Annotated in this window: 229 protein-coding genes and 5 pseudogenes (2 of these 234 cut by a window edge); 134 read left to right on the forward strand and 100 right to left on the reverse strand. The window is 67.4% G+C overall.

Features of this window, described 5'->3' with window-relative positions; translation table 11 throughout:
• A protein-coding gene (locus CEX87_RS00855; RefSeq protein ID WP_064416910.1) for a phosphatidate cytidylyltransferase crosses the window boundary here: on the forward strand, positions 1–89 show its 3' portion. Its footprint begins 790 nt before the window's first position; 89 of the gene's 879 nt are visible here — the last part of the coding sequence; its start codon lies off the left edge, out of view; the stop codon is at positions 87–89.
• 33 nt (positions 90–122) lie between these two features.
• Positions 123–1247 (forward strand): dual-specificity RNA methyltransferase RlmN, encoded by a 1125-nt coding sequence (gene rlmN, locus CEX87_RS00860; protein ID WP_064416911.1) that lies wholly within the window; start codon positions 123–125, stop codon positions 1245–1247.
• A 71-nt stretch (positions 1248–1318) separates the two neighbouring features.
• Here rlmN and CEX87_RS00865 read toward each other — a convergent pair whose 3' ends face one another.
• Genes CEX87_RS00865 through CEX87_RS00880 form a run of 4 tightly spaced genes read right to left on the reverse strand, consistent with a single transcriptional unit; the run spans position 1319 to position 4976 of the window.
• Positions 1319–1756, reverse strand: coding sequence for a nuclear transport factor 2 family protein (locus tag CEX87_RS00865; protein WP_094285619.1), 438 nt, complete (start codon positions 1754–1756; stop codon positions 1319–1321).
• A complete protein-coding gene (locus CEX87_RS00870) occupies positions 1753–3249 on the reverse strand; it encodes an aldehyde dehydrogenase family protein (protein ID WP_064426086.1) in 1497 nt (498 codons plus the stop codon). The genes CEX87_RS00865 and CEX87_RS00870 overlap by 4 nt, the downstream gene beginning before the upstream one ends.
• A 56-nt stretch (positions 3250–3305) precedes the next feature.
• On the reverse strand, positions 3306–3851 hold the full coding sequence (locus CEX87_RS00875) for a TetR/AcrR family transcriptional regulator (RefSeq protein WP_064394588.1): 546 nt from the start codon (positions 3849–3851) through the stop codon (positions 3306–3308).
• Positions 3852–3872: 21 nt separating this feature from the next.
• A complete protein-coding gene (locus tag CEX87_RS00880) occupies positions 3873–4976 on the reverse strand; it encodes a phosphotransferase (RefSeq protein ID WP_094285806.1) in 1104 nt (367 codons plus the stop codon).
• A gap of 44 nt (positions 4977–5020) precedes the next feature.
• Between CEX87_RS00880 and CEX87_RS00885 the strand changes: the two are divergent.
• Positions 5021–6187 (forward strand): annotated as a pseudogene (locus CEX87_RS00885) (CaiB/BaiF CoA transferase family protein).
• Here CEX87_RS00885 and CEX87_RS00890 read toward each other — a convergent pair.
• Complete coding sequence (locus tag CEX87_RS00890; protein ID WP_064394586.1) at positions 6168–6704, reverse strand: TetR/AcrR family transcriptional regulator; 537 nt, start codon at positions 6702–6704, stop codon at positions 6168–6170. The pseudogene CEX87_RS00885 and the gene CEX87_RS00890 overlap by 20 nt on opposite strands.
• A gap of 38 nt (positions 6705–6742) precedes the next feature.
• Here CEX87_RS00890 and CEX87_RS00895 point away from each other — a divergent pair, with 38 nt between their 5' ends.
• From CEX87_RS00895 to CEX87_RS00905, 3 genes are all read left to right on the forward strand, one after another.
• Positions 6743–7984, forward strand: coding sequence for a cytochrome P450 (locus tag CEX87_RS00895; protein ID WP_094285621.1), 1242 nt, complete (start codon positions 6743–6745; stop codon positions 7982–7984).
• An 8-nt stretch (positions 7985–7992) separates the two neighbouring features.
• Positions 7993–8184 (forward strand): ferredoxin, encoded by a 192-nt coding sequence (locus CEX87_RS00900; protein WP_064394605.1) that lies wholly within the window; start codon positions 7993–7995, stop codon positions 8182–8184.
• Between the two features lie 69 nt (positions 8185–8253).
• On the forward strand, positions 8254–9015 hold the full coding sequence (locus tag CEX87_RS00905; RefSeq protein WP_094285623.1) for a MarP family serine protease: 762 nt from the start codon (positions 8254–8256) through the stop codon (positions 9013–9015).
• On the opposite strand, the gene CEX87_RS00910 is transcribed toward CEX87_RS00905, so the two are convergent.
• Positions 9016–9831, reverse strand: a complete 816-nt coding sequence (locus CEX87_RS00910) for a thioesterase family protein (protein WP_064394583.1) — start codon at positions 9829–9831, stop codon at positions 9016–9018. It abuts the gene before it with no gap.
• Positions 9828–10646: an SMP-30/gluconolactonase/LRE family protein gene (locus CEX87_RS00915; protein ID WP_064394582.1), complete on the reverse strand. Its 819-nt coding sequence runs from the start codon at positions 10644–10646 to the stop codon at positions 9828–9830. Before CEX87_RS00915 ends, CEX87_RS00910 begins: the two co-directional genes overlap by 4 nt.
• A gap of 72 nt (positions 10647–10718) precedes the next feature.
• Here CEX87_RS00915 and CEX87_RS00920 point away from each other — a divergent pair, with 72 nt between their 5' ends.
• Genes CEX87_RS00920 through CEX87_RS00950 form a run of 7 tightly spaced genes read left to right on the forward strand, consistent with a single transcriptional unit; the run spans position 10719 to position 17487 of the window.
• Positions 10719–11423, forward strand: a complete 705-nt coding sequence (locus CEX87_RS00920) for a hypothetical protein (protein WP_064394604.1) — start codon at positions 10719–10721, stop codon at positions 11421–11423.
• A complete protein-coding gene (locus tag CEX87_RS00925; protein WP_083997590.1) occupies positions 11420–12643 on the forward strand; it encodes a cytochrome P450 in 1224 nt (407 codons plus the stop codon). Before CEX87_RS00920 ends, CEX87_RS00925 begins: the two co-directional genes overlap by 4 nt.
• Before the next feature lies 1 nt (position 12644).
• Positions 12645–13613, forward strand: coding sequence for a zinc-binding dehydrogenase (locus tag CEX87_RS00930; protein WP_064394580.1), 969 nt, complete (start codon positions 12645–12647; stop codon positions 13611–13613).
• Positions 13610–14347, forward strand: a complete 738-nt coding sequence (locus tag CEX87_RS00935; protein ID WP_064394579.1) for an HpcH/HpaI aldolase family protein — start codon at positions 13610–13612, stop codon at positions 14345–14347. Before CEX87_RS00930 ends, CEX87_RS00935 begins: the two co-directional genes overlap by 4 nt.
• Positions 14344–15066, forward strand: a complete 723-nt coding sequence (locus tag CEX87_RS00940; RefSeq protein WP_094285625.1) for an SDR family NAD(P)-dependent oxidoreductase — start codon at positions 14344–14346, stop codon at positions 15064–15066. The genes CEX87_RS00935 and CEX87_RS00940 overlap by 4 nt, the downstream gene beginning before the upstream one ends.
• Entirely contained in the window at positions 15063–16568 is a 1506-nt protein-coding gene (locus CEX87_RS00945) for a flavin-containing monooxygenase (RefSeq protein ID WP_416171878.1), read from the forward strand. Before CEX87_RS00940 ends, CEX87_RS00945 begins: the two co-directional genes overlap by 4 nt.
• Positions 16569–16572: 4 nt before the next feature.
• On the forward strand, positions 16573–17487 hold the full coding sequence (locus CEX87_RS00950; RefSeq protein WP_064416924.1) for an alpha/beta hydrolase: 915 nt from the start codon (positions 16573–16575) through the stop codon (positions 17485–17487).
• Positions 17488–17574: 87 nt separating this feature from the next.
• On the opposite strand, the gene CEX87_RS00955 is transcribed toward CEX87_RS00950, so the two are convergent.
• On the reverse strand, positions 17575–18045 hold the full coding sequence (locus CEX87_RS00955; protein ID WP_094285627.1) for an SRPBCC family protein: 471 nt from the start codon (positions 18043–18045) through the stop codon (positions 17575–17577).
• Positions 18046–18113: 68 nt separating this feature from the next.
• Here CEX87_RS00955 and CEX87_RS00960 point away from each other — a divergent pair, with 68 nt between their 5' ends.
• Positions 18114–19277 (forward strand): acyl-CoA dehydrogenase family protein, encoded by a 1164-nt coding sequence (locus CEX87_RS00960; protein WP_094285629.1) that lies wholly within the window; start codon positions 18114–18116, stop codon positions 19275–19277.
• Here the strand turns inward: CEX87_RS00960 and CEX87_RS00965 are convergent.
• Positions 19274–20203, reverse strand: coding sequence for an LLM class flavin-dependent oxidoreductase (locus CEX87_RS00965; protein ID WP_064394574.1), 930 nt, complete (start codon positions 20201–20203; stop codon positions 19274–19276). The two genes, CEX87_RS00960 and CEX87_RS00965, sit on opposite strands and share 4 nt — an antisense overlap.
• 102 nt (positions 20204–20305) lie before the next feature.
• Between CEX87_RS00965 and CEX87_RS00970 the strand changes: the two genes are divergently transcribed.
• Positions 20306–21223 (forward strand): LLM class F420-dependent oxidoreductase, encoded by a 918-nt coding sequence (locus tag CEX87_RS00970; protein WP_094285631.1) that lies wholly within the window; start codon positions 20306–20308, stop codon positions 21221–21223.
• Between the two features lie 76 nt (positions 21224–21299).
• On the opposite strand, the gene CEX87_RS00975 is transcribed toward CEX87_RS00970, so the two are convergent.
• Positions 21300–21983 carry a DUF427 domain-containing protein gene (locus CEX87_RS00975; RefSeq protein ID WP_094285633.1) on the reverse strand — a complete coding sequence of 228 codons (684 nt, stop codon included), beginning with the start codon at positions 21981–21983 and terminating at the stop codon, positions 21300–21302.
• Positions 21984–22098: 115 nt separating this feature from the next.
• Here CEX87_RS00975 and CEX87_RS00980 point away from each other — a divergent pair, with 115 nt between their 5' ends.
• Together CEX87_RS00980 and CEX87_RS00985 are read left to right on the forward strand one after the other, a co-directional pair.
• Positions 22099–23526, forward strand: coding sequence for a WS/DGAT/MGAT family O-acyltransferase (locus CEX87_RS00980; RefSeq protein WP_094285635.1), 1428 nt, complete (start codon positions 22099–22101; stop codon positions 23524–23526).
• A 107-nt stretch (positions 23527–23633) separates the two neighbouring features.
• Positions 23634–24185, forward strand: coding sequence for a hypothetical protein (locus tag CEX87_RS00985; protein WP_142301065.1), 552 nt, complete (start codon positions 23634–23636; stop codon positions 24183–24185).
• Here the strand turns inward: CEX87_RS00985 and CEX87_RS00990 are convergent.
• The gene (locus tag CEX87_RS00990) at positions 24182–24436 is read right to left on the reverse strand and encodes a DUF2631 domain-containing protein (protein WP_064416929.1); all 255 of its coding nucleotides are present in this window, start codon (positions 24434–24436) and stop codon (positions 24182–24184) included. The two genes, CEX87_RS00985 and CEX87_RS00990, sit on opposite strands and share 4 nt — an antisense overlap.
• Positions 24437–24525: 89 nt before the next feature.
• On the opposite strand from CEX87_RS00990, the gene CEX87_RS00995 reads away from it, so the two are divergent.
• Complete coding sequence (locus tag CEX87_RS00995; RefSeq protein WP_233151204.1) at positions 24526–25386, forward strand: mycofactocin-coupled SDR family oxidoreductase; 861 nt, start codon at positions 24526–24528, stop codon at positions 25384–25386.
• Here the strand turns inward: CEX87_RS00995 and CEX87_RS01000 are convergent.
• Positions 25379–26671 carry a cryptochrome/photolyase family protein gene (locus tag CEX87_RS01000; protein WP_094285640.1) on the reverse strand — a complete coding sequence of 431 codons (1293 nt, stop codon included), beginning with the start codon at positions 26669–26671 and terminating at the stop codon, positions 25379–25381. The two genes, CEX87_RS00995 and CEX87_RS01000, sit on opposite strands and share 8 nt — an antisense overlap.
• 39 nt (positions 26672–26710) lie before the next feature.
• Here CEX87_RS01000 and CEX87_RS01005 point away from each other — a divergent pair, with 39 nt between their 5' ends.
• Positions 26711–27583 (forward strand): TIGR03619 family F420-dependent LLM class oxidoreductase, encoded by an 873-nt coding sequence (locus tag CEX87_RS01005; RefSeq protein ID WP_094285642.1) that lies wholly within the window; start codon positions 26711–26713, stop codon positions 27581–27583.
• Entirely contained in the window at positions 27580–27990 is a 411-nt protein-coding gene (locus CEX87_RS01010; protein ID WP_064426075.1) for an ester cyclase, read from the forward strand. The genes CEX87_RS01005 and CEX87_RS01010 overlap by 4 nt, the downstream gene beginning before the upstream one ends.
• A 78-nt stretch (positions 27991–28068) precedes the next feature.
• Here CEX87_RS01010 and CEX87_RS01015 read toward each other — a convergent pair whose 3' ends face one another.
• Both CEX87_RS01015 and CEX87_RS01020 read right to left on the reverse strand, forming a co-directional pair.
• Positions 28069–28590, reverse strand: coding sequence for a fasciclin domain-containing protein (locus tag CEX87_RS01015; RefSeq protein WP_233151235.1), 522 nt, complete (start codon positions 28588–28590; stop codon positions 28069–28071).
• Between the two features lie 234 nt (positions 28591–28824).
• Positions 28825–29493: a fasciclin domain-containing protein gene (locus CEX87_RS01020; protein WP_094285644.1), complete on the reverse strand. Its 669-nt coding sequence runs from the start codon at positions 29491–29493 to the stop codon at positions 28825–28827.
• A gap of 177 nt (positions 29494–29670) precedes the next feature.
• On the opposite strand from CEX87_RS01020, the gene dxr reads away from it, so the two are divergent.
• The 11 genes from dxr (at position 29671) to CEX87_RS01075 (ending at position 41199) form a co-directional block, all read left to right on the forward strand.
• Positions 29671–30861 (forward strand): 1-deoxy-D-xylulose-5-phosphate reductoisomerase, encoded by a 1191-nt coding sequence (gene dxr, locus CEX87_RS01025; protein WP_094285810.1) that lies wholly within the window; start codon positions 29671–29673, stop codon positions 30859–30861.
• Positions 30858–32081 carry a M50 family metallopeptidase gene (locus CEX87_RS01030; RefSeq protein ID WP_064394564.1) on the forward strand — a complete coding sequence of 408 codons (1224 nt, stop codon included), beginning with the start codon at positions 30858–30860 and terminating at the stop codon, positions 32079–32081. Before dxr ends, CEX87_RS01030 begins: the two co-directional genes overlap by 4 nt.
• A gap of 15 nt (positions 32082–32096) precedes the next feature.
• A complete protein-coding gene (ispG, locus tag CEX87_RS01035) occupies positions 32097–33272 on the forward strand; it encodes a flavodoxin-dependent (E)-4-hydroxy-3-methylbut-2-enyl-diphosphate synthase (protein ID WP_082693885.1) in 1176 nt (391 codons plus the stop codon).
• 54 nt (positions 33273–33326) lie between these two features.
• On the forward strand, positions 33327–34181 hold the full coding sequence (locus CEX87_RS01040) for a GNAT family N-acetyltransferase (protein WP_064416936.1): 855 nt from the start codon (positions 33327–33329) through the stop codon (positions 34179–34181).
• Positions 34182–34207: 26 nt separating this feature from the next.
• The gene (locus tag CEX87_RS01045) at positions 34208–34864 is read left to right on the forward strand and encodes a GNAT family N-acetyltransferase (RefSeq protein ID WP_064394561.1); all 657 of its coding nucleotides are present in this window, start codon (positions 34208–34210) and stop codon (positions 34862–34864) included.
• A gap of 190 nt (positions 34865–35054) precedes the next feature.
• Positions 35055–36863, forward strand: a complete 1809-nt coding sequence (locus tag CEX87_RS01050; RefSeq protein WP_064394560.1) for a penicillin-binding transpeptidase domain-containing protein — start codon at positions 35055–35057, stop codon at positions 36861–36863.
• A gap of 32 nt (positions 36864–36895) precedes the next feature.
• Entirely contained in the window at positions 36896–37480 is a 585-nt protein-coding gene (locus CEX87_RS01055) for a DUF1707 SHOCT-like domain-containing protein (protein ID WP_064394559.1), read from the forward strand.
• A 19-nt stretch (positions 37481–37499) separates the two neighbouring features.
• Positions 37500–38360, forward strand: a complete 861-nt coding sequence (gene map / locus CEX87_RS01060) for a type I methionyl aminopeptidase (RefSeq protein WP_094285646.1) — start codon at positions 37500–37502, stop codon at positions 38358–38360.
• A 38-nt stretch (positions 38361–38398) separates the two neighbouring features.
• Positions 38399–39910: a cobyric acid synthase gene (locus CEX87_RS01065; RefSeq protein ID WP_064394557.1), complete on the forward strand. Its 1512-nt coding sequence runs from the start codon at positions 38399–38401 to the stop codon at positions 39908–39910.
• Positions 39907–40572: a hypothetical protein gene (locus tag CEX87_RS01070; protein ID WP_094285648.1), complete on the forward strand. Its 666-nt coding sequence runs from the start codon at positions 39907–39909 to the stop codon at positions 40570–40572. Before CEX87_RS01065 ends, CEX87_RS01070 begins: the two co-directional genes overlap by 4 nt.
• 63 nt (positions 40573–40635) lie before the next feature.
• Positions 40636–41199, forward strand: coding sequence for an alpha/beta fold hydrolase (locus CEX87_RS01075; protein ID WP_064394555.1), 564 nt, complete (start codon positions 40636–40638; stop codon positions 41197–41199).
• Position 41200: 1 nt separating this feature from the next.
• Here CEX87_RS01075 and ngg read toward each other — a convergent pair whose 3' ends face one another.
• The 3 genes from ngg to CEX87_RS01090 form a co-directional block, all read right to left on the reverse strand.
• Positions 41201–42970, reverse strand: a complete 1770-nt coding sequence (gene ngg, locus CEX87_RS01080; protein ID WP_064416940.1) for an N-acetylglutaminylglutamine synthetase — start codon at positions 42968–42970, stop codon at positions 41201–41203.
• Positions 42967–44784, reverse strand: a complete 1818-nt coding sequence (locus tag CEX87_RS01085; protein WP_094285650.1) for an N-acetylglutaminylglutamine amidotransferase — start codon at positions 44782–44784, stop codon at positions 42967–42969. The genes ngg and CEX87_RS01085 overlap by 4 nt, the downstream gene beginning before the upstream one ends.
• Before the next feature lie 131 nt (positions 44785–44915).
• On the reverse strand, positions 44916–46433 hold the full coding sequence (locus tag CEX87_RS01090) for an amino acid permease (RefSeq protein ID WP_094285652.1): 1518 nt from the start codon (positions 46431–46433) through the stop codon (positions 44916–44918).
• A 203-nt stretch (positions 46434–46636) separates the two neighbouring features.
• Here CEX87_RS01090 and CEX87_RS01095 point away from each other — a divergent pair, with 203 nt between their 5' ends.
• The 12 genes from CEX87_RS01095 (at position 46637) to CEX87_RS01150 (ending at position 59049) form a co-directional block, all read left to right on the forward strand.
• The gene (locus CEX87_RS01095; protein ID WP_064394552.1) at positions 46637–48016 is read left to right on the forward strand and encodes a glutamine synthetase family protein; all 1380 of its coding nucleotides are present in this window, start codon (positions 46637–46639) and stop codon (positions 48014–48016) included.
• On the forward strand, positions 48003–48776 hold the full coding sequence (locus tag CEX87_RS01100) for a gamma-glutamyl-gamma-aminobutyrate hydrolase family protein (protein ID WP_064394551.1): 774 nt from the start codon (positions 48003–48005) through the stop codon (positions 48774–48776). Before CEX87_RS01095 ends, CEX87_RS01100 begins: the two co-directional genes overlap by 14 nt.
• Entirely contained in the window at positions 48773–50140 is a 1368-nt protein-coding gene (locus tag CEX87_RS01105) for an aldehyde dehydrogenase family protein (RefSeq protein ID WP_094285654.1), read from the forward strand. The genes CEX87_RS01100 and CEX87_RS01105 overlap by 4 nt, the downstream gene beginning before the upstream one ends.
• Complete coding sequence (locus CEX87_RS01110; RefSeq protein ID WP_094285656.1) at positions 50141–50914, forward strand: 3-oxoacyl-ACP reductase; 774 nt, start codon at positions 50141–50143, stop codon at positions 50912–50914.
• Between the two features lie 2 nt (positions 50915–50916).
• On the forward strand, positions 50917–51666 hold the full coding sequence (locus CEX87_RS01115; RefSeq protein WP_094285658.1) for a FadR/GntR family transcriptional regulator: 750 nt from the start codon (positions 50917–50919) through the stop codon (positions 51664–51666).
• 124 nt (positions 51667–51790) lie between these two features.
• Positions 51791–52120: an ArsR/SmtB family transcription factor gene (locus tag CEX87_RS01120; protein WP_164673997.1), complete on the forward strand. Its 330-nt coding sequence runs from the start codon at positions 51791–51793 to the stop codon at positions 52118–52120.
• Between the two features lie 119 nt (positions 52121–52239).
• Positions 52240–53094: a class I SAM-dependent methyltransferase gene (locus CEX87_RS01125; RefSeq protein ID WP_416171880.1), complete on the forward strand. Its 855-nt coding sequence runs from the start codon at positions 52240–52242 to the stop codon at positions 53092–53094.
• A gap of 75 nt (positions 53095–53169) precedes the next feature.
• Positions 53170–56001 carry an AfsR/SARP family transcriptional regulator gene (locus CEX87_RS01130; protein ID WP_233151237.1) on the forward strand — a complete coding sequence of 944 codons (2832 nt, stop codon included), beginning with the start codon at positions 53170–53172 and terminating at the stop codon, positions 55999–56001.
• Positions 56002–56508: 507 nt separating this feature from the next.
• A complete protein-coding gene (locus CEX87_RS01135) occupies positions 56509–57186 on the forward strand; it encodes an energy-coupling factor ABC transporter permease (RefSeq protein WP_094285814.1) in 678 nt (225 codons plus the stop codon).
• Positions 57183–57539 (forward strand): PDGLE domain-containing protein, encoded by a 357-nt coding sequence (locus CEX87_RS01140; protein WP_064394545.1) that lies wholly within the window; start codon positions 57183–57185, stop codon positions 57537–57539. The genes CEX87_RS01135 and CEX87_RS01140 overlap by 4 nt, the downstream gene beginning before the upstream one ends.
• Positions 57540–57541: 2 nt before the next feature.
• Positions 57542–58315, forward strand: coding sequence for a cobalt ECF transporter T component CbiQ (gene cbiQ, locus CEX87_RS01145; protein ID WP_094285662.1), 774 nt, complete (start codon positions 57542–57544; stop codon positions 58313–58315).
• Positions 58312–59049: an energy-coupling factor ABC transporter ATP-binding protein gene (locus CEX87_RS01150; RefSeq protein WP_094285664.1), complete on the forward strand. Its 738-nt coding sequence runs from the start codon at positions 58312–58314 to the stop codon at positions 59047–59049. Before cbiQ ends, CEX87_RS01150 begins: the two co-directional genes overlap by 4 nt.
• Positions 59050–59105: 56 nt before the next feature.
• On the opposite strand, the gene mtr is transcribed toward CEX87_RS01150, so the two are convergent.
• Both mtr and CEX87_RS01160 read right to left on the reverse strand, forming a co-directional pair.
• Entirely contained in the window at positions 59106–60521 is a 1416-nt protein-coding gene (gene mtr, locus CEX87_RS01155) for a mycothione reductase (RefSeq protein WP_094285666.1), read from the reverse strand.
• The gene (locus CEX87_RS01160; RefSeq protein ID WP_094285816.1) at positions 60518–61495 is read right to left on the reverse strand and encodes an alpha/beta hydrolase; all 978 of its coding nucleotides are present in this window, start codon (positions 61493–61495) and stop codon (positions 60518–60520) included. The genes mtr and CEX87_RS01160 overlap by 4 nt, the downstream gene beginning before the upstream one ends.
• A gap of 228 nt (positions 61496–61723) precedes the next feature.
• Here CEX87_RS01160 and mqo point away from each other — a divergent pair, with 228 nt between their 5' ends.
• The 9 genes from mqo to CEX87_RS01205 all read left to right on the forward strand — a co-directional run bounded on the left by mqo (position 61724) and on the right by CEX87_RS01205 (position 73918).
• Positions 61724–63223 carry a malate dehydrogenase (quinone) gene (mqo, locus tag CEX87_RS01165; protein ID WP_064394541.1) on the forward strand — a complete coding sequence of 500 codons (1500 nt, stop codon included), beginning with the start codon at positions 61724–61726 and terminating at the stop codon, positions 63221–63223.
• A complete protein-coding gene (locus CEX87_RS01170; protein WP_064394540.1) occupies positions 63220–63666 on the forward strand; it encodes a GNAT family N-acetyltransferase in 447 nt (148 codons plus the stop codon). The genes mqo and CEX87_RS01170 overlap by 4 nt, the downstream gene beginning before the upstream one ends.
• On the forward strand, positions 63663–65519 hold the full coding sequence (locus CEX87_RS01175) for a magnesium chelatase subunit D family protein (protein ID WP_064428308.1): 1857 nt from the start codon (positions 63663–63665) through the stop codon (positions 65517–65519). Before CEX87_RS01170 ends, CEX87_RS01175 begins: the two co-directional genes overlap by 4 nt.
• A gap of 13 nt (positions 65520–65532) precedes the next feature.
• On the forward strand, positions 65533–66147 hold the full coding sequence (cobO, locus tag CEX87_RS01180; RefSeq protein WP_064426066.1) for a cob(I)yrinic acid a,c-diamide adenosyltransferase: 615 nt from the start codon (positions 65533–65535) through the stop codon (positions 66145–66147).
• Between the two features lie 103 nt (positions 66148–66250).
• Complete coding sequence (locus tag CEX87_RS01185; protein WP_094285668.1) at positions 66251–67654, forward strand: cobyrinate a,c-diamide synthase; 1404 nt, start codon at positions 66251–66253, stop codon at positions 67652–67654.
• Positions 67651–68856, forward strand: coding sequence for a uroporphyrinogen-III C-methyltransferase (gene cobA, locus CEX87_RS01190; RefSeq protein ID WP_064394536.1), 1206 nt, complete (start codon positions 67651–67653; stop codon positions 68854–68856). The genes CEX87_RS01185 and cobA overlap by 4 nt, the downstream gene beginning before the upstream one ends.
• Positions 68857–68888: 32 nt before the next feature.
• Positions 68889–70481: an MFS transporter gene (locus tag CEX87_RS01195; RefSeq protein WP_066809234.1), complete on the forward strand. Its 1593-nt coding sequence runs from the start codon at positions 68889–68891 to the stop codon at positions 70479–70481.
• A 97-nt stretch (positions 70482–70578) separates the two neighbouring features.
• Positions 70579–72096, forward strand: a complete 1518-nt coding sequence (locus tag CEX87_RS01200) for an MFS transporter (RefSeq protein ID WP_064416956.1) — start codon at positions 70579–70581, stop codon at positions 72094–72096.
• A 64-nt stretch (positions 72097–72160) separates the two neighbouring features.
• Complete coding sequence (locus tag CEX87_RS01205) at positions 72161–73918, forward strand: proline--tRNA ligase (RefSeq protein ID WP_094285670.1); 1758 nt, start codon at positions 72161–72163, stop codon at positions 73916–73918.
• Between the two features lie 72 nt (positions 73919–73990).
• Here the strand turns inward: CEX87_RS01205 and CEX87_RS01210 are convergent, their stop codons facing one another.
• Entirely contained in the window at positions 73991–74458 is a 468-nt protein-coding gene (locus tag CEX87_RS01210) for a ferritin-like domain-containing protein (RefSeq protein ID WP_064416958.1), read from the reverse strand.
• Entirely contained in the window at positions 74455–74964 is a 510-nt protein-coding gene (locus tag CEX87_RS01215) for a hypothetical protein (protein ID WP_064417147.1), read from the reverse strand. The genes CEX87_RS01210 and CEX87_RS01215 overlap by 4 nt, the downstream gene beginning before the upstream one ends.
• A 134-nt stretch (positions 74965–75098) precedes the next feature.
• On the opposite strand from CEX87_RS01215, the gene rimP reads away from it, so the two are divergent.
• From rimP to CEX87_RS01250, 7 genes are all read left to right on the forward strand, one after another.
• A complete protein-coding gene (gene rimP / locus CEX87_RS01220) occupies positions 75099–75638 on the forward strand; it encodes a ribosome maturation factor RimP (RefSeq protein WP_064426060.1) in 540 nt (179 codons plus the stop codon).
• On the forward strand, positions 75635–76678 hold the full coding sequence (gene nusA / locus CEX87_RS01225) for a transcription termination factor NusA (protein ID WP_064394526.1): 1044 nt from the start codon (positions 75635–75637) through the stop codon (positions 76676–76678). The genes rimP and nusA overlap by 4 nt, the downstream gene beginning before the upstream one ends.
• Before the next feature lie 194 nt (positions 76679–76872).
• Complete coding sequence (locus tag CEX87_RS01230) at positions 76873–77148, forward strand: YlxR family protein (protein WP_233151212.1); 276 nt, start codon at positions 76873–76875, stop codon at positions 77146–77148.
• Between the two features lie 78 nt (positions 77149–77226).
• Positions 77227–79938 (forward strand): translation initiation factor IF-2, encoded by a 2712-nt coding sequence (infB, locus tag CEX87_RS01235; protein WP_094285672.1) that lies wholly within the window; start codon positions 77227–77229, stop codon positions 79936–79938.
• A gap of 101 nt (positions 79939–80039) precedes the next feature.
• Positions 80040–80543: a 30S ribosome-binding factor RbfA gene (gene rbfA, locus CEX87_RS01240; RefSeq protein WP_064349765.1), complete on the forward strand. Its 504-nt coding sequence runs from the start codon at positions 80040–80042 to the stop codon at positions 80541–80543.
• Positions 80518–81516: a DHH family phosphoesterase gene (locus CEX87_RS01245; RefSeq protein ID WP_064394522.1), complete on the forward strand. Its 999-nt coding sequence runs from the start codon at positions 80518–80520 to the stop codon at positions 81514–81516. The genes rbfA and CEX87_RS01245 overlap by 26 nt, the downstream gene beginning before the upstream one ends.
• A 7-nt stretch (positions 81517–81523) precedes the next feature.
• The gene (locus CEX87_RS01250) at positions 81524–82852 is read left to right on the forward strand and encodes an MATE family efflux transporter (RefSeq protein ID WP_094285818.1); all 1329 of its coding nucleotides are present in this window, start codon (positions 81524–81526) and stop codon (positions 82850–82852) included.
• A gap of 106 nt (positions 82853–82958) precedes the next feature.
• Here the strand turns inward: CEX87_RS01250 and CEX87_RS01255 are convergent, their stop codons facing one another.
• On the reverse strand, positions 82959–83519 hold the full coding sequence (locus CEX87_RS01255) for a class I SAM-dependent methyltransferase (RefSeq protein ID WP_064394519.1): 561 nt from the start codon (positions 83517–83519) through the stop codon (positions 82959–82961).
• 106 nt (positions 83520–83625) lie between these two features.
• On the reverse strand, positions 83626–84381 hold the full coding sequence (locus CEX87_RS01260) for an enoyl-CoA hydratase (RefSeq protein WP_066809224.1): 756 nt from the start codon (positions 84379–84381) through the stop codon (positions 83626–83628).
• A gap of 22 nt (positions 84382–84403) precedes the next feature.
• Between CEX87_RS01260 and CEX87_RS01265 the strand changes: the two genes are divergently transcribed.
• A complete protein-coding gene (locus CEX87_RS01265; RefSeq protein WP_064416963.1) occupies positions 84404–84685 on the forward strand; it encodes a DUF2277 domain-containing protein in 282 nt (93 codons plus the stop codon).
• 4 nt (positions 84686–84689) lie between these two features.
• Positions 84690–85250, forward strand: coding sequence for a DUF1802 family protein (locus CEX87_RS01270; protein ID WP_064428302.1), 561 nt, complete (start codon positions 84690–84692; stop codon positions 85248–85250).
• 8 nt (positions 85251–85258) lie between these two features.
• Here the strand turns inward: CEX87_RS01270 and CEX87_RS01275 are convergent, their stop codons facing one another.
• Complete coding sequence (locus tag CEX87_RS01275) at positions 85259–86929, reverse strand: CocE/NonD family hydrolase (protein ID WP_198957132.1); 1671 nt, start codon at positions 86927–86929, stop codon at positions 85259–85261.
• A 9-nt stretch (positions 86930–86938) separates the two neighbouring features.
• On the reverse strand, positions 86939–87547 hold the full coding sequence (locus tag CEX87_RS01280) for a TetR/AcrR family transcriptional regulator (RefSeq protein ID WP_064426055.1): 609 nt from the start codon (positions 87545–87547) through the stop codon (positions 86939–86941).
• Between the two features lie 43 nt (positions 87548–87590).
• Between CEX87_RS01280 and CEX87_RS01285 the strand changes: the two genes are divergently transcribed.
• Both CEX87_RS01285 and CEX87_RS01290 read left to right on the forward strand, forming a co-directional pair.
• Positions 87591–88745, forward strand: a complete 1155-nt coding sequence (locus tag CEX87_RS01285; RefSeq protein ID WP_064426054.1) for a sulfotransferase family protein — start codon at positions 87591–87593, stop codon at positions 88743–88745.
• On the forward strand, positions 88742–89812 hold the full coding sequence (locus CEX87_RS01290; RefSeq protein WP_064426053.1) for a hypothetical protein: 1071 nt from the start codon (positions 88742–88744) through the stop codon (positions 89810–89812). The genes CEX87_RS01285 and CEX87_RS01290 overlap by 4 nt, the downstream gene beginning before the upstream one ends.
• 22 nt (positions 89813–89834) lie before the next feature.
• On the opposite strand, the gene CEX87_RS01295 is transcribed toward CEX87_RS01290, so the two are convergent.
• A complete protein-coding gene (locus CEX87_RS01295) occupies positions 89835–90404 on the reverse strand; it encodes a DUF3558 domain-containing protein (protein ID WP_064394504.1) in 570 nt (189 codons plus the stop codon).
• 132 nt (positions 90405–90536) lie between these two features.
• Here CEX87_RS01295 and CEX87_RS01300 point away from each other — a divergent pair, with 132 nt between their 5' ends.
• The 4 genes from CEX87_RS01300 to CEX87_RS01315 are packed head-to-tail and all read left to right on the forward strand — an operon-like array spanning position 90537 to position 93516.
• The gene (locus CEX87_RS01300; protein WP_064394502.1) at positions 90537–91493 is read left to right on the forward strand and encodes a metallophosphoesterase family protein; all 957 of its coding nucleotides are present in this window, start codon (positions 90537–90539) and stop codon (positions 91491–91493) included.
• A complete protein-coding gene (pptT, locus tag CEX87_RS01305) occupies positions 91490–92170 on the forward strand; it encodes a 4'-phosphopantetheinyl transferase PptT (RefSeq protein ID WP_064416966.1) in 681 nt (226 codons plus the stop codon). The genes CEX87_RS01300 and pptT overlap by 4 nt, the downstream gene beginning before the upstream one ends.
• On the forward strand, positions 92167–93048 hold the full coding sequence (gene truB / locus CEX87_RS01310) for a tRNA pseudouridine(55) synthase TruB (protein WP_094285674.1): 882 nt from the start codon (positions 92167–92169) through the stop codon (positions 93046–93048). Before pptT ends, truB begins: the two co-directional genes overlap by 4 nt.
• 51 nt (positions 93049–93099) lie before the next feature.
• Positions 93100–93516, forward strand: coding sequence for a DUF6632 domain-containing protein (locus tag CEX87_RS01315; protein ID WP_064428298.1), 417 nt, complete (start codon positions 93100–93102; stop codon positions 93514–93516).
• A 170-nt stretch (positions 93517–93686) separates the two neighbouring features.
• Here the strand turns inward: CEX87_RS01315 and mntR are convergent, their stop codons facing one another.
• A complete protein-coding gene (gene mntR / locus CEX87_RS01320; RefSeq protein WP_064394496.1) occupies positions 93687–94382 on the reverse strand; it encodes a manganese-binding transcriptional regulator MntR in 696 nt (231 codons plus the stop codon).
• An 83-nt stretch (positions 94383–94465) separates the two neighbouring features.
• On the opposite strand from mntR, the gene CEX87_RS01325 reads away from it, so the two are divergent.
• The 5 genes from CEX87_RS01325 (at position 94466) to bla (ending at position 100675) form a co-directional block, all read left to right on the forward strand.
• A complete protein-coding gene (locus CEX87_RS01325; RefSeq protein WP_082693882.1) occupies positions 94466–95455 on the forward strand; it encodes a bifunctional riboflavin kinase/FAD synthetase in 990 nt (329 codons plus the stop codon).
• Positions 95456–95601: 146 nt separating this feature from the next.
• Complete coding sequence (gene rpsO / locus CEX87_RS01330; RefSeq protein WP_064394493.1) at positions 95602–95871, forward strand: 30S ribosomal protein S15; 270 nt, start codon at positions 95602–95604, stop codon at positions 95869–95871.
• Positions 95872–96182: 311 nt separating this feature from the next.
• Positions 96183–98441 carry a polyribonucleotide nucleotidyltransferase gene (locus tag CEX87_RS01335; RefSeq protein WP_064394491.1) on the forward strand — a complete coding sequence of 753 codons (2259 nt, stop codon included), beginning with the start codon at positions 96183–96185 and terminating at the stop codon, positions 98439–98441.
• Positions 98419–99759: a M16 family metallopeptidase gene (locus CEX87_RS01340; protein ID WP_094285822.1), complete on the forward strand. Its 1341-nt coding sequence runs from the start codon at positions 98419–98421 to the stop codon at positions 99757–99759. Before CEX87_RS01335 ends, CEX87_RS01340 begins: the two co-directional genes overlap by 23 nt.
• 19 nt (positions 99760–99778) lie before the next feature.
• Positions 99779–100675 (forward strand): class A beta-lactamase, encoded by an 897-nt coding sequence (gene bla, locus CEX87_RS01345; protein ID WP_064394487.1) that lies wholly within the window; start codon positions 99779–99781, stop codon positions 100673–100675.
• 217 nt (positions 100676–100892) lie between these two features.
• Here the strand turns inward: bla and ald are convergent, their stop codons facing one another.
• The gene (ald, locus tag CEX87_RS01350) at positions 100893–102005 is read right to left on the reverse strand and encodes an alanine dehydrogenase (RefSeq protein WP_094285676.1); all 1113 of its coding nucleotides are present in this window, start codon (positions 102003–102005) and stop codon (positions 100893–100895) included.
• Positions 102006–102094: 89 nt separating this feature from the next.
• Between ald and aldR the strand changes: the two genes are divergently transcribed.
• Positions 102095–102610: an HTH-type transcriptional regulator AldR gene (gene aldR, locus CEX87_RS01355; RefSeq protein WP_064394484.1), complete on the forward strand. Its 516-nt coding sequence runs from the start codon at positions 102095–102097 to the stop codon at positions 102608–102610.
• Between the two features lie 19 nt (positions 102611–102629).
• Here aldR and CEX87_RS01360 read toward each other — a convergent pair whose 3' ends face one another.
• The gene (locus CEX87_RS01360) at positions 102630–103148 is read right to left on the reverse strand and encodes a YflT domain-containing protein (RefSeq protein ID WP_233151215.1); all 519 of its coding nucleotides are present in this window, start codon (positions 103146–103148) and stop codon (positions 102630–102632) included.
• 92 nt (positions 103149–103240) lie between these two features.
• Here CEX87_RS01360 and dapB point away from each other — a divergent pair, with 92 nt between their 5' ends.
• The 4 genes from dapB to CEX87_RS01380 are packed head-to-tail and all read left to right on the forward strand — an operon-like array spanning position 103241 to position 105358.
• Positions 103241–103975 carry a 4-hydroxy-tetrahydrodipicolinate reductase gene (gene dapB, locus CEX87_RS01365; protein ID WP_064394482.1) on the forward strand — a complete coding sequence of 245 codons (735 nt, stop codon included), beginning with the start codon at positions 103241–103243 and terminating at the stop codon, positions 103973–103975.
• Positions 103975–104442, forward strand: coding sequence for a hypothetical protein (locus CEX87_RS01370; protein ID WP_094285678.1), 468 nt, complete (start codon positions 103975–103977; stop codon positions 104440–104442). The genes dapB and CEX87_RS01370 overlap by 1 nt, the downstream gene beginning before the upstream one ends.
• Positions 104439–104897 carry a flavodoxin family protein gene (locus CEX87_RS01375; RefSeq protein WP_064394479.1) on the forward strand — a complete coding sequence of 153 codons (459 nt, stop codon included), beginning with the start codon at positions 104439–104441 and terminating at the stop codon, positions 104895–104897. The genes CEX87_RS01370 and CEX87_RS01375 overlap by 4 nt, the downstream gene beginning before the upstream one ends.
• Before the next feature lie 2 nt (positions 104898–104899).
• A complete protein-coding gene (locus CEX87_RS01380; RefSeq protein WP_064394477.1) occupies positions 104900–105358 on the forward strand; it encodes a hypothetical protein in 459 nt (152 codons plus the stop codon).
• Here the strand turns inward: CEX87_RS01380 and CEX87_RS01385 are convergent.
• Both CEX87_RS01385 and CEX87_RS01390 read right to left on the reverse strand, forming a co-directional pair.
• Positions 105352–106275, reverse strand: a complete 924-nt coding sequence (locus CEX87_RS01385; RefSeq protein WP_064394475.1) for an HpcH/HpaI aldolase/citrate lyase family protein — start codon at positions 106273–106275, stop codon at positions 105352–105354. The two genes, CEX87_RS01380 and CEX87_RS01385, sit on opposite strands and share 7 nt — an antisense overlap.
• A 57-nt stretch (positions 106276–106332) precedes the next feature.
• Positions 106333–107073 (reverse strand): dienelactone hydrolase family protein, encoded by a 741-nt coding sequence (locus CEX87_RS01390; protein WP_064394473.1) that lies wholly within the window; start codon positions 107071–107073, stop codon positions 106333–106335.
• 43 nt (positions 107074–107116) lie between these two features.
• Here CEX87_RS01390 and CEX87_RS01395 point away from each other — a divergent pair, with 43 nt between their 5' ends.
• From CEX87_RS01395 to CEX87_RS01405, 3 genes are read left to right on the forward strand one after another with little or no spacing between them, the layout of a single operon-like run.
• Positions 107117–107917, forward strand: a complete 801-nt coding sequence (locus tag CEX87_RS01395; protein WP_064394592.1) for a thymidylate synthase — start codon at positions 107117–107119, stop codon at positions 107915–107917.
• On the forward strand, positions 107907–108395 hold the full coding sequence (locus CEX87_RS01400) for a dihydrofolate reductase (protein WP_064394471.1): 489 nt from the start codon (positions 107907–107909) through the stop codon (positions 108393–108395). The genes CEX87_RS01395 and CEX87_RS01400 overlap by 11 nt, the downstream gene beginning before the upstream one ends.
• Before the next feature lie 33 nt (positions 108396–108428).
• Complete coding sequence (locus tag CEX87_RS01405; protein WP_064394468.1) at positions 108429–109646, forward strand: winged helix-turn-helix domain-containing protein; 1218 nt, start codon at positions 108429–108431, stop codon at positions 109644–109646.
• A gap of 29 nt (positions 109647–109675) precedes the next feature.
• On the opposite strand, the gene CEX87_RS01410 is transcribed toward CEX87_RS01405, so the two are convergent.
• Positions 109676–109975, reverse strand: a complete 300-nt coding sequence (locus CEX87_RS01410; RefSeq protein ID WP_066841475.1) for a DUF4193 domain-containing protein — start codon at positions 109973–109975, stop codon at positions 109676–109678.
• Between the two features lie 227 nt (positions 109976–110202).
• Here CEX87_RS01410 and thyX point away from each other — a divergent pair, with 227 nt between their 5' ends.
• The 3 genes from thyX to CEX87_RS01425 are packed head-to-tail and all read left to right on the forward strand — an operon-like array spanning position 110203 to position 113573.
• The gene (gene thyX, locus CEX87_RS01415) at positions 110203–110967 is read left to right on the forward strand and encodes an FAD-dependent thymidylate synthase (RefSeq protein WP_064394465.1); all 765 of its coding nucleotides are present in this window, start codon (positions 110203–110205) and stop codon (positions 110965–110967) included.
• Positions 110968–110991: 24 nt separating this feature from the next.
• A complete protein-coding gene (gene dapA, locus CEX87_RS01420; protein WP_064394463.1) occupies positions 110992–111894 on the forward strand; it encodes a 4-hydroxy-tetrahydrodipicolinate synthase in 903 nt (300 codons plus the stop codon).
• Positions 111894–113573 (forward strand): ribonuclease J, encoded by a 1680-nt coding sequence (locus CEX87_RS01425; protein ID WP_064394461.1) that lies wholly within the window; start codon positions 111894–111896, stop codon positions 113571–113573. Before dapA ends, CEX87_RS01425 begins: the two co-directional genes overlap by 1 nt.
• A gap of 214 nt (positions 113574–113787) precedes the next feature.
• Here CEX87_RS01425 and CEX87_RS01430 read toward each other — a convergent pair whose 3' ends face one another.
• The 3 genes from CEX87_RS01430 to CEX87_RS01440 all read right to left on the reverse strand — a co-directional run bounded on the left by CEX87_RS01430 (position 113788) and on the right by CEX87_RS01440 (position 115435).
• Complete coding sequence (locus CEX87_RS01430; protein ID WP_094285680.1) at positions 113788–114600, reverse strand: mycofactocin-coupled SDR family oxidoreductase; 813 nt, start codon at positions 114598–114600, stop codon at positions 113788–113790.
• A complete protein-coding gene (locus CEX87_RS01435; RefSeq protein ID WP_064349694.1) occupies positions 114600–114914 on the reverse strand; it encodes a putative quinol monooxygenase in 315 nt (104 codons plus the stop codon). The genes CEX87_RS01430 and CEX87_RS01435 overlap by 1 nt, the downstream gene beginning before the upstream one ends.
• A 68-nt stretch (positions 114915–114982) precedes the next feature.
• Positions 114983–115435, reverse strand: coding sequence for a DUF2834 domain-containing protein (locus tag CEX87_RS01440; protein ID WP_094285682.1), 453 nt, complete (start codon positions 115433–115435; stop codon positions 114983–114985).
• 53 nt (positions 115436–115488) lie between these two features.
• Here CEX87_RS01440 and CEX87_RS01445 point away from each other — a divergent pair.
• Positions 115489–118007, forward strand: a pseudogene (locus CEX87_RS01445) (FtsK/SpoIIIE family DNA translocase).
• Positions 118008–118055: 48 nt separating this feature from the next.
• Here the strand turns inward: CEX87_RS01445 and CEX87_RS01450 are convergent.
• Complete coding sequence (locus CEX87_RS01450; protein WP_198957133.1) at positions 118056–118565, reverse strand: amino-acid N-acetyltransferase; 510 nt, start codon at positions 118563–118565, stop codon at positions 118056–118058.
• Between the two features lie 41 nt (positions 118566–118606).
• Between CEX87_RS01450 and pgsA the strand changes: the two genes are divergently transcribed.
• The 5 genes and pseudogenes from pgsA (at position 118607) to pspM (ending at position 121656) form a co-directional block, all read left to right on the forward strand.
• Positions 118607–119203: a CDP-diacylglycerol--glycerol-3-phosphate 3-phosphatidyltransferase gene (gene pgsA, locus CEX87_RS01455; RefSeq protein ID WP_064416975.1), complete on the forward strand. Its 597-nt coding sequence runs from the start codon at positions 118607–118609 to the stop codon at positions 119201–119203.
• Positions 119181–119474, forward strand: a pseudogene (locus CEX87_RS01460) (CinA family protein). The gene pgsA and the pseudogene CEX87_RS01460 overlap by 23 nt, the downstream one beginning before the upstream one ends.
• A gap of 83 nt (positions 119475–119557) precedes the next feature.
• A complete protein-coding gene (gene clgR / locus CEX87_RS01465) occupies positions 119558–119878 on the forward strand; it encodes a transcriptional regulator ClgR (RefSeq protein WP_064428471.1) in 321 nt (106 codons plus the stop codon).
• A gap of 116 nt (positions 119879–119994) precedes the next feature.
• Complete coding sequence (gene pspA / locus CEX87_RS01470) at positions 119995–120810, forward strand: phage shock protein PspA (RefSeq protein WP_064350964.1); 816 nt, start codon at positions 119995–119997, stop codon at positions 120808–120810.
• 15 nt (positions 120811–120825) lie between these two features.
• Complete coding sequence (pspM, locus tag CEX87_RS01475) at positions 120826–121656, forward strand: phage shock envelope stress response protein PspM (RefSeq protein WP_094285686.1); 831 nt, start codon at positions 120826–120828, stop codon at positions 121654–121656.
• Between the two features lie 86 nt (positions 121657–121742).
• Here pspM and CEX87_RS01480 read toward each other — a convergent pair whose 3' ends face one another.
• Positions 121743–122183, reverse strand: a complete 441-nt coding sequence (locus CEX87_RS01480) for a limonene-1,2-epoxide hydrolase family protein (protein WP_094285688.1) — start codon at positions 122181–122183, stop codon at positions 121743–121745.
• Between the two features lie 42 nt (positions 122184–122225).
• Here CEX87_RS01480 and CEX87_RS01485 point away from each other — a divergent pair, with 42 nt between their 5' ends.
• The gene (locus CEX87_RS01485; RefSeq protein WP_094285690.1) at positions 122226–123398 is read left to right on the forward strand and encodes a glycosyltransferase; all 1173 of its coding nucleotides are present in this window, start codon (positions 122226–122228) and stop codon (positions 123396–123398) included.
• Between the two features lie 9 nt (positions 123399–123407).
• Complete coding sequence (locus tag CEX87_RS01490) at positions 123408–123602, forward strand: DUF3046 domain-containing protein (protein ID WP_064416978.1); 195 nt, start codon at positions 123408–123410, stop codon at positions 123600–123602.
• Between the two features lie 4 nt (positions 123603–123606).
• Here the strand turns inward: CEX87_RS01490 and CEX87_RS01495 are convergent, their stop codons facing one another.
• The 19 genes from CEX87_RS01495 to hypA all read right to left on the reverse strand — a co-directional run bounded on the left by CEX87_RS01495 (position 123607) and on the right by hypA (position 139663).
• The gene (locus CEX87_RS01495) at positions 123607–124050 is read right to left on the reverse strand and encodes a hypothetical protein (RefSeq protein WP_094285824.1); all 444 of its coding nucleotides are present in this window, start codon (positions 124048–124050) and stop codon (positions 123607–123609) included.
• Positions 124051–124103: 53 nt separating this feature from the next.
• A complete protein-coding gene (gene hypD, locus CEX87_RS01500; RefSeq protein ID WP_064395249.1) occupies positions 124104–125231 on the reverse strand; it encodes a hydrogenase formation protein HypD in 1128 nt (375 codons plus the stop codon).
• Between the two features lie 10 nt (positions 125232–125241).
• The gene (locus CEX87_RS01505; RefSeq protein WP_064395250.1) at positions 125242–125514 is read right to left on the reverse strand and encodes a HypC/HybG/HupF family hydrogenase formation chaperone; all 273 of its coding nucleotides are present in this window, start codon (positions 125512–125514) and stop codon (positions 125242–125244) included.
• Between the two features lie 12 nt (positions 125515–125526).
• Positions 125527–126621 (reverse strand): hydrogenase expression/formation protein HypE, encoded by a 1095-nt coding sequence (gene hypE, locus CEX87_RS01510; RefSeq protein ID WP_066809190.1) that lies wholly within the window; start codon positions 126619–126621, stop codon positions 125527–125529.
• Positions 126618–127304 (reverse strand): D-sedoheptulose-7-phosphate isomerase, encoded by a 687-nt coding sequence (locus CEX87_RS01515; RefSeq protein WP_064395251.1) that lies wholly within the window; start codon positions 127302–127304, stop codon positions 126618–126620. Before CEX87_RS01515 ends, hypE begins: the two co-directional genes overlap by 4 nt.
• Complete coding sequence (locus tag CEX87_RS01520; RefSeq protein ID WP_064395252.1) at positions 127301–128026, reverse strand: HypC/HybG/HupF family hydrogenase formation chaperone; 726 nt, start codon at positions 128024–128026, stop codon at positions 127301–127303. The genes CEX87_RS01515 and CEX87_RS01520 overlap by 4 nt, the downstream gene beginning before the upstream one ends.
• On the reverse strand, positions 128023–128742 hold the full coding sequence (locus CEX87_RS01525; RefSeq protein ID WP_064416980.1) for a DUF6390 family protein: 720 nt from the start codon (positions 128740–128742) through the stop codon (positions 128023–128025). The genes CEX87_RS01520 and CEX87_RS01525 overlap by 4 nt, the downstream gene beginning before the upstream one ends.
• Positions 128739–131045, reverse strand: a complete 2307-nt coding sequence (gene hypF / locus CEX87_RS01530; protein WP_064416981.1) for a carbamoyltransferase HypF — start codon at positions 131043–131045, stop codon at positions 128739–128741. The genes CEX87_RS01525 and hypF overlap by 4 nt, the downstream gene beginning before the upstream one ends.
• Entirely contained in the window at positions 131042–131305 is a 264-nt protein-coding gene (locus CEX87_RS01535) for a HypC/HybG/HupF family hydrogenase formation chaperone (protein ID WP_064416982.1), read from the reverse strand. Before CEX87_RS01535 ends, hypF begins: the two co-directional genes overlap by 4 nt.
• 3 nt (positions 131306–131308) lie before the next feature.
• Positions 131309–131785 carry a hydrogenase maturation protease gene (locus tag CEX87_RS01540; protein ID WP_094285692.1) on the reverse strand — a complete coding sequence of 159 codons (477 nt, stop codon included), beginning with the start codon at positions 131783–131785 and terminating at the stop codon, positions 131309–131311.
• Between the two features lie 28 nt (positions 131786–131813).
• Positions 131814–131933: a DUF6893 family small protein gene (locus CEX87_RS27930; RefSeq protein ID WP_094285694.1), complete on the reverse strand. Its 120-nt coding sequence runs from the start codon at positions 131931–131933 to the stop codon at positions 131814–131816.
• Positions 131924–133261, reverse strand: coding sequence for a hypothetical protein (locus CEX87_RS01550; RefSeq protein WP_064428469.1), 1338 nt, complete (start codon positions 133259–133261; stop codon positions 131924–131926). The genes CEX87_RS27930 and CEX87_RS01550 overlap by 10 nt, the downstream gene beginning before the upstream one ends.
• On the reverse strand, positions 133258–133902 hold the full coding sequence (locus tag CEX87_RS01555) for a DUF6084 family protein (protein WP_064395258.1): 645 nt from the start codon (positions 133900–133902) through the stop codon (positions 133258–133260). Before CEX87_RS01555 ends, CEX87_RS01550 begins: the two co-directional genes overlap by 4 nt.
• Positions 133890–134531, reverse strand: a complete 642-nt coding sequence (locus tag CEX87_RS01560; protein WP_064395259.1) for a DUF5947 family protein — start codon at positions 134529–134531, stop codon at positions 133890–133892. The genes CEX87_RS01555 and CEX87_RS01560 overlap by 13 nt, the downstream gene beginning before the upstream one ends.
• A complete protein-coding gene (locus tag CEX87_RS01565; protein WP_064395260.1) occupies positions 134528–135466 on the reverse strand; it encodes a NifU family protein in 939 nt (312 codons plus the stop codon). The genes CEX87_RS01560 and CEX87_RS01565 overlap by 4 nt, the downstream gene beginning before the upstream one ends.
• 3 nt (positions 135467–135469) lie before the next feature.
• The gene (locus CEX87_RS01570) at positions 135470–137266 is read right to left on the reverse strand and encodes a nickel-dependent hydrogenase large subunit (RefSeq protein WP_064395261.1); all 1797 of its coding nucleotides are present in this window, start codon (positions 137264–137266) and stop codon (positions 135470–135472) included.
• An 89-nt stretch (positions 137267–137355) separates the two neighbouring features.
• Positions 137356–138411, reverse strand: coding sequence for an NADH-quinone oxidoreductase subunit B family protein (locus tag CEX87_RS01575; RefSeq protein WP_064416985.1), 1056 nt, complete (start codon positions 138409–138411; stop codon positions 137356–137358).
• A 122-nt stretch (positions 138412–138533) separates the two neighbouring features.
• Positions 138534–139331 (reverse strand): hydrogenase nickel incorporation protein HypB, encoded by a 798-nt coding sequence (gene hypB / locus CEX87_RS01580; protein WP_094285696.1) that lies wholly within the window; start codon positions 139329–139331, stop codon positions 138534–138536.
• Between the two features lie 2 nt (positions 139332–139333).
• Positions 139334–139663, reverse strand: a complete 330-nt coding sequence (gene hypA / locus CEX87_RS01585; RefSeq protein WP_064395264.1) for a hydrogenase maturation nickel metallochaperone HypA — start codon at positions 139661–139663, stop codon at positions 139334–139336.
• A gap of 271 nt (positions 139664–139934) precedes the next feature.
• On the opposite strand from hypA, the gene recA reads away from it, so the two are divergent.
• From recA to CEX87_RS01600, 3 genes are all read left to right on the forward strand, one after another.
• Entirely contained in the window at positions 139935–140984 is a 1050-nt protein-coding gene (gene recA, locus CEX87_RS01590) for a recombinase RecA (RefSeq protein WP_064395265.1), read from the forward strand.
• Complete coding sequence (recX, locus tag CEX87_RS01595) at positions 140953–141474, forward strand: recombination regulator RecX (protein ID WP_094285698.1); 522 nt, start codon at positions 140953–140955, stop codon at positions 141472–141474. The genes recA and recX overlap by 32 nt, the downstream gene beginning before the upstream one ends.
• Positions 141475–141561: 87 nt before the next feature.
• Complete coding sequence (locus tag CEX87_RS01600) at positions 141562–142383, forward strand: TIGR03560 family F420-dependent LLM class oxidoreductase (protein ID WP_094285700.1); 822 nt, start codon at positions 141562–141564, stop codon at positions 142381–142383.
• Here CEX87_RS01600 and CEX87_RS01605 read toward each other — a convergent pair whose 3' ends face one another.
• The 4 genes from CEX87_RS01605 to CEX87_RS01620 are packed head-to-tail and all read right to left on the reverse strand — an operon-like array spanning position 142384 to position 145527.
• Positions 142384–143265, reverse strand: coding sequence for an amino acid ABC transporter permease (locus tag CEX87_RS01605; RefSeq protein WP_068197554.1), 882 nt, complete (start codon positions 143263–143265; stop codon positions 142384–142386). It lies immediately after the preceding gene.
• Positions 143262–143945 (reverse strand): amino acid ABC transporter permease, encoded by a 684-nt coding sequence (locus CEX87_RS01610; RefSeq protein WP_094285702.1) that lies wholly within the window; start codon positions 143943–143945, stop codon positions 143262–143264. Before CEX87_RS01610 ends, CEX87_RS01605 begins: the two co-directional genes overlap by 4 nt.
• 27 nt (positions 143946–143972) lie before the next feature.
• Entirely contained in the window at positions 143973–144782 is an 810-nt protein-coding gene (locus tag CEX87_RS01615; RefSeq protein WP_064395270.1) for a glutamate ABC transporter substrate-binding protein, read from the reverse strand.
• Between the two features lie 16 nt (positions 144783–144798).
• Complete coding sequence (locus tag CEX87_RS01620; RefSeq protein WP_064395601.1) at positions 144799–145527, reverse strand: amino acid ABC transporter ATP-binding protein; 729 nt, start codon at positions 145525–145527, stop codon at positions 144799–144801.
• A gap of 157 nt (positions 145528–145684) precedes the next feature.
• Here CEX87_RS01620 and miaB point away from each other — a divergent pair, with 157 nt between their 5' ends.
• Together miaB and CEX87_RS01630 are read left to right on the forward strand one after the other, a co-directional pair.
• Entirely contained in the window at positions 145685–147238 is a 1554-nt protein-coding gene (gene miaB, locus CEX87_RS01625; RefSeq protein ID WP_064416994.1) for a tRNA (N6-isopentenyl adenosine(37)-C2)-methylthiotransferase MiaB, read from the forward strand.
• The gene (locus CEX87_RS01630; RefSeq protein WP_064395272.1) at positions 147226–147834 is read left to right on the forward strand and encodes an Rv2732c family membrane protein; all 609 of its coding nucleotides are present in this window, start codon (positions 147226–147228) and stop codon (positions 147832–147834) included. Before miaB ends, CEX87_RS01630 begins: the two co-directional genes overlap by 13 nt.
• A gap of 29 nt (positions 147835–147863) precedes the next feature.
• On the opposite strand, the gene CEX87_RS01635 is transcribed toward CEX87_RS01630, so the two are convergent.
• Positions 147864–148385, reverse strand: coding sequence for a hypothetical protein (locus CEX87_RS01635; RefSeq protein ID WP_066809181.1), 522 nt, complete (start codon positions 148383–148385; stop codon positions 147864–147866).
• A gap of 380 nt (positions 148386–148765) precedes the next feature.
• Between CEX87_RS01635 and CEX87_RS01640 the strand changes: the two genes are divergently transcribed.
• The 3 genes from CEX87_RS01640 (at position 148766) to CEX87_RS01650 (ending at position 151135) form a co-directional block, all read left to right on the forward strand.
• Positions 148766–149623 (forward strand): SigB/SigF/SigG family RNA polymerase sigma factor, encoded by an 858-nt coding sequence (locus tag CEX87_RS01640; protein WP_082693878.1) that lies wholly within the window; start codon positions 148766–148768, stop codon positions 149621–149623.
• Positions 149624–149637: 14 nt separating this feature from the next.
• Positions 149638–149964, forward strand: a complete 327-nt coding sequence (locus CEX87_RS01645) for a hypothetical protein (RefSeq protein WP_231984613.1) — start codon at positions 149638–149640, stop codon at positions 149962–149964.
• 91 nt (positions 149965–150055) lie between these two features.
• Entirely contained in the window at positions 150056–151135 is a 1080-nt protein-coding gene (locus tag CEX87_RS01650; RefSeq protein WP_231984612.1) for a S1C family serine protease, read from the forward strand.
• Here CEX87_RS01650 and CEX87_RS01655 read toward each other — a convergent pair.
• A complete protein-coding gene (locus CEX87_RS01655) occupies positions 151132–151569 on the reverse strand; it encodes a lipoprotein LpqH (protein ID WP_064395275.1) in 438 nt (145 codons plus the stop codon). The genes CEX87_RS01650 and CEX87_RS01655 overlap by 4 nt on opposite strands.
• A 144-nt stretch (positions 151570–151713) precedes the next feature.
• On the opposite strand from CEX87_RS01655, the gene CEX87_RS01660 reads away from it, so the two are divergent.
• The gene (locus CEX87_RS01660) at positions 151714–152127 is read left to right on the forward strand and encodes a lipoprotein LpqH (RefSeq protein ID WP_064395276.1); all 414 of its coding nucleotides are present in this window, start codon (positions 151714–151716) and stop codon (positions 152125–152127) included.
• Positions 152128–152131: 4 nt separating this feature from the next.
• Here the strand turns inward: CEX87_RS01660 and CEX87_RS01665 are convergent, their stop codons facing one another.
• Positions 152132–153463 (reverse strand): DUF349 domain-containing protein, encoded by a 1332-nt coding sequence (locus CEX87_RS01665; RefSeq protein ID WP_094285704.1) that lies wholly within the window; start codon positions 153461–153463, stop codon positions 152132–152134.
• A 172-nt stretch (positions 153464–153635) separates the two neighbouring features.
• On the opposite strand from CEX87_RS01665, the gene CEX87_RS01670 reads away from it, so the two are divergent.
• The 5 genes from CEX87_RS01670 to hflX are packed head-to-tail and all read left to right on the forward strand — an operon-like array spanning position 153636 to position 158471.
• Complete coding sequence (locus CEX87_RS01670; protein ID WP_064426141.1) at positions 153636–154511, forward strand: DMT family transporter; 876 nt, start codon at positions 153636–153638, stop codon at positions 154509–154511.
• A gap of 10 nt (positions 154512–154521) precedes the next feature.
• On the forward strand, positions 154522–155211 hold the full coding sequence (locus CEX87_RS01675; protein WP_064395605.1) for a class III extradiol ring-cleavage dioxygenase family protein: 690 nt from the start codon (positions 154522–154524) through the stop codon (positions 155209–155211).
• A gap of 13 nt (positions 155212–155224) precedes the next feature.
• Positions 155225–156133: a tRNA (adenosine(37)-N6)-dimethylallyltransferase MiaA gene (gene miaA, locus CEX87_RS01680; protein WP_064395278.1), complete on the forward strand. Its 909-nt coding sequence runs from the start codon at positions 155225–155227 to the stop codon at positions 156131–156133.
• Positions 156134–156137: 4 nt separating this feature from the next.
• Positions 156138–157010 (forward strand): diaminopimelate epimerase, encoded by an 873-nt coding sequence (gene dapF / locus CEX87_RS01685; protein ID WP_064395279.1) that lies wholly within the window; start codon positions 156138–156140, stop codon positions 157008–157010.
• Positions 157011–157055: 45 nt separating this feature from the next.
• A complete protein-coding gene (hflX, locus tag CEX87_RS01690; protein WP_094285706.1) occupies positions 157056–158471 on the forward strand; it encodes a GTPase HflX in 1416 nt (471 codons plus the stop codon).
• Positions 158472–158544: 73 nt separating this feature from the next.
• Here hflX and mbp1 read toward each other — a convergent pair whose 3' ends face one another.
• Both mbp1 and CEX87_RS01700 read right to left on the reverse strand, forming a co-directional pair.
• Positions 158545–158802, reverse strand: a complete 258-nt coding sequence (gene mbp1, locus CEX87_RS01695) for a microaggregate-binding protein 1 (RefSeq protein WP_064395281.1) — start codon at positions 158800–158802, stop codon at positions 158545–158547.
• A gap of 91 nt (positions 158803–158893) precedes the next feature.
• Positions 158894–161179, reverse strand: a complete 2286-nt coding sequence (locus tag CEX87_RS01700; protein WP_094285708.1) for a molybdopterin guanine dinucleotide-containing S/N-oxide reductase — start codon at positions 161177–161179, stop codon at positions 158894–158896.
• 420 nt (positions 161180–161599) lie between these two features.
• Between CEX87_RS01700 and CEX87_RS01705 the strand changes: the two genes are divergently transcribed.
• On the forward strand, positions 161600–163768 hold the full coding sequence (locus CEX87_RS01705) for an LGFP repeat-containing protein (RefSeq protein WP_198957134.1): 2169 nt from the start codon (positions 161600–161602) through the stop codon (positions 163766–163768).
• Here the strand turns inward: CEX87_RS01705 and lexA are convergent.
• Positions 163765–164460: a transcriptional repressor LexA gene (gene lexA, locus CEX87_RS01710; protein ID WP_064428465.1), complete on the reverse strand. Its 696-nt coding sequence runs from the start codon at positions 164458–164460 to the stop codon at positions 163765–163767. The two genes, CEX87_RS01705 and lexA, sit on opposite strands and share 4 nt — an antisense overlap.
• Positions 164461–164679: 219 nt before the next feature.
• Here lexA and CEX87_RS01715 point away from each other — a divergent pair, with 219 nt between their 5' ends.
• Positions 164680–165135 carry a LysM peptidoglycan-binding domain-containing protein gene (locus tag CEX87_RS01715; protein WP_064395285.1) on the forward strand — a complete coding sequence of 152 codons (456 nt, stop codon included), beginning with the start codon at positions 164680–164682 and terminating at the stop codon, positions 165133–165135.
• A 159-nt stretch (positions 165136–165294) separates the two neighbouring features.
• Positions 165295–165765, forward strand: a complete 471-nt coding sequence (gene nrdR, locus CEX87_RS01720) for a transcriptional regulator NrdR (protein WP_064350988.1) — start codon at positions 165295–165297, stop codon at positions 165763–165765.
• Between the two features lie 19 nt (positions 165766–165784).
• Here the strand turns inward: nrdR and CEX87_RS01725 are convergent, their stop codons facing one another.
• From CEX87_RS01725 to sthA, 4 genes are all read right to left on the reverse strand, one after another.
• Positions 165785–166471: a PhzF family phenazine biosynthesis protein gene (locus CEX87_RS01725; protein WP_064428464.1), complete on the reverse strand. Its 687-nt coding sequence runs from the start codon at positions 166469–166471 to the stop codon at positions 165785–165787.
• Positions 166472–166529: 58 nt separating this feature from the next.
• Positions 166530–167552, reverse strand: coding sequence for an alpha/beta fold hydrolase (locus CEX87_RS01730; protein ID WP_064395287.1), 1023 nt, complete (start codon positions 167550–167552; stop codon positions 166530–166532).
• 67 nt (positions 167553–167619) lie between these two features.
• Complete coding sequence (locus CEX87_RS01735; protein ID WP_064395288.1) at positions 167620–168609, reverse strand: proteasome assembly chaperone family protein; 990 nt, start codon at positions 168607–168609, stop codon at positions 167620–167622.
• A 139-nt stretch (positions 168610–168748) separates the two neighbouring features.
• Positions 168749–170155, reverse strand: a complete 1407-nt coding sequence (gene sthA / locus CEX87_RS01740) for a Si-specific NAD(P)(+) transhydrogenase (protein WP_094285710.1) — start codon at positions 170153–170155, stop codon at positions 168749–168751.
• A 161-nt stretch (positions 170156–170316) separates the two neighbouring features.
• Here sthA and CEX87_RS01745 point away from each other — a divergent pair, with 161 nt between their 5' ends.
• Positions 170317–171357: a DUF4192 domain-containing protein gene (locus CEX87_RS01745; RefSeq protein WP_094285712.1), complete on the forward strand. Its 1041-nt coding sequence runs from the start codon at positions 170317–170319 to the stop codon at positions 171355–171357.
• A gap of 28 nt (positions 171358–171385) precedes the next feature.
• Here CEX87_RS01745 and CEX87_RS01750 read toward each other — a convergent pair whose 3' ends face one another.
• The 3 genes from CEX87_RS01750 to CEX87_RS01760 form a co-directional block, all read right to left on the reverse strand.
• Positions 171386–172081, reverse strand: a complete 696-nt coding sequence (locus tag CEX87_RS01750) for a metal-dependent transcriptional regulator (protein WP_064417002.1) — start codon at positions 172079–172081, stop codon at positions 171386–171388.
• 135 nt (positions 172082–172216) lie between these two features.
• Positions 172217–173176: a sigma-70 family RNA polymerase sigma factor SigB gene (sigB, locus tag CEX87_RS01755; RefSeq protein ID WP_064395292.1), complete on the reverse strand. Its 960-nt coding sequence runs from the start codon at positions 173174–173176 to the stop codon at positions 172217–172219.
• Positions 173177–173323: 147 nt separating this feature from the next.
• Positions 173324–173725, reverse strand: a complete 402-nt coding sequence (locus tag CEX87_RS01760; RefSeq protein ID WP_094285826.1) for a DUF3099 domain-containing protein — start codon at positions 173723–173725, stop codon at positions 173324–173326.
• A 66-nt stretch (positions 173726–173791) separates the two neighbouring features.
• Between CEX87_RS01760 and CEX87_RS01765 the strand changes: the two genes are divergently transcribed.
• A complete protein-coding gene (locus tag CEX87_RS01765) occupies positions 173792–174028 on the forward strand; it encodes a DUF3039 domain-containing protein (RefSeq protein WP_064350987.1) in 237 nt (78 codons plus the stop codon).
• Here the strand turns inward: CEX87_RS01765 and CEX87_RS01770 are convergent.
• Together CEX87_RS01770 and CEX87_RS01775 are read right to left on the reverse strand one after the other, a co-directional pair.
• The gene (locus CEX87_RS01770; protein ID WP_064417004.1) at positions 174018–175034 is read right to left on the reverse strand and encodes a YihY/virulence factor BrkB family protein; all 1017 of its coding nucleotides are present in this window, start codon (positions 175032–175034) and stop codon (positions 174018–174020) included. The two genes, CEX87_RS01765 and CEX87_RS01770, sit on opposite strands and share 11 nt — an antisense overlap.
• 64 nt (positions 175035–175098) lie before the next feature.
• Positions 175099–175293: a DUF7455 domain-containing protein gene (locus tag CEX87_RS01775; RefSeq protein ID WP_064395295.1), complete on the reverse strand. Its 195-nt coding sequence runs from the start codon at positions 175291–175293 to the stop codon at positions 175099–175101.
• A gap of 130 nt (positions 175294–175423) precedes the next feature.
• Here CEX87_RS01775 and CEX87_RS01780 point away from each other — a divergent pair, with 130 nt between their 5' ends.
• The gene (locus CEX87_RS01780; RefSeq protein WP_064428460.1) at positions 175424–175783 is read left to right on the forward strand and encodes a DUF952 domain-containing protein; all 360 of its coding nucleotides are present in this window, start codon (positions 175424–175426) and stop codon (positions 175781–175783) included.
• A 106-nt stretch (positions 175784–175889) separates the two neighbouring features.
• Positions 175890–176672 (forward strand): hypothetical protein, encoded by a 783-nt coding sequence (locus CEX87_RS01785; protein WP_064417006.1) that lies wholly within the window; start codon positions 175890–175892, stop codon positions 176670–176672.
• Positions 176673–176685: 13 nt separating this feature from the next.
• Here the strand turns inward: CEX87_RS01785 and CEX87_RS01790 are convergent, their stop codons facing one another.
• Positions 176686–177750, reverse strand: coding sequence for a methyltransferase (locus tag CEX87_RS01790; protein ID WP_082694263.1), 1065 nt, complete (start codon positions 177748–177750; stop codon positions 176686–176688).
• Positions 177751–177996: 246 nt separating this feature from the next.
• Here CEX87_RS01790 and CEX87_RS01795 point away from each other — a divergent pair, with 246 nt between their 5' ends.
• Complete coding sequence (locus tag CEX87_RS01795) at positions 177997–178485, forward strand: hypothetical protein (RefSeq protein WP_142301066.1); 489 nt, start codon at positions 177997–177999, stop codon at positions 178483–178485.
• A gap of 3 nt (positions 178486–178488) precedes the next feature.
• On the opposite strand, the gene CEX87_RS01800 is transcribed toward CEX87_RS01795, so the two are convergent.
• Positions 178489–179985 (reverse strand): RNA polymerase sigma factor, encoded by a 1497-nt coding sequence (locus CEX87_RS01800; protein WP_082693899.1) that lies wholly within the window; start codon positions 179983–179985, stop codon positions 178489–178491.
• Between the two features lie 172 nt (positions 179986–180157).
• Positions 180158–180964: a polyphosphate--glucose phosphotransferase gene (ppgK, locus tag CEX87_RS01805; RefSeq protein WP_064395300.1), complete on the reverse strand. Its 807-nt coding sequence runs from the start codon at positions 180962–180964 to the stop codon at positions 180158–180160.
• Positions 180965–181099: 135 nt separating this feature from the next.
• Between ppgK and CEX87_RS01810 the strand changes: the two genes are divergently transcribed.
• Positions 181100–181948: an inositol monophosphatase family protein gene (locus tag CEX87_RS01810; RefSeq protein WP_066809155.1), complete on the forward strand. Its 849-nt coding sequence runs from the start codon at positions 181100–181102 to the stop codon at positions 181946–181948.
• Between the two features lie 71 nt (positions 181949–182019).
• Here CEX87_RS01810 and cei read toward each other — a convergent pair whose 3' ends face one another.
• Complete coding sequence (cei, locus tag CEX87_RS01815; protein WP_064417010.1) at positions 182020–182676, reverse strand: envelope integrity protein Cei; 657 nt, start codon at positions 182674–182676, stop codon at positions 182020–182022.
• A gap of 165 nt (positions 182677–182841) precedes the next feature.
• Between cei and CEX87_RS01820 the strand changes: the two genes are divergently transcribed.
• The gene (locus tag CEX87_RS01820) at positions 182842–183144 is read left to right on the forward strand and encodes a DUF4193 domain-containing protein (protein WP_064350907.1); all 303 of its coding nucleotides are present in this window, start codon (positions 182842–182844) and stop codon (positions 183142–183144) included.
• A 17-nt stretch (positions 183145–183161) separates the two neighbouring features.
• On the opposite strand, the gene CEX87_RS01825 is transcribed toward CEX87_RS01820, so the two are convergent.
• The gene (locus tag CEX87_RS01825; RefSeq protein WP_094285828.1) at positions 183162–183638 is read right to left on the reverse strand and encodes a DUF3093 domain-containing protein; all 477 of its coding nucleotides are present in this window, start codon (positions 183636–183638) and stop codon (positions 183162–183164) included.
• 25 nt (positions 183639–183663) lie between these two features.
• On the opposite strand from CEX87_RS01825, the gene dut reads away from it, so the two are divergent.
• Together dut and CEX87_RS01835 are read left to right on the forward strand one after the other, a co-directional pair.
• Positions 183664–184128 carry a dUTP diphosphatase gene (dut, locus tag CEX87_RS01830; RefSeq protein ID WP_066841417.1) on the forward strand — a complete coding sequence of 155 codons (465 nt, stop codon included), beginning with the start codon at positions 183664–183666 and terminating at the stop codon, positions 184126–184128.
• Position 184129: 1 nt separating this feature from the next.
• Positions 184130–184906 carry a DUF3710 domain-containing protein gene (locus tag CEX87_RS01835; RefSeq protein ID WP_094285714.1) on the forward strand — a complete coding sequence of 259 codons (777 nt, stop codon included), beginning with the start codon at positions 184130–184132 and terminating at the stop codon, positions 184904–184906.
• 85 nt (positions 184907–184991) lie between these two features.
• On the opposite strand, the gene CEX87_RS01840 is transcribed toward CEX87_RS01835, so the two are convergent.
• Positions 184992–185690 carry a serine aminopeptidase domain-containing protein gene (locus CEX87_RS01840; protein ID WP_064395306.1) on the reverse strand — a complete coding sequence of 233 codons (699 nt, stop codon included), beginning with the start codon at positions 185688–185690 and terminating at the stop codon, positions 184992–184994.
• A gap of 135 nt (positions 185691–185825) precedes the next feature.
• On the opposite strand from CEX87_RS01840, the gene CEX87_RS01845 reads away from it, so the two are divergent.
• Together CEX87_RS01845 and CEX87_RS01850 are read left to right on the forward strand one after the other, a co-directional pair.
• Entirely contained in the window at positions 185826–186197 is a 372-nt protein-coding gene (locus tag CEX87_RS01845; RefSeq protein WP_064395307.1) for an OB-fold nucleic acid binding domain-containing protein, read from the forward strand.
• Entirely contained in the window at positions 186194–186877 is a 684-nt protein-coding gene (locus CEX87_RS01850) for a DUF3159 domain-containing protein (RefSeq protein ID WP_198957135.1), read from the forward strand. Before CEX87_RS01845 ends, CEX87_RS01850 begins: the two co-directional genes overlap by 4 nt.
• Before the next feature lie 2 nt (positions 186878–186879).
• Here the strand turns inward: CEX87_RS01850 and CEX87_RS01855 are convergent, their stop codons facing one another.
• Both CEX87_RS01855 and CEX87_RS01860 read right to left on the reverse strand, forming a co-directional pair.
• Positions 186880–187545, reverse strand: coding sequence for a potassium channel family protein (locus CEX87_RS01855; RefSeq protein ID WP_094285716.1), 666 nt, complete (start codon positions 187543–187545; stop codon positions 186880–186882).
• Complete coding sequence (locus CEX87_RS01860; RefSeq protein ID WP_082961556.1) at positions 187542–188213, reverse strand: potassium channel family protein; 672 nt, start codon at positions 188211–188213, stop codon at positions 187542–187544. The genes CEX87_RS01855 and CEX87_RS01860 overlap by 4 nt, the downstream gene beginning before the upstream one ends.
• An 85-nt stretch (positions 188214–188298) precedes the next feature.
• Here CEX87_RS01860 and CEX87_RS01865 point away from each other — a divergent pair, with 85 nt between their 5' ends.
• Genes CEX87_RS01865 through CEX87_RS01875 form a run of 3 tightly spaced genes read left to right on the forward strand, consistent with a single transcriptional unit; the run spans position 188299 to position 192011 of the window.
• Complete coding sequence (locus CEX87_RS01865; RefSeq protein WP_066809147.1) at positions 188299–190293, forward strand: APC family permease; 1995 nt, start codon at positions 188299–188301, stop codon at positions 190291–190293.
• Positions 190290–191513 carry a class I SAM-dependent RNA methyltransferase gene (locus tag CEX87_RS01870; protein ID WP_064417015.1) on the forward strand — a complete coding sequence of 408 codons (1224 nt, stop codon included), beginning with the start codon at positions 190290–190292 and terminating at the stop codon, positions 191511–191513. Before CEX87_RS01865 ends, CEX87_RS01870 begins: the two co-directional genes overlap by 4 nt.
• Before the next feature lie 18 nt (positions 191514–191531).
• On the forward strand, positions 191532–192011 hold the full coding sequence (locus tag CEX87_RS01875; protein WP_066809144.1) for an MSMEG_6728 family protein: 480 nt from the start codon (positions 191532–191534) through the stop codon (positions 192009–192011).
• Positions 192012–192013: 2 nt separating this feature from the next.
• Here CEX87_RS01875 and CEX87_RS01880 read toward each other — a convergent pair whose 3' ends face one another.
• Complete coding sequence (locus CEX87_RS01880) at positions 192014–192475, reverse strand: SRPBCC family protein (RefSeq protein ID WP_066809142.1); 462 nt, start codon at positions 192473–192475, stop codon at positions 192014–192016.
• Positions 192475–192876, reverse strand: a complete 402-nt coding sequence (locus CEX87_RS01885) for a GbsR/MarR family transcriptional regulator (protein WP_083997617.1) — start codon at positions 192874–192876, stop codon at positions 192475–192477. Before CEX87_RS01885 ends, CEX87_RS01880 begins: the two co-directional genes overlap by 1 nt.
• 179 nt (positions 192877–193055) lie before the next feature.
• Here CEX87_RS01885 and CEX87_RS01890 point away from each other — a divergent pair.
• The 3 genes and pseudogenes from CEX87_RS01890 to CEX87_RS01900 all read left to right on the forward strand — a co-directional run bounded on the left by CEX87_RS01890 (position 193056) and on the right by CEX87_RS01900 (position 195426).
• A pseudogene (locus tag CEX87_RS01890) lies at positions 193056–193961 on the forward strand (ABC transporter ATP-binding protein).
• On the forward strand, positions 193958–194671 hold the full coding sequence (locus CEX87_RS01895) for a fluoroquinolone export ABC transporter permease subunit (protein ID WP_064395315.1): 714 nt from the start codon (positions 193958–193960) through the stop codon (positions 194669–194671). Before CEX87_RS01890 ends, CEX87_RS01895 begins: the two are co-directional and overlap by 4 nt.
• Positions 194671–195426, forward strand: coding sequence for a hypothetical protein (locus CEX87_RS01900; RefSeq protein WP_064395316.1), 756 nt, complete (start codon positions 194671–194673; stop codon positions 195424–195426). The genes CEX87_RS01895 and CEX87_RS01900 overlap by 1 nt, the downstream gene beginning before the upstream one ends.
• A 29-nt stretch (positions 195427–195455) precedes the next feature.
• Here CEX87_RS01900 and CEX87_RS01905 read toward each other — a convergent pair whose 3' ends face one another.
• Positions 195456–197087 (reverse strand): polyketide antibiotic transporter, encoded by a 1632-nt coding sequence (locus CEX87_RS01905; protein WP_094285718.1) that lies wholly within the window; start codon positions 197085–197087, stop codon positions 195456–195458.
• Positions 197084–198007, reverse strand: a complete 924-nt coding sequence (locus CEX87_RS01910) for an ABC transporter ATP-binding protein (protein ID WP_064417021.1) — start codon at positions 198005–198007, stop codon at positions 197084–197086. The genes CEX87_RS01905 and CEX87_RS01910 overlap by 4 nt, the downstream gene beginning before the upstream one ends.
• 220 nt (positions 198008–198227) lie before the next feature.
• Here CEX87_RS01910 and nhaA point away from each other — a divergent pair, with 220 nt between their 5' ends.
• From nhaA to CEX87_RS01925, 3 genes are read left to right on the forward strand one after another with little or no spacing between them, the layout of a single operon-like run.
• A complete protein-coding gene (nhaA, locus tag CEX87_RS01915) occupies positions 198228–199541 on the forward strand; it encodes a Na+/H+ antiporter NhaA (protein ID WP_094285832.1) in 1314 nt (437 codons plus the stop codon).
• 28 nt (positions 199542–199569) lie between these two features.
• Positions 199570–201483: a 1-deoxy-D-xylulose-5-phosphate synthase gene (dxs, locus tag CEX87_RS01920; RefSeq protein WP_064426014.1), complete on the forward strand. Its 1914-nt coding sequence runs from the start codon at positions 199570–199572 to the stop codon at positions 201481–201483.
• 43 nt (positions 201484–201526) lie between these two features.
• Complete coding sequence (locus CEX87_RS01925; RefSeq protein ID WP_064417025.1) at positions 201527–202441, forward strand: alpha/beta fold hydrolase; 915 nt, start codon at positions 201527–201529, stop codon at positions 202439–202441.
• Here the strand turns inward: CEX87_RS01925 and CEX87_RS01930 are convergent.
• Positions 202438–203736: an HRDC domain-containing protein gene (locus tag CEX87_RS01930; protein WP_094285720.1), complete on the reverse strand. Its 1299-nt coding sequence runs from the start codon at positions 203734–203736 to the stop codon at positions 202438–202440. The genes CEX87_RS01925 and CEX87_RS01930 overlap by 4 nt on opposite strands.
• Before the next feature lie 2 nt (positions 203737–203738).
• Entirely contained in the window at positions 203739–204275 is a 537-nt protein-coding gene (locus CEX87_RS01935) for a DUF3000 domain-containing protein (RefSeq protein WP_231744895.1), read from the reverse strand.
• A 164-nt stretch (positions 204276–204439) separates the two neighbouring features.
• Here CEX87_RS01935 and hemE point away from each other — a divergent pair, with 164 nt between their 5' ends.
• From hemE to CEX87_RS01955, 4 genes are read left to right on the forward strand one after another with little or no spacing between them, the layout of a single operon-like run.
• Entirely contained in the window at positions 204440–205504 is a 1065-nt protein-coding gene (gene hemE / locus CEX87_RS01940) for a uroporphyrinogen decarboxylase (protein ID WP_064417027.1), read from the forward strand.
• Positions 205501–206856, forward strand: a complete 1356-nt coding sequence (locus tag CEX87_RS01945; protein ID WP_094285722.1) for a protoporphyrinogen oxidase — start codon at positions 205501–205503, stop codon at positions 206854–206856. The genes hemE and CEX87_RS01945 overlap by 4 nt, the downstream gene beginning before the upstream one ends.
• A gap of 4 nt (positions 206857–206860) precedes the next feature.
• On the forward strand, positions 206861–207556 hold the full coding sequence (gene hemQ / locus CEX87_RS01950; protein ID WP_064426012.1) for a hydrogen peroxide-dependent heme synthase: 696 nt from the start codon (positions 206861–206863) through the stop codon (positions 207554–207556).
• A 27-nt stretch (positions 207557–207583) separates the two neighbouring features.
• Positions 207584–207895, forward strand: coding sequence for a hypothetical protein (locus CEX87_RS01955; RefSeq protein WP_094285724.1), 312 nt, complete (start codon positions 207584–207586; stop codon positions 207893–207895).
• Between the two features lie 101 nt (positions 207896–207996).
• On the opposite strand, the gene msrB is transcribed toward CEX87_RS01955, so the two are convergent.
• Both msrB and CEX87_RS01965 read right to left on the reverse strand, forming a co-directional pair.
• Entirely contained in the window at positions 207997–208410 is a 414-nt protein-coding gene (msrB, locus tag CEX87_RS01960) for a peptide-methionine (R)-S-oxide reductase MsrB (protein WP_064426011.1), read from the reverse strand.
• Positions 208407–214883 carry a tetratricopeptide repeat protein gene (locus CEX87_RS01965; protein WP_233151241.1) on the reverse strand — a complete coding sequence of 2159 codons (6477 nt, stop codon included), beginning with the start codon at positions 214881–214883 and terminating at the stop codon, positions 208407–208409. The genes msrB and CEX87_RS01965 overlap by 4 nt, the downstream gene beginning before the upstream one ends.
• 558 nt (positions 214884–215441) lie before the next feature.
• Between CEX87_RS01965 and CEX87_RS27455 the strand changes: the two genes are divergently transcribed.
• Complete coding sequence (locus CEX87_RS27455) at positions 215442–216038, forward strand: hypothetical protein (RefSeq protein ID WP_233151245.1); 597 nt, start codon at positions 215442–215444, stop codon at positions 216036–216038.
• A gap of 186 nt (positions 216039–216224) precedes the next feature.
• Here the strand turns inward: CEX87_RS27455 and CEX87_RS27460 are convergent.
• The 5 genes and pseudogenes from CEX87_RS27460 to CEX87_RS01985 all read right to left on the reverse strand — a co-directional run.
• Positions 216225–217439 (reverse strand): annotated as a pseudogene (locus CEX87_RS27460) (AAA family ATPase); the annotation flags it as partial.
• A 2-nt stretch (positions 217440–217441) separates the two neighbouring features.
• The gene (locus CEX87_RS01970) at positions 217442–218509 is read right to left on the reverse strand and encodes an oxidoreductase family protein (protein ID WP_064426009.1); all 1068 of its coding nucleotides are present in this window, start codon (positions 218507–218509) and stop codon (positions 217442–217444) included.
• Positions 218510–218638: 129 nt separating this feature from the next.
• Positions 218639–219952: an arabinofuranan 3-O-arabinosyltransferase gene (gene aftC, locus CEX87_RS01975; RefSeq protein WP_082693875.1), complete on the reverse strand. Its 1314-nt coding sequence runs from the start codon at positions 219950–219952 to the stop codon at positions 218639–218641.
• A 36-nt stretch (positions 219953–219988) separates the two neighbouring features.
• Positions 219989–221554, reverse strand: a complete 1566-nt coding sequence (locus tag CEX87_RS01980; RefSeq protein WP_094285836.1) for an alpha/beta fold hydrolase — start codon at positions 221552–221554, stop codon at positions 219989–219991.
• A 25-nt stretch (positions 221555–221579) separates the two neighbouring features.
• Positions 221580–222362: a pyrimidine reductase family protein gene (locus CEX87_RS01985; protein WP_094285834.1), complete on the reverse strand. Its 783-nt coding sequence runs from the start codon at positions 222360–222362 to the stop codon at positions 221580–221582.
• 34 nt (positions 222363–222396) lie between these two features.
• On the opposite strand from CEX87_RS01985, the gene zapE reads away from it, so the two are divergent.
• Complete coding sequence (gene zapE, locus CEX87_RS01990) at positions 222397–223416, forward strand: cell division protein ZapE (protein WP_064428444.1); 1020 nt, start codon at positions 222397–222399, stop codon at positions 223414–223416.
• A gap of 67 nt (positions 223417–223483) precedes the next feature.
• Here zapE and CEX87_RS01995 read toward each other — a convergent pair whose 3' ends face one another.
• The 4 genes from CEX87_RS01995 to CEX87_RS02010 form a co-directional block, all read right to left on the reverse strand.
• The gene (locus tag CEX87_RS01995; RefSeq protein WP_094285728.1) at positions 223484–224014 is read right to left on the reverse strand and encodes a GNAT family N-acetyltransferase; all 531 of its coding nucleotides are present in this window, start codon (positions 224012–224014) and stop codon (positions 223484–223486) included.
• 6 nt (positions 224015–224020) lie between these two features.
• Complete coding sequence (locus CEX87_RS02000) at positions 224021–224512, reverse strand: hypothetical protein (protein ID WP_064395332.1); 492 nt, start codon at positions 224510–224512, stop codon at positions 224021–224023.
• Positions 224513–224577: 65 nt separating this feature from the next.
• Positions 224578–225171 carry a methylated-DNA--[protein]-cysteine S-methyltransferase gene (locus CEX87_RS02005; RefSeq protein WP_064395333.1) on the reverse strand — a complete coding sequence of 198 codons (594 nt, stop codon included), beginning with the start codon at positions 225169–225171 and terminating at the stop codon, positions 224578–224580.
• Positions 225168–225433: the 3' portion of an RNA polymerase sigma factor gene (locus CEX87_RS02010; RefSeq protein WP_064417035.1), read on the reverse strand. Its footprint extends 208 nt past the window's final position; only the last 266 of its 474 coding nucleotides appear in the window; its start codon lies off the right edge, out of view — the gene reads right to left on this strand; it ends in the stop codon at positions 225168–225170. Before CEX87_RS02010 ends, CEX87_RS02005 begins: the two co-directional genes overlap by 4 nt.

Consider the following 225433-nt stretch of genomic DNA (forward strand, 5'->3'; position numbering starts at 1 on the left):
TGCCCGGCCACGGCGGCATCATGGACCGCATCGACGCGATGCTCCCGTCGGCCGTGGCGGGTTGGATCGTGTTGACGCTGTTGGCGTGACGTCCCGCCGAGCTGGGATACTGGTCGCAGCTCATGCCCACCTCGTTGCCGCTCGTCTTCGATGCCCCGCGCCGCGCCATGCCGCCGCGGCATTTCGCCGACCTCGACGACGCGGGTCGTGTCGCGGCCGTCGGTGAACTCGGACTGCCGGCGTTTCGGGCCAAACAGCTGGCCAACCAGTACTTCGGCAGGCTGATCGCCGACCCCCACCAGATGACCGACCTGCCCGCAGGCGTACGCGACCAGGTGGCCGGCGCACTGTTCCCCACACTGCTCGATGCGGTGCGCGAGATCGAGACCGATGCGGGTGAGACGCGCAAGATGTTGTGGCGCGCGGTCGACGGCACCACGTTCGAGTCGGTAATGATGCGCTATCCGCAACGCAACACCGTCTGCATCTCGTCGCAGGCCGGGTGCGGGATGGCCTGCCCGTTCTGCGCGACGGGCCAGGGCGGGCTCAAGCGCAACCTGTCGACGGCCGAGATCCTTGAACAGGTACGTGCCGCTGCGGTGGAACTGCGTGACCGCGACGGTGACGGCATCGCGCCTGCGGCACGAGGCGGGCGGCTGTCCAACATCGTGTTCATGGGCATGGGGGAGCCGCTCGCGAACTACAACCGGGTGCTGGCCGCGGTGCGACGGATCGTGGCCCCCGCCCCCAACGGTTTCGGGATCTCGGCCCGGTCGGTCACGGTGTCGACGGTCGGCTTAGCGCCCGCGATCCGCAAGCTCGCCGACGAACGGCTCGGGGTCACGCTGGCGTTGTCACTGCACGCCCCGGACGACGAACTGCGCGACACCCTCGTGCCGGTGAACAACCGGTGGAAGGTGTCGGAGGCGCTCGACGCCGCGCGCTACTACGCCGACGTGACCGGCCGGCGGGTGTCGATCGAGTACGCGCTGATCCGCGACGTGAACGACCAGCCTTGGCGCGCAGACCTTTTGGGCAAGCGGCTGCACGGCGCGCTGGGCCCGCTCGCGCACGTCAACGTCATCCCGCTGAATCCGACACCCGGCAGCGAGTGGGATGCCAGCCCCAAACCGGCCGAACGCGAGTTCGTCCGGCGTGTCCGCGAGCGCGGCGTGTCTTGCACTGTGCGCGACACGCGAGGGCGCGAAATCGCCGCGGCCTGTGGGCAGTTGGCGGCCCAAAGCTGAGTTCTTCGCCTCGAGACCGACGTATTGGCGGGTTTCGCTCGGACTTTTCCGCCAAAGCGTCGGTCTCGGCGTCACTGAGCGGGGTGATTGGTGAACCAGACGTTCTCCTCGACCAGCCGACGGCTGCGCCAGCCGTCCGGCGTCCGCACGAGTTCGTGGTGGTAAAGCCCGCCGCAGAAGCTGGGCTCGGTCATACCGGTCAGTTGCATCGGGTTGTAGAACATCGCCCGCACCCGCGCGGTGTCGCCGTAGGGCCCCGTGTCGACGTCGGCCTCGATGTTGGTGATGTGGTGCAGGCTCCAGGCGACTGCCCCGAAGTTCGCTGCGAACCAGTCCACCACCTCGTCGCGGCTCCCGGCGACTGCGCCGATCGACGACGGATAGTCGATGTGCGCGTCGTCGGTGAACACCGAGCGGTACAGCTCCCAGTCCTTGGTGTCGACCGCCCGGGCGTAGCGGTACAGCAGCGCGGCGATCTCGGCCGTATCGCCCTCGGACGCCTGCGTCATGGCGCCGCGGTGTCGGGCATGCCGATCGTCTTGGCTTCCAGGTATTCCTTGTAGCCCTCTTCGCCGTTGCGGTAACCCAGCCCGGACTGTTTGGTGCCGCCGAACGGGCTGTTGATGCCGAAGTGGCTCTTGCTGTTGATCGTCACGTTGCCGGTGCGCATGCGGCAGGCCACCGCGAACGCGCGATCGAGGTCGGCGCCGGACACCTCACCGGAGAGCCCGTAGATCGTGTTGTTGGCGATCGCGACCGCCTCGTCGTCGGTGTCGTACGGGGTGACCGTCAGCACGGGACCGAAGATCTCCTCTTGGGCCACTTGCGAATTCGGGTCAACATCGGCCAGCAGGGTGGGCTGGGTGTAGTAGCCGGTCGGCAGGTTCTCCGGGATGCCGCCGCCGGTGACCAGCCGCGCACCGGAGTCGATACCGCTCTTGATGAGGCCGAGCACCTTCTGGCGCTGGGTCTCGCTGATCTGCGGGCCCTGCATGTTGCCCGGCGTCCACGGGTCGCCGACCGGGAAGCCCTCCATCATCGTCTTGAGAATCTCGATGCCTTCGTCGTAGCGACTGCGCGGCAACAGGATCCGGCTCGGCAGGATGCAGGACTGCCCGCTCATCACGCACGCCATCATCGCCGCCATCGACAACGCCGAGTTGAAGTCGGCGTCGTCGAGCACGATGTGGGCCGACTTGCCACCCAACTCGAGCAGCGTCTTCTTCACCGTCGGCGCCCCTGCGGCCAGGATCGCCCGCCCGGTGGCCGTCGACCCGGTGAACGTGATCATGTCGACCCTCGGGTCGGCGGACAGCGCGGCGCCGACCTCGTTGGCGTTGGACACCACCACGTTGAACACCCCGGCCGGGATGTCGGTTTCCTCGGCGACAATGCGGCCGTACTCGCTGCCCGACCACGGTGTGAGCTGCGCGGGTTTGAGGACGACGGTGTTACCGGCCATCAGCGCGGGTACGGTCTCGGCGACGTTGAGGTAGAACGGCACGTTCCACGGGGTGATCGCGCCGACCACACCGACCGGCTCGTAGTGGATCTTTCGGCGGGCCGGGCCCAACGGTGTCTCGTGCACACCGTTGTCGACCAGGTAGTCGAAGTTCTTGCCGTGCTCGGCCCAGTGCTTGACTTCGTCGATCGGGCTCTCGATCTGGCTGCCGCTCACCGACACCGGGCAGCCGACCTCGGTGATCAGGATCCGGCGCAGCCGTTCCTTGTTGCGTTCGAAGGCCTCGTGCAACTGCGTCAGGCAGTGGTACCGGAAGTCCAGGTCGCGCGACCAGTCGGTTTCGTCGAAGGCGCGCCGCGCCGCGCCGACCGCGCGGGCCATGTCCTCGACGGTGCCGTCGGTCGCCCGGCCTGCGACCTGTTCACTGGCGGGGTGGATGACATCGAACGTCGCGCCACTGGCCGTGGTCAGCATCTCGCCGTCGATCAACATCCGCTCGTCGCCGGCCAGCACGCCGGTGTCAGTCTCAACCTGGGTCATGCGGACAGCTTTACAAATTTTTGCGCGAGTGTCAGCTTTTCGCGGGAGCCGGACGGCTAACCCTGTGGCTTGATCCCGGTGGCGTGCCGCAGTTGTGCCAGGAACTGGTCGTCGTCGTCACTGCGGACGATGTAGTGCGAGATCGCCACGCGAATTGCGGTGGCCGCCTTGACCGCTGCGTTCGGGCCGCTCAGCAGTTTCTGCAGACGCGCGCGCATGACCGGGATGATCTTCGTGAGCTGCGAGATCACGACCTCTGGTTCGATGTCGACAAGCCGCACACCCGAGTACGAGTGCTGGTACTCGACGATGAACCGCAACGCGGCGTCGAGCTTCTCGGTACCCCGCAACCCGGCCGTCGCCGTGCTGATGCCGTTGTCGAACAGGTCGCGCTCGAAGACGCCGAACGCGTCGAGCAGTTCACCTTTGGAGGCGAACCAGCGGTAGAGCGTCGGACGGGACACGCCGGCCTGCAGCGCAACCTCCGAGAGGCTCAGCTTGGTCTGCCCGCTTCGGGCCAGAACCTCCGAGGTCGCGACGAGAATCCGGTGCCGCGTCGAAATGTCCTCGGGTCCGAGTGCGTCGCGCAGCGCTTCGTTCACGGGGCAAGCGTAGAACGTTCTTCACATCGACTTCTGGAGTACGGCGACAGTGTCGAGATCTTGTAGCGCCGCGACGCCGCGGCGCAGGCCCTCCAACGCTATGCCCTCGTCCTGCATGCCACCCATCCCGGCGGTGATCAACGCGGCGACGTAGGCATACAGGGCGCCCTGGCGATACCGGTCCCACAGCTCGCCGCGGTCCAACTCCGGTCCGCCGCATGCGGTGAGCGCGTGACGGTAGACGTCGAGCAGCTCGCGTTGGTGGGCCTGGCGATCGGCGGGCGTCATGCTGGTGACCAGCGTGTACGCCAGCTCGCGGTTGGGATGCCCACGCCGGACGGCTTGCCAGTCCAACAGCCCCGCCTCGCCGTTGCGGAAGTACACGTTGCCCGGATGCGCGTCGCCATGCGTCACGGTGTGGGGCGGCTCGTCGATGAGCCGGGCCACGGCACGGTAATTCTCGTCGATGAAGCGGCCGGCGCCGACCGCGATATCGGTGCGCTCGGCGATGCGGCGCGCCGACGTCTTCAGCAGCGGTCCGGTGAGCAAGGACGCGGTATCGCCTGATGCGGTGTAGAGCCAGTCGGGCACCTGGTTCCAGAAGGTCGCGTGCAGCCTGGCCAGCAGCTCGACGATCTTGGCGGCCCGGTCGGCGCTGATCGGATGCAAGGTGTCGGGAAAGTCGCATTCGTCGGCCGGCAGATCCTCCAGCACGAGGACATAGCGACCCGTCACCGAGTCAAACGCCGAGCCGTGACACGTCGGGAGGCCGGTGAGCCGCGGGGACAGTTCGCGGTAGAAGCGGGTTTCGGTCGCGCCCAGCCGCCCCATCTCGCCCATCAGGCGGGTGGCGACGGTCTCGGCGGCCAGCTTGACGAACACGGTCGGCGGGACGTCGTCGCCGATCAGCCCGAGCCGGACGCGCGACGAGGTGCCGGAGTCCCCGCCCAGCACCGACACCGCGGCCACGGGACGGCCGATGATCCGCGACATGGCGGGTGCGTCCAGTTCGGACACGGACCGCGGAAGTGGGCGCAGACGGCCGAACACGGCGTCGGTGGCGATACGTTGTACCCCGCGGCCCAAATGTGCGGCCAGGCCGAGCACCGGCGCAGCGTGCTTCACCACGCCAGTTTACAAATTCGGGAATACATGTAAAGAAGGTGTCGATGGCGGGTCCGCTCGAGGGAGTACGAGTGGTCGAACTCGGCGTATGGGTGGCCGGACCGGCGGCTGCCGGGATACTCGCCGACTGGGGCGCCGACGTCGTCAAGATCGAACCGCCGACCGGCGACCCGGCGCGGTTGTTCGGCAAGATGCTCGGTGTCGACGGCGACGTGAGCCCACCGTTCGAGATGGACAACCGCGGTAAGCGCAGCATCGTGCTCGACATGACGACCACCAAAGGCCGCGCCATGGCCCGCGAATTGATCGAGGGCGCAGACGTTTTCGTCACCAACGTCCGGCCCGGCGCGCTGGCGCGCATGGGACTGGACTTCGCAGCTCTCGCCACGCACAACCCGCAACTGGTGTAGGGGTTGGTCACCGGCTATGGCGAGAACGGGCCGGACGCGGACCGGGCGGCCTACGACGTCGCCGCGTTCTGGGCGCGAGCGGGGCTGGCCCACCTGCTGACCCGTCCCGGCCAGACCCCGCCGTTCCAACGCGGCGGCATGGGCGACCACGCGGCGGGGATGACGCTGGCCGCCGCGGTCTGCGCCGCGTTGGTGGCGCGGGGCCGCACCGGGAAGGGGCAGTTGGTCAGCACCTCGCTGTACCGCCAGGGGGTCTATACGGTGAGCTTCGACCTCAATACCTTTCTGCTGACCGGGAATTCGATTGTGATCGGACAGCGGGAGACGATGGGCAACCCCTGCATGAACAACTACGCGGCCGGTGACGGGCGCCGCTTCTGGATCGTCGGCCTGGAAGCCGGGCGGCACTGGCCGCCGTTGTGTCGCGCGGTCAAGCGTCCTGAGTGGCTGACCGATCCCCGGTTCGACACCCCGCGGGCGCGCGCCGTCAACGCGGTCGAACTCGTCGCCGAACTCGACGAGATCTTCGCCTCGAAAACCCTCGCCGAGTGGGCGGAGGTCTTCGCCACCGAACCGGACTTCTTCTGGTCGCCGATCAACTCGCTGGAAGACATCGTGGCCGACGAGCAGTTCCACGCCGCCGGCGGCATCGTCTACGTGCCCGACGGCGAAGGCGCGGCGCCGATGGTCGCCTCACCGGCCGACTTCTCGGGCACGCCGTGGGAACCCCGTTGGGCCGCACCGCGCTTGGGGCAGCACACCGACGAGATCACGGCCGAGCTCAAGACGTCGGGTGCTTGACCCGCACCGCGTGGCGTAGCTGCGCGAGGAAGTCGGCGTCGTCGTCGCTGCGCACCAGATAGTGCGACACCGCGACCCGCACCGCGGTCGCCACGGCAAGACCGGGATCGGGACCGGTGGCCAGCCGTTCCAGGCGCTGGCGCATCAACGGAATCACCCGGGAGAGCCGTTTGATCACCTGCTCCGGTTCGATGTCGATCATCCGCAGACCCGGATAGGACTGCTGGTAGTCGACGATCACCCGCAACGCCGCGTCGAGCCGCTCGCTCGGAGGCAGGCCCGCTGTCGCCTCGGCCACCGCACGTTCGTAGTACTGGCGCTCCCACACCACGAACGCGTCGAGCAGGTCACGCTTGGAGGCGAACCAACGGTAGAGGGTGGGCCGGGAGACCTGCGCCTGCAGTGCGACCTCGGAGAGGCTGAGCTTGGTCATGCCGTGGCGGCCGAGTACTTCTGCGGTCGCTGCGAGGATGCGTTCGCGCGTCGAGGAGTCTGCGTCGGCTACCGGCACCGTCATAGCTTTACAAACTTTTGACGAAGTGTCACGCTGAATCGGTGACATCAGCCCGCGAATACAGCGCTGTCGACATCACGTCGGAAGAGTTCTGGAGTCGGCCCTTCGCCGTGCGTGACGAGACGTTCGCACGGCTGCGAGCCGCCGACGGGTTGTCCTGGCATCCTCCGCTGCCCTCCATGTTCGGAATCGAGGAGCCCGGCTTCTGGGCACTGACGCGGCGCGCCGACATCGCCTACGTCAGCCAGCATCCCGAGCTGTTCACCTCGGCTCAGGGCGTTGCGCTGAACCCGATGCCCGCCGAGATCCAGCGGTTCGCCTCGTTCTTCTTGACCATGGACCCGCCGCAGCACACCGTGTACCGCCGGCTGATCAGCTCGGCGTTCACGCCCCGCAACGTGCGGCTGATCGAGGAACAGATCCACAAGAACGCGGTCACCATCGTCGAAAACCTCGTCGGCGCAGGCGAAGTCGACTTCGTGTCGACATGCTCGGCCCAACTGCCGATGCTGACGATCATGGACATGCTCGGCGTGCCCAGCGCCGACCAGCCCGCCGTGGCCTATGCCGCGGAGAAGTTGTTCGGCATGAGCGACGAGGAGTACGTCACCGAGGATGAGCGCGCCGCCGACCCGGTCGCACAGATCGCGCTGTTGTCGAACACCGGCGTCGAGCTGGCCAAGTTCCGGCGCACCCACCCCGGCGACGACCTGATGACCAGCATCGTGAACGCCGAGGTCGACGGCCACCGGCTGACCGACGAGGAGATCGGGGCCTTCCTGATCCTGCTCGCCTCGGCCGGGAACGACACCACCAAGCAGGCCACGACGCACGCGATGATGGCGCTGGTCGACAACCCGGACCAGCGCGACTGGTTGATGGCGGACTTCGACGGCCGGATCGGTTTGGCCGTCGAAGAATTCGTTCGCTGGTCCTCGCCGGTCCTGCAGTTCGCGCGCTTTGTCACCGAGGACACCGAGATCAACGGCCAGCCGGTCAGCGAGGGCGATAAGGTCGCGCTGTTCTACTGCTCAGCCAACCGCGACGAGGCCGCGTTCACCGACCCCGCCGCATTCGACCTGTCCCGGTCCCCCAACCCGCACCTCGGGTTCGGCGGCGGAGGCCCGCATTTCTGCCTGGGAAGCCAGCTGGCCAAAGCCGAGCTGCGAAACCTGTTCCGAGAGTTGCTGACTCGGTTGACGACGATCGAGTTCGGCGAACCCGACCTGCTGTACAGCAGCTTCGTGCACGGCGTCAAACGGCTGCCCGCCGTCGTTCGCTAGGAGTGAGCATGCGCGTCGAAGTCGATCTGGGCCGGTGCACCGGACACGGGATCTGCGAGTCAATCGCCGAGGAGGTGTTCGAGGTGCGTGACGACGGCATCGTGCTAATCCACGAGCCCGAACGTCCGGAGTCCGACAGGGACCGGATGCAGCAGGCTGTGACGCAGTGCCCGGCCGCGGCGTTGCGCTTGCTCGACTAGCTCAACCGGCTCGACCGGCTGGGCGAGCTTGGCCTCCGATTCGCCTCCCGCGGAGTTATCGTTTCGGCAATGAGGTCGAGATTGCTTGCGGTGTGCCTGGTCGCGATCGGCGTGACCGGCTGCGGCGCGATCAGGGGATCGGTCGACCTCGTCGCCGAGGAGCCCACTCCGATCGCGATCACCACACTCGCCGCACCCGATGCCACGTTGGCCGACAGCGCCGTCGTCGCAGAGGCTGCGCGCAGCGTCGTGAAGATCCACACCGAGGCCCTGCAGTGCGCGAGGACGGTGGACGGCAGCGGAGTCGTCGTCGCACCGAACCGGGTGATGTCGGCCGCACACACCGTGGCGGGCGCGGACGTCGTCAGAGTCTGGGCGGGCGACCGGGAGATACCGGCCACCGTCGTTGTTTTCGACCCGGCGATGGACGTCGCCGTGCTCGATGTGCCCGACCTGCAGGCCCCAACGCTGTCGATGGACCAGCACACCGCCCTCACCGGCACCGATGCCGTGGTGCTCGGATATCCCGGCGGAGGGCCGTTCGTGGCCACCCCCGCGCGGATCCGCAGGGTCATGGAGCTTCTCGTGCCGGACATCTACCGCACCACGACGGTGAATCGCGAGGTCTACGTCATTCGGGGCCCGATCCGGCGCGGCGGTTCGGGCGGGCCACTCATCGACCTGAACGGCCACGTGCTGGGCATCAGCTTCGGGGCGGCCATTGACGACCCCGAGACCGGATTCGTGCTGACCGCCAAGCAGGTCTCAGCGATGATGTCGGACGGATTACGCGCCGACAGGCCCGTCGCGACCGGCGCCTGCACGCCCTGATCAGCGCTGGGGCATCGGCCGGACGAGCACGGACTGCTGGATCGCGCCGAGCGCGCCGGTCTCGTCGAACAGCGTGCCGAGTGTCGTACCGATGCCATCGGGCCCGTAGCTGGTCTCCGCGCGGATACCGATCCACTCGCCCTCCGGGATCCGGTGCACGTGCACGACGAGATCGGTGTTCATGAACGTCCAGCGGCGGATGTCGAGCTTGGTCCCGATGCCGTTGGCGTCGTCGGCCACCGCGAACAACCGCTGAAGCGGTGTCATGGCCTCGCCCTTGACCAGGTCGACCTCTGGGCGGATCCACGACTCGCCGGGCCCCTCGCACAGCGGTTCGGTCAGCCACCGCCAGTCGAGGCTGTGCACGTAGTTGCGATCCCAGTCCTTCTTCATGTCACGGCCTTTCGCCTCGGACAGCGGACGCAGAGGAGGTTGCGGCGCATGCTGCACGGCGTGGGTGTCGACGGTCTTCAACCGCCACCCGCTGGCCCGCGCGACGGGTCGCGGGTCCCCGTCCGGTCGCGCAGCGAGCAGTTCGGAGGTGACGAGCTCGATCTGCTTGCCCGAGCGCTCGATTCGCGACCGCGCCCACAGATCACCCTCGGCGGGAACAGCACCGAGCAGGTCGATCAGGACCCGGCTCAAACGGGTGTCGTCGCGGGCCTCGCAGCGTTCGAGCGCGCGAACCAGGATGGCGGACACCGGCGCTCCGTGCTGGATCGCGGCCGACCAGGTGCTGCGGACCAGGTCGGTCGCGCGGAACTTCTCGCCGAGCGGATCGGCGTCGTCGATGAGCTCGTAATAGGAATCGCTCACGGTAGCCCGGCTCCCGGTATGTCGATGGTGGTCGCATCGACGCGCGACAGCTTGGTGCCTTTGAGCCGCTGCGGATACGCGTCGGTGCTGGACAACAGAAAGAGGGTGCGACGCTCGGGACCGCCGAGCGCGCAGGCGATCGCGATGCGCTCGCCGATGTCGATGCGGTCGGTGACGTCGCCGCCTTCGGTGACCCGCTCGAACTGACCGGCCAGCGTCATCGCGGCCCACACGCCGCCCTCGGCGTCGAGGCAGATGCCGTCCGGTGGTCCGTCGAGCCCGTCGGCGAAGACCCGGCGATCGGACAGTGCGCCGTCACCTGCAACGGAGTACGCGGTCAGTCGGCGTCCGGTCGACTCGGCGACGATCAGCGTCGTGCCGTCGGCGGTGATGACCATCCCGTTCGGGAAGTCGAGGCCGACGGCGACGACGGTGAAGGTGTCGTCGGGATCGAGCCGCACGATAACTCCGTGTTCGCGGGCCTGGGAGCCGACGTAGGCGCGCCCGGTGCCGTCGACGACCATGTCGCCGAGGGGGGCCGGGACGATCGCGGACAGGTCGGCGATCGTCGTGACGTTCTCGCCGTCGTAGCGCAGCACCTGGCGCGCCTCGGTGGAGGAGATCAGCAACGACCCGTCGGGGCGAAATCCGAGGCCGGCAGGCGCATGTCCCGGAAGCGGAAGCGTCGTCAGATCACCGTTGAGGTCGACGGTGTGCACGGCTTCGCCGAGCATGTCGGAGAACCAGAGCAGACCTTCGAACCAGCGCGGGCCCTCGCCGAAGCAGAACCCCTTCGCCAGCGGCGTCGGAGTCATCCCGGCACACCTTTACAAAACACGCGATAAGTGTCACGCTCGCAAGGTGTCGCTGTCAAATGGGTGCAGGTCATGAAGAAGTACTACGGTCACACGCTGCTCTATCTCCACGAGACCATCGCGCTCGGTTCCGGCCGGTCCGGCGGGTTCAGTGAGGTTTTTGGCGACGTGTACCAGCCGATGATGGCCGACCTCGGCGCGCGGCTGTTCGCGATCTGGGAGACGACGCCGTACAACGGCCACTGGCCGCAGGTCACGATCATCTGGGAGATCGACAAGTTCGCCGACTATGCGCGCATCGGCAAGGCGCAGGCCAGGGGCGGCAGCCATGAGGAAGCCGCAGCGAAGTGGTCGACGTACCTCGCCGAGATCGGCGCATCGGGTGAGGGCCGCATCATGTACGCGGGCAAATACAATCGGACACTCGCGCAGCTGCAGGAGGCGAACTTCGGTGCCGGGCTGGTGATCCAGGAGATCATGCAGACGAAACCCGGCCGCCAGGACGACTACATCCGCGAACTGGAACGCCTCTACGTGCCGTGGTCGGAACGCACCGGAAAGCGTTGGCTCGGTTCGTTCATCACGACCTTCCGCTTCAACGAGGTCATCCATTACTGGGCGCTCGACGACGACTGGGACTGCTTCGCCAACCACTACCCGTCGTGGAAGGACAGCCCGCCCGCCGAGATCGTCACCTGGATGAGCGTCGCGCCCGCGCTGCGCGACGGCTGGGAAGACTCCATCCTGGCCGCCCTCCCACCGTCACCGCTGCGATGAACATGACTGTTCTCGAGACGTTTTCCTATGATCCGTTCGACCCAGCGGTGATGGCCGACCCGCTACCGTTCTATCGGGCGCTGCGCGATCGGCACCCGGTGTACTACGTCGAGAAATGGGACACCTACGCCCTTTCGCGTTTCGAGGACATCTGGCGGGTGCTGGAAGTCAACGACGGCACATTCGTCGCCTCCGAGGGAACCCTGCCTGCGGCAACGGTTCTCGCGAAGCACAACGACGGGCCCGTGCCCGACCCGGCGCTGCATCCGATGCCCTTCCACGCGAACTTCGACGCCCCGATCTACGACACCGTGCGACGTTGCACATCGCCCCCGTTCCGGCCGAGGTCGGCCGGCAAGTTGGCCGACCGCATCCGTCAACTGGCCAACGAGCGGCTCGACGAGCTGCTGCCGCGCGGCGCCTTCGACCTGACCCAGGACTACGGCGGGATCGTCGCCGCATCGGTGGTGTGCGAATTGCTCGGATTGCCCGCGGATCTCGCGGCCGACGTGCTGGCGACCGTCAATGCGGGCAGCCTCGCGCAGCCGGGCAGCGGGGTTGAGGTAGCCAATGCGCGGCCGGGTTACCTGGAGTACCTGATTCCGATCATCCAGCGCAGCAGGACCACGCCGGGCGAGAACCCGATCGCCGACAACCTGATCGCGTACCGGCTGCCGGACGGCTCGGCGTTCAACGACGTCGAGGCCGCCACCCAGTTGCTCGGGATCTTCATCGGCGGAACCGAAACGGTGCCGAAGATCGTCGCACACGGCCTCTGGGAGCTGGGCCTTCGGCCCGATCAACTGTCCGCTGTGCGCAGCGACATCGACACCCGCGTTCCCGCCGCGCGCGAGGAGATGATCCGCTATTGCGCACCCGCGCAATGGTTTGCACGCACCGTGCGTAAACCGTTCACCATGCACGGCACCACAATGCGGCCCGGGCAACGGATCATCTCACTGCTGGCGTCGGCCAGCCGTGACGATCGCGAATACTCCGATCCGGACACGTTCATCTGGAACCGTCCCATCGAGCGCCTGCTGGCCTTCGGTCGCGGACAACACTTCTGCCTCGGGGTGCACCTGGCGCGGTTGGAGATCGGCATCATGGTGACCGAATGGCTCAAGCGGGTCGCAGACTGGCGCATCGACGGTGAGGCCGCGTCCCGGCCGCCGTCGAGTTTCCAGTGGGGTTGGAGCAGCGTGCCGGTGGAGGTGTGAGATGTGGTCCTATCGACTGGTCGCGCCGTACACTTTCGAGCGCCAAGACATTCCGGAGACAACGCCGGAGTCGTTGGCGGATCAGCAAGTGTTGCTGCGCTTTCGCGCGGCGGGGGTCTGTGGTAGCGACCTGCCGCCGTTCCGGGGTGTTCGCGGCAAGATCGCCGGCGATCGCGGCCTGAGCGCGGCGGAGATGCCGGGCTTCCCGATCCACGAGGTCGTCGGCGAGGTGATCGCCAGCAGGCATCGCAGCCACGGTGTGGGGGACTGGGTCGTCGGCTGGGCGTCCGGCTTCGACGGCCTGATGCAACATGTCGTCGCCGACGGCGACGGGCTGGCCTACTACGACCATAATCTGAGCCCGCAGCATGCCGTCGCACTGCAGCCGCTGGCGTGTGTGCTGTATGCGGTCGAACAGTTGCCCAGACTCAAAGGCCTGCACGTCGCGGTGATCGGGCAGGGCTCAATCGGTCTGCTGTTCTCCTATGCGGCAAAGGCGTTCGGCGCTCGCCGCGTCACCGGCGTCGACCCGGTCGACCGCGACGCGGTGGCCAAGGAGTTCGGCGTGGACACAATCGTGCGCGCCACCAGCGACCGGTGGGTGAGCCACCTCGAGCCCGGCGACCGGCCAGATGTGGTCATCGAAGCCGTCGGGCACCAGGTCGCCACCCTCGGTCACGCGATCGAGGCGGCCGCGCCGGGCGGGACCGTGTTCTATTTCGGCGTGCCCGACGACGACAGCTATCCGATCAGCATGCGCACCATGCTGCGCAACAACCTCACCCTGAAGTCCGGTGTGACCCTGGACCGGCGACGGATGCTGGCCGCTGCCAACGAGTTCGTCCGGCACCACCCCGACCTGCTGCCCGCCTATGTCACACACACATTCGACATCGACGATGCCCAGGCCGCGTTCGAACTCGCGTGCCGCCCGGCGCCCGACCGCATCAAGATCGCGATCGTCGAATGACCAGCAGAATTCAGCGGGCGCTCGCCACCCGTGAGCACGTGTGGGGAGGATGGGTGGTCGGGCCGACCATCATGGGTCCCGAAGAATTCGCCCAGGCCGGCTACGACTACGTCGGATTCGACGTGCAGCACGGGTATCTGAGCGACGCCGATGTCGCGCTGTTGTTGCGTCGCCTCGAACACGTCCGGATCGCGACGGCGGTGCGGTTACCCTCTGCCGACCCCGCACCGATCGGCCGTGTGCTCGACGCGGGCGCGGACGCCGTCATCATCGCGATGGTGGAATCGCCGGAGCAGGCCGCCGCGGCCGTCGCGGCGACCCGGTACCCACCCGCGGGGGTGCGCAGCTACGGGCCGCTGCGCGCCGACATCGGGCGCGATCCGGCCGAACACGAAGCCCGCGCAGGGGTGTTCGCGATGATCGAGAGTGTGCGGGGACTGGCCGCGGTCGACGAGATCTGCGCGGTGCCCGGGGTGACGGGGGTGTACGTCGGCCCCAACGATTTGGCGATCGCGCTCGGACACGCCCCGGCCGCGGCCTGGACCGCGTCGCCCGTCACGGACGCGCTCGCTCGTATCCAGTCCAGCGCCGCCGCGTCCGGCGTCATCGCCGGCATCCACGCCGGCAAGAATGGAAGGGCCATGGCCGACATGGGGTATCGCATGCTCACAGTGGCGTCGGAGTCTCAGGCGTTGCGGCGCGGCGCCGAGGAGATCCTCAAGGATTCCCAATGACGGGCGATCGCGTCGCGCTAGTGACCGGCGCCGCACGCGGGCAGGGCGCGGCGATCACGAAACGCCTGCTCCAGGACGGATTCCGGGTCGCGGCATGTGACGTGCGGATGGACGAATTGCGGGCGACGATCGCCGGCCTCGGCCACGAGGTGATCCCGGTCGAACTCGACGTCACCTCGCCCGAGCAGTGGCAAGCCGCCGTGAGCCAGGTAGTCGACCGGTTCGGGGGGTTGTCGACGCTGATCAACAACGCCGGGGTGCTGCATCGGTGCTCACTCGACGACGAAACACCCGAGGCGTTCGAAAACAGTTGGCAGTTCAACTGTCTGGGCCCGTTCCTCGGAATCAAGGCGGCACTGGGGCATCTCCGACGGGCAGTGGGGCCCGCGATCGTCAACACCGTCAGCACCGGTGCCATCCGGCCCTTCCCGAACCACGCCGCGTACGGATCGTCGAAGTGGGCATTGCGCGGGCTGACCCAAGCCGCCGCCGCTGAACTCGCCGGGGCCGGCATTCGGGTCAATGCGGTGTTCCCGGGCCCGATCGAGACCCCGATGCTCGACCCCGCCACGCAGCAGCGGCTGACCGCGACGCTCGGCCGGATCGGGAAGCCCGACGAGGTCGCGAATGTGGTCGCCTTTCTGGTCTCCGAGCAGGCGTCCTTCATGACGGGAGCCGAAGTCGTCGTGGATGGAGGGCAATGCCTTCGAATCGGGTGAGGTACCCGAGCCTGTCGGTCGGGATCATCGGTGCCGGCCCCGGTGGCCTGGCGCTGGGAATCTTCCTGCGTAAGGCCGGGTTTGGGAACTTTACGATCTTCGATCGTGAGGACGGCGTCGGAGGTACGTGGCGAATCAACACCTACCCTGGCCTGGCCTGCGATGTGAAGTCGCATCTGTACTCCTACTCGTTCGACCTCAACCCCGACTGGTCACGGCTGTGGTCCGGGCAGAAGGAGATCCTCGAGTACTTCGAACGCTGCGCGCAGCGCTACGAACTCACGCCGCACCTGCGGCTCAACACCGAGATCACCTCGGCGCAATGGGCGGGTGACCGGTGGCAGCTGACCTCGGCGAGCGGTGAACGGTTTGATTTCGACGTGGTGGTCTCCGCGGTCGGCCTGTTCACCCGGCCCGTCATGCCCGACCTGGTAGAAGAGGAACCGTTCACCGGCACGTTGATGCACACCGCGCGGTGGGACCATTCCGTGGACCTGACCGGTAAGCGGGTGGCGGTGCTGGGCACGGGCTCCACGGCGGCGCAACTGGTTCCGGAGGTCGCCAAGGTGGCCGAGCGGGTCTACTCGGTACAGCGCTCACCGACATGGGTGCTGCCCAAACCCGATCGTGCCTACACCGAGCGGGAGAAGTGGATGTTTCGCAACATCCCGCTGGCGAAGAAGATCTACCGAACCCGGCTGTGGCTGCGCAGCGAGTCCAACATCTCGGTCATCGAGAACGGCAGCGACAAGACGCAGGAGTTCAAGGGCATCGCGCTCAAGACGCTCGAGGCGACGGTCCCCGACGAGGAGCTACGTCGCAAGCTGACTCCCGACCATCCGCTGGGCTGTAAGCGGTTGGTGTTCGCGACCGATTACCTGCAGGCCCTGACGCAGCCGCACGTCGAGGTCGTCGCGAGCCCAGCGCGATCGTTGCGCGCGAGGTCACTGGTCACCGAAGACGGCACAGAACTCGAGGTCGACGTGGTGCTCTGCGCGACCGGTTACGCCGCGGCCGACTACCTCGGCCAGATCGACATCGTCGGCGCGGGCGGGGTCTCGCTGCGTGAGACCTGGAGTGACGGGGCCTACGCCTACCTGGGCATCGCGGTGCCGCGCTTTCCCAACTTCTTCATGCTCTACGGTCCCAACACCAACGTCGGGTCCAACAGCGTGATCTTCATGCTCGAAGCGCAGGCGCATTACATCGTGCGGGTGCTGAAACACTCTCGGCGCCGGGGTAAGTCGTACATCGAGGTCCGACCGCGCACGATGGCGGCGTTCCTGGCCAAGATCGACCGCTGGATGCAAGGCACCGTCTGGCTGACCCGTTGCAGCAACTACTTTCGCGCCGCCAACGGCAGGGTCGTCACGCAGTGGCCGCGCAGTGCCCGCGCATTCTGGGGTATGACGCGGCGGTTCAAGCCATCCGATTACACGTTCGAGCCACCGCGGCAGGACCGGTCGACGGCGACGGAAACCCCGACCGCTGCGAGGCGCTGACGTCGTGATAATCGTCGAGCGCCTCGACCCCACGCTGCGCCATCTGGCGGAGGCCCGCACCGATCTGTCGCCCGGACTGCTGGGCGTCGTGCGCGATTCGCTCAACCAGCGTCGCGCCGAAACGGCCAGGGCCGTCAACGACATCGTCGTCGAAATCGAAGAGAGGGTGGCGCACTCGGTTCCGGTGCGGATCTACCGCGGCGCGGCTGCACCGTCGCCGGCGGTGATCTACTGCCACGCCGGGGCGTTCGTATTGGGCAACCTCGACACCGACCACCTGCAGTGCGTCGAGCTGGCCAGGCGCGGCGGTTGTACGGTGCTCTCGGTCGACTACAGGCTGGCGCCCGAGGATCCGTACCCGGCGGCGCTCGAGGACGCGCTGGCCGTGTTGAATTGGGCGGACGAGTGCGCGACCGAACTCGGGCTCGACGCTGCCAGGTTGGCGGTCGCGGGAAGCAGCGCCGGTGGCGCGCTGGCGGCAGGACTCGCGCAACGCTCGGCGGGCTCGTCGGCGCCGCCGGTCGTGTTTCAGCTGCTGCACCAACCGGTGCTCGACGACCGGCCCACCGAATCGAAGTCGGAGTTCACCACGACGCCGGGCTTCGACGGGCCCGCAACCGAGATGATGTGGCGGCACTACCTCGGCGATACGGCCGCCGATGCGTCCGCGGTTCCCGCCCGCTCGGCCGACTTGTCCGGTGTGGCAGACGCTTTCATCAGTTGCTCAGAGCTCGACCCGTTACGTGACGAAGCGGTGGAGTATGCGTTGCGGTTGATGCGTGCGGGCGTCGCGACCGAACTGCACGTGTTTCCGGGCACCTGCCACGGGTTCGACTCGCTGCTACCGGAGTGGGACACCAGCATCCGGCTGTTCGAACTGCAGGGCGCGGCGTTGCGGCGCGCGTTGCACGGCAGCTGAAAACGCACGCTTGCCGGCGGCGAGTGTCCACCAATTGTCGTGAGGTGGCGGTGTGTCGTGTACAGACACGGGCGCTCGCGGGGGTTGTTACAAGGTGAGTTCGCGGGCGATCGCGGCGTGGTAGGCGTCGATGTGTGCCGGGTTGACCGCCCGGAAGAAACCGTCGGGCATCGGGGCGTGCTTGGGGGCCTCGACCGTCATCGTCCGGGTGAACAGCGTGACGTCCTCGCCCGGCCGGGTGAAGTGATACTCGACGGTGATGCGGCCCTCCATGCCGCCGTTGCCGTCGCTGTCATGACCGAGCCGGCCGACCGACGTGAACACCCAGATCGTCGGGCGCGCGGCGACGGCCAGGTGCCAGGTGAAGATGCGATCACCGTCGGGACCGGTCTCGGTCCAGGTGTCACCGACGCGCAACGGCAGGTGGTCGGGCAATCCGCCGATGTGGGCGCTGGTGGGATACGTCTTGGGCCAGTTCGCCGGGTTGGTCACGAAGTCATAGATCGTCTCCGCCGGGTGCCGAAACGCGGTCTCCGAACTGGTGGTGACGATGCCCAATGTGCTGCCTTCCGTGGATGAACCGCTCAAGACTTTACAACTAACCGCAATAGTGTCACGGTGTCCAGGTGGACTTCTCCCGCGTGCAGCTGAGCGAGGACGACCGGGCGTTTCAGGACGAGCTCCGGGACTTCCTGCGCTCCGTCGTCACCGACGAGGTCATCGCGCGGGACCGCGAAACCGGCGAGAACTTCGACGAGGGTGTCCATCTGGCGCTCGCCGCGCGCGGATACCTCGCCGCGGACTTCAACTCCGAGGCCGAAGGCGGGTTCAACGCCATTCGCCGACGAATCTGGGAGCTGGAGATCGGCCGCTCGCACGCACCGTGGTTCCACTGGCCGACGACGATGATGGTGGCACGAAGCCTGCAGCAGTTCGGCTCCGAGGAGCTGAAGCAGGAGATACTCCCGAAGGTTCTCTCGGGGCACTACCGGCTGTGCTTGGGCTACACCGAACCCGAGGGCGGTTCGGACGTCGCGACCTGCAAGACCCGGGCGGTGCGCGACGGCGACGCCTGGGTGGTCAACGGCTCCAAGATGTTCACATCGAACGCGCACAACGCGCACTACGTTTTCCTGATAACCAATACCGACCCCGCCGCGCCGAAACACCAGAGCCTGACGATGTTCCTGGTGCCGCTCTCCTCGGCGGGCATCGAGATCCAGCCGATCCGCACCGTCGACGGCGACCGCACCAACATCACCTACTACAGCGACGTCCGCGTCGACGACAAGTACCGCGTCGGCGCCGTCAACGGCGGCTGGTCGGTGTTGCGCGAGGCGCTCAACGCCGAGCACGGCACCATCGAACGTGACGACCAGGGCCTGCAGAAGCTGGCGACGATGACCGAGCACCTGTTGCTGCTCGCCGAGGCGGTCGACCACATCGCCGCCGTTGTCGGCAAGGAGGATTCGGCCCGGTACCGGCTCGGCCGCGCGATCGCCAGGATCGAGGCGGCGATGAGCACGCCCGAGATGTTCGGCCGGGTGGCGAACGCGCAGACGATGCGCGACGTCGCACCGGATCTGATGGACCTGGTGGGCGCCGCGGGAAGCTTGCCGACCGGCGCCGAGGGCGCGGCGGGCGACGGGGGAGTCGAGTACGCCTTCCGCCTGGCCGGGCCCGCCGGTATCTACGGCGGCACGCTGGAAGTGTTCCGTAACATGATCGCCCAGCACGCACTCGGACTCGGCAGGCCGAACTACTCGCCACCGGCGAAGCGGCCCGCTTAAAGCCGTGCGATCACCTCGCCGGCCAGCAGGTCCAACGTCTGGTCGGACGCGCGATCGTGGGTGAACAGCACGATCTGGCCGAAACCGAGTTCGTGCAGTTCGTGCAGCCTGTCGACGACGGCGGACGGCGTCCCGATCAGGCCGCCTTCGTCGAGCCCGAACGCCGGTGCGCCGAAACGCTTCTCGGCCTGCCGCTTGACATCGGGCAGCGACGCGTCGTCGGGCGCCAGTGCCATCACCGCCTCGACCGACAGTACGACGCTTGACGGATCGCGGCCGACGTCCTCACAGATGGCGCGCAACACCGACACTTTGTGCTGCAGTTCCCCCAGGGCGTACGTCGGCACGTTCCAAACGTCGGCGTAGCGCGCGACCAACGGCAGCGTGTACTTCTCGCCGACACCGCCGACCACGATGGGTGGCCGCTGCTGCACAGGACCGGGTTTGACGGGAAAGTCCGTGACGGTGAAGTGCTTGCCGCTGAAGTCGATTCGCTCGTCAGCGAAGGCCTGGGTGAGGATCTCCAGCGTCTCGCCGAGGCGTTCGGAACGCTCGCGAAACGACCCCCACGGCAGTCCCACCCGGTCGTGCTCGTCCTCGATCGAGCCGCTGCCGAGCCCGAGTTGCAGTCGGCCGGCCGCGATCTGGTCGAGTGTGGTAACCATCTTGGCCAGTACCGCGGGATGGCGAAATTGGTTGCACAGCACCATGTGTCCGACGTGGATGCGTTCGGTGTTGCTGAGCAGCGCGGTGGCCAGCGTCCACGCCTCCAGCGACGGATAGTCCGGAACGCCCGGGCCGTAGAGATGGTCGTAGAGCCACAGCGAGTCGATGCCGAGTTCCTCGCAGCGCCGGGTGCGATCCAGCATCTGCCCGTAGGTGAAGCCCATTTGAGGCAGGTACACGCCGATCTCGGGCTTGCCCATGTCCGCAGGTCCCCTCGCTGTCGAAGCTGTACTTTCCGCGGTTCGCATGGTAACGACATTCTCGGAAAACGAGAAGAATGTTCTAGACGGGACACAACAGACATGCGGTTCACCTTCACCCACCCCATGCACACTCATCCGTACAACCCGGAGTTGGTCACCGGCAGGGGGATCGCGACGGTCGCGGCCGCCGCCGAGGCCGCGGGTTTCCACGGGTTCGGCTTCACCGACCATCCGGCGCCGACTGAGCGCTGGCTGAACGCCGGCGGCCATGATGCGGTGGACCCGTTCGTGGCCATGGGTTATGCGGCCGCGACCACGACGACGCTGCGGCTCATTCCCAACATCGTCGTGCTGCCGTACCGCAATCCGTTCGTTGTCGCCAAGGCCGGTGCCACCCTGGACCTGTTGTCGGAAGGACGGTTCACGCTCGGCGTGGGGGTCGGCTACCTGAAGCGCGAATTCACCGCGCTCGGAGTCGATTTCGAAGAGCGCGCCGCCCTGTTCGAGGAGGCGCTGGAAGTCATCCGCGGCATCTGGACCACCGATGACTTCTCGTACGAGGGCCGACACTTCACCGCCAGCGGGATCACCGCGCACCCCCGGCCCGTCTCCGACCCCCATCCCCCCATCTGGATCGGCGGCAACACCGGCGCCGCCCGCAAGCGCGTCGTCGCCCACGGCGACGGGTGGTGCCCGTTCCCCGCACCGGCCGTACTGGCCCAGACCGCGCGCACGGCGCCGATGGACGTGGACACACTGACATCCGGCGTCGAGGACCTTCGCCGCCGCTTCGACGAGGCAGGACGCGACTGGTCGCGCATCGACATCACGTTCACCAACCCCGACGGCGGCAGCCCCGGCGGCGACGACTTCAACGCCGACGCGTACCTGTCCGGCCTGGAGAAGCTGGCCGGGATCGGGGTGACGTGGGTTCAGGTCGGTCTTCCGGGCGACAGCCTCGCGCGCGTGCTCGAGACCATCGAGCGGTTCGGGGAGTCGGTGATCGCCAAAGCCTAGCTACGGTCGCCGAACCTGAACTTCTGTGCGCTATTTCGGCGGCATATCGAGCACAGATTCAGGTTCGGCGCGATGGTTACCGGTCGGGCGACGGCAACTCGGCCAGCACAGCGGCGCGGGCCGGGTCGAAGCTGAAAAAGCCCGCGATCGGCAGCGTCTCGGGCGGCGGGTCCGGATAACTCCACGCGACGTCCTCGACCACCGTGTCGCCGACGACGGCCGACCAGTACGACGCGTAGCCCTTGTAGTTGCAGTAGCTGGTGGTCGGCGACGGCCGCAACAGGTCGGTTCGCACGTGCGACGGGTCGACGTAGAGGCGCGGCTCCAGCGACGTCTCGAACACGATCACCGTCTCGGCCGTGTCGACCAGTGCCTGGCCCGCCACCGTCACCCGCAGCGCGCGGTGCGTCGGACGGCAGTCCACGCGGTGGTAAGGGTTGGGCGGATAGTGCACGAGCGTGCGGCCTTCCTCCAGCCAGGTGTCGACGGCGTCCCACGGCACGCGGACATATCCGGGCGCCTCGACCACCGGCTCACTCGGAAGGTCGCCGACCTCGTCGACGGGAAAGGCGTAGCTGAGCGGATGGTCGCGCCGATGCACCATCAGCGCCCGCTCGGTGTCGAGCACCGTGCGACCGCCGCGCAGGGCCTGCACGCGGCGCGGATGCGGTTCGACGAACACCACGTCGTCGGGCAGCGGGGGCGTGAACCAGCCGGCCGGATCGTTGCTCAGGGGCCCGCGGGCGGCGACGAGGGTCATGTCGTCAGCCTTACAAATTTCGCGCAGATCGTCACCTCTTGACCGAACGCGCTTGAGAAAGAGCACGATTGGGAAACCGGTAGGCGTCGGCTGGGTGAGGGGGATGCGGGGAGGTATGAAGCGACTCAACGGCGTGGACGCGTTGATGCTGTACAGCGAGACGCCCGAGGTCCACATGCACACCCTCAAGATCGGCATCCTCGACGTGTCGGGCGTCGAGGACTACAGCTTCGACATGCTGCGGGAAGTCGCCTATCCGCGCCTGCTCGCGCTGTCGGCGCTGCGCTACCAGCTCGTCGACATCCCGCTGCGGCTGCACCATCCGATGTGGTGGGAGAACCACGACATCGACCTCGACTACCACCTGCGCCGAGCACAGGTCGCACCGCCGGGCGGTCGGCGCGAACTCGACGACCTGATCGGCCAGATCGCCAGCACGCCGCTGGACCGCAGCCGCCCGTTGTGGGAGATGTACGTCGCCGAGGGGCTGGCCGACGGGCGCGTCGCGATCATCCACAAGGTCCATCACGTGCTGGCCGACGGCGTGGCCTCGGCCAACCAGTTGGCCAAGGCCTTGGAAGACGAGACGCCGACGCCCGTTCGCGCCGTCGCCGATCCCGCGATGCGCAGCACCGCGCAGCTGATCAAGGCCGCGGGCCGCGACCACGCGCACCTCATCCGCCGCCTTCCCAGGCTCGTCAACGAGACGGCCGCCGGTGTCGCCCGGGTGCGCAAGCGCGCCAAGGAGCGCGGCCGCCATCCCGACCTGGCCCGCAATTTCGCCCCGCCGCAGACCTTCATCAACCACGTCGTGTCCGCTGGACGCCGCTTCGCGACGGCCCCGCTGTCGTTGGCCGAAGTCAAGGAGACCAGCAAGCATCTGGGTGTGACGCTCAACGACATCGTGCTGGCCACCGCGGCCGGGGCGCTGCGTACGCTGCTGCTGCGCTACGACGGGCACGCCGACGCACCGCTGATCGCCGGCGTCCCGGTCAGCACCAATCCCTCGCCAGATCGGTTGACGGGCAACGAGTTCACCTACATGATGCCGTCGCTGCCGGTGCACATCGCCGACCCGCTCGAACGGGTCCGGCTCACCGCAGTGGCGACCAAGATCGCCAAGGAGAGCCACCAGCTGCTCGGGCCGGCGGTGCTGCCGGCGTGGATGTCGTATCTGCCGCCGGCGTTGGCGCCCAGATTCTTTCGGCTACAGGCGCGTCGGATGGAGTCCGGCGCGGTGATGAACCTGACCATCTCCAACGTGGCGGGGCCCCGCGACCGCGGGCACATCGCGGGCGGTGTGCTCAGCGAGATCTACTCGGTGGGCCCGGTGGTCACGGGCAGCGGGATGAACATCACCGTGTGGAGCTACGTCGACCAACTCGCCATCTCGGTGCTGACCGACGATCGCACACTCGACGACCCGCATGAGGCCACCGACGCGCTGCTGGAGTCCTTCGCCGAGATCCGCCGCGCAGCCGGGCTTCCCGGTGAGTTGGCCACCGTGGCATCGGCCCTCCCGCTGGCCGCCGCGTCGCACTGACCGACATCGCAGCCTCGGACCTTTACAGATCGCGACAATAGTGTCACGCTCTAGGGGCGGCCGTGACAGCCCCTCGACCGGCGCCGCTGACGGATCGGATAGGAACTATGGCAACTCGACCCTTTCCCGACGATGTCGTGTCGGTCGACGGTGCTTCGGCCGTCGACGGCCTGGCCAACCGCCATCATCTGACGGTGCTGGCGGCGGACCTGGCCGACGTGATCGGGCCCGCCGGCGGCTGGCTTTTCGACCGGGCGCAGGCGGGATGGGATGTCGACGTCTGGGTCGAGCAATGCGCTGACGAGCGGCCGCTGACGATCCTGGGTGCTGCCGCACTCGACGAGACCTCGGAGGCCGTCCTGCGCGACGTGCCCCGCAACGGTGTGCTGGCGGTCAGCACGGCGCTGCTGCGCGATGATCCGCAGGTCCGCACCCGCGTCGTCGAGCTGGCGAAGCGCGGCGTCGAGGTGATGGCCTGGGGTGAGGACCGGTCGGGTGACGGTGATCGCATCGACACGATCGAGCACAGGCTGAGTGTCGCGGCCCGCGCGTTCAAGGCGCACGCCCTTGCCGCGGCCGGATTGACGCGTGGTGTGGACGCCACCGAGACGCTGTTCGGCCTGGGGGTCGATTCCTTCCGGCCGCTGAACCCGGTCTAGCGGATCCAGCCCCGTTTACGCAGCCACCAGTCGCGCGCGACCGCGCCGAGGATCAGCACGGCGAATCCGATCAGGAAGAGGTCCTCGACGCGCCCGGTGTGGTTGCCGTGGATGAGGGAGAGCAAGAACAGCGCCGCGATGATGCCGCCGATGTGGAAGAACTTCGGGTTTTCCTTCGACCAGCCCCATTCGGCGGACGGCACGTCTTCGACGTCCACCCCGGTGTGTCGCTGCACCTCGGTGTTGGCCACGGCTGCTCCTCATGGTCGGGCTCGATACTGCCGACATTCTGGCATATGCGTATTCAGGGCCTACTACGCCGGCCGTAGGGTGATGCGTCATGACAGCGCGGACGCGAGGAGCGCAACGGCAGATGCAGTTCGAGGGCAAGGTCGCATTCATCACTGGCGCGGCGCGAGGTCAGGGCCGGGCGCACGCCGTGCGGTTCGCCGAGGAGGGCGCCGACATCATCGCCGTCGACCTGTGCGAGCAGATCGACAGCGTCGCCTATCCCATGGCGACGCAGGAGGACCTCGACGAGACCGTCAACCTGGTGGAGAAGACCGGCCGCAGGATCATCGCCGAACGCGGAGACGTCCGCGACCTGGAGCGGATGCAGGAGATCGCGGCCAAGGGCACCCAAGAGTTCGGCCGTATCGACTTCGTGCTCGCCAATGCGGGGATCCTGCCCGCCGCGGGGGACCAGGGACGCGAGATCTCCGCGTTCGTCGACGCGGTGAACGTCATGCTCAACGGCGTCTACTACACGATCACCGCGACGTTGCCGGCCCTTCTCGCCCACGGCGACGGCGGCGCGATCGTGATCACCAGTTCGGCGGCCGCGTTCAAACCTGTCACCGTCGACTTCGGCACCATGAACCACGGTGCGGCGGGCTACACGGTCGCCAAGCACGGAGTCATCGGCGTGATGCGCCACTTCGCGCGGGCGTTGGCGGAGAAGAACATTCGCGTCAACTCGGTTCACCCTGGCGGGGTGGCCACCCCGATGATCTACAACGAGGCGTTGGCGCAGTGGTCGGGCGAGCATCCGGCGTTCAGTGTCAGCCAGCAGCCGCTGCTGAACGTTCCACCGGTCGAGCCCGAGGCGATCAGCGACGCGATGGTGTACCTGTGCGGCGCAACCGGCAGATACCTGACCGGGGTGGCGCTGCCGGTCGACGGGGGTCAGATCATCAAGTGATCTCGGAGTATCGCCGCAGCGCCTCCTTGCGTTCGGCGGCGTGGTCGACGATCGGCTCCGGATAGCTGTCGTCGTCGAGGTCGGGCACCCAGCGCCGCACGTAACCGCCGTCGGGGTCGAACTTCTCACCCTGGGTGGTCGGGTTGAAGACTCGGAAGAATGGTGCGGCGTCCGTCCCGGTGCCCGCGGCCCACTGCCAACCGTGCTGGTTGTTGGCCATGTCGCCGTCGACCAGCTGCTCGAGGAACCAGCGCGCACCCCATTGCCACGGCAGATGCAGGTCCTTGACCAGGAAGGAGGCGACGATCATGCGGACCCGGTTGTGCATCCAGCCGGTCTCGGCGAGCTGACGCATGCCGGCGTCGACGATGGGATAGCCCGTCCTGCCCTCTTTCCAGGCCTCGAACCGCTTGTGTGCGTCGGGACCGTCGTCGACCTCCATGTCGTCGAACGACGAATTCCAGTTCCACCAGGCGCTGCGCGGCCATTCGCCCAGCACCGCGGCGTAGAAGTCGCGAAACGCCAACTCCCGCAAATACGCCTGCGCGCCCTCGCCCCGGCCGAGATCGGCGGCCATGGTGCGCGGATGGATGGTGCCGAACTTCAGATGCGCCGACATGCGGCTGGTGCCGTTCAGATCGGGGCGGTTCCGGTCGTCGGCATACGTGTCGAGTCCGTTGGCCACGAACGACTTCCACTGCTTGCGGGCAGCCGTCTCGCCGGCGGGCATGTCGAGGGCGACCCCCGCGTCCGGGATGTCCACCGCGCCCGCGACATCCGACGGGTCGAGCCAGCGCGCCGATTTCAGGCCGGACGTGGCGGGCGCGCGCCAGCCGTGTTCGCGCCAAGCCCGGTGAAACGGGGTGAACACCTTGTACGGGCCGCCGTCGGGTTTGGTCACCCGGCCGGGAGAGACGAGGTACGGCGAACCCGACGCCTCTAGAGAGATATCGCCCAGTGCGGCCTCCACGGCGTCGTCGCGCCGCCGACCGAACGGCGTGTAGTCCGCCGAGATGTGCACCGCGGACGCGCCAATCGCCTTGGCGGCAACGGGTATTCGTTCTTCAGGCCGACCTCGCGTTACGTACAGCCTGCCGCCGAGGCCGTCGCGCAGATCGCGCAGCGCGTCGTAGAGGTACTGAAGTCGGCGGGCGCCCGCCGACGCTTCGAGCCGGGGATCGAGGACGTAGCAGGCGAGCACCTCGCCGTCACCGGCGGCCGCGGCCAGCAGCGGGGGCAGATCGCGCAGGCGCAGATCGCGACGAAACCACAACAATGTGGGCATGGCATTGATGCTGCCCTGAAATCGCGGTAGAGAAACAGGATGGAGTTCTGGTCGGGCACCGCGTTCATGAAAACGTCAGAGATCCTCGGGCTCGCCCGCGCCTTCGACGAGGCCGGTTACGACGGGATGGTGTGCTCGGACCACATGATCTATCCGCGCGAACTCAGTTCGCCGTATCCGGATTCGCCGACCGGAAAGCCGATGTGGGCACCGGAAACCGCCTGGCCCGACTGCTGGGTGCAGATCGGTGCGATGGCGGCGGTGACGACTCGGCTGCGGTTCTCCAACGCCGTGTACATCGCGCCGGCGCGACCGCTGCTGGAGGTGGCCAAGCAGGTCGCGACGGCGTCGGTGCTGTCCGAGGGCCGGGTGTCGCTGGCCGCGGGCGTCGGCTGGATGCGCGAGGAGTACGAGTTGATGGGCCAGGATTTCCGCACCCGCGGCAAGCGGCTCGACGAGATGATCCCCGCCCTGCGCGAGCTGTGGCGGGGTGGTTGGGTGTCGTGGAGCGGCGAGTACTACCAGGTGCCGGAGATGATGATCGAACCTCATCCGGTGGCCCCGGTCCCGATCCTGTGCGGCGGGGAGTCCAACGCCGCGCTGCGCCGCGCCGCACGGCTGTGTGACGGGTGGGTCGGCTACGCCTACCGGTGGGACGATGCCGTGGGCTACGCCCAGAAGCTGCGCTCGCTGCTGCGCGAGTACGGCCGCGAGAACGAGCCGTTCGGCATCATGCTGGCGCTGCTCGAGCCGCCGTCACCGGATCTGTACAAGCGGGCCGAAGACGCAGGCATCACCGCGGTGATGTGCAGTCCGTGGATGGGTATGGACCTCGAACCCGGTGGGGTGGAGCGGTATCGGGAGCCGATCGAGCGGTTCGCCGAGACCATCATCGCCAAGGTGCGGCCATGACCTTCTCCGAGGACGAGATCCGCGAACTGGTCGAGTGCCTCTACACCTCGATCGACCGCAGGGACTGGGCGACGGTCGAGAGCCTGGTCTCGCCACGGTTGGTCGTCGAGGTCGCAGGACCACCGACCCTAGGGTGGCAGGAGTGGCAGTCGCACCTCGAGGAGTTCACCCGGGGTTTCTCCGACGGACGGCATGCGATCGAAGAGATTCTGGTCGACGGTTCGCACGGCATCACGCGGTTCACGTTCACCGGCACCCATGACGGCGAGTTCCGCGGCATACCGGCGACCGGGACCAAGGTCGAGGTCACCGGAATCCATATCGACCGGTTTCAGGGCGACATGTTGGTCGCCCACCGCGGCCAACTCGACATGCACGGACTGCTGCGACAACTCGGGGCGGGCTGAGGCGGGGCTGACGCCGACAGGAGAGGGCAGCCCGGCTCGGGGGTATCGGGCTGCCCTCGGATCCTGTTGTGGCGCAGATCAGTTCATCGGGGGCATCAGCACCGTGTCGATGAGGTAGACGGTGGCATTGGCCGTCTGCACGCCGCCGCACGCCACCGAGGCGTCGTTGACCCGCAGGTCAGACCCGTGACCGGTCACGGTGACATCGGCGCCCTGCACCGTCTTGTGCGTGCCGACGACCTGAGCCGGAGCGGCCTGGCCGGGCACCACGTGGTAGGTCAGGATGCTGGTCAGCAACTCCGAGTCGGTCTTGAGTGCCTCGATGGTGGCCGGGTCGATCTTGGCGAACGCGTCGTCGGTCGGTGCGAACACCGTGAACTGGCCGCCGTCGAGCGTCTCGACGAGGTTGACGCTCGGATTGAGCTGTCCGGAAACAGCTTTCGTCAACGTGGTCAGCAGCGGGTTGTTCGAAGCCGCGACCGTGACCGGATCCTGAGCCATGCCCGTCACCGAGCCCGGGCCGACAGGGACCTGCTGTGCGTATGCCGTGCAGCCGGGTCCGACCATCTCGGCTTGGGCCGGGGCGGTGGTGCCCAACATCAGGGCGGTGGCTCCCAACGCGGCCAGCCCTGCGCCGGCCAATTTCTTCGTTGCGTTCATCACTCGTGCTCCATTCGGGACGGGACGGCTTGTGCCGTCGAAACTTTGCTTCGATCTCTATTCGGTGCCGACGACGTGTCGGATGGGTGGTGACTCTCGATCGGGGTTGCGACGGGCCCGGAACCGCGCATGTGGAGTCGAAAGCGATCCCGGGCCCGCCCGCCAGGGAGCGGCCTAGGAGGTGGCCGGCGGCATCAGGACGGTGTCGATCATGTACACCGTCGCGTTGGCAGTGCGCACTCCACCGCACACCAGGCCCGCGTCGTTGACCTTCAGGTTGTCGCCCTCGCCGGTCACCGTGACGGTCGCGCCCTGCACGGTCTTGTGGTCGCCGGGGACCTGCGCCGGGCCGGCCTGGCCGGGCACCACGTGGTAGGTCAGGATGCTGGTCAGCAACTCCGAGTCGGTCTTGAGCGTCTCGATGGTGGCCGGGTCGATCTTGGCGAACGCATCGTCGGTCGGTGCGAACACCGTGAACTCACCGCCGTCGAGCGTCTCGACGAGGTTGACGTTCGGATTCAGCTGTCCGGAGAGCGCCTGCGTCAGCGTGGTGAGCATCGGGTTGTTCGAGGCGGCGACGGTCACCGGGGACGGCGCCATTCCGTTGACCGAACCCGGACCCGACGGCACCTGCTCGGCATATGCCGCGCACCCGGCGCCCACCAGGTTGGCGGCTGGGTCCATGGGTTGCTCCATCGGGGCGGGCGCGACGCTGGTCGATGCCGACTCCGCCGTGGCCGACGGTGCCGCGGTGGTGGCGTCGTTCGAACACGCCGAGAGGGTCAGGATCGCGGCCGCGGCCACCCCCGCCGCGGATACGGACTTGCCGAATTTGATCTTCATGCGCTGCTCCCTTGTCGTGGACGGCCGGGCCGTCCTCTGCTGTGACACCGGGGATTCGGACCGCGGCGGCGAGCGGATGGATCCCGTCAGATTCACGTCACAATTCGAAGGCGGGTCACCGCGCGCTCGGCGGGCTGACGAACGGGCACCGGCAGGCGGCACAATGGTTCGGTGAGTATTTCCGGCGGGGCCGAGCGCGGCGACGCGGCATCAGGCCGGCGACGCGTGCTGATCCTCGGCAGCACCGGATCGATCGGGACGCAGGCGCTCGACGTCATCGCCGCCAACCCAGACCGCTTCGAGGTCGTCGGCCTGGCCGCAGGCGGCGGTAATCCTGACCTGCTGGTGCGCCAGCGCGCCGCGACGGGTGTGACCAATATCGCGGTCGCCGACGAGGCCGCCGCCGCTCGCGTCGGCGACGTCACGTATTCGGGGCCTGATGCCGTCACCGAGCTCGTCGAGAACACCGATGCCGACGTGGTGCTCAACGCGCTCGTGGGTGCGCTCGGGCTGCAACCGACGCTGGCCGCGCTCGCGACCGGCGCCCGCCTGGCGCTGGCGAACAAGGAGTCGCTGGTCGCCGGTGGCCCCCTGGTGCAAAAAGCGGCCCGACCAGGCCAGATCGTGCCCGTGGACTCCGAACACTCGGCGATGGCGCAATGCCTGCGCGGCGGCAGCCCCGATGAGGTCGCCAAGATCGTGCTGACTGCATCGGGCGGCCCGTTCCGCGGGTGGAGCGCCGAGCGGCTGGAGTCGGTCACGCCCGAACAGGCCGGCGCCCATCCCACCTGGTCGATGGGGCCGATGAACACCCTCAACTCGGCGTCGCTGGTCAACAAGGGGCTCGAGCTCATCGAGACGCACCTGCTGTTCGGCGTGCCCTACGACCGCATCGAGGTGGTGGTGCACCCGCAGTCGATCGTGCACTCAATGGTCACGTTCACCGACGGTTCCACGCTGGCTCAGGCCAGCCCTCCCGATATGAAGCTGCCGATCGCGCTGGCGCTCGGCTGGCCCGAACGGGTGCCCGCGGCGGCGTCAGCCTGCGACTTCACCACCGCGTCGACCTGGGATTTCGAGCCGCTCGACGACGAGGTGTTTCCCGCCGTGACGCTGGCCCGGCGGGCCGGGGAAGGGGGCGGCTGCCTGACGGCGGTCTACAACGCCGCCAACGAGGAGGCGGCCGCGGCGTTCCTCGACGGGCGGATTCGCTTCCCGGCGATCGTGCGCACCATCGACGACGTGCTGCGCGCTGCCGACCAGTGGGCCGCCGAACCAGCTACCGTGGATGACGTACTTGACGCCCAGCAGTGGGCGCGTGACCGTGCCGCGCGCGCGGTCGAGCGGAAGGTAATCACCACCAGATGATGTGGCTCACCGGTGTCGTGCTGTTCGCACTGGCCATCTTGGTCTCGGTGGCCCTGCATGAATGCGGCCACATGTGGGTGGCGCGCGCCACCGGAATGAAGGTGCGCCGCTACTTCGTGGGCTTCGGGCCGACGCTGTGGGCGACCTGGCGGGCGAACAAGCTCGGCGATCGCACCGAGTACGGCGTCAAGGCGGTCCCGCTCGGCGGGTTCTGCGACATCGCGGGCATGACCTCGGTCGAAGAGCTCGCGCCCGACGAGCAGGACCGCGCGATGTACAAGCAGAAGACGTGGAAGCGCGTCGCGGTGCTGGCCGCCGGCCCCGGCATGAATTTCGTCATCGGCCTGGTGCTGATCTACGGCATCGCCGTGGTGTGGGGGCTGCCCAACCTGCACGCGCCGACCACGGCGATCGTCGGTGAGACCTCGTGTGTGAAGGCCGAAGTCAGCAGGGGTCAGCTCGGCGACTGCCTGGCGCCCTCTCCCGCCGCGGCCGCGGGCATCCAAGCCGGGGACACGGTGGTCAAGATCGGCGATACGCCCGTGGCGAACTTCGACGAGTTGGTCACCGCCGTCCGCGCGCTCGACGGCCCGACCGAGTTCACCGTGCAGCGCGGCGGCGAGGAGTTCACCACCCTGGTCGACGTCGTGCCCGCCCAGCGCTGGGTCGCCAAGGGTGATCTCGCCGAACCGGCTCCGGTCGGCACGGTCGGCATCACCGCGGCGCAGTTCGGGCCCACGCAGTACAACGCGCTGTCGGCGGCGCCCGCGACGATCGCGTTCACCGGCGACCTCGCCGTGGAGATCGGCAAGTCGTTGGCCAAGCTGCCGACCAAGATGGGCGCGCTGGTGCGCTCCATCGGCGGTGAGGAGCGCGATCCCGAAACCCCGATCAGCGTCGTCGGCGCCAGCATCATCGGCGGCGACGCCGTGGATCAGGGGCTGTGGGTGGCGTTCTGGTTCTTCCTGGCGCAGTTGAACTTCGTGCTCGGCGCGATCAATCTCGTACCGCTGCTGCCGTTCGACGGCGGCCACATCGCGATCGCGTTCTACGAGAAGATCCGCAACTCGATCCGGTCGGCACGCGGCAAGGTGGCCGCGGCTCCGGTCAACTACCTGAGGCTGATGCCCGCCACGTACGTGATCCTCGTCGTGGTGGCCGGCTACATGCTGTTGACCGTGACCGCTGACTTCGTCAACCCCATCAGAATCTTCCAGTAAGCAGTAGGAGAGTAAATGGCCTCCGGCCAACAGAGCGGACCTCAACAAATAGGACTGGGCATGCCGGCGCCGCCGGCACCGGTTCTGGCGCCGCGACGCAAAACGCGTCAGTTCATGGTCGGCGATGTCGGCATCGGCAGCGATCACCCGATTGCGGTGCAGTCCATGTGCACCACCAAGACTCACGACGTCAACTCCACGCTGCAGCAGATCGCCGAACTGACGGCGTCGGGCTGCGACATCGTGCGGGTGGCGTGCCCGCGCCAGGAGGACGCCGACGCGCTCGCCGAGATCGCCCGCCACAGTCAGATCCCGGTGATCGCCGACATCCACTTTCAGCCGAAGTACATCTTCGCCGCCATCGACGCCGGCTGCGCGGCCGTGCGGGTCAACCCCGGAAACATCAAGGAGTTCGACGGCCGCGTCGGCGAAGTTGCCAAGGCCGCTGGCGCAGCGGGCATCCCGATCCGCATCGGCGTCAACGCCGGGTCGTTGGACAAGCGCTTCATGGAAAAGTACGGCAAGGCCACACCCGAGGCGCTGGTCGAGTCCGCGCTGTGGGAGGCCTCGCTGTTCGAGGAGCATGGCTTCGGCGACATCAAGATCAGCGTCAAGCACAACGACCCCGTCGTGATGGTGGCCGCCTACGAACAGCTGGCCGCGCAGTGCGACTACCCGCTGCATCTGGGCGTCACCGAGGCGGGTCCGGCGTTTCAAGGCACGATCAAGTCGGCGGTCGCGTTCGGCGCGCTGCTGTCCAAGGGCATCGGCGACACGATCCGCGTCTCGCTGTCGGCGCCGCCCGCCGAAGAGGTCAAGGTGGGCAACCAGATCCTCGAATCGCTGAACCTGCGTCCGCGGTCGCTGGAGATCGTGTCGTGCCCGTCGTGTGGGCGCGCCCAGGTCGACGTCTACTCGTTGGCCAACGAAGTCACCGCCGGGCTGGAGGGCATGGACGTCCCGCTGCGCGTGGCCGTGATGGGTTGTGTCGTCAACGGTCCCGGCGAGGCGCGCGAAGCCGACCTCGGGGTGGCGTCCGGCAACGGTAAGGGCCAGATCTTCGTCAAGGGTGAGGTCATCAAGACCGTCCCCGAAGCCCAGATCGTCGAGACGCTGATCGAAGAGGCCATGCGAATCGCTGAAGAGCGTGGAACAGATGCCAGCGGTTCGCCGGTCGTGACCGTAAGCTGAATGTGATCCCAAACACCGGGTAGAGCCGCCCGGTGTCGGTTAGAAAGAGATCCCATGTCGGCACCGCCGCTGTTTCGTCACGTCGACGAACGACGGGTTTCGGTGGTGCGTGACGTCGGCGCCGTGATGCGGGTGCTCGACGAAGATCCGGTCGGCTCGTGCATGGTCGCCTGCCGGGTGGCCGAGTACGGTGTGGAGCCTTCGGCGATCGGCGGGGAACTGTGGACGCGACGCAGGCCCACCGAATCGCTGTGCTACGCCGGTGCGAACCTGATTCCGTTGCGCGGGGACATGATTGACCTGCACGCGTTCGCCGAGAAGGCGATGAGCACCGCGCGTCGCTGCTCGTCGTTGGTCGGCCGGGCCGAGTTGGTGCTGCCGATGTGGCGTCGCCTGGAGAACGCCTGGGGCGCCGCCCGCGACGTGCGCGAGCATCAGCCGCTGCTGGCGCTGAGCACGCCGCCGTCGTGTGCGACCGACCGCGCCGTGCGCCAGGTGCGTGCCGACGAACTCGATGCCTACCTCGTCGCCTCGATCGACATGTTCATCGGTGAGGTCGGCATCGACCCGCGGCTCGGCGACGGAGGCAGGGGATACCGCAGGCGGGTCGCCGGTCTGATCGCCGCGGGCCGGGCCTGGGCCCGCTTCGAACGCGGCGAGGTGGTCTTCAAGGCCGAGGTCGGTTCGCAGTCGCCCACCGTCGGGCAGATCCAGGGTGTGTGGGTGCACCCCGACTGGCGCGGGCACGGTCTGGGCACCGCGGGCACCGCCACGCTGGCCGAGGCGGTGGTGCGCTCTGGGCGCACGGCCAGCTTGTACGTCAACGACTTCAACACCGTCGCGCGCGCGACCTATGACCGCGTCGGCTTCCAACAGGTGGGAACGTTCGCCACCGTTCTGCTCGACTGACGATCCGACTGATTTACGCTCACGGCATGGCTGACGACGACCGCACAATCGCGCGCAGGGAGATCGCCGACACGATGGTGCGCGCCCTGGAACGGCGCCACGAACTGCTCGACGTCATCGTCGATTCGGAGGACTACGACGCCGCGATCGAGTCGATCGCGAGCATGCTCGGCGCATCGCACACGGCCGCCGAGGCGGTGCTGCGGCTGTCCTTCGATCGGCTGACCAAGGTGTCGCGGCGCCGGATCGCCGCCGAACTCGAGGACCTCAACAATCAGCTCAGCTTCACCATGGGTGAGCCCGCCCGCAGTGCCGACAGCATGGCGCTGCGCCCGTTCCTCGCCGCCGCCGATCGCGACATCTTCGCTGCGCGCACCCAGGACGTGCGTGAGGCGGGCGACGGGTCGCGCGCCCCCGCGGGCGATCTCGACGACGAGATCCGCGCGGGCCTGCGGCGCGTCGACGCCGAGGAGGCGGCCTGGCTGGTCGCGGTGCACGGCACCGAGAAGATCGGGATGGTGTTCGGCGACCTGGTCTCCGGCGAGGTCAACGTGCGGATCTGGATCCACCCCGACCATCGCAAGCAGGGGTACGGCACCGCGGCGCTGCGCAAGTCGCGCTCGGAGATGGCCGCCTACTTCCCGGGAGTGCCGTTGGTGGTGCGGGCACCGGCCGCGGGTTGAGGACGCCCGACGCTGCCTGGGCGCCGCTTGACGCTGCGGTCCGCCGGCGTGCGCTGCGGGCCTTAACCGGTTGATCCCACGCAGGAGGTGAGTGCGATCAACCCGGTAAGCCCTCCGATCGGAAGAACCGGCCCCCCAATGCGGTGCGCCTACCGGGATTGCAGGTCTCGACTTCGTAACATCTGCCCCAATGGCAACTTCAGTAACACGCATAGTGAGCCTCGCCGCGGCCGGAATCCTGGTCGTCGGCCTCAACAGCGCCTGTACGCCCAAGCCCGCCGGACCCGAGACCGCCGCCGAGAAATTCTTCGCGGCCCTCGCGACCGGTGACACCGCGGGCGCGGCCGAACTCAGCGACCGGCCCGCCGATGCGCGCGAAGACCTCAACGAGGCGTGGGCCGGGCTGCAGGCCACCCACCTGGACACGCAGATCCTGGGCTCCAAGTACGCGATGGACACCGGCAGCGTCACCTACCGCTACACGTGGCATCTGCCGAAAGACCGCACCTGGACCTACGACGGACAGCTGAACATGGTCCGCGACGAGGGCCGGTGGATGGTGCGGTGGAGCGCCACCGGCCTGCACCCGCGGCTCGGCGAGAACCAGACCTTCGCGCTGCGCGCCGACTCGCCCCCGCGGGCGTCGGTGATCGAGCGGGGCGGCACCGAGGTGCTGGTGCCGGGATACCTCTACGGCTACTCGCTGGACGCGCGCGAGGCCGGCGGTTCGCTGATGCAGACCGCGCGGGCCGTCGTCGACGCGTTGCGGCCCTTCGACAACACCCTCGACGCGCAGCGGCTCGCCGAGCAGGCCAGCTCGTCCAAACAGCCGCTGAACCTGATCACGCTGCGCAAGGCCGACCACGACCGGGTGGCCGCCGCGATCGGAGCGCAACCCGGTGTGGTCATCACGCCGCTGGCCGAAATGCTGCCCACCGACGAGACTTTCGCGCCTGCGATCGTCGGTGAGGTCAAGAGGGCGGTGGCGGGTGAACTCGCCGGCGCCGCGGGGTGGCGGGTGGTCACCGTCAACCAGAACGGCGTCGACGTCGACGTACTCAACGAGGTGCCGGGGGATCCCGCACCCTCGATCCGGATCAGCCTCGACCGGTCGGTCCAGGACGCCGCGCAGAACGCGGTCAACTTCACCGGCAAGAAGGCGATGATCGTCGTGATCAAACCGTCGACCGGTGAGATCCTGGCCGTCGCGCAGAACGCCGCCGCCGACACCGAGGGCCTCATCGCCACCACCGGCCTGTATCCGCCCGGGTCGACGTTCAAGATGGTGACCGCCGGTGCGGCCATCGAACGCGATATGGCCACCCCGAACACGATGCTTCCGTGCCCCGGCACGATGGACATCGGCCACCGGACCGTGCCCAACTACGGCGGCTTCGACCTGGGCACCGTGCCGATGTCGCGGGCGTTCGCCAGTTCCTGCAACACCACCTTCGCCGAGCTGGCCAGCCGGATGCCGCCGCGCGGGTTGACGATGGCCGCGGCCAAGTACGGCATCGGCGCCGACTACGACATCCCCGGGCTGAGGACCGTGACCGGTTCCGTACCGCCCACCGTCGACCTCGCCGAGCGCACCGAGGACGGCTTCGGTCAGGGCAAGGTGCTGGCCAGCCCCTTCGGCATGGCGTTGGCCGCGGCGACCGTCGCTGCCGGCAAAACCCCAGTCCCGCAACTGATCCAGGGTAAAGAGACCGAGATCGCCGAGAGCCCGGCGCCGATGGACCCGAAGATCGTCGAGGGGCTGCGGCCGATGATGCGGCTGGTGGTGACCAACGGCACCGCCGAGGACCTGCAGGGTGCGGGCGACGTGCGCGGCAAGACCGGCGAGGCGGAGTTCGCGGGCGGTTCGCACTCCTGGTTCGCCGGATACCGCGGCGACATGGCGTTCGCGGCGATGATCGTCGGGGGCGGTTCCTCGGAGTACGCGGTGCGCATGCTCAAGGGCATGCTCGACGGACTGCCGCCGGACTACCTGGCCTGATCGGGCGTCATCGCCGTACCGTGGAACGTGCGATGACCGAGACCAACCACGACGCCATGCGCGTCTCCGACGCCGACCGCAACGGCACGCTGCGGCGACTGCACAACGCCGTCGCGCTGGGCCTGATCGACATCGAGGAGTTCGAGGAGCGCTCGGCGGCGGTGGCGCGCGCGCGGCTGCACTCGGACCTGGACGCGCTGGTGGGCGACCTGCCCGGACCGGGTGCGATCGTCACCTCGGCCGCCGACCGCATCGAGTTGCGCGGCGTGCTCGGCTCCCTCAAGCGGCACGGCGAATGGACGGTGCCCAGCCGGCTGGCCCTGCACCGGCGCATGGGTTCGGTGGACCTGGACCTGACCCGGGCGCGCTTCGCCGGGCCGATGGTCGTCATCGAGCTCGACCTGAAGTTCGGCGGGCTCGAACTGCGGCTGCCCGACGGGGCCAGCGCCTCCATCGACGACGTCGAGGTCAATGCGGGCAGCGCCCGCGACCACCGCAGGGACGCGCCTGCCGAAGGCAACCCGCACGTGATCCTGACCGGCAAGGTGGTCTTCGGCTCGGTGGACATCCGCGGGCCGCGCCGATCCTGGCGGTTGAGCCCGTTCGACCGGCGCTAGCCTCGTCTACCCTGTTGACATGCCCGTTCGTACCGCCCTCCGCCCCGGCGTGGTTTCCCCGACGCTGCCGGTGCCCGCGTCGATCCCGCGGCCGGAGTACGCCTGGAAGCCGACCGTCGACGAGGGCAGCGAACCGTGGGTGCAGACACCTGAGGTGATCGAGAAGATGCGCGTCGCGGGCAGGATCGCGGCGGGCGCGCTGGCCGAGGCGGGCAAAGCCGTCGCGCCGGGCGTCACGACCGACGAGCTGGACCGCATCGCGCACGAGTTCATGATCGACAACGGCGCCTATCCGTCCACGCTCGGCTACAAGGGATTCCCGAAGTCCTGCTGTACCTCGCTCAACGAGATCATCTGCCACGGCATCCCGGACTCGACGGTCATCGAGGACGGCGACATCGTCAACATCGACGTGACCGCCTACATCGACGGTGTGCACGGCGACACCAACGCGACATTCCTCGCGGGGGACGTCTCCGAGGAACACAGGCTGCTCGTCGAGCGGACGCGGGAAGCGACCATGCGCGCGATCAAGGCCGTCAGACCCGGCCGGCAGCTGTCCGTCGTCGGCAGGGTCATCGAGTCCTATGCGAACCGGTTCGGCTACAACGTGGTTCGCGACTTCACGGGCCACGGCATCGGCACCACGTTTCACAACGGCCTCGTCGTCCTGCACTACGACCAGCCCGCCGTGGAGACGGTGCTGGAACCGGGCATGACGTTCACCATCGAGCCGATGATCAACCTCGGCGGCCTGGACTACGAGATCTGGGACGACGGTTGGACCGTCGCCACCACCGACAAGAAGTGGACCGCGCAGTTCGAGCACACGCTGGTGGTCACCGACGGCGGCGCCGAGATCCTGACAGTCGCCGACTAGGGCGCTCGACTGTGAATCCGACGACGCCCAGACACGAAATGCCGTCGCCTGATTCACAACCGGCGGGCGGCGCACTCCTGGTGGCCGGAACCACCTCGGATGCGGGCAAGTCGATGGTGGTGGCCGGGCTGTGTCGGCTGTTGGCGCGCAAGGGCATTCGCGTCGCACCGTTCAAGGCGCAGAACATGTCGAACAACTCCGCGGTCACCGTCGACGGCGGCGAGATCGGCCGGGCCCAGGCGATGCAGGCCCGCGCCGCCGGCCTATCGCCGCACACGCGGTTCAACCCGATCCTGCTCAAACCCGGCAGCGACCGCACTTCGCAGCTGGTGGTGCGCGGTCGGGTGGTCGACACCGTCAGCGCGCGCGACTATATCGGGCACCGTGAGCACCTTAGAGCGGTGGTCGCCGACGAACTGAAGCAACTCCGGGCCGAATTCGACGCCGTCATCTGCGAGGGTGCCGGTTCCCCTGCCGAAATCAATCTGCGGGCAACCGATCTGGCGAACATGGGGTTGGCCCGTGCGGCGGACCTCCCGGTGATCGTCGTCGGCGACATCGACCGCGGCGGCGTGCTCGCGCACCTGTACGGCACCGTCGCGGTGCTCGAACCCGAGGACCAACGCTTGATCGCCGGCTTCGTGGTCAACAAGTTCCGCGGTGATCCGTCGCTGCTCGACCCCGGTCTGGCGCAACTGCAGCAGCTGTCGGGACGGCCGACCTACGGCGTCATCCCGTATGCCGAGGGTTTGTGGCTGGACACCGAGGACTCGGTCTCGGTGGTGGCCCGTCGCGTGGTCGGTGAACCGCAGCCCCCACGGGGGGAGCAGTGGTTGCGCGTGGCCGCGATCCGGTTGCCGCGGATCTCCAACTCGACCGACGTCGAGGCCCTCGCCTGCGAGCCGGGCGTGCTCGTGCGCTGGGTCGGAGAACCCGCCGATCTCGTCGACATCGACGTTGTCGTCATCCCCGGCAGCAAGGCCACCGTCGCCGACCTCGATTGGCTGCGCCGCAGCGGGCTTGCCGGCGCGCTGAGCGCGCACGCCGCCCGCGGCCTGCCCGTGCTGGGGGTGTGCGGCGGCTTCCAGATGCTGTGCGCGCGCATCGACGATGACGTGGAATCCGGCGCAGGCGTCGTGCCCGGCCTGAACCTGCTCGACGCCGACATCGTCTTCACGCCCGAGAAGACGCTGTTGCGTCACGAAGAACCGTTGTCCGGCTACGAAATTCATCATGGTCAGATCGGTCGCTCGACCGAGGAACAGTGGCTCGGGGTGGGCTTGCGGCGCGGGGCGGTGTACGGCACCCACTGGCACGGTGTGCTCGACAACGACGACGTGCGGCGCTCGTGGCTGGTCGAGGTCGCGCAGGCCGCCGGCCGCAACGGGTTCGTCGTGGCCGACGACGTCGACGTCGGCGCCCGGCGCGACGCGCAACTCGACCTGATGGCCGACCTGCTGACCAGCCACCTCGACGTGGACGCGGTGCTGACCCTGCTCTCCGACGGCGCCCCGGCCCGGCCCGACATCGTGACGGGACTGCGGCGATGATCCGGCGATTCGCCCTGGCGGCCGCCCTGACCGCGGTGACGTTGACCGGTTGCACGCACTCGACCGAGGGCTCGCCGACCTGGCCAGGCGCCCGGCTGGACCGAGCGCTGCTCACCGCGGCCGACTTCCCGCAGGGGGTGCAGTTCGACCACGTCGTCCGCGAACCCGGCGAGGGTGGCGACGGTGCTGGTGCCCCGCCGGCCATGCTGTCCCGACCGGCGGGGTGTTCGGAGGGACTCACCCGGGTGATCGCCGAGACGGGAGAGCGCGGGCCGGGCAGCGCCGCGGAGTACGTCGTGGGCTACGACGGCGCCCGCATCGTGATGACGGTGCTGACATGGCGTTTGGATCTCGACAAGCTGGCGGCCACGGCCGAACGGTGTGCGAACTTCGAGACGTTCTTCGACGAATCCTCGCCGGGCATCCCGATGACGACGACCAGGATGGATCCATCTCGCGCCGACGCGCTCCTCTACGAGCAGACCATGCAACTCGGCGGAGTCGACAGCAGCGTCTACTTCACGTTCGAGAACATCGGGACCATGGCGGTGTACGGCGTCGCATTTCCGACTCCGAACCCGACGATTCCGGTCAAAGCCGCGCTGCCGCAGACCTTTCTGGACATCGCGACCGAGCAGGCCGAGCGCGTCGCCGCACTCTGAATCGCCCCGTTCACTCCCGGCGAAATGACCGCGTCGCACCGTCGACCGCTGTAGCGTGGCCCAATGCCATCCACCACGGTCACCGTCGAGGGGTTCAACGTGCCCGTCGACGTCGCCGGTCCCGAGAAGGGGTCGGTCGTGGTGGTGCTCGGGGCGGGCCATCAGCCGGCCGCCGCCTATGACGCCGTGTGTCAACGGCTGCACACCGCGTCGCTGCGGACCGTCGTCGTGCCTCCCGATCCCCGGCTGACCGCGAAGTCGGTGGTCAGCATCCTCGACGCCCTCGACGTGAAATGGGCGCTGCTGGTGGGGGACCGCGTCGGCGGCGAGCTGGCGTGGGAACTGGCCGCCACCCGGCTCGACCGGTTCATCGGGTTGGTCGTCATCGACCGCGGCCATCCGCGCGTCGCGGACGCCGCGGGCGTGATCCGCGACGAGCACTGCCCGCCGGTGGAGATGAACACCACGGCACTGGTCAGCACCCCCGCGGCGCGCGCCGTCGCCAAGGCCAGCCAGCGCTACGTGTACGGCGACTACCGGATGGTCGACCTGCTCGGCAGGCGCAACGCCGCCGAATCCACCGCGCAGCTGGCCGCCGAGATCGTGATGCGCACCAGCACCTGGTGACTCAGGCGGGCGACTCCTCGGGCGTCCACGCCTGAGGCAGCGCCGGGCTGCCCGGGAACAGAAAGTCGACGAAAGCCTTTGCGGTGGGCTGTGGTTCGTGATTGGCCAGCCCGGGCCGCTCGTTGGCCTCGATGAAGACGTACTCCGGCTCGGTGACATCGGGCACCAGCAGGTCGATCCCCGTGACGGGGATGCCGATCGCGTGGGCGGCCCGGACCCCGACGTCGCACAGGTGGGGGTGAACCTTGGCGGTCACGTCGTGAATGGTGCCGCCCTGATGCAGGTTCGCGGTGCGGCGCACCCGCAGCCGCTCGCCTTCGGGAAGTACATCGTCGAACGACCAACCCGCCTCGGTGACCGTCGACTCGGTGACCGCATCGATCGGGATGCGCGATTCACCGCCCGTGGCCGCCGCCCGGCGCCGGCTCTGCGCCTCGATCAGCTCGCGCACCGTGTGGTGTCCGGTCCCGATGACCTCGGCGGGCTTGCGTAGCGCCGCGGCCACCACCTTGCCGTCGATGACCACCAGCCGAAGATCGTCGCCGGGTGCCCGCTGCTCGATCAGCACGTGCGGATGTTCTTGGCGGGCGCGGGCCAGCGCGGCGTCCAAGTCCTCGGCGCTGCTGATCCCGACGGTGATGCCCTTGCCCTGCTCACCCCGCGTCGGCTTGACCACGACGTCGCCGACCTCCTCGAGAAACTCGTGGTCCCTTTCGTCGAAGGTCGCCAGCCTGCCCTTGGGCACCGCGATGCCGTTCTCGGCCACCAACCGCCGGGTGAGGCGCTTGTCGTCGCAGCGCGCCATCGCGACCGCGGAGGTGAACTCCGACAACGACTCCCGGGTGATGACGGTGCGGCCGCCGTGCGACAGGCGCATCTCACCGGCCTCGGCGTCGAGCACCTCGACCCAGATTCCGCGGCGCATGGCCTCGTCGGCGATGATCCGTGCGTACGGATTGAGGTCCTCGACGGTTTCGGGCGGATGGGTGAACAGCGGTTCGTTGATCGCGTTCTTGCGCTTGACGGCCATCACCGGAACCCGCTCGAAACCGAGCTTCTCGTAGAGCGAGATCGCAGCCGCGTTGTCGTGGCTGACCGACAGATCCATGTAGGCGCGGCCGCGTTCGCGGTAGATCGCGGCCAGCGCCCGGGTGAGCGCCGCGCCGACACCGGGCAGGCTCGTCGCCGGGTCGACAGCCAGCGTCCACAGGCTCGAACCATTCTCCGGATCGGAAAACAGCCGTTTGTGGTCGACACCGGTCACGGTGCCCAGCACGGACCCGTCGTCGTCACGCACCGCGACCAGGTAATCGAGGGCATCCTGAGTCCGGTGGTTGTTCCACAGCACTTCGACGGGTGCGGGCACCATGCCGCAGCGCACGTACACGCGGTTCATCTCGTCGGCGTCGTCGGCGCTCTGCAGCGCACGCACCGAGAACCCGCTCGGCGCCTTGTCGGGCTCGGGATCCTCGGTGAACCGCAGCCGGTAGGTGTGGCTCGGATCGATGAAGAGTTCCGCGGGCGCCATCGACACCAGGACGTGGGGTTCGCGCGCGTAGATGCAGATGTCGCGTCGTCCGGGTCCCTCATGCCTGAGCACTTCGGCCAGCTTGGCGGGGTCGGCGAATGTTTGACCGAAAACCAATCGGCCCCAACCCATCTCGATGACGACATCGTCGGCCATCGCATCGACGAGATGCTGCGGCGACGCGTCGTGCAAGCCGAGGGTGATCGCTTCGGTCTGCTCTGCGTCGGGCCCGAGCGCCGTCATGCCGCGGGTCCGGTGATGCCGTGTCGCTGCAACCACAGCTCGAGCAGCGCCAGTTGCCACAGTTCGTTACCGCGCAGCGGCGTCAGGCGTCCGTTCGGGTCGGCGAGCAACCGGTCGATCGCAGCGGGCCGGAACAGGTCACGTTCCTTGGCCGCGGGCGCGTACAACGCATCGCGCACCATGTCCAGGTACGGACCCTCGAGATGGGTGAGCGCGGGCACCGGGAAATAGCCCTTCGGCCGGTCGATGACGTCGGATGGAATCACCTGGCGCGCGGCCTGCTTCAGCACGCCCTTGCCTTCGTGGGCGATCTTCAGCCCGGGTGGGCAGGTGGCGGCGAGTTCGACGAGTTCATGGTCGAGGAACGGCACGCGACCCTCCAGGCCCCACGCCATCGTCATGTTGTCGACGCGCTTGACCGGGTCGTCGACGAGCATGACGGTGGTGTCCAATCGCAGACCGCGGTCGATGCCGGTCTCGGCGCCCGCCCGCGCGAAGTGCTCGGTGACGAAGTCCAGGCTCGGGTCGCCGTCGACGGCGAACGCCGGCGTCACCAGAGCGTCGTAGCCCGCGCGGTCGCGGTCGAAGAACGCCTTGCGGTAGCTGGCCACCGCCCCGTCGATCGACGCAGCGTCCGGTCCGCCCAGCGGGGGATACCAGTGGTATCCGGCGAACACCTCGTCGGCGCCCTGACCCGACTGCACCACCTTGACGTGCTTGGCCACCTCCTGGCTGAGCAGGTAGAAGGCGACGCAGTCGTGGCTGACCATCGGTTCACTCATGGCGCCGATCGCGCCGTCGAGCGCGGGCAGCATGCGGTCGGTGCCGATGCGGATCTGGTGATGGTCGGTGCCGAAGTGCTCGGCGATGATGTCGGAGTACTTGAATTCGTCGCCGGCCACACCGCCGACCGATTCGAAGCCGATCGAGAACGTCTTGAGTCCGTGCTGTCCCGCCTCGGCGAGAAGGCCGACGATCAGGCTGGAGTCGACGCCGCCCGAGAGCAGGCAGCCGACGGGCACGTCCGCGACAAGGCGTCGCTCCACGGCCACGCGCAACGCGTCGAGAACGGCGTTCTCCCAATCCCGTTCGGACCAGTCGGCCCGGTCGGCCCTACGGGTGAAGTCGGGCTCCCAGTACGTCGTCGTCGTGCGCCGGCCGTCGGGCTCGATCGCCACCAGCGACGCCGGCGGCACCTTGGCCACCCCGCGCAGGATGGTGCGCGGCGCGGGCACCACCGAGTGGAACGTCATGTAGTGGTGCAGCGCGATCGGATCGATGCGGGTGTCCACCGATCCGTCCCTGGCGCCACCGGCCAGCAGTGCGGGCAGCGACGATGCGAACCGGACGCGGGCGGAATTCTCGCTGATATACAGCGGTTTGATGCCGAGTCGGTCGCGACCGAGCAGGACCCGGCCGCTGTCACGCTCGACGATCGCGAACGCGAACATGCCATGGAGGTGGTCGACGAACCGATCGCCCCAGTGGTGATACGCCTTGAGCAGCACCTCGGTGTCGCTGTGCGAGAAGAACCGATAGCCGTGGCCGCTGAGCTCGCGGCGCAGCTGCTTGTAGTTGTAGATGCAGCCGTTCCACGCGATCGCCAACCCCAGCTCGGGGTCGAGCATGGGCTGACCGCCCGCTTCGGAGAGATCGATGATTTTCAGGCGACGGTGACCCAGCGCGACCCTGCCCTGAGACCAGGCGCCCGCCGAGTCCGGGCCCCTCGGTGTCATCGCCTCGGCCATCGCCGAGACAGCTGCTACATCAGGTATCCGGCCGTCGAGACGCACCTCGCCGGTGGCTCCACACACGCCCTCGACAATACCCCTGTTGACGGCAGCGAAACCTGTTACGGGTGTGACGTGGGTTATGTTCGCGCTGGTGGTGGCGTAAAACTGGCGACGCGGGACTCCCCACGGGCAACATGTGGCGCCACGGCGGCTCAGTCGGTGCGGCCCTTGAGGATCTCGTCCTCGATGGTGCCGCCGAGCCCCTCGGCGCTCGGGTCGTAGCCGTGCAGGCCGCCGGTGACGGCGTACTCCTCCTCGGGCGACAGCACCAGGCGGTGCCTGCCGTAGAGGCCGAACACCAGCAGGCCCAGGATGTAAAAGATGACGATCGCGATGACCGCCGGCCGGTAGTCCGGGTTGACGAGGATGCCGACGAATGTCACCGCCGCGATGACCAGCGCGACGACCGCGCCCGAGTTGCCGGTCGGGCTCACCCACGGTCGTCGCGCGTTGGGGAACTTTCGCCGCAGCAGGATGAACGAGACCATCTGTAACCCGTAGGCCAGCACCGCACCCCACACCGCGATGTTGAGGACCACCGCACCGGCGCCCTCGTTGTAGTTGACGATGAGCAGCGCCAGGAATCCGATGACCGCGCCCGCCAGCAGCGCGACGTACGGTGTCTGCCGAGAACCGGTCAGCGACAACGTCTTCGGGTAGTAGCCGGCGCGGCTCAGCGAGTACATATTGCGGCCGTAGGCGTACATGATGCCCTGCAGGCTGGCCAGCAGGCCGATCAGCGCGAACGCCGACAACACCGCGGCGAGGTTGGCGGGTAGGAAGGCGCGGAAGCCGTCGAGCAGCGGTTCGTCCGAACTGCCCAGGGCCTCGGACCCGGTCACCGCCGGGTTGAGGAAGAACACGATCGCGCCGCAGCCGATCAGCGAGAGCAATCCCCAGATGCCGGCGCGTGGAATGTCGCGGGCAGGGTCGTGCGCCTCCTCGGCCGCCAGCGGGAGTTCCTCGATGCCCAGGAAGAACCACATCGCGAACGGCATCGCGTACAGGATCGCCACCCAGCCGAACGGCAGGAACGTCGACGAACCGGCGGCGGCCGGATCGGACGCGATATCGAAGAGCTTGCTGAAGTCCACGGCGCCGTTGGCGATGGCCAGGATGCCGAACAACACCAGGATGCCGATGGACAGGATCGCGACGACGAGGGCGAACTTGAACGAGATCTCCGCACCCCACGAGTTCAGCCCGACGAAGAGCGCATACAGGATGACCCACCACACCCACATCGGCAGGGAGAGGTTGAACAGGTCGGTTGTGACGGCGTTGGCATAGGAGGCCGAGAAGTAGACGATCACCGCGGTGGTGAACACGTACTCGATGGTCTCGGCGAACCCGGTGACAAAGCCGCCCCAGGGTCCCATCGCGGCGCGCGCGAATGAGTACGCGCCGCCGGTATGCGGCATGGCCGCCGACATCTCCCCGATCGAGAAGAGCATGCCGAAGTACATGATCACGATGACGACCGAAGCGATCGCCAAGCCGCCCCATCCGGCCGCGCCGATGCCGAAGTTCCAGCCGGAGAAGTCGCCGGAGATGACCGCGGCGACACCGATGCCCCACAGGCCCCAGAAGCCTGCGGTGCGTTTGAGTTGCCGCTTCTCGAAGTAGCCCTCGCCCGCTTGGCTGTACGTGACCCCGCCCGAGCGCTTCATCTTGTCCCCTGCCTGATCTTGGGCCACGTGGTCGCTCCGTTCTTGCGGTTATGGGGCATTGGGAGAATAAACTTGCAAAGGTCTGGTGTCCTACCTTTGGAAGTGACTTCTCTGTAAAAGCCTTGGGCGAACGCCGGAGCGAGCCGCATCCAATGGTTGACCACCCGCAATCTCGCGCTGTCGAAGGAAAGGCCCCACCACGGATGAGCGTCACATCGGGCATGTTGTCGCAGGCCGACCTCGAGCGCATGGTCGCCGACGGCGAGATCGACACGGTGATCGTCGGGTTCTGCGATATGCAGGGCAGGCTCACCGGGAAGCGGGTGTCGGCCCGGCTGTTCGTCGAGGAGGTCGCCGAACACGGCGCAGAGTGCTGCAACTATCTGCTGGCGGTCGACGTCGACATGAACACCGTTGACGGCTATGCGATGTCGAGTTGGGAGACCGGCTACGGGGACATGGTGATGACGCCGGACTTCTCGACGCTGAGGCTGATCCCGTGGCTGCCCGGCACCGCGATGGTGATGGCCGACCTGGGTTGGCACGACGGCAGCCCGGTTGAGCAGGCCCCGAGGAGCATCCTCAACCGTCAGATCGACCGGCTCTCCGAACGCGGTCTGGTGCCCTACGTCGGGACCGAACTCGAGTTCATGGTGTTCGACGACGGCTTCCGCGAGGCGTGGGCCAAGGGTTATCGCGGATTGACGGCGGCCTCGGACTACAACGTCGACTACGCGATGCTCGGCTCGACGCGGATGGAGCCGCTGCTGCGCGATATCCGGCTCGGCATGACCGGCGCGGGCATGTACTGCGAGGGCGTCAAGGGGGAGTGCAATCTCGGCCAGCAGGAGATCGCATTCCGCTTCGACCATGCCCGGGTCACCTGTGACAACCACACGATCTACAAGAACGGCGCCAAGGAGATCGCCGACCAGCACGGCAAGAGCCTGACGTTCATGGCGAAATTCGATGAACGCGAAGGCAACAGCTGCCATGTCCACATCTCGCTGCGAGGCGACGATGGCAGTCCAGATGGCACAGCGGTGTTCGCCGACGACACCGACCCGCTCGGAATGTCGCCGATGTTCCGCAGCTTCGTGGCCGGACAGCTGGCCACCTTGCGGGAGCTGACGCTGTTCTACGCGCCGAACATCAACTCCTACAAGCGTTTCGTCGACGCGAGTTTCGCCCCGACCGCGATCGCGTGGGGTCTGGACAACCGGACCTGCGCGCTGCGCGTCGTCGGCCACGGCCACGGCATGCGGATGGAGAACCGGGCCCCCGGCGGTGACGTCAACCAGTACCTCGCGGTCTCGGCGTTGATCGCCGGCGGCCTGTATGGCATCGAACGCGAACTCGAGTTGCCCGAGCCGATGGAGGGTAACGCCTACACCAGTGGCGTCGAACGGCTTCCGACCACCCTCACCGAGGCCGCGGCGCTGTTCGAGAAGTCCGAGGTGGCCCGTGAGGCGTTCGGTGACGAGGTGGTCGAGCACTACCTCAACAACGCCCGCGTCGAATTGGACGCGTTCAACGCCGCCGTCACGGACTGGGAAAGGATCCGCGGTTTTGAGCGGCTCTAGTGTTTCGGCAGGCGGGCAGAAGCGCAGACCCGTGCTCGGGCTGACCACCTACCTGCAGCAGGCACAGACCGGGGTGTGGGATGTGCGGGCGAGCTTTCTGCCCGCGATCTACTTCGAGGGTGTCGAACTGGCCGGCGGAATCTCCGTTCTGCTTCCGCCGCAACCTGTCGACGACCACATCGCCGACCGGGTGCTCGACGGGCTCGACGGCGTGATCATCACCGGTGGACGCGACGTCGTGCCCGCGCACTACGGCCAGCAACCGCACCCGGCTACCGACGCCGACGTCGAAGACAACCGGCGCCGTGACCAGTTCGAGTTTGCGCTGGTGCGCGGCGCGCTGCGGCGCGGCATGCCGGTGCTGGGCATCTGCCGCGGCGCCCAAGTGCTCAACGTCGCGATGGGCGGCACACTGCACCAGCACCTGCCCGACGTCATCGGGCACAACCGCCATCAGCAGGGCAACGCCGTGTTCACCACGTCGACCATCCGCACCGTTGCGGGCACCCGGTTGGCCGAGCTCATCGGCGGGTCGTCGGACGCGCAGTGCTACCACCACCAGGCCATCGACCGACTCGGCGACGGTCTGGTGATCAGCGCGCAGGACGACGATGGGGTCATCGAGGCGGTCGAACTATCAGGTGAGCATTTCGTGCTGGCGGTGCAGTGGCATCCCGAAGAGCGCCTCGACGACCTGCGGCTGTTCGCCGCCGTCGTCGAAGCGGCGGACGCATACGCAACAGAAAGGGCGAGCGCTTGAGCACATCCGACGTGATCAACCCGGCGACCGAGGAGCTGCTGCGTACCGTCGAGCAGACCGACGAGGCCGCGGTCGACGATGCGGTGGCCCGGGCGAAAGCGGCACAACGGGATTGGGCGCGGCAGGGGCCCGCCGAACGGGCGGCGGCGTTGCGCGCATTCGCGGCGACCGTCGACGCGCACGTCGACGAGCTGGCGGCGCTGGAAGTCGCCAACTCCGGGCACCCCATCGGTAACGCCGAGTGGGAGGCCGGCCACGTCCGCGACGTGCTGCAGTTCTACGCCGCCACACCGGAACGCTTGTCCGGCAAGCAGATTCCGGTCGCGGGCGGTATCGACGTGACGTTCAACGAGCCGCTCGGTGTGGTCGGTGTCATCACGCCGTGGAACTTCCCGATGACGATCGCCTCGTGGGGTTTCGCGCCTGCGCTCGCCGCGGGCAACGCGGTGCTCATCAAACCCGCTGAGTGGACGCCGCTCACCACGATCCGCCTGGGGGAGTTGGCCGTCGAGGCGGGAATCCCCGCCGACCTGTTCCGTGTGCTGCCCGGTAAGGGGTCGGTGGTGGGGGAGCGTTTCGTCTCGCACCCCGATGTGCGCAAGGTGGTGTTCACCGGTTCCACCGAGGTCGGCACTCGCGTCATGGCGGGCGCGGCCAAACAGGTCAAACGCGTGACCCTCGAACTGGGCGGCAAGAGCGCCAACATCGTCTTCGACGACTGTGATCTGGAGCAGGCGGCGGCCACCGCGCCGTACGGGGTATTCGACAACGCGGGCCAGGACTGCTGTGCGCGTAGTCGAATATTGGTGCAGCGCAACGTCTACGACCGCTTCATGGAACTGTTCGAGCCCGCGGTCAAGGGTGTGGTGGTCGGCGACCCGCGCGCCAAGGACACCGAGATGGGCCCGCTGGTGTCGAAGGGGCACTGGACCACCGTCGCCTCGTTCGTGCCCGACGACGCGCCCGTTGCGTTCCGCGGCTCGGCTCCCTCAGGCCTGGGGTACTGGTTCCCGCCGACGGTGTTGACGCCGCAGCGCACCGACCGCACGGTGCGCGAGGAGATCTTCGGCCCGGTGGTCACCGTGCTGCCGTTCGACGACGAGGCCGACGCGATCGCACTGGCCAACGACACCCCTTACGGGTTGTCCGGGTCGATCTGGACGGAGAACCTGTCGCGGGCGGTGCGGGTGTCGCGGGCGGTGGAGGCGGGCAACCTGTCGGTCAACTCACATTCGTCGGTGCGGTACAACACGCCGTTCGGTGGCTTCAAACAGTCCGGCCTCGGACGCGAACTCGGCCCTGACGCGCCGCTGTCGTTCACCGAAACCAAGAACGTGTTCATCGCCGTGCAGGAGGCACCCTAGATGGATCTGACGCAACGACTGGCGGGCAAGGTCGCCGTCATCACCGGTGGCGCCAGCGGCATCGGCCTGGCAAGCGCCAAGCGGATGCAGGCCGAGGGCGCGACCGTCGTCATCGGCGACATCGACCCGGCGGCCGGAAAGACCGCCGCCGACGATCTGAACGGCACCTTCATCCAGGTGGACGTCTCCGACCAGGTCGCGGTGGACAAGTTGTTCGACACCGCCGCCGAGACACACGGATCGGTCGACATCGCGTTCAACAACGCGGGCATCAGCCCACCTGAGGACGGTCTCATCGAGGACACCGGCGTCGACGCCTGGCAGCGGGTTCAGGACGTCAACCTCAAGTCGGTGTTCTTCTGCTGTAAGGCGGCGCTGCGGCACATGGTTCCGCAGCAGAAGGGGTCGATCATCAACACCGCGTCGTTCGTCGCGGTGGTCGGCTCGGCGACGTCGCAGATTTCTTACACCGCATCGAAGGGCGGGGTGCTGACCATGTCGCGTGAACTCGGTGTGCAGTACGCGCGGCAGGGGATTCGCGTCAACGCGCTGTGTCCCGGGCCGGTCAACACGCCGCTGCTGCGGGAGTTGTTCGCCAAGGATCCGGAGCGCGCGGCACGGCGGTTGGTGCATGTGCCGGTGGGCCGCTTCGCCGAACCGGAGGAACTCGCCGCCGCGGTCGCGTTTTTGGCCAGCGACGACGCGTCGTTCATCACCGCGTCGAGCTTCCTGGTCGACGGCGGTATCGGCGGCCACTACGTCACCCCGCTGTAGCCATGTCGGCCGACTCGGACGTACCAATGGCGCACGCGGGGTTCACCGCGTTGGCGGCCGCCGAGGCGCTGCTGCGTCCGGTGCGTGGGGGTAACGCCTTCGAGGACACCGTCGCCCGGCTCCTGCAGACCATCCGGCTCGGTGTGCTGGCACCCGGCGAATGCCTGCCGCCCGAACGGGAACTCGCCTCGCGTCTCGGCGTCAGCCGCGACACCGTGCGCGAGGCGATCAAGTCGCTGTCCGATGCGGGTTATCTGGTATCTCGGCGCGGACGGTACGGAGGGACGTTTCTCGCCGACGAACTGCCGCGACCGATTACCCGAACCGACGCCGTGACGCGCGCGGAGATCGACGACACACTGCGCCTGCGGGAGATCCTCGAAGTCGGCGCCGCGCGCATGGCGGCCAGCCGCACGTTGAGCGAATCGGAGCGCGAACAACTGTGGGCCCGGATGACCGACGTCCGCACCGCCGCCCCCGACGACTACCGCCGGCTCGACTCGCGCCTGCACCTGGCGATCGCCGAGGCCGCCGGATCGCCGTCGCTGGTCCCGCTGCTGGCCGAGAACAGGATGCGGCTCAACGCCCTGCTCGACCAGATCCCGCTGCTGCCACGCAACATCGCCCACTCCGACGAGCAGCACGAGGCGATCGTGCTCGCGATCGTCGCAGGCGACGGCGACCGAGCGGGCTCAGCGATGCGGGCCCACGTCGAGGGGTCGGCCGCGCTGCTGCACGGCTTCCTCGACTGACGCCACGCACCGTACCCCCAGCACCGCGAGTGTGCGTGTCGGCACACGACACGCCGCCGATTTCTCGACATCCGCGCACGCTCATGCGCCCGCGAGCGTGCACATCGGCGCTACATTGAGTCCCGTGAACGAGCCAGTCGGCCAGGTGGACGTCGAACGCGCCGCGTCGGCGCTGGCCGACGTCGACACCGCGAGCTGGACGCAGCGATTCGACCTGCTGTCGGACCCGCATCGGCTGGAGATCCTGCTCACGCTGCATCGAGTGCCGGGGATTCGTGTGGGAGACCTCGCAGCGGCGCTGGGCCGCTCGGAAAACGCCGTCTCCCAAGCGCTTCGCGTGTTGCGCCAGCAGGGCTGGGTCAGCGCCACGCGGGTGGGACGGGCCGTCAGCTACCGCCTCGACGACGAGATCGTGCACGACCTGCTGCACTGGATCGGCGCCCGGCACGGCTGACGCCTGACCAGGGCATTTCACGATTCCCGAATCGTCGTTTCACAACCTCGACCGATCGTCGGAACCGTCAGATGAACATGCTCGGCGGACGACGGGCAGAGAGACCGAGGCGCATGACCATGAAGAACACCCTCGAAAACACGACCGAACACGACGCGGACCGCGCGCTGAAGGCCAAACACCGCGCGCTGTGGGCATCGGGTGACTACCCGGCCGTCGCCGCCGAACTGATTCCCCAGCTGGGGCCCGAACTGGTGCGGGCCTGTGGTGTCCGCGCGGGCGACCGCGTGCTCGACGTCGCCGCGGGCTCCGGTAACGCGGCCATCCCGGCCGCCACCGTGGGTGCGGCCGTGACGGCGAGCGACCTCACACCGGAGTTGTTCACGGCGGGGCGCGCGATCGCTGGCCAGCATGGAGTCCAGATCGAATGGGTCGAAGCGGACGCCGAAGCGATGCCGTTCGCCGACAACAGCTTTGACGTCGTGATGTCGTGTGTCGGGGTGATGTTCGCACCACACCACCAAGCCGCCGCCGATGAGCTGGTGCGGGTGTGCCGCCCCGGCGGAACCATCGGAATGATCAACTGGACTCCCGAGGGGTTCATCGGCAACTTGTTCAAGACGATGAAGCCCTACGCGCCGCCGCCACCGCCCGGTGCGAGCCCCGCGCCGCTGTGGGGGAGCGAAGCGCATGTGCAGTCACTGTTCGCCGACCGGGTGACGGATCTGCGGATGCAGCGGCGAACCGTGCGCATGGATCGCTGCGCGAGCCCGCTCGAGTTCAGGGAGTACTGGAAGCGTAACTACGGGCCGACGATCGCCACTTATGCGTTCAACGCCGGTGAGCCACAGCGGATCGCCGACCTCGACCGTGACTTCCTACAGTTCCTCACCGACTGGCCCCGCTCGGCGGCCACCGCGTACGACGCCGAGTATTTGCTGGTCACTGCCACGAAGGCGGCACCGGGGCATTGAGTCTCCGATTCTTTGTACTTGACGAATAGCCCGGACACCCGCTGCGGCCTGGTGAAAGCTGTGACCGTGACGGTGATGCTCCGGCTGCTCGGCGACATCGGGGCCGACATCGACGGTGAACGCGTCGACGTCGGGCACGCGCGCCAGCGTGCGGTTCTCGTCGCGATGCTGATCGACCTCAACCGCCCCGTACCGTCCGACCAGCTGATCTATCGTGTGTGGGCCGACGAGCCGCCCTACCGCGCTCGTAACGCCCTGGCCGCCTATGTGTCTCGGTTGCGGGCGGCTATCGGGCACAGCGGAGGCGTCGACATCAAGCGGGAGTCCGGCGGTTACATCCTGCTGGCCGACCCGATGACCGTCGACCTGTACCGCTTCCGCCACCTCGCCAACCAGGCGCGCGCCGCCGTGGATCCCGTCGAAGCCGACGACCTGTTCGCCCGAGCGCTGCAGCTGTGGCGTGGCAGCCCGTTCGTCATGCTGGACACTCCGTGGCTGAACGAGGTCAGATACGCCTTGCACGCCGAACGACTGGCTGTGGCACTGGATCGCAACGACGCCGCACTGCGGGCCGGCCGGCACGCCGAGTTGCTTCCCGAACTGACCACCATGCTCGGCGAGCATCCGCTGGACGAGCGGTTGGCCGCGCAGCTGATGCTGGCGCAGTATCGGTGTGGCCGTCAGGCCGACGCCCTCGAGACGTTCCGCGCGATGCGTCAACGGCTCGTCGACGAGCTGGGCGCGGATCCGAGTCCGGCGCTGCGACAGGTGCACATGCAGCTCCTGGAGGGCGACTCCGAATGTGTGGTTCCCGGCGGACCTCTCGCGGCCGCCAGCGCGCGGCCGCGGATGAACCTGCCGCGGCGAAGCACAAGTTTCATTGGCCGTGACGACGAGGTCGCTCACGTCGTCGATGTGCTGGGTGAACGGTCGCTGGTGACGTTGACCGGGGTCGGCGGCGTGGGCAAGACCCGCTTGGCCCTCGAGGTCGCAGCCAGAGCCGGAGAACGCTTCTCCGACGGCGTCACGCTGGTCGAGCTCGCGCCTCTGGACGACGGTGCTGCTGTCGGCCACACCGCGGCGGCCGCGCTTGGCTTGCAGCAACGTCATGGGCTGGGCATCGAGGAAACAGTGACCGACTACCTCCGAACGAAAAACCTGCTGCTGGTCCTGGACAACTGCGAACACCTGCTCGACGCGGCGGCGACGCTGACCCACTCGATCGTCGGCAACTGCCCCGACGTCGTGGTACTGGCCACCAGTCGAGAAGCGATCGGCGTTGACGGCGAACACATCTGGCCGGTGTCACCGCTGCCGCTCGGCGAGGCCACCCGGTTGTTCGCCGACCGCGCCAAGGCCAGCCGGCCCGATTTCGCTTTGGAGCACGAGCCCGTCGGCGCCGTCGCCGAAATCTGTCGTCGCGTCGACGGTCTGCCATTGGCGATCGAACTGGCGGCCGCCCGGATGCGCGCCATGAGCAGCCTCGACGTCGCGCGCCGGCTGGACGGACTGCGGGTCCTCAGTGGCGGCGCGCGCGGCAGCCCTCGTCAACAGAGCCTCGTCGCGACCATCGACTGGTCCTACCAACTGCTGACCGATGCCGAACAGCAACTGTTCATCAAATTGTCGGTGTTCGCGGGTGGTTTCGATCTCGAAGCCGCGCATGTGGTCTGCGGCGTGGGCGACGAAGACGACACGCTCGACTCGCTCACCGGACTCATCGAAAAATCGATGGTGACACGGCACACCGTCATCGATCGAACGCGATACACGGTTCTCGAGATGCTTCGCGCATACGGCCGGGACCGTCTGCTAGACAACGGCATCGACAAATCGGTGGCATCGCGGCACGCCGAGTACTTCACCGCGCTGGCCGAAAGTGCGGCCGCCGGTATGCACGGCCCTGACGAGCGGATGTGGGTGGACAGGATGCTGCCCGACTACGACAACCTGCGAGTGGCGTTCGAGCACGCGCTGTCCGATGAGGACGTCGACACCGCGCTGCGGTTGGTGACCTCACTACCCGAAGTCGTCCACTTACGACACAGCTACGAGTCGGCAGGCTGGGCCGAGCGCGCCGTCGAAGTGGCCGACCCCGCTCACCCGCTCTACACCGCGGCCGTCGGCTTCGCGGCGCGGGGGGCCTGGAACAGGGGCGAATTCGACACGGCCCGCTCTCTCGCGAAGCTCGCGCAGGGGCGCGCTCCCGCCCGCGGCACCGCCCGCGTCGCCTATCCCGGTGATGTGCTCGCCGATGTCGCGCTCTACGAGGGCGACGCCGCCGCCGCTCTGCGGCATTACGAGGCGGAGGCGAAGCGGGCCAGCAGCGATGCCGACCCGATTCGTCTGGTGTGGACGCTCTTCTACATCTCGATATGCCATGCCGCACTGCGCGTGCCGATGGACGGCGTGGCCGCGGCCGAGGAGGCGGTGCGTGTCGCGGACGAGACGCGCAACGCGACCGCGCAGTCGATGGGCCGCTACGCGCTCGGTCTGGTGCTCAAGAAATCCGAGCCCGATCGCGCGCTGCAGTTGTTCGACGACGCCGCAGCATTGGCCGCGTCGGTGCGCAACCTGTGGTGGTACGGCATCGCGCTGATGGAGGCCGCGTCTACCCGGGCCGTTCACGGTGAACCTGGCGAGGCCGCAACAGTTTTGGTCGACGTCCTCGACCATTGGGGCCGGGTCGGTGACTGGAGCCAGCAGTGGCTCAACCTGCGCTACGTGACTCGCTTCCTCGCCCGCATCGGGGCCGAGGACGACGCGCGCGCGCTTCACCACGCGCTGACGGTAGCCGGCAAGGAGTCACCGCTCGGCGACGTTCGCATCGAACCCGGTCACCGTTGTCTGTCCGGCGCCGAGGCGGTCGAACTCGCCAGGGCGTCCCTCCTGCGCTTCCGCCGATAGCCGCTTGACCAGGGCTTTTCACGATACGTCAACGAAGACCGAAACCGCCCGCGCGACGGTGACGACGTAACAGTTCGCGGGAGCAGCCGCGGGCGACATGCGAAGGAGAACACCATGGGAACGATGCTCAACCGGGCGATCGCCGCCGGATTGCTGTCCGCGGCCCTCGCGACGCCGGCAGTCGCCGGTCTCACCACAGGTACTGCCGCAGCTAAGCCGAGAGTAGGGCAATTGCGCAGCGATCGCCGCGTCGGCCGATAGCGCCATTCATGCAGCCAATGTGGCACGCCAGCAGGGTGACAAGAAGGCGGAAAAGGATTGGACTCATATTGCCAATCGCACGCTGGACAACTACCACAGGCTCTGCCTCAGCTGAGGCGACGACCGGGCGGGCCACGATGCCCGCCCGGTCCCGCCGAAGGGCTGAGCTCGCGTGAACATGTGTTCAGCTAGACAGGTGTTCGCCCGGAGTTCTAGAGTCGCCTGGTGACCTCTTCGTACGTCGCGATGCACATGAGCGACGGCATCGTCGACGCCCCGACCTCCGTCGTCTTCGGCCTCATCGCCGTCGCCGTTGTCGCACTGTGCGCGGCCAAGGCCAGAAACGAGCTCGATGAGCGCACGGTGCCGCTGGCAGGCCTCGTCGCCGCGTTCATCTTCGCCGTCCAGATGATCAACTTCCCGATCCTGCCGGGGGTCAGCGGGCACCTGCTCGGCGGGGCGCTCGCCGCGATCCTGGTCGGCCCCTACACCGGGGCGCTGTGCATCGCCATCGTGTTGGTCGTGCAGGCGCTGTTGTTCGCCGACGGCGGGGTCACGGCGCTGGGCACCAACATCGTCAACATGGCGGTGATCGGCGTCGCGGCCGGATATCTGACCGCCGTCCTGCTCTACGCGATGGCCAGGAAGCGCGCGGACGTGCCAGTGGCCGGCTTGGGCGTGATCGCCTTCGTGGCCGCGCTGATCGGAACCATCTGTGCGGCAATGGGCTTCGTCGTCGAATACGCGATCGGTGGAGCGGCCACCACGTCACTGGGCGCGGTGACGGGCTACATGCTCGGCGCCCATGCGCTGATCGGCGTGGGAGAGGGCGTCATCACCGCCGTCACCGTGATGGCCGTCGCGCGTTCGCGACCTGACCTCGTCTACCTGTTGCGGCGTACCCGACAGGAGGTTGCGGCATGAGGTCGCGCTGGCAGTTCTTGGCGATTTTCGCGGCCGTCACACTGCTGATCGCCGGGGTGGTGTCCTACTTCGCCAGCTCGAACCCGGACGGACTCGACTCGACGACGCTGCGCGGGTGCGAGGTCGTCGAGACCGCCGACGGCGAGGAACTCACCGGTGAGTGCATCGCCCAGCACGCCGAGGAGCACAGCCTGGCGGCCTCACCGCTCGCCGACTACGCCATCGGCGGACGCGACGGCACCGGCGGCGTCGCCGGAATTATCGGCGTGCTCGCGACGCTCGTCGTCGCAGGATCGGTGTTCTGGCTGATCGCGCGGAGCCGCAGAGCGACCGACCGCAGCGGATCGGGCTGACCATGGGCGCGGGCGCTCACCCCCTCTACCGGCACGACGACTCCGCCGTGCACCGCGCCCCCGCCGAGGTGAAGGTCGTCTGCCTTCTGGTGTTCGTGCTCGCGGTCGTCGCCACCCCGCGGGAGATGTTCTGGCCCTTCGCCGTCTACGCGCTGATCGTCGTCGGGATCTGGCATCTCGCCCGTATCCCGCTGTGGTGGGTCCTGCCCCGGATGCTGATCGAAGCGCCTTTCCTCGTCCTGGCCGTGCTGCTGCCCTTCGCCGAGGGAGGCGAACGTATCGACGTTGCGGGAGTGGCGCTTTCGGTCAGCGGGTTGTGGGCGGCATGGGGCATCGTCATCAAGGGCACGCTCGGGGTCGCGGCGGCACTGACCGTGGCCGCCACCACGTCGACGACAGAGCTGCCCACCGCGCTGGGCCGGCTCGGTGTGCCCGCTATCGCGACGTCGGTCCTGGTGCTGATGATCCGCTACGTCGACCTCCTGACCGCCGAGGCCGGCCGGATGCGCATGGCGCGCATATCGCGTGGCGATTCTCCGCGCGTCCTGCATCAGGCCGGCGCGATCGCGAAGGGTATCGGCGCACTGTTCCTGCGGTCCTACGAACGCGGTGAGCGGGTCTACGTCGCGATGCTCTCGCGCGGGTTCGACGGCAACGCACCGGATCTAGCCGTGATCGGTGCGCCGCCACGCGCCGTCGCGTCGCAGTGGGTGATCGTGATGGCTCCCGCCGCGGCCGCGGTCATCGTTTCCGCGTCGGCGTGGGTGCTGCGATGAACGCGATCACGATCGATGGCCTTCGCCACGTCTACCCCGACGGCCACGTCGCCCTCGACGGTGTCGACCTGACCGTGCGCGGCGGCGAACGCATCGCCGTGCTCGGCCCCAATGGCGCGGGCAAGACCACGCTGATGTTGCACCTCAACGGTGTGCTGACCGCGACGTCGGGTTCGGTGCGCATCGGCGATCTCGCGCTGACCCGCAAGACGCTTCACGACGTGCGCAGGCGTGTGGGCCTGGTCTTCCAGGACCCCGACGACCAGTTGTTCATGCCGACCGTCGCCCAGGATGTGGCGTTCGGTCCCGCGAACTTCGGGTTGCGCGGTGACGCGTTGGCCGACCGGGTCGGAGAAGCGCTCCAGACGGTGTCTCTGACCGAGGAGGCCGACCGCAGCCCCACCCACCTGTCGGCGGGCCAGCGGCGCCGTGCGGCGTTGGCGACCGTACTGGCTTGCCGGCCCGACATCCTTGTGCTCGATGAACCGTCGGCGAACCTCGATCCGGTCGCTCGCCGGGAACTGGCCGAGACGTTGTCTGGACTGGACTCCACGATGCTTATCGTCACGCACGACTTGCCTTATGCCGCTCAGCTGTGTGAGCGGGCGGTCGTGATGGATCGCGGCGTGGTCGTCGCCGACGGGCCCATCCGGGAGATCCTCGCCGACACCGAGCTGCTCGCCGCGCACCGCCTCGAGCTGCCCTGGGGCTTCGAGGTGCCCACCCGGCCCTGACTTGTGCACATCGAGGAGCGCTGAGCGCTCCTGAATGTGCACAAATCGCCGGGAAGTCAGTGTCGTCGGGACGGCGGCCACGGCGGCTCGCCGCACAGCGCCAGCAATGCGTTCTCGACGACCTCCGGGAGGGCGGGGTGAATCCAGTACTGCCCGCGCGCCATCTCCTGGGCGGGCAGGTCGAACGCCATGCCCTGGATGACCGGCTGGATCAGCGATGACGCCTGATGGCCCATGATGTGCGCGCCGAGGAGCAGCCCGGTGTCGTCATCGACGATGACTTTGGCGATGCCGGAGGTGTCCTCCATCGCCCACCCGTAGGCGACGTCGGCGTAATCCTGGATCTTCACCCGAATCCGGAAACCCTGTGCGCGCGCCTCGTTTTCGGTCAACCCGACGCTGGCGATCTGCGGGTCGGTGAACACCGCCGACGGGACATGGCGGTGGTTGGCAGGCATGAGCGCGTCCGTGTCATCCCAGTCCTGCAGAAGATTGTGTTTGACGACGCGCGCTTCGTGGTTGGCCACATGCTTGAGCTGGAAGTCCGACGACACGTCGCCGAGCGCGAAAATGCCGCGGGCGGTGGTGCGTTGGTATTCGTCGACGACGACCTGTCCGCTCGCGGTCACCTTCACACCGGCGTGCTCTGCGTCGAGCAGGTCACCGTTGGGGACGCGACCGGTCGCCACCAGCAGCACGTCGCCGCGCAGTTTCGAGCCGTCGTGACAGGTGACTTCGACGCCGCCGTCGACCTCGCGGGCGTCGGCCAGCTCGTGATGGTTGCGCACCTCCCACTTCTTGGCGGCGATGTCGGTGAAGCGCATTGCGATGTCGTCGTCGTGGCCGCGCAGCAGGGTGCTGCCGCGGATCAGCAGCGTGATCCTGCTGCCGAGCGACGAGAAGATGTGGGCGAATTCGCAAGCGACATAACCGCCGCCGACGATGATGAGGTGTTCGGGCAGATCGGTGATCCGCATGATCGTGTCGCTGGTGTGGTAGGGCGCACCGCATTCGCTGACCGCGTCGGGCACCACCGCGCGGGAACCGGCTGCGATCACCACCTGGTCGGCGGTGAACTCGTCCCCGTCGTCGGTGCGCAGCGCGTACCGGCCATCGGGTCGCGTGGGCACAAACCTGGTGTGGCTGGAGAACACCTGCACATTCGGTGAGGAGCGACGGTAGTTCTCTCCCGCGACGGCCAACGGGTCGATCCGTCCGAACACCCTCGAGACGATGTCGGGCCACCGCACGGCGTCGATGTGCGCGTCGACGCCGTATCGCGCCGCGTCCCTGACGTTGTCGGCGATGCCTGCCGCGTAGACGAACATCTTCGTCGGGATGCAACCGACATTGAGACACGTTCCGCCGAACACGCTCTGCTCGCAGATCGCGATCTTCTTGTCGATGTAGCGCTCGTCGAGGATGGAGTTGCCAGAGCCGGTACCGATGATCGCGATGTCGAAGTGCGTCATGAGGGTCGGCCTCCTGGGGATCGGGTGACGGCGGAGCCGCGCGCGGCCGGGTCGAGGTACCAGTCCAGCCACAGGTCGAGTTCGCCGTAGGCGGCCCGCCGCGCCTCGGGTACAGATAGGAACACGTCGTGCTTGGCGTCGACGATCGGCACGATCGTGGTCCGGTTGCCGATGCATCCGGCCCACCGGGCGATCTGTTTGACGTCGAGCACCGCATCCCCGCGCTGGATTGCGTCCGGATCCCGCGCCTCGCGCACGCTGCGGTCCGAGCGCAGAACGAGGTTGGGCACACCCACGTCGAGACCGCGATGCAGTCTCGCGTGGCCACGGCGGATGGCGGCGATCCAGCCCGTCGTGACGGGAAAGCCGCCGACGGGCTTCCACCTCAGGTCGTAGTCGAAGTCGCCGTGGTAGTCGCGGTGCAGCGACGAACCGTAGCCGCCCTCGCTCGGCGGGCGCACCACCAGCCGCTTGGTCACCCGCGAGACGGCGCCCAGCGCGGCGCGCGTCGGTGCGGCCCGAAGGATCGACGGCCCCTGCAGGTCAAGCCACGGGCTGTTCAGCACGAGGCCGCCGACGCGCTTGCGCCCGGTCCGCCCGCGCCGACGCAACCGGTCCAGCCACAGCGACACGATCAGCCCACCGGCCGAGTGCCCGTACACCAGGACCTCCGCGGGGGACACCGAACCGATGATGTCGAGTGCGCACTCGAGTTCGACGTCGTAGCGGGCCAGGTCGGTGGTGAAGTGAGGGGTCTGGCCCTCGCGCCACGAACGCCCGCATTTGTGCAGGTCGATCGCGTAGAACGCGAATCCGCGACCGGCGAAGTGGTCGGCGAGCTCGGTGTTGAAGAAGTAGTCGGTGAACCCGTGCACCAACAGCACCGCGCGCGTGGCCGACCGATCCGGTTCACCGCGCCGCACCAGGGTCGCGACGAGCTCGCCCTCCCCGTCCGGGTCTGCGCCGAGGGCCATCGTGTGTTGCCAGTAGCCCGGCAGCACGTCTGCCTTCCAGTCGGGCACGACAGCAACGATAGCCGCGACAGCCGGTACCGCTGGGCGAAGCGGCCCTATGAGGTTCTGCGCGCGGCGATCGCGCGGGGATTGAGAACGCCCTTTGCGGGCTAACCTGATGATCGACCATGGCCGGGGCCGGATCTCACTGGCCGCGCGGAACACCGAGTCCAGTCGGGGGAACTGAGAGTGTCTGACGAACCGAGGAAGACAGACGTCGTGCTCATCGGGGCCGGCATCATGAGCGGAACGTTGGGCGCGCTGCTGCGACAGCTGGAGCCGGACTGGGACATCACACTGATCGAGCGCCTCGACGCGGCGGCCGCCGAGAGCAGCGATGCGTGGAACAATGCCGGTACCGGCCACTCGGCGCTGTGCGAGCTGAACTACACCCCGCAAAAGCCCGACGGGTCGATCGACATCTCCAAGGCGGTGCGCGTCAACGAGCAGTTCCAGGTGACGCGCCAGTTCTGGGCGTACGCGGTGGAAAACGGGTTGATCAGCCATCCGCGCAGCTTCCTCAACCCGATCCCGCATGTGAGTTTCGTGCACGGCGCGGAAAGCGTGAAGTATCTGCGGCGCCGCTACGACGCGTTGGTGACCAACCCGCTGTTCGCGCGCATGGAGTACATCGACGACGAGGACGAGTTCACCCGGCGGTTACCGCTGATGGCCGAGAAGCGCGACTTCTCCGAACCGGTCGCGCTCAACTGGACCGAGCAGGGCACCGACGTCGACTTCGGCGCCCTGTCCCGCCAGCTGCTCGGCTACGTCGCCCAGCGCGGTATGACCACATACTTCGGGCACGAGGTGCGCGATCTGGACCAAAAGTCCGACGGTTCGTGGACCCTGAAACTGGTCAATCTGCGCACCGGGCGCACCAGCAAGCTCAAGGCCGGCTTCGTGTTCGTCGGCGCGGGCGGCGGGGCGTTGAACCTGTTGCAGAAGGCAGGCATGAAGGAGGCCAAGAACTTCGGCGGCTTCCCGGTCAGCGGCAAGTTTCTGCGCACCGACGTCTCGCGCCTGACCGATGCGCATCAGGCCAAGGTGTACGGCCAGCCACCGGTGGGTGCGCCGCCGATGTCGGTTCCGCACCTGGACACGCGCGTGATCAACGGCCGGTCCTGGTTGCTGTTCGGGCCGTTCGCCGGCTGGTCACCGAAATTCCTCAAACAGGGCGACGTCTTGGACCTGCCCGAATCCATCACGCTCAACAACGTCGCATCAATGGTCAACGTCGCGCTCACCCAGTTCGGACTGCTCAAGTACCTGGTGGGTCAGCTGATGCTGTCGGACGCCGAGCGAATCGAGGCGCTACGCGAATTCGCGCCCAGCGCAAAGGAATCCGACTGGGAGCTCAACGTGGCGGGGCAACGGGTCCAGGTCATCTGCGGTAAGAGCGGCAAGGGTGTGCTCGACTTCGGCACCACCGTGCTCACCTCCGGCGACGGCACCATCGCCGGGCTGCTCGGCGCTTCCCCGGGAGCCTCGACCGCGGTGCCCGCGATGATCGACGTGCTGCAACGCTGCTTCGCCAAGCGCTATCCGGCGTGGGAGTCCGAGATCAAGGAGATGGTGCCGTCGCTGGGACACGAGTTGTCCTCCGAGCCTGAGCTGTTCGACGAGGTGTGGTCGCACGGAACGCGGGTCCTGCGTCTCGACGAGTCCTCGGCGGTGGCTACGGGATGACGGTTGCGCTGCGCCGCAGTTGGTCTCGAGACCTCGACGCCGCAACGCTCTACGAACTGCTCAAGCTGCGGGTCGAGGTCTTCGTCGTGGAGCAGGCCATTCCGTATCCAGAACTCGACGGCCGCGATCTTCTCGCCGAGACGCGGCACTTCTGGCTGGAAACGTCCACCGGTGAGGTGATTTCGACGCTGCGTCTGATGGAGGAGCATCCCGGCGGACAGAAGGGCTTCCGCATCGGCCGGGTGTGCACCAAGCGCGAGGCGCGCGGGCAGGGGCACAGCACGCGGCTGCTGCAGGCCGCGCTGGCCGAGGTGGGCGACTATCCCTGCCGCATCGACTCCCAGACGTACCTGGCCGATATGTATGTCCGCCTCGGCTTCGTCCGCGACGGAGAGGAGTTCATGCAGGACGGCATTCCGCACGTCCCTATGCTGAAGCCGTGACCTATCCCTTCAGCGCGATCGTCGGGCATGACCGTCTGCGGCTGGCGCTGCTGCTGTGCGCGATCCGCCCCGACATCGGAGGGGTGCTGATCCGCGGGGAGAAGGGCACCGCGAAGTCGACGGCGGTGCGTGGGTTGGCCAAGGTGCTGGAAGCGGCCGCTGCGGCGGACGGGACAACGGGCACCACTGGGCAGCTGGTCGAACTCCCGATAGGCGCCACCGAGGACCGGGTGGTCGGCTCGCTGGATTTGCAGAAGGTGTTGCGTGACGGTGAGCACGCGTTCTCGCCGGGACTGCTCGCCCGCGCGCACGGCGGTGTGCTCTACGTCGACGAGGTGAACCTGCTGCACGACCATCTGGTCGACGTGCTGCTCGACGCCGCGGCGATGGGCCGGGTACACGTCGAGCGCGACGGGGTGTCGCACAGTCATGAGGCACGCTTCGTGCTGATCGGCACGATGAATCCCGAAGAGGGCGAACTGCGTCCGCAGCTGCTCGACCGGTTCGGGCTCACCGTCGACGTACGGGCGTCGCGCGACGTCGACGTGCGCGTCGAGGTGATCCGACAGCGCATGGCGTATGAGGCCGATCCCGCCGGGTTCGCCCAACGCTACGCCGAAGACGACGACGAGCTCGCCCGCCGTGTCGCGGCGGCCCGCGCTTCGGTCGACTCGGTTTCGTTGCCCGACAGCGAATTACGTCGGATCGCGGCGCTGTGCGCGGCGTTCGACGTCGACGGCATGCGTGCCGACCTGGTCGTCGCGAGGACCGCTGTCGCGCATGCCGCGTGGCGTGGTGCCGACGTGGTGTCCGAGGAGGACATCCGGGTGGCCGCTGAACTCGCGCTCCCGCACCGCCGACGACGCGACCCGTTCGACGACCCGGGCCTGGATCCCGGCCAACTCGACGACGCGATGGCGCAGGCTGACGAGGCCACCGACGATAACCCCGAACCCGACCCCGACCCGCCGGGCGGTGGCGCGTCGTCGTCGCCGGAGGGTGCCGGCCGTGATGGGCAACCGTCACAACGGAATTCGGAGAGTGCTTCGCGTCCCAGCGCCGCGCCCTCGGCGGTGTTTCGCACTCGCTCGCTGGTGGTGCCCGGTGTGGGGGAGGGCGCGCCGGGCCGCCGGTCGCGGGCGCGTAACCGCACCGGCAAGACGGTCGCGGCCACGTCTGACGGCCGGACCGGTCACGGTGTGCATGTGTTCGGCACCCTGCTGGCCGCCGTGGAGAGCCAACGCAGACCCGGAGCGCCCCGGCCGCAACCGGGCGATGTGCGGCGCGCGATCCGGGAGGGCCGGGAGGGGAACCTGGTGATCTTCGTGGTCGACGCGTCGGGTTCGATGGCTGCGCGCGACCGGATGTCCGCGGTCGGCGGTGCGGCGCTGTCGCTGTTGCGCGACGCCTACCAGCGCCGCGACAAGGTCGCCGTGATCACGTTTCGCCAAAGCGACGCGAGAGTCCTGCTGCCCCCGACGTCGTCGGTGCATATCGCCAGCCGGCGTCTGGCCCGCTTCGACACCGGCGGTAAGACGCCTCTGGCGGAGGGCTTGTTGGCGGCGCGCGACCTGGTCGTGAGGGAGAAGGCCCGCGACCGCGCCCGGCGCAGCCTCGTGGTGGTGCTGACCGACGGGCGCGCCACCGGCGGTGCCGACCCGTTGGGACGCACGCGCTCGGCGGCCGCGAGGTTGGTGGCCGAAGGCACCGCCGCTGTCGTTGTCGACTGCGAAACGTCGTATGTGCGGTTGGGTCTGGCCGCAGAGCTCGCCGAACAACTGGGCGCCCCGGCGGTGCGGCTGGCCCAGCTGCGGGCGGACAGCCTCACCGACGTCGTCCGCACCGCCGCCTGAAAGGAAGTTTCGGATGCCTCAGGGCCAGCCGCTGACGGTTCCCGATGACGGGTTGACCACCCGGGCGCGCCGCAATGCGCCGCTGTTCGCGGTGCACACGGGCGCGGGTAAGGGCAAGTCCACCGCGGCGTTCGGCATGGCGTTGCGCGCGTGGAATCAAGGCTTTGACATCGCGGTGTTCCAGTTCGTCAAGAGCGCCAAGTGGAAGGTCGGCGAGGAAGCGGCCTTCCGCGAACTCGGCAAGTTGCACGACGAGCACGGCGTCGGGGGACCGGTGCAGTGGCACAAGATGGGCTCGGGGTGGTCCTGGTCGCGCAAACACGGCGACGAGGTCGACCACGCCGCGGCGGCGGCCGACGGCTGGGCCGAGATCGCGCGGCGGCTCGCCGACGAACGGCACGACTTCTATGTGCTCGACGAGTTCACCTATCCGCTGAAGTGGGGCTGGATCGACGTGGACGAGGTCGTCGAGACGATCCGGTCGCGACCCGGAATGCAGCACGTCGTCATCACCGGTCGCGACGCCCCCCAGCAGTTGCTCGATGCCGCGGATCTGGTCACCGAGATGACCAAGGTCAAGCACCCGATGGATGTCGGGCGCAAAGGTCAGAAGGGCATCGAGTGGTGACGCTCGATCGGCGCGAGCGACCGCGAAATGACACCATTCGCGGTGTGGCGGCGTGCAAACACGGTCGCTCGCCACTGGTGGGTGGGCCCAGGCGGGAGGTGGGGTGAGCAGGGCGACGCCTGCGGTGGTCATCGCCGCACCCGCGTCGGGTAGCGGAAAGACCACCGTGGCAACGGGTTTGATGGGGGCGCTGCGGCGGGCGGGGCGGGCGGTCGCGCCGTTCAAGGTCGGCCCCGACTACATCGACCCCGGCTATCACGCGCTGGCCTCGCTCCGGCCCGGCCGCAACCTCGATCCCGTCCTGACGGGGGAGCAGCTGATCGGCCCGCTGTACCGGCACGGCAGCGCCCGAGCCGACATCGCGGTCATCGAAGGCGTGATGGGCCTGTTCGACGGCCGCATCACCGAGGAGTCGCGCGGCAATGCGTTCGGATCCACCGCACATGTCGCCGCTCTGTTGGGCGCGCCGGTCGTCATCGTCGTCGATTCCCGCGGACAGAGTCACAGCATCGCCGCGCTGCTGCACGGCTTTTCGACGTTCGACTCCTCGGTTCGCGTCGCCGGGGTGATCCTCAACCGCGTCGGCTCGCTGCGTCACGAGGAGGTGCTGCGCCAAGCCTGTGAACACGCCGGCATCCCGGTCTTGGGTGCGATTCCCCGATGCGACGAAATATCTGTCCCCTCACGGCATCTGGGGCTGGTCACCGCGGTCGAACACGGGGACAGGGCGCGCGAGGCGGTGGAGGCGATGACCGCGCTCGTCGGCCGCCACGTCGACCTGGTCGGGATCGCCGCGCTGGCCGACAGCCGAGTCATGGACGACCCCTGGGACGCCGAGGAGGTGACCCCCGTCGGCGGAACCGCCACAGTGGCGCTGGCGTCGGGCAGGGCGTTCAGCTTCGGCTACGCCGAACACCGCGAATTGCTCACCGCCGCGGGCGCCGAAGTCGTCGAGTTCGACCCGCTGACCGACACGCTGCCGTCGGGCACCGACGCCCTCGTCGTCCCCGGCGGTTTCCCGGAGGAGTTCGTCGCCGAACTCTCGGCCAACGACGTCGCACGCACGCAGATCAGACAACTGGCGGCGTCGGGGGCCCCCGTGCACGCCGAATGCGCGGGCCTGACATATCTCGTCGACGACCTCGACGGTCACCCGATGTGTGGGGTGATCTCCGGCTCGGCGACGTTCACCGAACGCCTCACACTCGGCTACCGCGAAGCCGTCGTGGTGACCGACTCGCCGTTGCACTCGATCGGTGACCGGATGATGGGACACGAATTTCACCGCACCGCAGTCACTTTCAAAGACGACTACGCCCCCGCGTGGATCTTAACCGGCCACGCCGGCGGTCGCAGGAGGGACGGTGTGGTGGACGGGGCCGTGCATGCGGGCTACCTGCACACCCACCCCGCCGCGCACCCGCGGGCGATCAGCCGCTTCGTGGCGGTGGCCGCAGCCTCTAAGCTCGCGCCGATGAGCTCGCGCGAACAGGATCCAGATCAGTGACCGAGGACGCCTATCTGGTCGGCCTGCGCCTGACCGGCAGGAAAGTCGTCGTCGTCGGCGGCGGCAGTGTGGCGCAGCGCCGCTTGCCGCTTCTGGTGGCCAACGGCGCCGACGTGGTCGTGATCGCGCCCGAGGCCACGCCCGTGGTCGAAGCGATGAGTGGAATCACGCTGCAGCTGCGCGAGTTCGAGCCGGGCGACCTCGAGGGCGCCTGGTACGCGATCGCGGCCACCGACGACCCGGCCGTCAACGCCGCCGTCGTCGCCGAGGCCGAGGATCGCCACATCTTCTGTGTGCGCGCGGACGTGGCCGTCGAGGGCACGGCCGTCACACCGGCATCGTTCGAGTACGAGGGGCTGTCGGTCGGTGTGCTCGCCGGCGGTGAGCACCGCCGGTCGGCGGCGATCAGGTCGGCGATCCACGAGGCCATGCAGCGCGGGCTCATCGCACCGGACAGCTCGGCGACCGCCGACGTCGTACGCGGCGGCGTGGCGCTCGTGGGCGGGGGGCCGGGCGACCCCGAGTTGATCACCGTTCGCGGGCGCCGGCTGTTGGCGCACGCCGACGTCGTCGTCGCCGATCGGCTCGCACCGCAGGAACTGCTGGCCGAGATGCCGCCGCATGTCGAGGTCATCGACGCGTCGAAGATTCCCTACGGCCGGGCCATGGCACAGGACGCGATCAACGGCCTGCTGATCGACCGCGCGAAAGCGGGCAAGTTCGTCGTGCGGCTCAAGGGCGGCGACCCGTTCGTGTTCGCCCGCGGATATGAAGAGGTGCTGGCGTGCGCCGAGGCCGGTATCCCGGTCACCGTCGTACCCGGTGTGACCAGTGCCATAGGGGTTCCCGCGCTCGCGGGTGTGCCCGTCACCCACCGGCACGTCACGCACGAATTCGTGGTGGTCAGTGGGCATGTCGCGCCCGGGCATCCCGAATCGTTAGTGAATTGGAATGCCTTAGCCGCGCTCTCGGGCACCATCGTGTTGCTGATGGCGGTCGAACGCATCGAACTGTTCGCCGAGGCTCTGCTGGAAGGCGGACGACCTGCGGATACGCCAGTACTGGTGGTTCAGCACGGCACCACCGCCGCACAGCGGACTTTGCGCGCGACGCTCGCCGATGTCGCAGAACGCATCCGGGAGGACGGAATTCGGCCTCCTGCAATCATCGTTATCGGGCCCGTGGCCGCCTTCGCCGGTTAAAGGGATCTTAAGATTACTGTAAGGTAACCCCCATGACGGCTCTCAATGACGCAGAGCGTGCTGCCATGCGCCGTGACGCCGAGGGTGGGGCAAATCGAGCATTCCCACCGCACTCCCAGAAGACCGCTATCGGGTCTGCGCGCGGGCAAACCGGCAGGTCCTCGGCGTGGCTGCCATCGCCGAGGTTCATCGCTGCGGTCATCGCGATCGGCGGTATGCAGCTGCTCGCGACCATGGACAGCACGATCGCGATCGTCGCGCTTCCTAAGATCCAGGATGAGCTGAGCCTCTCCGACGCCGGCCGTAGCTGGGTGATCACGGCCTACGTGCTGACCTTCGGCGGCTTGATGCTGCTGGGCGGGCGACTCGGCGACACGATCGGCCGCAAGCGCACCTTCATCGTCGGCGTGGCGCTGTTCACCATCGCTTCGATCCTGTGTGGTCTCGCGTGGAACGAGGCGACGCTGGTGGTCGCCCGGCTGCTGCAGGGCGTCGGCGCTGCGATCGCCTCACCGACCGCGCTGGCGCTGATCGCGACGACGTTCCCGAAGGGCCCGGCCCGTAACGCGGCCACCGCGATCTTCGCCGCGATGACCGGTATCGGCTCGGTGATGGGCCTGATCGTCGGTGGTGCGCTGACCGAGGTGTCGTGGCGCTGGGCGTTCCTGATCAACGTGCCGATCGGCCTGGTGATGATCCACCTGGCCCGCAAGACGCTGCGGGAGACCAACCGCGAGCGGCTCAAGCTGGACGCTGCGGGCGCCCTCCTGGCCACGCTCGCCTGTACCGCAGCGGTGTTCGGGTTCTCGATGGGCCCCGAACAGGGCTGGTTGTCGCCGGTCACGCTGGGTTCCGGTCTCACCGCGTGCGCTGCTTTCCTGGCGTTCCTCTACGTCGAGCGCACCGCAGCCAACCCCGTCCTGCCGTTCGACCTGTTCAAGGATCGCAACCGGGTCGCGACCTTCGCCGCGGTGTTCCTCGCCGGTGGCGTGATGTTCACGCTGACCGTGCTGATCGGACTGTACGTGCAGGACATCATGGGCTACAGCCCGCTGCGCGCAGGCATCGGATTCATTCCGTTCGTGATCGCGCTCGGGATCGGGCTCGGGCTCTCGTCGCAGCTGGTGCAGATGTTCCCGCCGCGACTACTGGTCATCGCGGGCGGCGTGCTGGTGCTGGGTGCCATGATCTACGGCTCCACGCTCGACGCGAACATCCCGTACTTCCCGAACCTGGTGCTGCCGATCACGGTCGGCGGGCTGGGCATCGGAATGATCGTGGTGCCGCTGATGCTGTCGGCGATCGCCGGCGTCGGCTTCGACCAGATCGGCCCGGTGTCGGCCATCGCGCTGATGCTGCAGAACCTCGGCGGGCCCGTCGTGCTGGCCATCATCCAGGCCGTGATCACGTCGCGCACGCTGTATCTGGGCGGCACCACCGGACCCGTCAACGACATGAGCGCCGCACAGCTGCACGCGCTAGACCAGGGCTACACCTACGGCCTGCTGTGGGTGGCCGCGGTCGCCGTGATGGTCGGGATCGCGTCGCTGTTCATCGGCTACAGCGCATCGCAGGTCGCGCATGCGCAGGAAGTCAAGGACGCGATCGACGCCGGAGAGCTTTAGCTCGACATCCAACTGGGGAGAGCTTTAGCTTCGGTGTAGTCCGTCGCGCCCGGCGCGACCGAATACACCGAAATCGCACTCGGTAGGGTGGCTGACCATGTCTGCCGTCGGTGGTTCCTCCGAGTCGACAGACCGACCCGTGCCGCCGGCGGCATTGCCGCTCGCGAAGTCCGTTCTGGGCCCGGCGATCATCGCGATCACCGGCATGCAGCTGATGTCGACCCTCGACGGCACGATCGTGATCGTCGCGCTGCCCAGGATGCAGGCCGACCTCGGCCTCACCGACGCCAGCAAGAGCTGGGTGATCACCGCCTACGTCCTGGCGTTCGGCGGGCTGCTGCTGCTCGGCGGGCGGGTCGGCGACGCGATCGGCCACAAGCGCGCGTTCCTGTCCGGCGTCGGGGTCTTCACCATCGCCTCGCTGGTCTGCGGCCTGGCCACCGACCCCGCCACGCTGATCGTCGCGCGCGCGGTACAGGGCACCGGGGCGGCGGTGGCGGCGCCCACCGGGCTGGCCCTGATCGCGACGACGTACGCGGTCGGCCAGGCGCGCAACCGGGCGCTGGCCATATCGGCGGCCATGCAGGGCATCGGCTCGGTGCTGGGCCTGGTGCTCGGCGGCGCGTTGACGGTGATCTCCTGGCGGCTGGCGTTTCTGATCAACGTGCCGATCGGCATCGCGATCATCACCATCGCGGTCCTCAAGCTCGCCGAAACACACCACGAGCGACTCAAACTCGACATCACCGGTGCGCTGCTGGCCACGCTGGGCTGCTCGTCGGCGGTGCTCGTCTTCACCCAGGGCCCGCCGCGCGGCTGGATCGACCCGCTGGTCATCGGCGCCGCGGTCGCGTCGGCGGTCTTCTTCATCAGCTTCCTGCTCGTCGAACGCACGGCCCAGCACCCGATCGTGCCGTTCTCGGTGTTCGACAACCGCAACCGGGTCATGACGTTCATCGCGCTGTTCCTGGCCGGCGGCGTGCTGCTGACGCTGACGGTGATGATCGGTCTGCTGGTGCAGGACGTCCTGGGCTACTCGGCCCTGGAGGCGGGCATCTGCTTCATCCCGTTCGCGCTCGCCTTCGGGGTGGGCACCGCGGTGGCCGCCCGGCTCGCGCCGCATGTCGCCCCGCGCTGGCTGATCCTCGGCGGCGGCATCTTCGTCCTCGGCGCGATGCTGTACGGGTCGACGCTGGACCGCAGCATCCCCTACTTCCCGGACCTCTTCGCGCCCATCGTGATCGGCGGCTTCGGCATCGGCGCCATCGCGGTGATCCTGCCGCTGTGCGCGATCGCGGGAGTGGGCCCCGGCGAGATCGGCCCGGTGTCGTCGATCACGTTGATGGTGCAGAACCTCGGCGGCCCGGTGGTGCTCGTCGTCATCCAGGCGGTGCAGACGTCGCGCACGCTGTACCTGGGCGGTACCACCGGGCCGGTCAAGGACATGACGCCTGCCCAGCTCGACGCGCTCGGCTACGGCTATACGTACTCGCTGCTGTGGGTCGCCGGTGTCGCGGTGATGGTCGGTATCGCCGCGTTCTTCATCGGTTTCTCCTCGCGCCAGATCGCCTCTGCCCAGCACACCAAGGAGGCCGTGGAGGCCGGCGAGCTGTAGCTCGGGTTCCGGCGGGGTGAGCGTAGCGATCGGGGGATCAACACAGTCAGTAAGGTTGTCGGCTGTGATCACCCGCATGTCGGAGCTGTTCCTGCGCACCCTGCGCGACGACCCAGCCGACGCCGAAGTGCCCAGCCACAAACTGCTGATCCGCGCCGGCTACATCCGACCGGTCGGGCCCGGGCTCTACAGCTGGCTGCCGCTGGGGCTGCGGGTGCTGCGCAACATCGAACGGGTCGTCCGCGACGAGATGACCGCGATCGGCGGCCAGGAGATCCTCTTCCCGGCGCTCCTGCCGAAGGCGCCCTACGAGACGACGAACCGCTGGACCGAATACGGCGACAGCGTGTTTCGGCTGCAGGACCGCAGGCGCAACGACTACATGCTCGGCCCGACCCACGAAGAGTTCTTCACCATGACGGTGAAGGGGGAGTACAGCAGCTACAAGGACTTTCCGCTGCTGCTGTTCCAGATCCAGACCAAGTACCGCGACGAGGCACGCCCGCGGGCGGGAATCCTGCGCGGTCGCGAGTTCGTCATGAAGGACTCGTACTCGTTCGACGTCGACGACGACGGGCTGCGCGCGCAGTACCTGGCCCACCGCGACGCCTACCGGCGCATCTTCGACCGGCTGGGCGTGCGCTACGTCATCGTCTCGGCCGTTTCCGGGGCGATGGGCGGCAGCGCATCCGAGGAGTTCCTGGCCGAAAGCGAGATCGGCGAGGACACGTTCGTGCGGTGCCTGGAGTCCGGTTATGCCGCCAACGTCGAAGCGGTGACCACGGCCGCCCCGGCCCCGCTGCCCGTCGACGGCCAGCCCGAGGCCAAGGTGCACGACACCCCCGACACCCCGACGATCGCGACGCTGGTCGACTGGGCCAACGCGGCGCTCGATCGCACCGTCACCGCCGCCGACACCCTGAAGAACGTGATGCTCAAGACGCGCGTGCCCGGCGGCGAGTGGGAGCTGCTGGCCATCGGGGTGCCCGGCGACCGCGAGGTCGACGACAAACGCCTGGGTGCTGCGCTCGAACCGGCCGAGTACGCGCTGCTCGACGACGCCGACTTCGCCAGGTATCCGTTCCTCGCCAAGGGGTATATCGGACCGAAAGCCCTGCTGGCCAACGGGATTCGCTATCTGGTCGATCCCCGTGTGGTCGACGGCACGTCGTGGATCACCGGCGCCGACGAACCCGGTAAGCACGTCGTGGGCCTGGTGGCGGGCCGCGACTTCGTCGCCGACGGCACGATCGAGGCCGCCGAGGTGCGCGACGGCGACCCCTCGCCGGACGGGGCGGGACCGCTGGTGAGCGCGCGCGGTATCGAGATCGGCCACATCTTCCAGCTGGGCCGTAAGTACACCGACGCATTCGACGTCGACGTGCTCGACGAGAACGGCAAGCCGGTCCGGTTGACCATGGGCTCCTATGGCATCGGGGTGTCGCGACTGGTCGCCGTCATCGCCGAACAACACCACGACGAGCTCGGCCTGCGCTGGCCGGCCGAGGTGTCGCCGTTCGACGTCCACCTCGTCATCGCGAACAAGGACGCCGCCGCGCGCGACGGGGCCGAGGAACTGGCGAGCGAGCTGGGTCGACGCGGGATCGACGTGCTGCTCGACGACCGCACCGCCTCGCCAGGGGTGAAGTTCAAGGACGCCGAACTGCTCGGTGTGCCATGGCTCGTCGTGGTCGGCCGCGGCTGGGTCGACGGGGTGGTCGAGCTGCGCAACCGGTTCACCGGCGAAACGCGCGAGATCTCGGTGAGCGGCCAGGACGCCGGTGCGGCGGCGGAGATCGCGGCGGCGCTCACTTCGCCGTAGGCCGAACGTGGGTTACCCGCACGCCAACGGCGAGCAGACCGTGACGCGAGCCCACACTCGGGGCTGGGGCGTTTACTCGTTTCCGCCGGGGAAGGCGACCGTGACCGGCGTCGTGCCGAGCAGTTGACTCCACCGCGCCGCCATCACCGCACACTGCGTCAGCGCCTCGACGCCGAAGGCTCGCTCCTGTTCGGTGCCGGCCTGCTCGACGACCGCGCGCCACGCGACGGCCGCGTCCTCTTCCATCCGCACCGCGAGTTTGGCGGCGTCCGCGGGCGTCTTGACTTCCATCGGCAGCTGGTAACCCGCGGCGGGCAGCGGGCCGACGACCGACCGGTCCTCCAGCATCTGTAGCCCGGCCTCGCGGCGTTCGCGGTGCTCGGCCATGGCCTTCGACACCAGCCAGTTGTCCTCGGGCGCCGAGCGCGCAGACACGATGCCGTAGCCGTAGATGGTCGCGTGTTCGGTGGCGATCGCGTCGTAGAGCGCGCCGTCCGCGGGCTCCGACGGCCGCGTCGGGGTGGGTTCCGTCGATGTCATCGCGGCTTCTCCGGTTCGGCGAGGGCGACCGTGTACGCAGCCGTGCACGCCGCGGCGATCGAGGCGAGCAGTCCGGCGCGGTAGCCGGAGAGCTTGGCCGCGAGCTCGGCGGCGCTCGACGCCGAGACCCGCAATGCGTTGGCGGCGTCCTTGGCGGTGCGCGGCTTGGCCGGCTCCGCGGTCGTGCTGGTCGGAGTCGACGTGGGTGCCTGCTCGCCACGCAGCCGCACCAACTCGTCGGACAGCGCCTGGGCATGGGCGGCGCGTTCGGCGGCCACCGCCGTCAACGCCTCCACGACGGGTCCGCGCTCATTGGCCGCCGCATCAGTGGCCAGCTGACTGTCGGCGCGGGCCCGGTCGAGTTGAGCAGCGAGTTCGTCGACCTCGGGCGGCGGGGGCGGTGTGCCGCAGGCCGCCGCGGTCGCGCCCAGCAGCGCCAATGCCGCCGCCGAGGCCAGCACGCGTCTCCTGCTGACGGTCGGCGGGGGGCTCGGCACGGACAACATCTTGCCATTGCGCTTCGTTCGCATCGGTGTTCGTTTGGCGTTTACCGCGGCGACGCTGGCGTATCGTGGAGTGTCGGTTCCAAGGTGTGTCGCCGAAGGATCGAGTCCGGACAACTCAAGACGAGGAGCTCGCCGTGACGGAGCATTCTGCGGGATTGCCGTCGCAGAACGAGGTGATCGAGCTACTCGACGGCGAGTTCGCGCGTGCGGGTTTCGAAATCGAGGACGTGATCGTCGACCCGGCCGCGCGTCCGCCGCGCATCACGGTGGTGGCCGACGGGGACGACGGCCTCGACCTCGCTTCGATCGCCCAACTGTCCCGTACTGCTTCTGCGCTGCTCGACGAGGTCGACGCGCGATCCGCCCCCTACGTTCTCGAGGTCACCTCACCGGGTGTGGACCGGCCGCTGACCGCCGAGAAGCACTACCGCCGTGCGCGCGGCCGCAAGGTCGAGCTGACGCTGTCCGACGGCTCGCAGCTCACCGGCAGGCTCGGCGAAACCCGCGACGGCGTGGTGCGTTTGGTGGTACGGACCGGCCGTCAGGCGACCTTCGCCGTCCGGGAATTGCCGCTCGACGGTATCTCGAAAGCTGTTGTGCAAGTTGAATTCTCGCCCCCCAATCCGCGAGAGCTGGAGCTGGTCGGCCAATCTGGAAAGGAGGCGTCGGCGTGAATATCGACATGGCCGCGCTACACGCCATCGAGGTCGACCGCGGAATTCCGGTGGGCGAACTCGTCGAAACCATCAAATCCGCACTGCTGACCGCGTATCGACACACCGAGGGCCATGCCGCCGAGGCGCGCATCGAGATCGACCGCAAGACCGGCGAGGTCAAGGTCATCGCGGCCGAGGTCGACGAGGACGGCAACACGATCACCGAATGGGAAGACACCCCAGAGGGATTCGGCCGCGTGGCGGCGACGACGGCGCGCCAGGTGATGCTGCAGCGGTTCCGCGACGCCGAGAACGAGAAGACGTACGGCGAGTTCTCCGCCCGCGAGGGCGACATCGTCGGCGGGGTGATCCAGCGCGATGCGCGGGCCAACGCCCGCGGCCTCGTCGTCGTCCGGATGGGCAGTGAGACCAAGGGTTCCGAAGGCGTCATACCCGCCGCCGAGCAGGTGCCCGGCGAGCGCTACGAACACGGCGACCGGTTGCGCTGCTACGTCGTGGGCGTCAGCCGCGGTGCGCGCGAACCGCTGATCACGCTGTCGCGCACGCACCCGAACCTGGTGCGCAAGCTGTTCTCGCTGGAGGTGCCCGAGATCGCCGAGGGCTCGGTCGAGATCGTGGCGGTCGCCAGGGAGGCCGGTCACCGCTCGAAGATCGCGGTGGCCTCGCGGGTGCCGGGACTTAACGCCAAGGGCGCCTGCATCGGGCCGATGGGTCAGCGGGTGCGCAACGTGATGAGTGAACTGTCGGGCGAGAAGATCGACATCATCGACTACGACCCCGACCCGGCCAAGTTCGTCGCCAACGCGCTCTCACCGGCCAAGGTCGTCTCGGTGACGGTCATCGACGAGGCCGCCCGTGCGGCCCGCGTCGTCGTACCGGACTTCCAGCTGTCGCTGGCCATCGGCAAGGAGGGGCAGAACGCCCGGCTGGCGGCCCGGCTCACCGGGTGGCGTATCGACATCCGCAGCGACGCGCCTCCTGCGGGCGCCGGCGAGCCCGACCAGGACGCCGCACGCGGTGCCGTGGGGGACCGGTAAGCGCCGGCCGGCCCACGCGTCCACGCCGGGCAGCGCAGCCATTTCAAATACCAGCGGACGTGACGGTAGACTCACCTGTGATCCAGCGCGAGACTTCGGCTTCGGCGCAACGACGCAGCCCCGACGATTCTGTCGGACCGGTGCGGACCTGCGTTGGTTGCCGAAAACGAGAGCTGGCCGTCGAACTGCTTCGGGTGGTCGCTGTCGGCAACGTCGATGGGGCTGGGAATTCTCTCAGCACCGTCACCGTTGACCCGGCGAGAAAGCTGCCGGGGCGGGGTGCGTGGCTGCATCCCACTCCACAGTGCCTCGAGGCAGCGATTCGTCGGCGAGCGTTCGGTCGAGCGTTGCGCATCACCGGTTCACCGGACCTATCCGCGGTGATCGAGTATGTCGGCACTCGCAGCAGTGCAGACCCGCCCGAGCCCTCGGCAACAGAACAGGTAGCGAAGAACATGAGCACACCGTGAAGTCCCGATGACCATGCGTCATAGCTAACCCGAGGCGCGGCGCCTACCACCGCTGACGCCTCTAGAGATGGAGATGTAGTGGCAGGTAAGGCCCGTGTACACGAGTTGGCCAAGGAACTCGGTGTCACCAGTAAGGAAGTTCTCGCTCGTCTGAGCGAACAGGGCGAATTCGTCAAGTCCGCGTCCTCCACCGTGGAGGCCCCGGTCGCGCGCCGGTTGCGTGAATCCTTCGGCGGCGGCAAGGAGGCCGCCGAGAAGGCCAAATCCGAGGGCAATGGTTCGGCGGCCGCCTCGTCGACCGCTGCGCCCGCCAAGAGCGCCGCTCCGACGGAGCCCGCTAAGGCGCCCGCCCCCAAGCCTGCGGCTCCGGCCGCGGAGACTCCGTCTGTCGCGCCTCCCGCGGCGGCCGCCGCTCCGCCGGCCACGCCTGCTGCGCCGCCCACCCGCCCGGGGCCGACACCCGGCCCCCGGCCGGGTCCCACGCCGGGCGCGCCGAAACCGGCGCCACGCGTTCCCCGAGTTGGCAACAATCCGTTCTCCTCTCAACAGCCGGTCGACCGGCCGATGCCTCGTCCCCAAGGCCCCCGGCCCGGACCCGGTGGTCCGCGCCCCGGTGCCCCACGCCCAGGCGGTGCGACGCCCGGCAACATGCCGCCGCGCCCGCCAGGCGCGCGGCCCGGTGCGATGGGTCGCCCCGGTGGTCCCCGTCCCGGCCCCGGTGGCCGCGGACCGGGTGGCGGTGGTGGTCGTCCCGGTGGTCCCGGCGGTGGTGGCGGTGGCGGTAACTACCGCGGCGGTGGGGGCGGCGCACCCGCCGGCGGAGGTTTCCGGGGCCGTCCCGGTGGTGGTGGCCGCCCCGGCCAGCGCGGCGGTGCGGCCGGTGCGTTCGGTCGTCCCGGCGGCGCGCCCAAGCGCGGACGGAAGTCGAAGAGGGCGAAACGCGCCGAATACGAGAACATGCAGGCGCCGGTCGTCGGTGGCGTCCGGCTGCCGCACGGCAACGGTGAGACCATCCGGCTGGCCCGCGGCGCCTCGCTGAGCGACTTCGCCGAGAAGATCGACGCCAACCCGGCCACGCTCGTGCAGGCACTGTTCAACCTCGGCGAGATGGTCACCGCGACGCAGTCCGTCGGCGACGACACCCTCGAACTGCTCGGCAGCGAGATGAACTACAAGGTTCAGGTCGTCTCCCCCGAGGACGAGGACCGCGAACTGCTCGAGTCGTTCGACCTCACCTACGGCGAGGACGAAGGCGGCGAGGAGGACCTCGAACAGCGTCCGCCGGTCGTCACCGTCATGGGTCACGTCGACCACGGCAAGACCCGATTGCTGGACACCATCCGTCAGGCCAACGTCCGCGAGGGCGAGGCCGGCGGCATCACCCAGCACATCGGCGCCTACCAGGTCGAGGTCGACCTCGACGGCAACGTCCGCCCGATCACGTTCATCGACACCCCGGGTCACGAGGCGTTCACCGCCATGCGTGCCCGCGGCGCGAAGGCCACCGACATCGCGATCCTGGTGGTCGCCGCCGACGACGGCGTGATGCCGCAGACGGTCGAGGCCATCAACCACGCGCAGGCGGCCGAGGTGCCGATCGTGGTGGCGGTCAACAAGATCGACAAGGAAGGCGCCGATCCGGCCAAAATCCGCGGCCAGCTCACCGAATACGGGCTGATTCCCGAGGACTACGGCGGCGACACGATGTTCGTCGACATCTCCGCCAAACAGGGCACCAACATCGAGGCGCTGCTGGAAGCGGTCGTGCTGACCGCCGATGCGGCCCTGGACCTGCGGGCCAACCCGGACATGGAGGCCCAGGGTGTGGCGATCGAGGCGCACTTGGACCGCGGCCGCGGGCCGGTGGCCACGGTGCTGGTGCAGCGCGGCACGCTGCGGGTCGGCGACTCCATCGTGTCGGGCGACGCCTACGGTCGCGTCCGCCGCATGGTCGACGAGCACGGCGAGGATGTCGAGGAGGCGTTGCCGTCGCGGCCCGTGCAGGTCATCGGCTTCACGTCGGTGCCCGGTGCCGGGGACAACCTGCTCGTCGTCGACGAGGACCGCATCGCGCGTCAGATCGCCGACCGACGCAGCGCCCGCAAGCGCAACGCCCTGGCCGCGCGCAGCCGCAAGCGGATCAGCCTCGAGGATCTGGATTCGGCGCTGAAGGAAACCAGCCAGCTGAACCTGATCCTCAAGGGCGACAACGCCGGTACGGTCGAGGCGCTCGAGGAGGCCTTGCTGGGTATCCAGGTCGACGACGAAGTGGAGCTGCGGGTCATCGACCGCGGCGTCGGTGGTGTCACCGAGACCAACGTCAACCTGGCGTCGGCCTCGGACGCGATCATCATCGGCTTCAACGTCCGCGCCGAAGGCAAGGCCACCGAGCTGGCCAACCGCGAGGGTGTCGAGATCCGCTACTACTCGATCATCTACCAGGCGATCGACGAGATCGAAGCGGCGCTCAAGGGCATGCTCAAGCCGATCTACGAGGAGCGCGAACTCGGCCGCGCCGAGATCCGCGCGATCTTCCGGTCGTCGAAGGTCGGCAACATCGCCGGCTGCCTCGTGCAGTCGGGGATCATGCGACGCAACGCCAAGGCCCGGCTACTGCGCGACAACGTCGTGGTGGCCGAGAACCTCACCGTGTCGTCGCTGCGCCGCGAGAAGGACGACGTCACCGAGGTCCGCGAGGGTTACGAATGCGGTCTGACGCTGACCTACTCCGACATCAAGGAAGGCGACGTCATCGAGACGTACGAGCTCGTCGAGAAGGAGCGCACCTAGAGTGGCTGCTCGGCTACTGCGCCGAGAGTGGGAAATGTGGCGGGAAAACGGAAGAAACCGGTCACAATCCCCACTCTCGGTGAGAAACAGAGGGACTGAGCATGGCTGACCCCGCACGGGCGAAGCGACTGGCCAAACGCATTTCCACCATCGTCGCCTCGGCGATCGAGTACGAGATCAAGGATCCGCGGCTGTCGGGTGTGACGATCACCGACGCCAAGGTCACCAACGATCTGCACGACGCGACGCTGTACTACACGGTGCTCGGCGCGTCGCTGTCCGAGGAGCCGGATTACGGTGGGGCAGCCGCGGCGCTCGAGAAGGCCAAAGGTGTGCTGCGGTCCAAGGTGGGTGCGAGCCTGGGTGTGCGTTTCACGCCCACGCTCGCGTTCGAGCGCGACACCGTTCCCGACGCCGCGGTCAAGATGGAGGAACTGCTGGCCCGCGCTCGCGCCGCAGATGAGGATTTGGCGAGAGTTCGGCAAGGTGCCAAGCACGCCGGGGATGCGGACCCGTACCGTGTCAGTGAGGTGGAGGGCGAGGCAGTAGCCGGGGGGCCCGACGACTCCGAGGACAGCGGTGACCGCGATCGACAAGACGACTGACGCCCTGGAAGTGGGCGATCGGGTTGACGCCCACGGCGCAGCCGAACTGTTGTCAGCGGCCGCCTCGGTCGGAGTGGTCTGCCACGTCTATCCCGACGCCGACACCATCGGCGCCGGTCTGGCGCTGGCGCTGGTGCTCGACCAGGTCGGCAAGAGCGTCGAGGTGAGTTTCGCGGCGCCGGAGAAGCTGCCCGAATCGCTGCAGTCGCTGCCCGGCGGGCATCTGCTCGTCGGCCCCGACGAGATGCGCCGCGACCCTGACCTGATCGTCACCGTCGACATCCCCAGCATCAACCGCCTCGGTGCGCTGCGCGGGATCGTCGACGACGGTCGCGAGGTCCTGGTCATCGACCACCACGCCTCCAACCAGCTGTTCGGCACCGCCAACTACGTCGACGCCTCGGCCGACTCCACCACGATGCTGGTGGCCGACCTGCTCGACGCGTGGGACAAGCCGATCGACATCGGCGTCGCACACTGCCTGTACGCGGGCCTGACCACCGACACCGGTTCGTTCCGGTGGGCCAGCCCGCGCGCGCACCGGCTGGCTGCGCGCCTCGTCGATCTCGGCGTCGACAACGCCGGCATCAGCCGGACCCTGCTCGACACCCATCCCTACGCCTGGCTGCCGATGTTGTCTCGGGTGCTGTCCTCGGCGCAGCTGCTGAAAGATGCCGCCGGTGGCCGGGGCCTGGTGTACGCGGTGGTGTCACACGACGAGTGGGTCGACGCCCGACCCGAGGAAGTCGAGAGCATCGTCGACATCGTGCGCACCACCGACGAGGCCGAGGTGGCCGCGGTGTTCAAGGAGATCGAGCCGGGGCACTGGTCGGTGTCGATGCGGGCCAAGTCCTACGACCTGTCGCCGGTCGCGAGCGGGTTCGGCGGCGGCGGTCACCGCCTGGCCGCGGGATATTCGGCCACCGGGTCCGCCGAGGACGTGGTGAAGGCGTTGTACGCGGCCCTTGGCTGAGCCCGAACTGGAGCCGCCGAACGCTCCGGTGACGGGCCGCCGGATCGCCGGGCTGGCATTTCCGGCACTCGGAGTGCTGGCGGCCGAACCCATCTATCTGCTGTTCGATCTCGCGGTCGTGGGCCGGTTGGGTGCACTGGCACTGGCGGGTCTGGCGATCGGCGGGCTGATACTGACCACGCTGAGCTCGCAGATGACGTTTCTGGCGTACGGGACCACCGCCCGGTCGGCCCGCTTCTACGGCGCAGGCAATCGGGCGGCGGCCGTCGGGGAAGGCGTGCAGGCCACCTGGCTGGCGCTTGGATTGGGTGCGGTCATCGTTGTCGCGGTGCAGGTGTTCGCGGTTCCGCTGGTGTCGGCGCTGGCGGGGTCGTCCGACGGGGGAGAGATCGCCGACGAAGCGCTGTCGTGGGTGCGCATAGCGATCATCGGCGTACCCGCGATCCTGGTGTCGGCGGCGGGCAACGGGTGGATGCGCGGGGTGCAGGACATCGTGCGGCCGCTCAAGTTCGTGGTGTTCGGGTTCGGGGTCTCAGCGGTGCTGTGCCCGCTGCTGGTCTACGGCTTGCTCGGTATGCCCCGGCTCGGGTTGCCCGGCTCGGCCGTCGCGAACGCGGTGGGGCAGTGGGTGGCCGCCGCATTGTTCTGTCGTGCACTGCTGATCGAACGGGTGCCGCTGCGGGTGCACCCCGGGGTGTTGCGCGCGCAGGTGGTGATGGGCCGCGACCTGGTGTTGCGCACGCTGGCGTTCCAAGCGTGTTTCGTGTCGGCGGGAGCTGTCGCGGCCCGGTTCGGCGCGGCCGCCGTCGCCGCGCACCAGGTCGTGCTGCAGCTGTGGAATTTCCTTGCGCTGGTGTTGGATTCGCTGGCGATCGCCGCGCAGTCGCTGGTCGGTGCGGCGCTGGGCGCGGGTCAGCTGACGCACGCCAAGTCGGTGGCGTGGCGGGTGACGATATTCTCGGCGTTGGCCTCGGCGGTGCTTGCGGTGGTGTTCGCGGCCGGTGCGTCGGTGTTTCCCAACGTGTTCACCGACGACCGCTCGGTGCTCGACGCGATCGGGGTGCCGTGGTGGTTCATGGTGGCCCAATTGCCGGTCGCCGGAATCGTTTTCGCGCTCGACGGGGTGCTGTTGGGCGCCGGCGACGCGAAGTTCATGCGCAACGCGACGCTGGCCAGCGCGCTGGTGGGCTTCCTGCCGTTGATCTGGCTGTCGTTGGCGTTCGGTTGGGGGCTGCTGGGTATCTGGGCGGGGCTGTCGACGTTCATGGTGCTGCGGTTGGTGTTCGTCGGCTGGCGCGCGTTCTCCGGCCGCTGGCTGATCCCCGGCACGGGTTGATCTGTTGGTGCGGTGCCCGCGTCTTGTCTCCTTTGTGCCGCGAGCGACCGCGTCTGAACACGACACGCCGCGTTGATATGGACAGTTTGCGGTCGCTCGCCGCGGTTCAGCGCCGGGCCACAGCCGCCCAACCGAACTCTGTCGTCTTGATCCGCACATCGCCGAATCCCGCCGCCGCCAACCGGTCCGGCAATGTCACAGGGTCGACGGGGTTGTAGGTGTCGCCTTCGTGCGCGACGGCCAACTCGTCGCTGCCGAGGCTGTCGCTGGCCACCAGCGCGGCCCCGGGCCGCAGCACCCGGGCGACCTCGGCGAAGAGCCGATCCTGAAGTTCGGCGGTGGGGACGTGATGCAGCATCGTGAAACACGCCGCGCCGGAGAAGCGGTCGTCGGCGTAGGGCAGCGCGGTCGCGTCGCCGCGCACGATCTCGACGGTCGGCACATCGGCGAAGCGCGTCGTCAACATCGCCGCGAGCTCGTCGTCGATCTCCACCGAGGTTAGCCGGCCCACCGATTCGCTCAGCACGTCGGTGGTGGCACCGTAGCCGGGGCCGACCTCGAGCACGTCGTCGCCGAGGTCGACCTCACCCAATGCCCACGGCAGAATCACCTCGCGGATCAGCTGTCGCCATTCCTCGCTGCCGCAGTACTCGTGCGCTTCGTTCACGCTCGCAGCGTACGAGCGACCGCAAACTGCTGTAAATCCGCGGCGTGTCGTGATCAGACGCGGTCGCTCGCACAAGGTGGCGTGTGGGCAGGCGCGCCAGAAACAATCAGCGGACCTGCGAGCGGCCCCGCTGCAGGACGGCGTCGCGGTTGGCGGCGATGTCGTCACCGCTGGTCGTGCGCATCCACTCGCGCGCCGACGCCGCCTCGATCCACAGTCCCTCGTTGGTCTGCGCCTCGTCGATGCGGTGATACGACGCCAGCAACGCGCGCACGGCCTGCTGGTTGTTGCCCACGATCGATGCCGCGACCTGCCGGGCGGTCGACATGAGCTCGGTGTGGGGCACCACCTGAGTGACCAACCCGGTCCGCAACGCCTCCTCGGCCGACAGGTAGTCGCCGGTCAGGCTCATCCGGCGGGCCATGCCGACGCCGACCTTCTGCGGCAACCGCACCGACAGCCCCCACGTCGGCAACAGCCCGACCCGGGCATGCGTATCGGCGAAGCGCGCCTGTTCGGAGGCGATCAGAACGTCGCAGTACAGGGCGATTTCGAGGCCACCGGTGACGGCCGCACCGTTGATCGCGCCGATCACCGGCTTGGTCATCGGCGGCCACTTCGGCGAGATGTCGGGCAGCTCGGTGGTGTCGCCAAGCTCTTTGAGGTCCAGACCCGCGCAGAACACCGGATCGGCGCCGGTGACGATCACGACGTCGACGTCGTCGTCGGCCTGAGCCTCACCGAGGGCACGGTAAAACCGCCTGCGCAGCTCGGACGACAGCGCGTTGCGCGCCTGCGGCCGGTTGAGGGTCAAGGTGCGCACCCGGTCGCGGGTGTCGATGAGCAGGATGTCGTCAGTCACCCGACGAACCTATCGTGGAGCCATGTGCCGAAACATCACCGAGCTACGCGGACTCGAACCGGCGGCCACCGACGAGGAGATCGAGGCGGCCGCGCGCCAGTACATTCGCAAGGTCAGCGGAATCACCCGGCCGACCGCGGCCAACGCCGACGCCTTCGAGGCCGCCGTCGCGGAGGTCACCGCCACCACCCACCGGCTGCTGGAGTCTCTGCCGGCCCGGCGCCAGCCGCCGAAGACGGTGCCGCCGTTGCGCCGGCCCGAGGTGCGGGCCCGCATGAACAGCAAAGCTGCGGCCGCGACGTAGCACGATGACGACGACGCTGACGCAGCCGGCGCTCAAGGAGTGGAGTGCTGCGATCCACGCGCTGCTGGACGGCAGGCAGACCGTTCTGCTGCGCAAGGGCGGTATCCACGAGAAGCGGTTCGCGGTCGCCGCGTCGCGCTTTCTGCTGTTTCCGACGGTCGCGCACAGCCACGCCGAGCGGGTGCGCCCCGAGCACCGCGATCTGCTCGATGTGGCGACCGCCGACAGCACAGAGGACGCGGTGGTGGTGCGCGCCGGCGCCCGCGTCGTCGCCGCAGTCGAGGTGAACCGCCCCGCAGCCCTCGAAGAGATAGCGCCCCTGCATATTTGGACCGACGCATCGGTGCGCGCCGACCGGCTCGATTTTCGGCCCAAACATCGGCTCACCGCGCTCGTCGTCCAGGCCGGCCCGCTCTTGGCCCCGCTGCGACTCGAACGCACACCCGAGTACGGCGGCTGCGCCAGCTGGGTGCAGCTGCCGATCGACCCCGAGTGGGCGGCCCCCGTGTACGACGGCGCCGCGCTGCACGAGATCGCCGAGCGGGTGCGCCGTTCGGTGGGCTGACCCGCGCCTCAGCCGGCGGGCGGCTGCGGCGCGGCGGGCAGCACCAGCCGCGACGCGCCGTCGCCGAGATGCACGGTGTGGGTGGCCGGCGCGAGGTTCTTACCCGTCCCGAGCGGTTCGCCGGTACCGAGGTTGCGGGCGAACCGGGGGTGTGACCCGCCCGCCACGAGCACCCGGATCCGTGAACCCGCACGGAAGCGATGCGCGATCGGGTCGAGTTCGATGCGCACCGGTCCGGAATCCGGTGCGGCGCTGACATAGCCGTCGCTCACGTTGTGTGAGCGTCCCTTGGCGTCGACCTCGCTCAGGCGCACGAACAAATCGTTGTACGGGTTGTCGCACGAATGCGAGAGCTCCACGACCGGTACCCCCACCACGTACTTGTCGGCGGGCAGGCGGTCGCCGGTGAAGCTCAACACGTCGGCACGCTGCGCCAGGCGGGTGTCCTTGCGATATCCGCCCTCCGGCGACAGCAGCCGGCCGCCCACCGTCGGCGTCGGATTCGCCGGGTTGTAGCTGAACGTCGACGCAGCCGCCGTCTCCGGCGGGATGGCATCGCCGAGGCGACCACCCGGCTGCAGGTAGCGCACCACTTCGGGCATCGCCGGCGGCCAGTCGGGCAGGTCGATCCAGCCGCTGCCGTTGACGAAGATCCGCACCGGCTGGCGCCGCTTGCTCTCCGCGCCGGTGAGGTGGGCGTCCAACCAGTCGAGCGTCTCGCGGATGGCGGTCGGCGCGGCCTTGGTCAACAACTGGGTGTGGATCCACGGGCCGACGGTCAGTCCGACCTCGACTCCGCGCTCACGCAGCCGCCGATACTGGGCCATCGTCTGCTCCAGGAACAGGTCCTGCCAGCCGCTGATCAGCAGCACCGGCACGTCGGCGGTGTCCAGGGCCCGACGCAGGTTCAGCGCGGTCCAGAAGGGATCGTCGGCATCGGGATGATCGAGCCAGGACTCCCACCACGGCGCACCCTCGCCCAGCAGCGCGCGGCCCGCCTCGCCGGCGGGCAGCCGGCTCATCGCACGGGCCAGCCGGCGCCGCGACCGCAGCTGTCGCACCAGCGCCCGCGCCCGGTTCGGATCCTCCTGATAGGCCACCAGGTGGCTCCAGCCGAGGAAGTCGCTCAGCGCGAACGAACCGGGACCCCACCGCGGCCCGCTGACGTCGTGCGGACCGACGGTGATCACCGCGGCCTTCATCTCCGGTGGCGGGTCGGTGAGCAGCGCCCACTGGGTGAAACCGAGATACGACAGCCCGATCGTGGCGAACGAGCCGGTGAACCACTCCTGGTTGCGCAGCCACTCGACGGTGTCGGCGCCGTCGGCGATCTCGTTGACCATCGGGTCGAAGTCGCCGCCGGAGCCGTAGGTTCCGCGCACGCTCTGCAGGACGACGTGATAGCCGCGTGCGGCGTAGACGCGTCCGTAGATGGCGGCGAAGGGGAAGTCGCGGCCATAGGGGCAGCGGACCAGCAGCGTGCCGGCGGGGTCCAGCGTGCTGGGCGCATAGTGGTCGGCGCGCAGCTCGACACCGTCGCGCATCGGTACGCGGACCTTGTGGACCGTGAAGTCGGTGGTGTGCGGCGGCAGCCGCAGCAGGCGTGACACGGTGCGTCCGGTGAGCTGCTTGACCTTCGAACGGGATGCCGGCGGTGCGGCGACGGAGGATGCGGTCACGTCACGAGGCTACGCAGACTCGATGCCCCCGCGTTCGATCGCCTGTGTCACCTGGGCCATCAACCAGTCGATCGCACGGGTGGCCGCGTCGCCGTCCAGGCCCCACACCGCGACCAGGCGCTCGTAGGTGGCCGGGCTCCACAGCACGTCGAGCAGGCCCGCGATCGCGCGCCGCTGTTCGACGGGGAGCTGCGGTGAGGCCTCGTTCACCGCTCGCAACAGCGCATCGCGGCGGCGGACGTCGGAGCTGACGAACGCGGGATCGACCGGCGACGGTGTGCTGTGCCTGATCGAGAAGCGTTGCAGCGACGCGAAAACCCGCCCCGTCACCTCACTCAGGTTCGCCAGCGTGACGTCCTCGTAGGACACCCCTGCTTCGGTCTCGAGACGTTGCATCACCGCGTCGTGCAGATGGCGTTCGGTCGGGAAATACCGGTACACCGTCCGCTCGCCGACCCCGGCCCGCGCGGCGACGGCCTTGAACGTCAGCTCGCGCCAGTCCCACGTCTCGAACTCATGCACCAGCGCACTGCCCGCGGCGACGATGCGCTCGCGGGTGTGTGCGGCCTTGCGCCTGCGGATGCTGTTGTCGTACGAGCGCGTTGACGAGCCGGCCATAGTAGTGGCAGTGTACTGTCACCAATTCGGTGGGAGGTGCAGCGTGGCATCGGTCGAGGATCTGATGGCCGCGGCCGTCGAGGGCACCGGACTCGAGGACTTCGGCGAGGACTCGTTCCGCGAGGGCCTGGAGATCCTCGTCCGTGCGCTGAGCGACGAAGCCCGGCTCAACGCGCGCGGCGAGGACTTCGTCTACAACCGCATCGGGCTGCACCTGTCGCAGCGGCTCCAGGTGGAGGATTGGTACCGCCGCCACCCCGACATCGACGACGAGCAGATCGCCGCGCCGCTGTTCGGGTTGGGCCTGCCGCGGACGGGGTCGACTGCGCTGTCGTTCCTGCTCGCCCAAGATCCCGATGTCCGTTACCTGCGCAGCTGGGAGTCCGCACAGCCGTGCCCGCCACCGTCGACCGTGCGCGGCGACGACCCCCGCATCCCGCCGGAACAGCGGCCCGTCCTCGTGGGCACCCGCCCCCACGTGCCCACCGACATCCGCGGACCGATGGAATGCCTGGACCTGATGGCGCTCGACTTCAAGTCCCAGATCTTCCAGGCCTATGCACAGATTCCGACCTACTCGCAATGGCTCTGCGACCGAGCCGATTTCACGTCGACGTACCGCTATGAACGACGGGTACTCCGATTGCTGCAGTGGGGGGAACCGACGCGCCCATGGCGGCTCAAGTCGCCGGCGCACGTGCTTTCGCTGGACTACCTCGACCGCGTGTTCGGTGATGCCCGCTTCGTCATGACGCACCGTGATCCGACCGACGTGCTGCTGTCGGTCGTCGACGTCTACGCCGACATCGTCGGCGGCTTCACCGATCACCTCGACCGCCGCTATCTCGGTGAACTGAACGTCACCCAGTGGTCCACGGGGATCACGCGGGCGATGGCATTCCGCGATAAGGCCGCAGACCGGTTCTACGACATCGACTTTCGGGTTATGCAGAACGATCCGATCGGCGAAGTCAGGCGGCTCTACGGCTGGCTCGGCGAGACGGTGACCGAACGGTTCGAGGCCGGTATGCGGGCGTGGTGGACCGAGAACGCCGAGAAGCGCGAACCGCACCCCAAAGCCGACCCGGCGGCATTCGGCTTGGACGACAACGTGATTCGGCCGCTGTTCGCGGCCTACGTAGACGCCTACGCCGGCGGCTCTCGGCGTTACGACCGGCAGGAGGAAAGCACCCCATGACCGTCGACGTGACGGGCGGCATCGACCCGGCCCGCGAGTACATGTTCGCCGAGCGGCCGCAGGACCCCGAGATGCGGGATTCGGTGAGCTTCTGGGTGTTCGACGAGCGCGGCGAGGTCGGCCTGCCCAGGATCGGCATCGAGGCGGTCGCGTCCAACTGGGACGCTCACGGACTGCAGGTCAACCTGGCGTTCGCCGACGGACGCGTCTACCGCTTGCGCGCCGACGGGCAGAGCGCGCCGGTCGAGGGCCGCAACGGCGAGCCGACGGTGCTCGGCGCGGGGCCGCTGACGTTCGAGTGCGTGGCGCCGTTCGACACGTGGACGGTGACGTTCGACGGTCAGGCCGTCCAGACGTCCTCGGAGGCGCTCGCCGCCGGCGACAAGAGCGGCCCGCTTGTCGACGTGCGATTCGAGGTCGAGGCGAGAATGGCGGTGCCACCGTGGATTCAGGGGGCGATGCGCGATGATGCCGCCGACCAACTGAAGACGACGGTGGTCGGTGAGTTGATGGGCGGCGCCCGTTACGAACAGTTGTTCCGCGCCGACGGGATCGTGGAGGTGGCGGGACGCCGGCACCCGTTGTCGGGAAGCGGGCTGCGCATCCGTCGCCAAGGCGTGCGCCGACTGGAGGGGTTCTGGGGGCACTGCTGGCAGTCCGCGCTGTTCGGAAGCGGACGAGCGTTCGGCTACATCGCGTACCCGCCGCGGCCCGACGGGCAGCCGAACTACAACGAGGGTTACCTGTACCTCGGAGATTCGGCGGGTCTGATCCCCGCCCGCGTCGTGGAGGCGCCGTGGCTGCGCCGGCTGCGGCCGCGCGGGGAGGACGTGTCGCTGGTGCTCGAAACGGCCCGCGGAACCGTGCACATCGAGGGGGAGACGGTGCTGTCCACCCACGACATCACCGATCCCGCCGAGCTTCCCGCCGAACAACTGGACAAGATGGCCAACTGGACGTTCCCGGCCCTGCAGCAGGCCGGTGTGCGCTATCGCTGGGACGGCGAGGAGACGATCGGAATGTTGGAGCGGTCCACCCCGATGGACCGCATCGAGCGCGACAGCTGAACGCGCGGGCCGATCAGAAGACTCAGAACACGTAGTGCGGAATCAGCTCGTGCGCGCGCTGCAGGTTGGTCTGCATGCAATCGGGGTCGGGCTCGGAGTAGATCGGCGAGTAGAACAGCGACTGCTGCAGCACGCCGTAGCTGGTGTCGAAGGCGATCATGCAGGTGATCCACCAGCGGTTGTTCCAGTCCGTCGGCTTCATGACCCAGTACTGCGCCGCGCGGTGCCCGTCGATGTCGAGCTGGACCGCATCGGCGGGCAGGGTCTGCTCGTAGGTGCGCCAAACGATGGCCTCCACGGCCATTTGATAGTTGCCCGCGTCGTATCGGCACCGCAGCTGATCCTCCGGCGTCGGCGGCGTGAACGCCAGACCGATCGCCTGCACCGCCTCGAGCGGAATCTGCTTGCACGGGTTGAACGGCGACGGGTCGGTGGTCTCGATGACGGGCCATTTGATCGACGTCGTGACATTCGTCATCGGAATGTCGACGGCGTCCACCCGCGGGGCGCCCGCCGGGTTGGCCTGCCACACCACCATCACCGCAGCGATCAGTGCGCACAGTGCCGAGACCAAGCGCAGCTTGGCGAGCATGTCACCCCTTTGTTCGTCGGTCCGACCCTGCGGGGAGTGTAGCGGGCCGCTGCCAGCACCCGAAGAGGAAACAAGAACTTGTTCTAGTTGCCGGACGAGCCGCGCACATCCGGTTAAGTACCCTGGTCAGTTGTGACACGCGACGGCCGACGACCCACCCTCTGGGCGATCAGCGACTTGCACACGGGTCACACAGGCAACAAACCCGTGACCGAGTCGCTGCATCCGGCCTCGCCCGACGACTGGCTCATCGTCGCCGGCGACGTCGCCGAACGCACCGACGAGATTCGCTGGGCCCTGGACCTGTTGCGTAAACGGTTCGCCAAGGTGATCTGGATTCCGGGCAACCACGAGCTGTGGACCACCAACCGCGACCCGATGCAGATCTTCGGCAAGGCCCGCTACGACTACCTGGTCAACATGTGCGACGAGATGGGCATCATCACCCCCGAGCATCCGTTCCCGGTGTGGACCGAGGAGGGCGGTCCGGCCACGATCGTGCCGATGTTCCTGCTGTACGACTACACCTTCCTGCCCGAAGGCGCCGCCACCAAGGCTGAGGGGCTGGCCATTGCGCGCGAGCGCAACGTCGTCGGCACCGACGAGTTCCTGCTGTCCGCCGAGCCCTACGCCACCCGCGACGCGTGGTGCCGCGACCGGGTGTCCTACACCCGCAAACGACTCGAGGACCTCGACTGGATGACGCCGACGGTGTTGGTCAACCACTTCCCGATGGTTCGCGAACCCTGCGACGCGATGTTCTACCCCGAGTTCTCGCTGTGGTGCGGCACCACCGCCACCGCCGACTGGCACACCCGCTACAACGCGGTGTGCTCGGTCTACGGCCACCTGCACATTCCGCGCACGACGTGGTACGACGGTGTGCGGTTCGAGGAGGTGTCCGTCGGATATCCGCGAGAGTGGCGCCGCCGCAAGCCATATCGCTGGATGCGCCAGATCCTGCCCGACCCGCAGTATCCGCCCGGGTACCTCAACGAGTTCGGCGGCCACTTCCAGATCACCCAGGAGATGCGGGAGAACGCGCAGAAGGTGCAGCAACGGATCCGCGACAGGCAGGTCTCGCGATGACGGTCGCCGCTTCGCTGCTGTCCGGTGTGCTGCCGGCGACGAGGACGGGACTGGCAGCCGCAGAGATCTACCGCGACCCGCCGGACCTGGCGCCGCTGCCCGAGGAGGAACCTCTGGTCGCGCGGTCGGTGGCCAAGCGGCGCAACGAGTTTGTCACGGTGCGGTTTTGCGCGCGGCAGGCACTCTCCGAGATCGGTATCGGACCGGTGCCGATCCTGAAGGGGGAGAAGGGCGAACCGCGTTGGCCCGACGGCATCGTCGGCTCGCTGACGCACTGTGAGGGCTATCGCGGGGCTGTGGTCGGCCGGCAGGCCGAGGTGCGGTCGGTGGGCATCGACGCAGAACCGCACGGTGTGCTGCCCGACGGTGTGCTCGACGCGATCAGCCTGCCCGACGAGCGAACCGAACTGAAACAGCTGCCGGGCGAACTGCACTGGGACCGAATCCTGTTCTGCGCCAAAGAGGCAACCTACAAGGCGTGGTTCCCGGTGACCCGCCGGTGGCTGGGCTTCGAGGACGCGCACATCGTCTTCGACGTCGACGACAGCGGCACCTCCGGCAGTTTCGTCTCGCGAATCCTGATCGACCCGGCGGCGATGCACGGCACCCCGCTGGAATCCCTGGCCGGCCGGTGGTCGGTCCGCGACGGTCTGGCGCTGACCGCGATCGTGCTATGACACAGGCGGGTCTGGTCATCGTCGACAAACCCGCGGGCATGACGAGCCATGATGTCGTCGGCCGCTGCCGTCGCTTCTTCGGCACCCGCAAGGTCGGCCACGCCGGGACCCTTGACCCGATGGCCACCGGCGTTCTCGTCGTCGGAATCGAGCGCGCCACCAAGATCCTCGGACTGCTGACGGTGACGGACAAGGCGTACTCCGCGACCATCCGACTCGGGCAAACCACCTCGACCGACGACGCCGAAGGCGAGATGCTGCAGCAGGTTTCGGCCGACGCCGTCACCGACGAGTGCATCGAGCGCGCGGTCGCGGACCTTCGCGGCGAGATCGACCAGGTCCCGTCGGCGGTGAGCGCGATCAAAATCGGCGGACAGCGCGCCTACAAACTCGCGCGCGAAGGGCAGGCCGTCGAGTTGCCGGCCCGCAGCGTGCGTATCGAGCGGTTCGCGGTGCTGGACGTCCGGCGCGAACCCGCCGTCGTCGACGTCGACGTCGAGGTGGAGTGCTCCAGCGGCACCTACATCCGCGCACTGGCCCGCGACGTTGGGGCCGCGCTGGGAGTCGGTGGGCATCTCACCGCGTTGCGCCGCACCAGAGTCGGCGGTTTCGGGTTGAGCGAGGCGCGAACGCTCGACGAACTCGCCGAAACCCCACGGCTGTCGTACAGCCTCGACACCGCATGTCTTCTGGCGTTCCCGCGGCGGGACCTGACCGCGAACGAGGCCGAGGACGTGCGGCACGGCCGACCGCTCAAACCGGCGGGCATCGACGGGATTTACGCCGCGACGGCTCAGGACGGCCAGGTCATCGCGCTACTGGAAGACCGGTCGGATCGTACGAAGTCGGTCGTCGTGCTGCGTCCGGCGACCTTGTAGCCCGGCGCATCCGGGCGCATACTGACGCCGTCCTAGAGATAGGAGCCGAAAATGGCGTCTCCGTACAAGGCACTTCAGATCGCATTGGGCGTGTTCGGCGTGGTCGCCCTCTGCCTGTATCCGCTTGCCGCGGTGTGGCCGTCAGGTTGGGCGTGGCATCCGGGACCGCCGCATCACTCCGACTACTTCATGATGATCGTCGGGCTGTATGCGACCCTCGGGGTCTTTCTGGTGTGGGCGGCGCGTAATCCGCGCGCTCATCTGAGCCTGATCTGGTTCGCGGTGTGGTCCAGCGTCGTGCACGCCGTCATCATGGCGGTGCAGTCGGTGCGCGGTGAGCACCAGACCGGGCATCTGGTGGGCGATGTGCCCGCACTGCTGTTGGTCGCGATCGTGCTGGCGGTGCTCGTGCGGGCCTCCGGCCTCACGATGTCCGAGGAACAGCCTGCCGCCGTCGAACGAAGCTGAGGGGACACCCCGCGAATGTGGAGCCTGGCGAAAATCCGGTGGCCGGTTATCGCAACCGACCATTCGGGAAGGCGCCCGCCTTGCAGCGAAAAATTCGCTGACAGCGAATAATTCGCTGATAGGCGGGCACTCGTCGAAGTGGTCGGCGGCCCGCCACAGCGACCAACGCGCTAGCTCGCCACCACCCAGATCGCTTCTGCGGCAGGGCTTCCCAGCTCGACGGTGGTGTCGTCGCCGTCTGTCGACTCGATCGCCACCGAGATCATGCCGGCGAAGTCGCGCCGGGCCACCACGCGAAGGCGCGAGTCCAGGCTGATGCCGACACTGTCGAAGTACCGCAGCATCTCCGGATCGGCGTCCGAGATGCGCGCTATCGTGCCGCGGTCGCCGTCGTTGCAGGCCGACAACTGGCGCGCGTCCGGGGCGGGCACGCGTCCGTCGGCGGCCGGAATCGGATCGCCGTGTGGATCGCGCGTCGGATGCCCGAGCTTGGCGTCGATGCGGTCGAGCATCCGGTCCGACACCGCGTGCTCGAGCACCTCGGCTTCGTCGTGCACCTCGTCCCAGCTGTAGCCCAGCTCGCGCACGAGGAACGTCTCCATCAGCCGGTGCCTGCGCACCATCGCCAGGGCGGCGGCCCGGCCGGCTTCGGTCAGCGTCACCGCTCCGTACTTCTCGTGATCGACCAGACCCTGGTCGGCGAGCTTGCGGATCGACTCCGAGGCGGTGCTGGCCGACACGCCGAGACGCTCGGCCAGCAGCTTGGTGCTCACCTTCTCCTGCGACCACTCCTGAACGGTCCAGATGACTTTCAGGTAGTCCTGGGCAACCGTCGTCAGGTCACGCGCATCGCCGGCAGGATTCACAATGACAAAGTTTAGGCAATACTCACCTCATCCGGGGGATCCGGCGACGCGGGGGACCCCTGTCGCGCCGTAGGCTTGCCCTCGTGCAGCGCTGGCGGGGACAAGACGAGATCCCGACGGACTGGGGCCGATGCGTGGTCACCATCGGGGTTTTCGATGGTGTGCATCGCGGACACCAGGAGCTGATCAACCACGCGGTCAAGGCCGGCCGGTCCCGCGGCGTGCCCACGGTGCTGATGACCTTCGACCCCCATCCGATGGAGGTCGTCTTCCCGGGCAGCCATCCCGCCCAGCTGACCACCCTGACCCGGCGCGCCGAACTGGTCGAGGAACTCGGCGTCGACGTCTTCCTGGTCATGCCGTTCACCGCCGACTTCATGAAGCTGACCCCGGAGCGCTACATCCACGAACTTCTGGTCGAACGCCTGCACGTGGTCGAGGTCGTCGTGGGGGAGAACTTCACCTTCGGCAAGAAGGCGGCGGGCAACGTCGAGTTGCTGCGCCAGGCCGGCGAGCGGTTCGGCTTCGCCGTGGAGAGCATGACGCTGGTCTCCGACGCTTTTGGGGTGGCCGACACCGACCGGGACCAGGCCGTCACGTTCTCCTCGACCTACATCCGGTCCTGCGTCGACGCGGGCGACGTCGTCGCCGCGGCCGAGGCGCTGGGGCGCCCGCACCGCGTCGAGGGGGTCGTGGTGCGCGGCGACGGACGGGGCAAGGTGCTGGGCTTTCCGACCGCCAACGTGGCGCCGCCCATGTACTCGGCGATTCCCGCCGACGGCGTCTACGCGGCGTGGTTCACCGTGCTCGGCCACGGTCCGGTCGCGGGCAGCGTCATCCCCGGCGAGCGGTACCAGGCCGCGGTCTCGGTGGGGACCAATCCGACGTTCTCCGGACGCACCCGCACCGTCGAGGCATTCGTGCTCGACACCACCGCCGACCTGTACGGCCAGCACGTCGCCGTCGATTTCGTGGCCCGGTTGCGCGGCCAGGAGAAGTTCGCCAACGTCGACGACCTGGTGGAGCAGATGGGCCGCGACACCGAACACGCCCGCACAGTCCTGGCTCGGTGACACCGGTGTTGAGCTGCGATTTCGCCGCTCACCTCGGCCGCTGCTAGACTGCGTGCCGACCGGGCGTGCGCTGCAGTTCGCGGCGGCTGCGCCTTCCCGGGGCTTACACGCCCCCTTCCGCGGACTGAAAAAGATGGAGTTGTTTCGTGGCGCTTACCGCCGAAGAGAAGAAGTCGATCCTGAGCGACTACGGCCTGCATGACACCGATACCGGCTCGCCGGAGGCGCAGGTCGCCCTGCTGACCAAGCGGATCATCGACCTCACCGAGCACCTGAAGGTGCACAAGCACGATCACCACTCGCGGCGCGGTCTGCTGCTGCTCGTCGGCCGCAGGCGCCGGCTGCTCAAGTACGTGGCCCAGGTCGACGTCCAGCGGTACCGCACGCTGATCGAACGACTCGGCCTGCGTCGCTGACCTCGTACCGCCGCGCGAACGCGCGACGGGATTCGGCCGGGTACTCCCCGCAGAGTACGATGGCCTCGTTCGACTGCCGTTGAGGCGCGAACGACCTGGGTGCGGTTTTCGCAGCTCCGCGAGCACCGCTCCCGCGTGTCATAACCAGGACCTGCTCGATCGCGCGGTCTTCGGTAGTGGCTGCCGGAAGAACTGCCGGCAGCTTCGATCGATGGCCGTAGCCGCATCGAGGCCGGTGGTTCAAGCGCTGTGACGACGCGAAAACAGCTAAACAGTGGAGACACTGAACCAGAGAGGCCATACGGACACCTATGTCTGTAGTTGAAATTGAAGACGGCGTGTACGAAGCGACCGCCGTGATCGACAACGGGAGCTTCGGCACCCGCACCATCCGTTTCGAGACCGGCCGGCTGGCCCAGCAGGCCGCCGGCGCCGTCGTCGCCTACCTCGACGACGAGACGATGTTGCTCTCGGCGACATCGGCCAGCAAGAACCCCAAAGACCATTTCGACTTCTTTCCGTTGACCATCGACGTCGAAGAGCGCATGTACGCCGCGGGTCGCATCCCCGGTTCGTTCTTCCGCCGCGAGGGCCGCCCGTCGACCGACGCGATCCTGACCTGCCGGCTGATCGATCGTCCGCTGCGCCCGACGTTCGTCGACGGCCTGCGCAACGAGATCCAGGTCGTGGTCACCGTCATGAGCCTCGATCCCAAGGATCTGTACGACGTGGTCGCGATCAACGCCGCGTCGGCGTCCACGCAGATCGCCGGACTGCCGTTCTCCGGGCCGGTCGGCGGCGTGCGCGTCGCGCTGATCGACGGGACCTGGGTCGCCTTCCCGACCGTCGAGCAGCTCGAGCGGGCGGTGTTCGACATGGTCGTCGCCGGTCGTGCCATCGAGGGCGACGACGTAGCGATCATGATGGTCGAGGCCGAGGCCACCGACAACGTCGTCGAGTTGATCGCCGGCGGTGCGCAGGCGCCCACCGAGAGCGTCGTGGCCGAGGGCCTGGAGGCCGCCAAACCGTTCATCGCGAGCCTGTGCGCAGCCCAGCAGGAGCTGGCGCAGCGCGCTGCCAAGCCGACCGCCGACTACCCGGTGTTCCCGGAGTACGGCGAAGACGTCTACTACGCCGTGGCCTCGGTGGCCACCGACGCGTTGTCGGAGGCGCTGACCATCGCCGGTAAGGCCGAGCGCAACGACCGCACCGACGAGATCAAGGCCGAGGTGCTCGAGCGGCTGGCCGAGCAGTACGCGGGCCGCGAGAAGGAGGTCGGCGCCGCGTTCCGTTCGCTGACCAAAAAGCTTGTGCGCCAACGTATCCTGACTGATCACTTCCGCATCGACGGCCGCGGTATCACCGACATCCGCGCGTTGAGCGCCGAGGTCGCCGTCGTGCCGCGGGCGCACGGCAGCGCGCTGTTCGAGCGTGGCGAGACCCAGATCCTGGGTGTCACCACACTCGACATGATGAAGCTGGCCCAGCAGATCGACTCGCTGGGGCCCGAAACCTCCAAGCGCTACATGCATCACTACAACTTCCCGCCCTACTCGACCGGTGAGACCGGCCGTGTCGGTTCGCCCAAGCGCCGCGAGATCGGCCACGGTGCGCTGGCGGAGCGGGCGCTGATGCCGGTGCTGCCCAGCGTCGAGGAGTTCCCGTACGCGATCCGCCAGGTGTCGGAGGCGTTGAGCTCGAACGGTTCGACGTCGATGGGCTCGGTGTGCGCTTCGACGCTCGCGCTGCTCAACGCCGGTGTGCCGCTCAAGGCTCCGGTCGCGGGCATCGCGATGGGTCTGGTGTCCGATGACATCGAGGTTGATGGCAAGACTGAGCGCCGGTTCGTCGCGCTCACCGACATCCTCGGTGCCGAGGACGCGTTCGGCGACATGGACTTCAAGGTCGCGGGCACCAAGGAGTTCGTCACCGCGCTGCAGTTGGACACCAAGCTCGACGGCATTCCGTCGCAGGTGCTGGCCGGTGCGCTTTCGCAGGCCAAGGACGCCCGGCTGACGATCCTCGAGGTGATGGCCGAGGCCATCGACGGGCCCGACGAGATGAGCCCGTACGCCCCGCGGATCACCACCATCAAGGTGCCCGTCGACAAGATCGGCGAGGTGATCGGGCCCAAAGGCAAGATCATCAACCAGATCACCGAAGAGACCGGCGCGTCGATCTCCATCGAGGACGACGGCACGGTGTTCGTCGGCGCGACCGACGGACCGTCGGCGCAGGCGGCAATCGACAAGATCAACGCGATCGCCAATCCGCAGCTGCCCAAGGTCGGCGAGCGGTTCCTCGGAACTGTGGTGAAGACCACCGACTTTGGAGCTTTCGTTTCCTTGTTGCCGGGTCGCGACGGGCTGGTCCACATCTCGAAGCTGGGACGTGGCAAGCGGATCGCCAAGGTCGAGGACGTCGTCAAGGTCGGCGACAAGTTGCGTGTGGAGATCGCCGACATCGACAACCGCGGGAAGATCTCGCTGATCCTCGTCGATGAACAGGAAGATGGAGCCGCGTCCAATTCCGACGCCGCGCCGGCAGATGCCGCAGCGGCCAGCAGTTAGGGCGTTGCGCCACACCGAACGTGGCGACAGATCAGCGGAGGCAGTGCGTCGCACGGTGTTACCCGGTGGCCTGCGTGTGGTCACCGAGTACCTCCCGTCGGTGCATTCGGCGTCGGTCGGGCTATGGGTCAACGTCGGTTCGCGCGACGAGGGCCCGAGTGTCGCGGGTGCGGCGCACTTCCTCGAGCACTTGCTGTTCAAGTCGACGCCGACCCGGTCGGCGGTGAGCATCGCGCAGGCCGTCGATGCGGTCGGCGGCGAGCTGAACGCCTTCACCGCCCGCGAGCACACCTGCTACTACGCGCACGTGCTCGACTCCGATCTGGAGTTGGCCGTCGACCTCGTCGCCGACGTCGTCTTGCGCGGACAGTGCGCGGCCGAGGACGTCGAGGTCGAACGCGACGTGGTGCTCGAGGAGATCGCGATGCGCGACGACGATCCCGAGGACACCCTCGGCGACGAGTTCCTCGCCGCGATGTTCGGCTCGCATCCGGTTGGACGCCCGGTGATCGGCAGCGTGGACTCGATCTCCTCGATGACACGCGCCCAACTGCACTCCTTCCACGTCCGCCGCTACACCCCCGAGCGGATGGTGCTCGCGGTGGCGGGCAACGTCGATCACGACGACGTGGTGTCGCTGGCGCGCGAGTACTTCGGCGCGCGTCTGATGCGTGGCCGCACACCGGTGCCGCCCCGCAAAGGTGCCGGCCGGGTGGGCGGACGCCCGAGGCTGGAACTGGTCAACCGGGACTCCGAACAGACGCACCTTTCGCTGGGTGTGCGCACACCGGGACGGCACTGGGAGCACCGCTGGGCGCTGTCGGTGCTGAACACCGCGCTCGGCGGGGGCCTGAGTTCGCGGCTGTTCCAGGAGATCCGGGAGGCCCGCGGGTTGGCGTACTCGGTGTACTCGACGATCGACACCTTCTCCGACAGCGGCGCGCTGTCGGTGTACGCGGGTTGCCTGCCGGACCGCTTCGACGAGGTTGCCCGCGTGACCACCGATGTGCTCGAGGCCGTCGCGAGCGACGGGATCACCGAAGACGAGTGCCGGATCGCAAAGGGTTCCCTGCGCGGCGGACTGGTGCTCGGCCTGGAGGATTCGGGTTCGCGAATGAACCGCATCGGCCGCAGCGAACTGCATTTCGGTGAACACCGCACCATCGACGAGACGTTGGCGAAGATCGACGCGGTCACGCTCGACGAGGTCAACGCCGTCGCGCGCCGGCTTCTGCGGCGGCCCTACGGCGGCGCTGTGTTGGGTCCGCTTCAATCGAAACGGTCACTGCCTCAGCCGCTTCGGGCCATCGCCGGCTGATCACCTACGCTGGGAGCCCATGACTGGGTTGTCACGTCGTCACGTTCTGATCGGTGGATTGACACTCGCGGCGCTCGCCGCCTCTCCGCACAAGGCCGTCATGGCCGACCCCAACCGTCCCTTACCGCCGATCGAGGATCGGCTCGGCGAGATGGAGCGTCGCCAGAACGCGTTGATCGGAGTGTTCGCAACCAATCTCGGCACCGGGCACACCATCGCGCATCGCGCGCAGGACCCGTTCGCGATGTGTTCGACGTTCAAGACCTACGCCGCCGCGCGGGTGCTGCAGAAGGCCGAGCGCGGTGAGCTCGCGCTCACCGATCGCGTCACCATCGAGCCGGGCGATATCGTCCCCAACTCGCCGGTGACCGAGGCGCGCGTCGGGCAGACGATGACGTGGGCGGAGTTGTGTCAGGCCGCCCTGCAGCGAAGCGACAACGCCGCGGGCAACTGGCTGCTGCGGGTGATCGGTGGTCCGTCCGGCGTGACCGACTTCGCCCGCAGCATCGGCGACGAACGGTCCCGGCTCGACCGGTGGGAGATCGAGCTGAACGCGGCGGTCCCAGGAGATCCGCGCGACACCACCACACCCGAGGCCATCGGAACCGGTTACCGGGCGATACTCACCGGCAACGTGCTCGCCGACCCGCAGCGGCGGCAGCTCGAGGACTGGATGCGGGCCAATCAGACGTCGAGCGTGCGACCGGTGCTGCCGCCGGGCTGGGCGACGGCCGACAAGACCGGCAGCGGTGACTACGCGAGCACCAACGACGTCGGTATCGCGTTCGGCCCGGCCGGTGAGCGATTGCTGCTGGCAATCATGACCAGGACCGCGGCAAACGACCCCGACATCCCGAACGACCGGCAGCTGGTCGGTGAAGTGGCTTCTGTGCTGGTCGCCGGCCTGCTGGCCTGATATCCGATGAAGGCGCCAGCTTTGCCCGGTCACCCCTCGGGACCGGGTCAAGCTGGCTTGTCAGCGGCTGCCCCCCACGCTCTTCGCCCCCCCTGCACCGAGCGTCAGCCGCTGGACTAAACGGTATGGCATGGAGCGTGACGGAGGAATCGGGCGAATCCCTATCTTTTTGCACCGGCACGTTTAAGGGTGCCCGGCAAACACGCTGAGCGTGGACTCAGAGCAGCAACGACGGATCCGTGTACCGCAGGTCGAGGTCGGCGGCGACCTGTGCGGACAGCAGGGCGCCTTCGTGGGTGGACAGACCCCTCGCGAGGGAGGCATCGGCCCGGCACGCCGCCCGCCAGCCCGCCTCGGCCAGCTTGAGCACGTACGGCATGGTCGCGTTGGTCAGGGCGAAGGTCGAGCTGCGCGGCACCGCGCCGGGCATATTGGCGACGCAGTAGAAGAGCGTGTCGTGCACGGCATACGTCGGGTCGTCGTGCGTGGTCGGACGCGAATCTTCGAAGCACCCGCCCTGGTCGATGGCGATGTCGACCAGCACCGCGCCCGGTCTCATCTGGGCGACAGTCGAATTCGTCACCAATTTCGGCGCTTTGGCGCCCGGCACCAGGACCGCGCCGACGACGAGGTCGGCGTCCTTCACCGCATCCTCGAGATCCAGCGCCGAGGAGTAACGGGTTCCGATGCGCCCGCCGAACTCCGCATCGACGGCGCGCAGCTTGTCGAGGCTGACATCGAACACGGTGACGTGCGCGCCCATGCCCGCGGCCACCCGCGCGGCGTCACGGCCGGCGGTGCCGCCGCCGATCACGACGACGTCGGCGGGAGCCACGCCCGGAACGCCGCCCATCAAGACGCCGCGGCCTCCGTGGCTGCGCATCAAGTGGTAGGCCCCGACCTGGGCCGCCAACCGTCCGGCAACCTCGCTCATCGGGGCCAGCAACGGAAGGGCGCCGTCGGCGGTCTGGACGGTTTCGTAGGCGATCGACGTCGTCCCCGAAGCCATCAGCGCTTCAGTGCACGGCCGCGACGCCGCCAGGTGCAGATAGGTGAACAGCGTCTGGCCCCGACGCATCCGGTGGTATTCGGCTTCGATCGGCTCCTTGACCTTGAGCAGGAGCTCGGCCTCGGCCCACACCTGGTCGGCGCTGTCGATCAGCTGCGCGCCTGCGCGTTTGAAATCGGCGTCCGAGATCGCCGAACCGTCGCCGGCACCGGCCTGAAGGATCACCTCGTGGCCGCGGTGCACCAACTCGGCGACTCCGGCCGGGGTGATCGCGACCCGGTATTCGTTGTTCTTGATCTCGGTCAGAATACCGACGCGCATGACCGCTCCTCTATTGGATTCCGCCCCCAGTGTGAAGAAACTTCGATGGATCTGCAATTATCGCGTTTGAACTTCTGTAGAATTACTGTGTGAGCGAAACATCTTCATTTCCTCGGGCTTCAGGGGGCGTCGGCCCGAAGGATGTTCGCCCGGTTCCCCTCGACGACGTCGACCGCCGCATTCTCACCGCGCTGCACCGTGACGCGCGGATATCGAACAACGCACTGGCCGAGGCGGTCGGGATTGCGCCGTCGACATGCCACGGCCGGGTCCGCCGACTGCAGGAGTCGGGGGTGATCCGCGGTTTCTACACCGACATCGATCCGGCCGCGATCGGTCTGCCGCTTCAGGCGATGATCTCGGTGAGCCTGCAGTCCAGCGCTCGTGGCCGGATCCACAGCTTCATCCAGCAGATCCGGCGCAGGCCGCAGGTGATGGACGTGTACTTCCTCGCGGGCGCCGACGACTTCATCCTCCACGTCGCCGCGCGTGACACCGACGACTTACGGTCGTTCGTGGTGGAGAACCTCAACGCCGACGCCGACGTGGCCGGTACTCAAACGTCGCTGATCTTCGAACACCTGCGAGGGGCGTCGCCGCTCTAGCGACGGGAAGCATTGCTGCTCAGGCCATTTGGGTGTAACGCGCTGCGTCGGCGGCGTACTGCGGCGGCACGCACACCTCGTAGCGCCGGGCTTCGAGTGTCTCGACGCTGGAGAAGTCCCGTTCGCCTCTGGTCGTCACATGCGCGACGAACCCGAACACCGCGCCCCAGAATGCGCCGATCGTCAGCGCGATCAGCATGGTCACGATCCACACCGGGCCTACCGTGAAAATCGCGAACAGCAGCCCGATGAACAACCCGAACCAAGCGCCGCTCGCGGCGCCGGCGAACGCCGCCCGTCCCTTGGTCATCCGTCCGGTGATGCGTTCGACCGTGCGCAGATCATCGCCGATGATGCGCACGTGCTCGACGGGGAAGCCGCCGTCGGACATGCGGTCCACCAGCCGTTGCGCCTCGGGATAGTTGTCGAACGTCGCGATGACCTGGCGTGCGGGCCGCTGGTCGCCCAGCTGCTGCTCGGGCCGTCCACTCATATCCGTCACTTCGAACTCCATCTGCTGTCGTTCCGGTGTCCTCATGCATGGTTACCCGCTTTCAGGGGGCGCCGTCACCGAAAGCGGCGATCCGGTCGCGTCGATCAAGCTGGGCCCCGGGTGGATAAGGTGACGCCATGCGAGTCGGAGTGCTGGGAGCAAAGGGCAAGGTCGGCGCGACGATGGTCGAGGCCGTGCAAGCCGCCGAAGACCTGACCTTCACCGCGGGAGTCGACGCGGGCGATCCGTTGAGCCTGCTGACAGACAGCCAGACCGAGGTCGTCATCGACTTCACCCATCCCGACGTCGTGATGGACAACCTCGAGTTCCTCATCGGCAACGGGATACACGCCGTCGTCGGCACCACCGGGTTCACCGACGAGCGGTTGGACACCGTCCGGGAATGGCTGGACGCCAAACCCGATGCGGCGGTCCTGATCGCGCCGAACTTCGCGATCGGCGCGGTGTTGTCCATGCATTTCGCCCAGCAGGCCGCGCGGCACTTCGAATCGGTTGAAGTCATCGAACTGCACCATCCGCACAAGGCCGACGCCCCGTCCGGCACCGCGGCGCGCACCGCGCGACTCATCGCCGAGGCGCGAAAAGACATGCCGCCCAACCCCGATGCCACCAGTACCGGTCTTGACGGCGCGCGGGGTGCTGACGTCAACGGGGTTCCGGTTCATTCGGTGCGCCTGGCCGGGCTGGTCGCTCATCAGGAGGTGCTGTTCGGCACGCAGGGGGAGACGCTGACGATCCGGCACGACAGCCTGGACCGGACCTCCTTCGTGCCGGGAGTCCTGCTCGCGGTGCGGCGGGTGGCCGAACGGCCGGGGCTCACCGTGGGTATCGAGCCGCTCCTCGACCTCTGATGGCCGACGGCGGGCGCGTCCTGCGCATCCAACTGCTGATCGGCTTCATGTGTGTCGCGCTGGTCGTGTACTTCGTGCTGCTCGGCCGTTTGGCGATGGCATTTGTCACGACCGGGGAGCCCGCCGCCGTCGGGCTGGGCCTGGCGCTGATGGTGCTTCCGCTGATCGGGCTGTGGGCCATGCTCAGCACGCTGCGCGCCGGCCTGGCCCATCAGCGGCTTGCGCGGATCTGCCACGACGAGGGGATGGAACTCGACGTCAGCGCGCTGCCCCGGATGCCGTCCGGGCGAATCCAGCGCGACGCCGCCGACGCGTTGTTCGTCACCGTGCGTGCGGAACTGGACAACGACCCGCACAACTGGCGACGGTGGTATCGACTGGCGCGTGCCTACGACTACGCCGGTGACCGCAGCCGCGCGCGCGAAGCGATGAAGAGGGCTGTCGAGATGGAGGAGCGGGACCGATGAGTAAGACCCTGTTGGTCGTGCACCACACGCCGTCGCCCGGAACTCGCGAGCTGCTGGAGGCCGTTCTCGCCGGCGCCGGGGATCCCGACATCGAGGGCGTCGAGACCGTGGTCAGGCCCGCGCTGGCCGCCACCCTGCCCGACATGCTCGACGCAGACGGCTACCTGTTCGGAACCACGGCCAACTTCGGGTACATGAGCGGCGCGCTCAAGCACTTCTTCGACACCGTCTACTACCCGAGCCTCGACCACGTCGGCGGCCGGCCGTACGGCGTGTGGGTGCACGGCAACAACGACACCGTCGGCGCGGTCAACGCCGTGGACAAGCTCGCGACCGGGCTCGCCCTGACCAGAGCCGCCGATGCGCTGGAGGTCGTCGGCGGCGTCGACGCGGGCGTGCGCGAACGCGCCTACGAACTCGGTGGCACACTGGCCGCGACGCTGATGGAGGACTAGTCATGCCCGGAATCGCCGAACTCGCCTTGGGCGCAGCGCCACTCGCGGGCGGGGCACTGCTCGGGATCGCCGCGGGCAACCTCCGCGGACCTGACTTCCGCGGACTGATCGCCAAGGACATGGACCTGCTCGAGCGCATACCCGACGACCAACCCGAACTCAAGGCGCGGCTGAAAGCCAGCATCGACCATCGCATCGAAGACATGATCAGCGCCGCTGAGCGCAGCCGCGACCTGCGGCTGGCGGCGATGTCCTATCGCGGCAACTGGCGCGACGTCGTGGTGTTTCTCTGCGCGATCCTGTTCACCATCGTCTGGTGGAACGTCGACCACGACCGGACGAACTGGCTGCTGATGTTCATCGTGATGATCCTCGCGACGATTGTCGCCGGGATCTACGCGGCACGCGGTCTGCTGCGGTCGCTGCAAATGGTGCTGCGCGGACGTCGTAGACCTCAGTAGTGGTAGGTGTCCGACGGAGCCGGGATGTGCGCCGGATCGTCGACGTCGTCGAACTCCGACACCTCGATGCCGTACGCGCGGGCCAGATCGATGATCTTGTTCGCCCTGGCGATACGGGGTAGATCGGACCCGTTGCGGATCTCACCGCCGTCGCGTTCGAACTCGACGAAAAACTCCTTGGCCCAGGCGATTTCCTCGGGTGACGGGGAAAGCCCCTCGTTGACGGTGGTGCACTGCTCGGGTGTCAGGCAGATCTTGCCCGTCATACCGAATTCGACCGACACCGCCGTGGCCTCGCTGAGCTTGAGCGCACTCGAACCGACCGTCGGGCCGTCGATCGCGCTCGGGAGGTGGGCGGCCTTCGCCGCGATCGTGAACCGCGACCGCGCGTAAGCAAGGGTGGTCGGACTTTCGCCGAAGCCGGTGTCGCGCCGGAAGTCGCCGATGCCGAAGGCCAGCCGGAACGTGCCCTTCGCGGCGGCGATCGCGGTGATGCGTTCGAGCCCCCGGGCCGTTTCGACCAGCGCGACGATCGGCACCCCCGGTAGCCGATTGGCGGTTTCGGTGACGTGGTCGACGGATTCGACCATCGCCAGCATCACCCCACCGACCGACGTTTTCGCGAGCGCGTCGAGGTCGTCGGCCCACCACGGCGTTCCGAAGCCGTTGACGCGGACCCAGTCGGTGTTGCCCTCGGTCAGCCAGCGGATGACGTTGTCGCGGGCGACGGTCTTGTCCTTCGGCGCGACCGCGTCCTCGATGTCCAGCACGACGATGTCGGCTCGGGACCGCACGGCAGGGGCGAACCGGTCGTACTGTGCGCCGTTCACCAGCAGCCAACTGCGGGCCAGCACCGGGTCGATACGCGAGCCGACGTCGTCGTGGTCCGCGTGAGCGCCGTGATCCTGAACGTCCATCGGATTATCGTCGCGTATCGACCCGGCAGGCTGCGATCGGACCCGGTGGAACGCGCCTCAATTGGGCAGAGCGGATTCGAACAACTCCTGCAGGGCGATCCAGTGCCGTTGGGCGGCCTCTTCGTCGTACGGGGCGTTGTCGGGCACCGCGAAGCCGTGGCCGGCTGGATAGAACTCCACCGTATGGGCGACGTTCGCTGCGGTCAGAGCCTTGTCGAGGGTCTCGGCATGCGCGTTCGTGAAGCCCTGGTCGTTCTTTGCGCCTGCGACATAGACGGTGGCCTTCATCCGGTCGGCGAGCAGGTGCGGGCTGGTGGGTTCGTCGGTGACGAGACCGCTGGCGTGGAAGGATCCCGCCGCGGCGACCCGGTCGGGCACCCGCCCGGCGACGATGACCGAGGTGCGCCCGCCCATGCAGTAGCCGCAGACCCCGAACGCGTCGCCCTTGACCTCGGGCCGTGACTGCAGGAAGTCGAAGAACGCCGCGGCGTCGGAGGCCATCATGTCGGGGGTGATCGAGGAGATCATCCCGAACAGACGCTTGCGCTGCTTGGCGTCGGTGAACGCGGTCCGCATGTCGAACGGCTCCCAGTCGCCGTGACGGTAGTAGACGTCGGGGAGCAGCACCGCATGGCCGAAGCCGGCCAGCCGCGCCGCCATCTCCTGAAAGGTGTCGCGGACCCCGCCGGCGTCGACGTACATCACGACACCGGTCCACGGTCCGGGGCCGTTCGGGGTGTGCAGGGTCACGGGGCAGGTGCCGTCGGCAGTGGTGACGGTCGCGGAGATGCTGGGCATGGCCTCCGTTCTACCCGCCGGGTCGGGAAGTAAGCTGACCGACGTGCCGATCGCCACCCCGTACGAGGATCTTCTGCGGCTGGTGATGGAGCGCGGCATCCCGAAGTCCGACCGCACCGGCACCGGCACCCGCAGTGTGTTCGGCCACCAGATGCGCTACGACCTCGCGGCCGGCTTTCCGCTGATCACCACCAAGAAGGTGCACACCAAGTCGATCGTCTACGAGTTGCTGTGGTTCCTGCGCGGCGACTCGAACGTGCGCTGGTTGCAGGAGCGCGGCATCACCATCTGGGACGAATGGGCTTCTCCGACAGGGGATCTCGGTCCTGTGTACGGTGTGCAGTGGCGTTCGTGGCCGACGCCGTCGGGCGAGCACATCGACCAGATCAGCGCCGCGCTGGACCTGCTGGAGACCGATCCCGACTCGCGCCGCAACATCGTCTCGGCGTGGAACGTCGGGGAGATTCCGCAGATGGCGTTGCCGCCGTGCCACGCGTTCTTCCAGTTCTACGTCGCCGACGGCAAACTGTCGTGCCAGCTGTATCAGCGCAGCGCCGATCTGTTCCTCGGGGTGCCGTTCAACATCGCCAGCTACGCGCTGCTGACCCACATGATGGCAGCGCAGGCCCGACTGGAGGTCGGCGAGTTCATCTGGACCGGCGGGGACTGCCACATCTACGACAATCACGTCGAGCAGGTGCAGTTGCAGCTCAGCCGCGATCCCCGGCCGTACCCCGAACTCGTTCTTGCGCCGCGCGATTCGATCTTCGACTACACCTACGAAGACGTGGCCATCCTCAATTACGACCCGCATCCGGCGATCAAGGCGCCGGTTGCGGTCTAACGTCGGGCTCATCTGGGCACAGTCGAGCTCTGGAGTCATCGGTCGCAACGGCGGTATCCCGTGGCGCCTGCCCGAGGATCAGGCCCGCTTCAAGGAACTGACGATGGGCCACACCGTCGTGATGGGCCGGCGCACGTGGGAGTCGTTGCCGGCCAAGGTCCGGCCGCTGCCGGGACGCGACAACGTCGTGCTGACCCGCCGGCCCGACTACGCGGCCGAGGGCGCGCGGGTGGTGACTTCACTCGAGGACGCCCTGACCGGTGACCAGATCTGGGTGATCGGCGGCAACGAGGTATACGCGCTGGCGTTGCCGATCGCCACCCGCTGCGAGGTCACCGAGGTCGATCTCGACCTGCACCGCGAGGACGACGACGCGCTGGCGCCGGTGCTCGACGAGGACTGGGTCGGCGAGGCCGGCGACTGGCAGGTCAGCACCTCGGGTCTGCGGTACCGGTACTACACCTACCGGCGGCGCTGACGCGCTGTCAGTGGCGTCCGGCACGATGAAGACGTGCCGAGCAGACTCACGGCCGATCAGGCGCGGCGTGTCGCCGTCGCCGCGCAGGGCTTCGCCGAGCCGCGTCCGCGGGGCCCCGTTACCCGGGCGCATCTGCGCAGGCTGATCTCGCGGATCCAGGTGTTGCAGTTGGATTCGGTGTCGGTGTCGGTGCGCGCGCATTACGCGCCGGTGTTCAGCCGGCTCGGCCCCTACGACCGCGATGTGCTCGATCGGGCGGCGTGGAGTCATGCGGCGCGCGCTCCGCGGATGCTGGTCGAGTACTGGGCGCACGAGGCGGCGCTGATGGCCGTCGACGATTGGCCGCTTCTGCGCTGGCGGATGCGCGAGTACACGCACGGCCGGTGGGGCAAGGAGATCGTCAAGAAGAACGCCAAGCTGGTTGACGACGTAGTCAGCGCCGTGACGGCGTTGGGCCCGTCAACCGCAGGCGAGATCGAGGCGTATCTGGGCGCCGAACAACGCGGCCGGAAGGGTCCGTGGTGGGACCGCAGCGACACGAAGTGGGTGACCGAGGCGTTGTTCGCCTCGGGGGTGCTGACGACGGCCACCCGGGTCGGATTCGCGCGGCACTACGACCTGTCGGAGCGGGTGCTGCCGCCGGAGGTGTTCACCCGCGAGGTCGATGACGCGGACGCCGTCAGGGAGTTGGTGCTGAGGGCGTCGGGCGCTCTCGGTGTGGGCACCGAACAGGACATTCGCGACTATTTCCGGTTGTCGCCGGGGCAGGTGAAGCCTGCGATCGCGAAACTGGTCGCCGACGGCGAGCTGGAACCGGTGGAGGTCGACGGTTGGAAGGGGCCGGCGTATCTGCGGGCGGGACAGATCATTCCGCGACGCGACCGCGGAACGGCGCTGCTGTGCCCCTTCGACCCGCTGATCTTCTTCCGGCCGCGGGTGGAGCGCTTGTTCGGCGGCTTCAGGTACCGCATCGAGATCTACACCCCGGCGCCGAAGCGGCGGTACGGCTACTACGTGTGGCCGTTTCTGCTCGACGGTGAGCTGGTCGGACGGGTGGACTTGAAGGCCGATCGGGCCGCGGGCGTCCTGCACGTGGTGGGCGCGTTCGCGGAGGAGGGCGCAGAGCGGTCGCGGGTAGCTCCGGCGATGGCCGACGAACTGCGGACCATGGCGTCGTGGCTCGGATTGTCAGACGTCACGGTCGGCGCGAACGGGGACCTGGTCGACAACTTGCGCCGAGAGTCGGGTTGACACCACCCGACACCCGGCCGGAAACGAGCTCAGACGCAGTCCGCGCAGATCGTGCGGTCGCCGGATTGCAGTGCCAGCCGGCTGTGGTGCTGCACCAGGAAGCAACTCGAGCAGGTGAACTCGTCGGCCTGCTTCGGGATCACTCGGACCGTGAGCTCCTCACCGGACAGGTCCATATCGGGCAGGATGATCGGGTCGACCGCGTCGCCGTCATCGACGTCGAGAACTGCGATGTCGGCCTGGCCGCGGCGGGCGGCGATCGCCTCGAGTGACTCATCGACCGCTTCGTCGGTTTCCTTCACACGGGGTGCGTCGTAATCGGTGGCCATGGTCACCCTCCCTCTCTAGATCGGCGTCTGGGTAACACCGATTGAGAACGGATTTGTTCCCGGCCCGCGCGCGGTCGAAACCTGGATTCTTCGCTTGGTTCGCCGCCGAATGTGCGATCTGATCCGCTGCGACCGGCGAGTCGCGGATGAAACCGCACACCCGGCGGTCGGCTCGGCGCAGGCTCGGCGCTCACTGGCATCACCGACGACCCGCGTTAGGGTGAGCCGTGGCCGAGACCTCGCCGCTGCGCGTCCAGCTGATCGCCAAGACGGAGTTCACCGCGCCGCCGGAAGTGCCATGGGAAACCGACGCCGACGGCGGGCCCGCGCTCGTCGAATTCGCCGGCCGCGCGTGCTATCAGAGCTGGTCGAAGCCCAATCCGCGCACCGCCACCAACGCGGCCTACATTCGGCACATCATCGACGTCGGGCATTTCTCGGTGCTTGAGCACGCCTCGGTGTCCTTCTACATCACCGGCATCTCGCGGTCGTGCACACACGAGCTGATCCGTCACCGCCACTTCTCGTATTCGCAGCTCTCGCAGCGGTACGTACCCGAGCACGACGCGCAGGTGGTGGTGCCGCCTGGCATCGAGGACGACCCCGAGTTGACCGAGATGTTCGCCACCGCGGCCGACGCCAGCCGCGCCGCCTACACCGAGCTGCTCGAACGCCTGGAAGCGAAGTTCCGCGGCGATGAACCCGGGGAGAAGCTCGGTGTGCTGCGACGCAAGCAGGCGCGACAGGCTGCGCGCGCGGTGCTGCCCAACGCCACCGAGACCCGCATCGTCGTGACCGGGAACTACCGCGCGTGGCGGCATTTCATCGCGATGCGGGCCAGCGAGCACGCCGACGTGGAGATTCGTCGGCTGGCCATCGAGTGCCTGCGCCGACTGGTCGATGTCGCACCCCAGGTGTTCAGCGACTTCGAGATCTCCACGCTGTCCGACGGCACGGAGGTCGCCACATCGCCTCTGGCCACGGAAGCGTGACCATCAACGAGTAATCTGAGCCCCGTGAGCACCAGCGGAATCGATGTGAGGGCCCGGTTGGGCACCGTGCTGACCGCGATGGTGACTCCGTTCAAGCCCGACGGCATGCTCGACACCGAAGCCGCGGCCCAGCTGGCGACGCGACTCGTCGACGCCGGCTGTGACGGCCTGGTGCTGTCCGGGACCACCGGCGAGTCGCCGACCACGACCGACGCCGAGAAGATCGCGCTGCTGCGAGCGGTGCTCGACGCCGTGGGCGACCGGGCACGCATCATCGCCGGTGCGGGCACTTATGACACCGCGCACAGCGTGCATCTGGCCAAAGCGTGTGCGGCCGAGGGTGCGCACGGGCTGCTGGTGGTGACGCCGTACTACTCGCGCCCGCCGCAGGCTGGGCTGCTGGCTCACTTCACCGCGGTGGCCGACGCGACGCCGCTTCCGGTGGTGCTCTACGACATCCCGCCGCGGTCGGTGGTGCCGATCCAGTGGGAGACGCTGCGCATGCTTGCCGAGCACCCCAACATCGTGGCCGTCAAGGACGCCAAGGGCGATCTGCACGGCGGCGGGCAGATCATTGCCGAGACCGGCCTGGCGTACTACTCCGGAGACGACGCGCTCAACCTGCCCTGGTTGGCCATGGGCGCCGTCGGATTCGTCAGCGTCTGGGGCCACCTGGCCGCCAGCCAGCTGCGAGAAATGTTCTCGGCCTTCCAATCCGGCGATATCGCAACGGCCCGCAAGATCAACGTCACGCTGGGCCCGCTGGTCGACGCGCAGGCCCGGCTCGGTGGCGTGACGCTGTCGAAGGCCGGGCTGCGGCTCCAGGGCTTCGACGCCGGTGAGCCCAGGCTGCCGCAAGTACCGGCCACCCCTGCACAACTCGATGCGTTGGCCGCAGATATGCGGGCGGCCGCGGTGCTGCGGTAGTGAACGAAGAACTCAACCAACCGGGGCCACTGGCCCCAGGCGGACTTCGGGTCACTGCGCTGGGCGGGATCAGCGAAATCGGCCGCAACATGACCGTTTTCGAGCATCTGGGTCGGTTGCTGATCGTCGACTGCGGGGTCTTGTTCCCCACCCACGACGAGCCCGGGGTCGACCTGATTCTGCCCGACCTGCGCCTGATCGAGAACCGCCTCGACGAGGTGGAGGCGCTGGTGCTCACCCATGCGCACGAGGACCACATCGGCGCGATCCCGTTCCTGCTGAAGCTTCGCCGTGACATCCCGGTCGTGGGCTCGAAGTTCACGCTCGCCCTGGTGGCCGAGAAGTGCCGCGAACACCGGATCAAACCGGTCTTCGTCGAAGTCGACGAGGGCCAGAGTTCCAGACACGGCGTGTTCGAGTGCGAATACTTCGGGGTCAACCACTCGATCCCGGGCTGCCTGGCCATCGCGATCCACACCGGTGCGGGCACGGTGCTGCACACCGGCGACATCAAGCTCGATCAGTCCCCGCCCGACGGGAAACCCACCGACCTGCCCGGTATGTCGCGACTCGGCGATGCCGGGGTGGACCTGTTCCTCTGTGACTCCACCAACGCCGAGATTCCCGGGGTGGGGCCGTCGGAGAGCGAGATCGGCCCGAACATGCACCGGCTGATCCGCAGCGCGCAGGGGCGCGTCATCGTGGCCTGCTTCGCCTCCAATGTCGGTCGCGTGCAGCAGATCATCGACGCTTCGGTGGCGCTGGGCCGCAAGGTGGCGTTCGTCGGCCGGTCGATGGTCCGCAACATGGGGATCGCCAGGGAACTCGGATACCTCACGCTGGAAAACGATGACGACATCATCGACATCGGCGCCGCGGAGATGATGGCTCCTGAACGCGTCGTGCTCGTCACCACCGGAACGCAGGGGGAGCCGATGGCGGCGCTGTCGCGGATGTCGCGCGGTGAGCACCGCAGCATCACGTTGACTGCGGGCGACCTCATCATCATGTCGTCGTCGCAGATACCGGGCAACGAGGAGGCGATCTTCGGAGTGCTGGACGCGTTGGCGAAGATCGGCGCGCGCGTCGTCACGAACGCGCAAGTGCGCGTACATGTTTCCGGCCACGCCTACGCCGGTGAACTGCTATTTCTCTACAACGGAGTGCGCCCGCGCAACGTGATGCCCGTGCACGGCACCTGGCGGATGTTGCGGGCCAACGCCGGTCTGGCCGCCCGCACGGGGGTGCCCGAGGACAACATCGTGTTGGCCGAGAACGGTGTGAGCGTCGACCTGGTGGCCGGGCGGGCGTCGATCGCGGGCGCGGTGCCCACAGGCAAGATGTTCGTCGACGGGCTGGTCACCGGCGATGTGGGGGACGCCGTGGTCGGTCAACGGCTCACGCTCTCTTCAGGATTCATCGGCATCACGGTCGTCGTTCAGCGCGGGACCGGTAAGCCCGCGGCGGCGCCGCACCTGCACTCCCGCGGCTTCTCCGAGGACCCGAAGGCCCTCGAACCGGCCACCCGCAAAGTCGAAGAGGCACTCGAAGCGCTTGTGGCCGAACGGGTCACCGATATCAACCGCATCGCCCAGGCGTCGCGGCGCGCCGTCGGTAAATGGGTAGGGGAGGTCTACCGGCGCCAGCCGATGATCGTGCCGACGGTCATCGAGATCTGACTCGCAGGTTTGGCTAGGCCACGTCGCGGTGCCGATCACCGGTATGGCCAGCCTCGCCAGCCTCCGCTGGACGCAGTTGTGGGCTGCCCGCCTCTGAGCGAATTATTCGCTGCCCACGAATATTTCGCTCGCAGCTGGGCAGTCAGGGAGGCATCACCGACAGATAGAAGAGGCGGGCTGCAACTGCTGAGCCGAATTTCTCCCTCGCAAGAGTTCAGCGCTTGTTGACCGACCCAGCGTCGACGGGAAGCGCGACACCGGTGACGTAACGCGCGGCGTCGGAGACCAGCCACGCCACCGCGTTGGCGATGTCTTCGGGTTGCAACACCTGCACCGGAAGTGCGTTGCCCATGTCCTGCGGGCTCTTCTCCGCGATGCTGCCCAGCCACTGCCGCGTCGCTTCGTTGTTGATCATCGGGGTGTCCACGCCGGCAGGGTGCACCGAGTTGACCCGGATACTCTGCGGTGCAAGCAGATTGGCATACAGCCGCATCAACCCGACGATGCCGTGTTTGGCGGCGACGTAGCCGATGGCGCCGGGATCGTCGCTGCCCATGCCGACCAGGCCCACGACCGAACTGGTGAGCACGATCGAGCCGCCCTCGCCGGTGGCGATCAGCGCAGCCTTGGAGACCTCGACCGTGTGATGGACGCCGGTGAGGTTCACGTCGATCACATCGCGCCACCCGTCGGCGCCCGACTGCATCGGCGCGATACCGGCGTTGGCGACGACGATGTCGAGACGGCCGAACTCGTCGACGCCGGCATGCAACGCCGACGCCAGCGCATCCTGGTCGCGAACATCGGCCTGCCGCGCCACTATTCGCGCGCCCGTGTCCTCGACGAGCTTCACGGTCTCGGCCAGATCGTCGGCCGTCGCCAATGGGTAGGGCACCGAGGCGATCTGGTCACAGAGGTCGACGGCGATGATGTTGGCGCCGTCGGAGGCCAACTTCACCGCCTCCGCGCGGCCCTGCCCGCGCGCCGCACCCGTGATGAACGCGACTTTGCCTGCGAGCCCGGGCATCAGGACCGCAGCGCGCCCTTGCTCGGGTCGCCGGCGACAACCGGCTGCAGCATCTTGATGTCGGGCGCCCCGTCGAGGTGCTCACCGACCGCGCCGAACAGCTCGCCGATGGCCGGTGCGGTGCTGTGCGTCTTGAGGGCATCCTCGTCGGCCCACTGCTCGACGAACACGAAGGTGCCGTTGGCCTCGTGCAGCGCGTAGAGCTCGCAGCCGGGCTCCTGGTGCACCGCCTCGATGGCCTTCTTGCAGGCGTCCCGCACCGTGTCAACGGATTCGGGTTTGGCGGTCATGGTGGCGACAACGACGACAGGCATTTGCGGCTTGACTCCTCGGTGAGTGCTGCTGGACGAGTGAAAAGCCTACTCACCGACACCCGCGACGCTCAGACCACGTCGACCCAGATCGTGAAGGCCACCGTGAGGATCGCGATGACGACGAGACCGACGGCGTCCAATGCTCCGATCCGCGGGGCCTCGGTGCGGTGGATGCGCAACTCGCGCGCCAGGAGGAACAACGGGAACGTCACGCTGATCGCGATGACGAACGAGGCGATGACGTACACCCAGACGAATTGGATGCCGTGTTTGCGCGCCTCGAACACCATGAAGATGATCGCGGCGAGCCCGAACAGGGTGATGTCCGCGGTGATGGAACGCGACGCCGGGTTGACCTTGGTTTCTTCCCAGAACACGCGGAGCATGTCCGCCCCGCGGTCGAGGTAGGCCAGGTTCTGGCTCCACGTGGCGATCAGCGCGACGAGCGCGATGACGCCATAGGCGGCGCACAGCGCTTTGGTGGTGGTCGGCAGGCTCGCCGACGTGTTGGTTTCGGTCATTTCCGCACGGTAAGTCGCGAAACCGCATCAATTGATACGTATCTGTTACCCGTGTGGCAGATGGTGATTATGGGGCTGGAGCGACTAGGCTTACAGGATGCCTAGTAAGACCGCCGCGCGCTCTGGAAGTCGTTCCACCAGATCAAAACAGGGCGCGCGATCGGGTGGCCGGGCGGCGCCGCGAGGTAAGCCGGCGCCGCGCAAGACCACGTCACCACGCCGGACGTCGTCACCCATCTCGTCGGCCGGTGCCTCGGTGGGCCGCGGTGTGCGGGCGGGTTGGCTGATGGTGGCCAAAGGCGCGGGCACCACCGCGCGTTCGGTCGGGCGGGCCCGCGACCTCGAACCCGGTCATCGCCGCGACGGCATCGCGTTGGCGCTTCTCGGCTTGGCGGTGATCATCGCGGCGAGTTCGTGGTTCGGCGCCGCCGGTCCGGTGGGGGACTGGCTCGACACGTTCTGGCGGACGCTGATCGGCGCGGCCGTCGTACTCGTTCCCATCGCCCTGGCCGCCGTCGGTGTGACGCTGATGCGCACTGAACCGGATCCGGACGCCAGGCCGAGGCTGATTCTAGGTTCGGCGATGATCGCGCTGCCCGCGCTCGGGTTGTGGCATCTGTGGGCCGGTTCGCCGCAGGATCCGGCGGCACGTCGGCACGCCTCGGGCTTCTTCGGGTTCGCGATCGGCGGTCCGCTCTCCGACGGGCTAACTGCCTGGATCGCCGCCCCGCTGTTGTTCATCGGTGTGTTGTTCGGCGTATTACTGGTGACCGGCACGACGATTCGCGAAGTGCCCTCGACCGTGCGCTCCATGTTCTCCGCCCGCGGTTACGACGAATACGATTACGACGAGTACGACGACGAGGACACCGCCGTCATATCCGAGTCCGACGATTTCTCCGACGGCTACTACGACGACCCTGTGGGGTACGGCGGCGATGCCGAACAGGCCTGGCCGACCGGCACGCCGATGGAGAACTACCCGCTCTCCGACGAAGCGCCGACGATTCCCGAACCGACCGCCAAGACGCGCAAGAAGAAGCAAAAGCAGTCGACGATGACGCTGGACCGCGTGGTCGACGGCCCGTACGCGCTACCGTCGCTCGAGCTTCTGATCGCCGGCGATCCTCCGAAACGGCGCAGCGCGGGCAACGATCGAATGATCGAGGCGATCACCGAGGTGCTCGACCAGTTCAAGGTCAACGCATCGGTCACCGGATGCACTCGGGGCCCGACCGTCACCCGGTACGAGGTTGAACTCGGCCCGGGCGTCAAGGTCGAGAAGATCACTGCGCTGCAACGCAATATCGCCTATGCGGTCGCGACCGAGAGTGTCCGGATGCTGGCGCCGATCCCGGGCAAGAGTGCGGTCGGTATCGAGGTTCCCAACATGGACCGCGAGATGGTCCGCCTGGCTGACGTGCTCACCGATCCGAGTACCCGTGGTGACCACCACCCGCTCGTCATCGGTTTAGGCAAAGACATTGAGGGCGAGTACATCTCGGCGAACCTCGCCAAGATGCCGCATCTGCTGGTCGCCGGCTCGACCGGTTCGGGCAAGTCGAGCTTCGTGAACTCGATGCTGGTGTCGCTGTTGGTGCGGGCCACGCCGGAAGAGGTCAGGATGATCCTGATCGACCCGAAGATGGTGGAACTCACGCCCTACGAAGGTATTCCGCATCTCATCACGCCGATCATCACCCAGCCGAAGAAGGCCGCCGCCGCGCTGGCGTGGCTGGTGGAGGAGATGGAGCAGCGCTATCAAGACATGCAGGCCTCGCGCGTGCGCCATATCGACGACTTCAACAAGAAGGTGCGCTCCGGCGAGATCACCACACCCCTGGGCAGTCAGCGTGAGTACAAGCCCTACCCGTACATCGTCGCGATCGTCGACGAGTTGGCCGACCTCATGATGACCGCCCCGCGCGATGTCGAGGATGCGATCGTGCGCATCACCCAGAAGGCCCGCGCGGCAGGCATTCACCTGGTGCTGGCCACGCAGCGACCGTCGGTGGACGTCGTCACCGGCCTGATCAAGACCAACGTGCCGTCACGCTTGGCGTTCGCCACGTCGTCGTTGACCGACAGCCGCGTCATCCTCGACCAGCAGGGCGCCGAGAAGCTGATCGGCATGGGCGACGGGCTGTTCCTGCCGATGGGGGCCAATAAGCCGATCCGTCTGCAGGGCGCATTCATCACCGACGACGAGATCCACGCCGTCGTGGAAGCGACCAAGTCGCAGGCCGAACCGGAGTACACCGAGGGCGTCACCAACGCCAAGACAAACAGCGAGCGCACCGACGTCGACCCCGACATCGGCGACGACATGGACGTCTTCCTGCAGGCGGTCGAGTTGGTGGTGTCGAGCCAGTTCGGGTCGACGTCGATGTTGCAGCGCAAACTGCGCGTCGGTTTCGCCAAGGCGGGCCGGTTGATGGATTTGATGGAGACCCGCAACATCGTCGGGCCGAGCGAGGGTTCCAAGGCCCGTGAGGTTCTCGTCAAACCCGACGAACTGGCCGCGACGCTGGCGTCGATCCGCGGCGCCGACACCCCAGAGGACGACGAGTGATTCGTGCACCGCTAGGAGCGCTCAGCGCAACAATGTGTGCACAAATCACTAGAGGGTCAATAGCATTCGGGTGTTGCCGAGGATGTTCGGCTTGACGTAGGACAGGTCGAGGAACTCGGCGACGCCGGTGTCGTACGAGCGGCACATCTCCTCGAAGACCTCCGCGGTGACGGGTGTTCCGTCGATCTCCCGAAACCCGTGCTTGCTGAAGAACTCGACTTCGAAGGTGAGCACGAAGATCCGCTCGAGGCGCAACTCGCGCGCGACGTCGAGCAGTTTGTCGACGATCGCGTGCCCGACGCCCTGGCCTCTGACCTTGGGATGCACGGCCACGGTGCGCACCTCGCCGAGGTCGGACCACAACACGTGTAGCGCGCCGCAGCCGAGCAGTTCGCCGCCCAGTTCGGCGACCCAGAACTCCTGAACTGCCTCATAGAGCGTCACCAGGTTCTTCTCCAGCAGGATCTTGCCGGAGTAGATGTCGACCAAGGTTTTGATGGCGGGGACATCTGAAGTTCGCGCACGCCGCACGACGACCTCGCCGGATTCTGCGCTCACAGGTGGAGAGTATCGGTTCGGGCAACCGATATTCTGTTGCGGTGTCGGGCCAACCCCATACTGATCCGCTGGTTCCGCGCGCCCGTATAGCGAACATCGCGAATGTGCTCACCGGCGTGCGGATGGCGTTGGTTCCGGTTTTCCTAGTGGTGCTGTTCGTCGGCGACGGGCATGAAACATTCTGGCGGATAGCCGCATTCGTCGTGTTCACCGTCGCGGTGATCACCGACCGGTTCGACGGGGCACTGGCGCGCAACTACGGCATGGTGACCGAGTTCGGCACACTGGCCGACCCCATCGCGGACAAAGCCCTCATCGGCGCGGCGCTGATCGGGCTTTCGCTACTGGGCGACCTGCCGTGGTGGATCACGGTGGTGATCCTGACCCGGGAGATCGGCATCACGGTGTTGCGGTTCGCGGTGTTGCGTCACGGCGTGATCCCGGCCAGCCGCGGCGGCAAGCTCAAGACGCTCGTACAAGGGGTGGCGATCGGGTTGTTCGTGCTGCCGTTGTCGGGTGCGTGGCTGGCCGCGGCCTGGGTGGTTATGTGCGCGGCGGTCATCCTGACGGTCGTCACAGGGGTCGATTACGTCGTGACGGCCGTCAAGGACTCCCGTGGACGACCCGCTGGTCAGTGACGACGCCCGCGCGCTTGTCGCCGACCTCACTGTGCGCGGGCAACGGTCGCGACCGCCGAATCGCTGACCGCGGGTTTGCGGGCGGCCACACTGGCCGGCGTGCCGGGGCGAGCGCGGTGTTACGCGGCGGCCACGGTGTTCCTCGGCATCGCCGGGCCGGTCGGGACCGACGTCGTCGAGTTGCGGCTGAACGGATCACGCTGGGAGATCCGGCCTCGCCGCGGTCCGGGAGGCCGTCGTGCGCCTGCGGTCGGCCCTCACTCGACAGTGATCTGCGCCATCCGGGAACCAACAGGCCCACGCTCAGCGTTGCCCTATTGGATCCCCAGACACTGACTCCGAAGGGAGAGCACGATGACGGCATTGCTGCGCGAGGTGATCGGCGACGTGCTGCGTCGTGCCCGCGTCGACCAGGGACGCACCCTGCGCGAAGTGTCCGACACCGCCCGGGTCAGTCTGGGCTACCTCTCCGAGGTCGAACGTGGCCGCAAGGAAGCCTCGAGCGAATTGCTCAGCGCGATCTGCGGTGCCCTCGACGTTCCGCTGTCTCAGGTGCTCTTTGACGCCGGTCAGCAGATGGAGCGTGAGGAGAGCGCCGCCTTCGCCGGTGCCGCCAACATCGACGCCACCACCAAGGTGGTCATCCCGCAGGTCGTGTCGATGGCGGTCGCCTGACGCGCTGAGCCGACCACTACCGACTGTGGTGATACGCGCTGACCCGATAGATTGGGCAGCACGGGAAGCCGGGCCGGCGAGTCCGACACAACGACACGAAGGCGGAGTGAACTGACATGGCCAATCCGTTCGTCAAGGCGTGGAAGTACCTCATGGCGCTGTTCAGCTCCAAGGTGGACGAATACGCCGACCCGAAAGTGCAGATTCAGCAGGCCATCGAGGAAGCCCAGCGCCAGCACCAGGCCCTGACCCAGCAGGCCGCCCAGGTGATCGGCAACCAGCGCCAGCTGGAGATGCGTCTGAACCGCCAGCTCGCCGACATCGAGAAGTTGCAGGTCAACGTGCGGCAGGCGTTGACGCTGGCCGATCAGGCCGTCGCCAACGGCGACGCCGCCAAGGCCACCGAGTACAATAACGCCGCCGAAGCGTTCGCCGCGCAGTTGGTTACCGCCGAGCAGAGCGTCGAGGATCTCAAGACCCTGCACGACCAGGCGCTCAACGCGGCCGGCCAGGCCAAGAAGGCCGTCGAGCAGAACGCGATGATGCTGCAGCAGAAAATCGCCGAACGCACCAAGCTGCTGTCCCAGCTCGAGCAGGCCAAGATGCAGGAGCAGGTCAGCTCGTCGCTGCGCTCGATGAGCGAGTTGGCCGCCCCGGGCACCACGCCCAGCCTCGACGAGGTGCGCCAGAAGATCGAGCGCCGGTATGCCAACGCCATGGGCGAGGCCGAGTTGGCCCAGAACTCGGTGCAGGGCCGGATGTTGGAGGTCCAGCAGGCCAGCGTGCAGATGGCCGGGCATTCCCGGCTGGAGCAGATCCGCGCCTCGATGCGCGGTGAGCAGTTGCCCGCGGGCGGCAACGCCGCTCCGCAACCCGCGACCCCGGCGACCAATCCGCAGCAGGCGACACCGGAAAATCCGCTGTCTCAATAGTTCGTGAGGACACCAGTGAGTTCGCAGAGGAGTCGACCCGAGCCGTTGCGCTCGCTGGTGCAACGGGGTGTCCAGAACGGCATCGACACTGCCGCCGAGTGGTCCGATGTCCTGGCCGACAAGCTGAACGCCGCCGCCGACCCGCGCGCCAAGCTGCTCCGCAAGCGGCGCTGGGCGCTGCGGCTCACCGTGTTCTTCACGATTTCCTGTGTGTTCTGGATCGGCGTGACCGGCGTGGTGGCCGCCTGGGATGTTCCCGCATGGGCGCTGCTCATCCCGTCGCCGATCGCCGTCGGAGCTGCTTTCTTGGCCACGTTGACGTTCTTGCGGTACCGCTGGCTGCGCCGCGAGCCGCTGCCGCCTCCGCGGTCCCGCGCCACCCGCAGGCTTCCACCGTGGGGATCGGCAGCCCGCCAGCCGATGGCGGCGTTGGCCACCTCCGAGCGTGGATTCTTCTCCCTGCTCGGGGTCCTGGAGCGGGGGCGGATGCTGCCTCCGGACGAACTCCGCGAGCTGGCCGCCGCGGCGAACCAGACGGCGACGACCATGGCAGCCACCGCGAACGAAGTGATGTCGATGGAGCGGGCGGTCCGCGCGACGCCGCAGTCGCGCGCCCACCTGGTGCCCACCATCCAGGCGTTCACGGCGCAACTGGATCACGGGGCACGGCAGTACGGCGAAATGGTCAACGCCGCAGCACAGCTGGTGTCGGCGGCGAACGCCGGTCCGACATCCACCTCACCGATGTGGCAACAGCGTTACCGCGACGAGCTGTCCAATGCCACCGATCGGCTGGTCGGCTGGGCCGAGGCGTTCAACGAACTCGGCCACGTCCGCGGGGCCTAGTCGGACGACGATCAAGCGGTGAGGCACGAGCCGCGTTGTGGGGCCCCACGCGAAGCGTAGGGGAAAGTCCGACGCGACGGGCGTAGTCACATCGTGGGGCGCAGCGCCGGGAACACCGCCGCGACCAGACCGCGCACCGTCGCCTTGAAGAAGTCCAGAGTGTCGAAGTAGTCGCGCCACAACGTGATTCGGCCGGCGTGCACCTCGAACGATCCGCACACCCAGAACTGCAGGCGCACCGGTCCGAACACCAGCGCGTCGGTGCGTTCGGTGAGCACGGAGCTGCCGTCGGCGGCGATGCGGTGAATTTTCACCTCGAAGCCGAACCGGCCCTGACCGCGACGCATCAGGCCGATGATGCGCTGGCGGCCGCGGATCGTGGGGTAGCCGACGTTGTGCCATTCGGCGTGATCGGCGAGCAGGCCGTCGGCGGTGTCGAAATCCTCGTCCTGCAAGGCGTAGAGGAACGTTTCCACCGCCCGGATGTTGTCGACGTCGGTTTTCAGTTCAGAAGCCTGGTCGGTCATGGGCGCAAGCCTAGTGCCGCGCCGCTGTGGCAGGGTAGCCCAATGCGCGTGGCGGTGGTTGCTGGACCGGATCCGGGACATGCCTTTCCGGCACTCGCGTTGTGCCTTCGTTTCCTGGCCAACGGGGATACGCCGACGCTGCTGACCGGGACGGAATGGCTGGACACGGCCCGCGACGCCGGGGTGGCCGCCGTCGAACTCCTCGGCTTGGATCCGGTGGACACCGACGACGACACCGACGCCGGCGCGAAGGTCCACCAGCGTGGCGCCCGGATGGCTGTGCTCAACGCGCCGCAGATGCGTCAGCTCGCGCCGGACCTCGTGGTCTCCGACGCCATCACCACGGCGGGCGGGTTCTGCGCCGAACTGCTCGGGCTGCCCTGGGTCGAGTTGAATCCGCACCCGCTGTACCGGCCGTCGAAGGGCCTCCCGCCGATCGGCAGCGGGCTGGCGCCCGGCGTCGGCGTCCGCGGCCGGTTGCGCGACGCGATCCTGCGCACCCTCTCCGCCCGGTCGTGGCGGCAGGGCATTCGCCAGCGCTCGGCGGCGCGTGTGCAAATCGGTTTGCCCGCAGACGATCCCGGCCCGCGCCGACGGTTGATCGCCACGTTGCCGGCGCTGGAGGTGCCGCGGCCGGACTGGCCTGCCGAAGCCGTGGTGGTGGGTCCGTTGCACTTCGAGCCGACGTCGGCGACGCTCGCCATCCCGCCGGGCGACGGACCCGTCGTGGTCGTCGCACCGTCGACCGCCACCACCGGGGAACGCGGCCTTGCCGAGGTCGCGTTGGAGACCTTGACGCCGGGGGAGGCGTTGCCACCGGGTTCGCGCGTCGTGGTGTCGCGACTCGGCGGCACAGAGGTCGCGGTGCCGCCGTGGGCGGTGGTCGGGCTGGGAAGACAGGACGAACTGCTCTCGCATGCCGACCTGGTGATCTGCGGAGGCGGCCACGGCATGGTGGCCAAGACACTGTTGGCCGGAGTTCCGATGGTGGTGGTCCCCGGCGGGGGCGACCAATGGGAGATCGCGAATCGTGTTGTGCGGCAGGGGAGTGCGCAGCTGGTGCGCCCTCTCGCTCCGGATGCGCTGGCGCAGGCGGTGCGCGAGGTCTTGGGCACACCCCGCTACCGGCAGGCGGCGCGGCGGGCGGGGGCGACGGTCGCCGACGTCGAAGATCCGGTACGGGTGTGCCATGAAGCGCTGGCCGCGTCGGCGTAGTTTGGGCTCGTGCGGTTGACGGAATTTCATCAGCTCGTCGAGGAACAGTTCGGCCCGGTGCGAGGCTCGTCGCTGCTCGTCGACCACGTCCTGAGCGCACTGGATGGGCGCACCGCCGAACAGGCCATCGAGGAGGGCGTCGATCCCCGGGACGTGTGGCGTGCGCTGTGCTCGGACTTCGACGTTCCGCGTGATCAGTGGTGAATCGCTAGCGTTTGTCCTCGGCGCGACCGGTGCCCACGGTGTGTGACGGGCCCACCCGATCGTCGCCGCTGTCGGACTCCGGCACCTGTGAAGCCGGTTGTTCGTCAGCGGGAGAGGCCGTCGCACCGCCCTCGGTCTCGCTCGGCGACGGTGCCTTGCTCGCTGCATCCGTCGCCGGTTTCACAGCGCCCGCGGTTCGTTCGCCGCCGTCGTCTCCTGGGCCTTCCGGCTTGGCCGACATCTGCCGACCCTCGTACGGGGGAATCTCGGGTTTGACGTCCTTGGGCGGTTCGTTAGTGAATCCCGTCTGGAAGTCCGGCTTTCCGCTGTTCTCGTGTGCGGGGACGGACTCATCACCGCGATAGGTGTCCGACGGACGGTCCGCCGGTCCGCCCGAGGGTTGATCGGATCCGGTTCCGCGCTTTCCTCGTTCCTCCGGCTCTGTCATGACAATCACTCCTCACTTGTCGCCGCGGGATCTGCGGCGACGAATCGACGGTCTCAGGCGCGTTGACCCAGGACCAACGCCGTTTCCCGGTGCAACCGGCCGAAGTTGTAGTACGCCGCGCAGGCGCCCTCGGGAGACACCATGCATGTCCCGATCGGTGTCTCCGGTGTGCACGCGGTCCCGAAGACCTTGCACTCCCATGGTTTGATGACGCCCTTGAGCACCTCACCGCACTGGCATGCCTTCGGATCGGCCACCCGCACACCCGGCATGGCGAAGGTGCGTTCGGCGTCGAAGTCGGCGTAGTCGGGGTGGAGCCGCAGCGCGCTCTGCGAGATGAAACCCAGCCCCCGCCACTCGAAATGCGGTCGCAGCTCGAACGTCTGCGCCATCAGCTTGAGTGCCTGGGTGTTGCCTTCGGGACGCACCACCCGCGTGTACTGGTTTTCGACCTCGCAGCGACAGCCCCGAATCTGCTGCAGCAGCATGTGCACCGACGCGAGGATGTCGAGCGGTTCGAATCCCGCCACCACCATCGGTTTTCCGTACACATCGGGGACGAACCGGTACGGGCGCAGCCCCACCACCGTCGAGACGTGTCCGGGCCCGAGGAATCCGGACAGTCGCAGGTCGGGGGACTCCAGGATCGCCTTGATGGGCGGAACGATCGTGACGTGGTTACAGAAGACGCTGAAGTTACTCACGCCCAAAGCTTTCGCGCGCACCAGCGTCACGGCGGTGGACGGCGCGGTTGTCTCGAAGCCCACTGCGAAGAACACAACCCGCCTGTCGGGGTTGTCGATCGCTATCTTGAGGGCGTCCAGCGGCGAGTACACGAAGCGCACATCGGCACCGCGGGCCTTCGCCTCGATGAGGTTGCCCCGCGATCCCGGCACCCGCATCATGTCGCCGAACGTCGTGAAGATGACGTCCGGTTGTTCGGCCAGCCACATCGCGTCGTCGACGCGTCCCATCGGGATGACGCACACCGGGCATCCCGGCCCGTGTACCAGCTCGACCGTCTCCGGCAGCAGATGCTCGATGCCGTGGCGGTAGATGGTGTGGGTGTGGCCGCCGCACACCTCCATGAACTTGAACTCGTCGTCGCCGGCGAGGTCGGTGATGGATCTGACCAGCGCGCGTGCTGCGGCCGGGTCGCGGAATTCGTCGACGAATCTCATGGTTTGCCTCTCAAGCGATTTCGGACGAGTTGAACGCTTCGATCTCGGCGGTGTAGTCGGCGCCCATCTTCTGCACCTGGTCGAGGGTAAGAGTGGCCTCGCGTTCGTCGATCTTGGCCATCGCGAATCCGACGTGGACCAGAACCCAGTCGCCGACCTGCAGATTGTCGTCGGCCAACAGGCGCACGCTGATGGTTCTGCGGACGCCGTTCACGTCGACCTTGGCCAGCGATTGTTCGGCGTCGACGATGTCGACCACCTGACCGGGGATGCCGAGGCACATTTCGGTCTCCTCTCAACAGATCCGCGGCAGGGGGTCGCCGACGAGCATGTCGACGATCCGGCTGCCACCGAACGACGTTCGTAGCGCGACGATTCCGCGGGGTTCGGGGACGATCTCGCCGACCACCGCGGCCTGCGCGCCCTGCGGGTGGCCGCGCAGCGCGGACACCGCGGCATCGGCTTCGTCGGCGGGCACCACGGCGACGAACTTGCCCTCATTCGCCACGTAGAGCGGGTCGATGCCGAGCATGTCGCACGCCCCGAGCACCTGCGGCAGGACGGGCAGCCTCTCCTCGTCGAGGATCATCGCGAAGGGCGAGTCTTTGACGAGTTCGTTAGCCACCGTGCCCACACCCCCGCGGGTCGCATCGCGCATCCACCTTGTCGACGGCGCCGCGGTCATCAGCAGCTCGACGAGTTCGTGCACCGGCGCCGTGTCCGAGGCGATGTCGGCGTCGATGGCCAGATCGCCGCGCGCCAGCATGACGGCCATCCCGTGCTCGCCGATCGTGCCTGACAGCACGACCTTGTCGCCGGGCTTTACGCTGTCGCGGGACAGTCGCCGGCCCTCGGGAATCAACCCCATGCCCGCGGTGCAGATGTAGACGCCGTCGGCGGCGCCCCTGCCGACGACCTTCGTGTCGCCGGTGACGATCTGCACCCCCGCGTTCAATGCGGCTTCGCCCATGTCCGCGACGATCTCGCGCAGTTCGGCGATCGGAAAGCCCTCTTCGATCACGAACGCCGCCGAAAGCCACTGTGGGCGGGCGCCGGACACGGCCAGGTCGTTGATCGTGCCGTGCACCGCGACGTGGCCGATGGAGCCGCCAGGGAAGCGCCGCGGCGACACCACGTAGGAGTCGGTGGAGAATGCCAGTTGTTCACCCGACGGCATCCGCACCGCGGCCGCGTCACCGAGTTGTTCGAGTTCGTCGTTGCGGAAGGCCTCGAGGAACACCGCGTCGACGAGCGCTGCCGACGACTTGCCGCCCGCCCCGTGTGCGAGCGTCACCACGTCGTCGAGCAGACGGGGTCGTCGCTGGCGGAACTTGTCGATCCGTTCCAGCACCCGGTCTTCGCGTTCGGACGCGCTCGCAGCTCGTGTCATGTGGAATGCGCTCCGTTCAGTGTGCGGGCCGTGGTGGTGTGCAGGTGTGTCTGGACTACCGACCAGAGTTGGTAGCCGAGCATCGCGTGGCTCTCCTGGATGCGGTGGATGCTCTGTGAGTGGATGGTGAAACAGAAGTCGAGGTCGTCGGCGGCCGCCATCCGCCCGCCGTCATGGCCGGAGAAGCCCACGGTCAGCAGACCTCGTCGCTTGGCTTCGGTGATCGCGGTCATCAGATCGTCGGAGTTGCCGGACGTGGACAGCGCGATCGCAACGTCGCGGTCGCGGGCGTGGGCGATGATCTGGCGTTTGAAGATCAGCTCGAACCCGACATCGTTGCCGAGCGCGGTAACCACGGCGTTGTCGGCGGCGAGCGACCACGCGGCGATCGGCCTTCCGCGCGCCGGTCGGCTGAACAGCGAGGCCAATGTCGCGGCGTCGGTGGAACTTCCGCCGTTGCCGAAGGTGTACAACCGCCCGCCGCGGCCGAACCGCTCGGCCATCTGCGTTCCGGCCGCGGTCAAACTATCGCCGTACTCATCTAGCGATTCCCGTTGAAGCCGAGCGCTTTCAGCGGCCTTACCGCGGGCCGAGGCCGCGAGATCGTCGAGCAGGCTCGTGGCGTCGGTCTCCTCGGACTCGATAAACGGGTACAGGAAACCGGTGGCATCGGATTCGGTCATCGGCGCACCTCCTCGGGCTCGACGCGCGAGATCGCCGCGCCGGCGTGAAGCAGGACGAGGTCGTCGACGGCGACGTCACCGATCAGCGTGACGTCGACCCACTCCTCGCCGTCGGCGGTGCGTACCAGCGCCGAACTCGTCGCGTCGACCGGTTCGGCGAGCACCTCGCCGAGCCGCCCCTCGTCGCTGCACGTCACGCAGACGGCAGCGGGCTGCGCCGGTCCGAGCAGACCCTGATGCTCGAAGCAGACGTGGGTGAGCTCCCACAGCAGGTGATACAGCAGCACGAACGCTCCGGTGGCGGGCACCATCGGGTCGTCGGTGTCGATCCAGAGGATGTGGTTCGCCGCTCCCGCAGGCGGACGCGGTCCGGAGCCGATCCACAGCGTCAGGACGCCCCACGCGCGGGCGCGCTGCATGGCGTCGACGACAGACGGTTCGTCCGCCGATGCCACCGCGACCAGCAGATCACCGGGCCGGCTGGCCACCCGCGTCTGCGCGACCGGATCCGGTTCGACCAGGGCGACCGACGGAAGCGCCCGCTTGCCCATGATCACCGGGTGCACGAACTCGACCGCGATGTGGTGGGCGTGCGGTTCCCATTGCGGTGAGATCACCCACAGGGTCGCGCCGTCGTTGAACCGGCGGGCCAGATCCAGCGCGGCGGCGGCCAGGTCGGCGGATAACTCGTCGCCGACATACGGTCGCTCAGCGATCGTCATCGCGATACTCCCTGTCCGAGAATAGAGTTCACAAGATCGAGCGTTGTCTGCGTGGCCCCTTCGAGGTCGGCGGCCTCCTCGTCGGTCAGCGTCCCGCAGATCCAGTCCCAGTGGGCGGAGACGATCGTCCCAGGTTTCGGAGGGGGCGCCAGTGACAGCCCTCCCCGCTTCCATGTGATTCGCTCGGCGCGCCGATCGCCCAGTACCAGGCGACCGTCTCCGTATTTCAGCGGCCGCGACGTGATCTCCGCCTGGTCGCCGGTGACGGACGTGACGGTGCCCCACCGGATGCGGCAAGCCTGCATGACGCCCATCGCGGTGTCGGCGTCGCGTCCCAGGAACTTCACCCAGGGGTAAACGACCAAGACGTGAAAGCTGTGGTGTGCCAGGGCATCAGAGGTGGAGGAAACAGCGTCGAGCAGTCCGGTGACTTGGCCGGTGAACGAGGCACGTAGCCGGGCGAGCAGGTGCTCGGGATCCACCTTGCTCAGCGCGCGACCACCGATCCAGTAAGCGCGAACGACCTCTTCGTCGAGTGCGTCAGAGGCGCCGAGCGCCTCGGCGATGGCGGACAGATACGGCCAGGCTCCATCGAATTCGCGTGCATGCGAGGCGAGCCCGGAAGTGGCGTTGACCTCGGCGGGTCCACAGTAGCCGAGCTCGTTCGGCGGGTACGCGTAGCGGCCGAACTCCGTACGACCGTCCTTGCCGTTCATGATGCGTTCCCCACCAGGAGCTGGCCGAGCGCGATACCGCCGTCGTTGGGCGGCACTATGCGATGGGTCATCGCGTCGATGCCCCTGTCGTGTAGCCCGTTCAGCGTCAACTCGAGGAGCAGCGCGTTCTGGAAGACCCCCCCGGAAAGGGCCACGGGACGCGACGAGTCGGCGTGTGTGCAAGCGAGGTCGACGACCAGGTCGGCGACCGCGCGATGGAACCGGGCGCCGATGCCGGACGGGGATATGCCCGCACGGAGGTCAGCGACGATAGCGTCAAGTACGGGCGCGGGATCGATCACCGCCGCGGAGTCGGATGTGTCGACGCTGAATGCGTAAGGCTCTGTGCCGCAATCGACGCCGCGGGACATGCCCTCCAGCTCGATCGCGGCCTGCGCTTCATAGTCCACCATGTGCCGCACGCCGACGAGCGAGGACACCGCGTCGAACAGCCGGCCCATGCTGGAGGTCGGTACGCACCCGAGACCGGTCTCGAGTTGCCGGGCAAGCGCTTGACGCTCGTCGGGTGGACAGGCCGAGACCGGGGGCAGTTCGGGATCCCACGCGATCCCCGCCGACCGCAGGTGTGCCAGGGCCATCCGATACGGGCGCAGGACGCTGACGTCACCACCGGCGAGGGGCACGTACTTCAGGTGCGCGAGCCGTTGGTAGCCCTTGTAGTTGGCCAGCAGCACCTCGCCGCCCCACACCGCACGGTCGGGCCCGTAACCCGTTCCGTCGAAGGCGAACCCGAGCACCTGTGTGGACCCGTCGAGGCCGTGTTCGGCCATCACCGCGGCGATGTGTGCGTGATGATGCTGAACTAGTTTGACCGGCCGGTCGGCGGCGTTGCGCCGGGCCCACTCGGTCGACCGGTACAGCGGATGCGCGTCGGCGACCAACACCTGCGGCGCGACGGACGTCAATTCCCGCAGGTGGCGTTGGGCGGAATCGAACGCCGACAGCGTCGCCAGGTCGTCCATGTCGCCGATGTGCTGGCTCAGCCATGCGTATCGGCCGTCCGCGACCGCCATGGTGTTCTTCAGGTCGGCGCCGACCGCCAGCGAGGGCGGTACCGGCATCGGCAACGCCACGGGCAGCGGCGCATAGCCGCGCGATCGCCGGATCGGCAATTCCACCGGCTCGTATCCGCCGTCGAGAGTGATCACCCGCATCACGGAGTCGTCGCAGGGCACCAGGATTTCGCGGTCGTTCATCAGCCAACCGTCGACGATGCGCGAAAGCCGTTCCAGCGCGGTCGCATCGACGAAGCAGATCGGCTCGCCGGCGAGGTTGGCCGAGGTCATCACCAACACGGTCGGTCCGGGTGCGTCGCCGGGCAGCCCGAACAGCAGAGCGTGCAACGGGGTGTAGGCCAGCAGGATGCCCAGGTCGGGGTTGTGCGGTGCGACGGCGTCGGCGACGGGGGCGCCGTCGCGCCGCGGCATCAACACGATGGGGCGTTGCGGTCCGGCCAGCAACCGCGCTGACGGCGCATCGATCTCGACCAGGCCGCGAGCGGTCGCGAGGTCGGGTGCCATCACCGCGAATGGTTTCTCGCCGCGGCGCTTCCTGGCACGCAACTCGGCGACCGCGCGTTCGTCGGCGGCGTCGCAGGCCAGGTGGTAGCCGCCGATGCCCTTGACCGCCAGGATGCCTCCGTCGGTCAGTAACCGGCGCGCGCGCCGCAGCGCGGATTCGCCCGTCATGGTGGCTCCCGCGAGGTCGCGGTAGGTCAACGTTGGGCCGCAGGCGGGGCAGCAGACGGGCTGGGCGTGGAACCTGCGGTCGGCGGGATCGTGGTATTCGCGCGCGCAGGCCTCGCACATGTCGAAGCCCGCCATGGTCGTGGCGTGCCGGTCGTAGGGCAGCGAGGCGATGATGGTGAAGCGCGGTCCGCAGTTGGTGCAGTTGATGAACGCATGACGGAAACGTCGGTTGCGCGGGTCGCGTTGTTCGGCGGCGCAATCGGAGCACATGGCGACGTCGGGTGAGGTGAGCGTGCGGCCACCGTCGGTCCGCGAGGTGTCGGCGATGACGAAACCCGTCCCGCCCGCGACCGGAAGCGCTTCGGTGTCAAGGCCTTCGATCACCGCCAGCGGCGGCGGGTGGTCGCGCAACCGGATCAGAAACGTCTCGACGTCGGCGGTCTCGCCCTCGACGACGACGAGCGCGCCCGCGCTGTCGTTGCGGACGCTTCCGGTCAGCCCCAGCGCGGCCGCTGTCGTATACACGAAGGGGCGGAAGCCGACGCCCTGGACCACTCCCCGGACCCGGACACGCAGCCGGCACCGCGTGGTCACGGTGAATCCTCAAGGCCCGGAACCGGTTCGCCCCTGCCCAACAATTGCAGACCCGCGAGTGCGGCGTCGGCCCCTGCCTTGTCGGTCTTCTCCACCGCGAAGCCCATGTGGATGATGACCCAGTCGCCCGGTGCGAACGTCTCCTCGGGCAGCATGCCGACGTTGACCTTGCGGTGCTCACCCGCGACGTCGACGAGGGCCAGCTGATCGCCGTAGCCCTCCAGCATCGTCACGACCTGCCCCGGTATCCCCAGACACATCGGTCAGCCCTCCGCCACCGAGACGTGGGCCGATAGTCCGGCGACCACCTCGCCGATCACCCGCACCGCCTCTGGTACGGCCGCCGCGACGGCATCCGACAGACCGATACCCTCGTCGACGCGGTCGACCTCGCAGCCGATCACCACGGTGAAGGGCGGGGTGCCGCCGAGCGCATTGAGGCTGTCGAACACCGCCGCGGGATCCATCGCGTGCGCGTCCAGACCCGTTGCGGCCCGGGCGTCGGTGAGGTCGGCCTCGAATACGTGGAGCGTGCCGGGCGCGCCGCGACTCGGGATGGCGTCGACGAGGACCAGGGCGTCGCAGCCGTCGAGCAGGTCGTAGGCGAGGTGCATGCCGCCGATCCCGTAATCCCTGACCGCAACGTGTGGTCCGGCGAGGTCGGGCGGCACGCGGCGCATCACCTCGGGGCCGAAGCCGTCGTCCCCGAGGAAGATGTTGCCGAGTCCGGCTACCAGAATTCGAGAGATCGGGACACCTCGTCCGGCTTCACATCCGGCGCATCTTCATGTAGCGCCGCGCATCCGGTACGGAGCGGATGCCGATCAACGCCGCCGCCACGGCCACGACCGCCACGGCTCCGACCGCGATCCAGCCAATCACTTCCATTGCGGACTCCCTTCAACCAGAGGTTCGACCTCGTCAGGTGCGAAGTACAGGTAGCGGCCGTACCAGTCGTGCAGTTCGGCACCGGGATCGTCCTCGATGACGACGCCGATATGGTGCTCGCCGTCGACGTCCTCATGCACCGAGGTGACGCGCGCGATCTTGTCGGCGTAGAACACGTCCTGCGCGTCGGCCCGCCGGGAGGGGTGCAACCGCACACGGCTGCCGCGGGCGATGCGAGTGTCGTTGACCAGCACCGCGTCCGAGTCCGGCTGCACCGCCGTATCGGCCATGGGATCCCACCACTCGACGCCGGCCGGGATCTGCGGGATCAGGTCCGGCTCCCCGCCCGGCACATGCGGGTTCCGCAGCACGCCGTGCAGATCGAGCATCGCCTCGGGCGACATCGAGTCGCAGCGGTCGATGATCGCCGCGGCGCGTTGATCGGTGGCCCGGGCCTGCGCCTTCTCGTCGTCGGTCATGGTCATGATGCGCAGCGTCAGGATCTCGTCGATCTCGGTCGAGTCGTAGAGCGCACCCTTGCTCTGCTCGGCGATCTCGGGGTGGTCGTAGAGGATGATCGGCGACGCGAGCACGAGATCCCGATGTGGCGCCGGTCCGGCGAGCACCGGAAAGCAGCGGTACTGGCGACACCGCGCCACGGCGTCGGCGGCCCACTCCGGCGGTTCGAGCAGGGAGATGAACTCACCGTCGGCCACCTCCAGCAAGAGGTGGGTCCCGATCAGTGACACGGCGATCGCCTCGTCCTTGTCGCCGGCCGGTGCAGCGGTGTTGCACACATCGAACGTGAGCCGCAGCAAGTCGCCGTTTTGCTCGGCGGAGACGTCGAGTCGGCCGCTCAGCTCGCGGCGCGTCCGCACCAGCCTGCCGCCCGCGACGGGCTCGATCTCTCTCGCCGACGGAACCGAGATGTCCAATGTCCGAGGCAGGCTCATGACCGGGAACGGGTCGATCGGGATCTCGCACTCGACGGCCTCGTCCCAGCTGACCCATGCATCGGCCCCCGAACGCAGCTCACCGACCGGTTCGAACCGTCCACCCCCGGCGTCGCGTTCGACGCTGCGGCGCTGCAATTGCAAGAAGCGGATCACACCGGTAACCATCGGGATGCCGTGCGGGTCCACCAGCACCTGGGTGCACAGCGAGGCGTCTTCTCCGATGGCGGCCTCCGCGGCGCCGTTCGGTCCCAGAACGCCGAACTGCCAACGGGACTGGTTCTTGCTCGAGCTCGCTCGGTAGGGATACAGCAGGTACCCCTCGTAGAGCACCGCGTCCGCGACGGCCCGGGCGTGATCCCAGTCTGCGGTCATCGAATCTCCTCTGCGGTGTGAGCGGCCAGTAGCGAGACGATCGCGTCGTCGTAGTTCAGGAGGCCGCGGGCTGATTTGAACTCGGACAGCGCGTCGATGGTGTCGTGACTCAGCCGCAACCAACCGGTGTTGGGAAAGTGCAGGCGCATCAGGTCGTGCCACGTCGACACGGGCAGGTCGTAGTGGTCCTCGCGATCCCAGGGGACCTGCTGAACGCTGAAGTTCTTTTCACCGCGGGAAAAAACCGTTCCACTGAACAGGAATTGCAGCGGAACCCCACCCTCGCCCAGCGCATGGAAGTATTTGGCCGCAGTCACCTCGAGGTCGTATGTGCACTCGAGCGGCAGGTCGACCTGCGTGGTCCCGGTGAAGCCCGGAACCATGGTGCTGGCATGCTGCCAAAGGAAGTTGTGTTGTGTGGTGTCCCAGCGCTCACGGGGTCCGAACAGGTCGAGCAGTCCGAACGCCTCGTCATCGGAGTACCGGCGGCGCAACGGTTCGATGCGGACCTGGCACCGCAGCGCGATGGCATGCACGGGGTCGTCACCGTCGGAAGCGATACCGATCCGGGCCGTGAGCACCGGTGCCACCGCGTACGGTTCGGCGCGGATGTCGAGCACCGCGAAGGTCAGCTCTGGCACGGCGCCACCACCTTCGCCCGGTCACGCACGTGCTCGAAGAAATCGTCGAGATATCCGCGCACCTGCTGACCGCCGTCGAAACCGTGCCACAGCTGGCGGAGCCTGCCGACGAACTCGTAGCAGGCGTCGATGGGCACCAGGAAGCATTCCGGTGCCCGACGTTCATCGTCGGGCACCCGCACCAGCAGGGCCTCGGTGTCGTCGGCGAGCAGGTCAACCCGCGGGTCCGCCGCACGGACGCCGTCCCACGCGGAGAGGTCCAGTTCAGACTCGGTCGCGCCCGCCGGCCCGGGATAAAAGGCCACCACGCGATTCAACGTCGAGTTCCTGAAGAAGAACGCCAGCCCGACCGGGATCTGAAGAAGCTGCCAATCCCGGCGTCCCAGCCCGAATTCCGGGAAGGACAGCCAGCGGTCGGGGACCGCGCGATAGCGGAGCTCGGCGCTGGTGTCGGTGAACAGCAGATAACAGCCGCGGCATACGCACATCAGCGCTCGCGCTTCGACATTCACGACGTGCTGGTGTTCGTCGGCGATCGCTTCGGCGCACATCTCACAGCGTTCGCCCGCGGGTGCGGGGGCGCCGCGGTTGGCCCGGATCATCGCGAGCACGTCGTACGCGCTGGTCATGCCACACCCGCCTCGGTGGCTTGCGCGCCCATCGCGATCGACAGCACGCCGTCGCGCGCCAGCAGCGGAATCGGCTCCAGGTGAGTGAGCGGATCGGAGCCCTCGTCGACGCAGGCTCCCGCGTGCACAACGTCGAAATGGGCATGGCAGCGCGGGCAGCGCAGCACCGGGTCACCCGCGGGTGACCCGATGCTGCGGTGGAGCGCGGCACCGGCCAGCGATTCATGGCAGACACCGCACCGGTCGCGGTAGGCGAACACCTCGTCGCCGATGCGGCACGCCAGCACAGTGGTTCCCGCCACCGAGAACCCGCCGACCTCGCCGGGCGTCAGGTCGGTGAATTCGGGGACGGGGTGCCACGAGGAATGTCCGGGCGCGCGCTGCTCGACGTGGCTGAACAGCGTTGCCGGCGAAATCATCGTCGGGCTCGGCTCCGGCGCAACCACCTCGATCGCGGTTACCTCGGGGGCCGCCGCCCGGATGGCGTCCTCAACGGTCAACTCCAGGGTGACCGCCGACGAGGGGCAGCTCTTGCAGCTGCCGGCGAACTGCAGGCGGACGGTGAATCCGTGTGAGCCGTCGTCGACGGTTTCGAGAAGCGTCACGTCACCGCCGTGTGAGCCGAGATAGGGCCGCACCCTGTCCAAGGCGTCCCCGACGCGCCGGTGGATATCGTGCGGGTGCAAGCCGTGTACGAGCAGCAGGCTCGCGACGAGGTCGTCGCCGGCCAGCCGTTCGGCGATCCGGGCGTCGGCGCTCACCGCGATCCGCAGCATCCGCTCGAGTGCGGCGCCGTAGAGATCGGTGACCTCACCGAGGAGTTGGACCGCCCGCTCGTGTGCGGCGGGGCCGCCTGCGGCCGACGCATCGAGCAGGGCCTGTATCCGGTCACCCGCCGTACGCCATTGCGCGTCGTTCTCGATCGGCGGGGCCATTCCCTATTCCCCGGTGACGGACTGGGTGGGGGAGTGCAGCAGGTCCAAGGTTTTCCCTTTACCCAGGTACATGTGCACGCCGCACGGCAGGCACGGGTCGAAACTTCGAACGGTGCGCATGATGTCGATGCCCTTGAAGTGCTCCCTGTCGTTCTCCTCGAAGATCGGCTGGCCCTGGACCGCGTCCTCGTAGGGTCCCGGTGTGCCGTAGCTGTCGCGGGGATTCGCATTCCACGGTGTCGGTGGATAGGGGTGATAGTTGGCGATCTTGCCGTCGCGAATCACCATGTGGTGACTCAGGACTCCGCGTACCGCTTCGGTGAACCCGCAACCGATGCCCTCGTCGGGCACCTCGAACTTCTCCCAGGTCTTCGTCCGGCCGGCGCGGATCTCCGTCAACGCCTTCTCCGCGAAGTGCAGGGCGCAGGCGGCCGCATAGGCCTGGAAGTACGTTCGGGCGCGATTGCGCTCGAGTGTGTTGCTGCCGTATTGCGGGATCTTCCACTCGAGCTCGACCGGGCCCTTCAGGGCCGTCTTGGGCAGGTTGATCTGCACACTTTGGCCGGTCGCCTTGACATAGCCGATGTCGACCAGCCCGGCGAGCGCGGTGGACCACAGCCGTGCCAACGGCCCGCCGCCGGTGTCCAGCGCCAGGTGGTCCGTGCCGTCGAACCAGCGCGGAGCCATCACCCAGCTGTAGTTACCGTCGAAGTCGCGCTTCTGTGGCCGCGGGTTGGTGTGCTGGTTCCAGGGGTGCCGTCGGTCGATGGGATTGCCCAGCGGATCGGTCTTGACGAACATCTCCTGATCGGTCCAGTCGTCATAGTACGAGTGGCCCAACAGGATTCGGATACCAAGGTTGATGTCGACAAGCGAGTGGGTGTGCAGCTTGCCGTCGATCACGATTCCGGGTGTGACGAACATGGCGTCGCCCCAGCGCTCCATGTCCTTGTACTCGAAGTTGCACACCTCGGGATCCTGGAACGACCCCCAGCAGCCGAGCAGCGTGCGCCGCAGGCCCACTTGGTCGTAGCCGGGGAGCGCTTCGTAGAAGAAGTCGAAGAGATCGTCGTGCATCGGCACGACCTTCTTCATGAACTCGACGTAGCGCATCAGCCTCGTCATGTAGTCGGTCATCAACTGGACCGTCGCGGTGGTGCCGATGCCACCGGGGTAAAGCGTCGACGGATGAACGTGCCGACCTTCCATCAGGCAGAACATCTCTCGCGTCCAACGACTGACCTGCAACGCCTCCCGGTAGAACTCACCGGTGAATGGGTTGAGCGAGCGCATGATGTCGGCGATCGTGCGGTGGCCGTGCATGTCGGCGTGCGGCGCCTGGGTGTTCTCGGCCTTGGCCAGCACGCTGGGATTGGTCTCGGCGACCATCTTCTCGCAATAGTCCACACCGACCAGGTTCTCCTGGAAGATGTTGTGGTCGAACATGTACTCGGCGGCCTCGCCGAGGTTGATCAGCCATTCGCCGAGATGCGGCGGTTTGACGCCGTAGGCCATGTTCTGGCAGTAGCACGAGCACGTCGCGTGATTGTCGCCGCAGATGCCGCAGATGCGGCTGGTGATGAAGTGGGCGTCGCGCGGGTCCTTGCCCTTCATGAAGATCGAATAGCCGCGGAAGATTGACGAGGTGCTGTGGCACTCCACGACCTCGCGGTTGTCGAAGTCGACCTTGGTGTAGATGCCGAGGCTGCCGACGATCCGGGTGATGGGGTCCCACGCCATCTCCACGAGTTGGCCCGGATCGCGCTTCACGTGTGACGGCTCGGGGATGATGGTTGTCATCGAACTCTTCTCTCCCTCTTCTGATGAGAAGCGTCACAGGCCGTTTCGATACCCGAAAGCACGCCTGCGCGCCCCGGGACGAACCACACCTACCAGGTGCGGGTCGCTCCGGTCGTGAGTTGCGTGCCGGGATGGCGCCACTTGGGTTCTTTGTCGACGGTGCGGCCCGTGACATGGCGCAGGCTGCGGATCACCGATCCGTACAGAGCTGACGCCGCGGTGGACACTTTGCCTCCGGGTGGTTCGTCCATGAACGGCATGAACTTGTCCGGGAATCCCGGCATGGTGCAGCCGATGCATATGCCACCCACGTTCGGGCAACCGCCGATACCGTTGATCCAGCCGCGCTTCGGCACGTTGCACTTGACGACCGGACCCCAACAGCCCAACTTGACAATGCATTTCGGCGAACCGTACTCGGTTGCGAAATCGCCTTGTTCGTAATAGCCGGCCCGGTCACATCCCTCGTGCACGGTGGCGCCGAACAGCCACTGCGGGCGTAACGCGTCGTCAAGGGGAATCATCGGAGCCTGATCCGTGGCCATGTACAACAGGTAGGTCAAGGTTTCGGCGAGGTTGTCGGGCTGGATCGGACATCCGGGTACGCAGACGATCGGAATGCCTGCCTTGCTCTTCCACTCCCAACCGAGGTAGTCGGGCACGCCCATGGCGCCGGTCGGATTGCCGGCCATCGCATGGATGCCGCCGTAGGTGGCACAGGTCCCGACCGCGACGATGGCAGTGGCTTTAGGCGCCAGCCGATCCAGCCATTCGCTCGTCGTCATCGGTTGGCCGGTCGCGGGGTCGTTGCCGAAACCGCACCAGTAGCCTTCGGCTTTGATCTTCTCGTTCGGGATCGACCCCTCGACAACCAGAACGAACGGCTCCAACTCTCCTCGGTCAGCCTTGAAGAACCATTCGAGAAAATCGTCGGCGCCCCCGTTCGGTCCGCATTCGAAATCGATCAGGGGCCAATGGACGGCGATTTTCGGCAGCCCGGGGAGCGCGCCAAGGGCGATCTCCTCGATGCTGGGCTGGGTGGCGGCAGTCAACGCCACCGAATCGCCGTCACAACTCAAACCGGCGTTGATCCACAGGACGTGGATCAAGGCCTCTTCTGCTTTGACTGCTGCCTCCGTTGGCATAGGTCACAGCTTCCTGGGGGCCGGGCTGGGGCCCTCACGACCGGGAGCCGGGCTGCGGCTCCCAACCTCACGTTGTGCCGTGGCGCCGAATTCCGGCGCTGAGTCTGGGTTTACTCCCGGGGTTATGTCTTGTCAACGGTTGCCAGGGCAGAAGCCGAGTTTGCGCAATCGTCGATCCAGTCGTACCAGCGCGAGCTACCATCACCGGTGGCGGCCGACATCGCCAGTATCTGCGCGTCGCGATTCAGTGATCGCACGTAACCGCAACATTTTTCAAGATCGAAGTCGACGTATGGCAGTAAATCGATCTTGTTGACGATCACCAGCCCCGCCGCCGCGAACATGTGCGGGTACTTCAACGGTTTGTCGTCGCCTTCCGTCACCGAGATGACGACGACTTTGCTGTGCTCGCCGAGATCGAACAGCGCGGGGCAGACGAGGTTTCCCACGTTCTCGATGAACAGCACCGAGCCACGCTCCGGGTCGAGCTCGTGCAGCGCGCGGTGCACCATCTCGGCGTCGAGGTGGCAGCCTGCGCCGGTGTTGATCTGTACGGCGCGCGCTCCGGTGGCCCTGATGCGCTCGGCGTCCAGGAGCGTCTCCTGATCGCCCTCGATGACCGCCACCGGGCGATCCGGGTTGAGCTCGCGGATCGTGCGCTCGAGCAGCGTGGTCTTTCCGGCTCCAGGGGAGCTGGTGATGTTGAATGCCACGATGTCGTGCGCGGCCAGCCAGGCGCGGTTGCGTGCGGCCAGCTCGTCGTTCTTGGCGAGCACCCTCTGCTCGAGGGTGATCGTCTCGGTGTGGGAATGGTCGTGGTTGTGGGAATGGTCGTGGTTGTGGCCGTTCTCATGATGGTGGGCGTGTCCCGGCACAGTGACCGTCGCGCCGTCGTCGCCGCAGCCGCAGGTTGCGCACATGCTCAACTCACTTCCATCGAGAGGATCTTCAGATCCCGTCCGGCGATCACCTCGACATCCGCGCTGCCGCAGGGGCACAACAGAATCAGGTCGCGCAGTTCGAAGCTCTCACCGCAGGTGCGGCAGCGCGCGGCACCGGGTTGCACGTCGAGGTCCAGGCGCGCCCCGTCGGCGACCGTGCCCGCAGTGGCAAGTTCGAAGCAGAAGCGCATCGAATCGGGTACCACGGCGCACAGCGCGCCGACCTCGAGTTGGACGCGGTGCACCCGGCGTCCGGCGGCGTGCTCGCACACCGCATCGATCACACTTTGCGTTATCGCCATCTCGTGCACGCGGACCCCGTTTCGGCCGGGATGTCTTCACCATAGGCCGCGCAGCGGGCGGCGGGGAGTGGACGGGAGAACCATTCGACACTGATGGCCGATGGCACGGCGTGTCTCCCTCGAGTCGAACAGGTGTTCGTCTACTGTGGGCGGTGTTCGACGGCTAGATGCTGCTGGTCAGGCCGACCTGTCCCGACTTGTCGGAGGCTGCCTCTAGCGTCACGGCCAACTGATCGAAACCGATCACCGAACAGCTAGACATCCAAGGACGGAGACCACCATGGCGCAGGCACCCGACCGCGAGAAAGCCCTCGAGCTGGCCCTCGCACAGATCGACAAGAACTTCGGCAAGGGCTCGGTGATGAGGCTCGGCGAAGAGGTCCGCCAGCCGATCTCGGTCATCCCGACCGGTTCGATCGCCCTGGACGTGGCGCTCGGCATCGGCGGCCTGCCGCGCGGCAGGGTCATCGAGATCTACGGCCCGGAGTCCTCGGGTAAGACGACCGTCGCACTGCACGCGGTCGCCAACGCGCAGGCCGCCGGCGGGATCGCGGCGTTCATCGACGCCGAGCACGCGCTGGACCCCGAGTACGCCAAGAAGCTCGGGGTGGACACCGACGCGTTGCTCGTCAGCCAGCCCGACACTGGTGAGCAGGCGCTGGAGATCGCCGACATGCTGATCCGCTCCGGCGCACTGGACATCCTGGTCATCGACTCGGTGGCCGCACTGGTGCCGCGCGCGGAGATCGAGGGCGAGATGGGCGACAGCCATGTCGGCCTGCAGGCCCGGCTGATGAGCCAGGCGCTGCGCAAGATGACCGGCGCGCTGAGCAATTCGGGCACCACCGCGATCTTCATCAACCAGCTCCGCGAAAAGATCGGTGTGATGTTCGGAAGTCCTGAGACAACAACGGGCGGAAAGGCTTTGAAGTTCTACGCCTCGGTCCGGATGGATGTCAGGCGGATCGAGACCCTCAAGGACGGCACCGACGCGGTCGGTAACCGCACCCGGGTGAAGGTCGTCAAGAACAAGGTTTCGCCGCCGTTCAAGCAAGCCGAGTTCGACATCCTCTACGGCAAGGGCATCAGCAAGGAAGGCTCGCTCATCGACATGGGTGTCGAGCAGGGCTTCATCCGCAAGTCCGGCTCGTGGTTCACCTACGAAGGTGAGCAGTTGGGCCAGGGCAAGGAAAACGCTCGCAACTTCCTGCTCGAGAACGTCGAGGTGGCCAACGAGATCGAGAAGAAGATCAAAGAGAAGCTCGGCATTGGCGCAGTGGTGACCGATGACTTGAACGATGACGTACTGCCCGCCCCGGTCGACTTCTGAGGCCTCGCGCGAGGAGCAGGCGCGGAATGTGTGTCTGCGCCTGCTCACCGCGCGAGCGCGTACCCGGGCCGAACTGGCCGGCCAGCTGGCCAAGCGCGGGTATCCCGAGGACGTCAGCGACAAGGTGCTCGACAGGCTCGAACAAGTCGGCCTCGTCGACGACGCCGACTTCGCCGAACAGTGGGTCCGATCCCGGCGGGCAAACGCCGGAAAAGGCCGGCGGGCGTTGATCGCCGAACTACGCACCAAAGGCGTCGACAACGAGGTCATCGAGGCGACGCTGGCCGACGACGAACCCGGTGCCGAACGCGCCCGCGCCGAGCGACTCGTCGCCGACAAGCTGCGCCGCGAGAAGCTGGCCGACGGTGACGATGCCAAGCTGGCGCGCCGCCTGGTCGGGATGCTTGCCCGGCGCGGATACAGCCAGACGATGGCGTTCGATGTCGTCAAGGTCGCGTTGGCCAACGAACGCGAACGTCGTCAGGTCTAGTACCGGAACGTCGGGGCGGCGACTCGAGTCGTCGCGCACACAGCGTGGTCGGTTGCAATGAAAAAGCCGACCGCGTAAGCAGTTTGCATGCAGGTATCCGTCAAGCTGGCGCCCACCTTCGACTACCCGGTCCTCGAACGGTTCTGGCGGACGGGCGACGACCTCGGTTTCCCGGCGGTGTGGAACTACGACCATTTCTACGGTCTGGTCGATCATGCGACACCGACCCACGAGGGGTGGACGAGTCTGGCTGCGATGGCCGTGGTCGTGCGGCGCGCCCGGGTGGGCTGCCTGGTCACCGGTGTCACGTACCGCAACCCCGCGGTGCTGGCGAAGATGGCCGTCACCGTCGACCACATCTCCGGTGGCCGACTGGATTTCGGCCTCGGGGCCGGCTGGCACGAGGGCGAGCACCGCGGATACGGCATCGACTTCCCACCGCCGGGACAGCGGGTCGCGATGGTGGATGAGGCGCTCACGGTCATCCGCAGGCTCTGGACCGAAGAGGCGGTCGACTTCACCGGCCGCTTCTTCACGCTGCAGCAGGCGCGCTGCGATCCCAAGCCGCTTCAGCGTCCGCATCCACCGATCGTGGTCGGCGCCTCACAGCCGAAGATGTTGCGCGTCGCGGCAAAGCATGCCGACGAATGGAACATGCCGAGCACCTCGCCCCAGGAGTGGGCGGCGGCCAGCAGCGGGCTCGGCGACGCGTGCGCGGCGGAAGGCCGTGACCCATCGTCGATCCGACGCGGCGTGCAGTTGTTCCTGTATCCGGATCAACCCGATCAGGTCGACGCCCAGCTGGAGTCCCTGACCGAGTACGACCGACTCGGCTGCCAGCATGTCGTGTTGTCCTTCTATCAGCCGCCCGACGATGAATTGCTGGCCAGATGCGCCGAACTGGCCTGATCACACGGCTTTTGCGCCCGGTGCGCCTTCCTGTTCGACCGCTTCGGTCTCAAGCGGCGTGGGACCGCGACGCGAACGTCGCATCCGCGCCTCCACCCGGGTCGCCACCCACGACAGCGTGAAGTTCACGGCGATGATCAGCAACGCGACCACGATCAGCGCGGGCAGCAGATTGCCGTATGCGGTACCCATCTGCACGCCCTGGCGAACGAGTTCGAGGAACGTGATGATGTAGCCGATCGCGGTGTCCTTGAGCACCACGACGAGCTGCGAGATCAACACCGGCAGCATCGACGTGATCGCCTGCGGCAGAAGGATCGAGCGCATCGTCTGGCCCCACGTCATGCCGAGGGCATAAGCCGCCTCGGATTGTCCGCGGGGCAGGGCGTGGACGCCGGCGCGCACGATCTCGGCGATGACAGCGCCGTTGTAGAGCGTCAGCCCGGTGATGACCGCTGCCAGCGCCAGATACTTCGACGGAAACATGTCGTAGGCCGCGTACAGCGCGAACGCGAACAGCATCATGATCAGAACCGGCACGGCACGGAAGAATTCGACGATCACCGCGCACGGCCAGCGAAGGAAGCCGTGGGTCGAGAGCCGACCCACGCCGAGCAGCAGACCGAGGATCAGCGCCAGCACGATCGACACCCCGGCGGCGGTCAACGTGCCTTGCACGCCGGGCAGAACGTAGGTTCGCCACAGATCGGCCGTCAGGAACGGCTCCCATTTGGCCGCGGTGAGCTGATCTTTGGCCGCCATCTGCACGAGCACCGCGACCAGGACGAGCGCGGTGACCACGATGACGATCGCCGACACCACCCAGTTACGGACGCGCGCCCGCGGTCCCGGCGCGTCGAAGAGAACAGAAGCGGTACTCACCTGTTGACCGCCATCCGTTTGCCGAGCCAGCCGAAGAACAGTCCGATCGGCAGTGTGAGGACGACGAAGCCGGCCGCGAAGATGGTGCCGATGGTGAGTATCGCGGCGGTGTTCTCGATCATCTCCTTCATCAGCAGCGCGGCCTCGGCCACGCCGATCGCCGAGGCGATCGTGGTGTTCTTGGTCAAGGCGATCAACACCGACCCGAGCGGAATGATCACGGCTCGAAAAGCCTGCGGCATCAGGATGAGTCGCAAATTCTGTCCGAACGTCAACCCCAGCGACCGGGCCGCCTCGGCCTGTCCCAGCGGCACGGTGTTCACCCCGGAGCGCACCGTCTCACATACGAACGCCGCGGTGTACAACGCCAGGCCGAGCACCGCCAGACGAAAGTTGCTGTCCTCGATGGACGTTCGCGAGTTCGGGTCGACCAGCGTGATTCCCATGGTCCCGGCCAACCCGAACGAACAGAACAGGATGATCAGCGTCAACGGCGTGTTGCGCACCACGTTGACGTATGACGTTCCGAGCCAGCGAAGCACCGGCACCGGCGCCAACCGCATTGCGGCCAGCACCGTGCCGAGCACCAGCGCACCGATGCCGGAGTAGACCGTCAGTTGGATCGTCGTCCAGAACGCCTCGACGATCTGGCCGACGGTGTAGCCGGGGAGAACCTCCACATGACCTCCTAGTGCGGGGGAGGTCCGTCAGCTCTGGTTGATCTGCGGCGGCTTCGGCGCGGGAATGCCCGCGGCCCCGAGGTTGTCGTCCCAGGCCTTCTTCCAGGCGCCTTCCTGCTCCATCTTTGCCAGCGCGTCGTTGATCTGCGTCAGCAACTCGGAATCGCCCTTCTTCAAACCGATCCCGTACCGCTCCTCGGAGAAGGTGCCGCCGACGACCTTGAACGCGCCCGGGCTTTGGGCCGCATAGCCCGCCAGAATCACCTCGTCTGTCGTCACCGCATCGATGGCGCCGTTCTTCAACGCCTCGATGCACGCCGAGTACGTGTCGTACTGCTGCAGCTGCACACCGGAGTACTTGTCCTTGATGCGTTGCGCCGGTGTCGAACCCGACACCGAACACAGCTTCTTATTGTTCTCCAGCGACGCCTCACCGGTGATGTCGGTGTTGTCGGCGCGCACCAGCAGGCTCTGCCCCGTGATCAGATACGGCCCCGCGAAGTCGACCTTCTCCTGGCGCGCGTCGGTGATCGAGTACGTCGCGACGATGTACTTCACCTGACCGTTCTGGATCAGCGTCTCGCGCTGACCCGAAGGGGCTTCCTTCCACTCGATCTTGTCCTCGGGATACCCGAGTTGTTGTGCCACGTACCTGGCCACGTCGACGTCGAAGCCGCTCATGGTGCCGTCGGGATTCTTCAGTCCCAGCCCGGGCTGGTCGAACTTGGTGCCGATGACGATCGTGCCCTCGTCGCCCCCGCCGCATGCGGTCACAGACAGTGGCAGCGCGACAGCGAGCGCGAGCGCTCCCAGAACGCGCTTGGAAAAGGATGGCATTGGAGATTCCTTTCGACTAGTGGTGAAGGATCTTGCCGAGAAAGTCCTTGGCACGCTCGCTTTGCGGGTTGGTGAAGAACTGCTGGGGTTCGGCCGCTTCGACGATCGCGCCATCGGCCATGAACACCACCCGGTTTGCCGCGCCGCGGGCGAAACCCATTTCGTGCGTCACGACCAGCATCGTCATCCCGTCTTTGGCCAGCGACGTCATCACGTTGAGCACTTCGTTGATCATCTCGGGGTCCAGCGCGCTGGTCGGTTCGTCGAACAGCATCACCTTCGGGTTCATTGCCAGAGACCGCGCGATCGCCACCCGCTGCTGCTGCCCGCCGGACAGCTGCGCCGGGTACTTGTCGGCCTGGTTGGCGATACCCACCCGCTCGAGTAGCTGCATCGCCTTCTCGCGGGCCTCGTTCTTGGACTTCTTGCGCACCTTCATCGGAGCCAGCGTGACGTTCTCGAGGATCGTCTTGTGGGCGAACAGGTTGAAGGACTGGAACACCATACCCACGTCAGACCGCAACTCGGCGAGCTTGCGCCCCTCCTCGGGCAGCACCTCGCCGTCGATCGTGATGGTGCCCGAATCGATGGGCTCGAGCCGATTGATGGTGCGGCACAACGTCGACTTGCCCGAGCCCGATGGACCGAGCACCACGATCACCTCGCCGCGCTCCACCTCGAGGTTGATGTCTTTGAGCACATGCAGGTTGCCGAAGTGTTTGTTGACGTCCGAGATCGAGATCATGGGCACGCTTGACTGAGTCGGATCGACCTCTTTTCCGTCCGACTCGCTGGTCTTCATGGGTGCAGACCTTACCGAGGGAAGGGCATGCCTGCCCGGAACTCGACAATCCGCCCGGGTCGGCGCATCGCCCGGTCCGTACCATGGGGCCGTGACTTCGATGGTGACGCGAGAGGGAGCGGCCGAGCGGGCCGTTCGCCCGCACGCGACCGACGAGTCCTCGCATGCGCCGGCGACGACCCGCACATACCAGGTCCGTACCTACGGCTGCCAGATGAACGTGCACGACTCCGAGCGACTCTCGGGGTTGCTGGAGGGCGCCGGATACCAACGCGCCGCCGAGGGCGAGGACGCCGACGTCGTTGTGTTCAACACCTGCGCCGTCCGCGAGAACGCTGACAACAAGCTTTACGGCAACATCAGCCACCTGGCGCCGCGCAAGCAGGCCAACCCGGATATGCAGATCGCTGTCGGCGGCTGCCTGGCGCAGAAGGACCGGGCCGCCGTGCTGGACCGGGCGCCGTGGGTCGACGTGGTGTTCGGCACCCACAACATCGGGTCGTTGCCCACGCTGCTCGAGCGCGCCAGACACAACAACGCGGCCCAGGTCGAGATCGTCGAGGCGCTCCAGGAGTTCCCGTCGGCGCTGCCCGCCGCGCGCGAATCCGCATATGCCGCTTGGGTGTCGGTGTCGGTGGGCTGCAACAACACCTGCACGTTCTGCATCGTGCCCGCCCTGCGCGGCAAAGAAGTCGACCGGCGGCCCGGTGACGTGCTCGCCGAGGTGCAGACACTCGTCGAACAAGGCGTGCTCGAGATCACGCTGCTCGGCCAGAACGTCAACGCCTACGGCGTGTCCTTCGCCGACCCCGAAGAACCGCGGGACCGCGGCGCGTTCGCCAAGCTGCTGCGCGCCTGCGGCGGCATCGACGGACTCGAACGGGTGCGGTTCACCTCACCGCACCCCGCGGAGTTCACCGACGACGTGATCGCCGCGATGGCCGAGACACCGAATGTCTGCCCGACGCTGCACATGCCGCTGCAATCCGGATCCGACCGCATTCTGCGGGCGATGCGACGGTCCTACCGCGCCGAGCGCTACCTCGGCATCATCGACCGCGTCCGCGCCGCGATACCGCACGCGGCGATCACCACCGACCTCATCGTCGGTTTTCCGGGTGAGACCGAGGAGGACTTCCAGGCCACGCTCGACGTCGTCGAGCAGGCGCGGTTCGCCAGCGCGTTCACCTTCCAGTACTCCAAGCGACCCGGCACCCCCGCCGCCGAGTTACCCGATCAGGTCCCCAAAGCCGTTGTGAGCGAACGCTATCAACGTTTGATCGACCTCCAGGAGAGGATCTCTCTCGAGGAGAACCACGCTTTGGTCGGCCATACCGTCGAAGTCCTGGTGGCCGCCGGTGAGGGCCGCAAAGACGCCACGACGGCCAGAATGTCGGGTCGGGCCCGCGACGGCCGCCTCGTGCACTTCAACCCGCAGCGACTCGAGATCCGCCCCGGCGACGTCGTGACCTCGACCGTGACCGGTGCCGCTCCGCACCACCTGATCGCCGATTCAGCCGTGCACAGCCATCGGCGCACCCGGGCGGGCGACGCCCACTCCGAAGGCCGGCGCCCGCGCACCGGCGTCGGCCTGGGCATGCCGGGCATCGGCGCGCCTACGACACCCGCTACCGCGACGGGATGCACACGGTGACGGCTCCCGACGACAACGGTTTTGACGAGTTCAAGGGCGACATCGAGGCCGTCGAGCGGCGCGTCGCGGGCGAGATCGACCCCGGCGCACGAGCTCTGGTGATCGCCATCGGGGTGTTCGTGCTTCTGGTGTCGTTCATCCTGCCGCACACCGGCGACGCGCGCGGTCTGGATGTGCTCCTCGGCGGTGAAACGGCGCTGCGCGAGGGGATCACCCTGCCGTTACGCGTATTCGCTTGGCTGGTACTGGTGTTCGGCGTCGGCTTCTCGATGCTCGCCCTGCTCACCCGGCGCTGGGCGCTGGCTTGGATCGCGCTGGCGGGTTCCACGGTGGCGACGCTTCTCGGTTTGTTGGCGGTGTGGTCGCGCCAAACCGCCCCCGACCGCTACCCGGGACCGGGCATCGGGCTGATCATCGCGTGGATCGCGGTCGCGGTCGTGACGTTCCACTGGGCCAGGGCGGTGTGGGCACGCACCGCGCTGCAGTCGGCCGCCGAGGAGGAACGGCGCAGGGCCGCCGCGGAGCAACAGAAGAAGGGTCTGCTCGAGAACCTCGACGACGACAACGGCTCGACCGACGGCTCGACCGACGGCTGACCCACCCCACGGCGGCCACACCGAATGGCCTACTTCTGAGTGGGACAGGCCTCGATCGGAACCTTCATCACGAGGTCGCCCTGCTTGTCGAAGTGAAACGTCATGTCCACCGACTTGCCCGGCGTCGCCGATTCCCGAAGCCCCTCGACTCTGGCCGTGAAGGGGTAGTCTGCGGCGCCGTCGGTGACGTCTTCGATCGGTTGGCCGGCGGCGATCGACGTCTCGGGCGGAATCTGCAGCGTCGCATCGGGAGAGAGCCGAATCGCCTCGGCGGCGGGCGTCTCGATGCCGAGCAGGCGTTCGGGCTCGGTGATCCGGTTGTTCGTCACCGTGAACGTGAGCGCCGCCGCATCGCCGACCTGGATGGCGCACGACCCCGGTATGAAGCGCGGCACGATGAAGGCATTCTCGACCGACGTCGTCTCGGTCTCCGAACCCGCGCCCCGGTTCGACGAGTCCATGTTCGGATCGCCGCCGCAACCGGCGACCAACACGCTCGTCACCAAACCGGCCGCCGCAACGCGACGCCGTGAAACGGTAAGTGTCTTCATCTGAGTTGCCTATCTCGCGGCAAAGCATGCCGGCGAGTCGAAGTGCGGCAGGCACAGCCAGTCGACCCGGAAGTGGGATCGGCGAGGTCTTCCACTCGCGGAGACTGGGCTTTGGTCGGGTCAACGGTGAGAGCTTGCATGGTGAGAAGAGTTGCCCGCGAACCGCGTCCCTATACGTTCGGCGGCCGATCGGCGCACTGGGCCCACTGCGCCTACTTCTGTTTGCTGAATTTGCGAGTCCGGGTTCACGGGTTCTTATCAGATTCCTTTCAGGTTGCGTTATTCCTGCGCCGATAGTCTGCACTTACAGGTCGGTCGACAGCACCCAGTCGAACGGTGGACGGGCCGGCCCAACGTCAATACCGAGAGGGGAGGCCGTCATGGTATCGGCCCTGCTGGAGGCTGCCAATCGCGTCGATTCCGTGGAACCGACGGGCGACACGGGCGCGGCGGGGACTCACGAAGACGACTACGACGACGTGCACCCGCAGTGCTGCGAGCTGCGCCGCACGCCGGAGGGGGCGCGACGGGACTCGCTTCGTTGCAAGATCATCACCAGATGTTTGCCGCTGGCCGACCATATCGCGGGCCGCTTCGCCGGCCGCGGCGAATCGGCCGACGACCTGAGGCAGGTGGCCCGGCTGGGCCTGATCAAGGCGATCGACCGCTACGACCCAAGTAAGGGGCCGTTTCTCGGCTACGCCGTACCGACGATCATGGGCGAGGTTCGCCGCCACTTCCGCGACCACACGTGGGTCATACACGTGCCCCGCAGGATCAAGGACACCCGCCAGCGCGTGCGCGCCGCGATCGGTCCGATGTCACAGCGTCTCGGCCGAGCGCCGACGGCCACCGAACTGGCCGCCGAGCTCGGTGTCGACCGAGACGAGGTGGTGCAGTCGGTCGACGCGGCTGTCGCGTACCGACCGTCGTCACTCGACGCGGCGGCACCCGGTGATGGGAAATCCGAACCGGCCGCCGCACGGCAGGGCCTCGACGACCCGCGCTACAGCAGCGTCGAGGACGCGCTGACCGTCGCCGGACTGGTGAGCACGCTCACCGAGCGTGAACGGCTGATCCTGCGGCTGCGGTTCTGTGAGAACCTGCCGCAGAGCCAAATCGGCCGGCGCCTCGGTGTTTCGCAGGTACAGGTATCGCGGCTGCTCGGCGCGACGCTGGAGCGGCTGCGGCAATCTTGCCGCGAGGAATCCGCGGCAATGGGTATGTCAGGTGCATGATTGTGCTACGGATAGTGCTTTTCGTTGGTGTCGTCGCGGCGATCGTCGGCGTCGCGGGCTTGTTCACTCCGGTTTCGGCATCACCCGAGAATCTGACGATCGAGTGCGGCAGCGCCGTGGCGCCCGACTTGTCCGCCGCCCGCGCGCACGACGACGGCAGCGCAGCCAACATCCCGGTTCCCGGTGGGGTGGTCGCCGACACCGACTTCACGCGGCTGTGTCAGATGAATCTCGAGGACCGGCGGATATGGACGATCACGCTGGCGGTCGCCGGTGTCGTTGCTGCCGCCGGCGCGCTCGTGCTGGGTGCTCGCTGGAAGCGAGCCAAGCGGTCCCCCTAGCCGGCCCGTGCACCGCCTCGGCAGTCCGAGCCGCTGCTATCGCCGGCGGCCGGTCCGTGCCGTGTGCATACTGAATTCAGGAGGTAAACCTTTGCAGACCAGGCATTTTCGTGTCGGAGCGGCCGCCGCGGCAGCTCTCGTCGCGGTCGCCGGATGCACGCTGCAGTCCAGTCCACAGGACGCGTCGACATCGGCTCCGGCGTCGACACCGACTCCGGCGGCGACGCCGTTGACCGAGGCTTCTCCACCTTCGGCGCTGGACCGCACCGGCTACGCCGATCTGGTGGAACGCGTCAGTCCGAGCGTGGTGACGGTCGAGCGCGACGGCGGTGTCGGCAGCGGCGTGGTGCTACGCCCCGACGTCGTGGTGACCAATGCCCATGTCGTCGGCGACGCCCGCGAAGTGACCGTCATAACCGCCGACGAGGAACGTTCGCCCGGCGTCGTGGTGGGCACGGACGAGGTGACCGACCTGGCCGTCGTGCGCACGCAAGGCCAGGACATGCCGGTGCCGCGGTTCCGCGAAGATCTGCCCCGGCCCGGCGAGGTCGCCGTCGCGATCGGGAGTCCGCTGGGGTTCCAGAACTCCGTGACCGTCGGCGTCATCTCGGGTCTGCACCGGGACATCCCCGGCTCGGCGGCGAAAACTCAGTCGTTGGTGGATTTGATCCAGACCGACGCGCCCATCTCGCCGGGTAACTCCGGCGGCGCCTTGCTCGACGCCGAGGGACGGGTCGTGGGGATCAACGAGGCGTACATTCCGCCGGCGGTGGGCGCGGTGTCGTTGGGGTTCGCGATTCCCGCGGCAACGGTGCTCGATGTGGCGAATCAACTCCTCGCCGACGGCGAAGCCACGCACCCGTACCTCGGTATCTCCCTGGGCCGGCTGACCCCGGCGATCCAGCAGCTGCGGGGTGTGCAGGTCGACGGCGGTGCGTTGGTGACCAGCGTCGATCCCGGCGCACCGGCTGCCCTCGCGGGGCTTCGGCCCGGCGACGTGATCGTCGAGTTCGCCGGCAAACCGGTGCATTCTGTCGAGGACCTACTGGGTGGCTTGCGCCAGACGCAGCCGGGGTCCGAGCAATCGATGGTGTTCATGCGCGGGGGTGACCGTGAACAAACGACGGTGACGATCGGTTCGCGCACGGGCTCACTCTCGCGACCGGGCTAGCATCCGGCCGTTATGTCGAAGGCCGCTGTCGCTGGGCGGTGAGGGTCGTCGGCGAAGTACCCGTACCCGGTGCCGCTGATCGTGATTCGGCCGTTGTCGCGGGTTGCTCGCAGTTGACCGACGCCACCGGTCCATGCGGAACCGGTGAACCCGCCGAGGTCGCGGATCTTGACGACCTGCGCGTCGGGGCCGTCGTCCGTATCGACGATGGCCGTGAAACCCCTGTCGGTGTCCCCGCTTTCGATGGTCAGCAGCCACTTCACCTTGGCGCAGCTGACGTAGTACCGATCACCGGTGGGATGCGAGTTGATGGACATCGTCGCGGTGCCGCCCATGGGGTCGGGTGAAGCCGGCGGTGCGGAAGAGCAGCCGGAGAGCCCCGCGGTCAGCAACAGTGCTGCCGCGGTGCGCGCGACGCTGACATCTTCGACCATGACCGGACCTTCGGGAGTCGGGTCAAAGTGATACCCGCAATGGCTGCCGGCCATACGCCGGAGGTATACAGCAAATCTCCGTGGGGAATGCGAATGTCAACGCCCGGCGAAGACGAGTAGCCGGGAAGTCATCGAGGCGGCACCATGGACAAACGATTTGCCGTTGCAACAGCAGCCGTGCTGATGATCCCGACGGGATGCGCGTCGGGCCCGGAACTGCTGGCCAAGCACCTCGTCCATGTGAGCATCGACGGGAAGGATGCCGGCGGGCACCTCGTCGATTGCACCCAGGTGGGCTGGCTGTGGAATCTCGAGACGCTCGAGCAGACGCCCGGCCTGATCGCCCAGGTTCGCACCGGGGATCCGGTCGTCGCGCGCTCGGTGCAGATCAAGAACCTGGGTGGGTTCACGGGCAGCTTTTGGGACGGGACCACCGGTGAGGCCGAAGCCAGCCTGGTGGACGGCAAGTTCACGATCACCGGCACGGCAGTCGGGTTCTTCCACGACGATCCGGGCGAACGCACCACCGCGCCGTTCGAGATCTCCACCGACTGCTGAGCGTTCAGCTGGTCTTGCCGAGCGCCTCGGCGGCCGCGTCCGCCCACTGCCGCCACTGCTCGGCGCTGGCGCGCGCCTCCGCGGCGTCCTTGTCCCGGCCGGCGGCGGCGGCCTTCTCCGCTTGACGCTCGTATTGCTCTGCGCGGACCCGGAATTGGTCGGCACGCGCCTGGGCTTCGGGATCGACACCGTGCGTCGGCGCCTCGCGGACCTTCTTCTCCACCGCGCGCAGACGCCGCTCCAACTCGGCGCCGCGTTCGCGGGGCACCTTGCCGATGGCGTCCCACTTGTCGCCGATCACCCGCAGCGCGGCGCGCGCCGCGTCGAGATCGGAGGTGTCGATCTTCTCCGCCTCGGCCAGCAGCGCCTCCTTGGCCTGCGCGTTGGCGCGGAACTCGGCGTCACGCTCGGCGCTGGCCGCATTGCGCGCCCCGAAGAACTTGTCCTGAGCCGCCTTGAACCGCTGCCACAACGCGTCGTCGACGTCCTTGGCCGCGCGGCCCGCCGCCTTCCATTCGTTCAGCAGTTCGCGGAACGCCGCGCTCGTGGGACCCCAGTCCGTCGAGTCGGCCATTCCCTCGGCGCGCTCGCACAGCGCCTCCTTGGCCTGCCGGGCGCCGGCGCGTTCGCGGTCGAGTTCGGCGAAATGCGACCCGCGCCTGCGGTTGAACTGCTCGCGCGCCGCCGAATAGCGCTTCCACAGGGCGTCATCGGTCTTGCGGTCCAGCCCGGTGATCGTGCGCCACTCGTCGAGGATCTCCCGCAGCCGGTCGCCTGCGGCCTTCCACTGGGTGGAGTTGGCGGCGATGTCCTCGGCCTCGGCGGCCAGCGCCTCCTTGCGGGCGGTCTGCGCGGCGCGCAACTCTTCGCGCCTGGCCTTCTCGGCCTGCGCCGTCTCGTCGGCGTGGTTGATGATCGCCTGCAGGCGCTCGGCGATCGCGTCGACGTCGCCGAGCACGTGGGCCGTCGGCAGGGTCTCGGCCAGCGACTGCGCGGCCGTTTTGATCTTGCGGGCGTCGCCGGTACCGGACTCGAGCCGACTCTCCATCAGCACGACCTCGGTCTGCAGGTCGTCGAAGCGCCTGCCGAAGTGCGCGTAGGCGGCCTCGGTGTCGCCGGCCTGCCACGATCCGATGATCCGTTCACCCGAGCCGGTGATCAGCCACACCGTGCCGTCGGGGTCGACGCGGCCGAACCGGTGCGGATCGCTGGTCGGGGGCACGGCCACCGTCGGCCCCGGTCGGCCCGGCCGCGGCACGGGTCCGGGACGCGGCGGTCCGGGCCGGGGAGCGGGTTTCGGCGAGGAGGACTGGCCCCCTGGCTGGCTGGTCGTCATGTCGGTAATCCTCGTGCCCTCCGCGGCGTACCGCGTACCTGCCGCGCAACGCGGCGCCTGATCGCTGTCCGAACGCTATTCAAACAGGTCGTCGGGGCGCGTGCGCACAGCTTTCCCCGATGACGTGCCTAGGCTCGTCGCGACAATCTACGGAAGGACTGCGATGGCCGGCATGAGCGCTGGAGTCGATCTGGCCGTCGTCCTGGCCCTGGGCGCCGCTGTGTTCGTGGCGATCGGCGACGTGATCCACCAGCGGCAGGCCCATGAGGTCGCCGACGAGCCGGTCGGTCATCTGGAGCTGTTCACCCGGCTGCTGCGCGACCGGCAGTGGTGGCTGGGCAGTTCCGTGGCCGCCGCCGGGTTCGCGTTGCAGGCCGCCGCGCTGGGCGTGGGGTCGGTGCTTCTCGTCCAGGCGATCCTGGTGACCTCGCTGCTGTTCGCACTGCCGATCCACGCCCGGCTCTCGCATCAGCGGGTGACGCCTTGGCAGTGGACGTGGGCGGCGCTGCTGGCAGCGTCGGTCGTCGTGATCGTGACGGTCGGAAACCCGACCGAGGGGGACTCTCGGGCCTCGTGGGAAACCTGGACCGCGGTGCTGGTGGTGCTCGTTCCGGCGTTGGCGTTGTGCGTCATCGGCGCCGGCATCTGGAAGGGACCCGTCAGCGCGGTGCTACTGGCGCTGGTGTCCGGAGCGTTGTGGGGGTTGTTCGCCGTGTTGACCAAGGGTGTGGTCGACCGTCTCGGGGACGGGCTCGAAGCCCTGCTGCGGACCCCCGAGCTGTACGTCTGGGTGGTCGTGGCGGTCGCGGGTACGGCGTGGCAGCAGGCGTCGTTTCGCGCCGGGTCGCTGACCGCGTCGCTGCCGACGATGACGGTGACCGAACCGGTGGTCGCCGCGGTGCTCGGCGTGGTCGTGCTGGGGGAGACGCTGCGGCCGGGCGAGGAGGGCTGGCTGGTGCTGATCGTCGCGGTGGTGGTGATGGTGGTTTCGACGGCCGCGCTCGCCCGCGGCGAAGCCGCCACCGCCGCCCAGCCCGCATCGCATTAGCGTGGACGGCGTGCTGAGCGCCATCGCGATCGTCCCGTCGGCACCGGTCATGGTGCCCGAACTCGCCGGAGGCGCCGCGCCGGAGCTGGCCGACCTGCGCGAGGCGGTGTTCACCGCGGTGGCCGGCCTTCCGTCGCGCTGGGTCGCGGTCGGGGTTGGGCCCTGCGATCAGGTCGTCGGTCCCGATCAGGCCGGGACGTTCGCCGGTTACGGCGTCGACGTCAGGGTCGCGTTGTCTCCAGGCGGCGACGGCGATCCGGTCGCGATGCCGTTGTGCGCCCTGATCACCGGCTGGGTGCGCGGTGCGGCCCGCTCCGAGGCCTCCGCCGAGGTGCGGGTCTTCAGCGAGGGCCACGACATCGACGCCGCGCTGGCCCACGGCGAGCGGCTGCGCGCCGAGATCGGGGAGGGGGGCAACCCCGTCGGCGTCCTCGTCGTCGCCGACGGAGCCAACACGTTGACGCCGTCGGCGCCGGGCGGTTTCGACCCGGACTCGGTCGCCGTACAAGCCGCGCTCGACGATGCGCTGGCCGGCGGCGAGACCGCGCCGCTTGCCCGATTGCCCGCGTCGGTGGTGGGGCGGGTCGCCTTCGGGGTGCTGGCCGGGTTGGTCGGTCCCGGCCCGCGGTCGGCCAAGGAGCTGTACCGCGGTGCGCCGTACGGCGTCGGTTATTTCACGGGCCTGTGGCAGCCACGATGAGCGCTCGGACACGATGACGCGGCCGATCGCGATCATCGGACCGACGGGGACCGGTAAGTCGGCGCTGGCGCTGGACGTGGCCGAACGGCTCGACGGCGAGATCGTGAATGCCGATGCGATGCAGATGTACCGCGGCATGGACATCGGAACCGCGAAGTCGACGGTTCAGGAGCGGCGCGGGATACCGCACCATCAGCTCGACGTGCTCGAGGTGACCGAGACCGCGAGCGTGGCCCGCTATCAGCAGTCGGCCGCCGACGACATCGAGGCCATCCTCGATCGCGGTGCGGTGCCCGTCATCGTGGGCGGTTCGATGATGTATGTCCAATCGCTGCTCGACAACTGGACGTTCCCGGCCACCGACCCGGCGGTGCGCGCACGCTGGGAGCACCGGCTCGCGGAGATCGGGGCGGCCGCACTGCATCAGGAACTGGCCCGCGTGGACCCCGACGCCGCCACCTCCATCCAGCCCACCGACGGACGACGAATCGTGCGCGCGCTCGAGGTGGTCGAACTGACCGGTCGGCCGTTCGCCGCGTCGTTTCCCACCATCGGCGCACCGCGCTGGGACACCGCGATCATCGGACTCGACTGGCCCACAACGCTTCTGGACGAAAGACTAGCTCAGCGAACCGACAAGATGTTCGCTGACGGACTCGTCGACGAGGTTTGCGCGCTGCTGGAAGGCGGGCTGCGTGAGGGGGTCACCGCGTCGCGGGCGCTGGGTTATGCGCAGGTCCTCGCCGACCTCGACGCCGGTGGCGACGGCTCGGCGGCACGCGAGCCGACGTTCGTCGGCACCCGCCGCTATGTCCGCAGGCAACGGTCCTGGTTCCGCCGTGACCACCGCATCGCCTGGCTGGACGGCGCCGGCCGCGGCCTCGCGGAGGAGACGCTGCGGGTGTGGCGAGACGTACCCTGAACACGTGAGGTTCGCCAAGGGACACGGCACGCAGAACGATTTCGTGCTGCTGCCCGACCTCGACTTCGAGCTGACGCTGGCCCCGGCGGCGGTGACGGCGCTGTGCGACCGGCGCCGCGGGTTGGGCGCCGACGGTGTGCTGCGGGTGACCACCGCGCAGGCCGCGCAGCGTGCCGGTTTGTTCGAACAGTTCCCGGAGGGCGTCGCCGGCGAGGACTGGTACATGGACTACCGCAACGCCGACGGGTCGATCGCGCAGATGTGCGGCAACGGGGTCCGCGTGTTCGCGCACTATCTGCGCGCCAGCGGCCTGGAAAGCCGCGACGACTTCGTGGTCGGGTCGCTGGCAGGTCCCCGGCCGGTGGTGTTGCACCACTGCGACGCGACGAACGCCGACGTCACCGTCGAAATGGGCAAGGTGAACCAGTTGGGCACCGGGGAGGCGATCGTCGGCGGCAGGCCGTTCGCCGGCCTTGCTGTCGACGTCGGCAACCCGCACTTGGCCTGCGTCGACCCCGATCTGACGTTCGAGGAGCTGACCGCCCTCGACGTCGGTGCGCCGGTGTCCTTCGACGCCGCGCAGTTCCCGGAGGGCGTCAACATCGAGGTGTTGACCGCACCCGTGGACGGCGCGGTGACGATGCGGGTGCACGAACGTGGTGTCGGGGAGACCCGGTCGTGCGGAACGGGCACCGTCGCGGCCGCGGTCGCCGCGTTGGCGTACTCCGGCGCGGCAACCGGCAGCCTCGAGGTCCGCATTCCGGGCGGCGAAGTCTCGGTCACGGTCACCGAGGCCAGTAGTTTTCTGCGCGGCCCGTCGGTCCTGGTGGCCCACGGCGAGCTGTCCGAGGAATGGTGGCGCGTTGCGCAACGTTAATTGGGGTGCATGAAAAGTGATTTCCGTGCGAATCTCTATTCGCCTATGACGTATCCCGATCCTTCAACTCACAGCGCCCCGAGCGCGGGCGAGTTGGCTCTCGAAGACCGCACGGCGCTGCGCCGCGTGGCCGGTTTGTCGACCGAACTGACCGACGTTTCCGAGGTCGAGTACCGCCAGCTCCGCCTGGAACGCGTGGTGCTGGTTGGCGTCTGGACCGAAGGCAGTGCCGCCGATGCCGAGGCCAGCCTGGCCGAGCTGGCCGCGCTTGCCGAAACCGCGGGCTCGGAAGTGCTGGAGGGTGTCATCCAGCGCCGCGACAAACCCGACGCCTCCACCTACATCGGCTCGGGCAAGGCCGCCGAACTTCGCGAGATCGTGCTCGCGACGGGTGCCGACACCGTCATCTGCGACGGTGAGCTCAGCCCCGCCCAGCTGACCGCTCTGGAGAAGGCGGTCAAGGTCAAGGTCATCGACCGCACCGCGCTCATCCTCGACATCTTCGCCCAGCACGCGACCAGTCGGGAGGGCAAGGCGCAGGTCACCTTGGCGCAGATGGAGTACATGCTGCCCAGGCTGCGCGGTTGGGGCGAGTCGATGTCTCGGCAGGCCGGCGGACGTGCCGGCGGCGCGGGTGGCGGCGTGGGTCTGCGCGGTCCGGGTGAGACCAAGATCGAGACCGACCGCCGCCGTATCCGCGAGCGGATGGCCAAGCTGCGCCGCGACATCAAGGACATGAAGAAGATCCGCGACACCCAGCGCGGCGGCAGGCGGCGCAGCGAGGTGCCCTCGGTCGCGATCGTGGGTTACACCAACGCGGGCAAATCCAGCCTGCTCAACGCGCTCACCGGAGCGGGCGTGCTGGTGGAGAACGCGTTGTTCGCAACACTCGAACCGACAACGCGCCGAGGCGAGTTCGCCGACGGCAGGCCGTTCGTGCTGACCGACACCGTCGGGTTCGTCCGTCACCTGCCCACCCAGCTCGTGGAGGCCTTCCGCTCCACACTGGAGGAGGTCGTCGACGCCGACCTGCTGGTGCACGTCGTCGACGGCTCCGACGTCAACCCGTTGGCCCAGATCAACGCCGTGCGCGAAGTGATCAACGAAGTGATCGCCGAGCGCAACGTCGCGCCGGCACCGGAGTTGTTGGTGGTCAACAAAATCGACGCCGCCAGCGATCTCGTGCTCGCGCAGCTGCGTCGGGCCCTGCCTGATGCGGTGTTCGTCTCAGCGCGCACCGGTGACGGGCTGGAGCGTTTGCAGCAGCGGATGGCCGAGCTGATCACACCCACCGACACCGTGGTCGACGTGACGATCCCTTACGAGCGCGGCGATCTGGTCAACCGCGTGCACGCCGATGGTCGCGTCGATGCCACCGAACACACCCCCGAAGGGACGAGGATCAAGGCCCGGGTTCCGGTTCCACTGGCGGCCGCCTTGCGCGAGTACGCGACGTTCTGACCCGTTCCTGCGGGCCTCTGAGCATGCAAAGAGGCGCAGAGGTTGTGCCTCTGCGCCTCTCGCTTGAAAAAATCTACCGGTCGTCCGTCGGCCGCTGCTCGGATTCCTGCCGCTTCTCGGCGGTCTTGGCCGCCGCACGGGCGCTCTCGGCTTCGGCTTCCTTCTGTGCAGCGTCGCGCTGCGCATCTGCCTTGTCCTGCTGGGCCTTGCCCTCGCGGTACAGGTCGTCGCGACCCGCGACCGCGCCCAGCACCTCTTTGGCCTTGCCCTTGGCGCCTTCGACGACGCCCTTGATGGCCTCTTCGGGCCCACTATTCTTGTTGTCGGACACTGCGGCTTCCTCCTTGCCGATCGGTCGGTGTGACCGTCCAATACCCGAAACGCGGTTTCGCTAATCGGACAACTTTCATCCGTGAGAAGCCTCACAGCCCGTCGATCACGGGCGGCTCGTGTGCCCGCACCGGCGGCAGGTCGCCGGTGTACTTCTCCACCTGCACCAGCACATGTGCGCCCGTGCAGCCGTGCGCAAGCGACGAGGTACCCACGTCGTCGGTCAGCACGTTCGGATTTCCATGGGCGCACATTGAATCCGGGTCGGCCGGATCGACAGGGTCGAACCAGGCCCCGGTCGACAACTGCACGACGTCGGGCCGCAGGCGATCGTCGATCACCAGGCCAGCCAAACACGCCCCGCGGTCGTTGAACACCCGCACCACGTCGCCGTCGACGAGGCCGCGGGTGGCGGCGTCCCGCGGGTGCATCCGGATCGGCTCGCGCCCTTGAACTTTCGACTTCTGGCTGACCGCTCCGCCGTCCAGTTGACCGTGCAGCCGAGACGCCGGTTGGTTGGCCAGCAGATGCAGAGGATAGTCGGCTGCTCGTGGGCCGCCCAGCCATTCGGCAGGTTCAAACCATTTCGGGTGTCCGGCACAGTCGGCGTAGTCGAAGCCGTCGATGTCGGCGGAGAAGATCTCGATCAAGCCACTCGGAGTGCCGAGTCGGTGGGAGACGGGATCGGCGCGGAAGTCGGCCAGCAGGGTGAGGCCCTCCTCGACAGGCAACCGCAGCCGCCCGCGCCTCCAGAAGTCCTCGAACGTCGGTATAGCGAAATCCAGTTCGGCCGCCCACTTCTCGTACAGATGGGCCAGCCACTGCCGCGGTGTACGGCTCTCGGTGAACTGGTCGCCGAAGCCCAGTCGATCCGCCAGCGCGGCGAAAGTCGCGTAGTCGTCGCGTGATTGGGCGAACGGTTCGGCGAGCTTAGGCATCGCCATCAGCATGGGATCGTTGCGCGAGCCCGAATAGTCGTCGCGTTCGAACGATGTCGTCGACGGCACGACGATATCGGCGTGTTTGGCCATTGCGGTCCAATAGGGTTCGTGCACAACGAGCGTGTCGACGCGACCGAGTGCGCGCCGCAACCGCGGGATGTTCTGGTGGTGGTGGAAGGGGTTACCGCCCGCCCAGTACACCAATCTGATGTCGGGGAAGACGAGCCGTTGGCCGTTGTAGTCGAACGGCTCACCGGGCCGCAACAGCAGATCGCTGATCGCGGCGACCGGAATGAACGTCCGCACGGGATTGATGCCTTGTGGAAGCCTTGGCAATCCGGTCCGCAGCGGCGGCAGGCCGGGCTCGTTCATCGAGCCGTAGCCGTGCCCGAATCCGCCACCCGCAAGGCCGATCTGCCCCAGCATGGCGGCCAGCGTCAAACCCATCCACGGCGCCTGTTCGCCGTGTCGTGCGCGTTGCAGTGACCAACTGACCGTGACGATCGTGCGGTGCTGCGACATCCGCCGGGCCAAGCGGACCAAGTCGTCGGCGGGTATGCCGGAGATCGCCGTCGCCCACCGTGGAGTTTTCGGCACACCGTCGTCCGCTCCGAGGAGATAGCGCTCGAAGCGCTCATAACCGGTGCAGTACGTGGCCAGGAAGTCTCGGTCGGCCAGCCCCTCTGTGGCCAGCACATAGGCGAGCGCGAGCATGATAGCCACGTCGGTGCCGGGCACCGGCGCGAACCATTCACACTCACCGTCGACGTCATCGCGCAGAGGTGAGAACGACACGATCTCTCCGCCGCGAGCTCGATAGCGTCGCAGCGCATCGCGCGCCGGATGTGCGGTGGTCCCACCGTGGTTGATCGCCGTGTTCTTCAGCGCCAGCCCGCCGAAGCACACGAGAAGCTCGGTGTGCTCGACGATGACGTCCCACGCGGTGGACCGCTTGAACAGGTCGTCGTGCGTGCCGACGACGCGCGGCATGATCACTCCTGTCGCGCCGAGGCTGTAGGAGTGACGGGAAAACGTGTAGCCACCAAGGAGATTCAGGAAGCGGTGGACCTGGCTCTGGGCGTGGTGAAATCGGCCCGCGCTCGACCAGCCGTACGAACCGCCGAAGATCGCCTCGTTACCGTGCGTTTCGATGACACGGCGCAACTCGTCGGCGAGCAGTTCGGTCAGCTGGTCCCATGTGACGGCGACGAACTCGTCGTCACCGCGCCGGGTGGTCGGACCCGGCCCGTCGCGCAACCAGCCGCGGCGTACGGCAGGTGTGGCTATCCGCGAGTGGTGCCGAAGTGATCCCGGCAGATTGCCCAGCAACGGTGAGGGGTCCGCGTCGCCCTCGAACGGTCTGACCGCGTAGATGTCGCCGTCTCGCATGTCGGCGGCGAAGGCTCCCCAGTGCGTCAGGCTGACCGGGGCAGGCATGGCGTCAGTCTAAGCGCGGACACCGGCCGGCCCGGTCCGGCCGACGAACCGGTCGGTTATCCATCGGCACTCACGGATAGCGAATGGAAATTCGGCCGCAATCGCGTGCACGGGTCGTCGATCGCACGAGACATTGCCTGGTAGCTACCAAGATTTGTGCAAATAGTTCGCGAATGTCCGCCATTCCCCACTCTCGCGTGCAAACTAATTGCTGCGCTGCCAACGAGACCGCGGCGCGAAATTGGGGGATGCGTTCGCGATTAATCGAGGCGGCACGGCGGGGTTATCCACAGCGAATGGAGTGTCGGCAGGTATTTTCATCCGAAGATCGGCGTGTTCGTTGGTTATTGGCGTCTGACGACAGATAGAGGACGGGTGCGAAAAATTCGAGCGAAATTTCGTACCGACCCGGGAGGTCGAATGATCGGGCAGAACAGCCGGGGCACCACGGTGTTTGGCCGGATGGCGATCGGTCTGCTCGTGGGCGCCGTGGCCCTACTGTTACCGCCGGTGGCGAGCGCCTCACCGGAATCCGATGCCGCCAACGCCGCGATCACCGCGGCCTGGGACGGCAGCGGCGGTGACGGCGGCCCATTGGGACCCAGGCAGGGCGACGTGTACCCGGTGGGCGACGGCTTCGCGCAGAACTTCGCGGGCGGCAAGATCTTCTTCACCCCCGATACCGGCGCTCACATCATGCGCGGCGCGATCCTGGAGAAGTACGAATCGCTCGGCGGCCCTGCCGACAGCGACCTGGGATTCCCGACCATGGACGACGGGCCAGGGCGGGCGCCCGGCAGCTTCAACGTCACGTTCAGCGCCAGCGACAACCCGGTGATCTTCTGGACCCAGGACACCGGCGCGCGTGTGGTCCGGGGACCGATCAACGCGGCATGGGACGAGTTGGGCGGCTCCACCGGACCGCTCGGCGTGCCCGCCGACGACGAGACTTACCGCGGCGATCTGATCACCCAGAAGTTCACCGGCGGCGAGATCACCTACAACACCCGCGACAAGACGTTCACCACCGTGCCGCCCGACCTCGCCGGGCAATTGGCAGACCTGCAGATTCCCGGCGACGCGACGTCGGCGATCAACGCGGCACGCCGCGCGGCGGGAGGCCCGCTGGGCCCTCTCGGCGCCGCGGAGGGACCGCCGTACCCGATAGGCGACGACGGTCTGGCTCAGAACTTCGCCGGCGGCAAAATCTTCTACAGTCCCGCGACAGGGGCGCGAGTCGTCACCGGTCAGGTCCTGGCCAAGTACGAAAGCCTGGGTGGGCCCGAGGGGGATCTCGGATTTCCGATCGCCAGTGAGGCCGACGGCGGGCTGCCCACCGCGAGCCGGATGGCGCGCTTCGCCGCCGACGACAAACCGGTGATCTTCTGGACGCCGGACCACGGCGCTGTGCTGGTGCGCGGCGCGATGAGTGCGGCGTGGGACAAGCTCGACGGCGCGGAGGGGACGCTCGGCGCACCGATGGCCGACCAGTCCGAGAAGGGCGACGTCATCACGCAGCGGTTCACCGGCGGCGTGGTCAACTGGAATCGGTCAACCGGTGAGTTCAGCACCGAGCCGCCCAACCTCGCGACCGAGTTGGCCGGCCTGGAGGTCCCCGCCGAGCAGGGCCCCGATACGCCCGGCACGCCGCGTGCGTCGGACTCCGGTGGTGACGGGAACTGGTTCGCCTTCAGCTGGTGGTGGCTGCTCGCGATCGTGCCGGTGCTCATCCTCGTTGGCCTGGTGGCGTTTGCGAGCCTGCGCAACCGGCGTCGTAACGACGTCGATCGACCCGGACCCGTCGAGGACCACTACGACGACTCGTACGGCGCCGAGGCCGAACAGGCCTACAGCACACTGGGTTCGGGGGCAGCCGGGGCGGGCGGCGGGGATCCGTCCGCGGCGATGTTCGGCGATCGGTATGCCACTGAGGGTTTGGGCGCGTTGTCTGCGTCGGGGGAGTCGGGCTCGGCGTCATCGGCCAATCCCTGGGAGGCGCCGTCGCCGGACTTCGGTGGTGCCTCGGACACGTCGGCATTCACCGCGGGTGAGGAGAACCCGGACAATGTCGACACCGCGCCGACCCGGATACAGAGTTCCGGAGAGGCGGGCATCGCCGCGGAGCGCCTGGCCGCCGGCGCGGGTGAGACCGCCGGCGAGCAGGACGGTGTGCCCGAGGACCGCGACGCGCTACCCGAAGAGCGCGACGCGCTACCCGAAGAGCGTGACGACGAGCTGTACGGGGCGTCTGACGAGCGTGGCGCGATGTTCGAGGAGCCCGACATGGGGTACGCGGAACGCGATATACCCGCCTTGCCGGTGGAACGTGAACCTCCGCAAAGGGATCCGCTGACCGACACGGGGCGTCACGCCAAGATCGTCATCGACGAGCCGGAAGTGCCCAGCCCGGCGTTCCGCCTTCCGTTCGGTGACTCCGGGCAGGCGCCCGAGGGATACCCGATCAAGGCCGACACCCAGTCGGGGCTCTATTGGCTTCCCACCTCGGCCGAATACGACGAGGTACAAGCCGAAATCTGGTTCTCCAGCGAGGAATTCGCGCGCACGAACGGCTTCGTCCGAGCCGACTAGATCTTCCGTATGACGGTGACGACCTTGCCCAGCACCGCGGCGTCGTTACCTGGAATCGGATCGAAGGCCGGGTTGTGCGGCATCAACCACACCTGCCCGCGCGTGCGTTTGAACGTTTTCACCGTGGCTTCGCCGTCGATCATCGCGGCCACGATGTCCCCGTTGTCGGCGACGTTCTGTTGACGCACGACCACCCAGTCGCCGTCGCAGATCGCGGCGTCGACCATCGAGTCGCCGACGACCTTGAGCAGGAAGAGCGAGCCCTCGCCGACCAGTTCGCGCGGCAGGGGGAAGACGTCTTCGACGGCCTCCTCGGCCAGGATCGGCCCGCCCGCGGCGATGCGCCCGAGCACAGGTACGAACGTCGGCTCCGGTAGGGCATCGGAGCCGGCGACGTCGGTGGCGACGATCGGAGTCACGTGGTCGTCGGCGCCGCGCACGTCGACGGCGCGCGGCCGGTTGGGGTCGCGCCGCAGGTAGCCCTTGCGTTCGAGCGTGCGCAGTTGATGCGCGACTGAGGATGTGGAGGTCAAGCCAACCGCATCGCCGATCTCCCTGATGCTCGGTGGATAGCCACGGTTGGTGACCGATGCGCGGATCACGTCGAGGATGGTGCGCTGACGCTCGGTGAGCCCAGAGTCCACAGATCTGGCCCCGCCTGTGCCGTCCGGATTTTCGCTGCTGGAGTCCATGCCGCCGAATGTAACCCGCGGCACTCGATTAATCAAACATGTGTTCGAGGCGTGTCGGAGTCGGGGTGCCTCAGGACGTCGCGGAAATCGCGCATCGATTTTCTGTCGGTGGCCTGTCCTATCGTTTCACAACAGTTCGATCACACGTTCTATCTTTCGAACATGTGATCGACTATCTTCGAACACAAGAGCGAAAGCAGCGGATCGGAAGGCAGGCAGATGACCGTTCTCGACACCCACGAATTCCAGGCCCCGCGCGTGGTCAGGACCGGTATCCGGCCTCCAGGCGCCCGTCGTCGGCACCCCGCGGCCACCCGGCCGGGCGGAGCGGCGGTCCGCTATCGCGGAACCGGCGTGCTGATGTCGCGAGCATCGCACCGACGGCGACCGATCACTCCCGCCACCACGGTGCTCCTGTCCTTGGTCGCGGCGGGAATCACGATGTGGCTCGGCCTGGTCGCGCAGTTCGGCGGCGTTGTGGGCACCACGTCGACCGCGGTGCCGGAGCGCCTCGCGGTGGTGCAGGTCCAGACCGGCGAGAGCCTGCAGCACGTCGCCATGCGTGTGGCCCCCGACGCGCCCGTGAGCCAGGTGATGGAGCGGATCAGCGAGCTCAACCAGCTCGACTCGCCCGCACTGGACGCCGGCCAGACACTGATCGCGCCGGTCGGCTGACGGTCACCGGCCGGCCAAACAGCTTGCTGCGCAGACATGTTCACCGACAGATCGGCCGACTATGTGCCGTTCAGCCCGGTGCTGGGCTTTCGCAACCCGCCGCGGGTACGCTCGGAGAGGTTCGAGTTGGTCCTCTGTTGGCGCGGCGAAGGAGCGGTGATGCACTGTCCGTTCTGCCGTCACCCGGATTCGCGCGTGGTCGACTCGCGGGAAACCGACGAGGGCCAGGCCATCAGGCGGCGGCGATCATGCCCGGAGTGCGGACGTCGGTTCACTACGGTCGAGACCGCCATCCTGGCCGTCGTCAAGCGCAGCGGTGTCACTGAGCCGTTCAGCCGCGAAAAGGTCATCAAGGGAGTGCGCAGGGCGTGCCAAGGCAGTCAGGTCGACGAGGACGCATTGAACCTGCTGGCACAGCAGGTCGAGGACACCGTGCGCGCCGCGGGCTCGCCCGAGATCCCCAGCCACGAAGTGGGACTCGCCATCCTGGGGCCGCTGCGCGATCTCGATGAGGTGGCCTACCTGCGCTTCGCCTCGGTGTATCGTGGCTTCACCTCTGCCGAGGATTTCGAGCGTGAGATCGAGGCGCTGCGAGCGCATCGGAATTCGCCGCAACCGACGGCCAGCTGACCGGCTGTCGTAGGTCCAATCAGTCGATCTGCTTGATGCCGTCGTTGACGACGCGGCCGGCGACACGCACCCAGCCCTCGGCGCTCCACTGGGTGTAGATGTGCGAGCCCTTACCCTGCACGATCGTCAGGTCCCGACTGAGGTAATCGGTGATCCGAACGGCGGCGGCGCCGGTGGCCTCGTCTTCGGGCACACCAAGATCGGTCGCGAACATCCGTGACCGCAACTCACCCTTGTCCCGGTCGATCCACGTCCACAGGTAGTGATTGATGTCGTCGGGATATTCCGACGGGTCGAGCGCCAGGAGCTCGTCGACGGAGCCGATGTCGTGGACAGCGAACTCGGGTGCCCACTCCGCACGGGCCTGAACGGAGGTCAGGTCGTCGTCGTGGGCAACTTGGACGATGCCGGCCGGGACCCGCAGCGTGTGGACGGGAGTGCCCTGCTCGCGAAGCCACCACGCCGCGCCGACGGTGGGATGTCCGGCGAACGGCAGCTCGACGACCGGAGTATGGATACGCGCGTATGCCGTGCTCGTACCCGGGGCGGGCAGGTCGACGAAAATAGTTTCGCTGTAACCCAATTGGGTGGCTATGCGCTGGCGATCGTCGGGGTCCACGGTGCTGGCGTCGACGACACCGAGTGGGTTTCCGTGATTGCCGTCAGGGTCGGCGAAGACTCGCAACACCGTCACGTCGATGGCCATGGGCCCGATGCTACTTCGTATTCCAGTGCCGTTGGCCGGGTCGCTGCGCGCAGGACTCTCAGGTCGCGCTGCGCTCGTCGGTTTCCATCGCGTCGAGCACCGCGACCCGGGTGTGGGCCGATCCGGAGATCGCACCTTCGGTGATCCCCGCCCGCAGCAGTCCGCGCAGGTATTCCTGGTCGTAGACCGCCGGATCGGAGCTGTCGATGAACTTCTCCACCACCTCGACGAAACGGTCCGGGTCGTCGTGGAACGGGAAATGGCCGGAGCCGTCGAAGATTTCCAACTGCGATCCCGGCATCGCGGCGTGCGCCATCCGGGCGTGGCTGACCGGGATCACGGCGTCGCAGCTACCCCAGATCAGCTGAACGGGAACCGACTGCGTCAAGTAACAGCGGTCCAGCATGGTCACCACCTGACCGCGCCAGTCGACGACAGCCCGCAGCGTACGGGCGAACGCCGATGACGCGGTCGGTTCGGGCAGGTCGTTGAGGATGCGCAACACCTGTGGCAGGTCGCGACCCAGGCCGGTCGAGCCGAAGACCCCGCCGGCGATGCGGCCCGCCGCCTGCAGGGCAGGCAGCACGAACGGCAGTCGCAGCAGTGCCAGCGCCTCGCTGCCCATGGGCAGCGAGGCGAAGCGCAACGCGATGTTGACATCCTTGGTGACCCCGCCGGCGCCGACCAGGATGAGTCGGTCGACCAACTGCGGAAACTGGTACGCGAACTGCATGGCCACGCCGCCGCCCAGCGAATGACCGATCACCGTGACGTGGTCGATGTCGAGGATACTGAGCAGGTCGCGCATCCCATTGGCATACGCGGCGACCGAATAGTCGGCGCGGGGTTTGTCGGACTTGCCGTGGCCCAACAGGTCCGGTGCGATGACGGTGAATCGCTGCGCGAGCTTCGACTGAACCGTCTCCCACGTGGTGGAGTTGTCGCCGATTCCGTGGATCAGCAGGATCGCGGGCCCCGAACCGGCCACCCGGTATGCGCGCCGGTAACCGTGGATGGTGCGGAACTGCAGCACGGGGGTGAGGTCGCGTACGGGGCGAAGATTCGGCTTTCGCGGGGGCATTGCGTCAACTTAGCGGGCCGCCGGGCACCGCGCCCCTCGAGCCGCCCATTGACCGGGCGACTCACCGTCATCCAGCGTCGTCGCCGTCTTCGAATCGGTCCTTCGACTTCTTCTCGGCCTGCTGGGCCAGGAACCGCTCGAACTCGGCGCCGAGTTCCTCACCGCTGGGCAGGTCCTCGTCGCTGGCGAGCAGGGAGCGGTTCTCCTGGGCCGCCATGTAGGCGTCGTACTGGCGTTCCAGGGCGGCGACCACCTGTGCCACCTCGGGGCTCTGCTCGACCTGCTCGTTGACCTTGGTCAGCACCTCCGCGCCGGCCGTGACCAGCGCCTCGAGCGGGATCTGAAGAGACGCGTTTCTGGAGACCTCGGCCAACAACGCCTCGGCCGCCGCGGGATAGTCCGTCTGCGCCAGATAGTGCGGGACATGGACGGTGTAGCCGACCACCTCGTGCCCGTGCTGCGACATCCGGAACTCGAGCAGGTTCGACGCACTCGCCGGAACCTGAACCTCGCCGATCCACGGCTGGTGGTCGGCGATGAGTTCCTTGTCGCTCGAATGTGCAGTCATCGTGATGGGCCGGGTGTGCGGCACCGCCATGGGGATGGTGCCCAGCCCCACCACGCGGCGGACGTCGAGCCGTTCGGCCAGAAGCCGGACCGCGGTGATGAACCGCTCCCAGCGCAGATCCGGCTCCAGGCCGGCCAGAAGAAGAAACGGGGTGCCGACGCTGTCGCGCATCGCGTACAGGTTGAGCTCCGGATCCTCGTAGTGAGTGAAATGGTCGGTCTTGAACGTCATCAACGGGCGGCGGGACCGGTAGTCCAGCAGCTCGTCGATGGCGAACGACGCCACCAACTCGGTGTCCAGCGTGTCCTTCAGGTGCTGGGCGGCCAACCGGATCGCGTGCCCGGCGTCGGAGAAGCCTTCGAGGGCGTGGATGAGCACCGGCCCCCTGCCGTCCTTGGACGACAGCTGGGGCGCGGGGAACTCCAACTCGTACATGCCTGAGTGTTCCGGCTGGTAATGCTGTTCAGGGTGACCAGCGTCGTCAGCCATGAGCCTCGCCTCCTAGCGGTGGTGCCAGACCGTTAACGTCTTCGTACAGTGACAACTAGTCTCGCGCACGTTGCGTTCCCGCTGGCGGGCATCCCATGCGCGAAGCCGTGAAAACGTTTGCGAGTGCGACCCGGTCGGGCTAGGCGCGGAACTGGTTGAGCGCCCGTAGCTTGTTCATCACATCCAGGGCCGCGACCTTGTAGGCCTCCGAAAAGGTGGGGTAGTTGAACACGGCGTCGACAAGGTAGTCGATGGTTCCTCCGCAGCCCATCACGGCCTGGCCGATGTGCACCATCTCGGTGGCACTGGTGCCGAAGATGTGCACACCGAGCAGGCGCAGATCGTCCGTCGCGACCAGCAGTTTGAGCATGCCGTAGGAATCCCCGGCGATCTGACCCCTGGCCAGCTCGCGGTAGCGCGAAACCCCCACCTCGTACGGGATCGCGCTGCGCGTCAGCTCGACCTCGGTCGCGCCGACGTAGGACACCTCCGGAATCGAGTAGATACCGATCGGCTGCAGGTCGGTCATTCCCTTCGCTGGCTCGCCGAACGCGTGGTAGGCCGCCAGCCTGCCCTGGTCCATCGACGTCGCGGCCAGCGCCGGAAAGCCGATCACATCGCCGACCGCGTAGATGTGGTCGACCTTGGTCTGGAAGTTGCTGTCGACGTCGATGCGGCCGCGCGCGTCGGTCTGTAGTCCGGCGTTGTCGAGGTCGAGATGCTCGGTCTGGCCCTGCCGACCCGCGGAGTACATCACGGTCTCGGCGGGGATCTGCTTACCGCTGGCCAGCGTGGTCACGGTGCCCGCCGATCCGACGTCCACGGCCGTGACCTCCTCGCCGAACCGGAACGTCACCGCGAGGTCGCGCAGGTGGAACTTGAGCGCCTCGACGATCTCGGGGTCGCAGAAGTCGAGCATGCTGTCGCGCTTCTCGACGACGGTGACCTTGGTGCCCAGCGCGGCGAACATCGACGCGTACTCGATGCCTATCACCCCGGCGCCGACCACGACCATCGTCGAGGGCAGCGACTTGAGGTCGAGGATCCCGTCGGAGTCCAGCACACGGTTCTCGTCGAACTCGATACCGGCAGGGCGGGCCGGTTTGGTGCCGGTGGCGATCACGACGTACTCGCCGCTGACGGTGGTGCGCTCGCCGCGGGTGGGTTCCTCGACCAGGACGGTGTGCGCGTCGATGAATCTGCCGTGGCCCTGGATGAGGTCGATGCGGTTGCGCATCAACTGGGAACGCACGACGTCTTGTTCCTTGCCGATCACGTGGCTCGTGCGTGCCAGCAGGTCGGCGGGCGTGATCTTCTCCTTCACCCGGTAGCTGGCGCCGTACAGTTCGCGCTGGCTCATACCGGTGAGGTAGACGACCGCCTCGCGCAGCGTCTTGGACGGGATGGTCCCGGTGTTCACGCACACCCCGCCGAGCATGCGTCCCCGCTCGACGACCGCGACCGTCTTCCCGAGCTTCGCCGCGGCGATCGCCGCCTTCTGCCCGCCTGGTCCGGAACCGATGACCACGAGGTCGTACTCGAGCATGGAAGCCATGGCAACAAGATGTACGCCGGTTGGGCGAGTTCTGCACGCCGACTGCCTCAACCGAAGCTGAATTCATCCCCAACCTCGGATTGATCCACAGCGGTGCGGGTCACGAACGTCGACGGGCGGCTGGCGTCCGAGGCGGCGGGGAAGGTCACCCCATGACGACCTCACCTTCACCCGATTTCCATCTCGACCGCCCCGCGGTGCTGATCGCCGCCCTGCCTGCCGTTCTCGGCTTCGTCCCCGAGAAATCCCTCGTGCTCGTGACCGTGGACCGCGGCGCGATGGGATGCGTCATGCGGGTGGACCTCTCCGACGAGCTGATCGATTCGGTCGAGCACATCGCTGAAACCGCCGCGGCGGCGCGACCCGACTCGGCGATCGCCGTCGTGGTCGACCAGGACGGTGCGGGCTGTCGGCTGTGCAACGACGAATACCGCGAATTGGCCGCCATCCTGGCGTCCGCCTTGGCCGATCGGGGGATTGAACTGCTCGCCGCGCATGTGGTCGACCGGATCGCGGCAGGCGGGCGGTGGCACTGCGCCGACGGCTGCGGCGCGTCGGGCACAGTGGACGACCCGGCTGCGTCGCCGCTCGCGATGGCCGCCGTGCTGGACGGGCGCCGCCTCTATGCCCGGCGCACCGAGCTCCAGGACGTCATCGCGGTCACCGATCCCGCTCGCGCCCGAGCGTTGGCCGGTCCGATCCAGGACGCGCGGGCAGGTCGATCGGACGCCGACGCGTGCAGCGAGATCGAGGAAGTGATCGCGGCGGCCGCGCGGGTGTCCGAGGGTGACGCACTGCCCGACGAGGCGGTGACCCGGATCGCGGCTGCCCTGACCGATCTGCAGGTGCGCGACACGTTGTACGCGCTCGCAGTCGGTGAGCGCGCGGCCCACGCCGAGTCGCTGTGGGCGGAGTTGTCGCGGCGGCTCCCGGAGCCGTGGCGGGCCGAGGCGCTGGTGTTGCTGGCGTTCTCGGCCTACGCCCGCGGCGACGGTCCGCTGGCGGGGGTGTCGTTGGAGGCGGCGCTGCGCTGTGACGGCACCCACCGGATGGCCCGAATGCTCGACACCGCGCTGCAGTCCGGTCTGCGGCCGGAGCAGATCCGCGAACTCGCCGCGACCGGCTACCGCTTGGCCGACCAGTTGGGAGTTCGGTTACCGCCCAGGCAGGCGTTCGGAAGACGGGCCGGTTGACCGCCGGCCGCTGGTGTTGCTCGGGAGGTCAGACCTTCTCGACCTTGACGGCGTGCGCCATGTGGTGGGGCAGCTCGACCTGTTCGTGGCCGGGGATCACGATCAATACCCCGCCGTGGTCGTTGCTCTGCACGGTCACGCGGGCGTTGGGCACCACCCCGGCATCCTTGAGCCTGCTGATCAGGTCGGCGTCACCCTGTACGTGTTCGGTCAGCTGCCGCACCACGACCGCGACGGGCATACCGGCGGGCAACTCGGTCAGCCGAACGAGGTTCAACCGGTCGCGTTCTGACGACGTGCTGATCAAGCCCAGCTCCGAAAGCCCGGGGATGGGGTTCCCGAACGGCGAGGTGGTCGGGTTGTCGAGAACCTGGACGAGCCGCCGCTCGACGTCCTCGCTCATCACATGTTCCCAGCGGCAGGCCTCGGCGTGTACTTCCTCCCAGGGCAGGCCGATGACATCGACGAGCAGCCTCTCGGCGAGGCGGTGCTTGCGCATGACGGCGACGGCGAGGGCGCGGCCCTTGTCCGTCAGCTCGAGGTGGCGATCGCCTGCGACGTGCAGCAGGCCGTCGCGCTCCATCCGCGACACCGTCTGGCTGACGGTGGGACCGCTCTGATCGAGACGTTCTGCGATGCGTGCGCGCAGGGGCACCACGCCCTCTTCCTCGAGGTCGTAGATCGTCCGCAGGTACATCTCCGTGGTGTCGACCAGATCATTCATTGCGCTAACCCTCCGTCAGAGGTCGAGTCTACCGGCTAAAGGGTCTGAACTGCGTTGTTACGTCTGCGACACCGGCACTTGCTGATACGACACGATCCCCGCCGGTCGAAAGCGGCGGGGATCGTGTCGGGGGTTCTAGCTGGCGTACGAGCGGAGGCGGTCCGCACGTTCTCCGTTGCGCAGCTTGGCCATGACCTCGCGCTCGATCTGGCGCACCCGCTCGCGGGAGAGCCCGAACAGCTTGCCGATCTGGTCGAGGGTGCGGGGCTGGCCGTCGTCGAGGCCGAACCGCAGCCGGATCACCTGCTGCTCGCGCTCGTCGAGCGTGGCCAGTACGTGCCGGATGTCGGTGTGCAGCAGTTCGGAGATCACCGCGTTCTCAGCCGACATCGCCTCAGCGTCCTCGATGAAGTCACCCAGCGGGGCCTCCTCGTCGCTGCCCACCGGCATGTCGAGGCTCACCGGGTCGCGGCTGTGCTCGAGCAGATCGTTGATCTTCTCCACCGGGATCCCGGACTCGGCAGCCAGTTCCTCGTCGGTGGCTTCACGACCGAGGTTCTGGTGCATCTCGCGCTTGATCCGAGCCAGCTTGTTGACCTGCTCGACGAGGTGCACCGGCAGCCGGATCGTCCGGCTCTGGTCGGCCATGCCGCGGGTGATCGCCTGACGAATCCACCACGTGGCGTACGTCGAGAACTTGAATCCCTTGGCGTAGTCGAACTTTTCCATCGCCCGGATCAGGCCCAGGTTGCCTTCCTGGATCAGGTCGAGCAGCGGCATGCCGCGACCGGTGTAGCGCTTCGCCAGCGAGACGACGAGGCGCAGGTTGGCCTCGAGAAGGTGCCTACGCGCGGCCTCACCATCGCGGACCACGGCGGCAAGATCACGTTTGCGGTTCTCGCCCAAGCGCTTCCGCGTGTCGAGCAGGTGCTTGGCGTATAGCCCTGCCTCGATGCGCTTTGCGAGTTCCACCTCATCGGCGGCGTTGAGCAAGGCAGTTTTGCCAATACCATTGAGATACACGCGCACGAGGTCAGCCGCTGGACTCTGGGCGTCCAGGTCCTGGTCGACGCGGATGGTGCTGGCATTTGCCATGACGGCCTCCTGATCAAGTCGAACTGTCATGAGCTACAACGCCCACGAGGTCCAAAGAGTTCCCAGCCATTGGCTGGTTCACACCTTCTGATCAGCGGTTTCTCGGGCCCGACCTGAGAATGTCCTTAGAAAAGGGATAGAAGCGCCTCAGCTGGGAACATCGCCATTCGAGCCACGCCCCTCGGGTTGCGGCGGCGTGACCGTGCGCTGCTCGAGCGTCGGCCGTTCGGCGGTCAGCACCTCGGAGGAGTGACGGCGGTTTTCGAACCGACGCGGCTCTTCGGGACGCCGCGGCGGACGGTCGTTGGCGATGAGCACGGCGATCCACGGCAAGGGAATCGAGCCGACGAGAATCGCCAACGAGATCAGGCCGTTGTGCCAGATGCCGTAGGCGACCGCGGCCAGTACGAGGGCCGGAATACGAAACGACATGAGCGTCAAGTACTTGCGAACCCGTTGGCGGTGCTGTTCCTCGTAGGCGGGGGCGGCGCGAGTGATCAGGACGGGCCGGCCGTCGTCGTCGAAACTCAGCTCGGGGCTTTGTTTCATACCTTCACTGTCCCACATTGTGGCTCCGCTGTACGGGTCGGTTTTCTTACGGGCAAAATGGTTGTCATGCAAACCCAGACGATCGAGCGCACCGACACCGACGAACGCGTCGACGACGGGACTGACAGCGATACCCCGAAGTTCTTCCACTATGTCAAGAAGGACAAGATCGCCGAGAGCGCGGTGATGGGCACCCACGTCGTCGCGCTGTGCGGCGAGGTGTTTCCGGTGACGAAGTCGGCCAAACCCGGCTCGCCGGTGTGCCCGGAGTGCAAGCGCATCTACGAGAAGCTCAAGAAGTAGCCCGGTCGGTCACCGCCCCCGCAGCTCCTGCCGGCGATGGCGGAGCGGCTGTCGGTGCATCTTCGGTCGCGACGCCGTTGAGTGACTCGGCTTTTCCCTTCAACCACCAACCGAACCGCTTGGCGTGCGTGTCGGCCGCCGGCCACTCCTCCTGGATCGCGGCGTTGAGTTCCGCGCCGATCATGATCGCGAACCCGAGGAAGAACGCGAACAACAAGAAGGCGATCGGCGTCGCCAACGCACCGTAGGTGTAGCCGGTCGCGGTGATCCAGGTCAGGTAGAAGCGCAGGCCGAACGTCGCCAACAGGAACACCGCGGTGGCCAGGATCGAGCCAAGCAGCAATCGGTGCGACGGTAGCGGCTTGGGCAGCGAGACCCGGTAGAGCACGTTGACGGACACGATTAGCGCCAGTATCAGCACCGGGTAGTAGCCGAACCGCAGAATGTGGTCCCAGCTGTCCGGGATGTACGTGGCGATCTTGCGCGGCCCCAACGCGATGAACGGGGCCGCGAGGATGGCGCCGACCAACATCACCACGTAGAGGCCCAGCGCGTAGAACCGCTGACGGACCGGATGGCGTAGCGGCGTCTGGCCGTGCGCCTCGGTGATCGAGTCGACGAATGCCGAGATGGCCGACGATCCAGCCCACAGCGAGATCACGAAGCCCAGCGAGACCACCTCACCGCGGGCGCCCTGGACGATGTCGCGGACCGTTGGCTCGATGATCTCGGTCACCACATTGGTGGAGAAGAACCGCGCAGCCGTGTCGACGATCTGGGTTTCGATCATCGGAAGCGTGTCGGGTCCGAACAGCGGAGCGATGTAGGCCAGGCTGCCGAGCATCCCCAACAGCAGCGGGGGAAGTGACAGCGCCGACCAGAACGCGGCCTGCGCGGACTCCGAGAAGATCGAGTCGTCCCAGCTCTTGGACAAGGTGCGCCCCACGATGTGCCGGATGTGGTGGCGCGACGGCTTCGTCGGCAGCGGCCGGGGCTGGTCATTCATGACCAGTCCAGCATTACTGACGGAAGGTGATCCTGCCCAGAGCGACTCTCAGCCGTGTCGGACGCTATGCCTCCACCGGGCTGACTTCGAGAACGGCCGCCGCCTCGATCAGCTTGGCCTCGTGCTCATTGGCGTGGTGCTGGCAGAAGAGCAACTCCGCACCCGAGGGGAGCTTCGCGCGCACCCGTGCCGCGGCGCCGCAACGATCGCAGCGGTCAGCCCGGGTCAGTGGGGGACTGGTGAGCGTTGCGTTCGTCATTGCGGACCTCCGTACTGTCGCGTGCATCTACTGTCTCAGACGTTTTGGCTTTCGGCGTTGTTCCCAGAGGCTCTACCGGTGTGTCGTGTCTCACCGTTACCTCGAGTTGCCGGTGCGGCAGGCTGGCTATATGAGCCCGCCGCCCACCGTACTGGTCCACCTGTGTAGCAAAGACGAATGGCAGTCTGCTCAAGCACGCGGCGAGCATTGCCCCGCTTCGTTGACCGCGAGCGGCTTCGTGCATCTGTCGACACCCGAGCAGGTGCACCTCCCGGCCAACCGGCTCTACGCCGGTCGTACCGACCTGGTGCTGCTCCACATCGACCCCGCACGACTGTCCTCTCCGGTTCGCTGGGAACCCGGTGTGCCCGCTGATCCCGTGGGAATGGAGTTCCCACATCTCTACGGCCCTTTGCCAATCGGAGCTGTGATCCGCGTCACGTCTTACTCCCCGGACTCCGAGGGCCGGTTCGCAGCGCCGGGACCTTGACCGACTGCTCCTCGTACGCCAATCCCCGCGACACGTCGCGCTGCTCTCGCCGCCTCAAACTAGAGCACTTCCACCCGCGGGAGGGGTCTACGTACACTTACAAATCGTGGGCATTTTGTTAGGTCTCGCACCGTGGATCGTCTACTGGGTGCTCGTCGGTAATGGTCCGGTCATCGTCGCGGCCCTGATCGCGCTGGCTGTCGCGCTTGGCGCATTCGCGCTGGGGCAGATGCGCGGCGGTCCTGGGCGGATACTCGGAATCGGGGCAGTAGCAACATTTTTGGTCTTGACGGTACTGACCTTCGCGCTCGACGAATCGTTTTCGGAACGGTGGATGCTGCCGCTGAGCAACGCGGGCATCTTGCTCGTCGCGCTCACCGGTGTGCTGACCGGCAAGCCGTTCGTGCGGGAGTTCGCCGAGGCCGGCCAGCAGCCCCACGTGGTCAAGAGCGACCTGTTCGCTCGTGTCACCTCTGTGTTGACGTGGATCTGGGTGGCGGTGTTCGGCGGCATGACGTTGTCGTCGGTGATCCCGCCGATCGTCGACCGCGACGCGACGATTCATGACACCGAATCACCGCTGTCGTTCCTCTGCTATTGGGTCATCCCGTCCGTGTTGTTGGCCGGTGCGGCGTTCGCGACGCGGGTGCTGCCAGACCGCATCGCCGCGGGCGCGGACGACATCGTCCGCAAGACGTCGTTCGTCGCATTCGCCGAAGCCGAGATCGACCAGTTGATCTACCTGGCCACCGAGCACGCCAACCGGGAGGTGGGCCCCGGCAAGGAGGCCTACGACATCAAGATCGGGAGCAAGGGCATTCCGTTGACCGGCGACGAGACGCGCGAATCGTGGCCCTCCACGTACAAGGTGCGCGACAAGAAGCGGTGACCTCCCGGCCGCGCTAGATCGGCGTTGCTTCCACGATCGAGATCGGTGTGATGGTGTTGACGACGCGGTCGAGCCGGAAACCCGCGCCGCGCAACAGTTCTGCGTAGTCGGTGCGGGTGCGTTCTCTGCCGCCCACGGTGACGAGCATCTCCAGGTCGAGTTGGAATCCGATGAACGGAGTCGCCCGTTGGGGCAGAACCATTTCCAGTAGGAGCAGTTTGCCGTGCGGTGCGATCGCGGTGCGGATGTTGCGCAGGATCGTCAGCGACGTGGCGTCGTCCCAGTCGTGGATGATGTTCTTCAGCACGTAGGCGTCACCGCCCTCGGGCACCCTCTCCAGGAACGATCCGCCTTCTGCCGTGCAGCGGTCCGTCACTCCGGCGGCCTTGAATGTGGTTGCGGCGTCGCTGACCACCGAGGGCAGGTCGTACACGATGCCGTGGGCGCCCGGCGCCCGATTCAGAATCGTCGAGAGCAGCAGGCCGTGGCCGCCGCCGACGTCCACGATCAGTTTGAAGGCGCTGAAATCGTATTGGCTGAGCGCTATTTCGTTGGTGATGCCGCTCGTCGCGGTCATCGCTTTGTTGAACACCTGGGCCAGTTCGGGATCGGTTTCCAAGTAGTCGAAATACGGCATCCCACGCAGCTTGATGACTGACGGTTCGCCGGTCTGCACCGAATGCAGCAGGCTGCCCCAGTCCTCCCAGCGGGCCTGGTGGCCGATGAACAGCACCATGTCGCGCATCGACTCCGGGTGATCGGAGCGCAAGGCGTCCCCGACTTTCGTCAGGCTGAAGGTGTCGTCGCGGCGATGGTCGAGCAGACCTTTGGAGGTCAGCGCCCGCATCAGCCGGTACAGGGCATCGGGGTCAGCACCCACCCGCTCGGCGATGTCTGCGGCGCGCGCCGGTCCGTTCGCGAGTTCGTCGGCGACACCGAGCTTCGCGGCGACGAACATCGTTTGCGTCGTCCACGCACCGGTCACCATCTCGAGGATGGCGACACTGGCTGGCACCGTTGAGCGATGAACGGATTGCAGAGCCGCCCGCAGTCGGTCGACGACGCGGACCACAGGCATGGGCGGAACCTTCGCGGGTTTGTTCGGCACGGCGCGAAACACTACAGGTTTCGTGTTACCGCTGGTTTGCTGTCCGGCAACTGGCGCGATCGCAGCGAAGCGAGTGTCGGTTCGACACACGGCTCAACGCGAGATCGCGTCGAACAACCCGACACTCGCGAACGCTCGTTGACCGCAAATCGAGTCAGCGGCATTCCGATGCGAGGCATACTGCCTAAGACGCGAGCCGGACACAAAGGAGTGCCAATGAAAAGCAGGGGGGTGACCGCGGCGGCGTCCGTCCTCGCGGCAGGCATGGTCGCGGTGGGGATTGCGGCCCCCGCGTACGGCACCGACCAGATCACGGCCAACGCGGTCGGCACGTACGACGCTGTCTACGAGTGGGGCACCAGGACGTGGGTGGTCACCCCCTGCGACGGCGATGCCTTCCAGTGTGTGTACGTCACCCAGTACCACGCCGACGACGTCGAGCGGAAGTCGCCGTCATGGAGCGGGAACGCGTATTGGCAGGTCGGCTGGTGGATCATGAGGGGAGTGTTGGACCGAAACGCGGTCACGTGCGAAGACGGCTCGCAACACGACCTGGTCATGAACTACGCGTGGGACGCCGCGAGCGGGAAGGCGATCCGGTCCTTCCACGACCCCGGCCTGTGCGGTGAGGCCGGAAACGGCGCCAATGAATTCACGCTCCACAGGATCGGCCCGCCGCCACCACCGCCGCCGCTACCTGCGTAGGCGTCAGTCCAGGTAGTCGCGCAGAACCTGAGAACGGCTCGGGTGGCGCAACTTTGACATGGTCTTCGACTCGATCTGGCGGATGCGCTCGCGCGTAACCCCGTACACCTGACCGATCTCGTCGAGCGTGCGCGGCTGACCGTCGGTGAGCCCGAACCGCAGCCGCACCACGCCGGCTTCACGCTCGGACAGCGTCTCCAGAACCGACTGCAGCTGATCCTGCAGCAGCGTGAACGACACCGCGTCCACGGCCACCACGGCCTCGGAATCCTCGATGAAATCGCCCAGCTGCGAATCGCCCTCGTCGCCGATGGTCTGGTCCAACGAGATCGGCTCACGGGCGTACTGCTGGATCTCCAGCACCTTCTCCGGCGTGATGTCCATCTCCTTGGCCAGCTCTTCGGGAGTGGGCTCGCGGCCCAGGTCCTGGAGCAGCTCACGCTGGATGCGGCCGAGCTTGTTGATCACCTCGACCATATGCACGGGGATGCGGATGGTGCGGGCCTGGTCGGCCATCGCGCGGGTGATCGCCTGGCGGATCCACCAGGTGGCATAGGTGGAGAACTTGTAGCCCTTGGTGTAGTCGAACTTCTCGACGGCGCGGATCAGGCCCAGGTTGCCTTCCTGGATGAGGTCGAGGAAGGCCATGCCGCGACCCGTGTAACGCTTGGCCAGCGATACCACCAGACGCAGGTTCGCTTCCAGCAGATGGTTTTTCGCGCGGTCGCCGTCGCGGCAGATCCACATCATGTCGCGGCGCTGCGCGGCGGGCAGCTTCTCGCCCTTCTCGGCGAGTTCGGCCATCAACTGAGTCGCGTACAACCCGGCCTCGATGCGCTTGGCGAGCTCGACCTCTTCCTCGGCGTTGAGCAGCGCGACCTTGCCGATCTGCTTGAGGTAGGCGCGCACCGAGTCGGCCGATGCGGTCAGTTCGGCGTCCTTACGGGCCTGCCGGAGCGCCTCGGATTCCTCTTCGTCCCAGACGAAGTCGCCGGATGCCTTGTCCTTCTCCGACGGCTCGGCGATCTCGTCGTCCTCCGCGACGGCCTCGGCGTCGGCTTCGGCGGCGGGCGCGTCGCCCTCGGCGGCCTCCGCACTCTCCTCGGCGGGTTCCTCCTCGACCTCGAGATCCGCCAGGTCGATATCGGTGTCTTCGACCGCGAGGTCCTCGCCGGGCTCGGCTTCGATGTCGTCGGTCTCGAGGTCGTCGGCCTCGGCGTCGACCTTGGTGTTGTCGGGCTCGGCAGCGGTGGCCTTCTTGGCGCGACCGCGGGGTGCGGCGGTCTTGGCGGCCTTCGAAGCCTTGGCCGGTGCCTTGCCTGTCGTGCTTGCCTTGGCGGCGGTCTTGGCGGGCGCCTTGGTGGCGCGGGTCTTTGCGGCCTTCTTGGCCGGCGCCGTCCCGTTAGCCGACTTCGCCGCGGTCTTCTTGGCGGGGGCGGTTTTGGTAGCGGTGCGCTTCACCGGCTCATCGGTTGCCGGGCTTGCCTTTGTCGCTGCCACGTACACCCTTTCCTTGTGCTACCTCATCACGGGCAGGGTAAGCCCCATCGATGAGCGTCGGCTGTCGAATAATGGCGGTTGATAATCGTCGCTATCCAGGCTGCGGCCGCCGTCGACCATTGTAACGACAGTGTGCGAGAACGCCGCCTCCAGCGGCAAATCCCGGGCGTGGCTACTTGGCGGTAGCTGTGACATCCACCTCAGCGGCCATCGCGGCGCCCACGATGCCCGCCGTGTTCTGCAGAGCCGCGGCCACCACCGGCGTGCGGTTCTTCAGCAGCGGAATCCATTTATCGGCCTTGCGGCTGATGCCGCCGCCGGCGATGAACAGGTCCGGCCAGATCGCGTTTTCGACCGCTACCAGCACCTTCGTCACCTCGACGGTCCAGCGCTCGTAGTTCCAGCCCTTGCGTTCCTTCACCGACGACGCGGCGCGATGCTCGGCTTCCTTGCCGCCGACCTCGAGATGACCGAACTCGGTGTTGGGCAGCAGCGCGCCGTTGTGGATCACCGCCGAACCGATTCCGGTGCCGAAGGTCAGCAGCACGATCACCCCGGTGTTGTCCCGGCCCGCGCCGAACTTCTCCTCGGCCAGCCCGGCCGCGTCGGCGTCGTTGAGAACCGTGACCGGCTGTCCGTCGAGCGCGTTGCTGTAGAACTCGCTGGCGTTGCTGCCGATCCATTCTTTGTCGACGTTGGCCGCGGTGCGCACGATCCCGTCGGTGACCACGCCGGGGTAGGTGACGCCGACCTTCTCGGTCCAGCCGAATTCCCGGACCACGGCCGCGACCGTCTTGCTGACCGCCTCGGGAGTCGCGGGCTGGGGGGTCGCCAGCTTGAATCGCTCGCCGATCAACTGGCCGGTGTTCAGGTCGACGATTCCGCCCTTGACGCCGCTGCCACCGACGTCGATTCCGAATCCGCGTCGCTGGCTCCCGTTTGCGCTCTGGGTGACGGGTGGTGAATTGGTCGCGGTCATGAGCGCTCCTCTACTCCGGGCAGGCGTGCCGCAGCCACGTCATGCGCCCCACACCTTAGTGGTTCGAAAGTGGCTGCGCGGGCCTGTCGGAGACAGTCGGCGACAGCGACGACCGAAACGTGCTGCGATGGGGGCATGCCCGACAACGACGCCGATCCCATCCTGCTGCGCTCGGTCGCCGAGCAGCTGGCCACCGAAGCGGCTGCCTTCGTACGGCAGCGCCGTGCTGAGGTTTTCGGCGGCCCCGGCTCGTCGAGCGACGATTCGGGGCTGCGGACCAAGAGCTCGCCCACCGACCCCGTCACCGTCGTCGACACCGAAACCGAGCGACTGATCCGCGACAGGCTGGCAGAGCTGCGGCCCGGTGAGCATGTGCTCGGCGAAGAGGAGGGCGGAACCCCCGCGCACGGGGACGACCTCACCTGGGTGCTCGATCCGATCGACGGCACAGTCAACTTCGTCTACGGGCTGGAGGCCTACGCGGTGTCGGTGGCCGTGCAACGCGGCGGCAGATCGGTGGCCGGTGCGGTCGCGAATGTGCCCGCCGGCGCGGTGTACTCGGCTGCGCTCGGCCACGGCGCCTCTCTGCGCGACGCCGACGGCACCGCATCGCTGCACACCAGCGGCGCCGACGATCTGTCAATGTCGTTGTTGGGTACGGGTTTTTCGTACGACCGCGAACAGCGGGCCCGGCAGGCCGCGGTGTTGACGCGGGTCCTTCCCGAAGTGCGCGACGTGCGCCGGATCGGGTCGTGCGCACTGGACCTGTGCATGGTGGCTGCGGGTCAACTGGACGCGTATTACGAGGACGGCGTCCACCTGTGGGACTGGGCGGCTGGAGCGCTGATCGCCGCCGAGGCCGGGGCCACGCTGCGGTTGCCGCAGGGGAGCGGGGCGACGGGCGGGCCGGGGTTCATCACGGCCGCCGCACCGGGCGTTGCGGGCGCCCTGGACGACGTACTGCGCGGCGCGGGCGCACCGTAGAACCGGCTGCGCGGGCGCACCGTAGGACCGGCTGCGCGATCGCACCGTAGGACCGGCTGCGCGATCGCGGCTCAGCAGGTCCCCGAGTGGATCTTCGACAGCAGCGACGAGTCGGACGCCTGTGTGGCGTCGGGGCGCAGGCTCGCCAGCACGGCCTCGATGTCGTCGCTGCTGCTCAACTCCGTGAACTCGGTGCCGAGAGCCAGATCGACGCTGTCGTCGCCGCGCTCGTCCTGAAAAAGTTCGGTGCACGGCGCCACCAGCCACACCGCGGCGGCCGCGGCCCGTCCGGCTTCCCCGAACCGGATCTGACCCTGGCATTCCAGCCGCGCCGTCGCGTAGATCGGATCGTTCGCCGCGGTCGGTTCGGCGAAGCCGAGGTCCTTCAGCGCGCTGGCCACCTCGGCGGCCTGACCACCTTGACCGCTGGCGTTGAGGACCCTGATCTTCGTGTCGGCGAGGCGGGCGGGGCTCACGTCGACCATGTCGGCGCGCGACACCTGCTCACCCAGCGTCGGAGCGGGGGCGTTGGGATCACTGGGCGCAGGCGGCGGATTGCACACGGCGGCCTCCGGCACGTCGGCGGGGCGGTTCAGGGCGATGACCCACACCATCAACGTCACCACCGAGAGGGCGACGAACAACAGGATGGCGGGCAGAAAGTTGCGCCGCCGGAAGGGGCGACCGTGTTCGTCGAACGCGGTTCCCTCTGTGATTTGCGCGACCACGCCTGCACTCTAAAGCCCCTGTTCCTGCGTTCCGCGCGTGGTACGAGGCCACATGTGACATAAATCACAGTGCAACGGGTACTCATACGGGCACGAATCGTTTGGCGGATGCGTTCGACGCTGGTACAAAGCTCTGCTGCACAAGGTTTATTCGGAGGGGACACGATGGCTACCGATTACGACGCCCCACGGCGCACCGAGACCGATGACGTCTCGGAAGATTCGCTCGAAGAGTTGAAGGCGCGGCGTAACGAGGCCCAGTCGGCGGTCGTCGACGTCGACGAGTCGGAGTCCGCCGAGTCCTTCGAATTGCCCGGCGCCGACCTGTCCGGCGAAGAGCTGTCGGTACGCGTGGTCCCCAAGCAGGCCGACGAGTTCACCTGCTCGAGCTGCTTCCTTGTCCACCACCGCAGCCGTCTGGCCAGCGAGAAGAACGGCATGATGATCTGTTCGGACTGCGCTGCCTGACAGCGCTGCCGAGCGGTTCAACTGTTCAGCGCCGCCAGCACCCTCTCCGGCTGACGGCAACTGACCAGCCAATACGGCGTCGGATCGTCCGGATCGTCGAGCACCACCAGAACCATCGGGCCCACCCACGCCCGATGAACGACGTAGGCGGCCGGATCCAGTTGGCGCCCCAGCGCCGCGGACTTCGCGCTGCGCGGCACCTTGGCCGACCGGGTGATCACGTTGGCGGGCAGATGCGCGGGACCAGCCCACAGCTCGGTGCCACCGGGCCCGCTGACGACCCGCACCTCCGTACGGCCCAGCCATAACAAGACGACGGCGGCGACAGGCAACAGCACTGCGTACGGCAACCATTCGAGTATGCCGGGAATGCCCATGTTGATCTCGAGCGCGATGAGCGCCGCGAGACCCAGACCGGGCGGCCACCACCACCACGGGACCCAGAGCCGCTCGCGGTAGCGAACGGATTGCGTCGTGGCGCGCGTGTCGGACACGCGGCCAAGAGTAATCTCTGACGTCGTGCCCACTTCTCTGGCGGTCGTGCGCCTCGATCCCGATCTGCCGATGCCCAGCCGCGCCCATGACGGCGATGCGGGCGTCGACCTCTTCAGCGCGCTCGACGTCGAACTGGCACCCGGTGAGCGCGCGCTGGTTCCGACGGGTATCGCCGTGGCGATCCCGCACGGGATGGTCGGACTGGTGCATCCCCGCTCGGGTTTGGCTGCCCGCGTAGGGCTTTCGATCGTCAACAGCCCGGGCACCATCGACGCCGGCTACCGCGGCGAGATCAAGGTTTCGCTGATCAACCTCGATCCGCAGGCACCGATCGTCGTGAACCGCGGGGACCGCATCGCTCAGTTGCTGGTCCAGCGGGTAGAACTGCCCGAGCTGGTCGAGGTCACGTCTTTCGACGAGGCTGGTCTCGGTGAAAGCACCCGTGGCGTAGGTGGCCACGGTTCCTCCGGCGGACATGCGAGTTTGTGAAATGGCATTCGGTAAACGCAAAGACAACGAGATCGACGATGTCGACGATGTCGCCGGGCAGGCGACGGCCGACGCGATCGACGACGAACTGGAAGGCCCGTTCGACATCGAGGACTTCGACGACGCCGAGACGGCCGCCGCCGGCCGGCTGGATCTGGGCTCGGTCCTGATCCCCTTGCCCGCGGGTGGTCAGGTCCAGGTCGAGCTGACGCCGCAGGGCGTGCCCAGCGCGATATGGGTCGTCACTCCGCACGGCCGGTTCACCGTTGCCGCGTACGCCGCTCCTAAGAGCAGCGGCCTGTGGCGCGAGATCGCCGCAGAACTCGCCGACTCGCTGCGCAAGGACGGCGCCCAGGTGTCGATCAAGGACGGGCCGTGGGGTCGCGAGGTCGTCGGCGTGGCCGCCGCGCAGCAGGGCCAGGCAGCGCAGCAGGGGCAACCCGGTGTGGTGCGCTTCATCGGCGTCGACGGTTACCGGTGGATGATCCGCTGCGTCGTCAACGGCCCGCAGGAACACATCGACACACTGGCCGCCGAAGCGCGAGAAGCATTGGCCGACACCGTTGTTCGTCGCGGAGAGACTCCGCTGCCGGTACGCACGCCGCTGGCGGTCGAGCTGCCGGAGCCGATGGCGAACCAGCTGCGCGAGGCCGCCGCGGCGCAGCAGGCCGCACAGCAGGCGCAACAAGACCAGCAGCCCGGTCAGCAGGCACCGGTCGCGCGCCGCAGCGAACAAGGATCGGCGATGCAGCAGTTGCGGACGATCACCGGCGGCTGATTCGCCGTATTGCCTTAAGGGGTTGCTTCCACGCACCAGGTGCGTGCTATCCACCGGTTAACGCGTGCCACGCCTGACCCCGCCGTCAGGCCTCCAGTAGGGCGGCCACGCACGCGGCTCCCAGCACCGCCGGATCGGCGCCGAATTCGTCGAGCGTGACGGTCCGCAGCGCCGCCTGCGGTGCCGCGGTCACCCATTCGGCGGCCACCTCGATCGGATGCACGGGATCGTCGCTGGCGGCCGCGACGCCCAGCGGGACGGCCAACCGCGCCAATTCGGCGCGGGTGGGTGCGACGTAATTCGCCGCCTCCTCCATCGCCTCCGGCAGGGCCGGCCATTGCCCGAGCCACGACCGGGTCAGCTCATCGCCCAGCCACCGCGGGCTCGACGCCCGCATCGCCGCGCTGGTGGCCGCGAGCCCGTCGCGGCGCAGCAGTTCGGCGGAGTGACGCGCGGCGGCCGCCGCGGGTGCGTGCTGCGGGGAGCCGCTCCACGCCGGAAGTGCCGCGAGCACCGCAACCGTCCGGCCCGGATGCGCCAGCGCCCACGCCGTGGCGACCGCCGCGCCGATCGACACGCCGCCGACGGCGATGGGTCCGCTGCGCGCGGCGTCGTCGAGTGCGTCCCGGTAACCGGCGACGAGCCGGTGCGGCTGAGGCGCCGGTGTGACGAGCGTCGCACCCTGGGCGTGCAAAGCGGCGGAAAACGCCCGGTAGACGAAGTCGTCGTCGGATCCGGTGCCCGGTAGCAGCACCGTCGTGACGCCGCGCAGAGAGACCGTCATGACCTGATCGTGCCTTGGTCGAAATGCGCCCGGCGTGGCGAGGTGACCCCACGTGGCATCTCGTAACTCACAGGGTTAACGTGGCGATTACTTGGGTAGGTCCAAGGTGCATCTGCGGATAGGTCAGGAGAGGCCATGGCAACGGCCGAAGGGTATCTGCGCCGGCTCACGCGACGGTTGACAGACGACCCCGAGCAACTCGACGTCGAAGAGCTCAGCGACGAAGCCGCCTCGACCGGCGCCCAGAGAGCGATCGACTGCGAACGCGGTCAGGAAGTGACGATGATCGGCACCCTGCGCAGCGTCGAATGCAACGGCAAGGCATGCGCCGGCGGCGTGAAGGCCGAGCTGTTCGACGGCACCGATTCGGTGATGCTGGTCTGGCTCGGCCAGCGCCGGATCCCGGGTATCGAATCGGGGCGCACCCTCAAGGTGCACGGCCGCGTCGGCAAGCTCGACAACGGCGCCAAGGCCATCTACAACCCGCACTACGAGATCCAGAAGTGAGCGACCCCGGAACCGAACCGGGGCAGCCGAGAACCCAGCAGTCGACGAAGGCCAACGCCGTCCTCGACCAGATGGGCGGGGTCAGCGGTCTGATCTACTCGACGTTGCCGGTGGTGGCGTTCGTTCCGATCTCCCAGACCGTCGGGCTCATCCCCGCGATCGTCGCCGCGCTCGGTGTGGCTGGCATCATCCTCGCGTGGCGGCTCGCTCGGCGGGAGTCGGCGCAGCCCGCGATCTCCGGCTTCTTCGGTGTCGGGATCTGCGCGTTGATCGCCTACGTGATGGGGGAGTCGAAAGGCTACTTCCTGCTTGGTATTTGGACATCGCTGTTCTGGGCCGCGGTGTTCACCGTGTCGGTGGTGATTCGCCGGCCCGTCGTCGGTTATGTCTGGGGCTGGGTCAACGGACACGGCCGGGACTGGCGCGGGGTACGCAGGGCGGTGACGGCGTTCGACGTCGCGACGCTGTTCTGGGCGGCGGTGTTCGCCTCCCGCTTCATCGTCCAGCGGCATCTCTACGACGCCGACCAGACCGGGTGGCTGGGTGTCGCGCGAATCTCGATGGGCTGGCCGTTGACGGCGGTCGCGGCGGTGGTGACCTATCTGGCGATCCGGACCGCGCAGAAAGCCATCAACGCGCGCGAGTCCCTCGACGAAGCCAACGCCCCGACTGGAGGCTGAATTCAGCGCAGCTGCGGGTGCAGCAACAGGTCCTGTAACGGGTCTTCGGCCTCGGCGACGGCCACGAACAGCAACTCGTCGCCACCCTCGAGCGGTTCGTCCGACTCGGGCACGATCACGCGCGGGCCACGCAGGATCGCCACCAGCGTGCAGTCGCGGGGCAGTTCGAGGCGCTTGACCGGCTTGCCGCCCCAGGGAGTGTCGTCGGGCAGTGTGATCTCGACGAGGTTGGCCTGCCCCTTGCGGAACTCCATCAGCCGCACCAGGTCGCCGACCGCAACCGCCTCCTCCACGAGGGAGGCCAGCATGCGCGGCGTGGACACCGCCACGTCGACGCCCCAGCTCTCGTCGAACAACCACTCGTTGCGCGGGTCGTTGACGCGGGCGACCACCCGCGGCACGGCGAACTCGGTCTTGGCCAGGAGGCTGACCACGACGTTGACCTTGTCGTCGCCGGTGGCCGCGATCACCACGTCGAACTGCTCGAGTTGGACGGATTCGAGCAGGGTCAGCTCGCAGGCGTCGCCCAGCCGCCACTGCGCCGAAGGTATCGCGTCGACGTCGATGTGGTCGGGATTGCGTTCCAGCAGCGTCACTTCGTGGGTGTCGACCAGCTCACGGGCGATGGACCGGCCGACGGCGCCGGCCCCGGCGATGGCGACCTTCATCCCTCGAGATCCTCGCTCGGTGGCAGGGCCGCGATGGCCAGAGCCTCGGCGATATGGCCGGCGATCGCGGCCATGAACACCTGGTCGCTGGCCTGGATGACGGTCTTCGCATCGGGCAGCAGTCCGGCGCCGAACCGGATCAGGAACGCCACCCGGCCGCCGGTGGCCGTCTCGAGGTCGGTGATGCGGCGGCCCACCCACGCCTCGTGCAGCGCCAGTTCGGTGACACCGACGTTGCCGGTGGGGTCGCGCCACTTGGTGGTTTCGGTCTCGCGGGTCAGCACATTGAGCAGACGGTCGGTCGTCCAGGGCACGGTGGCCACCGTCGGGATGCCCAGCCGTTCGTAGACCGCGGCACGCTTGGCGTCGTAGATCCGGGCGACCACACGCTCGACACCGAAGGTCTCGCGGGCGACACGCGCGGAGATGATGTTCGAATTGTCACCCGAGGACACGGCGGCGAACGCGCCGGCCTCTTCGATGCCCGCCCGCAGCAGCACGTCGCGGTCGAAGCCCATGCCGAGCACCCGCTCCCCGTTGAACTCGGGTGAGAGCCGGTGAAATGCCGTGCCGTCGCGGTCGATGACCGCGACGTCGTGGCCGATCCGGGAGAGGCTGTCCGAGAGCAACGCGCCTACCCGGCCGCAGCCCATCACCACTACACGCACTCCACGGTCCTTTCTGTCGAACCCGTGCAGTCGAACGCTACAGCTTTCCGACGGGCAATTGCTGCTGGGCTTAGTCTTGGCACTCGTGTCCAAGCTATCCAGGTTCGCGCGGCGGGTGGTCCTCGGCAGGCCGTTTCGCAGCGACAGGATTTCGCACACTCTGCTGCCGAAGCGGATAGCCCTTCCCGTCTTCGCTTCCGATGCCCTGTCGTCGGTGGCCTACGCGCCCGAAGAGATCTTCCTGGTGCTGTCGGTCGCCGGCCTGGCCGCCTACTCGATGACGCCGTGGATCGGCCTGGCAGTGGCCGGGGTCATGGTGATCGTCATCGCCAGCTACCGGCAGAACGTGCATGCCTATCCGTCCGGGGGCGGAGATTACGAGGTGGTCACCACCAACCTCGGGCCGACGGCCGGCCTGACCGTGGCGAGCGCGCTATTGGTCGATTACGTGCTCACGGTCGCGGTGTCGATGTCTTCGGCGATGTCGAACATCGGCTCGGCCGTGCCGTTCGTCAACCAGCACAAGGTGCTGTTCGCGGTGATCGCGATTCTGCTGATGGCGGCGATCAACCTGCGCGGCATCAGGGAGTCCGGAACCGCTTTCGCGATCCCGACGTACGCATTCATGGTCGGGATGTTCATCATGCTCGGCTGGGGCTTCTTCCAAATCTATGTGCTCGACGAACCGTTGCAGGCCGAATCAGCGGGTTTCGAGATGCATTCCGAACACGGGGAGATCCTCGGCTTCGCGCTGGTTTTCCTTGTGGCACGGGCATTCTCGTCTGGCAGTGCGGCGCTGACGGGTGTGGAGGCGGTCAGCAACGGGGTGCCGGCGTTCCGCAAGCCGAAGTCGCGCAACGCCGCGACCACCCTGGCGCTACTCGGTCTGTTCGCGGTCACCCTGTTCATGGGCATCATCATGTTGGCCAAGGCAACCGGAGTGAAGATCGCGGAGCGACCGCACGAACAACTCGTCGGGGCTCCGGCGGACTACCACCAGAAGACGCTGATCGCGCAGTTGGCCGACGCGGTCTTCCACGACTTCAGCGTCGGGCTCTTCCTGATCGCCGGTGTCACGGCGCTGATTTTGTTGCTGGCTGCCAACACGGCGTTCAACGGGTTTCCCGTACTCGGCGACATCCTGGCGCAGGACCGGTACCTGCCGCGCCAACTGCACACGCGCGGAGACAGGCTCGCGTTCTCCAACGGAATCCTGTTCCTGGCGTTCGCCGCGATCGCGTTCGTCGTGGCATTCCGCGCCGAGGTCACCGCGCTGATCCAGCTCTACATCGTCGGGGTCTTCGTGGCATTCACGCTCAGCCAGATTGGCATGGTGCGGCACTGGACGCGGATGCTGCGCACCGAAACCGAGCCGATGTTCCGGCGCAAGATGATCCGTTCTCGCGTGATCAACGCGATCGGTTGCGCCTGCACCGCCACGGTGCTCGTGATCGTCGTGGTATCGAAATTCGTTGCCGGAGCCTGGATCGCGATCCTGGCGATGGGCCTTCTGTTCGGGATGATGAAGCTGATCCGCCGGCACTACGACACAGTCGCGCGCGAGCTCGAGGAGCAGGCCGCCGCTGCGAGTGACATGGTGCTGCCCAGCCGCAACCACGCGATCGTGTTGGTGTCCAAACTGCATCTGCCCACGATGCGCGCGCTGGCCTATGCCAGGGCCATTCGCCCCGACACGCTGGAAGCCATCACGGTCAGCGTCGACGAAGGCGAGACTCGTGCCCTGATGGACAAGTGGGAGGACAGCGATATCAGCGTTCCGCTGAAAGTAATCGCCTCGCCGTACCGCGAGGTCACCCGGCCGGTCCTCGAGTACGTCAAGCGGATCAGCAGGGAGTCGCCGCGCACCGTCGTCACGGTGTTCATCCCTGAGTACGTCGTGGGCCACTGGTGGGAACAGTTGCTTCACAACCAGAGTGCGTTGAGGCTCAAGGGTCGCTTGCTGTTCGAACCGAACGTGATGGTGACATCGGTGCCGTGGCAACTGAGTTCCTCGGAGCGGCTCAAGACGCTTCAGCCACAGTCGGCTCCCGGCGACGCGCGCAGGGGATTCCTGGAGTGACCGGTGTCGTCGCGGCTGTGCCGTCGGAACTGACGGTGACCGCCGGGCCGCCCGCCAACGGCGGCAGCTGTGTAGCGCGTGACGACGGCCGCGTCGTGTTCGTCCGCTACGCGCTGCCCGGCGAGCGGGTCAGGGTCCGGGTGGTCGCCGATCGTGGGAAGTATCTGCACGCCGACACCGTCGAGGTCATCGAACCGTCGGCAGACCGTATCGCATCGATCTGCCCGATCGCGGGTGCGGACGGCGCCGGCTGCTGCGATATGTCGTTTGCCGAGCCTGCGGCGGTCCGCAGACTCAAGGGCGCCGTCGTCGCCAACCAGTTGATGCGGTTGGGCGGGTATCACTGGCGCGACGAAGCCGACGCCGCCGCCGACCCGGTCGGGGACGTGGGCGCAACCGGGTGGCGGACGCGGGTTCGGTTGGACACCACCGCCGCAGGGGAACCCGGATTCCACCGGTTCCACAGCCCCGAGCTGATCACCGACTTGAACTGCGCGCAGCTGCCCGAAGGAATGGTCGACGGGCTGGCCGAGCGGGCCTGGCCGCCGGGCGCGCACCTGCACGTCGCGATCGACGACGAGGGCACGCGCCACGTCGTGCAGTCCGGACCCAAGTCGGGGCCCAAGGGCAGGGCCGCCACGCAGGTGATCGAGGGTGACTACGAAGCCGTCCAGCGGGTCGCGGGCCGGACGTGGCGGGTGCCCGTGACCGCCTTCTGGCAGTCGCATCGGGACGCGGCGCGGCTATACAGCGAGTTGGTGGCCGGCTGGGCGCAGCTGAGCCCCGGGATGACGGCGTGGGATTTGTACGGCGGGGCAGGAGTATTCGCGGCCGTGCTCGCCGAAGCGGTCGGGGAGACAGGCAAGGTCGTCACGGTGGACACCTCGCGGGGAGCATCGCGGGCGGCGCGCGCCGCGCTGGGCGACATGAGATGGGTGTCGGTGGTCACCGACTCGGTACGCCGAGCGGTTGCCGCCCAGCGGACGCGGGCCGATGTCGCGGTGCTCGATCCGCCGCGGACGGGAGCCGGTCGCGAGGTGATCGACCTGCTGGCGGCCGCCGGGGTACCACGCGTCATCCATATCGGTTGTGAGGCGGCGTCGTTCGCGCGCGATGTTGGTCTCTACCGCGGACACGGATACACGGTCGAGGAGTTGCGTGTCTTCGACTCGTTCCCGCTCACGCACCACGTCGAGTGCGTGGCGGTGTTGAGCCGCTAAACGGGTATCCGGCGGGGGATGCAGACGTTTTTACCCTGCCCGGGTTTCGACGACACCGCCAGCGTCCTCGACACGAAGCGGCTCGGCAAGCAGCGGGTCGAGACCATCCAAGTGGTTCGCGCGCTGACCGTGCCGGGCTATGGCTGGCGTCATCACCCCGCAGCGGCGATGTGGGCCGGCTACGAGGAAGCCCTGGTCCGCTACGGGCTCGACATCTGCGCCGCATGGTGCCGGCTGGGCCACGCCGACACGTGTGCGACCACCATGGTCTCCGACCTGACCCGCACGACCGGCATCGCCACCCCGCGTACCCAGGACGAGTTGGCCGCGGCGGGGGAGGTGCCGCCGTGGCTGGGCGATCCGGAATTTCACCGCAGCCACCAGTCGGTGCTGGTGCGCAAGGACCCGCAGCACTACCGCACGTTTTTCCCCGATGTTCCCGACGACCTGGACTACGTCTGGCCGGGTTCCGACCGTCCGCGACGTATCGCGATCTGACGTCAGCGGCTGAAGTACCGGGCCAGTCGGCGCTGGCGGTGCCCGAACAGCGCCCCGACAGCAGCCGCGATGGCGGGTGTCAGCACTCGCAGCGGGGTCCGCAGTTCGAAGGTGAGCCGGTCGCGCACCACGGTTCGCCCTTCGCCCACCGGTTCGAGCGTGCGTTCGTGCCGCCACAGCCGCATGCTCAACATCGTCGATTCCTCAAGAAACCCACGGCCGGGCCACAATTCGGCGATCGTCAGATGGTCGTAGTCAAAGGGCAGCACCCCGAATAGCCGCATCCAGCAGCGCCCGACGGGCTCGCCGACGGGAATGGTCTCGACGGTGAGATTCTTGCGACCTCGCGGCATCGACATGGTCATCCACGGCCGCAACTCGTCGTTGATGCCCTCGGGCGTGACGATGCGCTCCCAAACCTGCTCGGCCGACGCATCGATGGCCCTCTGTCGTTCGACGATCATTACGCTCCAGCATCCGATCGTGCGCGCCAGCGATCAAGGACGGCCGGGATCTCCTGCATCAGAAACACGTAAAAATCGCGCATCTGGGTGATCCGGTGCCGCGACAGCGTGCCCTCCTCGGTGGCGGCGATACCGGCCTCGGCCGCCACCAGGACGCTGGACAGTGCTTCGTTGTGTTTGGTGTATTGCACCGCCCACGCGTCGTCGCGAAGGCGGAAATGGTCGCGCCGGCTACCGGGTGCCGGTGCCCGCTCCACCACACCGACTGCGACGAGCATTTTCAGTGCACCGGAGATAGCGCCAGAACTAGCCTGCAGCTGCTCGGCGAGTTCTCCCATCGACATCGCGGGTTGCTCGGTGAACACGAGCGCCGCAAGGACGCGCGCTGTCATGCGTTGCATCCCATGGGTGGACAGCACGCTCGCCAATTCTTCGGCGGCGGCGCGTCCCTCGGGCTTGCCGTCCAACAAACTCTCCGATTCAGAGACTTCAGTAATTTCTGAAAACTCAGTATAGTGACGGGCGGCGTTCCGGGAAGTCTGGTCGGAGATCGATATCCGGCTACCTGGAAGGCGCGGGAATGCAGAGCGTTGCGTCGACAGCAGTGCGCCCGCCAGCCGCTACCGAAGTGATTCGGGTGCGCGGGCTGACGTTCACCTATCCGAAATCCTCCACTCCCGCGGTGCGGGGGATGGACTTCAGCGTCGCCCGGGGCGAGATTCTCGGATTCCTCGGTCCGAGCGGCGCAGGAAAGTCCACGACGCAGAAGCTGCTCATCGGACTGCTCCGCGGTCACGGCGGCGAGGCAACCGTGTTCGGAAGAGATCCCGCCGCCTGGGGCGCGGACTACTACGAGCGCATCGGGGTGTCGTTCGAGCTGCCGAACCACTACCAGAAGCTCACCGGACTGGAGAACCTGCGGTTCTTCGCGTCGTTATACGGGGTCGACACCATCGACCCGATGTAACTCCTTGCCGCGGTCGGATTGGCCGATGCCGCCGACACGCGAGTCGCCAACTACTCCAAGGGCATGCAGATGCGGCTGACGTTCATCCGCGCGCTGCTCAACGATCCCGAGCTCTTGTTCCTCGACGAACCGACGTCGGGGTTGGACCCGGTCAACGCCCGAAAGGTCAAGGACATGGTCCTCGACCTGAAGGCACGCGGCCGCACAGTCTTTCTGACCACGCATGACATGCGCGTCGCCGACGAGCTCTGTGACCGGGTTGCCTTCGTGGTCGACGGCCGGATCGTCGCCATGGATACGCCGGCCGAATTGAAGATCGCACGCAGTCAACGGCGCGTGCGAGTGGAGTATCGGGGCAACGACGGGGCGCTGCGGGCGGCCGAATTCGGGATGGACGGCCTGGCAGACGATTCCGCGTTCCACGCGGTGTTGCGCGACCACCACGTCGAAACCATTCATAGCCGGGAGGCGACGCTCGACGATGTGTTCGTCGAGGCCACCGGAAGGCAACTGACATGAGCAGGCTGGCGAGCGCACTGCATCTGGAGATCACACTGCAGATTCGGCAGAAGTTCCTGTACGCGGCCGTCTTCTCCGGCTTGATATGGCTTGCGGTGCTGCTGCCGATGCCGCACCGGCTGCGTCAGATGGCGGAGCCCTATGTCCTTCTGGGAGACATCGCGATCATCGGGTTCTTCTTCGTCGGCGGATCGGTGTTCTTCGAGAAGCAGGAACGAACCTTGAGCGCGGTCATCTCAACACCGCTTCGGTTCTGGGAGTACTTGACCGCGAAACTCGTCGTGCTGCTGACTATTTCACTGCTGGTGGCACTCACGGTAGTCTCCATTGCGCACGGCTTCGCGTACCGCCCCGCACCTATGATCGTCGGCGTGTTGCTCGGCACGTTGCTGATGCTGCTGGTCGGCTTCATCACGTCGTTGCCGTTCACTTCCGTCAGCGATTGGTTCATGTCGGCGACGGTTCCGCTGGCGGTCATGACGGGTCTTCCGGTACTGCATTTCTCGGAGGTGTGGTCCACGCCGATTCTGTATCTCGTTCCCACCCTGGGACCGCTGTTGTTACTGGGCGAGGCGTTCGACCAGGTGTCGCTGGCGCCATGGCAACTGGCGTATGCGTTGCTCTATCCCGTGCTGTCCGTTGTCATGCTGAGCTACCTGGCGAAGGCGTTGTTCGGCCGATACGTCATCGCGAAGTCGGGAGGATTGTGATGTCTACTTTGGCCAGGGCTCACGGCAGTGCTCTGGCGGCTTTTGGCCGCAACGATATTCGCGGTACGTACCGTGATCCCCTGCTCGTGATGATCGTCGTAGCTCCGGTCATCTGGACGGTGGGTGTTCGCGTCCTGACACCTCTTTTCACCGAGATGCTCGCCGCACGTTACGACTTCGACCTGGTACCGTACTACCCGCTGGTGTTGACCGCCTTCCTCTTGCTGACGAGCATCATCATCGCGGGAGGACTGGCTGCGTTCCTGGTGCTCGACGAGGTCGATGCGGAAACGTTGGTCGCTCTTCGGGTGACCCCCGTGCCGTTGTCGACGTTCTTCGCCTACCGCGCGGGCACAGTGCTGGGGGTGACGACGGTCTACGTCGTGACGACACTGTCGTTCAGCGGACTGCTCGAACCCGGACTCCTACCCGCCCTGGTGCCGATCGGACTGCTCGCCGGGCTCTCCGCGATCGTCACGATGCTCCTGATACTCGCGTTGGCGAGCAACAAGATCCAGGGCATCGCGATGGTCCGCGCGCTGGGCATGCTGATCGCCGGCCTGCCGTGCCTGCCGTGGTTCATCGATTCGGCGTGGGCACTGGCTTTCGGCATATTGCCGCCGTTCTGGGCGGCGAAGGCCTTCTGGCTGGCCAGCGACGGTGCCATGTGGTGGCCGTACTTCGTCGGCGGTGTCGTGTACAACGCCGCGATCGCCTGGCCGCTGTTCAAGCGCTTCGTCGCCAAGAACACCTGAGGCGCATCGCGCGCAAACGGGTGCAATCCTCAGGACACCAGGTCGCGGCGGTGGTACCCGGCCACCCCAACCACTGTGAAAACTGCTGCCACGGCGAGAATCACGCCCAACGCCTGCCAATCCGGCGCAGCCAAGGGTACCGCCCTCACATGGACGAACGGCGAGCCGTCCCGCACCCATTGGGGCGCGTGCGCAGTTTCGGCGACGACATCGACTAGGAAGCCGCCCACCACGGGCACTGCGCCGACGGCGATGACCGCTGACGGCAACCACCCGGCGCCCAGAACTGCCGCTCCCATCGCGAGCAGGGCGATCGGCGCGGTGTTCAGCGCGCCCGCGAGCGCATCAAAGTGGCCGAGCGGAGCGCCCGTCGCCGCGGCCCCGACGGTGATACCGACTGCCGCGGTGACGTGCAGTGCGACAACGCCTGCCGCTACCACCACCACTTCGGCGCCCAGCAGGCCGGCGCGCGAAACGGGGGAGGTGAAAAGGATGGTCCAGCGGCGCGCCTGCTCGTCGGCGACGAACGCGCCGAGGCGGGTGGCGGCGTACATCCCTGTCGCCACCGCCGAGAGACTGAACAATGCCGCGGCGAAACCTTCCGCTGAGTTCAAGCCCGCGAAGCCGGCGCTGGCGGCCAGCGTGGCGAAACGCGGGTTCTGCTCGAAGAATTCGAGGATGGACGCGATCGTCGCCCCGATGATCACGAAGTAGGTCGCGATCGCGGCGGCCCAGCCCAGCGTCGGCCGCATGGCACGGCGCATTGCGAACAGGTGTATCGAGCCGAGCAGCCTCGTGCGCGGCGGACGACTGCCGGAAACCGCCAGTAGTCCGCTTCCCAGGTCCCGCGATTTGGCCATGGACACGGCGGCAGCCCCCAGCATGACCGGGTAGCAGGCCAACACGGCCAGCGGTGCGATCCTGTTGTCGGCAAAAGGCGCCACCCGCGCGATGAGCCCGAATGGGCTGACCCAGGCCAACCCCGCCAAGGCCGCGAAGGCGTCCGACATCATCCGCACCAGAAGGGCAGTGCCGAGGAGCGCCACCGCCAAGCCCACCGCCGACGCTCTGCTCGGCATCAACTGGCCCGCCGCGAACCCCACCGCGGCGAATGTCGAAGTCACGCCGAGAAATCCGCCGGCGTAGAGGGTGGCGCCGAGGGGAGTGGTGCCTGCGGCCAGCATCGCACCCCAGACTGCTGTGCTGATCAGCAGAGCGCTGCCTGTCAACGCGAGTACGCAACTCAGTAGCGCATCGGAGGTGCGAAGGGCGCCGGCCAACAGGACGTCCCACCGTCCGGCGTCCTCCTCGCCGCGGGTGATGCGGACAGCGGCCAGCATGATCCACACGCCGGCTATCACCAGCAGCGGAGTGCCCGTTCGCCAGACGGTGAATCCGCCCGCGTCATCCAATGCCAGCGGCGTGCCGAAAAGCACCCGGATAGCGGGATTCTCGGCGAGTGCTCGAAGAGCATCCTGGCTCAACTCGGCCTGAAACGTCGATTGATACTGTGCGGCGACGAGGAACGACATTCCTGCGGCCACCGCCGCCACGATCAGCGTGCCGCGGCGAATCTGGCGGACGGCGAGCCCGATGGCCGCTCGTGTCGGCGACGGACGTGCGGCGGCGGCATGCCTGGTGACAACCGTGCCCGCGGTCATCGCGACAGCTCCCCGTAGTAGTCGAGGAAGATCTCCTCCAGATTCGGCTCACGCATTGCGACGGCGGTGATCTCGACGGCGGCGAGGGCGCGCAAGGCGGCCGTCGGCGAGCCGGACATGTTGAATCGCAACCGGTTCGCGCCGAGCCACTCGACGTCGGTGACACCCGGCAGGTCGGTGAGCAGTGGTGCGACGTCGCGGTACGACACCTCGACCACCGTTCGGCGCAGCCGCCGCAGGTCGGCGATCGTGTCGATCTCGACGAGTCGGCCCGAGCGAAGGATGGCCACCCGGTCGCACACCGCTTCCACCTCCGTGAGTTGATGCGAGCTCAGGAAGACCGTTTGTCCACGCTGTCTCGCCTCTTGGATGCAGCGCCTGAACTCGAGCTCCATCAACGGATCCAGGCCACTGGTCGGTTCGTCGAGGATCAGCAATGGTGCCCGCGTCGCGAACGCCGCGACGATCGCCACCTTCTGCCGGTTGCCCGTGGAATAGGCCTTGGCCGGCCGGTCGAGATCCAGCGCGAAACGCTCGACCAACTCGGCCCGGTACTCGAGGTCGACCGGTGGACCCACATTCGCCATCAATTCGAGGATTTCCGCCCCGGTCAGGGACGGCCAGAGACTGACGTCGGCGGGCACATACGCGAGACATCGGTGGGCTCGACGTACGTCAGCGGCGTCGCTGCCGAGAACGGATACCCGCCCGGCATCGGGCCGGATGAGGCCGAGCATCATGCGAATGGTCGTCGACTTGCCGGCGCCGTTGGGGCCGAGGAAGCCGAATACCTCACCACTCTGCACCGTCAGGTCGAGGTCATCTACCGCGACGATCCGCCCGAAACTTTTGGTCAGGCCATCGATGTGAATAGCGGGCTGAAATTGCGCGCGCGTCGGCGCGTGCGGCATGTCGTGCATCGGGTCCCTTTCCGAAGTCGGCAAAATCGATAGCCGACCAGGCTTCCCGGCGCACCTGTGGAGAAATCTACTCGCGGACCGTTCCGCGCACCAGACCCGGCGTGGCGCGTCCCCCGAATCGGTGGCATAGGGTTGAGCCCAAGGTGTGCCGGGAAGTCTGGTCGGCGATTCTTTGTCGACCGCTAGCCACAGATCGGGACCCACCGTGACCGCCAACCCAATGCGCCGCTTCGGACGGCGGACGCTGTTCTCCCGCGGATCATGGTCCGAGACCAGCCGGGTGACCTCGATCCTGCGCCGGGAGACCGTCGGAGGCGCGATCCTGCTGGTGGCTGCGGCCGTCGCGCTCCTGTGGGCGAACTCGCCGTGGTCAGAGAGCTACTTCGCCCTGCGCGACCTGAAGGTCGGCGGCGAACCGTTCGGCCTGCACCTGGACCTCGCGCTCGGTACCTGGGCGGCCGACGGATTGTTGGCCCTGTTCTTCTTTGTCGTCGGACTCGAGCTCAAGCGCGAGTTCGTCGCAGGGGACCTGCGTGACCCCGCCCGCGCGGCGCTGCCCATCGCCGCCGCCGTCGGCGGAATGGTGGCGCCTGCCCTGATCTTCGTCGCGGTGACCGCTCATGTCGGCGACGGAGCCCTACGGGGTTGGGCGATCCCGACCGCGACCGACATCGCGTTCGCCGTCGCGGTGCTGGCGGTCATCTCCACGCACCTGCCCTCGGCCCTGCGCACGTTCCTGTTGACGCTGGCTGTCGTCGACGACCTTCTTGCGGTGCTGGTGATCGCCGTCTTCTACACCGAGGGCATCAACTGGGTCGCGCTGTTGGCGGCCCTGGCGCCGCTGGCACTTTTCGCGCTGTGCGTGCAGCGCCGCATCCGGTCGTGGTGGCTGTTGGTTCCGCTCGCGCTGGCCACCTGGGCGCTGATGCACGAGTCGGGTATCCACGCCACCGTGGCCGGTGTGCTGCTCGGCTTCACCGTGCCGGTCGTGCGTTCGCAGGCGGCGGGCGGGCCGGAGGCCGGGCCGGGGCTGGCCGAACACTTCGAACACCGCTTGCGCCCGCTGTCGGCGGGTTTCGCGGTCCCGGTGTTCGCCTTCTTCGCCGCTGGGGTGAGCATCGGCGGCTACACGGGGTTCGCCGAGGCGATGACCGACCCGATCGCGCTCGGCATCGTGTTGGGTCTGGTGGTCGGGAAACCGGTCGGCATCTTCCTGACCACGCGGGTGCTGGCGTCGGTCACCCGGGCCGATCTGGACTCCGCGATCCGGTGGATCGACGTGCTCGGCCTCGCCATGCTGGCGGGTATCGGATTCACCGTGTCCCTGCTCATCGGCGACCTCGCGTACGGCATCGGATCCGAACGTGACGATTTCGTGAAGATCGGGGTGCTGACCGGATCGCTGGCCTCGGCTGCCCTGGCCGCGGTGCTGTTACGGCTTCGGAACAGGCGTTATCGGGCCATCCACGAACAGGAAACTGCCGATTACGACCACGACGGTGTGCCCGACATCTACCAAGCTCGACAGGACTGACTACGACGGCCGTGCGTAGACTGAACGAATGCTTGAACAGATCCGCGGGCCCGCAGATCTGCAGCACCTGACGCAGTCGCAACTGAGCGATCTAGCACGTGAGATCCGCGAATTCCTGATCCACAAGGTGGCTGCCACCGGCGGGCATCTCGGCCCGAACCTCGGCGTCGTCGAGCTGACGCTCGCGCTGCACCGGGTGTTCGATTCGCCACACGATCCGATCATCTTCGACACCGGACACCAGTCCTACGTGCACAAGATGCTGACGGGCCGCAGCCACGAGTTCGACACCCTGCGCAAGAAGGGCGGCTTGTCCGGCTATCCCTCCCGCGAGGAGAGCGAACACGACTGGGTGGAGTCCAGCCATGCCAGCTCGGCGCTGTCCTATGCCGACGGGCTGGCCAAGGCGTTCGAGCTGTCCGGACACCGCAATCGCCATGTGGTCGCCGTCGTCGGTGACGGCGCGCTGACCGGCGGTATGTGCTGGGAGGCGCTGAACAACATCGCCGCGGCGCGACGGCCGGTGGTGATCGTCGTCAACGACAACGGCCGCAGCTACGCGCCGACGATCGGCGGGTTCGCCGAACACCTGGCCGGCCTGCGGCTGCAGCCCGGCTACGAACGCGTGCTCGAGGAGGGCCGCAAGGCGGTGCGCGGCGTCCCGGTCATCGGCGAGGTCTGCTACCAGTGCATGCACTCCATCAAGGCCGGCATCAAAGATGCGTTGGCGCCGCAGGTGATGTTCACCGACCTGGGACTGAAGTATGTCGGGCCCATCGATGGCCATGACGAGCACGCCGTCGAGGTCGCTCTGCGCCGGGCGCGGGGCTTCAACATGCCGGTGATCGTGCACGTCGTAACCCGCAAGGGCATGGGCTACGCGCCCGCGGAGAACGACGAGGCCGACCAGATGCACGCGTGCGGTGTCATCGACCCCGAGACCGGGCTGGCGACGTCGGTCCCCGGCCCCGGTTGGACGTCGACGTTCTCCGAGGCGCTGATCGGCTATGCAGCACGCCGCCGCGACGTGGTCGCGATCACCGCTGCGATGCCAGGCCCGACGGGTCTGACGGCATTCCGCCAGCGCTTCCCGGACCGGTTCTTCGACGTCGGCATCGCCGAACAGCACGCGATGACGTCGGCGGCCGGGCTGGCGATGGGCGGCCTGCATCCGGTCGTCGCGGTCTACTCGACCTTCCTGAACCGCGCGTTCGACCAGGTCATGATGGATGTGGCATTGCACAAGCTGCCGGTGACGATGGTGTTGGACCGCTCGGGCATCACCGGCCCCGACGGCGCCAGCCACAACGGCATGTGGGACCTCTCGATACTGGGCATCGTGCCCGGCATGCGGGTGGCCGCACCGCGGGACGGCGTCCGGCTGCGGGAGGAACTCGGCGAGGCGCTCGACGTCAACGACGGTCCCACCGCCATCCGGTTCCCGAAAGGCGATGTCGGCGAGGATATTCCGGCTGTCGAACGGCGTGACGGCGTCGACGTGCTGGCCGTGCCGGCCGACGGGCTCACCGGCGACGTGCTGTTGGTGGCGGTCGGGCCGTTCGCGTCGATGGCGTTGGCGGTCGCCGAGCTCCTGCGCAACCAGGGCATCGGTGTGACGGTCGTCGACCCGCGCTGGGTGCTGCCGGTGCCCGAGCCGGTCACCGCCCTGGCCCGCGAACACAAGCTCGTCGTCACGCTCGAGGACAACGGCGTCAACGGCGGCGTCGGGTCTGCGGTGTCGGCGGCGTTGCGCCGCGCCGAGATCGACGTGCCGTGCCGCGACGTCGGCCTGCCGCAGGAGTTTTTCGCTCAGGCGTCCCGGGGCGAGGTACTCGCCGAAGTCGGCTTGACCGATCGCACCGTGGCCCGCCAGATCACCGGCTGGGTCGCGGCTCAGGGCGCCGCCGTCAGCGAAGCCGAGGTCAGCGAGCAGCTCGACTAGCGCCCCATCCCGCGTGCGTCAGCAATCCGGTTAGGCTGCGGCGATGGATGCCGAGTTGGAGCGCTGGAAGGCCGCGGGTCGCTACTTCGATTACCTGGGCTTCGAGATCTTCTATCGGATCGACGGCCCGCCGCTGGGTGAGTCGCCGCCGCTGCTGGCCATTCATGGCTATCCGTTCAACTCGTCGGACTGGTCACTGATGTGGCCGACGCTGACCGATCGCTTCACCGTCATCGCACCGGACATGATCGGCATGGGCTTCTCGGCGAAACCCGTCGCCTACGAATACTCGGTTCTCGATCATGCCGACGTCCACGAGGCGCTGCTGGAGCACCTGAACGTCGGCCAATGTCACGTGCTGGCGCACGATCTCGGCGATTCGGTCGGCCAAGAACTCCTGGCCCGCAGCGAGTTCGGCAAGCAGTCGTACGGGTCGGTGCGTTATCAGTCGATCACCTGGCTCAACGGTGGGCTGTTCAACGAGGCCTACACTCCGCGCACCATGCAGAAGCTCATGTCGGGAACTCCGCTGGGCGACTTGATGAGTCCTCTGCAGGGACGCAGTTCGCTGTCGCGAAAGATGCTCGAGCGAACACTCGACGAACTGTTCGGGCCGAACACGAAGCCCTCACGCGAGCTGATGGACCGCTTTCATCAGATTCTCGAATACAACGACGGTAAGCGCGTGCTGCACAAGGTCGGTCGATTCCTGGGCGACCGGTACACGCACCGCAACCGATGGGTGCGCGCCATGCGCCGAACCACGGTTCCCATGCGCCTGATCGACGGACCCGTCGACCCGAACTCCGGGGCACACATGGCGCGCCGGTACGCCGAAGTGATCCCCGACGCCGACGTGGTGATGCTCGCCGACGACATCGGACACTGGCCGCAACTCGAGGCTCCCGAGGAAGTGTTGCGCCACTTCCTGATTCACATCGAGAAGGTGACCGCCTAGCCTCCGGCGGATCCCTGCTCGGCGAGCGCAGCGTCGGCCTTGGTCAGCGCCTCGGCCAGCGGAGGCACCGTCAACTCGCGTTGCCATGGCCGCGCGCCCGCGTCACGCAGAAACGACTCGATCACGTTCGTCCGGTCATCGACCGGCTCCCAGTCCCAACACAACCGGCGCACGGTATCGGGGGAGAGCAGATTCTCGGTGGGCACGGAAACCCGTTGCGACACATCGGTGAGCGCGGCGCGCACCGCGTCCAGTCGAGCGGCGGCTTCGGGTTTGCGCCTGGCCCACCGGGACGCGGGCGGAGGACCGTTCGGCGGCTCCTGCGATGTCGGCAGGTCCTGCGTGGTGCGGGCCCGGGCGAGCGCGTCGAGCCAGACCTTGGCGCTGCGACGCTGCCGGTTGCCGCCGAATATCGGCAGCGCCGTCAACTTCTCGACGGTGTCGGGGTCGGTGGTCGCGGCGTTGATGATGGCCGAGTCCGGCAGGATCCGGCCCGGCGCGATGTCGCGGCGCTGCGCGATGTGGTCTCGGGTGGTCCACAGTTCGCGCACGGCGGCCAGCGCGCGGGCGTCGCGGATCTTGTGGATGCCGGACGTGCGTCGCCAGCGGTCCCGGCGGGTCGGTGTCGCCTCGAACTTCCTGAGGTGCTCGAATTCCTGTGCGGCCCACTCGGTTTTGCCCTGTTCCTCGAGTACCGCCGCGACCGCGTCGCGCAGGTCGACGAGCACCTCCACATCGAGAGCGGCGTAGTTGAGCCATTCGTCGGGCAGCGGCCGCTTGGACCAGTCGGCGGCGCCGTGGCCCTTCGTGAGCTGCAGGCCCAGCAGCCGCTGCACGATCGCGGCGAGGTTGACCTTGTCGTAGCCGGCGAGTCGGCCCGCCAGCTCCGTGTCGTACAAACGGACCGGCCGGATGCCGAGTTCGGCCAGACACGGCAGATCCTGGTCGGCGGCGTGCAGCACCCATTCGTTTGTGGCCAGCACCTCTGCCACGGGGGCCAGCGCTTCGAGCGGATCGGCGCCGTGGCTCACCGGGTCGATCAACACGGTGCCGGCGCCGTCGCGTCGGATCTGGACGAGGTAGGCGCGGTTGGAGTAGCGGAACCCCGAGGCGCGCTCGGCGTCGACCGCGAATGGGCCGTTGCCGGACGCCAGCAACTCGGCGGCCTTGCGGATCTCACTGACACTGGTCGACAGTGCGGGGACGCCGTCGCGGGGCACCAGCAGCGGCGTCGCCTCCGGCTCGGCCTCTTCGGGCGCGGCCGCCTGCGGGATGGCCTCGTCGGGATCGGGCATCGTCAAGCGCGGGTGCGCGAGCCGAGGTCGGTGACGCCCTGCGGCGGCAGCCCGGCGGCGTGCTCGAGCACCTCACAGAACGCCTCGACGTGCGGGCCCAACTCCAGCGTCGTCGCCGTCCAGGAGGCACGCAGTTCCAACTGGTGGGCCCGGGGCGGGCCGGAGATGTCGCCGTAGCGCACCGACGTGGTGGCGGTGACGGTGCCGCCCAGGGCGGTGACGTGCTCGGCGCGCTCGGCAAGGGCGTCGACGAGCCAGCTCCACGCGACTTCGGGCAGCAGCGGGTCGACGGCTTCGCTGGAGTCCAGATCGGCCTGGATGTAGGCGACCAGGCGCATCGTGCCGTCCCAGGCGTCGGCGCCCTCGGGGTCGTGCAGCAGGATCAGGCGGCCGAACGCGTCACCTTCGGAGCGCTCCGGCACGATCGCCGTCTCGGGATGGCGGACCTCTGCGCCCAGCGCATAGCTGAACGGTGCCAGCCGCTGCGGCGGGCGGATCGGGCCGAGCTCGATCTCCGGGCGGACGGTGGTGGCATTCATCGCCGCCACCGCTTCACGGAACTGAGCCGGTTCGGCGGTGGTCACGACGTTTGACGCTAGACCATTCGAGCAGGTCTGTGCGCGTGGCGCGCCGATCTTGTTAGGCACCGATCCGGTCGAGGCGAAACGGGCGCCGCCCGGTCCGCATGGCAGCATTGACAGCGATGAACACACGCCGTGAGCTGCCCGACTCCGCCTATCTGGCCGCCGCCTGCGGCCGCAAGCCCGGCCGCGTGCCCGTGTGGTTCATGCGGCAGGCGGGCCGTTCGCTACCCGAGTACCGCGCACTGCGGGCAAAGAACACGATGATGCAGGCCTGCTTCGATGCCGAGCTGATCACCGAGATCACCCTGCAGCCGATCCGCAGGCACGGCGTCGACGCCGCGATCCTGTTCTCCGACATCGTGGTGCCGTTGCGGGCCTCGGGCATCGACCTCGACATCGTTCCCGACGTCGGCCCGGTGATAGAGCACCCGATTCGCACCGCCGCCGACGTCGCCGCGATGAGACCGCTGGAGCGGGAGCAGGTCGCGCCGGTCGCTCAGGCCGTCGCGACGCTGGTGTCCGAACTCGGTGACGTGCCGCTGATCGGGTTCGCGGGCGCGCCCTTCACTCTGGCTTCCTATCTGGTCGAGGGCGGACCGAGCCGCAACCACGAACGCACCAAGGCGATGATGCTCGGAGAACCCGAGACGTGGCACGCGCTGATGACCGCGCTGACCGAGGTGACGATCGCGTTCCTGCAGGTGCAGGTGGACGCGGGTGTCGATGCGATCCAAGTGTTCGACTCATGGGCGGGGACGCTGTCGCTGGCCGACTACCGCAGCTATGTACTGCCGCACAGCACCCGGGTGTTCGCGACGCTGGCCGCCGCCGGAGTGCCGATGACCCACTTCGGTGTCGGTACCGCCGAACTGCTGGGCGCGATGTCGCAGGCGGCCTCCGGCCACGGCGCCCCGGCGGTGGTCGGGGTCGACTGGCGCACGTCGCTGTCCGATGCCGCCGCCCGGGTGGTCCCGGGGACGGCGTTGCAGGGCAACCTGGACCCGGTGGTGCTGCTGGCCGGCCTGCCGGTGGCTGAACGCGCTGCGCGTGCGGTCGTCGACGACGGCAGGCGGGCGATCGATGCGGGCGCCGCCGGGCATGTGTTCAACCTCGGGCACGGCGTGCTCCCGGCCACCGATCCCGAGGTGATCACTGAAGTGGTGGCGCTGGTGCATTCGCTGTGAGTGCATCGTATTGCGTTGTCGGCGGAGGGATCTCAGGTCTCGTCGCCGCATACCGCCTGCGCGTCGCCGCGGGGCCCGACGCGTCGATCACGCTGTTCGACCCCGCCGACCGCCTTGGTGGCGTGCTGCGCACCGAGCGGATCGGCGGCCAACCGATGGACGTGGGTGCTGAGGCGTTCGTCGCGCGTCGACCCGAAGTCCCTGCCTTGCTGGCCGAGCTGGGCCTGGCGAACCGCCAGATCGGCACGACCGGCGCGCGCCCGCTGATCTACAGCCAAGGCAAGCTGCATCCGCTGCCCGCCGGCACGCTGCAGGGGATACCGGCGCAGCCGTCGGCGGTGGCGGGGCTGGTGGACGAGGCGACGATCGCCTGGATGCACGGCGAACCCAATCGCCCGTTCTCGTGGCGCCCGGGCGGCGACCCGTCCGTTGCCGAGCTGGTCGGCGACCGGTTCGGTGAGCAGGTGATCACCCGTTCGGTCGAACCCTTGCTGGCCGGTGTTTACGCAGGCAACGCGGCGACGATCGGGGTTCGTTCGGCGGTGCCGACGCTGGCTGTGGCCCTTGACCGCGGCGCGAGAAATCTCACCGAGGCTGTTCGGGACGCGGCGCCGCCGCCGGTCACCGGGTCGGTCTTCGGCGCGGTCGACGGCGGCTACCGGGTGCTGATCGACGAGCTCGTCCGGCGCGCCGGCGCACAGTGGCAGCAGGTCACCGTCGAAGGGCTGCACCGCGGCGCGCGGGGCTGGGAACTCGTCGACGACGAGGGCGCCTGCCACCACGCCGACGCGGTCGTGCTCGCCGTGCCTGCGCCCCGGCTGGCGCGGCTGGTCGCGGAGGTCGCTCCCCGAAGTGCGGCCGCGGCTGGGCGCATTGCGGTGGCGTCGACGGCGTTGGTGGCGTTGGGGTTGCCGGGCGGTACGCCGTTACCGCAGCAGTCCGGCGTGCTCGTGGCAAGCGGTGAACGTCTGCGGTCGAAGGCGGTCACGCTGACGTCGCGCAAATGGGGTCAACGCGGCAGCGTCGAGTTGGTCCGGCTCTCCTTCGGGCGGTTCGGCGACAACCTGGCCCGCAGCGTGGGCGACGAGGAACTGCTCACGTGGGCGGCCGAGGATCTCGCCACGCTCTTCGGTGTCAGGACCGAGCCCGTCGACTACCACGTGCAGCGGTGGATCGACGCGATGCCGCAATACGGGCCCGGTCACGGTGCGCTGGTCGCCGAGTTGCGCTCGGGACTGCCGCCGACGATCGCGGTCGCGGGCGGTTATCTGGACGGCATCGGCGTACCGGCGTGTGTGTCGGCGGCCACCAGGGCGGTGGCGTCGCTGGTCACCACACGCGTGGCACGATAGAGCTATGGCCAAGCTCGACTTCGACACGCTCAACTCGACCCTTCGCTACCTGATGTTCTCGGTGTTCGCCGTGCGGCCCGGAGAACTGGGAGAGGAGCGTGGCGCGGTCGTCGACGAGACCGCGACGTTCCTCAAACAACAGGAGGAGCGCGGCGTCGTGGTGCGCGGCCTGTACGACATCGCGGGTATGCGCGCCGATGCCGACTTCATGATCTGGACACACGCCGACAACGTCGAGGCGCTGCAGGCCACCTACGCCGATTTCCGTCGCACCACCGCCTTGGGGCGTGCGAGCAATCCGGTGTGGAGCAACGTCGCGCTGCACCGTCCCGCGGAGTTCAACAAGAGCCACATCCCGGCGTTCCTGGCGGGTGAGGAGCCGGGGAACTACATCTGCGTGTATCCCTTCGTGCGGTCGCTGGACTGGTATCTGCTGCCCGACGAGGAGCGCCGCCGCATGCTCTCCGAACACGGCATGGCGGCGCGCGGCTACAAGGACGTGCGAGCCAACACCGTCCCGGCGTTCGCGTTGGGCGACTACGAGTGGATCCTGGCGTTCGAGGCGCCGGAACTGCACCGCATCGTCGACCTGATGCGTGATCTGCGTGCCACCGACGCGCGTCGACATGTGCGCGAGGAGACGCCGTTCTTCACCGGTCCGCGGATCAGCGCGGAGCAGTTGATCGATCGCCTGCCGTAACCGGCGTCGCTCGGTCATCATTGACCGATGAGGATGAAGGTGCTGCTCTGTGCGGCGATGTCGATCGGGGCGCTGGCGGGGGCGCCGACGGGGTTGGCGCAGGCTCCAGACAGCGAGAAGTGTGCGCCGCGCTTCGGTCAGGTCATCGACATCACGGCCGGCGACATCGACTGCATCACTGCATCGGACTACGCCGTGAAGTACGACCTCAACGGCAACAAATACCAGGTCATCGGCCCGTTCACGTGTTACTCGGGTAACGCGATGACGGCGCCGCTGCTGTTCCAGTGTGTCGCCGACACCGAGGACCGCGCCGAGTTCGCCGTATACCCGGCGTAGTTTTTTGGGCGCCTAATCGCGCGGAATCGCGCCGAATCGCGCCGAAATGGCATTCCAGCAGAACTTTTTCGAGTGGAGCCCTGCTGGAATGCAATTTCGCGTCAGGAAGTCGGCTTGAGCCGCAGCGAGATCGAGTTGATGCAGTAGCGCTGGTCGGTCGGAGTGGGGTAGCCCTCGCCCTCGAAGACGTGGCCCAGGTGGCTGTGGCAGTTGGCGCAGATCACTTCGACGCGGCGCATGCCCAGCGAGTCGTCGGCGCGCAGAATGACGGCATCGGAGTCGGCGGGATCGAAGAACGACGGCCATCCGCAGTGCGATTCGAACTTCTCGCTACTGCGGAAGAGCTCGGCACCACAGGCGCGGCACTCGTAGACGCCCTCGGTCTTGGTGTCGGTGTACTCGCCGGTGAACGGGCGCTCGGTGCCGGCCTGACGCAGGACGTGGAACTCCTCGGGGGTCAGCTTCTTGCGCCACTCGTCATCGGTCAGCTGCAGTTTGGGAGCCGGTGTGGTCATGACTCCACGCTACTGCCGGCACGGCGCACCCGTTCCTCGGCGTATTCGAACGCGGCGGCCTCGTCGTCGACGTCGAACTCCGCGAGATGCGTGGTAAGTCCCTCGCGGAACTCGCCCACGATGATGCGGGTCCACTCATATCGCTCGCCGTCGTGGCCGATTGCTTCGCGTTCGTGCAGAGTCACCGCGACCGTCGGTGAAATCCATCGTTCGATCGAGTGCCACGAACGGACCGAGGCGACCATTGCGCACAGGTGCTCGTAGCTGGCGCGCAGGTCGGCGACTGACCGGTCGGGGAAGCCGGATCGCGAACGGCTGACGGCGTGCATGTCGGGGGTAGCCATCTCCCCGAACGCCCGGTCCCACTCCCGACGGTTGATGGCCATCAGGTACTTGGCGATGTGGGTCGCGCCCTCGGCGACGGCCGCTCCTTCGCCGGCGCAGTACCGCCGCGTAAGTTCTTGGTAGGCGTTCTCGAAGTCGTCTTCGTCGAAGCGGCCCTCGTAGACGAAATGTCCAGCGTCGTCGACCTCGTAGACGTGGAGGTAAGACGTTGCGTTGCCGGCGTCGTCCGACCAGACGCTGGAGTGCATACTCAGAAAGTAGCCGCGGACCGCTAGAGTTCGCCACTCGAAGTTGTTGTACTGAGCCAAGATCCGTTCCCCGGCCAGCCGCAGCCCGGCGGCATTACGAATGGGATCGCCGCTGATCCGGCGTCGATCGTCGTATACGCATGGGATTGCGTAGCAGCCGATACCCCCTTCAATATCCTTGGCCCGCATGGCGTTCTGCAGCGCGGCGACGGTATCGCACGATCTGTTGGTCAACGGCAACCGGCTGCCGACGGCGTGGATGCGCTCCTCGGCGCAGGCGAAGGCGGCGTCCTCGTCATCGGCGTCGAACTCGCGCTCCGAGGCCATCCGCCCGTCGCGAAACTCCACGACGCTGAGTCGCGTCCAGGTGTACCGCTCGCCGTCGTGACCGATGGCCTCGCGCTCGGTGCGGTTGACGCAACATGTTGGCGATACCCAACAGAGAGCTGACAGCCAAGTTCGTGCCCAGCCGACCCTCGCATTGAAGTCCTCAATAGCGGCGCGCGCCTCTGTGAGCGAACTGTCGGGAAATGCTGAGCTGGACTGCATCTCGAAGCGCATCTCGGGTTCCATGAGTTCGCCGAACAACCGGTCGAGGTCGCCGCGGTTGAGCGCGACGATCCACTCGGTCTGTGTGGCACCTGCGTCGGCGAATGAAGCGCCCTCATCGAAGTAATACCGTCGCTCAAGTTCGCGATAGGCGCCCTCGAAATCGTCCTCATCGAAGCGACCGTGGTAGACGATGCGCCCAGCCTCGTCGACCTTATGAACCATCAGATACCGAACCTCGAAGCCGTCATCATTCGCCCATCGTGTCGAGCCGAGGTGAAGATTCTCACCGCGCACCGCCAGGGTCCTGCTCTCGAACGAGGTGTAGTCATCGAGGATGCGCTCGAGTGCTGAGCGCGTGTCGCCGACGGGATTCCCGTGTAGGCGGCGGTGATCGCCGAAGACGAACGACTCTGAGGCGAGCGCGGCAGCGGCCTCGGTGTCCTGTGCTTGCATCAACCGCCAGAGGTTGTCGACCGTCTTCGTCGCGCGGTTGGTCAGCGAGAGCCGGCTGGCCGTCGCGCTCACCAACGACTCGGCGTAGGCGAAGGCGGAGTCCTCGTCGTCGACGTCGAATCGACAGTCGAGCACGGCACGCCCATCGCGAATCTCGCAGACGTCGATGCCGGTCCAGGTGTATTGCTCACCGTCCTTACCGACGGCCTGCCGCTCGTGCCGTCCGACGCAATATGTAGGTGACGGCCAGCATTCAGCGACGTTCCATTGACGAACTGAGGCCATCATCGACCTCAGCTCCTCCAGGCTGGCTCGTAATTCCGCAGCAGACCGGTTGGGGAACGCTGTGCTGGAGCGATTTTCGACACGGAAGTCGTGGGAGGTGAGCTCTCCGAACGCGCGGTCGAAGTCGCCCGCGTTCAGCGCTATCATCAACTCGGCTGCGGCCGTCGCAGATTGTGTGAAAGTTGCCGCTTCCCCGGCGCAATAGCGTCGCGTTAGCTCTCGGTAGGCGCCTCCGAAGTCGTCCTCGTCGAAGCGCCCCTCATAGGTGATCCGCCCGCTGTCGTCGACCTCCTGGAGTACCAGATAGGCCGTTTCGTCACCGGCATCGTTCGACCAGCGGCTCCAAGCAAGGTGCAGTCGTTCGCCCCGTACGGCCAACGTGCCACCTTTGAAGTGGTCGTACTGCGCCAAGATGCGTTCCGCACCGCTGCGAACACCGTCGAGCGGATTTCCCCCCAGCTTTCGCCGATCATCGTATTCGAACTGTTCGGCATAGCGCTCGACCATCGAATCAACATCGTGGGCGTCCGCTGCCCGCCAGCTTGCGAAGAAAGTCCGGCTCGCCCGGTTGGTGACCGGTAACCGACTCGTGGCCTCACGCGCGAGCTGTTCGGCGTGTGCGAATGCCGCCTCTTCGTCATCCAGTTCGTAAATGCACAGATGCGTGACCCTGTGCGCCTTGACCTCCATCACGAAAAGTCTTGACCAAGAGAACCGTTCATCGTCATGACCGACCGCTTCGCGCTCGTTGCGCCCGACTGCGTGTTGTGGAGAAACCCAGCGCACTGCAGAGTTCCATGCCCGCACCGATGCGAACATCGCGATCAGCTCGTCGGTGCTCGATTTCAGTTCCTCGGCCGAACGATCGGGAAAGCCGGAACGCGAACGGTTTTCAACACGAAAGTCCGGTGCGATGAGCTCGTCGAACGCACGGCTTAGGTCGCGCTCGTTCATGGCGATCGCAAATTCGGTGGTTATCCTGCCTGAATCGCTTAACGCTGCACCTTCACCGGCGTAGTAGCGGCGTTCGAGTTCGCCGTAGGCGGCGTCGAAGTCATTCTCGCCGAAGCGGCCGTAGTAGCAGATGAGGCCGTCCTCGCCGACCTCGATGACATGCAGGTAATTCGTTTCGAATCCGGTGTAGTCCGCCCATCGCGTTCGTGAAAGTTGCAGCGACTCACCCCGGACCGCCAGCGTCTCACCCTCGTAAATCGAGTACTGCGCAAGGATTTCTTCGCAGGCGGTGCGGACGTCGGTCGGTGGGCTGCCCGCCATCGCCCATTGATCGTCGTAGATGTATGAGTTCGCGAACGAAGCGGCGGCACGATCGGCATCACCGGCTTCCATCGCCGCTCGCACCGACTTCCATACATGACTGGCGCGGTTAGTGACGACCAATCGACTTGTGGATCTGCGCGCCCGGTCCTCCGCGTACGCGAATGCTGATTCCTCATCATCGGTTTCGAACAGGCAGATCGACACGAATCGGCCGTCGCGGATCTCAGCCACATCGATATGCGTCCATGCGAAATCTTCGCCGTTTCTGCCGACGGCTTCCTGCTCGAAGCGTGCCACCGCCACCGTCGCTGACAGCCAGCAGACCGCCGAATGCCACACCCTCAGCGAGATGGTCATCTCCGAGAGTTTCTGGTAGGTATCGCGGAACTCGACGGCAGTGCGGCCGCCGAATACGGATCGCGACCGGTCCTCGACGAGAAACCCCGCTGGTGTGAGTCTTTCGAAAGCGTCCTCGATCTCACCCCTCATGAACGCGATCGGATACTCCGCAAGGGCCGTTTCCCCGTCTGCGAACGGCGTGCCCTCTCCCGCGCAAAAGCGCCGCTCAAATTCGCGGTACGCCCCCTCGAAGTCATTTCCGTCAAATCGGCCATCGTAGATGCACAATTCGTCATCGTTGAATTCCGATACGTGAAGTTGGGTCGTCTCATTTCCCGCGTCGTCCGACCACTGACTGCGGGTCATGACCAGCCGGTCTCCGCGCACCGCGAGCACGCGAACGTCGAATTTGTTGTACTGGTCGAGGATCCGCTCGAGCGCCACACGTAGTGCCCCACGACCCACGATGGGGCCGCCGCTGATACCGCGTCGATCTTCGTACACAAAGCTATCCGCATAAATGGCCACCGTGGCGTCGACGTCGTGATCCCGCAGTGCTTGCCAGGCGGCTTCGATAACTTCTGCAGCTCGGTTCGCCACCGCCAGCCGCGTACTGGTCGCCCGACAGCGCTCCTCGGCGTAGGCGAACGCCGCTTCTTCGTCGTCGAGGTCGAACTGGCACAGCGCTTCAATGCGACCGTCTCTTATCTCGCCGACGAGCAGGAATGCCCATGTGTACAACTCACCGTCTTGACCAACCGCTTCTCGTTCGAGGCGGCTGACGGACCAGTGCGGAGACAACCAGGACACGGCTGAAGGCCAAATTCGCGACGACGAGATCAGTGCGTCCAGTTGGCCCCAGCTGGCGCGAAGGTCAGCGGCTGAGCGGTCGGGAAAGGCTGAGCGGGAACGGTTCTCGATGTGCATCCCCGATGTGATGAGCTGGTCGAAGACCTCATCGTAATCGCCACGGTTCATGGCGATGAACGTTGCGGCGGCCACCCTGCCACCCTCTGCGAACTCAGCACCTTCTCCGGCGTAGTAGCGCCGCTCGAGTTCGCGGTAGGCGCCTTCGAAATCGTCTTCGTCGTACCGTCCGTCGAAGACGACCCGACCCGTATCGTCGGTCTCGAAGACATGTAGATACGCCGTCGCGTTGTCGGCTTCATCCGACCAATAGGTGTGTGCCATCACGAGGTGGTCTCCGCGGATCGCCAATACGCGTGAATCGAATTGCGTGTACTGGTCGCAGATTCGGGCGACCGCCCCCCGCATTTCCTCGCGTCCGACGATGGGGTCGCCACTGAGTCTTCGCCGATCCTCATAGGCAAAGTCATCAGCATAAACGGCGACGACACCGTCGACGTCCTGGGCACGCAGCGCCCGGATTACTCGTGGAAGCAACTGGCTGGCTCGGTTTGTGACTGCGAGACGGCTAGTGGTCGTCCGAAGTCGTCCCTCGACATAATTGAAAGCGGATGCCTCATCGTCGATTTCGAATTGACATATCGATACGAGTCGGTTGGCCCGGATCTCGGCTGCATGGATACTGGCCCACTCGTAGTTCTCGTCATCTCGTCCCGTAGCTTCTCGCGAGAAGCGGAGAACGAGCCAGTTCGGTGACAGCCACTCAATCGCTGACGTCCACACACGAGACGAGGCGACAATCGCGTCAAGTTCTTCCAGAGTGCCGCGGAACTCGTCGGCCGAGAGTTCGGGATGCGCCGCGTGGGAACGATTCTCGAGCCTGAAGTCCTCAACGAAGAGTTCACCGAAAACCCGGTCGTAGTCTCGTCGGTTCATGGCGAGGACTATTTCGGTCGTCACAGCACCCGCCGCGGCGAACTCCTCTCCCTCGTCGGCGTAGTAGCGCCGTTCGAGTTCGCGGTAGGCGCTTTCGAAGTCGTCCCCGTCAAAGCGGATGTGGTAGAGGAGGCGGTCGTCGTCGCCGGTTTCATTGACGTAGAAGGAGGTCATGACGTTTCCGTCGTTGTCTGCCCACCGGCTCCGCACAAGATGCAGGCGCCGGCCGCGGACAGCGAGGACGTGAAGTTCGAAGTGCGTGTACTGCTCTGAAACCCGCTCTATCGCCGTCCGCATCGCATCGAGGCCGATGACGGGCTCGCCGCTCAGGTGTCGGCGGTCGTCATAGACGAACGAGTCCGAGAACCAGGCGAGGGCGCCCTCGGTGTCGTGTTCCTTAACCGCCTTGATGAAGGCGGGTAAGTATCGACAGGAGTCATTGGTGACCGTGAGCCTGCCGGCGAGCACCGCGGTGCGCTCATCCCTGGGACCTGTTGCTGCTCGGAGGGGTTTCTCCGAGGGCGTGGCTGCGGGCTCGTCTGTAATCCCAATCGAAATGGACACTTCCTTAGCCGTATACAGCGCCTTGGCGTCATCTCGAGCCGTGACGGCGCCCTCGCGATCTCCCGCTGCCGTGAGCACACGGCTCAACGCGAGGCAGGCCTCCGCGTGGTCGAGAACGAGGTCTGTCCCGCTGGCGACGGTCACCGCATCCGTGGCCATCGCTACCGCATCACCCTGGCGGCCCTGAGCTGAGAGGATTTCGGCGCGCACCGCGCGCCAGGCGATCGCCGTCTTCAGATTATGGCCTGCGAGCCCCTGGCTTTCAGCTGCGTACTGCTCGGCCTCGTCGATACGGCCCTGCGCAAGAACGGATCTTGCCAATAGGGCGGCGGCTTGCCCCGCGTCGGCGCCGACGCCCAACGCGTCGAGCCCTTCCAGTGCCGTTCGAAAGTGCGGCTCCGCGGCGACCGCATCGCCCTCCATCAATTCGATGATCCCAGCGAACAACTCCGTTTCCATCAGTCCGTGCCGCAGGCCGAGATCCGCGACGAGCTGGCGTGCTTCGCCAAGCATCTGTCGCGCCTTGTCGGGTCGGCCGCGCAGCAGTTCCAGCACAGCCAGATGCCGCAACGACGTCGCCTCGAGCGAGGGTGCGGCGGTCGTCATCCGCTGCATCCGTACCACGTCAAGACAACGACCACCGGCTTTCGGCACGGGGCTCGGGCCCCACAGCGCCGCACCCGGCGCCGCGCCCAACGCTGCGGTGATCTGCCGGTGGTCTCCACTTTGGCGGGCGGCGATCAACGCCTCGAACAGGTCGAGTTCGCCGTCGCCGACCCGGCCAAGACGCAGCCGTGCGCTCGCTCGTACGCGATGCGCCTTGGCTAGCCCGGCGGCGTCGGCGCGGCGCGCGAATTCGTCGATCGCGCCTTGGAGGAGGCTGTCGTACTCCAGTAACCGCTCAGGGTCTGTATAGATGCCGTGCTGGCACCGGTAACACGTCGCCCATGGAGCCAACGCTTCTCCTGCAATACGCTCGAGCTCGTCGACAAGTCCGGCTCCGGCGGTGACGTCGCCGGCGGACAGAAACGCTTCGCAGGCTGTCAGTAAGAGCTCGGCGTGCACCGCGTTGTCGGCCGCCGCAAGCGCCGAGCCTCGTGCCGCCTGGGTGCCCGCGGATATCAACTCGTCGCGGTCGAGCGCCCGCCGCGCCGAAACCGAGTAATGGCGGGCGGCACGCAAAGCCAGATCACTCGTGTGCTCGGTGAATTCGCCGAGTTCATGACGATAGACGTGAGCGGCTTCCAAATGTCGCGCGATCATCTCGTCGGCTTCGAACGCGACGCTGGGTCCGCCCGCCGCCACCCAATCGGCCAGGCGTGCATGCAGTTCCGCTCGGTCCGACTTCAACAGTCGCCGGTAGGCGACATCGCGGATCAGCACATGATGGAATCCCCATACAGCTTCGTCCCCGACGTAGGTGCCCGTGGGCTGGGCGAGTTCCAGACGGCGAAGTCGGTTGAGCGACATCTTGATCGCATCCGCCTGACCACCGGCGAGCGCGCGCACTGTACCGACCGAGAAGTCGCTCCCCACCACCGAGGCGATCTCCAGTACGCGCCGGTCGGCAGGGTCGAGACGTTCCAGTCGCGACGCGAGCAGGGCGTGAATCGTCGGTGGGATGGTGATGGCGTCGACGTCGATCGTCAGTTCCCAGCCGGACGGCTGCTCGACGAGAACCCCGTCGTGGGCAAGCATTCCGACGAGTTCCCGCACGAACAGGGGGTTGCCGCCGGTGGAGGAAGGCAGCCGATGAAGTAGCTCGGAAGGCAACTCGGCGGCACCCAGAACCCTGGCGGCGAGTTCCGCGGTCGCGCCGGCGTCGAGGCCATCGAGATGGATGGTGTCGGTGACCCAACGGCTTGCGGCGACGAAATCGGGACGAAGCTCGCGCAGCTCGGGTCGTGCCAGAGCCAGGACAAGTACCGGCACTTCCTTGATCCACTCGACGAGATGCTCGATGAAGTCGAGCAGCAAGCTGTCGGCCCACTGGATGTCATCGAGCACGAACACGACCGGACCGCTGCCTGCCAGCACCTCGACGAATCTGCGCAATGCCCAGAAGTTCTCCTCGACCGAGCCGGCTACGCCGGTGGCCAGCCCGTTGAGTACGCGCAGGAGGCGGTCCCCCTCCGAAACCCCCGCCGGGATATCGGTTGCGAGGTCGCGAGAACGCAACATCTCGACGATCGGTGCAAGCGCGACAGTTCCGTCGACCGCGCATCGCGACTGGATCACGCGGGCACTATCCAGAGCGCCAATGAATTCCGTGGCTAGTCGACTCTTGCCGACGCCGGGATCGCCGGTGACGGTCACCAGCCGAGCCGCACGCGCCGAAATCGCGTCGGCGAGCACACTTCGGAGCCGCTGCACCTCCTGCGATCGGCCGACAAACGGAACGGTATCCGCTGTGTCCAATTGCCGTCCGAGCCACTGGTATACCGCTACGGGCGCGTTACGGCCTTTCACCTGCATACGGCCGAGTGACTCATAGCCGTGTCGACTTCGCGTCGCCCGCCAGGTCTCCTCGCCGACGACGACGCGCCCACGCGGACATTCGGCCTCGAGGCGGGCTCCGACGTTCAATGCGTCGCCCACCAAGTCGGCGTCGCCCGCCCCGACGACAACCTCGCCCGTGTTGACGGCGACACGCAGCGCCAATTCCGTGCCGTGTGTCTCGGTGACCTGGGCGGCCAAGCCGATAAATCGTTCCTGAAGCTCGACCGCGGCATCGACGGCGCTGACGGCGTCTTCGGGACCGATCTCGGGGACACCCCAGACGGCCATGAACCCGTCACCGATGTACTTGGTGACACCCGCCCGGTGTCGCTGGGCGGTCGACCGCAGCAGTTCGTGGTATCTGGCGATCACATCGCGGGCCGTCTCCGCATCGACCCGCTCCTCGAAGGTGGTCGACCCGGCCAGATCGGCGAACATCACGGTCACGGTCTTGCGCGCCGGACCCGCCCCTGGCAGGTCCGCTGGGGCGGTCTGTCCTTCGAGCGGAGCGCCGCAGCCGCGGCAGTAGCGCGCGGTCGCCCGTGCCTCCAGGCCGCACGTCGCGCACACACGCGCCAATGATCCGCCGCAGCCCTCGCAGAAGCGCGCGTCCTCTTCGTTCGTCGTCCCGCAGGAGGCGCAGGTGCGGCGGCTCTCAGCCATGGTCAGTCCGGACTCAGCGAGAACGCGTCGTGGTCCTCGAGGGCGGCCACGGCACGGGTGAACATCGTGCGGACCAGACGTCGATTGCGGTCGTTGACGACTTTGATTCGGCCCTCCGCCGCGACGGGATAGATGAAGCACCATGCGGTGGCAATCCGGTAATCTCGTCTCAGTTCAGCTGTGGGGTAGTCGATTCCGTGCTCGGCGAGGCGCTCGCGATAGCGAGCCAGCAATTCTTCCTCACAGCTGCGGCGCGTGTCGGGCGTGAGGCTTTGGCTCAAGAAGTAGCCGACGTCGTAGGCGCCCCGGCCTTTACTGCTGACTTGCCAGTCCAGCACCGTCACCGGCGGGTCACCGGCGCCGGTGGCGAAGAACACCTGGTCGAGCCGAAGGTCGCCGTGCAGGAAAGTGTGGGGCTCCCGCGAGATCTCGTCGAGGAGCCACGGCATCAGCGCCGGGAATCGGTTGCCGTAGTCACGGGTGGTCGGCGCCAGGTCCGAGCCCAGGCGCTCCACACATCTTGGCCATGCGGCGTGGAAATTGCTGATGATCACCTCGGGAAACGGCGGGGTGGTGTGCGGTTTCAGCCATGGCAGCGACGCGAGACGATCGTTTTCCCACCAGTAGGCGTGGTGCCGGGCGATGGCGTCGATGACGGTTTCGGCGTCGGCGACCGAACAGCCGACGAGTTGGTCGACGTTTCGGAGACGAGCAAGATCTTCGAGGACCAACACGAAATCGTGGGATGATTCGTCGAAGGCCGTGAAGTATGGCCGGGCCGGCGGCAGCGGATTAGCGACGCCGATTTCTCGGTAGAACCGGACTTCTCGTCGGTAGAACTCGAGGTCCTCGCACAGGTTGGTCCTCGCGATCGTGTCCAGCGTCGGGAGCTTGACCACGACCGTCGGCGGCACGTCGGGGCTGCCGTCAAGGTGGACCCGATAAAGGCGGCCGAGCAACCCGACGCCGATCCCGAACTGCTCGAGCTTGCACACTCGGACCTCGGCCTGCAGGACCTCGCTGAGCCATTCGGGGGTGATGGATTGCGGATCCACCGGGATTGTCGGCATATTGCGCCTCCCCAGTCGATCCCGTGAGCGAATCAATCGTACGAGATCAGGAGCGCATCAGCACTGGTTATAAGCGCGACAGCGTGCGGCATGAACTTGCTTTGGCAAATACTGTCGGAGCCGTCAACATCAGCTGATCGGCGGCGCGACGGGTCTCGCCGGTTCTCCCGCACTGTCGCGCTCGGCCGGCCGCGGCTCCTTCAGCCACGTCGGGTCGATCCCGTCGTCGAGTCGGCCCTCTGCCTTGGCGTCCAGATAGCGGAAGTACAGCACAGAGAAGACGACCACGAGCATCAGCCCCCACCCGTAGGTGAACTTCATGTACTCGAGGAACCGCCCGGTCGTGGGCCAGTGTCCGAGCAGCCAGCGGTCGGCACTCATGAACCCGTAGATCGCCAGCCAGGCGGGCCAATTGCGCAGCACCGAGTTCGGTAGCACCACCGTCATCAGGAACGGGAACAGCATCATCGAGTAGTAGCCCTGGCCGAGCGACAGCACCAAGAACGAGGTGATCAGCAGCACGCCGGACGATGTCGTCATCCAGAACAGCGGGTCCCGGGTGCGGTAGTACTTGTACAGCAGCCACAGCGAGATCACGGCGATCACCGCAAATGCGATGCGCAACAACAGGATCAGCCACGTAGGCAGGCCGTAGTAGATGCCGTTACCGGCAATCGAGCTGTTGAAGTAGTCGCGGGTCGTGAGGATGTAAGGCACTGTCCGCGTGAAGAAGCTCATCGGGTCGCTGATCAACGGCCATGCAGCGGCGTTGAAGACCAGCGGCACCGCGATGGCGGCGACCACCGCGCGCCACTGGCGGTTTAGGAGCGGCAGCAACAGCAGTGGCGCCAGAAGCGGTTTGACCACCAACGTCAATCCGATCGCCGCACCTGCCAGCCATTGGTGGTTGCGCTTACCGTCCAGCAGCCAGCGGAAGAACAGCACCTCGGCCAGCAGGATGCACCCGTTGATGTTGCCGAAAACCAGTGTGTTGATCACGCTTTCGGTGCAGAACATCGCGGCCAGCAGGGCGGGCAGAGCGACCGAGCGGAAGCCGTAACCGAACAGCCGCACCAGAAAGTAGGCGGCCAACACGATCGCGATCGTGTTGAACGTGATGAACCAGTACCGCGATGCGTCGACGGGCAGGTAGCCAAACGGCGCCATCAACAACGTCCCGCCCGGCGGATACAGATAGTGCGGGTCGACGTGGTTGAAGTGCTCGTTGTAGATGTCCCAGCCCATCTTGAAATTGACGACCGCCCGGTAGACGGGTCCGTAGTCGTCGGTGATGTAGCCGTTGGTCGCCAGCACGTAGCTGCGGTGGATGATGAACAGGATCGCCAGCGGCCACAGGATCACCTTCAACACCGACGCAACGCTGGGTGGGGAGGTCCGGGGCCGGAAGGGCGTCGTCAACGAACTGGCCACAAGATCGCGCACGACCGCACGGTACCCGACCGCAGTCGAGGTCAGGCGTCAGGCAGGGCAGAACGTATCGGTGTCGGGCAGGTTGCCGCTATCGAGGTAACCCAGGACCGGCGGCAGCGCGCACGGTGAATAGATCGCGGCGCCGTGCCCGATGCCCTGCCACATCACCCGCCTGTTGGCCGACCCGGCGTTGATCACCGTGGCGGCAACCGCGGCGACGCCCTCGTTGCCGACGATCGGGTCGTTCTGGGTGCCGAGCAGCAGAACGGGAATCTTGAGGTTCTCGGGCTGCTGGGGTGTCGCACCGCTGGGCCAGTTCAGGCAATCGACCAGGTTCAGCGCGCCCACCGTGCCGAACTGCGGATACAACTTGTTCCAGGCCACGACTAATTCGCGCACCCGGTTCGGAGTGGGCCGGTTCAGCGAGTCACTGCAGCCGTTGACGAACTGGCCGTCGGTGTTACGCAGGCTCTCCGCCCGCGCGATCAGATCGGTGAACGGCGCGGGATCACCCGACTGCGCGGCCGCGATCGCGCTTGCCAGCGCATTGCTCGACTCGATGCGGTCCCCGCGGGGGTAGGCCAGCGCGGTCGAGATCGCGTTGGCCACGGTCGCAACGGCGGCGCCGTTGGGTCCACGGCCCTGGCGTGCGGCCGACAGCAGCGCGTCCACCGCGCCCTTCGGATCCGGGCCCAGCGCGCAGTTGGTCGCGGCGCACTGGGCGGCCCAGGCGTCCAGCGCGGCCTGCTCGCCCTTGACCCGCTGCTCCATCGCGGCTTCGGCGGCAATGCCCAGCGGCAGAGGAGAATCGAGCACCAGGCGCGCGACCTTGTTGGGATGCGACCCGGCGTACGCGAGCGCCACCTGCGCGCCGTTCCCGACGCCCAGCAGTGCGAGGGTGGGCACATCCCAGGTGCTGCGCAGCCGCTCGATGTCCTCGGCGGCGTGGGAGTTGTCGTAGGCCGAATCACCGGGGGCGATGGTGTCGGTGCAGCTTGTCGTCGCGGTCTGCACGATGGCGCCCAGGTTTGCCACCGGGTCGTCGCCGGACTGGAACTGCGCCTGGTCGAGCATTTCCTGGCGATCGAACAGGTCGCGGCAGTCCAGCGCCCCGGACATGCCCATGCCGCGGCGGTCGACGGCGACGATCGGGTGGCTGTTGAGCACGTCGGTGCCCGCGCGCGACAGCCACACCGGCAGCTGCAGCGACGACGGCAGGTCCGACCCGGTCGTCATCACCACGGGGCCGGCGTCCTGGGGGGTCTGCGGTCCGCGGGCGCGCACCACACCGATGCTGACCGAGCCCGACGCACCGTTGATCGGGTCGAGGTCGGCGTCGTAGGTGGCGCAGTCCAGCGTCACACCCGGCACGTAGGGCAGGGCCGCGTCGCTGAACACCCGCGACGTGCAGTCGCGCCAGGCCAGGTCGTTTTTGGGTGCTTCGATGGCCGGCGGGCCGTCAGCGGCTTGGGCCGTCTGCGGCTCGCCCTGAGGCCCAGCCCCGGAGTCGGTGGCGAAGCGGGGATTGGCCGCCAGCCCCGGCGCGCACGCCGCGACGAACGCCACCACGGCCGCCAGGCTGAGAAGCCGAACCAGCTGACCACGCCGATGCATGCCGACCACAGTACTGATGCGCGGTTCAGTCGAGCCGCACGTAACGGGTGTAGAGATAGCCGTCGTCGTCGCTCAGCACATGCGCCGGGCGCATCCGCGTCAGCACCTCGCCAGGGCCGGAAGCGATGCGGGGTGCCTTGCCGCCGACCAGGAACGGGGCCACCGTCAGGCACAGCTCGTCGAGCAGGTCGTTCTCGATGAGCAGGCTCAGGATCAGCGGGCCGCCCTCGGAGAGCACCCGCAACAACTTGCGTTCGGCCAGCGCCTGCAGCGCGGTCGCTGCGTCAACTTCGTCGCGCCGGGGGCCCGAGGCGTCGATCACCTCGGCCACCCCGCCGAGGCGTCTGCGGGTGGCGTCGCAGGCCGCAGAGCAGGTCAGGATCAGCGGCGGCACGTCGGTGCGGGTGAAGAACCGGGCGCCGGGGTCGAGGTCGCCGGATCTTGTGATGACGGCGATCGGCGGCACTTCTGCCTGGCCGCGCGCCTGGCGGGCCCCCCGCTGCGGGACGGGTACCTGCGCGCCGGAGTAGTTCTCGGTGCGCACGGTGGCTGCACCGACGAGGATGACGTCGGCGGCGTAGCGCATCTGCTCGAAGACGCTGCGGTCGCCGGCCGCTCCGAGCGCCGCGGTCTTGCCGCTGGCGGTCGCTCCGCCGTCGATGCTGGCGATCATGTTGCCGCGCACCCAGCACCTGCCCAGGTCGGCCGGGTAGGCATAGAAGTCGCTGAGCCGCCCGTCGGTGCCGTTGATCGGTGCGCCGTCGGGCCCGAGCACTGTGAACTGCGCCGCAGGGGCGGTATCGGGCATGAAGATGATTGCAGCACGTCGATAGGGTGCGTGCATGGACGGGTCCGAAGCGGTGCAGCATCTCGTCGACCGCCACCCCGCCGTCACTCCGGACCGATTGATCGCCCAACTTGCGCCGCCACCCACGTTCTCCGACGTCAGTTTCGACACCTACATCCCCGATCCCGCCGAACCGTCCCAGGCCGCGGCGGTGCAGTCATGCCTGCGGTTCTGCGATCAGGCACAGCAGCGCCGCGCGGGTAAGAAGAAGCTGTTCGGCCGCCGTGAAGTGTTGCCTGGTGTCGGGCTGTATCTGGACGGGGGCTTCGGCGTCGGCAAGACGCACCTGCTGGCTTCGTCGTACTACCGGTTACCGGGACCGAAGGCGTTCGCCACCTTCGGCGAATTGACTCAACTGGCAAGCGTTTTCGGATTCGCCGAGTGCATCGAATTGCTGGCCGACTACGTCGTGGTCTGCATCGACGAGTTCGAACTCGACGACCCGGGCAACACGACGCTGATTTCGCGGCTGCTCTCACAGCTTGTCGAGCGCGGGGTGTCGGTGGCCGCCACGTCGAACACGCTGCCCGAGCAACTGGGGGAGGGGCGGTTCGCGGCCCAGGATTTTCTGCGTGAGATCAACACGCTGGCAGCCATTTTCGAGACGGTGCGCATCGACGGGCCGGACTATCGCCACCGGGATCTGCCGCCCGCTCCCGAACCGCTTGCAGACGCCGAGGTCCGCGAGCGCGCCGCGCGGTCACCGGGGGCGACGCTCGACGACTTCGACGCACTGTGCGCGCATCTGGCGACCATGCACCCGTCGCGGTACCTGACGTTGATCGAAGGTGTCGCGACGGTCTTCCTCACCGGCGTGCACACGGTCGACGACCAGAATGTGGCCCTGCGCCTGGTGTCGCTGACCGACCGGCTGTACGACGCGGGGATTCCGGTCGTGGCGTCGGGCGCCAAGCTCGACACCATCTTCAGCGACGAGATGCTGGCCGGCGGGTTCCGCAAGAAGTACCTGCGCGCGACGTCCCGGTTGCTCGCGTTGTCGCGGGAGCCCCTTTGATCGCGAACGTGGGTTACCCGCACGCCTTTCGCGGCCGGCACGTGCGTCGAGCCCACACTCGGCCCCGCTAAAACGGCCGCACCATCACGTAGTCGTTCTCGACGGCCGCGCCCAACCGGAAGGTCTTCGTGCCGCTGACCGAAAATCCGTGCTTGGCGTAGAACCGCTGCGCGCGCTGGTTCTGCTGGTTGACGCCCAGCCACACCGCGGCGGCGCCCAGTTCGTCGGCCTTGCGCACCGCCTCGGACATCAGCGCGGTCGCCACCCCGGAGCCGTGGTGCTCGGGCAGCACATAGATCTTCGACACCTCGACCGCCGGGCGGGGCTCGACCGCGCGCTGGACGTCGGGGTCGTCGGGCACACCCCGAATCAGCATGGCGTAGCCGGTGATTGACGCGCCGGTGCGCGCGACGAGCACCACGCGGTCGGGGTCGACGAGGTAGTCGCGGAAGCGCGATTGCGACAGGTTCTCCTCGACGAACGCTGCGATGTTGTCGGGAGTCACCGCCGGGGGACAGGCGAGCGGAAACGTGCGGGCGGCGACGTCGGCGAGTTCGGGCAGGTCGGCGTCGACGGCCCCCGTGACGTCAATGCCCAACGGCGACTACACGTTCCACTGAGCCAGGTGCTCGCCGGTGATCTTGTCGAGCAGCACCACGTTGGACACCAGGTCGCGGTAGCAATCCCAGAACACCGCGCCACTGACCGTGGACCCGGCCGGTGCGTTCCCCAGCTGAGGTTGCAGCGCATCCGGAGCGTCGGTGTTGCGTGGTTCGTAGCTGTCGCCGGTCGGCGTCACACCGCGGAAGCTGTAGGTGATCGACTGCGCGTACGGCGTCGGCACCTGGACGGAATGCACGGTCACCCAGGCTCGCCAGACCTGCTGACGCGGGGGGCGTGGGGCATAGCCGAACCCGGGCGGGATCGGCGACGGATCGACGCTGTGCACGGTGATGTCGGCGACCAGACCCTTGAACTTCACTTGCAAGGTGTCGCCGAGCCTGCCGATCGGGGCGGTCACCGCCGATGCGGGCGCAGCGACGATCCCGGCGGCAGTCGCCACGGCGACCACGAGGAGCACGAACCAGCGACGCATCTCCGAATGATCGCACAGACTGAAACCTGTTACAGATGCTTCCAGGCAGGACCACGGGCGAGACCTCAGGCGGCCTCGAGGCTCAGCAGCGTCGACTTCGCCTGCGGGCCGCCGACGTACTGTCCGGACGTCCCGTCCGAGCGCACGACGCGATGGCAGGGAATCACCACCGGCAGGGGATTGCGGGCGCACGCGCTTCCCACCGCCCGCACGGCGCGGGGGTTGCCGACGGCGGCGGCGACGCTCGCATAGCTCGCGCGTTGTCCGTAGCCGATGTCGCGGAGATGTTCGATCACACTGAGGCGGAAGCCCGCGGCCAGCCGTAGGTCGATTGGCACCTCGAACGCGGTGCGTTTCTTGGCGAAGTACTCGTCGAGTTGGCGGGCGACGGTGTCGAGTCGGGCGGGTGCTTGCAGGACACGCGGACTGACGACCTCCGCCAGCCGGGTGAGCACCGCGTCGTGGCCCTCGATATCAAAGGCGACGCGGACCAGTCCGACGGTGGTGGCCGCCAGCAGGAGCGGGCCCACGGGGCTGTCGATCATGCGGTAGGCGACGTCGAGCACGCCCTGGTCGTCGGCGGCGCGTTCCAGCTGTCGGTGCAACCGGTCGAGCGTTGCGGTATCGGGGCTCAGTTCATCGAAAAGGTTGGTAGTCATCGGCTTTCCTCACGGTAGATCTTGCGCAGGGTCTTGACGCCGTCGGCCGCGGCGCGGCGGGCGGCGTCGGGGGAGTTGCGGAGCAGCCCGGCGATCTCGGCGAACGGCAGGCCTGCGATGTGGTGGTAGGCCACGGCCTGGCGCTGCTTGGCGGGCAGCCGAGACAGCGCATCCCACAGGTCGGGGTCGCGGGAGGCGGGGTCCGCCCCCGGTGCCGGCCGTTCCGGCATCGAGTCGGTGGGCGTGGGTCTGCGGGAGCGCG

It is taken from the genome of Mycobacterium lehmannii (assembly GCF_002245535.1).
Lineage (GTDB): Bacteria > Actinomycetota > Actinomycetes > Mycobacteriales > Mycobacteriaceae > Mycobacterium > Mycobacterium lehmannii.

Coding starts and splice junctions, on each gene's coding strand:
- CEX87_RS01135 (WP_094285814.1), top strand. CDS start 56,509: ATGCACATGAGCGACGGCATCGTCGACGCCCCGACCTCCGTCGTCTTC.
- CEX87_RS01840 (WP_064395306.1), bottom strand. CDS start 185,690: ATGACGGTCTCTCTGCGCGGCGTCACGACGGTGCTGCTACCGGGCACC.
- sthA (WP_094285710.1), bottom strand. CDS start 170,155: ATGCTCGAGTACGACCTCGTGGTCATCGGTTCCGGACCAGGCGGGCAG.
- CEX87_RS01075 (WP_064394555.1), top strand. CDS start 40,636: ATGCCATCCACCACGGTCACCGTCGAGGGGTTCAACGTGCCCGTCGAC.
- CEX87_RS01150 (WP_094285664.1), top strand. CDS start 58,312: ATGAACGCGATCACGATCGATGGCCTTCGCCACGTCTACCCCGACGGC.
- zapE (WP_064428444.1), top strand. CDS start 222,397: ATGGACGGGTCCGAAGCGGTGCAGCATCTCGTCGACCGCCACCCCGCC.
- CEX87_RS00965 (WP_064394574.1), bottom strand. CDS start 20,203: ATGGGCAAGCCCGAGATCGGCGTGTACCTGCCTCAAATGGGCTTCACC.
- CEX87_RS01955 (WP_094285724.1), top strand. CDS start 207,584: ATGAGGATGAAGGTGCTGCTCTGTGCGGCGATGTCGATCGGGGCGCTG.
- CEX87_RS01390 (WP_064394473.1), bottom strand. CDS start 107,073: ATGCCCAGCATCTCCGCGACCGTCACCACTGCCGACGGCACCTGCCCC.
- CEX87_RS01560 (WP_064395259.1), bottom strand. CDS start 134,531: ATGACCAGCGCGTACGACGTGCTCGCGATGATCCGGGCCAACCGCGGC.
- CEX87_RS00940 (WP_094285625.1), top strand. CDS start 14,344: ATGACGGGCGATCGCGTCGCGCTAGTGACCGGCGCCGCACGCGGGCAG.
- hemQ (WP_064426012.1), top strand. CDS start 206,861: ATGGCCAAGCTCGACTTCGACACGCTCAACTCGACCCTTCGCTACCTG.
- CEX87_RS01765 (WP_064350987.1), top strand. CDS start 173,792: ATGCAAACCCAGACGATCGAGCGCACCGACACCGACGAACGCGTCGAC.
- CEX87_RS01200 (WP_064416956.1), top strand. CDS start 70,579: ATGTCTGCCGTCGGTGGTTCCTCCGAGTCGACAGACCGACCCGTGCCG.
- CEX87_RS01170 (WP_064394540.1), top strand. CDS start 63,220: ATGACGGTTGCGCTGCGCCGCAGTTGGTCTCGAGACCTCGACGCCGCA.
- CEX87_RS01930 (WP_094285720.1), bottom strand. CDS start 203,736: ATGCCCGATCCCGACGAGGCCATCCCGCAGGCGGCCGCGCCCGAAGAG.
- mtr (WP_094285666.1), bottom strand. CDS start 60,521: ATGACGCACTTCGACATCGCGATCATCGGTACCGGCTCTGGCAACTCC.
- CEX87_RS01005 (WP_094285642.1), top strand. CDS start 26,711: ATGGAGTTCTGGTCGGGCACCGCGTTCATGAAAACGTCAGAGATCCTC.
- CEX87_RS01045 (WP_064394561.1), top strand. CDS start 34,208: ATGGCTGACGACGACCGCACAATCGCGCGCAGGGAGATCGCCGACACG.
- CEX87_RS01130 (WP_233151237.1), top strand. CDS start 53,170: ATGCTCCGGCTGCTCGGCGACATCGGGGCCGACATCGACGGTGAACGC.
- CEX87_RS01565 (WP_064395260.1), bottom strand. CDS start 135,466: ATGGCCCCGCCGATCGAGAACGACGCGCAATGGCGTACGGCGGGTGAC.
- CEX87_RS01660 (WP_064395276.1), top strand. CDS start 151,714: ATGGACAAACGATTTGCCGTTGCAACAGCAGCCGTGCTGATGATCCCG.
- bla (WP_064394487.1), top strand. CDS start 99,779: ATGACTGGGTTGTCACGTCGTCACGTTCTGATCGGTGGATTGACACTC.
- rlmN (WP_064416911.1), top strand. CDS start 123: ATGCCCACCTCGTTGCCGCTCGTCTTCGATGCCCCGCGCCGCGCCATG.
- CEX87_RS01750 (WP_064417002.1), bottom strand. CDS start 172,081: ATGAATGATCTGGTCGACACCACGGAGATGTACCTGCGGACGATCTAC.
- CEX87_RS01735 (WP_064395288.1), bottom strand. CDS start 168,609: ATGGCTGACGACGCTGGTCACCCTGAACAGCATTACCAGCCGGAACAC.
- CEX87_RS01775 (WP_064395295.1), bottom strand. CDS start 175,293: ATGACGAACGCAACGCTCACCAGTCCCCCACTGACCCGGGCTGACCGC.
- CEX87_RS01970 (WP_064426009.1), bottom strand. CDS start 218,509: ATGCCGACAATCCCGGTGGATCCGCAATCCATCACCCCCGAATGGCTC.
- CEX87_RS01910 (WP_064417021.1), bottom strand. CDS start 198,007: ATGCACGACATGCCGCACGCGCCGACGCGCGCGCAATTTCAGCCCGCT.
- ngg (WP_064416940.1), bottom strand. CDS start 42,970: ATGACGGCGCTCGGGCCCGACGCAGAGCAGACCGAAGCGATCACCCTC.
- CEX87_RS01380 (WP_064394477.1), top strand. CDS start 104,900: ATGCCCGGAATCGCCGAACTCGCCTTGGGCGCAGCGCCACTCGCGGGC.
- CEX87_RS27455 (WP_233151245.1), top strand. CDS start 215,442: ATGGCGGGCGGCACGCAAAGCCAGATCACTCGTGTGCTCGGTGAATTC.
- CEX87_RS01265 (WP_064416963.1), top strand. CDS start 84,404: ATGTGCCGAAACATCACCGAGCTACGCGGACTCGAACCGGCGGCCACC.
- hypB (WP_094285696.1), bottom strand. CDS start 139,331: ATGTGCGCAACCTGCGGCTGCGGCGACGACGGCGCGACGGTCACTGTG.
- CEX87_RS01820 (WP_064350907.1), top strand. CDS start 182,842: ATGGCTACCGATTACGACGCCCCACGGCGCACCGAGACCGATGACGTC.
- CEX87_RS01290 (WP_064426053.1), top strand. CDS start 88,742: ATGACCGTCGACGTGACGGGCGGCATCGACCCGGCCCGCGAGTACATG.
- ald (WP_094285676.1), bottom strand. CDS start 102,005: ATGCGCGTCGGTATTCTGACCGAGATCAAGAACAACGAATACCGGGTC.
- CEX87_RS01770 (WP_064417004.1), bottom strand. CDS start 175,034: ATGAATGACCAGCCCCGGCCGCTGCCGACGAAGCCGTCGCGCCACCAC.
- map (WP_094285646.1), top strand. CDS start 37,500: ATGCCCGTTCGTACCGCCCTCCGCCCCGGCGTGGTTTCCCCGACGCTG.
- CEX87_RS01095 (WP_064394552.1), top strand. CDS start 46,637: ATGAGCGTCACATCGGGCATGTTGTCGCAGGCCGACCTCGAGCGCATG.
- CEX87_RS01835 (WP_094285714.1), top strand. CDS start 184,130: ATGGCATTCGGTAAACGCAAAGACAACGAGATCGACGATGTCGACGAT.
- CEX87_RS01885 (WP_083997617.1), bottom strand. CDS start 192,876: ATGCAACGCATGACAGCGCGCGTCCTTGCGGCGCTCGTGTTCACCGAG.
- CEX87_RS01790 (WP_082694263.1), bottom strand. CDS start 177,750: ATGCCTGTGGTCCGCGTCGTCGACCGACTGCGGGCGGCTCTGCAATCC.
- CEX87_RS01015 (WP_233151235.1), bottom strand. CDS start 28,590: ATGTTGGGCACCACCGCCCCGGCCCAAGCCGAGATGGTCGGACCCGGC.
- CEX87_RS00975 (WP_094285633.1), bottom strand. CDS start 21,983: ATGACCCTCGTCGCCGCCCGCGGGCCCCTGAGCAACGATCCGGCCGGC.
- CEX87_RS01900 (WP_064395316.1), top strand. CDS start 194,671: ATGTCTACTTTGGCCAGGGCTCACGGCAGTGCTCTGGCGGCTTTTGGC.
- dxs (WP_064426014.1), top strand. CDS start 199,570: ATGCTTGAACAGATCCGCGGGCCCGCAGATCTGCAGCACCTGACGCAG.
- CEX87_RS01640 (WP_082693878.1), top strand. CDS start 148,766: ATGGTATCGGCCCTGCTGGAGGCTGCCAATCGCGTCGATTCCGTGGAA.
- CEX87_RS01030 (WP_064394564.1), top strand. CDS start 30,858: ATGATGTGGCTCACCGGTGTCGTGCTGTTCGCACTGGCCATCTTGGTC.
- CEX87_RS00930 (WP_064394580.1), top strand. CDS start 12,645: ATGTGGTCCTATCGACTGGTCGCGCCGTACACTTTCGAGCGCCAAGAC.
- rbfA (WP_064349765.1), top strand. CDS start 80,040: ATGGCTGACCCCGCACGGGCGAAGCGACTGGCCAAACGCATTTCCACC.
- CEX87_RS01570 (WP_064395261.1), bottom strand. CDS start 137,266: ATGACAACCATCATCCCCGAGCCGTCACACGTGAAGCGCGATCCGGGC.
- CEX87_RS01725 (WP_064428464.1), bottom strand. CDS start 166,471: ATGGCCATCGACGTGACGGTGTTGCGAGTCTTCGCCGACCCTGACGGC.
- recA (WP_064395265.1), top strand. CDS start 139,935: ATGGCGCAGGCACCCGACCGCGAGAAAGCCCTCGAGCTGGCCCTCGCA.
- CEX87_RS01895 (WP_064395315.1), top strand. CDS start 193,958: ATGAGCAGGCTGGCGAGCGCACTGCATCTGGAGATCACACTGCAGATT.
- CEX87_RS01360 (WP_233151215.1), bottom strand. CDS start 103,148: ATGAGGACACCGGAACGACAGCAGATGGAGTTCGAAGTGACGGATATG.
- CEX87_RS01730 (WP_064395287.1), bottom strand. CDS start 167,552: ATGCCCCCGCGAAAGCCGAATCTTCGCCCCGTACGCGACCTCACCCCC.
- hemE (WP_064417027.1), top strand. CDS start 204,440: ATGAACACACGCCGTGAGCTGCCCGACTCCGCCTATCTGGCCGCCGCC.
- CEX87_RS01670 (WP_064426141.1), top strand. CDS start 153,636: ATGAGCGCTGGAGTCGATCTGGCCGTCGTCCTGGCCCTGGGCGCCGCT.
- pspA (WP_064350964.1), top strand. CDS start 119,995: ATGGCCAATCCGTTCGTCAAGGCGTGGAAGTACCTCATGGCGCTGTTC.
- CEX87_RS01115 (WP_094285658.1), top strand. CDS start 50,917: ATGTCGGCCGACTCGGACGTACCAATGGCGCACGCGGGGTTCACCGCG.
- CEX87_RS01705 (WP_198957134.1), top strand. CDS start 161,600: ATGATCGGGCAGAACAGCCGGGGCACCACGGTGTTTGGCCGGATGGCG.
- miaA (WP_064395278.1), top strand. CDS start 155,225: ATGACGCGGCCGATCGCGATCATCGGACCGACGGGGACCGGTAAGTCG.
- CEX87_RS01745 (WP_094285712.1), top strand. CDS start 170,317: ATGACGACCTCACCTTCACCCGATTTCCATCTCGACCGCCCCGCGGTG.
- CEX87_RS01505 (WP_064395250.1), bottom strand. CDS start 125,514: ATGTGCCTCGGCATCCCCGGTCAGGTGGTCGACATCGTCGACGCCGAA.
- hypD (WP_064395249.1), bottom strand. CDS start 125,231: ATGAGATTCGTCGACGAATTCCGCGACCCGGCCGCAGCACGCGCGCTG.
- hypE (WP_066809190.1), bottom strand. CDS start 126,621: ATGACACGAGCTGCGAGCGCGTCCGAACGCGAAGACCGGGTGCTGGAA.
- CEX87_RS01140 (WP_064394545.1), top strand. CDS start 57,183: ATGAGGTCGCGCTGGCAGTTCTTGGCGATTTTCGCGGCCGTCACACTG.
- CEX87_RS01620 (WP_064395601.1), bottom strand. CDS start 145,527: ATGATCTCGATCTCGGACGTCAACAAACACTTCGGCAACCTGCATGTG.
- CEX87_RS02005 (WP_064395333.1), bottom strand. CDS start 225,171: ATGACTACCAACCTTTTCGATGAACTGAGCCCCGATACCGCAACGCTC.
- pptT (WP_064416966.1), top strand. CDS start 91,490: ATGACGGTCGCCGCTTCGCTGCTGTCCGGTGTGCTGCCGGCGACGAGG.
- ispG (WP_082693885.1), top strand. CDS start 32,097: ATGGCCTCCGGCCAACAGAGCGGACCTCAACAAATAGGACTGGGCATG.
- CEX87_RS02000 (WP_064395332.1), bottom strand. CDS start 224,512: ATGCGTCGCTGGTTCGTGCTCCTCGTGGTCGCCGTGGCGACTGCCGCC.
- CEX87_RS01845 (WP_064395307.1), top strand. CDS start 185,826: ATGGCAACGGCCGAAGGGTATCTGCGCCGGCTCACGCGACGGTTGACA.
- CEX87_RS01040 (WP_064416936.1), top strand. CDS start 33,327: ATGTCGGCACCGCCGCTGTTTCGTCACGTCGACGAACGACGGGTTTCG.
- CEX87_RS01985 (WP_094285834.1), bottom strand. CDS start 222,362: ATGCCCGATACCGCCCCTGCGGCGCAGTTCACAGTGCTCGGGCCCGAC.
- CEX87_RS01810 (WP_066809155.1), top strand. CDS start 181,100: ATGCCCGACAACGACGCCGATCCCATCCTGCTGCGCTCGGTCGCCGAG.
- CEX87_RS01665 (WP_094285704.1), bottom strand. CDS start 153,463: ATGACGACCAGCCAGCCAGGGGGCCAGTCCTCCTCGCCGAAACCCGCT.
- CEX87_RS01090 (WP_094285652.1), bottom strand. CDS start 46,433: ATGAAGCGCTCGGGCGGGGTCACGTACAGCCAAGCGGGCGAGGGCTAC.
- CEX87_RS01780 (WP_064428460.1), top strand. CDS start 175,424: ATGAGCCCGCCGCCCACCGTACTGGTCCACCTGTGTAGCAAAGACGAA.
- CEX87_RS01525 (WP_064416980.1), bottom strand. CDS start 128,742: ATGAACGGCAAGGACGGTCGTACGGAGTTCGGCCGCTACGCGTACCCG.
- cbiQ (WP_094285662.1), top strand. CDS start 57,542: ATGGGCGCGGGCGCTCACCCCCTCTACCGGCACGACGACTCCGCCGTG.
- CEX87_RS01795 (WP_142301066.1), top strand. CDS start 177,997: ATGAAAAGCAGGGGGGTGACCGCGGCGGCGTCCGTCCTCGCGGCAGGC.
- CEX87_RS00995 (WP_233151204.1), top strand. CDS start 24,526: ATGACAGCGCGGACGCGAGGAGCGCAACGGCAGATGCAGTTCGAGGGC.
- CEX87_RS01615 (WP_064395270.1), bottom strand. CDS start 144,782: ATGCCATCCTTTTCCAAGCGCGTTCTGGGAGCGCTCGCGCTCGCTGTC.
- sigB (WP_064395292.1), bottom strand. CDS start 173,176: ATGGCAAATGCCAGCACCATCCGCGTCGACCAGGACCTGGACGCCCAG.
- CEX87_RS01485 (WP_094285690.1), top strand. CDS start 122,226: ATGCGCGTGGCGGTGGTTGCTGGACCGGATCCGGGACATGCCTTTCCG.
- CEX87_RS01515 (WP_064395251.1), bottom strand. CDS start 127,304: ATGACCGAATCCGATGCCACCGGTTTCCTGTACCCGTTTATCGAGTCC.
- CEX87_RS01110 (WP_094285656.1), top strand. CDS start 50,141: ATGGATCTGACGCAACGACTGGCGGGCAAGGTCGCCGTCATCACCGGT.
- CEX87_RS01050 (WP_064394560.1), top strand. CDS start 35,055: ATGGCAACTTCAGTAACACGCATAGTGAGCCTCGCCGCGGCCGGAATC.
- clgR (WP_064428471.1), top strand. CDS start 119,558: ATGACGGCATTGCTGCGCGAGGTGATCGGCGACGTGCTGCGTCGTGCC.
- CEX87_RS01340 (WP_094285822.1), top strand. CDS start 98,419: ATGCCGCAGCGGCCAGCAGTTAGGGCGTTGCGCCACACCGAACGTGGC.
- CEX87_RS01905 (WP_094285718.1), bottom strand. CDS start 197,087: ATGACCGCGGGCACGGTTGTCACCAGGCATGCCGCCGCCGCACGTCCG.
- CEX87_RS01195 (WP_066809234.1), top strand. CDS start 68,889: ATGACGGCTCTCAATGACGCAGAGCGTGCTGCCATGCGCCGTGACGCC.
- CEX87_RS01980 (WP_094285836.1), bottom strand. CDS start 221,554: ATGCATCGGCGTGGTCAGCTGGTTCGGCTTCTCAGCCTGGCGGCCGTG.
- CEX87_RS00900 (WP_064394605.1), top strand. CDS start 7,993: ATGCGCGTCGAAGTCGATCTGGGCCGGTGCACCGGACACGGGATCTGC.
- CEX87_RS01480 (WP_094285688.1), bottom strand. CDS start 122,183: ATGACCGACCAGGCTTCTGAACTGAAAACCGACGTCGACAACATCCGG.
- truB (WP_094285674.1), top strand. CDS start 92,167: ATGACACAGGCGGGTCTGGTCATCGTCGACAAACCCGCGGGCATGACG.
- CEX87_RS01855 (WP_094285716.1), bottom strand. CDS start 187,545: ATGAAGGTCGCCATCGCCGGGGCCGGCGCCGTCGGCCGGTCCATCGCC.
- CEX87_RS01875 (WP_066809144.1), top strand. CDS start 191,532: ATGCAGACGTTTTTACCCTGCCCGGGTTTCGACGACACCGCCAGCGTC.
- CEX87_RS00935 (WP_064394579.1), top strand. CDS start 13,610: ATGACCAGCAGAATTCAGCGGGCGCTCGCCACCCGTGAGCACGTGTGG.
- nhaA (WP_094285832.1), top strand. CDS start 198,228: ATGCGCCGCTTCGGACGGCGGACGCTGTTCTCCCGCGGATCATGGTCC.
- cobO (WP_064426066.1), top strand. CDS start 65,533: ATGCCTCAGGGCCAGCCGCTGACGGTTCCCGATGACGGGTTGACCACC.
- CEX87_RS01370 (WP_094285678.1), top strand. CDS start 103,975: ATGGCCGACGGCGGGCGCGTCCTGCGCATCCAACTGCTGATCGGCTTC.
- CEX87_RS01210 (WP_064416958.1), bottom strand. CDS start 74,458: ATGACATCGACGGAACCCACCCCGACGCGGCCGTCGGAGCCCGCGGAC.
- CEX87_RS27930 (WP_094285694.1), bottom strand. CDS start 131,933: ATGGAAGTGATTGGCTGGATCGCGGTCGGAGCCGTGGCGGTCGTGGCC.
- CEX87_RS01160 (WP_094285816.1), bottom strand. CDS start 61,495: ATGGCCCTCGGCGCAGACCCGGACGGGGAGGGCGAGCTCGTCGCGACC.
- CEX87_RS01410 (WP_066841475.1), bottom strand. CDS start 109,975: ATGGCCACCGATTACGACGCACCCCGTGTGAAGGAAACCGACGAAGCG.
- CEX87_RS00980 (WP_094285635.1), top strand. CDS start 22,099: ATGAAGCGACTCAACGGCGTGGACGCGTTGATGCTGTACAGCGAGACG.
- CEX87_RS01880 (WP_066809142.1), bottom strand. CDS start 192,475: ATGATCGTCGAACGACAGAGGGCCATCGATGCGTCGGCCGAGCAGGTT.
- CEX87_RS01925 (WP_064417025.1), top strand. CDS start 201,527: ATGGATGCCGAGTTGGAGCGCTGGAAGGCCGCGGGTCGCTACTTCGAT.
- CEX87_RS01070 (WP_094285648.1), top strand. CDS start 39,907: ATGATCCGGCGATTCGCCCTGGCGGCCGCCCTGACCGCGGTGACGTTG.
- CEX87_RS00865 (WP_094285619.1), bottom strand. CDS start 1,756: ATGACGCAGGCGTCCGAGGGCGATACGGCCGAGATCGCCGCGCTGCTG.
- CEX87_RS01965 (WP_233151241.1), bottom strand. CDS start 214,883: ATGACGACCGCCGCACCCTCGCTCGAGGCGACGTCGTTGCGGCATCTG.
- CEX87_RS00925 (WP_083997590.1), top strand. CDS start 11,420: ATGAACATGACTGTTCTCGAGACGTTTTCCTATGATCCGTTCGACCCA.
- CEX87_RS01010 (WP_064426075.1), top strand. CDS start 27,580: ATGACCTTCTCCGAGGACGAGATCCGCGAACTGGTCGAGTGCCTCTAC.
- CEX87_RS01440 (WP_094285682.1), bottom strand. CDS start 115,435: ATGACCGAAACCAACACGTCGGCGAGCCTGCCGACCACCACCAAAGCG.
- lexA (WP_064428465.1), bottom strand. CDS start 164,460: ATGGACTCCAGCAGCGAAAATCCGGACGGCACAGGCGGGGCCAGATCT.
- CEX87_RS01335 (WP_064394491.1), top strand. CDS start 96,183: ATGTCTGTAGTTGAAATTGAAGACGGCGTGTACGAAGCGACCGCCGTG.
- CEX87_RS01280 (WP_064426055.1), bottom strand. CDS start 87,547: ATGGCCGGCTCGTCAACGCGCTCGTACGACAACAGCATCCGCAGGCGC.
- CEX87_RS01715 (WP_064395285.1), top strand. CDS start 164,680: ATGACCGTTCTCGACACCCACGAATTCCAGGCCCCGCGCGTGGTCAGG.
- CEX87_RS01600 (WP_094285700.1), top strand. CDS start 141,562: ATGCAGGTATCCGTCAAGCTGGCGCCCACCTTCGACTACCCGGTCCTC.
- CEX87_RS01630 (WP_064395272.1), top strand. CDS start 147,226: ATGCACACGGTGACGGCTCCCGACGACAACGGTTTTGACGAGTTCAAG.
- nrdR (WP_064350988.1), top strand. CDS start 165,295: ATGCACTGTCCGTTCTGCCGTCACCCGGATTCGCGCGTGGTCGACTCG.
- CEX87_RS01385 (WP_064394475.1), bottom strand. CDS start 106,275: ATGGACGTTCAGGATCACGGCGCTCACGCGGACCACGACGACGTCGGC.
- CEX87_RS01760 (WP_094285826.1), bottom strand. CDS start 173,725: ATGAAACAAAGCCCCGAGCTGAGTTTCGACGACGACGGCCGGCCCGTC.
- CEX87_RS01125 (WP_416171880.1), top strand. CDS start 52,240: ATGAAGAACACCCTCGAAAACACGACCGAACACGACGCGGACCGCGCG.
- CEX87_RS01700 (WP_094285708.1), bottom strand. CDS start 161,179: ATGCCTGCCCCGGTCAGCCTGACGCACTGGGGAGCCTTCGCCGCCGAC.
- CEX87_RS01055 (WP_064394559.1), top strand. CDS start 36,896: ATGACCGAGACCAACCACGACGCCATGCGCGTCTCCGACGCCGACCGC.
- CEX87_RS01270 (WP_064428302.1), top strand. CDS start 84,690: ATGACGACGACGCTGACGCAGCCGGCGCTCAAGGAGTGGAGTGCTGCG.
- hflX (WP_094285706.1), top strand. CDS start 157,056: ATGACGTATCCCGATCCTTCAACTCACAGCGCCCCGAGCGCGGGCGAG.
- CEX87_RS01435 (WP_064349694.1), bottom strand. CDS start 114,914: ATGCCTGTCGTCGTTGTCGCCACCATGACCGCCAAACCCGAATCCGTT.
- CEX87_RS01020 (WP_094285644.1), bottom strand. CDS start 29,493: ATGAAGATCAAATTCGGCAAGTCCGTATCCGCGGCGGGGGTGGCCGCG.
- CEX87_RS01000 (WP_094285640.1), bottom strand. CDS start 26,671: ATGCCCACATTGTTGTGGTTTCGTCGCGATCTGCGCCTGCGCGATCTG.
- CEX87_RS00905 (WP_094285623.1), top strand. CDS start 8,254: ATGAGGTCGAGATTGCTTGCGGTGTGCCTGGTCGCGATCGGCGTGACC.
- CEX87_RS01935 (WP_231744895.1), bottom strand. CDS start 204,275: ATGAATGCCACCACCGTCCGCCCGGAGATCGAGCTCGGCCCGATCCGC.
- CEX87_RS01430 (WP_094285680.1), bottom strand. CDS start 114,600: ATGCCCGGGCTCGCAGGCAAAGTCGCGTTCATCACGGGTGCGGCGCGC.
- CEX87_RS01315 (WP_064428298.1), top strand. CDS start 93,100: ATGGCGTCTCCGTACAAGGCACTTCAGATCGCATTGGGCGTGTTCGGC.
- CEX87_RS01215 (WP_064417147.1), bottom strand. CDS start 74,964: ATGTTGTCCGTGCCGAGCCCCCCGCCGACCGTCAGCAGGAGACGCGTG.
- CEX87_RS00915 (WP_064394582.1), bottom strand. CDS start 10,646: ATGACTCCGACGCCGCTGGCGAAGGGGTTCTGCTTCGGCGAGGGCCCG.
- CEX87_RS01635 (WP_066809181.1), bottom strand. CDS start 148,385: ATGAAGACACTTACCGTTTCACGGCGTCGCGTTGCGGCGGCCGGTTTG.
- ppgK (WP_064395300.1), bottom strand. CDS start 180,964: ATGACCGCGACCAATTCACCACCCGTCACCCAGAGCGCAAACGGGAGC.
- recX (WP_094285698.1), top strand. CDS start 140,953: ATGACGTACTGCCCGCCCCGGTCGACTTCTGAGGCCTCGCGCGAGGAG.
- msrB (WP_064426011.1), bottom strand. CDS start 208,410: ATGACCACACCGGCTCCCAAACTGCAGCTGACCGATGACGAGTGGCGC.
- CEX87_RS00890 (WP_064394586.1), bottom strand. CDS start 6,704: ATGACGGTGCCGGTAGCCGACGCAGACTCCTCGACGCGCGAACGCATC.
- CEX87_RS01520 (WP_064395252.1), bottom strand. CDS start 128,026: ATGACGATCGCTGAGCGACCGTATGTCGGCGACGAGTTATCCGCCGAC.
- CEX87_RS01550 (WP_064428469.1), bottom strand. CDS start 133,261: ATGACCGCAGACTGGGATCACGCCCGGGCCGTCGCGGACGCGGTGCTC.
- dapB (WP_064394482.1), top strand. CDS start 103,241: ATGCGAGTCGGAGTGCTGGGAGCAAAGGGCAAGGTCGGCGCGACGATG.
- CEX87_RS01295 (WP_064394504.1), bottom strand. CDS start 90,404: ATGCTCGCCAAGCTGCGCTTGGTCTCGGCACTGTGCGCACTGATCGCT.
- CEX87_RS00970 (WP_094285631.1), top strand. CDS start 20,306: ATGCGGTTCACCTTCACCCACCCCATGCACACTCATCCGTACAACCCG.
- CEX87_RS01575 (WP_064416985.1), bottom strand. CDS start 138,411: ATGCCAACGGAGGCAGCAGTCAAAGCAGAAGAGGCCTTGATCCACGTC.
- CEX87_RS01375 (WP_064394479.1), top strand. CDS start 104,439: ATGAGTAAGACCCTGTTGGTCGTGCACCACACGCCGTCGCCCGGAACT.
- CEX87_RS00985 (WP_142301065.1), top strand. CDS start 23,634: ATGGCAACTCGACCCTTTCCCGACGATGTCGTGTCGGTCGACGGTGCT.
- CEX87_RS01655 (WP_064395275.1), bottom strand. CDS start 151,569: ATGGTCGAAGATGTCAGCGTCGCGCGCACCGCGGCAGCACTGTTGCTG.
- CEX87_RS00870 (WP_064426086.1), bottom strand. CDS start 3,249: ATGACCCAGGTTGAGACTGACACCGGCGTGCTGGCCGGCGACGAGCGG.
- CEX87_RS00920 (WP_064394604.1), top strand. CDS start 10,719: ATGAAGAAGTACTACGGTCACACGCTGCTCTATCTCCACGAGACCATC.
- CEX87_RS01495 (WP_094285824.1), bottom strand. CDS start 124,050: ATGACAGAGCCGGAGGAACGAGGAAAGCGCGGAACCGGATCCGATCAA.
- miaB (WP_064416994.1), top strand. CDS start 145,685: ATGGTGACGCGAGAGGGAGCGGCCGAGCGGGCCGTTCGCCCGCACGCG.
- CEX87_RS01065 (WP_064394557.1), top strand. CDS start 38,399: ATGCCGTCGCCTGATTCACAACCGGCGGGCGGCGCACTCCTGGTGGCC.
- CEX87_RS01535 (WP_064416982.1), bottom strand. CDS start 131,305: ATGTGTCTGGGGATACCGGGGCAGGTCGTGACGATGCTGGAGGGCTAC.